179 protein-coding genes, 6 tRNA genes and 1 pseudogene (2 of these 186 cut by a window edge) are annotated in these 230,686 nt (G+C 62.1%); 58 read left to right on the top strand and 128 right to left on the bottom strand.

What is annotated here, in order from left to right:
• Positions 1-593, top strand: partial view of an MOSC domain-containing protein gene (locus tag IC234_RS14310; RefSeq protein WP_190925784.1) — the 3' portion only. It extends 136 nt beyond the left edge of the window; 593 of the gene's 729 nt are visible here — the last part of the coding sequence; its start codon lies beyond the left edge, outside the window; its stop codon occupies positions 591-593.
• Positions 594-607: 14 nt separating this feature from the next.
• On the opposite strand, the gene dapF is transcribed toward IC234_RS14310, so the two are convergent.
• From dapF to IC234_RS14295, 3 genes are all read right to left on the bottom strand, one after another.
• Positions 608-1,408, bottom strand: coding sequence for a diaminopimelate epimerase (gene dapF / locus IC234_RS14305; protein WP_190925782.1), 801 nt, complete (start codon positions 1,406-1,408; stop codon positions 608-610).
• A 97-nt stretch (positions 1,409-1,505) separates the two neighbouring features.
• A complete protein-coding gene (locus IC234_RS14300) occupies positions 1,506-3,329 on the bottom strand; it encodes a peptidoglycan D,D-transpeptidase FtsI family protein (RefSeq protein WP_190925780.1) in 1,824 nt (607 codons plus the stop codon).
• A 95-nt stretch (positions 3,330-3,424) separates the two neighbouring features.
• Positions 3,425-3,913 carry a DinB family protein gene (locus IC234_RS14295; RefSeq protein ID WP_190925778.1) on the bottom strand — a complete coding sequence of 163 codons (489 nt, stop codon included), beginning with the start codon at positions 3,911-3,913 and terminating at the stop codon, positions 3,425-3,427.
• 112 nt (positions 3,914-4,025) lie between these two features.
• Here IC234_RS14295 and IC234_RS14290 point away from each other — a divergent pair, with 112 nt between their 5' ends.
• From IC234_RS14290 to IC234_RS14280, 3 genes are all read left to right on the top strand, one after another.
• Positions 4,026-4,910, top strand: a complete 885-nt coding sequence (locus tag IC234_RS14290) for a class I SAM-dependent methyltransferase (protein ID WP_190925775.1) — start codon at positions 4,026-4,028, stop codon at positions 4,908-4,910.
• Positions 4,911-4,995: 85 nt separating this feature from the next.
• A complete protein-coding gene (locus tag IC234_RS14285; RefSeq protein ID WP_190925773.1) occupies positions 4,996-5,949 on the top strand; it encodes a Ppx/GppA phosphatase family protein in 954 nt (317 codons plus the stop codon).
• 111 nt (positions 5,950-6,060) lie between these two features.
• Entirely contained in the window at positions 6,061-7,125 is a 1,065-nt protein-coding gene (locus tag IC234_RS14280) for an Ldh family oxidoreductase (RefSeq protein WP_190925771.1), read from the top strand.
• An 80-nt stretch (positions 7,126-7,205) separates the two neighbouring features.
• Here the strand turns inward: IC234_RS14280 and IC234_RS14275 are convergent, their stop codons facing one another.
• From IC234_RS14275 to IC234_RS14240, 8 genes are all read right to left on the bottom strand, one after another.
• On the bottom strand, positions 7,206-8,045 hold the full coding sequence (locus tag IC234_RS14275; protein WP_190925769.1) for a murein L,D-transpeptidase catalytic domain family protein: 840 nt from the start codon (positions 8,043-8,045) through the stop codon (positions 7,206-7,208).
• 148 nt (positions 8,046-8,193) lie between these two features.
• Positions 8,194-8,835: a murein L,D-transpeptidase catalytic domain family protein gene (locus tag IC234_RS14270; protein ID WP_190925767.1), complete on the bottom strand. Its 642-nt coding sequence runs from the start codon at positions 8,833-8,835 to the stop codon at positions 8,194-8,196.
• A 274-nt stretch (positions 8,836-9,109) separates the two neighbouring features.
• A complete protein-coding gene (locus IC234_RS14265; RefSeq protein WP_223827677.1) occupies positions 9,110-11,557 on the bottom strand; it encodes a T9SS type A sorting domain-containing protein in 2,448 nt (815 codons plus the stop codon).
• A gap of 318 nt (positions 11,558-11,875) precedes the next feature.
• Entirely contained in the window at positions 11,876-14,209 is a 2,334-nt protein-coding gene (locus tag IC234_RS14260; protein WP_190925763.1) for a TonB-dependent receptor, read from the bottom strand.
• Between the two features lie 150 nt (positions 14,210-14,359).
• Positions 14,360-14,755: a hypothetical protein gene (locus IC234_RS14255; RefSeq protein WP_190925761.1), complete on the bottom strand. Its 396-nt coding sequence runs from the start codon at positions 14,753-14,755 to the stop codon at positions 14,360-14,362.
• Positions 14,756-14,807: 52 nt separating this feature from the next.
• Entirely contained in the window at positions 14,808-15,503 is a 696-nt protein-coding gene (locus IC234_RS14250; protein WP_190925759.1) for a HupE/UreJ family protein, read from the bottom strand.
• A 1-nt stretch (position 15,504) separates the two neighbouring features.
• The gene (locus tag IC234_RS14245; protein WP_190925757.1) at positions 15,505-16,833 is read right to left on the bottom strand and encodes a tetratricopeptide repeat protein; all 1,329 of its coding nucleotides are present in this window, start codon (positions 16,831-16,833) and stop codon (positions 15,505-15,507) included.
• A gap of 127 nt (positions 16,834-16,960) precedes the next feature.
• Positions 16,961-19,135 (bottom strand): DUF4331 domain-containing protein, encoded by a 2,175-nt coding sequence (locus IC234_RS14240; protein ID WP_190925755.1) that lies wholly within the window; start codon positions 19,133-19,135, stop codon positions 16,961-16,963.
• A 311-nt stretch (positions 19,136-19,446) separates the two neighbouring features.
• Here IC234_RS14240 and hscA point away from each other — a divergent pair, with 311 nt between their 5' ends.
• A complete protein-coding gene (gene hscA / locus IC234_RS14235) occupies positions 19,447-21,318 on the top strand; it encodes a Fe-S protein assembly chaperone HscA (RefSeq protein ID WP_190925753.1) in 1,872 nt (623 codons plus the stop codon).
• A 44-nt stretch (positions 21,319-21,362) separates the two neighbouring features.
• Entirely contained in the window at positions 21,363-22,712 is a 1,350-nt protein-coding gene (locus IC234_RS14230; RefSeq protein ID WP_190925750.1) for an O-antigen ligase family protein, read from the top strand.
• A gap of 95 nt (positions 22,713-22,807) precedes the next feature.
• On the opposite strand, the gene IC234_RS14225 is transcribed toward IC234_RS14230, so the two are convergent.
• The 53 genes from IC234_RS14225 to IC234_RS13965 form a co-directional block, all read right to left on the bottom strand.
• Positions 22,808-23,296, bottom strand: a complete 489-nt coding sequence (locus IC234_RS14225; protein ID WP_190925749.1) for a hypothetical protein — start codon at positions 23,294-23,296, stop codon at positions 22,808-22,810.
• A gap of 55 nt (positions 23,297-23,351) precedes the next feature.
• Positions 23,352-23,666, bottom strand: a complete 315-nt coding sequence (locus IC234_RS14220; RefSeq protein WP_223827676.1) for an FtsB family cell division protein — start codon at positions 23,664-23,666, stop codon at positions 23,352-23,354.
• A gap of 74 nt (positions 23,667-23,740) precedes the next feature.
• Positions 23,741-25,012, bottom strand: coding sequence for a phosphopyruvate hydratase (eno, locus tag IC234_RS14215; RefSeq protein WP_190925747.1), 1,272 nt, complete (start codon positions 25,010-25,012; stop codon positions 23,741-23,743).
• Positions 25,013-25,211: 199 nt separating this feature from the next.
• A complete protein-coding gene (gene rplQ, locus IC234_RS14210; RefSeq protein WP_190925745.1) occupies positions 25,212-25,811 on the bottom strand; it encodes a 50S ribosomal protein L17 in 600 nt (199 codons plus the stop codon).
• A gap of 176 nt (positions 25,812-25,987) precedes the next feature.
• Complete coding sequence (locus IC234_RS14205; protein WP_190925743.1) at positions 25,988-26,977, bottom strand: DNA-directed RNA polymerase subunit alpha; 990 nt, start codon at positions 26,975-26,977, stop codon at positions 25,988-25,990.
• Positions 26,978-27,148: 171 nt separating this feature from the next.
• Complete coding sequence (gene rpsD, locus IC234_RS14200; RefSeq protein ID WP_190925741.1) at positions 27,149-27,754, bottom strand: 30S ribosomal protein S4; 606 nt, start codon at positions 27,752-27,754, stop codon at positions 27,149-27,151.
• 26 nt (positions 27,755-27,780) lie between these two features.
• On the bottom strand, positions 27,781-28,173 hold the full coding sequence (rpsK, locus tag IC234_RS14195; protein ID WP_035567868.1) for a 30S ribosomal protein S11: 393 nt from the start codon (positions 28,171-28,173) through the stop codon (positions 27,781-27,783).
• Between the two features lie 87 nt (positions 28,174-28,260).
• Positions 28,261-28,638 carry a 30S ribosomal protein S13 gene (rpsM, locus tag IC234_RS14190; RefSeq protein ID WP_190925729.1) on the bottom strand — a complete coding sequence of 126 codons (378 nt, stop codon included), beginning with the start codon at positions 28,636-28,638 and terminating at the stop codon, positions 28,261-28,263.
• Positions 28,639-28,737: 99 nt separating this feature from the next.
• Positions 28,738-28,854, bottom strand: a complete 117-nt coding sequence (gene rpmJ, locus IC234_RS14185) for a 50S ribosomal protein L36 (protein ID WP_046246595.1) — start codon at positions 28,852-28,854, stop codon at positions 28,738-28,740.
• Between the two features lie 21 nt (positions 28,855-28,875).
• Entirely contained in the window at positions 28,876-29,094 is a 219-nt protein-coding gene (infA, locus tag IC234_RS14180) for a translation initiation factor IF-1 (protein ID WP_035567874.1), read from the bottom strand.
• A 5-nt stretch (positions 29,095-29,099) separates the two neighbouring features.
• Positions 29,100-29,879: a type I methionyl aminopeptidase gene (gene map / locus IC234_RS14175; RefSeq protein WP_190925717.1), complete on the bottom strand. Its 780-nt coding sequence runs from the start codon at positions 29,877-29,879 to the stop codon at positions 29,100-29,102.
• 6 nt (positions 29,880-29,885) lie between these two features.
• Positions 29,886-31,205, bottom strand: a complete 1,320-nt coding sequence (secY, locus tag IC234_RS14170) for a preprotein translocase subunit SecY (RefSeq protein WP_190925713.1) — start codon at positions 31,203-31,205, stop codon at positions 29,886-29,888.
• 15 nt (positions 31,206-31,220) lie between these two features.
• Complete coding sequence (rplO, locus tag IC234_RS14165) at positions 31,221-31,673, bottom strand: 50S ribosomal protein L15 (RefSeq protein WP_190925709.1); 453 nt, start codon at positions 31,671-31,673, stop codon at positions 31,221-31,223.
• A 13-nt stretch (positions 31,674-31,686) separates the two neighbouring features.
• Positions 31,687-31,866 carry a 50S ribosomal protein L30 gene (rpmD, locus tag IC234_RS14160; protein ID WP_190925707.1) on the bottom strand — a complete coding sequence of 60 codons (180 nt, stop codon included), beginning with the start codon at positions 31,864-31,866 and terminating at the stop codon, positions 31,687-31,689.
• Between the two features lie 5 nt (positions 31,867-31,871).
• Positions 31,872-32,363: a 30S ribosomal protein S5 gene (rpsE, locus tag IC234_RS14155; protein WP_035567955.1), complete on the bottom strand. Its 492-nt coding sequence runs from the start codon at positions 32,361-32,363 to the stop codon at positions 31,872-31,874.
• A 93-nt stretch (positions 32,364-32,456) separates the two neighbouring features.
• Complete coding sequence (gene rplR, locus IC234_RS14150; RefSeq protein ID WP_046246591.1) at positions 32,457-32,807, bottom strand: 50S ribosomal protein L18; 351 nt, start codon at positions 32,805-32,807, stop codon at positions 32,457-32,459.
• A gap of 9 nt (positions 32,808-32,816) precedes the next feature.
• The gene (gene rplF / locus IC234_RS14145) at positions 32,817-33,371 is read right to left on the bottom strand and encodes a 50S ribosomal protein L6 (RefSeq protein ID WP_190925704.1); all 555 of its coding nucleotides are present in this window, start codon (positions 33,369-33,371) and stop codon (positions 32,817-32,819) included.
• A 27-nt stretch (positions 33,372-33,398) separates the two neighbouring features.
• Positions 33,399-33,797 carry a 30S ribosomal protein S8 gene (rpsH, locus tag IC234_RS14140; protein ID WP_190925702.1) on the bottom strand — a complete coding sequence of 133 codons (399 nt, stop codon included), beginning with the start codon at positions 33,795-33,797 and terminating at the stop codon, positions 33,399-33,401.
• Positions 33,798-34,161: 364 nt separating this feature from the next.
• On the bottom strand, positions 34,162-34,431 hold the full coding sequence (gene rpsN, locus IC234_RS14135; RefSeq protein ID WP_035567891.1) for a 30S ribosomal protein S14: 270 nt from the start codon (positions 34,429-34,431) through the stop codon (positions 34,162-34,164).
• Positions 34,432-34,443: 12 nt separating this feature from the next.
• Positions 34,444-34,998 carry a 50S ribosomal protein L5 gene (rplE, locus tag IC234_RS14130; RefSeq protein ID WP_190925700.1) on the bottom strand — a complete coding sequence of 185 codons (555 nt, stop codon included), beginning with the start codon at positions 34,996-34,998 and terminating at the stop codon, positions 34,444-34,446.
• A gap of 15 nt (positions 34,999-35,013) precedes the next feature.
• Complete coding sequence (gene rplX / locus IC234_RS14125) at positions 35,014-35,358, bottom strand: 50S ribosomal protein L24 (protein WP_190925698.1); 345 nt, start codon at positions 35,356-35,358, stop codon at positions 35,014-35,016.
• A gap of 3 nt (positions 35,359-35,361) precedes the next feature.
• Positions 35,362-35,730, bottom strand: a complete 369-nt coding sequence (rplN, locus tag IC234_RS14120; protein WP_190925695.1) for a 50S ribosomal protein L14 — start codon at positions 35,728-35,730, stop codon at positions 35,362-35,364.
• 9 nt (positions 35,731-35,739) lie between these two features.
• Positions 35,740-36,036: a 30S ribosomal protein S17 gene (rpsQ, locus tag IC234_RS14115; protein WP_190925693.1), complete on the bottom strand. Its 297-nt coding sequence runs from the start codon at positions 36,034-36,036 to the stop codon at positions 35,740-35,742.
• A gap of 5 nt (positions 36,037-36,041) precedes the next feature.
• Positions 36,042-36,254, bottom strand: coding sequence for a 50S ribosomal protein L29 (gene rpmC, locus IC234_RS14110; protein WP_190925691.1), 213 nt, complete (start codon positions 36,252-36,254; stop codon positions 36,042-36,044).
• Between the two features lie 3 nt (positions 36,255-36,257).
• The gene (rplP, locus tag IC234_RS14105) at positions 36,258-36,683 is read right to left on the bottom strand and encodes a 50S ribosomal protein L16 (RefSeq protein WP_046246580.1); all 426 of its coding nucleotides are present in this window, start codon (positions 36,681-36,683) and stop codon (positions 36,258-36,260) included.
• 107 nt (positions 36,684-36,790) lie between these two features.
• Positions 36,791-37,663, bottom strand: coding sequence for a 30S ribosomal protein S3 (gene rpsC / locus IC234_RS14100; protein ID WP_190925689.1), 873 nt, complete (start codon positions 37,661-37,663; stop codon positions 36,791-36,793).
• A 6-nt stretch (positions 37,664-37,669) separates the two neighbouring features.
• On the bottom strand, positions 37,670-38,083 hold the full coding sequence (rplV, locus tag IC234_RS14095) for a 50S ribosomal protein L22 (protein WP_190925687.1): 414 nt from the start codon (positions 38,081-38,083) through the stop codon (positions 37,670-37,672).
• 1 nt (position 38,084) lies between these two features.
• Complete coding sequence (gene rpsS / locus IC234_RS14090) at positions 38,085-38,363, bottom strand: 30S ribosomal protein S19 (protein ID WP_190925685.1); 279 nt, start codon at positions 38,361-38,363, stop codon at positions 38,085-38,087.
• A gap of 3 nt (positions 38,364-38,366) precedes the next feature.
• On the bottom strand, positions 38,367-39,194 hold the full coding sequence (rplB, locus tag IC234_RS14085; RefSeq protein WP_190925683.1) for a 50S ribosomal protein L2: 828 nt from the start codon (positions 39,192-39,194) through the stop codon (positions 38,367-38,369).
• A 51-nt stretch (positions 39,195-39,245) separates the two neighbouring features.
• The gene (rplW, locus tag IC234_RS14080) at positions 39,246-39,533 is read right to left on the bottom strand and encodes a 50S ribosomal protein L23 (protein WP_190925681.1); all 288 of its coding nucleotides are present in this window, start codon (positions 39,531-39,533) and stop codon (positions 39,246-39,248) included.
• Positions 39,533-40,171 (bottom strand): 50S ribosomal protein L4, encoded by a 639-nt coding sequence (gene rplD, locus IC234_RS14075; protein WP_190925679.1) that lies wholly within the window; start codon positions 40,169-40,171, stop codon positions 39,533-39,535. The genes rplW and rplD overlap by 1 nt, the downstream gene beginning before the upstream one ends.
• A 9-nt stretch (positions 40,172-40,180) precedes the next feature.
• The gene (gene rplC / locus IC234_RS14070) at positions 40,181-40,801 is read right to left on the bottom strand and encodes a 50S ribosomal protein L3 (protein ID WP_190925677.1); all 621 of its coding nucleotides are present in this window, start codon (positions 40,799-40,801) and stop codon (positions 40,181-40,183) included.
• 149 nt (positions 40,802-40,950) lie between these two features.
• Positions 40,951-42,225 (bottom strand): O-antigen ligase family protein, encoded by a 1,275-nt coding sequence (locus IC234_RS14065; protein WP_190925675.1) that lies wholly within the window; start codon positions 42,223-42,225, stop codon positions 40,951-40,953.
• Positions 42,226-42,320: 95 nt separating this feature from the next.
• Positions 42,321-42,626 carry a 30S ribosomal protein S10 gene (gene rpsJ, locus IC234_RS14060; RefSeq protein WP_190925673.1) on the bottom strand — a complete coding sequence of 102 codons (306 nt, stop codon included), beginning with the start codon at positions 42,624-42,626 and terminating at the stop codon, positions 42,321-42,323.
• A 38-nt stretch (positions 42,627-42,664) separates the two neighbouring features.
• A complete protein-coding gene (fusA, locus tag IC234_RS14055; RefSeq protein ID WP_190925670.1) occupies positions 42,665-44,803 on the bottom strand; it encodes an elongation factor G in 2,139 nt (712 codons plus the stop codon).
• A 103-nt stretch (positions 44,804-44,906) separates the two neighbouring features.
• A complete protein-coding gene (rpsG, locus tag IC234_RS14050; protein WP_190925668.1) occupies positions 44,907-45,374 on the bottom strand; it encodes a 30S ribosomal protein S7 in 468 nt (155 codons plus the stop codon).
• A gap of 98 nt (positions 45,375-45,472) precedes the next feature.
• Complete coding sequence (gene rpsL, locus IC234_RS14045; RefSeq protein ID WP_190925666.1) at positions 45,473-45,901, bottom strand: 30S ribosomal protein S12; 429 nt, start codon at positions 45,899-45,901, stop codon at positions 45,473-45,475.
• A 99-nt stretch (positions 45,902-46,000) separates the two neighbouring features.
• The gene (locus IC234_RS14040) at positions 46,001-46,567 is read right to left on the bottom strand and encodes a hypothetical protein (RefSeq protein WP_190925664.1); all 567 of its coding nucleotides are present in this window, start codon (positions 46,565-46,567) and stop codon (positions 46,001-46,003) included.
• A gap of 92 nt (positions 46,568-46,659) precedes the next feature.
• The gene (locus tag IC234_RS14035; protein ID WP_046245258.1) at positions 46,660-46,983 is read right to left on the bottom strand and encodes a DUF3467 domain-containing protein; all 324 of its coding nucleotides are present in this window, start codon (positions 46,981-46,983) and stop codon (positions 46,660-46,662) included.
• 396 nt (positions 46,984-47,379) lie between these two features.
• The gene (rpoC, locus tag IC234_RS14030) at positions 47,380-51,732 is read right to left on the bottom strand and encodes a DNA-directed RNA polymerase subunit beta' (RefSeq protein WP_190925662.1); all 4,353 of its coding nucleotides are present in this window, start codon (positions 51,730-51,732) and stop codon (positions 47,380-47,382) included.
• 415 nt (positions 51,733-52,147) lie between these two features.
• A complete protein-coding gene (rpoB, locus tag IC234_RS14025) occupies positions 52,148-55,993 on the bottom strand; it encodes a DNA-directed RNA polymerase subunit beta (RefSeq protein WP_394354886.1) in 3,846 nt (1,281 codons plus the stop codon).
• Positions 55,994-56,284: 291 nt separating this feature from the next.
• Positions 56,285-56,665 carry a 50S ribosomal protein L7/L12 gene (rplL, locus tag IC234_RS14020; RefSeq protein WP_190925658.1) on the bottom strand — a complete coding sequence of 127 codons (381 nt, stop codon included), beginning with the start codon at positions 56,663-56,665 and terminating at the stop codon, positions 56,285-56,287.
• Positions 56,666-56,732: 67 nt separating this feature from the next.
• Entirely contained in the window at positions 56,733-57,281 is a 549-nt protein-coding gene (gene rplJ / locus IC234_RS14015) for a 50S ribosomal protein L10 (RefSeq protein WP_190925655.1), read from the bottom strand.
• A 15-nt stretch (positions 57,282-57,296) separates the two neighbouring features.
• Entirely contained in the window at positions 57,297-57,995 is a 699-nt protein-coding gene (gene rplA, locus IC234_RS14010) for a 50S ribosomal protein L1 (protein WP_190925653.1), read from the bottom strand.
• A gap of 20 nt (positions 57,996-58,015) precedes the next feature.
• A complete protein-coding gene (gene rplK, locus IC234_RS14005; protein WP_190925651.1) occupies positions 58,016-58,459 on the bottom strand; it encodes a 50S ribosomal protein L11 in 444 nt (147 codons plus the stop codon).
• A gap of 121 nt (positions 58,460-58,580) precedes the next feature.
• Complete coding sequence (nusG, locus tag IC234_RS14000; RefSeq protein ID WP_046245266.1) at positions 58,581-59,147, bottom strand: transcription termination/antitermination protein NusG; 567 nt, start codon at positions 59,145-59,147, stop codon at positions 58,581-58,583.
• Positions 59,148-59,160: 13 nt separating this feature from the next.
• A complete protein-coding gene (gene secE / locus IC234_RS13995; protein ID WP_190925649.1) occupies positions 59,161-59,355 on the bottom strand; it encodes a preprotein translocase subunit SecE in 195 nt (64 codons plus the stop codon).
• A 64-nt stretch (positions 59,356-59,419) separates the two neighbouring features.
• A tRNA-Trp gene (locus IC234_RS13990) sits at positions 59,420-59,490 on the bottom strand.
• A 148-nt stretch (positions 59,491-59,638) separates the two neighbouring features.
• The gene (gene tuf / locus IC234_RS13985) at positions 59,639-60,829 is read right to left on the bottom strand and encodes an elongation factor Tu (RefSeq protein WP_190925647.1); all 1,191 of its coding nucleotides are present in this window, start codon (positions 60,827-60,829) and stop codon (positions 59,639-59,641) included.
• Positions 60,830-60,999: 170 nt separating this feature from the next.
• Positions 61,000-61,071: transfer RNA gene (locus IC234_RS13980), tRNA-Thr, on the bottom strand.
• A gap of 16 nt (positions 61,072-61,087) precedes the next feature.
• Positions 61,088-61,160: transfer RNA gene (locus tag IC234_RS13975), tRNA-Gly, on the bottom strand.
• A 20-nt stretch (positions 61,161-61,180) separates the two neighbouring features.
• Positions 61,181-61,260: transfer RNA gene (locus IC234_RS13970), tRNA-Tyr, on the bottom strand.
• 171 nt (positions 61,261-61,431) lie between these two features.
• Positions 61,432-64,020, bottom strand: coding sequence for a M1 family metallopeptidase (locus IC234_RS13965; protein WP_190925645.1), 2,589 nt, complete (start codon positions 64,018-64,020; stop codon positions 61,432-61,434).
• Between the two features lie 97 nt (positions 64,021-64,117).
• On the opposite strand from IC234_RS13965, the gene IC234_RS13960 reads away from it, so the two are divergent.
• From IC234_RS13960 to frr, 3 genes are all read left to right on the top strand, one after another.
• Positions 64,118-64,621: a biotin/lipoyl-containing protein gene (locus IC234_RS13960; RefSeq protein ID WP_190925643.1), complete on the top strand. Its 504-nt coding sequence runs from the start codon at positions 64,118-64,120 to the stop codon at positions 64,619-64,621.
• A 37-nt stretch (positions 64,622-64,658) separates the two neighbouring features.
• Positions 64,659-65,459 (top strand): UMP kinase, encoded by an 801-nt coding sequence (gene pyrH / locus IC234_RS13955; RefSeq protein WP_190925640.1) that lies wholly within the window; start codon positions 64,659-64,661, stop codon positions 65,457-65,459.
• A 98-nt stretch (positions 65,460-65,557) separates the two neighbouring features.
• Positions 65,558-66,121, top strand: a complete 564-nt coding sequence (gene frr / locus IC234_RS13950; protein WP_190925638.1) for a ribosome recycling factor — start codon at positions 65,558-65,560, stop codon at positions 66,119-66,121.
• Positions 66,122-66,213: 92 nt separating this feature from the next.
• On the opposite strand, the gene nadD is transcribed toward frr, so the two are convergent.
• The 6 genes from nadD to IC234_RS13920 form a co-directional block, all read right to left on the bottom strand.
• Positions 66,214-66,783, bottom strand: coding sequence for a nicotinate (nicotinamide) nucleotide adenylyltransferase (nadD, locus tag IC234_RS13945; protein ID WP_190925636.1), 570 nt, complete (start codon positions 66,781-66,783; stop codon positions 66,214-66,216).
• Positions 66,784-66,794: 11 nt separating this feature from the next.
• The gene (gene gmk, locus IC234_RS13940; protein ID WP_190925634.1) at positions 66,795-67,379 is read right to left on the bottom strand and encodes a guanylate kinase; all 585 of its coding nucleotides are present in this window, start codon (positions 67,377-67,379) and stop codon (positions 66,795-66,797) included.
• Between the two features lie 29 nt (positions 67,380-67,408).
• Positions 67,409-67,678, bottom strand: a complete 270-nt coding sequence (locus IC234_RS13935) for a hypothetical protein (protein WP_190925632.1) — start codon at positions 67,676-67,678, stop codon at positions 67,409-67,411.
• 106 nt (positions 67,679-67,784) lie between these two features.
• Positions 67,785-68,429 carry a sigma-70 family RNA polymerase sigma factor gene (locus tag IC234_RS13930; protein WP_190925630.1) on the bottom strand — a complete coding sequence of 215 codons (645 nt, stop codon included), beginning with the start codon at positions 68,427-68,429 and terminating at the stop codon, positions 67,785-67,787.
• Positions 68,430-68,719: 290 nt separating this feature from the next.
• Positions 68,720-69,757 carry a glycosyltransferase family 9 protein gene (locus IC234_RS13925; protein WP_190925628.1) on the bottom strand — a complete coding sequence of 346 codons (1,038 nt, stop codon included), beginning with the start codon at positions 69,755-69,757 and terminating at the stop codon, positions 68,720-68,722.
• On the bottom strand, positions 69,754-70,521 hold the full coding sequence (locus IC234_RS13920; protein ID WP_190925626.1) for a glycosyltransferase family 2 protein: 768 nt from the start codon (positions 70,519-70,521) through the stop codon (positions 69,754-69,756). The genes IC234_RS13925 and IC234_RS13920 overlap by 4 nt, the downstream gene beginning before the upstream one ends.
• 115 nt (positions 70,522-70,636) lie before the next feature.
• Between IC234_RS13920 and IC234_RS13915 the strand changes: the two genes are divergently transcribed.
• Together IC234_RS13915 and IC234_RS13910 are read left to right on the top strand one after the other, a co-directional pair.
• Entirely contained in the window at positions 70,637-70,867 is a 231-nt protein-coding gene (locus IC234_RS13915; RefSeq protein ID WP_190925624.1) for a hypothetical protein, read from the top strand.
• A gap of 109 nt (positions 70,868-70,976) precedes the next feature.
• Entirely contained in the window at positions 70,977-71,507 is a 531-nt protein-coding gene (locus IC234_RS13910) for a GNAT family N-acetyltransferase (RefSeq protein ID WP_223827675.1), read from the top strand.
• A 27-nt stretch (positions 71,508-71,534) separates the two neighbouring features.
• Here IC234_RS13910 and IC234_RS13905 read toward each other — a convergent pair whose 3' ends face one another.
• The 3 genes from IC234_RS13905 to IC234_RS13895 form a co-directional block, all read right to left on the bottom strand.
• Entirely contained in the window at positions 71,535-73,667 is a 2,133-nt protein-coding gene (locus tag IC234_RS13905) for an IPT/TIG domain-containing protein (protein ID WP_190925622.1), read from the bottom strand.
• Between the two features lie 77 nt (positions 73,668-73,744).
• Positions 73,745-74,722, bottom strand: a complete 978-nt coding sequence (locus IC234_RS13900; RefSeq protein WP_190925620.1) for a glycoside hydrolase family 43 protein — start codon at positions 74,720-74,722, stop codon at positions 73,745-73,747.
• A gap of 38 nt (positions 74,723-74,760) precedes the next feature.
• The gene (locus IC234_RS13895; protein ID WP_190925618.1) at positions 74,761-75,183 is read right to left on the bottom strand and encodes a hypothetical protein; all 423 of its coding nucleotides are present in this window, start codon (positions 75,181-75,183) and stop codon (positions 74,761-74,763) included.
• Between the two features lie 198 nt (positions 75,184-75,381).
• Here IC234_RS13895 and IC234_RS13890 point away from each other — a divergent pair, with 198 nt between their 5' ends.
• The 4 genes from IC234_RS13890 to IC234_RS13875 all read left to right on the top strand — a co-directional run bounded on the left by IC234_RS13890 (position 75,382) and on the right by IC234_RS13875 (position 82,579).
• On the top strand, positions 75,382-76,185 hold the full coding sequence (locus tag IC234_RS13890) for a S1/P1 nuclease (protein ID WP_190925615.1): 804 nt from the start codon (positions 75,382-75,384) through the stop codon (positions 76,183-76,185).
• A gap of 264 nt (positions 76,186-76,449) precedes the next feature.
• Positions 76,450-79,209: a T9SS type A sorting domain-containing protein gene (locus tag IC234_RS13885; protein ID WP_190925613.1), complete on the top strand. Its 2,760-nt coding sequence runs from the start codon at positions 76,450-76,452 to the stop codon at positions 79,207-79,209.
• A gap of 43 nt (positions 79,210-79,252) precedes the next feature.
• Positions 79,253-82,078, top strand: a complete 2,826-nt coding sequence (locus IC234_RS13880; protein WP_190925611.1) for a M36 family metallopeptidase — start codon at positions 79,253-79,255, stop codon at positions 82,076-82,078.
• A gap of 177 nt (positions 82,079-82,255) precedes the next feature.
• A complete protein-coding gene (locus IC234_RS13875; RefSeq protein ID WP_317173381.1) occupies positions 82,256-82,579 on the top strand; it encodes a YetF domain-containing protein in 324 nt (107 codons plus the stop codon).
• Positions 82,580-82,639: 60 nt separating this feature from the next.
• Here IC234_RS13875 and IC234_RS13870 read toward each other — a convergent pair whose 3' ends face one another.
• The 3 genes from IC234_RS13870 to IC234_RS13860 form a co-directional block, all read right to left on the bottom strand.
• The gene (locus tag IC234_RS13870; RefSeq protein WP_190925606.1) at positions 82,640-83,110 is read right to left on the bottom strand and encodes a hypothetical protein; all 471 of its coding nucleotides are present in this window, start codon (positions 83,108-83,110) and stop codon (positions 82,640-82,642) included.
• 79 nt (positions 83,111-83,189) lie between these two features.
• Complete coding sequence (locus IC234_RS13865; protein WP_190925604.1) at positions 83,190-84,383, bottom strand: AAA family ATPase; 1,194 nt, start codon at positions 84,381-84,383, stop codon at positions 83,190-83,192.
• Positions 84,384-84,448: 65 nt separating this feature from the next.
• Positions 84,449-85,945, bottom strand: coding sequence for an amidase (locus IC234_RS13860; protein ID WP_190925602.1), 1,497 nt, complete (start codon positions 85,943-85,945; stop codon positions 84,449-84,451).
• 143 nt (positions 85,946-86,088) lie between these two features.
• On the opposite strand from IC234_RS13860, the gene IC234_RS13855 reads away from it, so the two are divergent.
• Positions 86,089-86,457, top strand: coding sequence for a glyoxalase superfamily protein (locus IC234_RS13855; protein ID WP_190925599.1), 369 nt, complete (start codon positions 86,089-86,091; stop codon positions 86,455-86,457).
• Here the strand turns inward: IC234_RS13855 and IC234_RS13850 are convergent.
• The gene (locus IC234_RS13850) at positions 86,454-88,040 is read right to left on the bottom strand and encodes a pectate lyase (protein WP_190925597.1); all 1,587 of its coding nucleotides are present in this window, start codon (positions 88,038-88,040) and stop codon (positions 86,454-86,456) included. The two genes, IC234_RS13855 and IC234_RS13850, sit on opposite strands and share 4 nt — an antisense overlap.
• A 210-nt stretch (positions 88,041-88,250) precedes the next feature.
• Here IC234_RS13850 and IC234_RS13845 point away from each other — a divergent pair, with 210 nt between their 5' ends.
• Entirely contained in the window at positions 88,251-88,727 is a 477-nt protein-coding gene (locus IC234_RS13845) for a carboxypeptidase-like regulatory domain-containing protein (protein ID WP_190925595.1), read from the top strand.
• Between the two features lie 9 nt (positions 88,728-88,736).
• Here IC234_RS13845 and IC234_RS13840 read toward each other — a convergent pair whose 3' ends face one another.
• From IC234_RS13840 to IC234_RS13790, 11 genes are all read right to left on the bottom strand, one after another.
• Positions 88,737-89,174, bottom strand: coding sequence for a hypothetical protein (locus tag IC234_RS13840; protein ID WP_190925593.1), 438 nt, complete (start codon positions 89,172-89,174; stop codon positions 88,737-88,739).
• Between the two features lie 111 nt (positions 89,175-89,285).
• On the bottom strand, positions 89,286-90,068 hold the full coding sequence (locus IC234_RS13835) for a rhamnogalacturonan acetylesterase (RefSeq protein WP_190925591.1): 783 nt from the start codon (positions 90,066-90,068) through the stop codon (positions 89,286-89,288).
• 324 nt (positions 90,069-90,392) lie between these two features.
• Entirely contained in the window at positions 90,393-92,573 is a 2,181-nt protein-coding gene (locus IC234_RS13830; protein ID WP_190925589.1) for a bifunctional alpha,alpha-trehalose-phosphate synthase (UDP-forming)/trehalose-phosphatase, read from the bottom strand.
• 461 nt (positions 92,574-93,034) lie between these two features.
• Positions 93,035-93,108: transfer RNA gene (locus IC234_RS13825), tRNA-Asn, on the bottom strand.
• Between the two features lie 110 nt (positions 93,109-93,218).
• A complete protein-coding gene (locus IC234_RS13820) occupies positions 93,219-93,647 on the bottom strand; it encodes a Rieske (2Fe-2S) protein (protein ID WP_190925586.1) in 429 nt (142 codons plus the stop codon).
• 148 nt (positions 93,648-93,795) lie between these two features.
• Positions 93,796-94,767, bottom strand: a complete 972-nt coding sequence (ftsY, locus tag IC234_RS13815; protein ID WP_190925584.1) for a signal recognition particle-docking protein FtsY — start codon at positions 94,765-94,767, stop codon at positions 93,796-93,798.
• Positions 94,768-94,862: 95 nt separating this feature from the next.
• The gene (locus IC234_RS13810; protein ID WP_190925582.1) at positions 94,863-95,027 is read right to left on the bottom strand and encodes a DUF4295 domain-containing protein; all 165 of its coding nucleotides are present in this window, start codon (positions 95,025-95,027) and stop codon (positions 94,863-94,865) included.
• Positions 95,028-95,035: 8 nt separating this feature from the next.
• On the bottom strand, positions 95,036-95,218 hold the full coding sequence (gene rpmG, locus IC234_RS13805; protein ID WP_046245291.1) for a 50S ribosomal protein L33: 183 nt from the start codon (positions 95,216-95,218) through the stop codon (positions 95,036-95,038).
• Positions 95,219-95,383: 165 nt separating this feature from the next.
• Positions 95,384-97,084 carry an aminopeptidase P N-terminal domain-containing protein gene (locus IC234_RS13800; RefSeq protein WP_190925580.1) on the bottom strand — a complete coding sequence of 567 codons (1,701 nt, stop codon included), beginning with the start codon at positions 97,082-97,084 and terminating at the stop codon, positions 95,384-95,386.
• 199 nt (positions 97,085-97,283) lie between these two features.
• A complete protein-coding gene (gene rpmB, locus IC234_RS13795) occupies positions 97,284-97,523 on the bottom strand; it encodes a 50S ribosomal protein L28 (RefSeq protein ID WP_190925578.1) in 240 nt (79 codons plus the stop codon).
• A gap of 85 nt (positions 97,524-97,608) precedes the next feature.
• Positions 97,609-97,791, bottom strand: coding sequence for a DUF5522 domain-containing protein (locus IC234_RS13790; RefSeq protein ID WP_190925576.1), 183 nt, complete (start codon positions 97,789-97,791; stop codon positions 97,609-97,611).
• A gap of 81 nt (positions 97,792-97,872) precedes the next feature.
• Here IC234_RS13790 and IC234_RS13785 point away from each other — a divergent pair, with 81 nt between their 5' ends.
• From IC234_RS13785 to IC234_RS13750, 8 genes are all read left to right on the top strand, one after another.
• Complete coding sequence (locus IC234_RS13785; RefSeq protein WP_190925574.1) at positions 97,873-98,373, top strand: hypothetical protein; 501 nt, start codon at positions 97,873-97,875, stop codon at positions 98,371-98,373.
• A 63-nt stretch (positions 98,374-98,436) separates the two neighbouring features.
• The gene (rocD, locus tag IC234_RS13780; protein WP_190925572.1) at positions 98,437-99,690 is read left to right on the top strand and encodes an ornithine--oxo-acid transaminase; all 1,254 of its coding nucleotides are present in this window, start codon (positions 98,437-98,439) and stop codon (positions 99,688-99,690) included.
• Positions 99,691-99,783: 93 nt separating this feature from the next.
• Positions 99,784-100,923, top strand: coding sequence for an NAD(P)/FAD-dependent oxidoreductase (locus tag IC234_RS13775; RefSeq protein ID WP_190925570.1), 1,140 nt, complete (start codon positions 99,784-99,786; stop codon positions 100,921-100,923).
• A gap of 706 nt (positions 100,924-101,629) precedes the next feature.
• Positions 101,630-102,616, top strand: a complete 987-nt coding sequence (hemB, locus tag IC234_RS13770; RefSeq protein WP_190925568.1) for a porphobilinogen synthase — start codon at positions 101,630-101,632, stop codon at positions 102,614-102,616.
• Positions 102,617-102,629: 13 nt separating this feature from the next.
• Positions 102,630-103,136, top strand: coding sequence for a GNAT family N-acetyltransferase (locus IC234_RS13765; RefSeq protein WP_190925566.1), 507 nt, complete (start codon positions 102,630-102,632; stop codon positions 103,134-103,136).
• Between the two features lie 156 nt (positions 103,137-103,292).
• A complete protein-coding gene (locus IC234_RS13760) occupies positions 103,293-104,294 on the top strand; it encodes an NAD-dependent epimerase/dehydratase family protein (RefSeq protein WP_190925564.1) in 1,002 nt (333 codons plus the stop codon).
• Positions 104,295-104,442: 148 nt separating this feature from the next.
• A complete protein-coding gene (locus tag IC234_RS13755) occupies positions 104,443-105,531 on the top strand; it encodes a glycosyltransferase family 4 protein (protein WP_190925562.1) in 1,089 nt (362 codons plus the stop codon).
• Between the two features lie 304 nt (positions 105,532-105,835).
• A complete protein-coding gene (locus tag IC234_RS13750; protein WP_190925560.1) occupies positions 105,836-111,001 on the top strand; it encodes an FG-GAP-like repeat-containing protein in 5,166 nt (1,721 codons plus the stop codon).
• Positions 111,002-111,130: 129 nt separating this feature from the next.
• Here the strand turns inward: IC234_RS13750 and IC234_RS13745 are convergent, their stop codons facing one another.
• Positions 111,131-112,534 (bottom strand): APC family permease, encoded by a 1,404-nt coding sequence (locus IC234_RS13745; RefSeq protein ID WP_190925558.1) that lies wholly within the window; start codon positions 112,532-112,534, stop codon positions 111,131-111,133.
• A 105-nt stretch (positions 112,535-112,639) separates the two neighbouring features.
• Here IC234_RS13745 and IC234_RS13740 point away from each other — a divergent pair, with 105 nt between their 5' ends.
• From IC234_RS13740 to IC234_RS13720, 5 genes are all read left to right on the top strand, one after another.
• Positions 112,640-113,560: a cation diffusion facilitator family transporter gene (locus IC234_RS13740; protein WP_190925556.1), complete on the top strand. Its 921-nt coding sequence runs from the start codon at positions 112,640-112,642 to the stop codon at positions 113,558-113,560.
• Between the two features lie 61 nt (positions 113,561-113,621).
• Positions 113,622-114,551, top strand: a complete 930-nt coding sequence (locus tag IC234_RS13735) for a cation diffusion facilitator family transporter (protein ID WP_190925554.1) — start codon at positions 113,622-113,624, stop codon at positions 114,549-114,551.
• A 75-nt stretch (positions 114,552-114,626) separates the two neighbouring features.
• The gene (locus IC234_RS13730; protein WP_190925552.1) at positions 114,627-115,565 is read left to right on the top strand and encodes a cation diffusion facilitator family transporter; all 939 of its coding nucleotides are present in this window, start codon (positions 114,627-114,629) and stop codon (positions 115,563-115,565) included.
• Between the two features lie 102 nt (positions 115,566-115,667).
• A complete protein-coding gene (locus IC234_RS13725) occupies positions 115,668-116,867 on the top strand; it encodes an amine oxidase (protein WP_190925550.1) in 1,200 nt (399 codons plus the stop codon).
• Between the two features lie 104 nt (positions 116,868-116,971).
• The gene (locus IC234_RS13720) at positions 116,972-117,463 is read left to right on the top strand and encodes a methylated-DNA--[protein]-cysteine S-methyltransferase (protein ID WP_190925548.1); all 492 of its coding nucleotides are present in this window, start codon (positions 116,972-116,974) and stop codon (positions 117,461-117,463) included.
• 12 nt (positions 117,464-117,475) lie between these two features.
• Here the strand turns inward: IC234_RS13720 and IC234_RS13715 are convergent, their stop codons facing one another.
• Positions 117,476-118,360, bottom strand: a complete 885-nt coding sequence (locus tag IC234_RS13715) for an alpha/beta hydrolase (protein ID WP_190925546.1) — start codon at positions 118,358-118,360, stop codon at positions 117,476-117,478.
• 198 nt (positions 118,361-118,558) lie between these two features.
• On the opposite strand from IC234_RS13715, the gene IC234_RS13710 reads away from it, so the two are divergent.
• Together IC234_RS13710 and IC234_RS13705 are read left to right on the top strand one after the other, a co-directional pair.
• On the top strand, positions 118,559-119,329 hold the full coding sequence (locus tag IC234_RS13710; RefSeq protein WP_190925544.1) for a tetratricopeptide repeat protein: 771 nt from the start codon (positions 118,559-118,561) through the stop codon (positions 119,327-119,329).
• Positions 119,330-119,410: 81 nt separating this feature from the next.
• A complete protein-coding gene (locus IC234_RS13705; protein ID WP_190925542.1) occupies positions 119,411-120,151 on the top strand; it encodes a hypothetical protein in 741 nt (246 codons plus the stop codon).
• Positions 120,152-120,233: 82 nt separating this feature from the next.
• Here IC234_RS13705 and IC234_RS13700 read toward each other — a convergent pair whose 3' ends face one another.
• On the bottom strand, positions 120,234-122,699 hold the full coding sequence (locus IC234_RS13700) for a M4 family metallopeptidase (RefSeq protein ID WP_190925540.1): 2,466 nt from the start codon (positions 122,697-122,699) through the stop codon (positions 120,234-120,236).
• Between the two features lie 221 nt (positions 122,700-122,920).
• Positions 122,921-124,255, bottom strand: a complete 1,335-nt coding sequence (locus IC234_RS13695; protein ID WP_190925538.1) for an amidohydrolase — start codon at positions 124,253-124,255, stop codon at positions 122,921-122,923.
• Between the two features lie 168 nt (positions 124,256-124,423).
• On the opposite strand from IC234_RS13695, the gene IC234_RS22195 reads away from it, so the two are divergent.
• Entirely contained in the window at positions 124,424-125,131 is a 708-nt protein-coding gene (locus IC234_RS22195) for a phosphatase PAP2-related protein (RefSeq protein WP_190925536.1), read from the top strand.
• Between the two features lie 252 nt (positions 125,132-125,383).
• Positions 125,384-125,725: a hypothetical protein gene (locus tag IC234_RS13685; protein WP_190925534.1), complete on the top strand. Its 342-nt coding sequence runs from the start codon at positions 125,384-125,386 to the stop codon at positions 125,723-125,725.
• A 30-nt stretch (positions 125,726-125,755) separates the two neighbouring features.
• Here IC234_RS13685 and IC234_RS13680 read toward each other — a convergent pair whose 3' ends face one another.
• The 3 genes from IC234_RS13680 to IC234_RS13670 form a co-directional block, all read right to left on the bottom strand.
• Positions 125,756-126,229: a hypothetical protein gene (locus IC234_RS13680; RefSeq protein ID WP_190925532.1), complete on the bottom strand. Its 474-nt coding sequence runs from the start codon at positions 126,227-126,229 to the stop codon at positions 125,756-125,758.
• Between the two features lie 183 nt (positions 126,230-126,412).
• The gene (locus IC234_RS13675) at positions 126,413-127,192 is read right to left on the bottom strand and encodes an SDR family NAD(P)-dependent oxidoreductase (RefSeq protein ID WP_190925530.1); all 780 of its coding nucleotides are present in this window, start codon (positions 127,190-127,192) and stop codon (positions 126,413-126,415) included.
• 93 nt (positions 127,193-127,285) lie between these two features.
• Positions 127,286-128,101 carry a phytanoyl-CoA dioxygenase family protein gene (locus IC234_RS13670; RefSeq protein WP_190925528.1) on the bottom strand — a complete coding sequence of 272 codons (816 nt, stop codon included), beginning with the start codon at positions 128,099-128,101 and terminating at the stop codon, positions 127,286-127,288.
• A gap of 502 nt (positions 128,102-128,603) precedes the next feature.
• Here IC234_RS13670 and IC234_RS13665 point away from each other — a divergent pair.
• The 3 genes from IC234_RS13665 (at position 128,604) to IC234_RS13655 (ending at position 131,801) form a co-directional block, all read left to right on the top strand.
• Positions 128,604-130,166: a hydroxymethylglutaryl-CoA reductase gene (locus IC234_RS13665; protein ID WP_190925526.1), complete on the top strand. Its 1,563-nt coding sequence runs from the start codon at positions 128,604-128,606 to the stop codon at positions 130,164-130,166.
• A 32-nt stretch (positions 130,167-130,198) separates the two neighbouring features.
• The gene (locus IC234_RS13660) at positions 130,199-130,936 is read left to right on the top strand and encodes a hypothetical protein (protein ID WP_190925523.1); all 738 of its coding nucleotides are present in this window, start codon (positions 130,199-130,201) and stop codon (positions 130,934-130,936) included.
• Between the two features lie 130 nt (positions 130,937-131,066).
• A complete protein-coding gene (locus tag IC234_RS13655) occupies positions 131,067-131,801 on the top strand; it encodes a hypothetical protein (protein ID WP_190925521.1) in 735 nt (244 codons plus the stop codon).
• Between the two features lie 79 nt (positions 131,802-131,880).
• Here IC234_RS13655 and IC234_RS13650 read toward each other — a convergent pair whose 3' ends face one another.
• The 3 genes from IC234_RS13650 to IC234_RS13640 all read right to left on the bottom strand — a co-directional run bounded on the left by IC234_RS13650 (position 131,881) and on the right by IC234_RS13640 (position 135,521).
• Positions 131,881-132,405: a hypothetical protein gene (locus IC234_RS13650; RefSeq protein ID WP_190925519.1), complete on the bottom strand. Its 525-nt coding sequence runs from the start codon at positions 132,403-132,405 to the stop codon at positions 131,881-131,883.
• A gap of 76 nt (positions 132,406-132,481) precedes the next feature.
• Positions 132,482-133,687, bottom strand: a complete 1,206-nt coding sequence (locus tag IC234_RS13645) for a homogentisate 1,2-dioxygenase (protein WP_190925517.1) — start codon at positions 133,685-133,687, stop codon at positions 132,482-132,484.
• Between the two features lie 157 nt (positions 133,688-133,844).
• The gene (locus IC234_RS13640; protein WP_190925515.1) at positions 133,845-135,521 is read right to left on the bottom strand and encodes a S41 family peptidase; all 1,677 of its coding nucleotides are present in this window, start codon (positions 135,519-135,521) and stop codon (positions 133,845-133,847) included.
• A gap of 415 nt (positions 135,522-135,936) precedes the next feature.
• On the opposite strand from IC234_RS13640, the gene ruvX reads away from it, so the two are divergent.
• From ruvX to IC234_RS13625, 3 genes are all read left to right on the top strand, one after another.
• Positions 135,937-136,362, top strand: a complete 426-nt coding sequence (gene ruvX / locus IC234_RS13635) for a Holliday junction resolvase RuvX (RefSeq protein WP_190925513.1) — start codon at positions 135,937-135,939, stop codon at positions 136,360-136,362.
• Positions 136,363-136,467: 105 nt separating this feature from the next.
• Entirely contained in the window at positions 136,468-137,076 is a 609-nt protein-coding gene (gene def, locus IC234_RS13630) for a peptide deformylase (protein ID WP_190925511.1), read from the top strand.
• Positions 137,077-137,228: 152 nt separating this feature from the next.
• Positions 137,229-138,206 carry a zinc dependent phospholipase C family protein gene (locus IC234_RS13625; protein WP_317173380.1) on the top strand — a complete coding sequence of 326 codons (978 nt, stop codon included), beginning with the start codon at positions 137,229-137,231 and terminating at the stop codon, positions 138,204-138,206.
• Between the two features lie 72 nt (positions 138,207-138,278).
• Here IC234_RS13625 and IC234_RS13620 read toward each other — a convergent pair whose 3' ends face one another.
• Positions 138,279-139,196: an ion channel gene (locus IC234_RS13620; protein ID WP_190925508.1), complete on the bottom strand. Its 918-nt coding sequence runs from the start codon at positions 139,194-139,196 to the stop codon at positions 138,279-138,281.
• Positions 139,197-139,297: 101 nt separating this feature from the next.
• Between IC234_RS13620 and IC234_RS13615 the strand changes: the two genes are divergently transcribed.
• The gene (locus IC234_RS13615; protein WP_190925506.1) at positions 139,298-139,672 is read left to right on the top strand and encodes a DMT family protein; all 375 of its coding nucleotides are present in this window, start codon (positions 139,298-139,300) and stop codon (positions 139,670-139,672) included.
• 178 nt (positions 139,673-139,850) lie between these two features.
• Positions 139,851-142,160: a patatin-like phospholipase family protein gene (locus IC234_RS13610; RefSeq protein WP_190925504.1), complete on the top strand. Its 2,310-nt coding sequence runs from the start codon at positions 139,851-139,853 to the stop codon at positions 142,158-142,160.
• A gap of 9 nt (positions 142,161-142,169) precedes the next feature.
• On the opposite strand, the gene IC234_RS13605 is transcribed toward IC234_RS13610, so the two are convergent.
• Entirely contained in the window at positions 142,170-142,880 is a 711-nt protein-coding gene (locus IC234_RS13605) for an alpha/beta fold hydrolase (protein ID WP_190925502.1), read from the bottom strand.
• 359 nt (positions 142,881-143,239) lie between these two features.
• Here IC234_RS13605 and IC234_RS13600 point away from each other — a divergent pair, with 359 nt between their 5' ends.
• Positions 143,240-143,794: an RNA polymerase sigma factor gene (locus tag IC234_RS13600; protein WP_190925500.1), complete on the top strand. Its 555-nt coding sequence runs from the start codon at positions 143,240-143,242 to the stop codon at positions 143,792-143,794.
• A 6-nt stretch (positions 143,795-143,800) separates the two neighbouring features.
• Here IC234_RS13600 and IC234_RS13595 read toward each other — a convergent pair whose 3' ends face one another.
• From IC234_RS13595 to IC234_RS13585, 4 genes and pseudogenes are all read right to left on the bottom strand, one after another.
• Positions 143,801-144,721 (bottom strand): NAD(P)/FAD-dependent oxidoreductase, encoded by a 921-nt coding sequence (locus IC234_RS13595; protein WP_223827702.1) that lies wholly within the window; start codon positions 144,719-144,721, stop codon positions 143,801-143,803.
• 148 nt (positions 144,722-144,869) lie between these two features.
• Positions 144,870-151,223: a T9SS type A sorting domain-containing protein gene (locus IC234_RS13590; RefSeq protein ID WP_394354885.1), complete on the bottom strand. Its 6,354-nt coding sequence runs from the start codon at positions 151,221-151,223 to the stop codon at positions 144,870-144,872.
• Positions 151,224-151,424: 201 nt separating this feature from the next.
• Positions 151,425-151,916, bottom strand: a pseudogene (locus tag IC234_RS22260) (DUF6923 family protein); the annotation flags it as partial.
• A gap of 1,360 nt (positions 151,917-153,276) precedes the next feature.
• Positions 153,277-156,102 (bottom strand): 4-alpha-glucanotransferase, encoded by a 2,826-nt coding sequence (locus IC234_RS13585; RefSeq protein ID WP_190925494.1) that lies wholly within the window; start codon positions 156,100-156,102, stop codon positions 153,277-153,279.
• A gap of 331 nt (positions 156,103-156,433) precedes the next feature.
• Here IC234_RS13585 and IC234_RS13580 point away from each other — a divergent pair, with 331 nt between their 5' ends.
• Entirely contained in the window at positions 156,434-161,686 is a 5,253-nt protein-coding gene (locus tag IC234_RS13580; RefSeq protein ID WP_190925492.1) for a translocation/assembly module TamB domain-containing protein, read from the top strand.
• Between the two features lie 14 nt (positions 161,687-161,700).
• Positions 161,701-164,061 (top strand): translocation and assembly module lipoprotein TamL, encoded by a 2,361-nt coding sequence (gene tamL / locus IC234_RS13575; protein ID WP_190925490.1) that lies wholly within the window; start codon positions 161,701-161,703, stop codon positions 164,059-164,061.
• Between the two features lie 33 nt (positions 164,062-164,094).
• On the opposite strand, the gene IC234_RS13570 is transcribed toward tamL, so the two are convergent.
• From IC234_RS13570 to IC234_RS13535, 8 genes are all read right to left on the bottom strand, one after another.
• Entirely contained in the window at positions 164,095-165,264 is a 1,170-nt protein-coding gene (locus IC234_RS13570) for a hypothetical protein (protein WP_190925488.1), read from the bottom strand.
• A 101-nt stretch (positions 165,265-165,365) separates the two neighbouring features.
• Positions 165,366-165,611, bottom strand: a complete 246-nt coding sequence (locus IC234_RS13565) for a hypothetical protein (RefSeq protein WP_190925487.1) — start codon at positions 165,609-165,611, stop codon at positions 165,366-165,368.
• Between the two features lie 278 nt (positions 165,612-165,889).
• Complete coding sequence (locus IC234_RS13560) at positions 165,890-166,201, bottom strand: hypothetical protein (protein WP_190925484.1); 312 nt, start codon at positions 166,199-166,201, stop codon at positions 165,890-165,892.
• A gap of 132 nt (positions 166,202-166,333) precedes the next feature.
• The gene (locus IC234_RS13555) at positions 166,334-166,900 is read right to left on the bottom strand and encodes a 2'-5' RNA ligase family protein (protein WP_190925482.1); all 567 of its coding nucleotides are present in this window, start codon (positions 166,898-166,900) and stop codon (positions 166,334-166,336) included.
• A gap of 75 nt (positions 166,901-166,975) precedes the next feature.
• Entirely contained in the window at positions 166,976-167,437 is a 462-nt protein-coding gene (locus IC234_RS13550) for a hypothetical protein (protein WP_190925480.1), read from the bottom strand.
• Positions 167,438-167,627: 190 nt separating this feature from the next.
• Complete coding sequence (locus tag IC234_RS13545; RefSeq protein ID WP_190925478.1) at positions 167,628-169,082, bottom strand: TolC family protein; 1,455 nt, start codon at positions 169,080-169,082, stop codon at positions 167,628-167,630.
• 122 nt (positions 169,083-169,204) lie between these two features.
• Positions 169,205-172,396, bottom strand: a complete 3,192-nt coding sequence (locus tag IC234_RS13540; RefSeq protein WP_190925475.1) for an efflux RND transporter permease subunit — start codon at positions 172,394-172,396, stop codon at positions 169,205-169,207.
• Positions 172,397-172,577: 181 nt separating this feature from the next.
• Entirely contained in the window at positions 172,578-173,702 is a 1,125-nt protein-coding gene (locus IC234_RS13535) for an efflux RND transporter periplasmic adaptor subunit (protein WP_190925473.1), read from the bottom strand.
• 427 nt (positions 173,703-174,129) lie between these two features.
• Between IC234_RS13535 and IC234_RS13530 the strand changes: the two genes are divergently transcribed.
• Positions 174,130-176,064, top strand: coding sequence for a hypothetical protein (locus IC234_RS13530; protein ID WP_190925471.1), 1,935 nt, complete (start codon positions 174,130-174,132; stop codon positions 176,062-176,064).
• A gap of 164 nt (positions 176,065-176,228) precedes the next feature.
• On the opposite strand, the gene IC234_RS13525 is transcribed toward IC234_RS13530, so the two are convergent.
• Positions 176,229-179,687 (bottom strand): class I SAM-dependent DNA methyltransferase, encoded by a 3,459-nt coding sequence (locus tag IC234_RS13525; protein WP_190925469.1) that lies wholly within the window; start codon positions 179,685-179,687, stop codon positions 176,229-176,231.
• Between the two features lie 174 nt (positions 179,688-179,861).
• Between IC234_RS13525 and IC234_RS13520 the strand changes: the two genes are divergently transcribed.
• The 3 genes from IC234_RS13520 to IC234_RS13510 all read left to right on the top strand — a co-directional run bounded on the left by IC234_RS13520 (position 179,862) and on the right by IC234_RS13510 (position 191,234).
• The gene (locus IC234_RS13520; protein ID WP_190925467.1) at positions 179,862-181,877 is read left to right on the top strand and encodes a M13 family metallopeptidase; all 2,016 of its coding nucleotides are present in this window, start codon (positions 179,862-179,864) and stop codon (positions 181,875-181,877) included.
• Positions 181,878-182,223: 346 nt separating this feature from the next.
• On the top strand, positions 182,224-182,688 hold the full coding sequence (locus tag IC234_RS13515; RefSeq protein WP_190925465.1) for a hypothetical protein: 465 nt from the start codon (positions 182,224-182,226) through the stop codon (positions 182,686-182,688).
• A gap of 137 nt (positions 182,689-182,825) precedes the next feature.
• Complete coding sequence (locus IC234_RS13510; RefSeq protein ID WP_190925463.1) at positions 182,826-191,234, top strand: FG-GAP-like repeat-containing protein; 8,409 nt, start codon at positions 182,826-182,828, stop codon at positions 191,232-191,234.
• 82 nt (positions 191,235-191,316) lie between these two features.
• Here IC234_RS13510 and IC234_RS13505 read toward each other — a convergent pair whose 3' ends face one another.
• From IC234_RS13505 to IC234_RS13485, 5 genes are all read right to left on the bottom strand, one after another.
• The gene (locus tag IC234_RS13505; protein WP_190925461.1) at positions 191,317-191,592 is read right to left on the bottom strand and encodes a carboxypeptidase regulatory-like domain-containing protein; all 276 of its coding nucleotides are present in this window, start codon (positions 191,590-191,592) and stop codon (positions 191,317-191,319) included.
• 649 nt (positions 191,593-192,241) lie between these two features.
• Positions 192,242-194,224 (bottom strand): polysaccharide lyase family 8 super-sandwich domain-containing protein, encoded by a 1,983-nt coding sequence (locus tag IC234_RS13500; RefSeq protein ID WP_190925458.1) that lies wholly within the window; start codon positions 194,222-194,224, stop codon positions 192,242-192,244.
• A 152-nt stretch (positions 194,225-194,376) separates the two neighbouring features.
• Complete coding sequence (gene kduD, locus IC234_RS13495) at positions 194,377-195,141, bottom strand: 2-dehydro-3-deoxy-D-gluconate 5-dehydrogenase KduD (RefSeq protein ID WP_190925456.1); 765 nt, start codon at positions 195,139-195,141, stop codon at positions 194,377-194,379.
• Positions 195,142-195,207: 66 nt separating this feature from the next.
• A complete protein-coding gene (locus tag IC234_RS13490; protein ID WP_223827673.1) occupies positions 195,208-197,487 on the bottom strand; it encodes a glycoside hydrolase family 3 C-terminal domain-containing protein in 2,280 nt (759 codons plus the stop codon).
• Positions 197,488-197,541: 54 nt separating this feature from the next.
• Entirely contained in the window at positions 197,542-198,786 is a 1,245-nt protein-coding gene (locus IC234_RS13485) for a DUF4861 domain-containing protein (RefSeq protein WP_190925454.1), read from the bottom strand.
• 752 nt (positions 198,787-199,538) lie between these two features.
• On the opposite strand from IC234_RS13485, the gene IC234_RS13480 reads away from it, so the two are divergent.
• The 8 genes from IC234_RS13480 (at position 199,539) to IC234_RS13445 (ending at position 215,174) form a co-directional block, all read left to right on the top strand.
• Positions 199,539-204,260, top strand: coding sequence for a carbohydrate-binding protein (locus IC234_RS13480; protein ID WP_190925451.1), 4,722 nt, complete (start codon positions 199,539-199,541; stop codon positions 204,258-204,260).
• A gap of 113 nt (positions 204,261-204,373) precedes the next feature.
• A complete protein-coding gene (locus IC234_RS13475; RefSeq protein ID WP_190925450.1) occupies positions 204,374-205,270 on the top strand; it encodes a polysaccharide lyase in 897 nt (298 codons plus the stop codon).
• A gap of 471 nt (positions 205,271-205,741) precedes the next feature.
• Positions 205,742-206,569 carry a hypothetical protein gene (locus tag IC234_RS21860; RefSeq protein WP_223827672.1) on the top strand — a complete coding sequence of 276 codons (828 nt, stop codon included), beginning with the start codon at positions 205,742-205,744 and terminating at the stop codon, positions 206,567-206,569.
• A gap of 76 nt (positions 206,570-206,645) precedes the next feature.
• Positions 206,646-207,722: a glycoside hydrolase family 88/105 protein gene (locus IC234_RS13465; RefSeq protein WP_190925448.1), complete on the top strand. Its 1,077-nt coding sequence runs from the start codon at positions 206,646-206,648 to the stop codon at positions 207,720-207,722.
• 21 nt (positions 207,723-207,743) lie between these two features.
• Positions 207,744-209,381: a glycosyl hydrolase family 28-related protein gene (locus tag IC234_RS13460; RefSeq protein WP_190925445.1), complete on the top strand. Its 1,638-nt coding sequence runs from the start codon at positions 207,744-207,746 to the stop codon at positions 209,379-209,381.
• A 546-nt stretch (positions 209,382-209,927) separates the two neighbouring features.
• Positions 209,928-213,149 carry a SusC/RagA family TonB-linked outer membrane protein gene (locus IC234_RS13455; RefSeq protein ID WP_190925443.1) on the top strand — a complete coding sequence of 1,074 codons (3,222 nt, stop codon included), beginning with the start codon at positions 209,928-209,930 and terminating at the stop codon, positions 213,147-213,149.
• Positions 213,150-213,169: 20 nt separating this feature from the next.
• Positions 213,170-214,609: a RagB/SusD family nutrient uptake outer membrane protein gene (locus IC234_RS13450; RefSeq protein WP_190925441.1), complete on the top strand. Its 1,440-nt coding sequence runs from the start codon at positions 213,170-213,172 to the stop codon at positions 214,607-214,609.
• A 193-nt stretch (positions 214,610-214,802) separates the two neighbouring features.
• Positions 214,803-215,174, top strand: a complete 372-nt coding sequence (locus IC234_RS13445; protein ID WP_190925439.1) for a DUF3592 domain-containing protein — start codon at positions 214,803-214,805, stop codon at positions 215,172-215,174.
• Positions 215,175-215,348: 174 nt separating this feature from the next.
• On the opposite strand, the gene IC234_RS13440 is transcribed toward IC234_RS13445, so the two are convergent.
• The 3 genes from IC234_RS13440 to IC234_RS13430 all read right to left on the bottom strand — a co-directional run bounded on the left by IC234_RS13440 (position 215,349) and on the right by IC234_RS13430 (position 220,981).
• Positions 215,349-216,536: a glycoside hydrolase family 88 protein gene (locus tag IC234_RS13440; protein ID WP_190925437.1), complete on the bottom strand. Its 1,188-nt coding sequence runs from the start codon at positions 216,534-216,536 to the stop codon at positions 215,349-215,351.
• Positions 216,537-216,673: 137 nt separating this feature from the next.
• On the bottom strand, positions 216,674-217,879 hold the full coding sequence (locus IC234_RS13435) for an alginate lyase family protein (RefSeq protein ID WP_223827671.1): 1,206 nt from the start codon (positions 217,877-217,879) through the stop codon (positions 216,674-216,676).
• A 273-nt stretch (positions 217,880-218,152) separates the two neighbouring features.
• Positions 218,153-220,981, bottom strand: a complete 2,829-nt coding sequence (locus IC234_RS13430) for a substrate-binding domain-containing protein (protein ID WP_190925432.1) — start codon at positions 220,979-220,981, stop codon at positions 218,153-218,155.
• Positions 220,982-221,270: 289 nt separating this feature from the next.
• Between IC234_RS13430 and gloA2 the strand changes: the two genes are divergently transcribed.
• Complete coding sequence (gloA2, locus tag IC234_RS13425; protein ID WP_190925430.1) at positions 221,271-221,660, top strand: SMU1112c/YaeR family gloxylase I-like metalloprotein; 390 nt, start codon at positions 221,271-221,273, stop codon at positions 221,658-221,660.
• A gap of 49 nt (positions 221,661-221,709) precedes the next feature.
• Here gloA2 and IC234_RS13420 read toward each other — a convergent pair whose 3' ends face one another.
• The 7 genes from IC234_RS13420 to IC234_RS13395 all read right to left on the bottom strand — a co-directional run.
• Entirely contained in the window at positions 221,710-222,762 is a 1,053-nt protein-coding gene (locus IC234_RS13420; protein ID WP_190925428.1) for a sugar phosphate isomerase/epimerase family protein, read from the bottom strand.
• Between the two features lie 6 nt (positions 222,763-222,768).
• Positions 222,769-223,923 carry a Gfo/Idh/MocA family protein gene (locus IC234_RS13415; protein ID WP_190925426.1) on the bottom strand — a complete coding sequence of 385 codons (1,155 nt, stop codon included), beginning with the start codon at positions 223,921-223,923 and terminating at the stop codon, positions 222,769-222,771.
• Between the two features lie 325 nt (positions 223,924-224,248).
• Positions 224,249-224,323: transfer RNA gene (locus IC234_RS13410), tRNA-Val, on the bottom strand.
• 59 nt (positions 224,324-224,382) lie between these two features.
• On the bottom strand, positions 224,383-224,772 hold the full coding sequence (locus IC234_RS13405; protein ID WP_190925424.1) for an IS1 family transposase: 390 nt from the start codon (positions 224,770-224,772) through the stop codon (positions 224,383-224,385).
• A gap of 166 nt (positions 224,773-224,938) precedes the next feature.
• Entirely contained in the window at positions 224,939-225,106 is a 168-nt protein-coding gene (locus IC234_RS22280) for a transposase-like zinc-binding domain-containing protein (RefSeq protein WP_449405229.1), read from the bottom strand.
• A 558-nt stretch (positions 225,107-225,664) separates the two neighbouring features.
• Positions 225,665-227,857 carry a glycoside hydrolase family 3 N-terminal domain-containing protein gene (locus IC234_RS13400; RefSeq protein ID WP_190925422.1) on the bottom strand — a complete coding sequence of 731 codons (2,193 nt, stop codon included), beginning with the start codon at positions 227,855-227,857 and terminating at the stop codon, positions 225,665-225,667.
• A gap of 193 nt (positions 227,858-228,050) precedes the next feature.
• Positions 228,051-230,686 carry the 3' portion of a beta-mannosidase gene (locus IC234_RS13395; RefSeq protein WP_190925420.1) on the bottom strand. The gene runs 217 nt beyond the window's last position, so 2,636 of the gene's 2,853 nt are visible here — the last part of the coding sequence; its start codon lies beyond the right edge, outside the window; it ends in the stop codon at positions 228,051-228,053.

Here is a 230,686-nt window from a genome sequence, read left to right as displayed (position 1 = left end):
CGCACTGGCTGTCGGAGCTGAACATCGACGGCGATGAGCAGGCCGACCCGCACAACCACGGCGGCCCCGACCAAGCCCTGTGCGTGTACCCGGGCGTGCACTACGCCCACTGGAGTGCGCAACTGGGCCAGCGAATGGCCGCGGGCAGCTTCGGCGAAAACCTAACCCTGGCGGGCCCGTGTGCAGAAAAAGACGTGTGCATCGGCGACATTTTTCAATATGGCGAAGCCGCGGTGCAGGTTTCGCAGCCCCGCTCGCCCTGCTGGAAAATTGCCCGCCGCTGGCAAGAACCGCTGCTGCCGCAGTGGCTGCAGGAAACCGGCTTCACCGGCTGGTACATGCGCGTGCTCCGGCCCGGCCGCATCCAGCCCGGCAGCGGCCTAGCCCTGCTGGACCGCCCCTACCCCGAATGGACCGTGGCGCGGGCCAACTCCGCCAAGTACGAGCAACGCCACGACCTCGCCCTAGTAGCCGAGCTGGCCGCCTGCCCCGCGCTGGGCCAGCGCTGGCTGCGCAAGATGCAGGGCCGCCTGTCGGGTGCCCTGCCGCTGAACGATGACGCCAACCGGCTGCAGGGCCCCAACGCCGGGTAACTCCCGGCGTCGGTTTACAGCTGCCCCGAAAACACCTGCACGGCCGGCCCGCTCAGCCACACGTTGGTAAAGCCGCCATCGGGCCGCTGCTCAAACGAGACTTCCAGCTCGCCGCCGGGCGTGCGCAGGCGCACCGGCGACACGGCGCCGCGCTGCGAGGCCGCCAGGGCCACGGCCGTCACGCCCGTGCCGCAGGAGAAAGTTTCGTCTTCCACGCCGCGCTCGTAGGTGCGCACGGGCCAGGGGTGGGCGGGGTCGGCGGGCACTTCCACGAAGTTGACGTTGGTGCCGGCGGGGTCGTAGGCCTGGTCGTAGCGGATGTCGTGGCCGGCGGCGAAGACGTTGAAATCGGCCAGGGTGGGATGTTCGCCGGGGTCCAGAAACTGGACGTGGTGGGGCGAGCCCGTGTGCAGAAACACGTCGCCCTCCTCCCCTATCTCGGCTTCCTGGGGCGCGGCCACGTCAATCATGTGCAGGCGCACGGTGCCATCGGGCTCCACGCGGGCGTCGTGGGGGCCGTCCACGGCCAGGAAATGGGCCTGGTCCTGAATCACGCCCACAAACTTGGCAAACGCCACCAGGCAGCGGCCGCCGTTGCCGCACATGGAGCTGGGGCGGCCGTCGGCGTTGAAATACACCATCTCGAAATCGTAGCCCTCCTTTTCGCGCAGCAGCATCAGCCCGTCGGCCCCGATGCCGAAGCGGCGGTGGCAAAGGTGGGCAATGCGGGCCTGGTCGGTTTCGTCGAACTGGCGGGCACGGTCGTCGATGATGACGAAGTCGTTGCCGGTGCCCTGGTATTTATAGAATTGCATTGGCGTATAACCCGATAAGAAGAACGTTCGTGCTGAACGCCCTGGCTTTGTAAGACTAACAGACTGCAAAGAAACCGTTCGGCCGCCGCAAGTTCCCTCAGTGCCCCTGTTCCGCGAGGTTGCCGCACCGCAGCCAGTTTTCCCAGCGCTTTCGCTTCGGGGCTATTTTGCCGCGCAGGTATTTTTCCATTATCAACGCGGCGCACGGCGCGGCGGAAAGGCCGCCAAACCCGGCGTTCTCGATGTAGACCGCCACCACAATTTTCGGCCGCTCGGCCGGGGCAAAGCCGGCGAAAGTGGCGTGGTCGTCGCCCTCGTCGTTTTGCACGGTGCCGGTTTTGCCGGCCACGCTGATGCCCACGTCGTCGAGGCTGGCCAGGCCGGCCGTGCCGTTGCGGCTCAGGGCCGCCACCATGCCCGGAATGAGGGCGTCGAAATGCACGCTATCGACCAAGGTGCGATGCCGCTCCCGGAACTTGGGCAGCGGGCCGCCATTGCCCACGCTGCGCACGAAATGCGGGGTGTAGTACCAGCCGCGGTTGGCAACAATGGCCAGCATGTTGGCCGTTTGCAGCCCGGTGAGGTTGATTTCGCCCTGCCCGATGCTCAGGGAATAAATGCTGCCATACGTCCAGCCGCACCGGCCGCGCCGGCGGTCGTAATAGGCCGGCGTGGGAATAAAACCGGGGCGCTCCTGAGGCAAATCGACGCCCAGCAAGGTGTCGAGCGCGAAGGATTTCACGTGGCGCGTCCAGGCGGCCAGGTTCAGGTGGCGTTGGGCGCAGGTGTCGACGGGCTGCACCAGCGAATCGGGGACGTGGTCAATCACCGATTGCAAGACGCGGTAGAAATAAGGATTGCAGCTGTACTTCAGCGCCATGGTCAGGTTGCGGGCGTTGGGGTGGTCGTGCACGCAGTTGATGAGCGACTGGTCGCAGCGAAACCCGGTGGCGGGCGTGATGCCGCCCAGCTGCAGGGCCACGGCCGCATTCACCAGCTTAAACACCGAGCCCGGCGGGTTGGCCTGCATGGCGGGGCGGTTGAGCAGCGGCATGTCGGGGCTGAGCAGCAGCTCGCGCCGGTCGCGGCCGCGCGCAAGGCCGGTGAGCGCCGCCGGGTCGTAGGTCGGGGCCGAAACGTAGCAGAGAATTTCGCCCGTGGCCGGTTCCAGTGCCACGATGTAGCCCTTGCGCTCGCCCATGATGCGCTCGGCGTAGGCTTGCAATTCCGTGTCGAGGCTGAGGTGCAGGTCCTGGCCGGGGTGGTAAATGGTGTCGGGGGCCCAGGAGCCGTGGCGCTGCCCCAACGCATCGACCAACGGGTGGTAGGCCCCGGGGCTGCCCTTGAGCAAGGCGTTGTAGTAGCTTTCGAGGCCGCCGTTGCGCAGGCGGTAGAACCGGCCGCGGGCCAGCCGCTGCGCCTGGTACAGAAACGGCTGGGCCGCATTGTAGGCGTAGCCCAGCACCGGCGCGGCCACGCGCACGGTGTAGTTGCGGGCCGAATACTCGCGCACCACAAGCCGGGGCCATTCCTGGCGATGACGGCGCAGGATGTCGGCTTCGCCGGCGGTCAGGTCCAGCTGCAGCGGCAATTCGCGACGGCGCAGGTCGCGGGCGCGGTATTCAAAAGCGCTGTCGGGCCACCCCAGCACCCGGTTGAGGCGGGTGGAATCGAGCCGGCCGCTGCGCGGCAGCACCAGCAAGTACCGCAAGCCGGTGTAGGCCAGCACCGAGTCGTTGCGGTCGAGAATGCGGCCCCGGTGCGGCGTAAAGGCCTCGCGGTGCGGCGTGTAGGTGTCGTGGGGCAGCACCACGCCCGCGCCGGGCAGGGGCGCGCGGCGCCACCACAGCACCAGGGCCAGGGCGGCCAGCAGGAGCACGAAGAGTACGGCAGCTAACTTCTTGCGGTGGGCAGGCAGCATCTGGCAAAGCTAGTGTTCTGCCGACAGGTGGGCGGGGCTGATTCGATGAACCGCGACGGCGACCGTTTGAAGTGGGCCAGCCAAGGGTTCAGCCCTCACCCCAGCAGCTTGCGCAGCAGCACAATTTGCCCCGCGTGGTAGAGGTAGTGCTGGGCCACGCCGTGCAGCATCTGGTAGGCCGTGTAGCTGCCTCCCTGCGGCGGCTCAAACGTGGCCCCGATGGTGCGGTCCAAGTCCGCCTCGGGCATGGTTTCGAGGAAAGCCAGCAACTGCTCCTGCGCCGTGCGCAACGCGGCAAGCGCCGCCTGCCAGCTGGCTTCGGTGAGGTCGGCGGGCAAGGCGGGCCAGTCTTCGGCGTCGCCGGGCTGCAGGGGCTTGTCAGCGGCGATGCGGCGGCGCACAATGGCCGTCCAGCCGGCCAGGTGCACCACGATTTCCCAGATGCTGTGTCCGTTTTTGATGGGGCGTTGCGCCGCCTGCGCGGCCGTGACGCCCTCCAGGTTGGTCAGCAGCGACGGCCCGCACCACGGGTCGCCGTCGAAAGCGCGGCGGAGCTGGTCGAGCAAACGAGGAATTTCAGGCATGGAAAAACAGAATTACGTGAACGAATACACCCCACGCATACGGCGGCCGCGCCCGAAAGGCTTGCGCCGGGCCGCACCGCCCAATCGCCCCGCCCCTACCTTTGCGCGCTCTATGTACGATTTCCTCACCACCTCGCCCTGGCCCGATTACGAGCTTATCGACAGCGGCAACTTTCAGAAGCTGGAGCGCTTTGGCAAGTACGTGCTGGCCCGGCCCGAGCCGCAGGCCATCTGGGACCCGCACCTGCCGCTCAAAGAGTGGGAACGCGCCGATGCCGCCTTCGCCCGCGCCCCCGGCTCTACCGAAAAAGGCCAGTGGCGCCTCAAGCCCAGCATGCCCGAGCAGTGGCTCATTGCCTACGAGCGCCCCGACGGCCTGAAGCTGAAATTCCGCCTCGGCCTGTCGTCGTTTAAGCACGTGGGCCTGTTTCCGGAGCAGGACCCCAACTGGCAGTTCATCTATAACCAAACCCGCCAGCGCCGCGCCAAGCTGCCGCGCGTGCTCAACCTGTTTGCCTACACCGGCGCCGCCACGCTGGCCGCCCGCGCCGCCGGGGCCGACGTGACGCACCTCGACTCGGTGAAGCAGGTCAACTTCTGGGCCCGCGACAACATGGAGGCCAGCCAGCTCGACGGCGTGCGCTGGCTGGTGGAAGACGCCATGAAGTACGTGCGGCGCGAAGTGAAGCGCGGCAGCAAGTACCAGGGCCTCATCCTCGACCCGCCCGCCTACGGCCGCGGCCCCAACGGCGAGAAATGGCAGCTCGAAGACGAGCTCAACGAGATGCTCAAGCTCAGCCAGCAGCTGCTCGACCCCGAGGACCATTTCTTCGTGGTGAACCTGTACTCGCTCGGCTTCTCGGCCCTGATTCTCGACAACCTCACCACGGCCATTTTCCCCGGTCCGAAAGTCGTGCGCGAGCTGGGCGAAATTTACCTGCACGATGCCGGGCAGCGCAAATTGCCGCTGGGCACGTTCTGCCGGTTTGCCACGTAGCCTGGGCTTTTAGTCCGCGCCAAATTATCCGCCGTATGGCACTTCTTCTTCGCTAAACTCGCGGACCAAAAGTCCGCGCTACTTCATGCACACGCCGCACGCCCATCGCCGCCTCGCGCTCATTGATTTGGGCACCAATACGTTCCACCTGCTCATTGTGGAATTATCGAACACGCCCGGCGAAAAACCGCTGGTGCTGCTGCGCACCAAAGCCGGCGTGCGCCTCGGTGAAGGCGGCATCAGCCACGGCGTCATCGCGCCGGAACCGTATGCGCGGGCCCTGCACACGCTGGCCGGCTTCAAGGAGGAAATTGAGCTGCACGAGGTGGAAGAAGTGCGCGCCACGGCCACCAGCGCCATGCGCGTCACCAAAAACGGCCCCGATTTAGTGCGCGACATCTTCGAGCAAACCGGCATCCGCGTCGACGTCATTCCCGGCGAGCGCGAGGCCGAGCTCATCTGCCAGGGCGTGCGCCAGGCCGTGGACCTGGGCGCCGAGCCGCACCTGGTGATGGACATCGGCGGGGGCTCGGTGGAGTTCATCATCGCCAACCAAACCACCATTTACTGGAAGCACAGCTTTGAAATTGGCGCCCAGCGCCTGCTCGACAAGTTCTTTCCGGACCCCAGCGGCGTGTTTCCCGCGGCCGCCGTCGAAGCCGAGCAACGATACCTCGGCACCGTGCTGGAACCGCTCATCGAAGCCCTGCAACGCTACAAACCCGTGAGCCTGGTGGGCGCCTCGGGCAGCTTCGACAGCCTCGCCGACATGCAGCTGGGCCAGCTACGCACCGACTCGCAGCAACCGCCGCGCACCGAGTTGGCCCTGAGCAGCTTCCAGGAAAGCTACCGCCACCTGCTGAGCGGCAACCACGAGCAGCGCCTGGCCATCCCCGGCATCCTGCCCATGCGGGCCGACATGCTGGTGGTGGCCGCCGTGTTGATTGATTACGTGCTGGGCATTTCGGGCATCACCCGCATTCAGACCTCAGCGTATGCCCTGAAGGAAGGCCTGCTGGCCGAAATGCTAAGCGCATAATTCACAGCCGGTCATGCAGAGCGCAGCGAAGCATCTCGCGTGCCCAAGCAAATAATTGATTGAATCAGTTAGAGCACGCGAGATGCTTCGCTGCGCTCTGCATGACGCCCTATGTCGACCTTCTCCTACAGCCAGCTTTTCACGTTCACCGAAAGCGTTTTCCGCAGCATGGGCTGCCCCGAGGCCGATGCCACGCTGGCCACCGAAACCCTGCTGTCGGCGGACCTGCGCGGCATCGACTCACACGGCGTGGCCCGGCTGGTGGGCTACGTGCGCCTCTGGGAGGCCGGCCGCATCAACGCCACGCCCCGGGTAGGCGTGACCTACGAAACGCCCAGCACCGCCGTGGTGGACGGTGACGGCGGCCTGGGCCTGGTGGTGGGCCCCAAAGCCATGCGCGTGGCCATCGAGAAGGCCCAGCAGGTGGGCTCGGGCTGGGTGTCGGTAAAGAACTCCAACCACTTCGGCATTGCCGGCTACCACGCCATGCTGGCCCTGGCCCACGACATGATAGGCGTGGCCATGACCAACGCCTCGCCGCTGGTGGCACCCACCTATTCCTTGGATAGACTTCTCGGTACCAATCCCATTGCCGTGGCCGTGCCCGCCGGCGAACAGCCCGATTTCGTGGCCGACATGGCCACCACCACCGCCGCCAACGGCAAGCTCGAAATTGCCCAGCGCAAAGGCACGCCCCTACCCGAAGGCTGGGCCCAAACCGCCGACGGCCAGCCCAGCACCGATGCCAACGCCGTGAAGAACGGCGGCGCGCTGCTGCCGCTGGGCGGCGCCACCGGCTCGCACAAAGGCTACGCGCTGGGCAGCATCGTCGACATCTTTTCGGCCGTGCTTTCGGGCGCTAATTACGGCCCCTGGGTGCCGCCGTTTGTGGCCTTCCTGCAGCCCTCGGCCAACCCCGTGGGCCAGGGCCTGGGCCACTTCTTCGGAGCCATGCGCGTCGATGCCTTTCGGCCCGCCGATGAGTTCAAAGCCCACATGGACAACTGGATTTCGACCTTCCGCAACGCCCAGGCCGTGGAAGGCAAAAAAGTACTCATTCCCGGCGACCCGGAGCGCGAAACGGCCGCCCACCGCCTGCTCGACGGCATTCCGCTGCTCGATGCCGTGGTGAAGGACCTGGAGGGTGTGGGCGCAAAGTTTGGGGTGAAGCTGTAAAGCCCCAACAGTGAAATAACCGACCACAAAAAAGCCTCGCGTGTGAACGCGGGGCTTTTTTTATTGGCTAAACCGGAACGTTAAGAAAGGTGATTCGCCGCCTGGGGCACCAGCGCGGCGATGGCCACCTGCTCGTTGAGGTACTGCGACGAGTAGCCGGCGTCGGAACGATTCACGAACAGGCAGGTGCCGCCCGTCACGGTTTCGATGATTTGGTCTTTCAACTCCATGGGCAGCGCGGGGCAGCCGAGGCTGCGGCCCAGGCGGCCGTTTTGCTTGATGAACTCTTCGCTCACGTAGTCGGCGCCGTGCATCACCACCGAGCGCGCTTCGGCGTTGGTATTGAAGCCTTCGTCCAGGCCTTCCAGCTTCAGCGAGCGGCCGTGCTTGCCCACGTATTCGCCGCTGGTGGCGTAGAAGCCGAGGCTGCTCATGTTGCTCTGGTCGGTGTTGGAGAAGTTGGTGGCTTCGTTCTCGCCGGAATTGTGGCCGTGGGCCACGAGCGTGTGAAACAGGATGTCGTTTTTGGCCAAGTCGAGCACCCACAAGCGCTTTTCGGTGCTGGGCAAGTCGAAATCGACCACCGTCAGCAGCTGCTTGTTTTCGTCCAGCTTGCCGGCCTGGCGCAGGTTGAGGTAGCCGGTCATGGCCTTGGCAAACGTTTCGAAGCGCAAGCCTTCCTGCTCGGCGCCGAGGGCCGTGTAGGTGGCCCGCAGCTTCTGGTCGAACACGACCTGGGGCGAGAAATCGACTTTGGGCAGGCGCAATTCGCTGCGCGCACCGCCGGCCATCGACTTCGTGACGGGGCCGGCCATGGGCGTGGCCAGGAACAAAGAAGCCAGGAACGGCAGCACCCGCCGCGCGATGCGCTGGCGCCGCAATACCTTCCGTTTGCGCTGAACTATGCTGGTCTGGTGCATGATAGGGAAAGAATAGCTGATGGAAAGGCGGCCCACCGCCCAAAAGACGACTGGCCCATAACCTTATACGAAAGCTTCGCCCGCTAAGGACGAGTTATCAACGACAACAACCTCCAAATAATTCCAAACCGCTATTTTCTGGGGGCGGCTACAGCCAGCCGCGCTTGAGAAAGCGCCGCCCGGCGGCCGGCCCGTCGAGCCAGCGCGAAGCCAGCCCGGGGCCGCTCACCAGCAGCAGGCTGCCCACGCGCAGCGTGGCAATGATGTCTTTGAACTGTTCGGGCGGCAGGGCCGGGCAGCCGCGGCTGTAGCCCAGGTGGCCGTGCTGCTGCACGTACTTCGGGCTGGCATAGTCGGCGGCGTGCAGCACCACGTACCGGTCGTAGGCATTGGCGTTCTGGCCTTTGTCGAGCCCTTCGATGCGGCGCGAGTAACCGTGGATGCCGTCGTAGGTGTCGGCCGTGCGGTAGAAGCCCAACGAGGTACAGGCCGATTTCTCTTCGTTGGAAAAGCGGCGGGCACGCAGGTGGCCCGAGCCTTCGCCGTGGGCCACGAGGCTGCGGTGCAGCACCTGCGCGTTCTTCAGGTCGATGACCCAGAGGCGCTCCACGGTGTTGGGCAGGTCCATGTCGGCCACGGCCAGCAAGCCGGCGCGCTCAATGCGGCCGGTGGGGTGCAGCGTGAGGTAGCCCACGCAAGCCTGCTCCAACACTGCCGGGCGCAGCCCGGCGGCGGCGGGGCCCAGGGCAGCGTGCAGCTGCCGGATGGCCTGGCGCAGGGTATCGGGCACGTTGGGAAGAACCGCCGGTGGCGTCAGGACCAACGAGTCGGGCGTAGGAGCCGGAGTAAAAAGCTCCGGCGCCGGCAACGGAACACCGTTCACGGCTGGGGATTGGGACTCGTTAGCGCGAAGCTGACAGCCGGCCGCAAGTAACCCGCTTATGGCCAGCACCAGCAGCCGTTTTTCCATCATTAAAGTAGTAAGCGAGTTCCCGTCTTTTGACCCAACCATTGTTTAAAAGTACTACAGAGGCTTTTTAGCTTCAGAATCTGAAGATAGTGCCTTACGGCACCAATAACCGCCGAACCACTTGGCCACAGCGCAGCAGGTATACACAGGTTGGTAGTCCGCTAACAGGCAGTGCGACGGCGCCCGTCCCCGCTTGCAGGGGCACCTGCCGCAGTAGCTGGCCGCGCGCGTCCCTTAGTTCGATGTATCGGAGTCTATTAGCCGGAGGGAGAGAAAAAGTAACTTGCTGCGATGCAGGGTTAGGGTATAGGCTCACGGCCGTGGTTGGCGTTGCGCCGGCAGTGGCAGTGGGTGCGCTGGGGTCATAGATGCCGAAGCTGTTCATAACTTTCGTTTCGTCGCCCACCGCCGTGAAAGACCCACCGGCGTAGAGTTGGTTTCCAACGGCAGCCAAGGCATATACTGCGCCGTTCGTGCCCGTACCGACGCGGCTCCAACTCGTGCCATCCCACCGGGCCAGGTTTTGCGTGGCCACTCCGCCGACTTGCGTGAAGAAGCCTCCCGCGTAGAGGTCGGAACCGACCACAGCCAGGGCCTGCACGTAGCCTTGGCTTGTGAGTCCGTTAGCTGGGCCGGAGCCCAGGCTGCTCCAAGCCGTGCCGTCCCACCGGGCCACCTGGTTGGCTGGCACTCCACCCGCTTGGTTAAAAAAACCGCCCGCGTACACTATGTTGCCTGCCACTGCCAGCGCCAGCACCGACCCACTAACCCCGGTGCCAACGCTGCTCCAGGCGGTGCCGTTCCAACGCGCGATGTTGCTGACCGTGGTGCTGCCGGCCCGATTGAACAGCCCACCCACGTAAAGGTCGGTGCCCACGACGGCGAGTGCCTGGACGGCAGCAGAGTTGGGATTGCCGACGCCGTTGGCGCCGGCCGGACCAAGGCTGCTCCAGTTGGTTCCGTTCCATTTGGCAACGTAATTGGCCGAATTTCCCCCGGCCTGGGTAAAATTGCCACCCACATATAAGTCGCTGCCTACTACCGCTAACGCGTACACATAGCTGTTTACGCCGTTGCTCGTGCCGGTGCCCAAGCTGCTCCAAGTGGTGCCGTTCCACTTGGCCACGTATTCGGCCGGCACCGTACCTACGTTGTGGAAGATGCCTCCCACGTACACGTCGGTGCCCGCCACCGCGATGGCCCGTACCTGCATCCCACCCGAATAGCTTCCGCTCGGCAAACTACTCCAACTCGCTCCGTTCCAGCGGGCAATTCCTTCGGCAACGACACCTCCGGCCTGCTGAAAAAGGCCTCCCGCGTACACAGTGTTGTTACCGGCTATTCCTAAAGAAAAAACAACTGCGTCCAGACCATTAGCAGCGGCCATATTAGGTGACAGAGGGCTCCAATTGGTGCCGTTCCACCGGGCAATGTTGTCGGCACGGCTGCCACCGGCGGTCAAAAATTTACCTCCCACATACACCTCGTTGGCCACGACAAGCAGGGAGTAAGCAGCTGCACCTATCGTACCGCTCAGGCCCGTGCCCACGCCACGCCACGTCGTGCCGTCCCATCGGGCCGTAAAGTCGGCAACCGCACCGGCCGACTGCCGAAATGCGCCCGTGATGTAGAGCTCCGTGCCAACGAAGGCAAGGCCTGTGACAATGCCGTTGCTCTGGCCATTGGCGAAGCCCGCACCGCCCACTCGGCTCCAACTGCTGCCGTTCCACTTCGCCAAGCAATCAACCGTAACGCCACCAGCTACCGAAAACCCACCGCCCACGTAGAGGTCCGTTCCCACTGGCAGCAAGGCCCAGACGCCGCCATTGTTAAGGGTGCCGATGCCCGTCCCCAGCGCACTCCAGGTAGAGCCGTTCCACTTGGCAATTCTATTGGCCGATACTCCGCCGGCCGCCGTGAAACTGCCGCCCACATACAAATCAGTCCCGACCACTGCCATTGCGTCAATCTCGGGTATTAGGCCGCTTACACCGTTGCTGAGGCTCGTGCCCAGCGCACTCCACGCGGTGCCGTCCCACATGGCCACGCTGCTGGCTGAGGTGTTACCAGCTTGATAGAAATTACCGCCCACGTACAAATCAGAACCAATGATGGCAAGCGCCAGCACCAAAGCAGTCTGTGTGCTATTGGTGCCTATGCCAGTCCCCAAGCTGGTCCAGTTGGCGCTGCTCCATTTGGCCACGCTACGGGCGGTTATTCCACCGGCCTGCGTAAAGCGGCCGCCCACATAAAGGTCAGTACCAACCGCCAATAGGGCGTAAACCGGGCCGTTGGTTCCGTTTGCGGCACCGTTGCCCAAGCTGCTCCAACTCGTGCCGCCCCACCGCGCTATGTTGCGCGCCACGACGTTGCCAACGGTAGAAAAGTCGCCACCTATGTAAATATTTGTGCCCGAGCGCACCACGGTACGGACGGTGTTATTGGTGCCAGCCATGCCGAAGCCCGGTTGCCAGTATTCGTCGCCCGCACCGGCAGTTGACCTTTGCCGAAAAAATGGCTTGCCGTCCGGTGCTGTGAACATCTTAAACTGGTGCGCATCAAACGAGCCTTGCGCTCCCGGCCGTAGGGAACCGTCGGGGTTGAGGACGATGGCTAACGAAGGGGCCGGGCTGGCTGCCACTGTCGGGCCTGTAGGCGAGCTAGCCATGGCCTGCAACCCTGCCAACGATAGCAAGCAGGTTAGCAGATACACCCATTGCCTCAAACGCGGCAGATAATTAGGGCGAACAGAGGGTAGATTTTTTTTCATAAAACCGCGAAGTATGGTGTTTTCAAAGATAAGACAGGCTTCGGGTAGGCCTCTATTTTTTGAAAACACTGCGCTTCGCGGCCAATAGAATTAGAAAAACACGCTGGCGTTCAGCTTGGCATAGAAAGGCGTGCCGGGGGTAAAATGCAGCTCGTCCACTCCCTCGGCCGCCTCGCCGGGCAGGCGGCTTTGGGTGGCAAACTGGGCCTGGTTCCAGGCCACGTTGAGCAGGTTCTCCGCAGAGGCACCGAACTGGAAGCGGGGCGTAGTGTAGCTCAGCACGGCGTCGAGCAGGAAGTAGCCGCGCGCCCGGATGCTGCCATCGTCGTTGGCCGGGCGCGAGTCGATGTGGCGGTAGCGCAGGCTGCCGCTCAGGCCGCGCGGGGCCTTGTAGGTGAGCCCGCCGGTGCTGGTGAACGTGGGCGCTAGCGGAATGTAGTTGGCGCCGGCTTCGGCCTGCAGCTGGCGGCCGTGGTTGTAGTTGAAGTCGCCGTCGAGGAACAACCGGCGGCCGAGCTGGTAGCGCAGGGCCACGTCGAGGCCGTAGCGCTGGGTGGGGCCGGTGCTTTCGGTGATGCCTTCGTCGCCCACGTACACCAGTTCGTCCTGCAGGTGCAGGCTCCAGAGGGCTGCGTTCACCACCAGGCTGGGCAGGGGCTTAAATGTGCTGCCCAGCTCGTAGCCCAAGGCGCGGGGCAGCACGTTGGCCGTAGCGTCGCGGATAACGCCGCGGGCATCGTTGGAATGGAAGCCCAGGCCCGAGCGGGCAAACAGCTGCACCGCGGGCGTGAGCTGGTAGTACAGGTTCAGCTTGGGCGACACGCGGGCGTGGCGCACCCGGCCCCGTAGCGGCTCCAGCTGCCCGGTGGCCTCGTCGGCCAGCTGCCCGCGAAAATCAAACGTGAAGAAATCGGCGCGCAGGGCGGCGTTCACCGTGAGGCGGTCCGTCAGGTCGAGGGTTTCGTCGAGGTAGGCGTTGAGGTTTTGCTCGAAGAGGCGGCCCGTGGTGGTGGTCGCGGTAATCTGGCGCCGGGTGGCCCGGAACAGGCCCAGGGTGGAAAAGTCGTTGCGCGTGCCCACGCCCAGGGTGCTGTGCAGCGAACGGGCCCCGAACTGGTCGGCGCGCTCATAGGTGGCCGTGTAGCCGAACAGGTGCCGGTCGTCGGTCTGCTCGATTTCATCGCCGTTCACGGAGTCGCGCAGGAAGAAGGTAAAGTTGGAAAACAAGCCGAAATCGTACTTCGAATAGTAGGCCTGCTGGCGCAGCACGGCATCGTGCGGCAGCGCCGTGCTGAGGATAACGCTGGCGTTGGTGCGGCCGGTGCGGCCGCCCTCGGTGGGGTCGATGCTGCCGTAGCGCGAGATGCGGCCGTCGCGCACGGCGCGCTCCGGAATCTGTCCGCTGGCGTCCCAATTGGAAGTAAAATGCGAGCCCAGCAGCGTGAGCGAGGTGCGCTCCGACAGCTGGCCGGTGTATTTCGCCAAGCCGTTGAAACGCTTGAAATGCTGCGGCGCGTCGAAGTAGGCGTTGGTGAAGTTGTACTCGGCGGCCACGTAGGCGCTTTCCGGACGCTTGCTGAGTAGGTGGCGGCCAGCACCCAGCAGGTCCAGCAGCACCAACGCCCGGTACGTGTCAAACTGGCCCACCTCCAGCTTTGCCTGGCTGCGCTCCAGCCGGGTTTTGGTGGTGAATTCGCCCGCGCCGGCCGTGGCAAAATCGCCGAAGCGCGCCGTGTAGGGTCCTTTGTATACTTTCAATTGCTCCACCGTTTCGGGTATCACGAAGTGAAAATCGGCGTAGCCCTGGCCGTGGGCGTGGCTCACCATGTTCACGGGCAGCCCATCGATACTCACGGCGAAATCGGTGCCGTGGTCACAGTCGAAGCCGCGCAGGAAAATCTGCTCGGCCTTGCCGCCCCCCGCATGCTGCGCAATGAACAGGCCCGGCACCAGCCGCAACAGGTCTTGGGCCGAGTTGATGGGCCGCAGTGCTTGGTCGATGTGCGAGATGGCAGCCAGGCTCTGGTTGGGGTCGCGGGGCTGGCTCACGGTCACTTCCGCAAGGTTGAGCGTGGTGGCAGCCACGCGCAGGCTCAGGCGCTGAGTTTCGCCGGCGGCCAGCGTCACGGGCACAGATTGAGCACGGTAGCCCAGGGCGCCCACGCGCAGTGTGTAGCTACCAGTGGGCAGTCCGCCCAATCGGAAGTTGCCCAGCGCATCGGTAGCTGTGCCACCGGGTTGGCCCTGCAGGCCCACGCTCACGCCCGCCAGCGGCTGTCCGGAGGCAGAATCGGCCACCGTGCCGCGCAACGTGGCGGTGTTTTGGGCATGGGCCGACGGGGCAGCCAGCCCAATCAGCAGCGCGCACGCACCGCGCCGGGCCCACTTGCGGTGGGCTCTTTTCAGTAAAAAAGTAACGTTCATAACGCCGGGAATGCGACGCCGGCGGGGCACTTTTGGGCCCCTGCACAGCTTCAATGCGAGAATAAGGTGAAGTGGCGCGCTTGCCCGTGGGGCAGCACACCGCGGCGGTGCTGAGCCGGGCCTGGCCCGGTCGCAACGCTCCTCATCAACTTATGCCCGGCGGGGCGGTGGCGAATGGCACCCCCCGAAGCCAGCCGCTTCGGCAACTGGGCCAGCGGGCACATTCTCAGCAGCAACCGGCGCTGCACATGGCCGCACGCAGCTCACCTGGCCGGCTAGCTCGCAGTGCACGTCCAGCGCCTTGAGTTGGGCCAGGTAATGCAGGCCCGTGCCGGTGGGCAGTTTCACGTTTGCCACGTGCTGCGCGCCGTTGCACTGCTCAAAGCAGTCGAGGCGCAGGTAGTTCTGCTGCTGGCAGTGCCGGCTGTGCACGTACGGCCGGGCGGCGGAAAACGCCGGGGCTTCAGGTCGGCGCACCGCCAGGCCGGCGCCCACCACCAGTAGGTAGTTGGCCAGCAACAGCAAAGCGAGCAACGAGCGCAGCATCGACGACGGCGAAAAAAATGAATAGGGCAAACCCGGGACGCAGGCCCGGAAATCAGGAAAAAAACACGCGCTCCACGGTCCAGTAGGCCGCCACCAGGCCGATAACTACCGATACCGGCACCACCACCCGCTGCTTGTACCAGCTTTTATCGGCCGCCCAGCGCCCCACCAGCGCCCAGCAGAGCAGAATCACGGCCACCTGCCCGGCCTCCACGCCCACGTTGAAGGAAATGAGCGAGCCGAAATAGTCCTTTGGCGGCAGCCCCAGCCCGGTGAGGGCGCTGGCGAAGCCCATGCCGTGCACCAGCCCAAAGCCAAACACCACCGCCACGCGCCACGGGTTGAGCCGGTCGGTGATGATGTTTTCGATGGCCACAAATAGAATGGACAGCGCGATAATGGGCTCGATGATGGCCGGCAGCGGCTGAATGAGCCCGTACATGGCCAATCCCAGCGTGATGGAGTGCGCCACCGTAAACGCCGTGGCTTGCAGCAGCACCGGTTTGAGCCGCGGCTCCAAGATGTAGAGACTAATGATGAAGAGAATGTGGTCGAACCCCAGCGGAATGATGTGCGTGAAGCCCAGTTGCAAGTAGGTCCACAGTATCTCGGTGCGCGACAGTTTCGAGAGGTCCGTGTTCAGGACGTGCGCGGCCGCGGGCAGCGCCAGCCATAGGAGCGCAGGCAGCACCAGCGCGGCGCGGCGCGCCCGCTTACTGCCCGCAAACGCTCCTGCATTAAGCTTCATATCAGCGGACGGCCAACAGTCTTTTGCCCTCGGCTTCCACGTCGGGGTTGAGGTAGGGGGCAGTTTTCAGGGAGTTTTCAATCAGCGCCTGGCCTTCCGCCGTTTTGCCCAGCTTGCTGAGGATGAGGCCGGCGCGGGCCAGCAGCACCGGGTTTTTGGAGCCGGTGCGGCGGGCCACCTGCATGTATTTCTGGGCCTCGGCGTATTGGCCGCGCTTGTAGAGCACCCAGGCCATGGTTTCGTTCACGTCAATGTTGTCGGGGCGACGGCCGTACTCAATTTTGGCGTGCTCCAGCGCCTTGTCCAGTTCGTTGGTTTTGAGGTAGGCGTAGGCCAGCTCGCGGTCGGCGTAGTGGCCCATCTGCTCGTTGTCATCGGCCTCCTGGGCGGCGCTGGCCAGCATCGCAATCGACTCTTTGGCCATTTTTTGGGCTTCGCTGGGCTGGCCGTTCAGGCGGTACAGGTCGGTCAGCTCATCGGCAAAAGCGTAGTCTTTCACCAGGCCGCGGGCCTGCTGGTAATACCTGATGGCGGTGGCGTAGTCGCGCCGCGCCGCGGCCATGCGCCCCATGCCGGCCAGGGCGTAGGCATAGCCGGGGCGGGCCGCCAGCGCCATGAGGTAGTAGCCGCGGGCCCGGGCCGTGTCGCCGCTTATCTCGTGGAGGTGGCCCAGGGCCACGCGGGTCCACTCGGTTTGCTCCAGGCCAATGTAGCCGGCTTTCACGGCCATGTCCATGGCCTGAATGGCGCCCGGCACGTCGCCATAAATCTCGCGCAGGTAGCTCACGCGGGCATACGCCGGCAGGTCAGGCCGCAGCTCGTTCATTTTGTCGGCCATCTTAATGGCTTCCTCGTAGTGGCCCATTTCCACGTTGGCGTCCGTCAGCAGGCCGTACACGAAGCCGCTGTTGGGGTTGAGCTGCCGGGCTTGTTCGGCAATGCCCAGGCCCTGGGCAAAATGGTGCTGCGTGAGGCTGAGCGAGGCCTTGCAGCACAGCGCCTCGAAGTTCTCGGGCCCGGCCTGGAGCACTTCTTCCAGCAGCTCCATGGCCGCGCCGTCGTAGTAGGGGTGGTCGCCGGTCACGCGGGCTTCCTGCATGTAGGCCTGGGCCAGGAGCAGGCGGCTTTTGTGGTCGGCGGGGTTTTGGCGCAGCTTGGCTAACAGGCCCTCGATGGCGGCTTTGGTGTTCAGCCACTCGCCACCAGCGGCCAGGTCGCCGTGGCGCTCCTTGAGCTCGGGCGTGCGCACGGCGGGTTTCTTAAAAACGAAGATGGCAAGGGCCAGGAGCCCAAATACCAGCAGCAAACTTGGGTATAGATACTTTTTCACAAGCGCAGAAAGTCAATTGGCAACAAGGTAAGGCCCGGCAAGCCGTCACCGAAAAAGAGCCGCCGCCAGCCCATCACGGGACCTAACGGCGGCTCTTCATTCAGCGGTCAGAGAAATCTGACTCCGATTATTGGCGCTCGATGCGCACCGACTGCACTACCGTGCTGCCGTTGTACAGAGTGGCAATGTACTGGCCGGGGGCCACGTCGCGGCCCGGCGTCCAGGTCAGTTCGTTCACGCCTTGGGCAAACGCTTTGTCCTTGGCTACGGTGGCCACGCGGCGGCCGGCAGCGTCGCTAATCACGAGGCTCAAGGTGCCGCGGGTGGGCAGTTCGAAGTGCAGGGTGGTGCGGTCCACGAAGGGGTTCGGGAAAGCCTGGGCCACGGTCAGGTTGGGCGAGAGGCCGAGGCCGGCCGAGCGCTGGGCCAGGGCCACGCGCTGGGCATTGGTGCCGCTCCACGGCGTCTGCACATAGGGGAAGGAAGCGCGGAACGTGGTGTCGTTGGCGCTGACGCCGGCGTTGAAGCCAAGCACGCGGCCCAACTGGGCGGTCACGGGGTTCGTCGACGAAGGCGTGTAGTCGTCGTACCACAGGCCAATGGCGGCCAATACCACGCCACCAACGGCTTTCAACTCAATGCGGGTCACGTCATCCTCCAGACGGCGGCCATTGGGGAAGCCGTCCATATTCGGAATGGCTTGCAGCGCATTACTGGCATTGTACCGGCTATCGGTGAGCCCGAGTACAGCGGCAGCCAACAAGCCGTCGGAGCTAAAATCAGCCGAGTTACGAGCAGTAGGCTGCACGGCCATGTTCAAGCGCAACATGTCGCCGCCGGGGTTGCTGGCCGAGGCCCCCACCAGCAGGAAGTTGTTGATGAAAGGCTTACCAGCAGCCAGCGGGTTGCCGGCTTTGCCAGTTGCCAACTGGTAGGGAATAGCGTTCGGCACACCGGTGTGGAAGATGGGCAGGATATCAACCGAGCGGGGCTTGCCCGGGCGCAGCAGGTACTCGCCGTAGCCGCCGCTGGCCAATGGGGCCAGGGCCGTGCCGGCCACCAGAGGCGTGCCGGCCAGGGCGCTCACGCCAGCCGCGCCGTTGCGGAAGTCGAAACCAGCGAAAGACGAGCCGCCCAGCAGGGCCTGGCCAGCCAGCGACTTCGATTGAATGCGCAGCGGACCCAGGCCGGGCACGGCTTCGCCGTAGTAGGTCTGGCCAGCAGGCTTGGGCGCCGTGGGGGCCACGGGCACGTTGTCGGCCATGTACAGGCCCAACTCGGGGTTCGAGAGGTAATCGTCGGTGGCGGCCACCTCGGCGTAGGGCGAGCCCGCGTTCCAGGCATCTTTGGCCCCAATGGGGTTAATGACTTCGTTCAGCAGCGGCATGCCGATGCGCGACACCTGCACGTAATTGCCCGAAGTAGTGGGCGCGGCCCCCGTAGCCGACAGCACGCGAGTAGAAGGACGACTGGCCGAGGCCCACACGCCAATGATGTAGTTAGAATCGAGAATGTTGGTGGTGCCGGTCAGAGCCGGGGCGCTGGCCTTCTTCAGCAACGACACCGGAATCTGCATGGCGATGGCGTGGGTGTTTTTGCGGGCCAGGCCGTCGCGGGCCGAGCCGGGAGCACGGATGCCGCCCAGGTCGAAAATGCCGCCCAAGTCGGCGAAGAACGGGTCATCGGTGGGACCGCAGAATATTTTGGTACCATCGGCGAGCGTCTGGATGGCGTTAGTCATCAGCGTGGCGTAGGTGGTGTTCAAACCGGCCGCGCTGGTAATGGAACGCGGCCCTACATTGGGCGGCGGCACAATGCCATTGCTTACGATGGTGCTGAATGCCCCACCACCCGTGCTTTTTTCGCAGATGTAGGTGGTTTTCAGGTTCTGCTGCCCCAACCGGATGTTAAAGAAGGTGGTCGGGTCCTGGTTGGTGCGGGTGAAGGTGAAACGGTACGTAATGTCGTCGCCGGCATTGCCGGCCGTGCCGTTCTTGATGTGGATTTCGTAGCGCACGTTCTCGCCAAACGTGTTGTAGTTGGGACCGCCCTGGGGCAGTTCCAGCGGAATATAGTTGGCGATGATGGTAACAGCGGCGTTCGCGTCGTTGCCCGGAAATTCGGGGCTGCGGAAGGCGTAGAGGTCGGTGTTATCGGCCAGCGGGTCGTCGGCGATGAGCGGGGCTTCGCGGTGGCTCGAGGCCTCCAGCGTGTTGTGTTGGCCACTCCAGGCCAACATCCCTCCCACCGAAGTTGCGAGCAGAGCAACGTGGAACAGGGGACGAGTAAGCAGGTTTTTCATGTAAAAAGCGTGAAAGGAAAAGGTGAAAAAATAGGCAATGCGGAGCCTGAACACCTGCCACCGTATCGGCCGGATATTTCGGATTCCCAAATGTTTACAGCATTTGTCCTTTCCTTACGAGCCCTACAATCGTTTTGGTTTGAAATAATATCAAAATCTTCGAATAAAATTCAGGCATTGTAAATAGCCGGCCGCTCCCGGTTGCATCATTTCCAGCCCGGGCCTGTTTAGGGGCTACTTTTGTATTGGCGCCAGCCGGCGTTATTTTTTTATTTCCTCCGGGCCCGCGCCACCGCGGGCCCCTCCTTTATATGGCTACAGTCGCTATCAACCTTGCCACCGGCAGCCTCCAGCAAGAAGAAATCATCGTGGGCATCGACCTGGGCACCACCAACAGCCTGGTGGCCTACGTGCACCCCGAAAACCGTCAGCCCGTGGCCATCAACGACCTCGGCCGCGGCAGCATCGTGCCCTCGGTGGTGCACTTCCCCACTGACGGCGCCGAGCCCGTGGTGGGCACCGAAGCCCGCGAGTTTCTGCTCACCGACCCGCAGCGCACCATTTACTCGGTGAAGCGCCTGCTGGGCAAAAGCTACCGCGACCTCGGCGAGCACGCCCAGCAGCTGGGCTACAAGGTCATCGACGACAATTCCGAAGGCCTGGTGAAAATCCGCGTCGACGACCGGTTCTTCTCCCCCATCGAGCTATCGGCCGACATTCTCCGCGAGCTGCGCGCCCGCGCCGAGCACGCCCTCAAAACGCCCGTGAATCGCGCCGTCATCACCGTGCCGGCCTATTTCAACGACTCCCAGCGCCAGGCCACCCGCGACGCCGGCCGCCTCGCCGGCCTCGAAGTGCTGCGCATCGTGAACGAGCCCACGGCCGCCGCGCTGGCCTACGGCATCGGCCTCGACCCCGACGAGGAGAAAACCGTGGCCGTGTACGACCTCGGCGGCGGCACGTTCGACATTAGCATCCTGCGCATTCAGCAGGGCATTTTTGAGGTGCTGAGCACCAACGGCGACACCTACCTGGGCGGCGACGACCTTGACCGCGCCGTGGTCGAGCACTGGACCAACACCTTCGGCCTGCCCGCGTCTTTCCACTCCGACCCGCACCTGCAGCAGCAGCTGCGCCTGGCGGCCGAAATGGCCAAGAAGCACCTCAGCCAGCACGACGACTTCACGACCCACCTCACCGACGAAGCCGGCCGGAACATCCCCGTCACGCTCACCCGCGCGCAGTTCAACGACCTCATCCGCCCGCTCGTGGACCGCACCATTGCGGCCTGCCGCCAGGCCCTGGCCGATGCGAAGCTCGAAACCAAGCTCGACGCCGTGCTGCTGGTGGGCGGCTCCACGCGCGTGCCGCTGGTGTACGAGGCCGTGTCGGAGTTCTTCGGCCAGCCGGCCAACAACTCACTCAATCCCGACGAAGTGGTGGCCCTCGGCGCCGCCATTCAAGCCGATATTCTGGCCGGCAACCGCCGCGACGTGCTGCTGCTCGACGTGACGCCGCTCACGCTGGGCATCGAGACGCTGGGCGGGCTGCTCGACCCCATCATTCCGCGCAACTCCAAAATCCCGACCAAGGCCGGCCGCCAGTACACCACCAGCGTCGACGGCCAGGTCAACCTGAAAATTGCCGTGTATCAGGGCGAGCGCGACCTCGTGAGCCAGAACCGCAAGCTGGGCGAGTTTGTGCTGACGGGCATTCCGGCCATGCCGGCGGGCCTGCCTAAGGTCGACGTGAATTTCCTGCTCAACGCCGACGGCATCCTGAAAGTAGAAGCCATCGAGCTGCGCTCCAACACCCGCCAGCAGGTCGAAATCAAGCCCCAGTACGGGCTTACCGACGAACAGGTAGAGCAAATGCTGATGGACTCGCTGGTGAACGCCAAGGAGGACGTGGCCACCCGCCTGCTCATTGAAGCGCGTACCGCCGCCGAGCAGTTGCTGTACCAGGTCGACAACTTCACCCGCAAAAACCGCCAGCATCTCACCGACGAAGAGCTGACGGCCACCGCGGCGCAGGTCGCCACCGTGCGCACGGCCCTGGCCGGCACCGAGCGCGACCCCATCCTCAAGGCCATGGACGAGCTCGACGAGCTGACCCGGCCCTATGCCGAGCGGGTGATGAACATTTCCATTCAGCAGGCCATGGCGGGCAAGAAAATCGGCTAGCCCCGACACCTCGTTGCGCCCGGGTGGTGCACTATTTTTTCCGCATGGATTCTTCGCGTTTTCGCTCGCTGTTGCTGGGCCTGTTCTATGTTTCGCTGGCCAGCCTGCCGCTCTCGGTCGACTGGTTTTCGGAGCGTTGGCGCTTTGGGCTGATGGTGGCTTCAGAGCCGCTAATGGCCCTCACGGTGGGCGTGCTGGGGCTGGGGCTGCTGGCGGGCTGGGTGCCCTGGCCGCGCACCGCGCGCCGGCTCGATAAGCTTATCGGGCTGCATTTTGGCGCGCTGTTTTTGTCTACCGTGTTTTCCAGCGCGCCGCTGGTGTCGGCCAAGTACTTCGCGGCCGTGCTGCTCTACGCCCTGTTCGGCTACGGCGTGCAGCGCGTGCTACGTCTCGAGCGCGCCGAGTGGTTTCGGGCGCTGGGGGCACTGGCGTTGGGCACCGGCATCTTAGTGGCATATGCATTGGCGCGTCACGCAGTGGTGGGCATTTCCTACACCATTTCGTACATGATTGCCCAGCCCTTCCTCGAGCACGGCCACACCAACCTCACGGTGCTGCTCGAGCCCTTGGTGCTGCTGCTCAACATGGCGCTGCTGTTCCACCCGCGGGCCCAAAGCCAACGCGGCCGCTTCGCGGTCACAGCTGCGCTCACGGGCGTGCTCATGGTGGTGGCGTTTTCCTACTCGCGGGCGTCTTACATCTCGCTGCTGGCGCAGGCGTTGCTGCTGCTGGCATTTTCGGGGCGTGAGGCGGGCGTTCGGCTGCTGCTGCCGTGGGCCGTGGCCACCGGCTTCATCCTCGGGGCCTGGCAGGTCATCCACATGGTTCACCCCCACCCCTTCACCCGCACCAAAACCGACTTGCTGCACGAGCTGGGTTCGGTGAGCGACTTCTCTTCAACCAACGAGTCGAATGCCGAGCGCATGAGCCGCTGGGTTTACAGCCTCTCGCTCTTTCAGCAAGAGCCCGTGGTGGGCGTGGGCCCGGGCACGTTCCCCGACCGCTACCTCGACTTCGTGCGCCACGACCCCGAGCATCCCAACTACACCCCCACCCTGCGCCGCATGAACGCGCACAACCTCTACCTCGACTGGCTGGCTGAGTCGGGCGCGCTGGGCTTTCTCACCGGCGTGCTGCTGCTGGGCTACCTCGTGCTACGGCAGCTAAAGTGGGTGTTTCGCTGGCGGCAGACACCGGCTCAGGTGGGCTTCACGGTGTACCTGGTGTTTTTCCTGTTGCACTCCTTCACGCAGGATTTCTGGCAGGAGCCCCGCGTGATAGTGCTGTTCTGGCTGGCGGTGGGCCTGCAGCGCTACTACGGCCGCGCGGCCATGCCGCCCGGAGCCAAGCCTGCTGCTCCCACGCTGTTGCCTGCTCCCGACCCAGCCGCTTGACTACCGCTTTCAGCACAACCAAGCACAAAAAATGTTTTGTGCCGTTAGTGTAGTTCTAAGCCGCCCATCTTGGAACCCACGCTAATCAGGCTTATTTAGCGTTTCCGAGGTGTCATTAATGGCTTGGCCGGCTTTGACGGTATGCTGGGCCGCAGACCAAACCCCAGCACTGCCCGCGATGCAGTGTCCCGAAACGTTACTTCCAATAGCACCGGCGGTGGTTTAATAGCGGAGTCAGCAGCGAAGGAAAATGCGTAAAAAAGTCGCGAGGCCCCGCCATCGCCTAGCCGCACGCCCAGCTTATATAGCTCAATAGCCTGCCGGTGTTTATGCCCGCTGCGCCACAGCGGCCGGGCCGATGCCTCAAACCGGGCCAGGCTGATGGTATGCTGCACTTCCGGCGCCAGCCGCCGGTAGGCCGCCGAATAGTCAGCCCGCAGCACGGCCCGCAAAAATTGGTGAGCCGCCTGGGCTTGGCTCTGATGCGGCGCTGCAGCGGGCTTCGGGGTTTCATGGGCGCCTGCCCACCCGCAGGCCGCCGCCAGCAGCCCCGCCATCAACAGCGCTTTTTTGTGTGCTTGCATGGCCTAAAGTACGGCCATTTCGGCGCAGACGCGCCGTAGCGAGTCCGTTGGTCGCCTACTCCTCGGTAGCGGGTACCAGCACGAATACGTCCTCGCCGGGCCGCTTCATGAGGTATTTCTCCCGCGCAAATTTCTCCAGCAGCGCCGGCGAGCTCATCAATTCGGCCCGCTCCTTCTTCACCACCTCAATGTTGTCGAGGTAGTACTGCTTCTCGTTGCGCAGCTCCTGCCACTTGCGGTAGATGTCGAACTGCTTGCCCAGGTCGTTGGCGTCAAACACCAACATCCACACCAGAAAGCCCATCCCAGTGAGGAAATAAAAGCTGCGGAACACGCGCAGCATCGGACCGATAAACGAGGGTAGTTGCATCAGGGTAAAGATAACAGAACGGCCGGCTTCGCTCACGCAAAACCGGCCGTTCTGTTGTTACCCGAGAGGATTCCCTACATTTTCTTGCCGGGGAAGTAAGCCACTTCGCCCAGTTCCTCCTCAATGCGGAGCAGCTGGTTGTACTTAGCCATCCGGTCGGAGCGCGAGGCCGAACCGGTCTTAATCTGGCCGGTGTTCAGGGCCACGGCCAGGTCGGCAATGGTGTTGTCCTCCGTCTCGCCCGAGCGGTGGCTCATGATGCTCTTGTAGCCGTTGCGGCGACCCAGGTTAATGGCGTCAATCGTCTCGGTGAGCGTGCCAATCTGATTTACCTTAATGAGAATGGCGTTGGCGATGCCTTCGTCGATGCCGCGCTGCAGGCGGTTCACGTTGGTCACAAACAAGTCGTCGCCCACCAGCTGAGTTTGCTTGCCCACGCGCTCCGTGAGGGCCTTCCAGCCGGTCCAGTCGTCCTCGTCCATGCCGTCCTCCAGGCTGATGATGGGGTATTTCTTCATCCAGTCGGTCCAGTAGTCCACCATTTGCGACGAAGTCAGCTTGTCGCCGGTGCTCTTCTTGAAGTGGTACACGCCGTCCTCGTAAAACTCCGACACGGCCGCGTCCATGGCAATGAACACGTCTTCGCCGGGGCGGTAGCCAGCCGTTTCGATGGCCTGCAACACAATCTTGATGGCGTCCTCGTTCGACTTGATATTGGGCGCAAAGCCGCCTTCGTCGCCCACGTTCGTGCTGAAGCCTTGCTTCTTGAGCACGTTCTTCAGGTGGTGGAAAATCTCGGTGCCCCAACGCAGGGCTTCCGAGAACGACGACGCCCCCGTGGGCATAATCATGAACTCCTGAAAGTCGATGGAGTTGTCGGCGTGCGAGCCGCCGTTCAGGATGTTCATCATCGGCACGGGCAGCGTCGAAGCCCCTACCCCGCCCACGTAGCGATACAGCGGCATGCCGGCGTCTTGCGCGGCCGCGCGGGCCGCGGCCAGGCTCACGCCCAGAATGGCGTTGGCGCCCAGGTTGGCTTTGTTGGGCGTGCCGTCCATCTCCAACATAATCTTGTCGAGCAGGGCTTGCTCGTATACCGAGAAACCCACCAGTTCCTCGGCAATGCGGGAATTGACGTTGTCAACGGCTTTGAGTACGCCTTTGCCCATGTACATCGACTTGTCATCGTCGCGCAGCTCCACGGCTTCGTGTTTGCCGGTGCTGGCGCCCGAAGGCACGGCGGCGCGGCCCACCACGCCCGAGTCGAGCGTGACGTCCACTTCTACCGTCGGATTACCGCGGGAATCAAAAATTTGGCGGGCATGAATTTGCGAAATGAAGCTCATAGCAGGGCGTTTGGTAAACAGTTAAAGTTGCTGCAAACGTACGCGAATCGGCTGGGATATGCACCTTTGGCCAAGTAAAACCGCCGCCCGCTACGCGTTTAGGAGAGCTACGCGGTACAGAAAAAGGGTGCTTCCTTAAAACAAAAAAGGGACGCCCTTCGCGGAGCGTCCCTTTCTTCTTTTCAGCAACTGCTACGAATTAAGCACCAGCCTCGTCAGCCTTAGCCTCTTCGCGGCTCTCGCCATCTTTCACGGTTTCGGTGGCCGTATCAGCCGGAGCCGACTGCTCAACTACAGCATTCGGAGCAACAGCTTCGCCTTTCACTTCGGTAGCCGAAGTAGCGGCATCGCCAGCAGCTTTCTTGCCACCACGACGCGAACGACGGGTAGTGCCAGCAGCTTTATCAGCAGCCGCCTGCTTCGACTCAATCAGGGTTTCGTTGAAGTCCACCAGTTCAATCACGCACATGTCGGCGTTGTCGCCCAGACGGGTATCGCTCAGCTTCAGGATGCGGGTATAGCCACCGGGACGGTTCGCAATTTTGCTCGAAATGTTGCCAAACAGCTCCTTAATCGACTCTTTGTCCTGCAAGGCAGCAAACACCATTCGACGCGAGTGCGTCGTGTCTTCTTTCGACTTGGTCAGCATCGGCTCCACGTACTTGCGCAGGGCTTTGGCTTTGGCCACCGTCGTCGTCAGACGCTTGTGCAGGATGAGCGACGAAGCCATGTTCGACAGCATCGCGTGGCGGTGGGCGGTAGTACGGCCCAGTTGGTTAACTTTTCTTCCGTGTCGCATCGGACGTTTGAAAATGTGTGCACTTGCGGGCGGCGACCACGGCGGGCCTTCGAGGCCTCATTAGAACCGCTGCCCCTTGGGCGCACTGATTAAAAAAAAATGAGTAAAAAAGAATGGCTGAACCTTTGTTGGCCGACTGCAACGCAGTCAACTCTTCAACGGTTCAGCCATCACTGCTATTCTTCGTCGAGACGATACTTGCTCAAATCCATGCCGAACTCCAGGCCGCGCTCTTCCACGAGGTTTTCGAGTTCGGTGAGGCTCTTCTTGCCGAAGTTGCGGAACTTCATCATGTCGGCAATCTCCAACTGCACCAGTTCGCCCATCGTCTTGATGTCGGCGGCCTTGAGGCAGTTCTTGGCGCGTACGCTGAGCTCCATGTCCTCCAACGGAGTCTTGAGCATCTTGCGCATCTGCATGGTTTCCTCATCAATCGGCTCGTCTTCGGTTACGCGCGGCCCCTCAAGGGTCATCGTGTTGTCCGAGAACAGCATGAAGTGCTGGATGAGGATGTTGGCAGCGCCTTTCAGCGCCTCCTCCGGATGAATCGAACCGTCGGTCTGAATCTCAATGATGAGCTTCTCGTAGTCGGTCTTCTGCTCCACGCGGGTGTTCTCGATGCTATACTTCACGTTCTTGATGGGCGTGTAGATGGCATCAATGGCAATCTGACCGAAAACCTGGTCGGCCGGCTTGTTCTCGTCGGCGGGCACGTAGCCGCGGCCACGGGCAATCGTCAGCTCCAGCTCCAGCTCAACGCTGGGGTCCAGGTGCGCAATCACGTGGTCGGGGTTCAGCACCTCGAAGCCGCTGGCGAACTTGGCAATGTCGGCACCCGAGAAGGTATCCTGGCCTTTCACGCGCACCGTAATTTTATCCGAGATGGCATCGCTCACTTTCTTGAAGCGGACCATCTTCAGGTTCAGGATGATTTCGGACATGTCCTCAATCACCCCTTCGATGGTCGAAAACTCGTGCAGCACGCTGCTGGTGCGCACCGACGTGATAGCGAAACCCTCCAGCGACGACAGCAGAATGCGACGCAGCGCATTGCCGATGGTGACGCCGTAGCCCTTCTCGAGCGGCTTAAATTCAAACGTCCCGGTGAAGTCGTCGGATTTCTCCATCACCACTTTCTCCGGCATCTGAAAAGCTAAGATTGACATATGTGGGGCGTTAAAAAAGTTGTAGCGCACGCGGTAGCTTGCGCCAATTAAATAAAATCTTGCATGCTGACAGCTTAAACGCAGTAAGCGCAAGCTCAACGCATGCGCTATATAGCCGAGTAAGCACAAGTGCGGCCCGGCAAATTGCCGGGCCGCTACCAGTAGCGCTAATTACTTCGAATACAACTCGACGATGAGCTGTTCCGTGATTTTCTCCGGAATTAGTTCACGGCTGGGGGCGGTGGTGAATTTGCCAGCCAGCTCCTTGCCGTCCCACTCCAACCAGGAGAACTGGCGCGAGTTGCGAACCGACAGGCTCGTGGTGATGGCTTCGAGCGACTTCGACTTCTCACGCACGGCCACAATGTCGCCGGGACGCAGGTGGTACGAAGGAATGTTCACCACTTCACCGTTTACGGTGATGTGCTTGTGGCCCACGAGCTGACGAGCCGCGCGACGCGTCGAGGCGATGCCCAAACGGTACACGGTGTTGTCGAGACGGGCTTCCAGCAGGGCGAGCAGGTTGTCGCCGGTGATGCCGGGCATGGTGGCAGCCTTGTGGAACAGGTTTTCGAATTGCTTCTCCAACATGCCGTACATGTACTTCACCTTCTGCTTCTCCATCAGCTGCACGGCGTATTCCGACTGCTTCTTGCGGCGGCCGCGGCCGTGCTGGCCCGGAGGATAAGCTTTCTTATTGAGCGCTTTGTCGGGGCCGAAAATCGGCTCGTTGAAGCGACGGGCAATTTTTGAGGTAGGGCCGGTATAACGTGCCATCTTATTATCCTAACTGAAGTGAAAAACTAAACGCGACGACGCTTGGGGGGGCGGCAGCCGTTGTGGGGCAGCGGCGTTACGTCGCGGATGGTGGTCACCTCAATGCCCACGTTGCCGAGGGCGCGGATGGCCGACTCACGGCCCGAACCCGGGCCTTTCACGAATACTTCGGCTTTGCGCATGCCCAGGTCGTGGGCCACTTTGCCGCAGTCGCTCATCGCCATTTGAGCGGCGTAGGGCGTATTTTTCTTCGAACCACGGAAGCCCATCTTGCCGGCCGAAGCCCACGAAATAACTTGACCGTTGTTGTTGGTGATGGAGATGATGATGTTGTTGAACGAGGCACGGATGTGTACCTGGCCCACCTGCTCCACCACGACAACGCGCTTCTTGGCTTTGTCTTTTCTTTTTTGTGCCATTTGGTTATCGCAAAAAATGCGGGAGGTGTTGGCGCTGGCTGCGCGAGTACACTACTCGCCAAAGCCAGCGCCGATTCCCGTGTGAGATTATTTCGTTGCCTTCTTCTTGCCGGCCACCGTTTTGCGCTTGCCCTTGCGGGTACGCGAGTTGTTCTTGGTGCGCTGACCACGAACCGGCAACCCTTTGCGGTGACGCAAGCCGCGGTAGCAACCAATGTCCATCAAACGCTTGATGTTCGTGGTCACTTCCGAGCGCAGCACGCCTTCGGTCTTGTGCTCAGCGGCGATGATGGCGCGGATGGCACCCGACTCCTCGTCGGTCCAGTCCTTCACCTTCTTGTTCACATCAACACCAGCCTGCGTGAGGATTTTGCTGGAGTTGCTCCGGCCAATGCCGAAAATGTAAGTCAGGGCGATTTCGCCGCGCTTGTTGTCCGGGATATCAACCCCTGCGATACGAGCCATTGTGTGTGGTTATGTGTTTGCGGACAGAACCCCGGCAGCGGCTTGGAAGGCGGTAAGTAACCTTACCAGTACCCAAGGCTCCGGGATTCTAAAATGGGATTAGCCCTGACGCTGTTTGAAGCGGGGGTTTTTCTTGTTGATGACGTAGAGCTTGCCATTACGGCGGACCAGTTTGCAGTCCACGCTACGCTTTTTCACCGAGGTTTTTACTTTCATGACCTGTGAAGAGAAACGAGTTTATTTATAACGATACTTGATTCGGCCCTTCGACAAGTCGTAGGGAGACATTTCCAGTTTCACCTTGTCGCCGGGCAGAATCTTGATGTAGTGCATCCGCATCTTGCCCGAAATGTGGGCAATCAGCTGGTGGCCGTTCTCCAGCTCCACGCGGAACATGGCGTTGGAGAGGGCTTCGAGGATGGTACCGTCCTGCTCAATCGAGGCTTGTTTTGCCATAAGGGCTACTGCAATGCTTTTTCTATGAATTCAAAGGAGGTCAGAATTTCTGCCTTCTCTTTTCTAACAACAACGGTGTGCTCAAAGTGCGCCGAGGGTTTTCGGTCCTTGGTGCGAATCGTCCAGCCATCCGCCTCCTGCACCACATCCTTCTTGCCTAAGTTTACCATTGGCTCGATGGCCAATACTAACCCCGTCTGCAAGAGCGGCCCAGAACCCCGCTTGCCGTAATTCGGCACTTCGGGTTTTTCGTGCAGCTTAGCTCCAACTCCGTGGCCCACCAATTCGCGCACCACCCCGTAGCCCATCGGAGCTACGTGATTCTGGATAGCGTAGCTGATGTCGCCCACGCGGTTGCCGCTCACTGCTTGTTCGATGCCTTTGTAAAGGGCTGCCTTGGTTTCCCGCAGCAAAGCCAGTACTTCCGGCGCCACCTCCCCGATTGGGTAAGTGTAAGCACTATCTGAATGAAAGCCATTCAGGAAAACCCCGCAGTCTACCGTCAGAATATCGCCGCTCTTCAGCGGCTCGTCGGTAGCAAACCCGTGCACCACCACCGAGTTTGGCGATAGACACAAGCTGAAGGGAAACTGATTATACCCTTTAAAGGACGGCACCCCACCATGGTCCCGGATGAACTCCTCCGCGCGCTTATCAAGCTGCCGCGTCGTGACTCCTTCCTTCACCATTCCCGCGACTTCGCCGTGGGCCCTGGCCAGCAACTGGGCGCTGGCTCGGATGAGGTCAATCTCTTCTTCGGTTTTATATTGAATGCTGCCGCTCATGGCTGCTTACGACGCTATTGAAATCGGCTGGGCCGTGCGACCGCGCAGCTTGCCAGACTTCATCATGCCATCGTAGTGCTGCATGAGCAGGTAGCTCTGTACTTGGTTCACCGTGTCAAGCACCACACCCACCATGATGATGAGCGACGTGCCGCCATAGAAAGCCGAGAACGGGCGAGTCACCCCAAGGAGCAAAGCAATGGCCGGGAAGATGGCGATGAGTGCAAGAGCAACGGCACCGGGCAGTGTCACACGGGTCAGGATTTCATCAATGAACTCCGAGGTATCGCGGCCAGGCTTGACGCCGGGTACGAAACCACCGCTCCGCTTCAGGTCATCGGCAATCTGGTTAGGATTGACGCTGATGGCGGTGTAGAAGTAGGTAAAGATGATAATTAGTAGGCCGAAGGTCAGGTTGTACTGCCACGAAGTGTAATCCGAAAACTTCACGCCGATGTAGCTGGCGGTATCGCTCTGGTTCTGCCATACCGACGCCACGATGGCGGGAACGAACATCAACGACTGCGCGAAGATGATGGGCATTACGCCGGCAGCATTCACTTTGAGAGGAATGAACTGACGCTGCGCATCCAACTGCGTGGTGCCGCCAACTTGTTTAGCGTACTGCACAGCGATACGGCGAACAGCTTGCGTGAGCACGATAACCGCCATGACCACGAGGAACAGCACCACCATTTCCAGCAGGAAGATGAGGGACTTGTTCACGCCTTTGGCAGCGGCCTCACCGATGATGGCACCGGGGAGACGCGACACGATTCCAATCATGATAATCATGGAGATACCGTTGCCGATGCCTTTGTCCGTGATTTTCTCGCCCAACCACATGCAGAACAACGTGCCGGCCGTGATGATAATCATGGTCGAAACGGTGAAGAACGTGCCAGGATTGATGATGGCTTCGGCGTTAATCGTGGCGATGAAGCCAACCGATTGGGCCAACACAATCGGAATCGTGAGAATCCGGGTGTACTGGTTGATTTTCTTACGTCCCGACTCGCCTTCCTTCTGGAGCTTCTGGAAGTAGGGCACGGCGATGGTGAGCAGCTGCAACACAATCGACGCCGAGATGTACGGCATGATGCCCAGCGCGAAAATCGACGCGTGGCTGAATGCGCCGCCAAGCAGCGTATCCAGAATGCCAAACAAGCCTTGGGCGCCGGTCTTGAGCTGCGTGGGGTCAACGCCCGGCAGCACCACGTAAACGCCTAGGCGATAGATGGCAATGAAGAAAAGCGTATTGAGGATTCGCGTACGCAAATCCTCAATCGCAAAAATGTTCTTTATCGACTCGATAAACTTATTCATTGCCGAAGGTAGCTATTAGAGCGTTACCGCTTTGCCGCCAGCCTTCTCGATGGCCTCAACGGCCGACTTCGAGAATGCATGAGCATGAACTTCTACCGCCGTAGCGATTTCGCCACGGCCCAGAACTTTGATTTTAGCGTTTTTCGAGGCCAGACCTTTAGCCACGAAGAACGAGGCGTCCATGGTCGTAGCCGAAGCGTCCTTTTCGAGCAGCGAAGTCAACACGTCAAGGTTGATGGCTTTGTACTCGACGCGGTTCAGGCTCTTGAAGCCGAACTTAGGCACACGGCGCTGCAGGGGCATCTGGCCACCTTCGAAGCCGGATTTGCGCTTGTAGCCCGAACGCGACTTAGCGCCTTTGTGACCACGGGTCGACGTGCCACCGCGCGTGGAGCCTTCGCCCCGGCCAATCCGCTTCTCGTTTTTAGTCGAGCCGTAGGCGGGCGATAGATTGCTGAGATTAAGCATGACGAATATAGTCTTACAGTTCGGTTACTTGGAGCAGGTGCTGCACGCTCTTCACCATGCCCAGGATGGACGGGTTCGATTCGTGGGTAGCGGTGCTGTTGAGTTTGTTCAGGCCGAGGGACTGAACGGTGCGCTTCTGACGCTCGGGGCGGTCAATGGCGCTGCGCACGAGCTTTACTTGAATTTGTGCCATGTCAATTAACCGTTAAAAACGCGGGCCAAAGAAATACCACGGGCTTGGGCGATTTGCAACGGGTCGCGCATTTTGGCGAGGGCTGCAAACGTTGCTTTTACCACGTTGTGAGGGTTCGACGAGCCTTTCGACTTCGCCAGCACATCCTTGATACCGGCGCTCTCGAACACGGCGCGCATAGCACCGCCGGCGATTACACCCGTACCAGCCGCTGCGGGCTGGATGAGCACGAAACCACCGCCGTAGCGGCCTTCCATGAGGTGAGGAACGGTGTGCTTGTACATGGGCACTTTCACCACGTTCTTCTTGGCGTCGTCAATGCCTTTGGCAATGGCGTCGGTTACTTCGTTGGCTTTGCCGAGGCCGTAGCCCACGTTGCCGTTGCCGTCGCCCACTACCACGATGGCAGAGAAGCTAAAGCGGCGACCGCCTTTCACCACCTTCGCTACGCGGTTGATGGCTACTACTTTTTCTTTGAAGTCGGAGTCAGCACCCATGCGGGAGTTGTCCTTGTTCCGGTCGCGGTCGTTGCTGCGCTGACGGTCGCCCCCGCCCCGGTTGTTGTTGTCGCGTTCTTGCGCCATGATAATTTAGAAATTGAGGCCGCCTTCGCGAGCACCTTCAGCCAATGATTTTACGCGACCGTGGTAGAGGTAGCCCGAGCGGTCGAACACCACCTTCGTGATGCCTTTCTCTTGAGCTACGGCGGCAATCTGCCGGCCTACGGCAGCGGCCAGGGCCACGCCGTTACCACCTTCTGCGGTTACTTTTTTCGAGGAAGCAGCAGCCAGCGTGCGGCCGGCCGTGTCGTCGATAATCTGGGCGTAGATGCCCGTGTTGCTGCGGAACACCGACAGGCGCGGACGCTCCGAGGTGCCGGACACTTTCGTGCGGATAATGCGCTGAATCCGCTTGCGGCGAGTTGCTTTATCAAATGCCATGATGCGAATTTATTTAGAAGCCGTTTTACCAGCTTTGCGACGGATAATCTCGCCCACGAAGCGCACACCCTTGCCTTTGTAAGGCTCAACTTTGCGCAGCGAACGAATTTTGGCGGCCACCTGGCCCAGCAGCTGGTTGTCGATGCTGTTGAGGGTCACAATCGGGTTCTTACCTTTTTCGGTAACGGCCGTGGCGGTTACTTCTTTCGGCAGGGCGATGTAGACGTTGTGCGAGTAGCCGAGGGCCAGCTCCAGCGTGCTGCCCACGAGCGAGGCCTTGTAGCCTACACCCACGAGTTCGAGCTGCTTGGTGAAGCCGTTGCTCACGCCTTCCACCATGTTGTTGATGAGCGAGCGGTACAGGCCGTGCATGGCCTTGTGGCGCTTCTGCTCGGTGGGGCGGGTTACGGTGAGGGTACCGTCTTCAATGGCAACGTTGATATCGCGGTCTACTTGCGTAGAAAGCGTGCCCTTCGGGCCTTTCACCGTTACCACGTTGTCTTTCTCAACCGAAATAGCGACCCCGGTGGGGACGGAAATCGGGAGTTTACCAATACGTGACATATATGAGTTAGCTAAAGCGGTTCCGGATTAGTACACGTAGCACAGCACCTCGCCGCCCACGTTCTCGGTTTTGGCCTCTTTCTCCGTCATCACGCCCTTCGAGGTCGAGATGATGGCGACGCCCAGACCGCTGAGTACCCGCGGCAGGTTGTCGGCAGCCACGTACTGACGCAAGCCGGGCGTCGAAACGCGCTGCAGCTTGGTGATGGCGGGAGCCTTGGTGGTCGGGTTGTACTTCAGGGCGATTTTGATGGTGCCCTGAACCGACGAATCATCAAACCGGTACGACTGAATGTAGCCCTTTTGGTAGAGCACCTTCGTGATTTCCTTTTTGATGTTGCTGGCCGGGATTTCTACCACCCGGTGGTTCGCCTTGATGGCGTTGCGCACCCGGGTCAGGTAGTCGGCAATGGGGTCAGTGTTCATTGATAAGTAAATACGTCCGCTTTTTTCGGAGCGCAAAGATAAGAAAATTTCGCCGGGTGCCCAACGGGACCAACGAAATTTCGGTTAAGACTACTTGGCACGTCCGGCGACGGTCCGGCCAATGGTTTCTTTTGGCAACCTGCCAAATGGTTTTGAGGCAAGCCTCAGGTTTTGGGAGTGCAAAGGTAGCGGAAAGCGAAGCACTTATGCAAGTGCACGGCAAAAATCAATATGAACGTTCGCAATGATTCTTTCCGATACATTGGCGTCCGCCTTTAGAGAGGATGGGTGAGCTGAAAGCAAAATAGGCGCTCCAGCCGAAGCGGGAGCGCCTATTCGATTGCTTACGAAAAGCCGTACTGGACTACCAGCTCGACTTGGTCACACCGGGAATTTTCCCGGCGAGGGCCATTTCGCGGAAACGCACGCGGCTGATGCCAAACTTGCGCATGTAGCCGCGGGGGCGGCCGTCAATCATGTCGCGGTTGTGCAGGCGCACGGGCGAAGCGTTTTTGGGCAGCTTGTCGAGACCTTCGTAGTCGCCGGCAGCTTTCAGAGCCTTGCGCTTCTCAGCGTAGCGGGCCACGGTGGCAATGCGCTTGCGCTCCCGTGCTTTGATGGATTCTTTAGCCATGAGTTCGGAAGATTAAGCGTCTTTTTTAGCGTTGGCGAAAGGCATACCGAACGCTTTCAGCAGCTCGTAGCTCTGCTCGTCGTTTTCGGCGGTGGTCACGAACGTGATGTCCATGCCTGAGATGCCTTTGATTTTGTCAATCGAGATTTCGGGGAAGATGATTTGCTCCTTCACGCCGAGCGTGTAGTTGCCACGACCATCGAACCCTTTGTCGTTGATGCCTTTGAAGTCACGTACGCGGGGCAGGGCCACCGTCAGGAGACGGTCCATGAACTCGTACATGCGCTCGCCGCGCAGGGTCACCTTCGCGCCGATGGGCATGCCTTCGCGGAGCTTGAAGTTCGACACCGAACGCTTGGCGATGGTCGGAACGGCTTTCTGGCCCGTGATTTGGGTCAGCTCTTCCACGCCGTTGTCCACCAGCTTCTTATCTGCTACCGCCGCGCCAATGCCGCGGTTGATGCAGATTTTGGTAATGCGCGGTACCTGCATGATGCTCTTGAACTGGAATTTCTCCTGAAGCGCCGGTACTACGTCTTTTTTATAAATGTCTTTGAGACGGGCCATGATGGTGGGGGCTGCTTAAGCCGTTTTGGCAGAGGCACGCTTGGCTTTGGCAGGGGCAGCAGCCGGAGCTGCGGCAGCTGCGGCGCCTTTGCGCACCCGCTCACCGGTGGTGGGGTTGATAGCCTGCACGTTGCTCACGTGCATGGGCGCCTCCATCTTGGTGATGCCGCCCTGGGGCGATTTGGCGCTCGGCTTGTTGTGTTTCGTCACCAGGTTCAGACCTTCAACGGTTACGCGCTGGGTCACCCGGTTCACCGACTTGATAACGCCGGTTTTGCCACGCTCGTCACCGGCAATCACCTTCACGGTGTCGCCCGTTTTCACGTGCAGTTGTACGGGAGCTGCTTTCTTGATAGCCATAGCTTAGAGTACTTCGGGGGCTAAGGATACAATTTTCATGAACTGACGCTCACGGAGCTCACGGGCCACTGGGCCGAAGATGCGCGTGCCGCGGGGCTCGTCGTTGTTGTTGAGCAACACGGCGGCGTTGTCGTCGAAACGGATGTACGAACCGTCTTTGCGGCGTACTTCTTTCTTCGTGCGAACCACTACGGCCTTGCTTACGGTGCCTTTCTTGGCGTTGCCCGAGGGCAGTGCCGACTTGATGGCTACCACGATTTTGTCGCCAACGCTGGCGTATTTCTTGCCCGTGCCACCCAGGACACGGATGCAGAGGACTTCCTTGGCGCCGCTGTTGTCGGCCACCGTCAGGCGGGATTCTTGCTGTATCATTGCTCTGGATTACTTAGCGCGTTCAATAATTTCCACCAGGCGCCACCGCTTGGTTTTGCTCAGCGGGCGGGTGCTCATGATGCGCACCGTGTCGCCTTCGCCGCACTCGTTTTTCTCGTCGTGGGCGTGGAATTTCGTGGTTTTGGTCACGAACTTACCGTAGATGGGGTGCTTGTGTTTCTGCACCACGGCCACGGTGATGGATTTGTCCATCTTGTTGCTCGTTACCGTGCCGGTGATTTCCTTGCGCATGTTGCGCGAGTCTTCAGCTACGGCTTGGTCTTGGGTTGTTACGTCGGTTGCCATCGGAATTAAGCGGGGTTAGAGGCCTGCTCGTTGTTCCGACGAGTCTGCTCGGTGAGCAAGCGGGCGACGTTTTTACGGTTGGCCTTGAGGCGGGCGGGGTTTTCCAGGGGCGAAATCGCGTGAGCGAAACGCAGCTGCTGTCCCTGAGCCTGCTCGGTTTTGATTTGCTCTTTCAGCGCATCGGCGGAAAGGCCTTTGAGGTCGGTCTTGTTCTTCATGACTTAAGCAGCGTCCGTATAGTCGCGGCGAACCACGAATGAAGTTTTTACGGGAAGCTTCTGAGCCGCCAGACGCAGCGATTCTTTAGCTACTTCCAGCGACACACCGTCCGACTCGAACATGATTTGGCCGGGCTTCACGCAGGCTACCCAATACTCGGGCGAGCCTTTGCCTTTACCCATGCGCACCTCAGCGGGCTTCTTGGTAATCGGCTTGTCGGGGAAAATGCGAATCCATACTTGCCCTTCGCGTTTCATGGCGCGGGTCATGGCGATACGAGCAGCCTCAATTTGGCGAGCCGTAATCCAAGACACTTCCAGCGACTTGATAGCGAACGAACCGAAGTCTATGGAGCTGCCGCGGTAGGCGAGGCCTGTTACGCGACCCTTTTGCATCTTGCGATACTTGGTCCTTTTCGGTTGTAACATTTTAGTTTATTGTAAAGAGAGTGTTCTAAAAGAGAGGGGCGAACAGCCGAACATTTCACTTCGTTCACCAACGAGTGGCAAACGAAGTGAAATGCGTAAGCTTAGTTCTAGCGACGCGGGCCGCGAGCGGCGCCGGCTCCACCACCTTGGGCGGGGCCATTGCGACGAGGACCGGCGTTGTCGCCAGCACCGCGGGGGGCGCGGTCGCCGGCACCACGGCCAGCACCGCCATCGCGACGCGGGCCACGGTCACCATCACGACGCTCGCCGCGGGGGCCGCGGTCGTCACGACGACCACCGCCACCTTCGCCACCGCCGGGGTTGGTGAGCTGCTGGTTCGGCGAGAGGTCGGGCTTGCCGAATACCTCACCGCGCATCACCCACACCTTGATACCGATTTTGCCATACACGGTCTGAGCCTCCGACAAAGCGTAGTCGATGTCAGCGCGCAACGTGTGCAGCGGCGTACGACCTTCTTTGTACTGCTCCGAACGGGCAATTTCCGCACCGCCGAGACGGCCGCCGCACTGAATCTTGATGCCTTCGGCACCAACACGCATCGCAGCCTGAATCGACATCTTCATGGCGCGACGGAAGGAGATACGAGCGGCCAGTTGCTGGGCGATGCTCTCGCCTACCAACTTGGCATCCAACTCCGGACGCTTGATTTCGAAGATGTTGATTTGAACGTCTTTGCTGGTGATTTGCTTCAGCTCGTCCTTAATCTTGTCTACTTCCTGGCCGCCTTTGCCAATCACCACACCCGGACGGGCCGTGTTGATGGTGATGGTGATGCGCTTCAGGGTACGCTCAATCACAATGCGGCTGATGCCGCCTTTCTGAATGCGCGCGTTGATGTACTTGCGGATTTTTTCGTCCTCCACCAGTTTCTCGGCGAAGTCCTTGCCGCCGTACCAGTTAGAGTCCCAGCCTTTGATTACGCCGAGGCGGAAGCCAGTTGGATTTACTTTCTGTCCCATGTTAAATTAGGATTTGGCGTCGGCCTTGGGGTTTTCGGTAGTGCCAACTTCTTTGGCGTGCTTGGAGCCAAGCTTCTCAACCTTCGTGTCGATTTTCAGCGTCACGTGGTTGCTGCGCTTGCGGATGCGGTGGCCACGGCCCTGGGGGGCGGGGCGCAGGCGCTTCAGCTGGCGGCCTTCGTCCACGAAGATTTCGCTGACGTAGAGGTTTGCGTCCTCAATCCGCTCGTCTTCGTTGTGCTGCTGCCAGTTGGCCAAGGCCGAAAGGAGCAGTTTCTCAATCTTCTCGGCGCCGATGTTGGCTTCGAAGCGCAACAGGCCGAGGGCCTGGGTCACTTTCTTGCCGCGCACGAGGTCGGCCACCAAACGCATCTTGCGAGGCGAGGTCGGCACATTGCGGAGTTTTGCTACTGCTTCCATCTTAGCGCTTGCCTTTATCTTTTTTGGCGATGTGACCGCGGAAGTTGCGCGTCGGGGCGAATTCGCCCAGCTTGTGCCCTACCATGTTCTCGGTCACATACACCGGGATGAACTTATTGCCGTTGTGAACAGCGAACGTGTGGCCGACGAAATCCGGGGAAATCATCGAGCGGCGCGACCAGGTCTTCACCACCGATTTCTTACCGGCCGTGTCGAGGGCCGTGACTTTCTTTTCCAGCCGGAAGTCAATGTACGGCCCTTTTTTTAGTGAACGTGCCATATATTACTTCTTGCCTTTGCGGCTCACAATCAGGTTCTCCGAATACTTGTTCTTGTTGCGGGTCTTCTGGCCCTTAGCCAAAATGCCGTTGCGGCTCCGCGGGTGACCACCCGACGATTTGCCTTCGCCACCACCCATGGGGTGGTCGACAGGGTTCATCACCACGCCACGAACGCGGGGACGACGACCAGCCCAGCGGTTACGGCCGGCTTTGCCCATCACAGTGTTCATGTGGTCGCCGTTCGAAACGGTACCAACGGTGGCCATGCAGGTAACGAGCACCATGCGCATCTCGCCCGAAGGCAATTTCAGCGTGGCGTACTTCTCTTCGCGGGCTACGATTTGGGCGTAGGTACCGGCCGAGCGGGCCATGGCCGCGCCCTGGCCGGGCTGCAATTCGATGTTGTGGAGGATGGTACCGAGGGGAATCTCGCGCAGCGGCAGGGTGTTGCCTACTTCGGGAGCGACGCCGGGACCCGACACAATCTTCGCGCCTACCGTCATGCCGGCGGGAGCGATGATGTAACGCTTCTCACCGTCAGCATAGTTGACGAGGGCGATGCGCGCCGTGCGGTTGGGGTCGTACTCGATGGACTTCACGACGGCCGGAACACCGGCTTTATCGCGCTTGAAGTCCACGATGCGGTACTGGGTTTTGTGACCACCACCGATGTAGCGGTTGGACATTTTACCGGAAGAGTTCCGGCCACCCGTCTTGTTGAGGGAAGTCAAGAGCGACTTCTCCGGGGTCGACGTCGTAATCTCGTCGAACGCCGGCGCAACGCGGAAGCGCTGCCCAGGGCTGGTTGGTCTGAGTTTTTTAAGTGCCATTACTAGCTAGTTGTGCTTTTGCGGCGAAAAATATGGAGGCGGAGCCTAGGCCTAGAGGTTGCCGTAGAAGTCGATAACGTCGCCTTCTTTCACGGTTACAATGGCTTTCTTGCCGTGGGCCCGACGGCCGGTCACCTGACCGCCTTTGGTGCCTTTGGTCTTCATTTTGCCAATGGTGCGCATCGTGTTGATTTCGGTCACCGTCACGCCGTAGAGGGCTTCGATGTCCTTCTTGATTTGCACTTTGTTGGCGGTGCGCTCCACTTCGAACGTGTAGCGACCTTTCTCGTTCAGGCCGGTGGCCTTTTCGGTAACGATGGGGCGTTTCAGGGTGCTCATTATTCGGCGGTGCTATAGAGTTCAACCAATGAAGCCATGCCGTCTTCCGAAATCAGGAGCGTGTCCGTGTTCAGCAGGTCGTGGGTGTTGAGGCCGATGGGCGTCGACACTTTCACTTTCTGCAGGTTGCGGGCGCTGAGGATGACGTTCTTGTTCACCTCGCCGGTCACGAGCATGGTCTTTTTGCCGTTAGTCAGCTTGAGGCCGTCCAGAATGGCAACGAAGTCCTTGGTGCGGGGAGTAGTCATGGCAATGGTCTCCACGATGGAGATTTTGCCATCCTTCGCCAGGCTCGACAGGGCCGAGAGGCGAGCTACGCGCTTGGTCTTCTTGTTCAGCTTGAAGCCGTAGTCGCGGGGCTGGGGACCGAACATGCGGCCACCACCAACGAACACACCCGACTTCATGCTGCCAGCGCGGGCGCCGCCCGTGCCTTTTTGTTTCTTCAGCTTCTTGGTGGTGCCGTGCACCTCGTTGCGCTGCTTGGACTTGTGCGTGCCTTGGCGCTGGTTGGCCAGGTACTGCTTCACGTCCAAGTACATCACGTGCTCGTTTACTTCGAGACCGAAGATGGCGTCAGACAGGGTCACTTTGCGGCCGGTGTCTTCGCCTTTGAGGTTATATACTGCGAGTTCCATCGTACTAGTCTATTTCTCGATTACCACGTAAGAATTCTTCGCGCCGGGAATCGAGCCGCTCACCAGAATCAGGTTCTTGTCGCCTACTACGCGCATTACCTTCAGGTTCTGCACTTTCACGCGGTCATTGCCCATCCGGCCACCCATGCGCATTCCTTTGAATACGCGCGAAGGCCACGAGCAAGCACCGATAGAACCGGGGTGACGCAGACGGTTGTGCTGACCGTGGGTCTGGCCACCAACACCCTGGAAGTTGTAACGCTTTACAACGCCCTGGAAACCCTTGCCTTTGGAAGTGCCTACTACGTCCACGAATTCGCCCTCTTCGAAGAGAGTCGCGTCGATGGTAGCGCCAGCGGCGTAGGTCGATTCGGCGTCGAGGCGGAATTCAACCAATTTTTTCTTGGGGGTCGTACCGGCTTTCGCGAAGTGACCAGCCAATGCTTTGGTGGTGTTCTTGGCTTTTTTCTCGCCGTACCCAATTTGAATGGCGGTGTAGCCGTCATTCGCGATAGTCTTAACCTGCGTCACTACGCACGGACCCGCCTCGATGAGCGTGCAGGGAATGTTTTTCCCGTCCGGAGTGAAGAGGCTTGTCATACCGATTTTCTTACCGATAATGCCAGGCATTCTGTTAATGATTAAATGACACAAAAAGAAAACGGCCGAGTGCCGTTTTCGCTAAGGGAGTGCAAAGATAGGAAAAAAGGCTCGGGAATCACAATGACACCTAGAAATATTTTCTAGGTGAGGCTGTTAGCTCCTGGAAAGGCTGTCATCTAAGCCGGACGCCAAACTGGGTCACGGTCGGCGCAAGGCAGCAGTCCTTGCAGGGCCAGCAACAGGAAAAACACCACAAACGCCAGTCCTATTTGCGTTTCCAAGGTGTATTCTACCAGAAAAGAAAGCGCAATGCTCACGTATTGGGCAAGAAGCAGAGGGGCCTGCTTCCGGCGGGCCCACCACGCCGGATAGAACAAGCCAACCATGCCTACCAACAGGCCTAGGGCACCAAAGGCGGCCAGGTTGTATAGGAACTGATTGTGCGGCAAGATGTAATACTCGCTGGTCATCTCGGGATACTCTTCGGCATACCGGACGGCCATCTCATCCTCCAAGTCGGGCTTGCCCACGCCCAGCATGGGGTTGTCGCGCCACACTTCCAGCGCTGCTTTATAAGAGTACAGTCGGCCAGAGATGGAGAATTTCTTGCCTTCTGAACTGGTCTTCTGTTTGGCCTTGCTAACGTCTTCCTTCGTGTTGGTAATCTTATTCCGAAACGTAGGGAAAGCCACGTAGCTTATCGCTGGCAACGCTAGCAAGCAAGCCGCCAGCGCGGCGGCTCGTTTCCATTGCTGCTTGCGAAGCACCAGCCACAGGATGGCAAGTCCTCCGAGCGCATAGAACGTCAGTTCGCCGCTGCGCACGGCCAGCATGTGCAGAAACAGCGCCAGCAAGACCACGGCGCCCCCCAGCCAGATTCTCCAGGAATGCTTCACAGCCCGATGCTCGAGCATGAGGATGCCCGCCGCAATGGCCAAGGTGATGATAAGGCTGAAGCGGATGTGGTCGGGCTCGGTGGGCATCACCTTGGAGCGGTAGTAGCTCTCATTGATTTCGGCGGCGTGTAGCAGGTAATTGATGGTGGCCCCTAAGGCCGCGAGCACCGTTACCCCTATCAACAGCAACCAGAGCCACCGCAGATAGCGACTTGGCAACGCCGGCAGCAACCAAAACCCCAGCCCCAGTCCCAAGATTGGCAATTGCAAAACCAAGTCCTGATAATAGGCGCTGGCATTGGCGGCGGTGGTATGGAAACCTGCCGAGGCGTGCACCAAAAACAGCAAAAACAAGCTTCCAAATACCGGCCAAAGTTGCTTATGGGCTATTCGGCGATGGGAAACCGCATACACCAGGCCGGTGGCCGCTACCCCCGCGATGCCAATGCTAGGCAACACCCGAAACCATTCTGCAACGAAAATGCCGACGATGACACAGCCGCAGAAGAACAAAGCAGCCAGGTGCAAGCGGGCAAGCGTGAAAACAGATTGCATGTGGGCAAAGTAGTAGGCCGCAAGTTCCAAAGAAAAAGCCCCACCGCAACGAAGTACGGTGGGGCTTTCTTTCAATTCACGCTGAAATCGAATCCTCAGACTTTGATTTCTACGTCGACGCCGCTGGGCAGTTCCAGCTTCATCAGCGCGTCAACCGTTTTCGACGAGGTCGAGAAGATGTCCACGAGGCGCTTGTAGGTGCAGAGCTGGAATTGCTCCCGGCTCTTCTTATTCACGTGGGGCGAGCGCAGCACGGTGAACTTCTCCTTTTGCGTGGGCAACGGAATGGGGCCGCTCACGATGGCACCGGTGGCCTTCACGGCCTTCACGATTTTCTCGGAGGATTTATCGACCAAGTTGTGGTCGTAGCTTTTCAGCTTGATGCGAATTTTCTGGTTCATGGTATTGGGCAGGGGCCGATTGCCCCAATTAGAAAAGCTTATTTACCTCCTTTTACTTTGGCAACGATGGCATCGGCCAGGTTGGTGGGCACCTGCTCGTAGTGCGAGAAGGTGAGCGAAGCCGAAGCGCGACCCGAAGAGATGGTGCGCAGGTCGGTTACGTAACCGAACAGTTCGGACAGCGGCACGTCGGCTTTGATTACCTGAGCGCCGGCCTTCGTGTCCATGCCTTTCATCAGACCACGACGACGGTTCAAGTCGCCGGTTACGGGACCCGTGTATTCGTCGGGGCACACCACTTCTACGGCCATGATGGGCTCGAGCAGCTTCGGACCAGCCTTGCGAGCTGCCTCGCGGAAGCCGTCGCGAGCGGCGAGTTCGAACGACAGAGCGTCCGAGTCAACGTCGTGGAACGAGCCGTGGTACAGGCGCACCTTCATGGTTTCGAGCGGGAAGCCAGCCAGCGGACCACGCTTCATGGCTTCTTCAAAACCCTTCTGGATGGGCTGGATGAATTCGCGGGGAATCACACCGCCGACGATGGCGTTATCGAACTCCATGCCGGGTTTCTCCGGCTCGGTTTCTTTCGGACCAAGCTCAAACACGATGTCGCCGAATTTGCCGCGGCCACCGGTTTGCTTCTTGTAGGTTTCGCGGTGGTCAACTTTCTTGGTGAGAATCTCCTTGTAAGCAACCTGGGGAGCACCCTGGTTGATTTCAACCTTGAATTCCCGACGCATGCGGTCGATGATGATTTCAAGGTGGAGTTCGCCCATACCACGCAGGATGGTCTGGCCGGTTTCCTCGTCGGTATTCACACGCAGGGTGGGGTCTTCCTCAATGAGCTTGGCGATGGCCATGCCCATTTTGTCCACGTCGGCTTGCGTCTTCGGCTCGATGGCGTAGCCAATTACCGGCTCGGGGAAGCTCATCGACTCCAGCACCAGGGGCTGGCCTTCGGCGGTCAGCGTGTCGCCGGTCTTGATGTCTTTGAAGCCCACACCTGCAGCAATGTCACCCGCCTGAATTTTGTCAATCGGATTCTGCTTGTTGGAGTGCATCTGCATGAGGCGCGAGATGCGCTCCTTCTTGCCGGTGCGGTTGTTGAGCACGTAAGAGCCCGACTCCAGCACGCCGCTGTAGCAGCGGAAGAAGCACAGACGGCCCACGAAGGGGTCGGTAGCAATTTTAAACGCCAGCGCGGTGAAAGGCTCGGAGTTGTCGGGGTGACGCTCCACTTCCTCTTCCGTCTCGGGGTTCACGCCCACGATGGCGGGCATGTCGAGGGGCGAAGGCAGGTAAGCCATTACGGCGTCCAGCATGGTCTGCACGCCTTTGTTCTTGAAGGCCGAGCCGCACAACACGGGCGAGAACTTCATGTCGATAACCGCTTTGCGGATTACCGTCATCATTTCCTCGCGGGTGATGCTGTCCGGGTCATCGAAGAACTTCTCCATCAACGTATCGTCGTACTCGGCTACGCTCTCCACGAGCTTCTCGCGCCATTCGGCCACGGTGTCCACCAAGTCCTCGGGAACGGGGATTTCGTCGTACGACTTGCCTTCGGTTTTGTCGTCCCACACAATGGCTTTGCCGGTGAGCAGGTCAACTACGCCTTTGAAGGTGTCTTCGGCACCAATCGGGATTTGCAGCGGCACGGGGTTGGCGCCGAGCTTCTCCTTGATTTCGTTTACGGCTTTGAAGAAGTCAGCGCCGGCACGGTCCATCTTGTTGACGAAGCAGATGCGGGGCACTTTGTACTTGTCGGCCTGACGCCACACGGTTTCCGACTGGGGCTCCACGCCCGATACGGCGCAGAACAGCGCCACGGCACCGTCGAGCACGCGCAGCGAACGTTCTACTTCCACCGTGAAGTCAACGTGGCCGGGGGTGTCAATCAGGTTGATTTTGTACTGTTTGGTTTCGCCCGTCGTGTTGCCTTTGGCATCGGTGGGGTAGTTCCAGAAGGTGGTCGTAGCAGCCGAAGTAATGGTGATGCCACGCTCCTGCTCCTGCTCCATCCAGTCCATCGTGGCGGCACCGTCGTGCACTTCCCCGATTTTGTGGGTTTTACCCGTGTAGTACAGAATACGCTCCGACGTCGTGGTTTTACCGGCGTCGATGTGCGCCATAATCCCGATGTTGCGGAGGTATTGAAGGTCTTTGTTAACGGCCATTGTTACAATGAGTGAATGAGTGAATGGCTGAATGGGTGAATGAGGTAAATGGTTCCGCTTAGAATCATTCACTCATTCACCCATTCAGTCATTCGCACTTGTATTAGAAGCGGAAGTGCGAGAAGGCTTTGTTAGCCTCGGCCATGCGGTGGGTGTCGTCTTTTTTCTTGACGGCAGCCCCTTCGCCTTTGGCCGCAGCGATGATTTCGCCGGCCAGCTTGTCCTTCATGGTCTTCTCACCACGACGACGAGCATATTGAATCATCCACTTGGCACCTACCGAAATGCGGCGGTCGGCACGCACTTCAATCGGAACCTGGAAGGTGGCACCACCTACGCGGCGGCTTTTCACTTCCACGGTGGGCATAACGTTGTTCAACGCCTTGCGCCACATTTCGAGGCCGTTCTCCTTGGTGCGCTGCTCCACGAGGTCGCAGGCGTCATAGAAGATGGTGTACGCCAGGTTTTTCTTGCCGTCGTACATCATGTAGTTCACAAAACGGGTTACCAGCGTCTCCTTGTACTTAGGGTCCGGCAGCAGAACGCGCTTCTTCGGTTTTGACTTTCTCATGATATGGTATAGTTGTCAGTTGTTTGTTGTCAGTTGTCAGTTGGTCAGCCGATTGAACGACCTAACAACTGACAACTAACAACCAACAACTAAATCATTTATTTCTTTTTACCGGGTGCTGGTTTGCCGCCTTTGCCCGTTGCGGCGGGCTGGCCCGGCTTCGGACGCTTGGCGCCGTACTTCGAGCGGCGCTGCGTGCGGCCGTTTACACCGGCGGTGTCCAGGGCGCCACGAATGATGTGGTAACGTACGCCTGGCAAGTCTTTAACCCGGCCACCACGAATCAGCACGATGCTGTGTTCCTGGAGGTTGTGGCCTTCACCGGGGATGTATGCGTTTACTTCCTTACCGTTGGTAAGGCGCACACGGGCCACTTTGCGCATAGCCGAGTTCGGCTTCTTAGGCGTGGTGGTGTACACACGGGTGCACACTCCCCGACGCTGCGGGCACGAATCAAGGGCGGGCGACTTCGACTTGGTAGTCAAAGCCTCACGGCCTTTCCGTACTAACTGATTGATGGTTGGCATTTAGCGAATGGTTTGTTTGGAGCCGTTTGCCCCTAAAATTTGGCTTGCAAAGGTAGGATTATTTCGTCGCAATAGCAAACAGCGTGAGGATGTTAATTTTCAGGGTGCTATCTGGCCCACCCAGACTACGCCAAGTTGCACCACCACGAGCGAGTCGCCGTTGCTGTCTTCAGCAGTCCAGTGCGGCTTTCTTGCGACCCATTTGCCCATTTCTGCGAAATCGTCAGGCCAGTAAGGCATGAGATATTCATGAGCAGTCCATTGCAAATCATGTATTCCGGGCAACGATTGATACTCTGGAGGCAGTGGCAAGTCTAGTATATCACCATGTCTTTCTACATACCCGTCCATCTTTTCCTCAATTGCGACCACCACTTCTGATTCACCGAAGGTTGGGTCAAAAATCCACACCGCTAGGTAGAACTCATCGTATCGAGTTGCCATTTGCTTGTGCCACTCCTTATAATCGGCGACCAAGCGGCTAACCCATAGCTTTCTGATGGCAACTGGCGGTTTGCCATTCACTCGCCAAGGGCTCAGCCCTAAGTGGGCATAATCGTAGTGCATCTTACGAATCCGCTCTTCATTGAATGGCTCCTGAATTGCCGCCCATTGCTGGTGATTGCGTAAGTGTCGTTTTAAACCGCGAATTCGTTTCTTATCCATGTATTGGGCGGAGTTTTCATCCTGTCATATAAAGACAGAAAGCGTCCTCATAGATATGAAGACGCTTTCGCAGCTAGAGCAATTGGTTCAGGTTAGGCTTCCCCTACTGCGCCGCCGAAGTTCATCGGGTAGCTGGGGGCTTCGCTCTGCATCTTGATGGTGCCGAAAGCGGCTTCAAACCGCTCGATGTTCTCGGTGAGAGCTTGCAGCAGGCGCTTGGCGTGCTCGGGCGTGACGACGATGCGCGCCTTTACCTTGGCCTTGGGTAGGCCGGGCATCATGCGAATGAAGTCAATCACGAACTCGCTGTTGCTGTGCGCAATCATGGCGAGGTTGGCGTATTCGCCTTCGGCCATGGCTTCGGAAAGCTCGATGTTGATGGCGTTGGGGTCTGGGTTTTGGTCGGTTGGTTGCATGTTTTGCAAGTGTGATTAAAACGTTTGATTACAGTTGTGATGTCCTTCTGTGCTCTTTTGGAAAGAACAACACAGTGCATAGTCCTACCATTAAAGGGATGAACAAGACTATTCTGGCCGTAGGGCTTATCCCTAGTTCACTTAATATTTTACCAAACTTGTATTCAATAAGCGTAGCTACGACAAAGCTTAATAGTGTACCCACTGAGCGAACTAATAATGACTCACGGTTTAAGACTAAGTATAATAGTCCAACGCACATGGCAACTGCCATACATGTTGAGATGAACCAGAAGTCTCCTATGATTTCAAGAAGTGCTGCCATGAGCGAAAAGTAAAAAGAAAAAGCCGACCGGGTCACCCCAGTCGGCTTTTCCATTACAAACCTACGGCGGATTACTCAGCCGACACTTCTCGCTTGCCAGCACGGCTGGGGCGCTTGGCGGGAACGGCCGCTTCGGCCGCCTGGGCGGCTTGGGCAGCTTCCATCTCCTCTTTCGAGCCTACTACCTGACGCGTGTACTCGCGCAAGCCAGTACCGGCCGGGATGAGGTGACCAACGATTACGTTCTCCTTCAGGCCCAACAGTTGGTCGGCCTTGCCACGGATGGCGGCTTCGCTCAGCACCTTGGTCGTTTCCTGGAAGGAGGCGGCCGAGATGAATGAGGCCGTACCCAGCGACGCCTGCGTGATGCCTTGCAGCGTGGGACGCGACACGGCGGGCTGGGCATCGCGCACTTGCACAAGGGCAAGGTCGCGGCGCTTCAGGCTGCTGTTCTCGTCGCGGAGGCGACGAGCCGTCACAATCTGACCGGGCTTCAGGTTGGTTGAGTCACCGGCTTCGGTCACCACTTTCATGTCGATAATCATGTCGTTCTCGGCCATGAAGATGATTTTGTCAATCACCTGGTTTTCGAGGAACGACGTGTCACCGGCATCCAGAATCACCACTTTCTGCATCATCTGGCGCACCACCACCTCGATGTGCTTGTCGTTGATTTTCACACCCTGCAAGCGGTACACTTCCTGAATCTCGTTCACGAGGTACTCCTGCACGGCGCCGGGGCCCTGAATGTTCAGGATATCGGTCGGCGTGATGGCGCCGTCCGACAGCGGCGCGCCAGCACGTACGAAGTCGTTGTCCTGCACCAGAATGTGCTTCGACAGCGGCACCATGTACTTCTTCTTCACGCCGTCTTTCGACTCCACGAAGATTTCGCGGTTGCCACGCTTCACCGAGCCGTAATTCACCACGCCGTCGATTTCCGACACCACCGCCGGGTTCGACGGGTTGCGGGCTTCGAAGAGTTCGGTCACGCGCGGCAGACCACCGGTGATGTCGCGGGTTTTGCCCACCGAGCGCGGAATCTTGGCCAGAATGTGACCGGCGGTGATTTTGTCACCGTTTTCCACGTTCAAGTGCGAGCCCACAGGGATGCTGTAGCCTTTCTGGCCTTCCACATCGCCTTTTTTGCCGGGGCGCACGATGATAGACGGGTTCTGGTCCTTGGCCTTCGATTCGATAATTACCTTCTCGCGGTGACCGGTCTGTTCGTCCGATTCCTCGCGGTAGGTAATGCCTTCGGTGATGGCGTCGAACACCACGGTACCGTCAAACTCGGCCAGAATTACGGCGTTGTAGGGGTCCCAGGTATTCAGCTCAGCGCCTTTCTCCACTTCTTGGCCTTCTTTCACCAACATGAACGAGCCGTACGGCACGTGGTTGGTGGTGAAGACGCGGCCGGTGCCTTTCTCTACGATGCGGATTTCGCCCGAGCGGCCCATCACTACGTCAGCCTTGCGGCCTTCGGCGTCGGTGCTCGCCACGGTGCGAACGTCTTCGAACTCAACCACACCGGCGAATTTGGCTTTGATGCTCGATTCAACGGCGATGTTCGAAGCCGTACCACCTACGTGGAAGGTACGCAGGGTCAGCTGCGTGCCGGGCTCACCAATCGACTGAGCGGCGATGACACCCACGGCCTCGCCACGCTGCACCATGCGGCCCGAAGCCAGGTTGCGGCCGTAGCACTTGGCGCAGATGCCGCGCTTGCTTTCGCAGGTCAGCACCGAGCGGATTTCCACCGATTCGATACCAGCCTGGTCGATGCGGCGGGTCATGTCTTCCTTGATTTCCGAGCCGGAAGCCAGCAGCACTTCGTTCGTGTTCGGGTCCACAATGTCGTGCACCGTCACGCGGCCGAGGATGCGCTCCGACAGTGGCTCCACGATGTCCTCGTTGTCTTTCAACGCGAAGGTCTCGATGCCACGCAGCGTACCGCAGTCCTGCTCGTTCACAATCACGTCCTGCGAGACGTCTACCAGACGACGGGTCAGGTAGCCAGCGTCAGCCGTCTTCAGAGCCGTGTCGGCCAGACCTTTACGGGCACCGTGCGTCGAGATGAAGTACTCGATTACGTCGAGGCCTTCTTTGAAGTTCGACAGAATCGGGTTTTCGATAATCTCGCCAATCGAGCCTTGCAGCGACTTCTGGGGCTTGGCCATCAGGCCGCGCATCCCGCCCAGCTGACGAATCTGCTCGCGCGAGCCGCGGGCCCCCGAGTGCATCATCATGTAGATGGAGTTAAAGCCCTGGTTTTCCTTCTCCAGACGGCCCATCAACGTTTCCGTAATCTGGTTGTTGATGCGCGTCCAGATGTCGATAACCTGGTTGTAACGCTCGTTGTCGGTAATCAGACCCATCTGGTAGTTCTGCGTCACCGCGGCCACATCGGCCTGGGCTTGCTTCACCAGCACGTCTTTTTCCATCGGGATGTTGATGTCGCCCAGACCCATGCTCAAGCCGCCTTTGTAAGCCGACTGGAAGCCCAGGGTCTTGATGTCATCGAGGAATTGCGCGGTGCGGGCCATGCCCGTGCGCTTGAACACCAGCGAAATGATTTGCTGGAGCTTCTTCTTGGTGAGCAGTTCATCCACGAAGCCCACTTCCGTCGGCACCAGCTGGTTGAACAGCACGCGGCCAGCCACAGTCTCGATGACTTTCGTCACGAGGTCGTCGTTTTCGTCGCGTACCTGCGTCCGCACTTTGATGAAGGCGTGCTTCGAGAGCTGGCCTTCGTTGATGGCAATGACTACTTCCTCATCGGAGTAGAACACGCGGCCTTCGCCGGCGATTTTCTCATTGTCGGTGCTGCGCTTGCCTTTGGTCACATAGTACAGACCCAGAACCATGTCCTGCGACGGTACCGCGATGGGCGCGCCGTTGGCGGGGTTCAGGATGTTGTGCGACGCCAGCATGAGCATCGACGCTTCCAGGATGGCGGCCGGGCCGAGGGGAACGTGCACAGCCATCTGGTCACCGTCAAAGTCAGCGTTGAAGGCCGTACAAACGAGCGGGTGCAGCTGAATAGCCTTGCCCTCGATGAGGCGCGGCTGGAACGCCTGGATGCCCAGACGGTGAAGCGTAGGAGCCCGGTTGAGGAGCACCGGGTGGCCTTTCAGCACATTTTCCAGGATGTCCCATACCACGGCGTCCTTGCGGTCCACAATCTTCTTGGCCGACTTCACCGTCTTCACGATACCGCGCTCGATGAGCTTGCGGATGATGAACGGCTTGAACAGTTCGGCCGCCATGTTCTTCGGCAGACCGCACTCGTGCAGTTTCAGCTCCGGACCTACCACGATTACCGAACGACCGGAGTAGTCGACACGCTTACCGAGCAGGTTCTGACGGAAACGGCCCTGCTTGCCTTTCAGCATGTCGGACAGCGACTTCAGGGCACGGTTGCCTTCAGCGCGCACGGCGTTCACCTTACGCGAGTTGTCGAACAAGGAGTCAACAGCCTCTTGCAGCATACGCTTCTCGTTCCGCAGAATCACCTCGGGCGCCTTGATTTCAATCAGGCGTTTGAGGCGGTTGTTGCGGATGATAACGCGACGGTACAGGTCGTTCAAGTCGGAAGTGGCGAAACGGCCACCGTCCAACGGCACGAGCGGGCGCAGTTCCGGCGGAATCACCGGCACCATGCGGATAACCATCCACTCGGGCTTGTTCTCAATGCGGGTAGCGGCATCGCGGAAAGCTTCCACTACGCGCAGGCGCTTCAGGGCTTCCGCCTTACGCTGCTGCGAAGTTTCGTGGGCAGCGGAGTCACGCAGCGAGTAACTCAACTCGTCCAGGTTGATGCGCTCCAGCAGCATGTGCAGGGCATCGGCACCCATGCGGGCGATGAACTTGTTGGGGTCCTCATTGGGCAGCATCTGGTTCTCCCGGGGGAGTTTATCGATGATGTCCAGATATTCGTCCTCGGTGAGGAAGTCGAGCACTTGTACGCCTTCTTCCGCCAAAGAACCGGGCTGAACAACGACGTACCGCTCGTAATAGATAATCTGGTCGAGCTTCTTGGTGGGCAGGCCCAACAGGTAGCCAATTTTGTTAGGCAGCGACTTAAAGTACCAGATGTGGGCAACGGGCACCACTAGTTCGATGTGGCCCATGCGCTCCCGACGCACCTTCTTCTCGGTCACCTCCACGCCGCAACGGTCGCAGATGATGCCCTTGTAGCGGATGCGCTTGTACTTGCCGCAGTGGCATTCCCAGTCCTTCACCGGACCGAAAATCCGCTCGCAGAACAGGCCACCCATTTCGGGCTTGTACGTGCGGTAGTTAATGGTTTCAGGCTTCACCACTTCGCCGGTGCTGCGCTCCAGAATTGCTTCGGGCGAGGCCAGCGAGATGGTGACTTTGGAGAAGTCCTGAACTACTTTCTTGTTTTTTGCGAAAGCCATTTGATTGGGGTTAAGCTAGTAGCTGTTGGCTTTGAGCTGCCTGATTCTTCGCCGTTCGCCAGAAGGGCGCAAGAGAATCAAAACAGGTTGACGCTTCAAAAAGTGCCTTTGCTTAACAGATAGGTATGTCGGGCAAAGGCACTCTAAAAAGGTCGAAAAATTAAAACTGCTGACAGAACGGAATGATGGGAAGGCCTTCGATTAAGATTCACTTGGGGGTTTTGATGCTGCACTGACCATATCTCGGAACAGCCCCCGCTCCTCTTTCACCGAAGCGTTTTCTCATCTTTCGTTACCAGAGTCGCTCAATCAGCGCCTCCTGTTGCCTGCCAATCAGCGGTTAATGGTTAGTGATTAACGGTTAGTGCTCAATCAAAAACTGACCACTAACCGTTAATCACTAACCACTAGAAACCTATTCCATCGTGATTTCGAGTGCCAGACCACGGAGTTCGTGGAGCAGCACGTTGAACGACTCGGGGATGTTCGGCTTGGGCAGAACGTCGCCTTTTACAATGGCTTCGTACGCTTTGGCGCGGCCCACCACGTCATCCGATTTCACGGTCAGGATTTCCTGGAGCACGTTGGAAGCACCGAAGGCCTCCAGTGCCCACACTTCCATCTCGCCGAAGCGCTGGCCACCGAACTGCGCCTTACCACCCAGCGGCTGCTGCGTGATGAGCGAGTACGGCCCGATGGAACGAGCGTGCATCTTGTCGTCCACCAAGTGACCCAGCTTGAGCATGTAAATCACGCCCACGGTTACCGGCTGGTCGAAACGGTCGCCCGTCAAACCATCGTGCAGGTATGCACGGCCCCAGTCGGGCAGGCCCGCCTCGGTCAGCTCGCGAGCTACTTCGTCCTCGGTCGCACCGTCGAAAATTGGAGTCGAGTAAGTACGACCCATTTTTAGACCAGCCCAGCCAAGCACCGTCTCGTAAATCTGACCGATGTTCATGCGGCTTGGTACACCGAGCGGGTTCAGCACGATGTCCATCGGCGTGCCGTCGGGCAGAAAGGGCATGTCCTCATCGCGCACGATGCGGGCTACCACACCCTTGTTACCGTGGCGGCCGGCCATTTTATCACCCACCTTCAGCTTGCGCTTCTTGGCGATGTAAACTTTGGCCAACTGCACGATGCCGGCAGGCAGTTCGTCGCCCACTTCCAAGGTGAAGCGCTGACGCTTGAATTTCGCGGTGATAGTGTTACGGCGCTTGGCGTAGTTACGCACCAGCTCCAGCACCAGGCCATTCACGCGAGCATCAGCCGTCCAGCCTTCCAGAATCAGGTCCTTGAACAGGTTCACTTCTTCCGGAACGGCGTAGTTGCTCTCGTCCTTATAAGGGTTCTTTTCCGGGAACATCCCCTCGGTGATGTTCTTGCGGTTGAACTTCACACCCTTGGCAATCATCTCCTCGCCGAAGCGGTGCTTGATGCCCTGCGACGTTTTGCCTTCCAGCAATTGCACCAGCTTGTCAATCATGATGGCCTTCACGCCACGCAGTTCCTGCGCGTAGGTCGCCTTCAGGTCTTCCACTTCCTTCTTCGACTTGGCCCGCAGGTTTTTGTCTTTCTTCGGACGCGAGAAGAGCTTGGTGCCAATCACCACACCATTCAGGGAGGGCGGCGCCTTAAGGGAGGCATCCTTCACATCGCCGGCCTTATCGCCGAAGATGGCACGGAGCAGCTTCTCTTCCGGAGTCGGGTCCGTCTCGCCTTTCGGCGTGATTTTGCCAATCAGGATGTCGCCTTCCTTCACCTCCGCACCGAGGCGGATGATGCCGTTGTCGTCGAGGTTGCGCACGGCTTCTTCGCTCACGTTCGGAATCTCCGAGGTCAGCTCTTCTTCGCCGCGCTTGGTCTCGCGCACTTCCAGCTCAAACTCCTCAATGTGAATCGAGGTAAAGATGTCGTCGCGCACTACACGCTCCGAGATGACGATGGCATCTTCGAAGTTGTAGCCCTGCCACGGCATGAAGGCCACCTGCATGTTGCGGCCCAAGGCGAGTTCGCCCTGGTTGGTGCCGTAGCCTTCGCACAGGGGCTGACCTTTGCTCACCCGCTCGCCGCGCTTCACGAGCGGCGTCAGGTTGAGGCAGGTGTCCTGGTTGGTGCGACGGAACTTAATGAGGTCGTAAGTAATACGCTCGGCGTCGAAGCTCACCATGATGTCGTCCTCCGAGAGGTCGTACTTCACGATAATCTTATTAGCGTCCACGAAGTCAATCACGCCTTCGCCCTCAGCCACCACGAGCACACGCGAGTCGGTGGCAATACGGCCTTCCAGACCCGTGCCCACAATCGGAGCTTCAGGGCGGAGCAGCGGCACGGCCTGACGTTGCATGTTCGAGCCCATCAGCGCACGGTTGGCGTCATCGTGCTCCAGGAACGGAATCAGCGAAGCAGCCACTGATACAATCTGGTTCGGGGCCACGTCCATGTAGGAGTACTCCTCGGGGCTCACCACGGGGAAGTCACCTTCGAAACGACCTTTCACCAGCTCCTGGGTCAGCTTGCCGTTGTCGTCCAGCAGCGAGTTGGCCTGCGCGATGTGGTGCGTGTCCTCTTCCTCAGCGGTCAGGAACTTCACGTTCTCGCTCATGTCTACCTTGCCCGACTTCACGTCACGGTAAGGTGTCTCGATGAAGCCCATCGAGTTCACACGAGCGTGCACGCACAGCGACGAAATCAGACCGATGTTCGGGCCTTCAGGAGTCTCAATGGTGCAAAGACGGCCGTAGTGCGTGTAGTGCACGTCACGTACTTCGAAGCCAGCACGCTCACGCGACAGACCTCCCGGCCCGAGTGCCGATACGCGACGCTTGTGCGTCACCTCAGCCAGCGGGTTGGTCTGGTCCATGAACTGCGACAGCTGGTTCGTACCGAAGAACGAGTTGATAACGCTCGACAGGGTACGGGCGTTAATCAGGTCAACCGGTTTGAAGTCCTCGTTGTCGCGCACGTTCATGCGCTCCTTGATGGTACGCGCCATACGGGCCAGACCTACGCCAAACTGGGCGTAGAGTTGCTCGCCCACGGTGCGCACGCGGCGGTTGCTCAAGTGGTCAATGTCATCAACAATGGCCTTCGAGTTAATCAAGCCAATCAGGTACTTCACGATGAGCACGATGTCCTCATTGGTCAGCACCCGCGACTCCTGCGCCATGTCAATCTGCAGCTTCTTGTTAATCCGGTAGCGGCCCACCTCACCGAGGTCGTAGCGCTTATCCGAGAAGAACAGCTTCTGGATGATGTCGCGGGCAGTTTCTTCGTCCGGAGCCTCCGTGTTCCGGAGCTGGCGGTAAATCTGCTCCACAGCTTCCTTCTCCGAGTTGGAGTTGTCCTTCTGCAGCGTGTTGTAGATGATGGCGAAGTCCGCAATGTTCACGTTCTCGCGGTGCAGGATTACCGACTTGGCGCCGGCCTCCAGAATCACGTCGATGTCAGCGTCCTCAATCGTGGCATCGCGCTCCAGCAACACCTCGTTGCGGTCGATGGATACCACTTCGCCGGTGTCCTCGTCCACAAAGTCTTCCGTCCAAGTGCGCAGCACCCGGGCAGCCAGCTTGCGGCCCACCACTTTCTTGAGGTTTTTCTTGTCGGCCTTCACCTCCTCCGACAAACCGAACAGGTCGAGGATGTCTTTGTCGGTGCCATAACCGATGGCGCGAAGCAGCGTCGTCACCGGGAATTTCTTCTTCCGGTCGATGTACGCGTACATCACGTTGTTCACGTCCGTGGCAAATTCAATCCACGAGCCTTTGAACGGGATAATGCGGGCCGAATATAGCTTGGTACCGTTCGTGTGCTTGCTCTGGGCGAAGAACACGCCCGGCGAGCGGTGCAGCTGCGATACGATAACGCGCTCGGCGCCGTTGATAACGAACGAGCCCTTTACGGTCATGTACGGGATGTTCCCAAGGAACACCTCCTGCTCAATCGTCTCGAAATCTTCGTTGTCCTTATCATTGCAAATCAGACGCAGTTTGGCTTTCAGCGGAACCGAATAAGTCAAACCACGGTCGATGCACTCGTCAACCGAATATTTCGGCGGGTCGACGTGGTAATCGATAAAGTTGAGCACGAAGTTTTCGCGCGAGTCCGAAATCGGAAAGTTCTCGGCGAACACTTTGAACAATCCTTCGTTAGAACGACGCTCAGCAGCGGTTTCCAACTGAAAGAATTCCTGGAACGAGCGCACTTGCACGTCCAGGAAGTCCGGGTACTCGATAACCTTCTTAATCTTGGCGAAATTGATTCGCTCGGCGGCCGTTTTCTTGAGGGCGGCCGTCTGTGCTTTCGGTGTAGCCAATGCGATGGGGATTATAAGATGGACACAGAAGCGTAAAGTGGGAAGCCAGGGTGGCGGCCCGTCGGCGGTGCGAGGCACTCCCTAACCGCCTGTGCAACAAGGCAGTTAGCCGACATAGCAAAAGCGCGAACTGGGTAGCTCGCGCGGTTGACACGCTACAAACAGGAAAAGACCTGGCTAAGTTGCCAGGTCTAATCCTTATTTGAAGCGGGTCCGGAGATGCTTCAGGAGCAGAAACTACTTAACTTCTACTTCAGCACCGGCTTCTTCGAGTTGCTTCTTCAGCGACTCAGCCTCGTCTTTGGCTACGCCTTCTTTCACGGGCTTGGGAGCACCGTCAACCAGTTCTTTAGCCTCTTTCAGGCCCAGGCCGGTCAAGTCTTTCACCAGTTTCACCACAGCCAGCTTCTGGCCACCGGCAGCTTTCAGGATAACGTCGAACGACGTCTTCTCCTCAGCAGCAGGAGCGTCAGCAGCGCCACCGCCACCGGCTACCATTACAGGAGCAGCAGCAGCAGGCTCGATGCCGTACTCGTCCTTCAGGATGCCTGCCAATTCGTTTACTTCTTTCACCGTCAGGTTTACGAGCTGCTCAGCGAATGCTTTCAAATCTGCCATTTCTGTAGATTGTTAAAAAAAGTGTTGTTGAAAATTTGTTGTTGAAGTCGAAAAAGAGAAGTGGCGCTTAGGCGGCCTCTTTTTCGGAAAGCGTTTTGAGGATACCGGCCAGTTTGTTGCCACCGCTCGACAGAGCGGAGATAACGTTCTTGGCGGGCGATTGGAGCAGACCGATGAGTTCACCGAGCAATTCCTGCTTGCCTTTGATGGTGGTCAAGGTCTCGAGCTGGTTCGAGCCGATGTAGATGCTAGCATCTACGTAAGCACCTTTCAGCACGGGCTTGGGCTCAACACCGCGGGGGTAAGCTTGGGCTTTGTAGAAGTCGCGCAGCAGCTTGGCGGGAGCCGAACCGCTCTCCGTGGAGAACAGCACGCCCGACTGGCCTTTCAGCGCGGCATCCATTTCCGACGTGTCGTGGCCGAGGGTATCCAAGGCTTTCCGGATGAAGGTGTTTTTGTACACCTTGTACTCCAGGCCGCGGTTGAACGCCAGGCGACGGAAGTCGTTGATTTTCGCTACCGACATTACCGAAGCATCGACAATGTAGAACGAGTTGTGCGATTGCATTTTTCCGCTCAACTCATCCACGAGGGCTTGTTTTTCTTCCCGAGTCATGTTTGGTTGGGTTAATTAGCTAGCGGAATTTACTTGGCTGTCCACCGGAACGGCGGGCGACATCGTGCTCGAGAGCGTGATGCTCTTGATGTAGGTGCCTTTCGACGAAGAAGGCTTCAGGCGACCTAGCGTCTGAATTACCTCCAGGGCGTTTTCGGCCAGCATCTTTTCATCGAACGATACTTTACCAACCGAGCAGTGAATGATACCGGTTTTGTCAACTTTAAAGTCGATTTTACCAGCTTTCACTTCCTGCACCGCCTTGGCGACATCGGTCGTTACGGTGCCCGACTTCGGGTTCGGCATCAGACCACGGGGACCGAGCACGCGGCCCAGGCGACCCACTTTGGCCATTACGGCCGGCATGGTGATGATAACGTCGATGTCGGTCCAGCCTTTCTCGATTTTCGAGATATAGTCGTCCAGACCCACGAAGTCGGCGCCGGCGGCCAGCGCTTCGGCCTCCTTGTCGGGAGTAACCAGCGCCAGAACGCGAACGGTTTTGCCGGTGCCGTGGGGCAGGGTGGCCACGCCGCGAACCATCTGGTCCGCTTTGCGGGGGTCCACGCCGAGGCGAACGTCGATATCTACGGATGCGTCAAACTTGGTGTAGGTAATGTCCTTCACCACTTTGGCGGCTTCCACGAGGCTGCGCACTTGCGTCAGGTCGTGTTTGGCAAGGGCTTCCTTGCGCTTTTTGCTTACTTGTGCCATCTGTTCGTTTCTCCGTTTAATTATTCAGCAAAAGGAGAGTCGCCCTTGATGGTAATGCCCATGCTGCGGGCCGTACCAGCCACCTGCTTCATGGCCGACTCCACCTTGAAGGCGTTCAAGTCGGGCATTTTCGTCTCGGCGATGGTGCGGATTTGGTCCCACGTCACGGAGCCCACCTTGTTACGGTTCGGCTCTTTCGAACCGCTCTGGAGCTTGGCAGCTTCCATGAGCAGCACCGGCGCCGGGGCCGTCTTCACCACGAAGTCGAACGACTTGTCGGTGTACATGGTGATGAGTACAGGACAAACTTGGCCGGCTTTATCTTGGGTGCGAGCATTAAACTGCTTGCAAAACTCCATGATGTTCAAGCCTTTGCTACCAAGTGCAGGTCCTACCGGCGGCGAAGGGTTCGCGGCGCCTCCCTTTATCTGCAGACGCAGATAACCTCTGATTTCTTTGGCCATTTGGTTGGTTTTGGCTGGGCTCCTGCGTCGTAACTCGCGCTTGCCTCAGTTGGTATAAACTCCTGTTTGGAAGCCCCGCCAGTTCGGAGTGAATAACTGGCGTGGTATAGCTGATGGAAGCCTAAGCTTCTTTTTCTACTTGAGTATAGCTGAGTTCTACCGGCTGCGAACGCCCGAAAATCTTCACGACTACATTGAGCTTCTTGCGCTCTTCGAATACTTCGTCCACATTGCCGGAAAAGCCGTTGAAGGGGCCATCCACCACTTTCACGAGTTCGCCCACTACGTAGGGCTTGTCGAGGGTAGCGTCGGCTTGCTGTTCGGCTTCGTCCACGATGCCGAGGATGCGGTTGACTTCCGAAATGTGCAGCGGAACGGGTTTGTTGTTCGTTGCGTCCTTCTTGTCCTTGTCGCCGAGGAAACCGATCACGCCGGGCGTGCTGGTGATGATGTGGTCCACCTCACCGTGGCCGAGGTCGGCGTGGATGATGATGTAACCGGGGTAGAGGTTCCGCTCGCGGACGCGCTTCTTGCCGTTGCGCATCTCGAATACCTTCTCTACCGGAATCAGCACCTGCGGCACAAGCTCGGTCAGGTTATGCCGGCCGAGCTCTGTTTCGAGGTAATTTTTGGCTTTCTTTTCCTGGCCGCTCACTGAGCGAACCACGTACCATTTCAATTCGCCCATCTTACTTTACCGACTAGCGAAACGAGTTGTAAAATGCTTTAAGCACCGACTCAAAGCTTACGTCCATGATGCCGACCACAATGGCAAACACGAGCGAGCCAACCAGCACGAGGCCGGCGCTTTTTTGCAGCTCGGTCGTCGAGGGCCACGTCACGTTGTAGCGCATTTCCTCGATGGTGGCGCGGAAATAATTGCTCAGTTTGTCCATTGGTTGAGGAAAAAACAGCGTTGCCGCTGATAACGACATGGAGCGGGCCAACTGGCCCAAATTGCACGAGTGGAGAGATTCGAACTCCCATCAAAGGTTTTGGAGACCTCTATTCTACCCTTGAACTACACTCGTTTTTAAACATTCCCGCAAAGCGCATTTCGCCAAAGGGAGTGCAAAGGTAAGAGAAACAGCGGACAAAACAAATATGGCCTTCTGTTTCAGCGTAAAAAAGCCGCTCCCGAAGGTTCGAGAGCGGCTTTTTTTACTGATAAGCCGGAGCTTAGTCGAGAACTTCGGTTACCTGACCGGCACCTACCGTACGGCCACCCTCACGGATAGCGAAGCGGAGGCCTTTCTCCATTGCCACCTTGTTGATGAGCTCAACGGTGATGGTGATGTTGTCGCCGGGCATTACCATTTCAACGCCCTCGGGGAGGGTGATGATGCCGGTAACGTCGGTGGTACGCAGGTAGAACTGCGGACGGTAGTTGTTGAAGAACGGCGTGTGACGGCCACCTTCCTCTTTCGAGAGCACGTACACCTCAGCCTTGAACTTCTGGTGAGGAGTTACCGAGCCGGGCTTGCAGATAACCATGCCGCGACGGATGGCTTCTTTTTCAATGCCGCGGAGCAACAGACCTACGTTGTCACCAGCTTCGCCACGGTCGAGGATTTTGCGGAACATTTCCACACCCGTCACCGTCGACTTCAGGCCGGCAGCAGCGCCCATGCCCAGGATGTCAACTTGCTCACCCGAGTTGATGATGCCGCGCTCGATACGACCGGTGGCCACAGTGCCACGGCCGGTAATCGAGAACACGTCCTCAACCGGCATCAGGAAGGGCAGGTCGGTCAGACGAGCGGGAATCGGAATGAACGAGTCAACCGCGTCCATCAGCTCGTTGATTTTGGGAACCCAGTTGGCATCGCCGTTCAGGCCGCCGAGGGCCGAACCCTGGATAACCGGAATGTTGTCGCCGTCGAAGTCGTAGAACGAGAGGAGTTCGCGGATTTCCATTTCCACCAGCTCGAGGAGCTCGGGGTCGTCCACCATGTCCACTTTGTTCATGAACACCACCAGTTGGGGAACACCTACCTGACGGGCGAGCAGGATATGCTCACGGGTCTGGGGCATCGGGCCGTCGGTAGCAGCTACCACGAGGATAGCGCCGTCCATCTGGGCAGCACCCGTTACCATGTTCTTCACGTAGTCGGCGTGACCGGGGCAGTCAACGTGGGCGTAGTGACGGTTTTTGGTGGAGTACTCTACGTGAGCGGTGTTGATGGTGATACCACGCTCTTTTTCTTCGGGAGCATTGTCAATCGAAGAGAAGTCACGCTTTTCGGCCAGGCCCTGGTTTGCCAGCACCATGGTGATAGCAGCGGTCAGGGTCGTTTTGCCGTGGTCAACGTGGCCGATGGTGCCGATGTTAACGTGCGGCTTGGACCGGTCGAAATTTTCTTTAGCCATTGTAAAGAGTAAAAAAAGAGGTGGTGAAGTGAATTTGAGGGATAAAAACCGGACCTACACGAAGAAAGCGAGACTCAGCCCCTACTGTAATAGAAAACTGTGCGTCGCTTGCCTGAGAGAACCGTGCCGGCGGCCGGAATAACTCCGGCCGCTGGACTTGAACTAATCTGAGCCATTTATGGGATTTGAACCCATGACCTCTTCCTTACCAAGGAAGTGCTCTACCACTGAGCTAAAACGGCTTATTCTGAAAACGTGAGCGGGAGACGAGGTTCGAACCCGCGACCTGCAGCTTGGAAGGCTGCCGCTCTACCAACTGAGCTACTCCCGCAGATGGCATGTAAAAAAAAGTGGGGGTAACAGGACTCGAACCTATGAACCCGAAGGAGGTGAGTTACAGTCACCCGCAATTGCCGCTATGCGATACCCCCAGTTTTGGTGCTCCCCGGCCGATTGCTGAGAGGCGAGACCCTTGCGTTTTGGCTAGTGCCGAAGCAGTAGCGTTTCGTAAGGAGTCGCAAAATTAAGGCTTTTCTGACACCGGGCAAGGGATTGCGAAAAAAAAGGCGTCACTTTTTTCGCAAAAATTCGCTTAGGCGCTCCTACATAAGGTTATAGAATGCTTTGAGTCGGTCGTCAGTTTCCTTCTCCCGGATGTTTTGCAGCACGGCTTTCAGGTTTGGGTTGGTGGGCATGAGCAAGGCAAGGCCTTTATAAGCGCCGAGCCGAACGTCGTAACGGGAACCGTTGCGGGCGTATTCTTCCAGAATTTTGATGCCTTTGTCGCGCTCCACGGGCGGGATGTGCGTCATGAGCGTGCCGAAGGACTGGAAATAGGCGTAAAGGTCATTCTCCCCAACGTCGGGCAGCCGGCGCAGGAACCACTGGTACTGGTCGAGGCCGCCGTTGAGGGCGTAGTAGTCGGCAATGGCAGGAATGAGTGACGTTCCGCTGGTGTACTCAATGGCGGCTACCTGCTGGCGGGTGGTGGGCTCGGGCTTTTTGGCCAGCACCCGCAGGGCCGCAGCGGCCACCAAAGCCGAACTGTCGTTGAGGGCAGCGTTGTAGATATTGGCGTAATTACCGTCGGGGAAGGTAGCCAGGGTGGTGATGGCCTGGGCCCGGACGCGGGAACTGCGGTCGGTGGTGGCAACGCGCTGGATGTCTTTGCGCATGCCTTCGGGCTCGGGGCCGCGGTAGCGCCGCAGATGGTCTAGGGCGAGACGGCGCACGTTCCAGAACTTGTCGTTGAGGGCGTTGCGAAGCAGGCTGCTCACCGACATCTCCAAGGTTTTGTTTTGCAGAAGCTCCAGCACCTCGGCTTTCTGCTGGTAGGTGCGGGCGTGGTAGAACTGGAAAACCAATTCGTCTTGGCTGCGCTCTTCGTCGATTTGGGCCAAGAGTTGATTTTCGCTGTCGAATTTGACCAGCGTGGGTTTCTGGCCGCTGGGCAGGGTAAACGTCTGGTCGGCTTTGGTGACGGTGATGCGGTGCTCGGTGGGCTGGTTGCCGTTGGTCCACACGGCCACGGACACGGGTAGGCGGTAGATGGGCTGAAACAGGGTATCCTGCACCTGCTGCACGCGCAGGGCCACTTGGCCATTGGCGTAAGTATGCGTGATGCGGAGCTCCGGGTGGCCGCGCTGCATGAACCACTGGTTGAAAAACCAGGTCAGGTCCTCGCCGGTGGTTTCCTCGAACGCAGTCCGCAGCTTAGAGATTTCGACGGCGCTTTGCTTGTTCTGGGTCAGGTAGCGGTTGAGCGAAGCGAAGAAGGCTTCGTCGCCCACGTACTTGCGCAGCATGTGCAGCACGCGGCCGCCCTTGTCGTAGGAATGGCGGTCGAACATGTCCTCGCGGTTGACATAGCGGTAGCGGATGAGGGGCTCGCGCTTGGCAGTGGCCTCTTCGAGGTAGTTGTTGAGCTTGATTTCCTGAACGAGGCTGGCCTCATCGGCACCATACTTGTACTCAGCCCAGAGGTATTCGGAATAGTCGGCAAAAGATTCGTTCAGGGGCAGGTTGGCCCAACTTTCGCACGTGACGTAGTCGCCGAACCAGTGATGGAAAAGCTCGTGGGCGATGACCGTTTCGCCGGTCTGGTAGTTGGCGTCGAGCAATTCGCGCTTGGTGGCCTGGATGCTGCTGCCGTGGGTGGTGGCGGTGGTATTTTCCATGGCGCCGCTCACGTAGTCGCGCACGGCCACCTGGGCGTATTTCTCCCACGGGTATTCCACGCCCAGCTTCTTGGAAAAGAAATCCAGCATTTCGGGGGTGTGGCCGAAGATGGCGCGGGCGGTGCCGGCGTACTGCGGCTCCACGTAATAATCGACGGGTTTGCCGTGCCAGGAGTCATTCACCACGGCAAAGTCGCCGACTACCATGGTGGCGAGGTAGGGCGCGTGGGGCTGGCTCAGCTTCCAGGTGTCGGTGCGGGTGCCGTCGGCGTTGGCGTGCGAGGAAATCAGGCTGCCGTTGGAAAGCGTCTTGAACTGCTTCTCCACCGTCATGCTGATTTCCTGGGTCATCCGCTGGTTGGGCTTGTCGATGGTGGGAAACCAGCAGGAACTGCTTTCCGTCTCGCCTTGCGTCCAGATTTGGCGGGGCTTGTTTTTGTCGGTGCCCAGCGGGTTGATGAAATAAAGCCCTTTGTCGGAGGTAATAGCCGCTGAGCCGCCCTGCGGCAGCTCGTTGGGCTTGGCCACATACACGATGCGCACCTGGTAGGGCGTGCTGCGCGGGTACGGGTGGTCGAGGGCAATGACGAGCTTGCGCCGGTTGTAATTGTAGTTGAGGCTCTTGTTCTTCTTCTCCCCCACCAGTTCGATTTTCTGCACGTCGAACCCCTTAGCATCCAGCACCAACTCCGACTGCGGATAGAAATGCGAGCGCAGGGTAAGGATGGCCGTACCAAGCAGGTACTGCTTCTTATAATCGAACCGAACATCGAGCTTGGTGTCGAGTACATCTGTCAGGATGGTGGCCGCGGGCTGCAACGGCGCCTCGGCGGGCAACCAGGACGGCACCACCAACCCGGCCGGCGCGGGGGCCGGCGCCGGAGCAGGAGCCGCCTTTTTATGCACCGGCACCTTGGCAGCGGGCTTTCCCGTGCCGGGCTTCGCTCCTTGGGCCGCGGCCAGCAGGTGCACAAACAACATCAGGCTGGTGAGGCCCGGAACCAGATACTTCATGCCAACAAGAACGGGCGAAAAACGCCTCAATTTCTGAATTAATTTGAGATTTGGGCTACCTTTAACCCCAGCTTTCCTCCCACCCTATTCGCTTCAGATGCTTCAAATCAGCACCGGCTCCGGTCAACTTTGGGAAGTTGACTACCGCACCGCCGACACCGTCACGCTCAACGGCCAACCTTTTGCCTGGGACTTGGCGGATTTGGGCGAAGGCCGCTTTCACGTGCTGCACGAAGGTCGTTCCTACAACGCGGAAGTTGTATCGGTCGACTTCGCCGCCAAAAACATCGTATTGAAGCTCAATGGCCAGCGCGTGGAGCTCAACGCCAAAGACCGGTTCGACCTGCTGCTTGAGCGCCTGGGCATGAGCAACGCCGCCGCCGCGAAAGTCAACGAACTTAAAGCCCCCATGCCCGGGCTTATCGTAGACATTCGGGTGGCGCCCGGCCAGGCCGTGCAAAAGGGCGACCCGCTGCTGGTGCTGGAAGCCATGAAGATGGAAAACATCCTCAAGGCCCCGGCCGATGGCACGGTGGGCACCATCAAGGTGACCCTGCGCGACAACGTGCAGAAAGGCCAAGTGCTGGTGCAGTTTTCGTAGCCTTCGTTATTATTTCGACATCCTCATTCATTTCGACTTGAAATACAACCGCATCCTCCTCAAGCTCAGCGGCGAAGCGCTGATGGGCCAGCAGCAGTACGGCATCGACGCCGAGCGGCTGATGCAATATGCTTCCGAAATTAAGGCAGTGGCCGCCACGGGCGTGCAAGTGGCCGTCGTGATTGGTGGCGGCAACATTTACCGCGGCGTGGAAGCCGAAGCCTTCGGCCTCGACCGCGTGCAGGGCGACTACATGGGCATGCTGGCCACGGTCATCAACTCCATGGCCCTGCAAAGTGCCCTGGAAAAGCTGGAAGTGAGCACGCGCCTGCTGTCGGGCCTCACCATTCAGCGGGTGTGCGAGCCGTACATCCGCCGCCGCGCCGTGCGGCACCTGGAAAAGGGCCGCGTGGTGATTTTTGGGGCCGGCATCGGCTCGCCCTACTTCACCACCGACTCGGCGGCTTCGCTGCGGGCCATTGAGATTGAGGCCGACGTGGTGCTGAAAGGCACCCGCGTGGACGGCATCTACACGGCCGACCCGGAGAAAGACCCGTCGGCCACGCGCTTCACCGAAATCACTTTTGATGAGGTGCTGAGCAAGAAGCTGAACGTGATGGACATGACGGCCTTCACGCTGTGCAAAGAGAATAACCTGCCCATCATCGTGTTCGACATGAACACGCAGGGCAACCTGCAGCGCCTGCTGGACGGCGAAGCCATGGGCACGCTGGTGAGCGACGGCAACGCCAACACCCACGCCGGCCGCAAGGCCGCCCTAGACCCCATCAACAGCCTGCTGCAGCCGCTGGTGGGCAACCAGCCGGAGCAAGCCTAATTTTTAGTTGTCAGTTGCTTGTTGCCGGTTGTTAGTTTGTACTGACAAACTGGTGGCCGGCCTGACAACTGACAACCAATAACTGACAACTAAACAAAATGGACGAAGAAATTCAGTTTTACCTGGACGACCTGGTTGAATCGATGGGCAAGGCCCTGGCCCACGTCAACGTGGAAATGAGCCGCATCCGGGCCGGCAAAGCCTCGCCGGCCATGCTCGACGGCATCCGGGTAGACTACTACGGCACCCCCACGCCCATTGGCCAGATTGCGAACATCTCGACGCCCGACGCCCGCTCGCTGTTCATCAAGCCCTGGGAGAAAAACATGATTGCCGAGGTAACCAAGGCCATTCGCAACAGCGACCTGGGCCTGAGCCCGGTGTCGGACGCGGAAGGCGTGCGCCTCAACATCCCGGCCATGACCGAGGAGCGCCGCCGCGACCTCGTGAAACAAGCCAAAAACGAATCGGAAGCCGGCAAGGTCCGCGTCCGCGGCATCCGCAAGGACGTGAACGAAGCCCTGCGCAAACTGCTGAAAGAAGGCGCTTCGGAAGACGCCATCAAAGTGGCCGAAGAGAAGGTGCAGAAAACGACCGATACGTACATTGCCGAGGTTGAAAAAGCCCTCAGCAAGAAGGAATCGGAGATTATGACCATCTGATTGCTTGCTTTAAATAAGAAAAAGCCCGGCGAAAATCGTCGGGCTTTTTTTATGGCAGCGCGGGAATCAACCGCGGCGGGCTGCAGATTCTTTTACTTGAGGAGTTCGGCTTCTACCGCGGCGGGCACCAGGTAGCGAATGGATTGGCCGGCGCGCAGGCTTTCGCGGATGTAGGTGGCCGAGATGTCGAGCAGGGGCGCGGCCAGCACCCGGAGGCGAGGAAAGGCGGCCAGGTCGGGCAATTCGTAGCCGGGGCGGGGGTAAACGTAGATGTCGACTTCGGCCAGCAGGCGGGCCGACTCTTGCCAGCGCGGCAAGCCGGGCACGTTGTCGGAACCCATGAGGAGCACAAAATCGTGGCCCGGATGGCGCAGGCGCAGGGCATCGAGCGTGGCGATGGTGTAGCTGGGACGCGGCAGGCCGAATTCAATGGACTCGGCGCGCAGGCGGGGATTGCCGGCCAGGGCCAGCTCCACCAGGCGCAGGCGCTCGGTGTCGGGCAGCAGGTCTTTGGCTTCCTTGAAGGGGTTGTGGGGCGTGACCACGAGCCACACTTCGGCCAGGTCGGTGCGCGTGGCGAAGTGCTCAGCCAGGATGAGGTGGCCGATGTGCACGGGGTTGAAGGAGCCGAACAGCAGGCCGATGCGAGGCGAATCCGTCATCCTGCCCGCGGTTAGACGACGGCCGGCTCGGCGCTGATGAACTGGCGGACGAGCTTTTCGGCGTGGTCGGTGGCGGCGTCGAGGTCGTCGTTGACCACGGTCACGTCGAACCGGTCTTCAAACGCCAGCTCAAACTTAGCCTTGTACACCCGCGAGGAAATGCTGGATTGCGAATCGGTGGCGCGGGCCTGCAGGCGCTGCTCCAGGACTTCGATGGACGGCGGGCGCACAAAAATGGCCAGCGCCCGGTCTTTGTAGAAGTCCTTGATGCTCAGACCACCCTTCACGTCCACGTCCAGGATGGCGTGCTTGCCGCTGTCCCAGATGCGTTCGATTTCCGACTTGAGGGTGCCGTAGAAGGCGCCCTCGTAGACTTCCTCCCATTCCACAAATTCGTCGTGACGAATCTTGTCCTGGAATTCTTCGGCCGTGATGAAGTAGTAGTCCTTGCCGTTTTCTTCGGCCCGGCCGCGGCGGTCGCGGGTGCAGGCCGAAATGGAAAAACTCAACTCCGGCACGCGCTCCATGAGCCGGTGCACAATGGTGGTTTTGCCCGCGCCCGAGGGCGCCGAAAACACAATAATTTTGCCTTGCATCACGCAAAGCTAAGCCGTTGGCGCCGGTATTAGGCCACCACGGCCCCTACGCGCGCCAAAATGGACTCGTGCAGGGTGGCGGGAGTGGCGGGAGAAGGCACGCGTTGCTTCAGAAAGGAGATGAAGATGCGTTGCTTCTCGATGTCGTCGAAGCAGGGCGAGCAGTCGGTCGCGTGGTCGTAGAGGTAATCCTCGTCTTCCGCGGTCACGGGCTGGCCTTCGATGAGTTGGTCGAGTACAGTATTCACGCGTTCGCAGTCGGGGCCGTTGTCAGGGGTAGCCGCAACGGGGGCCGACATTTTGGTTTGTGTAGTAGCAGATGGGTTCATAACGAAAATACGCGAAAGAAGGTGAAAGACAACGAAATGCAGCCGAGCTACCGAGTATGTACTCTTGCTGGGAGGGTTAATTATTTTCGGAGTCGGTTAGTTCCGTTTCGTCGTCAATTGCGTCATTGCCATATCCCATTGATTGGGCGTATTTCTCCAGCTTATCCTTGAGGAAGTTACGGGCCCGGTGCAGGCGCGAACGCACGGTACCAATCGGAATATCAAGCACTTTGGCCATTTCCTCGTAGGTAAAGCCTTCGAGGTCGCAGAGGATGATGACGGTGCGAAAATCAACCGGCAAAGAATTTAGCGCGCTGGCCACTTCGTCGCCAATCAGGTCGCGGGCCGACTGCTGGCGCATGTCGGACGACGAGGCTCCAATTTCGCCCTCGGCTTCTACGTCGTCGGGGTTGTAATAGCCTTCAATCTCACTGTAGTCGACTTTGGCGGGCTGCTTGCTCTTCTTGCGGAAGTCGTTGATGAACGAATTCTTGAGAATGCGGAAAAGCCACGCCTTGGCGTTGGTGCCGGGCTCGAAGTACTCGAAAAAGCGGTACGCCTTGAGGTAGGTTTCCTGCACGAGGTCGTTGGCGTCGTCCTCGTCGAGGGTGAGCCGGTAGGCAAAATTGTAGAGCGGGTCGAGCACGGGCATGAGCTCGGCCTGGAAGCGCCGGTCTTTTTCCTCTTTGCTCAGTTTGACCCGTTCGGGAGAATCGCTCATACAGGTGGGCGGGGGAAATTGTAGGCCGAAACCTACGAAAGAATAAAGGATTAGGACAAATGGAGCTGAATTAGCAACTCGGATGGGCGGGTGGCCGGGTTGCTCGACACGGGCACAAAACTACCCGCCGAGCCGCACCGTGGAGCAGAAAAACTACTGCACGGCACACCCTCGGGCAGCACAGGCCCTGCCCGATGTACGGATAGCAGCTCTCGCTAGGTTGCAATCCGGTCCGGAACTGGCAAACTAAGTGGACGAACCGCCCGCAGAATATCGACAAAGAGCAGTATTTATCCGCTGGGCAAAGGGGGCCACGCGGCCACCTGCGCCGCCACGGCCGCCGCCGCCACCGCCCGTATGCAGGTGCAGGCGGCGGGCTGCGTGCGGCAGTCCTCGCAATTGGGCTTGTCGAATACGAGGAACGCGGCGTGCGGCCCCAGCGGCCCCCAGCGACCGGGGTGCATGGGCCGGATGGGCGGGTACAGGCCCAGCGCGTGGCGGCCGAGCGCGGCGGCCAGGTGCAGCGGCCCGGTGCTGCCGGCCACCAGCCCATCGGCGGCGGCAATGAAAGCCAGAAGCTGCGGCAGGTCCAGCTGGCCGGTGAGGTCGGCGGCCAAAAAAGCATTGTTTTGCCGAAGCCAACCGGCCAACTCCTCCCCTTCGGCCGCCGTGCCCGTGACAAAGACGCGGTGGCCGGCCCGGTGCAGCAGCTGAGCCAATTGGCCGAAATTATCGAGGCCCCACTCGCGGGCGCTGCCCCGGCTGCGCGGGTGCAGAATGACGTTGAGCTGGCCGGGCCGGCGCTGCTGTAGCAACTGGTGCCAGTGGTTGGCCAGTGGCTCGATGGCCTGCAGGCGCACCAGCTTGGCCACTTCGGCCAGCGGCGGCGTGCCCCGAAGGCCCAGGGGCTGGAGCAACTGCAGGTTGAGTTGGGCTTCGTGCAGGGGCGAGTGGCGACGGCTGAGGGCCACCAGCCGGTTGCAGGTGAGCCAGTGGCGCCAACGGTTGCGCGTGCCAATGCGGACCGGAATCTTGGCCTTCTGGGCCAGGCGCGCCAGCAGCTTGTTGGGGAAAACGTGAACGATGGCGGCAGCTTCCTGACGCTGCAGGGCCGCTATTTGCTCCGCCTCCGGCACCTTCAGCAGCTCGTCGAGGTTCAGAAAATCATCGACCCAGGGGCAGGCCGCCGCCACGGGCGCCGTGTAGGTGCGCCCGATGAGCACCACCCGACAGCCCGGAAACAGCTGCTTGAGCTGCCCGCAGACCGGCAGCGTGAGCACCACGTCGCCGATGGCATCGGTGCGGGACACGAGGAAGGTCTGGCTCATGCTTCGGCGCTTTCGGTGCGGGTTTTGAGCTTGGCAAATTTCAGGAACACGCCCCAGGCCGAGATGCCGGCAATGCACAGGCCGGCGAAGCCGTCGAGCAGGCCCAGCCGGAAAAAGTAGCCATGCACGAACTTCCAGAGCGGCTTGAGCAGCAGGTGAAACAGGCCAACGCTGGTTTTGCCGCGCAGAGCCAGCTCCTGGGCCGTGATGCTGGTGAACTTGTTGAGCTGGCTGACGTGCTGCGCGATGCTGTGGTAGCTATAGTGCAGGGCGTCGCCGGCGAGGTGGCCGGTGGTTTGGCCGGCGTCTACTTCGTACCGCTCGTGCAGGAGCAGGCCGGTCCAGCGGCCCAGGCGGCGGTCGTAAAGGCGCAGCTTGCGGTCGGGGTACCAGCCGCCGTGGCGCACCCAGTGGCCGCAGTAGTTGGTGAGGCGGGCCAATGAGTAGGCCGCGTGCTGCCAATCGGCCTTGGCAGCGCGAATGGACTGGCGCAGCTCCTCGGTCAGCACCTCGTCGGCGTCGAGCTGCAGCACGTGGTCGAACCGGGCCTGGCTGGTGGCGTAGTTTTTCTGCTCCACGTAGCCTGCAAAGGCGTGCTGGATGACGCGGGCGCCGTGCTGGTGGCAGATGTCGACGGTAGTATCCGTGGAAAAAGAATCGACTACCAGCACGTCGTCGGCCACGTTGCCCAGCGCCTGCAGGCAACGGGCAATGTTGGCTTCTTCGTTGAAAGTGATGATGACGACGGAAAGGGAAACAGGCATGGGCAGGCAAATATCCGCCGTTTTTGTTAGCCAATGCCACCGCCTTGCCCGCGATATTTCCGTATGGCAAGCCGCACTCCGTGCGTAACTTGCGCCCGCATTCGTTTCCCCACACATGAAAAAAACGCTCCTCCCCGGCCTGCTGGCCGCTGCCCTGCTGTCGTTCACGCTGCCGTCCTGCGGTCCTTCGGCCACCGAGGGCGACGATGACATCGCCACCACCGAGCTGCCGCCCCTGCCCGCCGCGCCCGACACCACCAAAGGTGCCAAGCAGCCCGAGCAATACCGCGAACTGAACTCGGTGAATGCCACCGAAGACATCAAAAAGATGCAGCCCCAGATGTAATCTGGCTTTTTGCTGCTGAGACAGTGAGCAATGAATGATGCCGCCTGCGGCGTTTTTCATTGCTCATTTTTTGTTCGCGGCTTTTTCTTACCCTTTCAATCTTCCTGCTTTGGCCACTGATAACTACACCATCCGTCGCGGCGTCGAAGCCGATTTGCCCCAGGTGCTGGGCCTGATTCACGAGCTGGCCCTGTACGAGCGCGCCCCGGAGGCCGTGACCAACACGCTCGCGGCCATGCAGCGCGACGGCTTCGGGCCGGCGCCCATCTTCGGGTTCTTCGTGCTCGAAAACGACGCGGCCGAAATCATCGGGCTGGCGTTGTTCTACACCGCCTACTCGACCTGGAAAGGCCGCATGCTGTACCTGGAAGACTTGGTGGTGACGGAATCGGCGCGGCGCGGCGGCCTAGGCCGATTGCTGTTCGACGCCGTGGTGGCCGAGGCCCGCGCCACCGGCGCCGTGCGCCTAAAGTGGCAAGTGCTGAACTGGAACGAGCCCGCCATCGGCTTCTACCAGAAGCTGGGCGCCACCATCGAGCAGGATTGGTACAACGGCAACCTCGACGAAAGCCAACTGGCCAGCTACGCCGTGGCACCCGCTGCGGCCGAAGCAGCACGGCCAGTGGGGCGCGGCTTCTAACACCAAGGGGCTGTGCCGGCGGCAGCGTCAGTAACGCACGAATTTGCTGGTGCCGGTTTTGCCTTGCGCGTCTTGCCAAAGCAGCACGTAGAGCCCCGGCGCCAGCCCCGTAATGGTGAGCGGCACCACGTTGAGGCCCGCCGACAGGCTGAGCACCGAGGTGCGCACGCGCCGGCCCACCCGGTCGAACACGCGGAACGTCACGACGCCATCGGCGGCAGCGGGGTATTGCACGCGCAGCTGGTCGCCGGTCACGGGGTTGGGAAAAACCGAAACGCTGGCGTTGGCGCCGTCGGTGCTGAGCAAAATGACAGGCGCGTTGTCGAGCGTGCCATCGGGCCGCTGCAGGCGCAGCCGGTAGTAGAGCAAGCCGCTGGGCACGCTGGCATCCACAAACTGGTAGGGGCCGCCGGGCGCGCGGTTGGCCACGGTGCCCAGCCGCTCCCAGGCGGTGGTGTCGCCGGAGGTGCTGCGCTCCACCACAAAGCCGCTGAGGAAGCATTCGTCGCGGGTGGCCCACGTCAGGGTGACGCCCGTGCCGGCGGCGTATTGGGCCGCAAAGCCGGTGAGCGGCGCGGGCAACAGCGCCGGCCCGCCACAGCCCAGGGGCCGGAAGCTGCGCACGCGCAACACCTGGCGCCCGCCGGCCACGTCGCTCGCCGGATTAAGGCTGCGCGACAGTTGCCCAAACGACACGGCGTAGTGCATGATGGCGCCGGGCAGGTTGAGGTGGTTGAGCTGGTGGGCGTGGCCCAGCTCGTGCACGGCCACTGACTCAAAGTCAATTTGGCGCAACGAGCCAATGGGCGGCGCCGGCCCAAACTGAAAGTTGGCGCCGTCGTCGAATTGCATGTCGATTTCCTTCACCCAAAACACCACCTCGCCGTTGGGCGCGTAGCAGCCGCGGTAGTAGCTGGAGGTGCGGCCCAGCACCGAGGTGGGCAGTTCGGCGCCGGCATCAAAGGCCACCACGTTCTGGCCGTCTTCGGCCACGCTGTTGGTGGTGGCGGGGGCGTCTACGTCCCAGTTCATGCCGGTCTGGCAGCGCCAAGTGGCCAGTGCCCGCTGCCAGGCGGCCGAGACCGCGGCGTTGGCCACAAAATTGGGCCCGAAACGGAAGCTGATGCCGCCGCGGGCGTTCAGAACCACGTGGTTGGGGCGCTGCAGCAGGGTGCCGTCGGTGCTTTCCACGTTGCTGAGGGCGTAGATGACGGTGAGCGTGCGCGTGCTTTCTACGCTCGACTGGTCGGCAGTGGTGACGCGGATGGTGCCGGAACCGGCCGGGTGGCCGTTGCTCACGGGCGAGCCCCCGTTGGCGGCCGAAGGCACTTTCACCTGAATGAGGGTATTGCTCCAGCTCACGTAGTCGGCGTCGCGGGCTTTCACGCGGGTGGCACCGCCGTCGTCGGCGTTGCGAAATTCCACGAAGCCTGTGCCGCGGCTGTTGCCGAAGCCATCGCCCACAATGCTGAGCACGGCCCCCGCCCCGGCCGGCAGGCTCAGGGGCGAGAAGCTGGCGATGGTGGCGGCGGTGGTGCGCCGAGCGGGGACTGACCGGGGCGCCGCAACTGGGCGGGCCTGCAGCACCAAGCGCTTCTGCCCGGTGTAGCGCGTCATTTCGGCGAAGAAAGCCGCGTCCAGCGCCGGATAGGCGCGGAAGGGCTCGGCCGCGGTTTGCTCCTCGGCATTGAAGGCGATGAAGCCTTGTTCGCTGCCGTAGGTCGTGAAGGCGCGGCCTGCCACGCCCAGGCCGGCCCACGGGGCCCGCTGCAAAAACAGAATGCCTTGTTGGCCGGGCGTCAGGCGCAGGGTATTGGTGAGCACCTGCTGGTCGAGCCCCAGGCGGCCGCCTTCGGTGATGAGGACCAGGCCGGCGGTGTCGGCCGCCTGGCCTTTAAGCAGCGAAAACACCCGCAGCCGGTGGCGCGTGAACAGCCGCGTGTGCGGCGCATCCCAGAAGCTTTGGGCGTCGAGCACCTGCGCCTCCACCACCAACTCCGACTGCCGGGCGCGCTGCTCCGGCGCCAGGGGCAGCATGAGGCAGTGCAGGTCCGGGGCGGGCGCCTGGGCGCGAGCCGCACCCACGCCCAGCCACTCCAGACTCAGCACCAGGGCCAGGCACAGGCCGGCCCCACGAAAAAACGGTAACGAAACCAGCATAAGCGAAGAATTATCGAGCAGCCCAAGATACGAGAAAGCGGCCGCCAGCGACTTGGCCCCGCCCGGAACAAGGCCAACTATTGCCCCACGGGCGGCGGCTGCGGCTGCCACGAGGGCGAACCGCCGGCCACCACGGGCCAGCCATCGGCATAGGTGAGGCGGTCGAGGAGCAGCACGCGGCGCGAGTACCCCTCCGAGTCGTCGATGGCGTCGAAGGTGGGCTGGCGCGGGTCGATGGCGTGGTAGGCCAGCCAGTCGTGGCCGGCGGCGTCGGTCACCACGCAGTTGTGGCCGGGGGCGTGCCAGTGGGCATTGGCGGCCAGCAAGGCGGTGAGGGGGTCGGCGCTGGCTTCGGCGTAGGTTTCGAACGGGCCGGTGGCGTGGCGGGCGCGGGCCACCAGCACGGCGTAGTGGGCATTGGCCCCACAGCAGTTGTCGCCCGAGAAGAAGAGGTAGTACCAGCCGTCGCGGTAGTGCACCCAGGCCGCTTCCACCAGGCGGTGGTAGTCGGCGGGGTCGTCGCTCGCGCTGGGGTACACCACGGCGCGGGCCTCGCTGCCGGGCAGGAAGCTGAGCCGGTCCTCGGCCAGCTCGCGCACCCAGATGGGGCCGAACCCCGAGCCCCAGTACAGCAGCCGCTGACCGGTGGCGGGGTCGTCGAAGGCCATGGGGTCGATGCAGGTGAAGCCGGGGCCGGGCAGAAAGGGCTGGCCGCTGTCGCGAAACGGGCCGGCGGGGCGGTCGGCCACGGCCACGGCCAGGCTGAGGTAGTCGGCGCCGTCGGGCCGGGCCGAGTAGTAGAGGTAGAAGCGGCCGCCGTGCTCGCTCACGTGGGGCGCCCAGATTTTCTGGCTGTGCCGGGCCCACACGGGTTTTTCGGGCAGGCCTTCGCCGAGGTAGTCCCAGTTCACCAAATCCGACGACCGCGCCACCTGCAGATTGATGATGACGCCAGCCCGCTTGGTTTGGGTGCCGTAGGCGTAGTACCAGCCATCGGCGGCGCGAATGATGGTGGGGTCGGGAAAATTGTCGTCAAGGACGGGGTTGGTGTACATAGGCCGGGCGAGGAGAACACGGGACCGCGCCCCCTTATTTAGCTGCCGAGGGGACAGGGCTGCACAGGGGGCCGCTGCTGCAGCCATACGTAGGCCGAGGCCACGTCGTCGAACGTGGCCACGTGCGGGCGGGCAATGACGCGCACCGCGGCTTCGGTTCCCTCGCGAGAAATCAGGTGGCGCGGCAGCACCCAGGCCAGGTGCTGCAGGCCCGCCTCCCGCATTTGCTCCAGCCACCACATGCTCCACTCACGCAGCTGCATGGTGGTGCGAATGATGTTGGAGTTGTCGTTGAGGATTTTGGAGCAGGGCCAGGCCCGCAGGCTTTCGAGCATGAGCAGGCAGCAGGCCTGCGAAGTGTCGGGGTCGTGCTCGCCCTTCCAGTCCACATACAGCCATTCGTTGTCCGCGTCGTAGCCGATGGCGAGCTGCGGCAAGTCGACGATGGATTGCAGTTGCATGGGGCGGGAGAAAGCGCGACAAATTGAGGGCATCAAATTTACTGCTGAACAGGATTTGGGTTGCGGCCAGGCACGGGCTTGGCGGGTGCCGCCGCGGAAACGCGCCCACGGCGCCAGCGGGACACTAGCTTTGCAGGCTATTTGCTGCCGTCGGCATTTTTCACTGGCTTGTTTCACTTATTCCCTCCCCTTTTTCTCATGTTCAAAAAATGTGTTGTGCTACTGGCCTTGTGCTGTGCTCCTTTTAGCCTGTTGGCCTGGGGCGCAATGGGCCACCGGGCCGTGGCGCGCATTGCCGAAAACCACTTATCAACCACAGCCAAGCGCGAAATTGCCCGCATTCTGGGCCGCGAAACCATGCCCTTGGTGAGCACCTGGGCCGATGAGCTGCGCAACGACCCGCAGTTCAAGGACACGGCCCCGTGGCACTACGTGAACGTGCCCACCGGCCTCGACTACGCCGCTTTCACTGCCCAGCTCAAGGGCACGGTGGCCCCGGCGCCGGCTCTGCCCACCAACGCCTACGCCGCCCTGCTGCAGATGCGTCAGGACCTGAAAGACCCCAAAAAGACGACCGAGGAAAAGCGCATTGCCCTCAAGTTTCTCATTCACTTGGTGGGCGACGTGCACCAGCCCCTGCACCTGGGCCACCTCGAAGACAAGGGCGGCAACGGCATTCCGGTGAGCTGGCGCGGGCGCGACACCAACCTGCACAGCATCTGGGACGGCGACTTGGTGGAATACCCCGGCTTCACGTTCACGGAAATGGCCTCGGCTTACGACCATGCTACCTCCGCCCAGGTGAAGCAGTGGCAGCAAGACGACCCCACAGCCTGGCTGTTTGAGTCGTACCAGCTGTGTACACCAGTGTACGCCGCGGCCATCACCAACCCCAAGTTCGACTGGCACTTCTACCCCACTTTCGGGCCCACCGTCGAAGACCAGATTCTGAAAGCCGGCATCCGGCTGGCGGGCATGCTCAACGAGGTGTTCGGCAAATAGGCCGCGTCCGGTTTCACCGGGCCAAAAAGCCCCGTCTGCTCCTGCAGGCGGGGCTTTTTCATGCCCGGGCTCAGCCGGCAAAGAGCCAGCAACCTAAATAATGCCCGATTTCTATTTTTTCAATAATCGAGGCAATTGCTCGTGCAATATTTAGTGATTGTGAATTTTTAATGAAAATACTGCCGTCTTAGCAGCGTATTTTTAAGGCAGTTTCCAAATGCAGGAAGCCGGGCCTGGCCCAATTCATTCATCTCTTTCTTTTTCATGACCAATTCCTACCCCCACTCCACCTGGGTTCGTGGCGTACAGAAAGCCGGGCTGGTAGCGTTGCTGGCCGGCGGCACCGCGCTGGCTGCCCAGGCGCAGGCTCTCAACTACACCGCGACCACGGCGGCCAACGTGGCCGGCACCTACGCCGATGTCAGCGCCGTGGCCGGCAGCGCGGCCATTGCCACGGCCAACACCGACGACGCCAACTCGGCCGCGACGCCCATCGGCTTTACGTTCACGTTCAACGGCACGGCCTTCACCGAATTCGTGCTAAACACCAACGGCCTGCTGCGGCTGGGCAGCGCCGCGCCGTCGTCGGCCGCCGCGTTTCCAACCTATGCCCAAACGCCGGAGCTGGGCCCCATCTCGGGCACCAACGCGGCCGACGTGAACCTGATTGCGCCGTTCAACCTCGACCTGTTTGCTGGCACGGCAGGCGGCACCGAATACCGCGTGGCCACCACCGGCACGGCGCCCAACCGGGTGTGCACCATTCAGTGGAAAAACGTGGCCGACAAGCCGCAGGCCACCTCCGGCAGCATTGCCACGGTGATTACCACGCAATACGCCAACTTCTCCTTCCAAGTAAAGCTCTACGAAACCACCAACACGGTGGAGTTTGTGTACGGCGCGGCCACGGCCGGCACGGGCACCGACAATCCCAAATACGCCGCGGTGGGGCTGAAGGGCGCCACGCCCACGGCCTCGCTGGTGGCCACGAAGGGCTCCACTGGGCTGTGGTCGACGGCGGTGTTTGCCCCGGGCCCCTACCTGGACCGCCTCACCGGCAACGGCCACAACATTCGCCAGACCGCGCTGCCCGACGCCGGCCGCACCTACCGCTTTGCCCCCACGCCCAACAGCGACGCCGGGGTAGCGGCCATTTATACGCTGGGCAAGATTGCCAGCCCCGGGGCCTTGCCCCACGCCGTGCGCGCCGTGATTACCAACTCCGGCCTCACGGCCCAAACCAACCTGGACGTGGCTCTGAACGTGACGGGCGCCAACACCTTCACCGACACCAAGCGCATTGCCTCGCTGGCGGTGGGGGCGTCGGCCACGGTCACGTTTGCCGCCTACCCCGCCACCCTCGTGCCCGGCACCAACGCCGTGACCGTGACGCTGCCGGCCGACGGCAACACCGCCAACAACTCGGCCACGTACGGCCAGCTGGTGACCACCAACCGCATTTCCTATACCGACCCGGCCCAGCCGCTCACGCTGGGCGTGGGCGCGGGCAACGCCATTTTCGCGTCGAAATACACGCTGCCGGCGGCCACGGTGCTGAGCGACGTGGTGGTGACGTTCAATCCCACCACCGGCACGGCCGTGAACACGGCCCCCTACCAGGTGGTGATTTACGACGCCACGGCGGCGGGCGGGCTGCCCGGGCAGGTGCTCTACACCTCGGCCACGCAGAACCGGACGTCGGCGGGCGGCGCCGTGACCATCCCTGTGCCGAATGTGGCGGTGCCGGCTTCTTTCTTCATCGGGGTGAAGGAAACCAGCGCCACCAACATGGCCATTGCCTACCAGGTGGAAAATCCCATCCGCCCGGCCACCTTCTACTTCACCACCGACGGCGCGGTGTGGAACGACTTTGCCACGGCCACGCCCAAGGCCCGGTTTGCCATTGAGTTTGGCACCACGGTGCCCAACTGCGCGGCGCCCACGGCGGTAGCGGTGAGCAACATCGGCGCCACGGGGGCCACGGTTACGTTTACGCCCCCGGCCACGGGCGCAGCCAGCTATGAGCTGGTGTACGGCCCCACGGGCTTCAACCCCGTTGCCGGGGGCACCTCGCTGCCCGTCACGGCCTCGCCCGTTGCGCTCACCAATATGAACCCGGCCACGGTGTACCAGGTGTACGTGCGCAGCGTCTGCTCGGCGGGCGGCACCAGCAGCTTTGCGCCGGTGGTGAGCTTTGCCACGCTCTGCAACCCCAACCCGGCGGTATCGGCCTTCCCCTACGCCCAGAACTTCGACACGGTGCTGCCCGGCCAGACGCTGCCCTGCGGCATCACGGTGCTCAACGCCAACAACGACGCGACCACCTGGGCCGTGTCGAACGTGAACCCCAACTCCGGCACCAACAGCATGCGCTACCGCGGCCTGGTGCTGAACAACGTGGCGGCCGACGACTGGTTTTTCACGCCGCCGCTCACGCTGCTGGGCACTTCGCGCTACCAGGTGGCCTTCCGCTACCGCGGCGAGGGCATTGCCAACAGTCCCTCCGACTACACCGAAAGCCTGGAAGTGAAATCGGGCACGGCGCCCACCGTAGCGGCTCAAACCAACCTGCTGTTCAGCAACGCGGCCATCACCAACACCAACTACGCGCTGGCCAACGGCACTTCCACGCCGGTGGTGGCCCTGCTGCCGCTGGGCGCGGGCACGCAGTACGTGGGCTTCCACGTGAACAGCACGGCCAACCAAGGCAACCTGTACATCGACGACATTGCGGTGACGGCCACGGCCATCAGCGCCAGCTCGGAAGCGCTGCTGCGCGCCGTGAGCGTGTTTCCCAACCCCTCGGCCACGGGCCTGTTCGACCTCGAAATTCACGGTGCCAACGCCGGCGCCGGCCTCGGCGTGCAGGTGACCAATACGCTGGGCCAGCGCGTGTACACGGGTTCGGCCCGCGACAACTACACCAACAAGCTCGACCTGAGCGGCCTCGCGCCCGGCATCTACTACCTGCAGGTGCGCAACGGCGACGAGCACCTGACCAGCCAGCTGAGCATTGTTAAATAATTCTGGTTTTCAAGCCTTTCTTTTTTCTCATCCCACTACTCTAATGACCGCAATTCCTACTAATTCGGGCTACCGTGCCCTGGCGCTGGCCATTGCCCTGGCCGTGCCGGGGCTGGCCCTGGCGCAGGAGGCCACGCCGCTGGCGCAGGCCCTGGCTTCGTTCTCGGCCAAAGCCCAGGCGCAGCCCAAGAGCCACCTCACGGCGGCCGACGTGGCCAGCCCCACCGTGACCAGCTCCTACTTCGATGCCGGCACGGGCCTCACCCACACCTACCTGCAGCAGCGGGTGAACGGCCTGACGGTGTTCAACGCCAACGGGGCCGTGCACACCGACCGCAGCGGCAAGGTGGTGTTCTTCAACCACGAATTTCTGGCCGACGCCGCGGCCGCGGCCCCTTCGGCTACGCCGGGCCTCTCGGCCGAGCAGGCCGTGGCCGCCGCCGCCAAGGCGCTGGAGCTGCCCCGCCCGGTGGGCCTGGCCCGCGTGGTGGAAGGCCGCGCCGCCGACGGCATTGTGTTCAACAAGGCCGGCATCTCGGAAGAAAACATTCCGGTGCGGCTGATGTACCTGCGCGAAGGCGACAAGCTGGTGCTGGTGTGGAACGTGACCATTGCCCAGCTCGACCAGCAGCACCACTGGAACGCCCGCGTAGACGCCCACACCGGCCGCCTGCTCGACCGCAACGACTACGTGGTGAGCGAGCTGGCCACCTTCCGCCAGCACGTGGCCGCGGCGCAGAAGCGCCGCGCGTTTGTGCCCACCGCCCAGGCCACGGCCCCCGCCACGGCGCAGGCCGCGAAAGGCGCTAAAGGCACCACCGGCGCGGCCAATAGCCTGACCGTGATTCCGGTGCCGTTTGAGAGCCCCGACCTGTCGCCCCGCGTGGTGGTGCCCTTCAGCGCCGCCAACCCGCTGTATTCGCCCTACGGCTGGCAGGTGGGCGACAGCCGCGCCCCGAGCGGGTTTTTCGCCGATACCTATTCCTTTCTCTCGACCGGCAAGCAGCTGACGCGCGGCAACAACGTGGCCGCCTACGACGACAACGTGACCCTGACGTCGGGCAACGGCAACGTGTCGTCGACCACCAACTCCCCCGACGGCGGGCCTACCCGCGACTTCGACTTCCCCTTCAACCCGGCCCTGGGGCCGCGCGACCCCGGCAACTTGGCCGCCGGCATCACGAACCTGTTCTACTGGAACAACATGCTCCACGACGTGATGATGAGCAAGGGGTTCAACGAAGTGTCGGGCAACTTTCAATACAAAAACATCACCGGCCAGGGCCTCGGCAACGACTTCGTGCGGGCCGAGTCGCAGGACGGCAGCGGCCGCAACAACGCCAACTTCTCGACGCCCGTGGACGGCAGCCCCGGCCGCATGCAGATGTACCTGTTTGACAACACCGGCGCCAACACCCTCACGGTGACGGGCGCGGCCAGCGCCAACGGCGGCTACCGCTTTGCCACGGTGGCATTTGGCCCGCGCCTCACCAAAAAGCCCGTGGCGGGCCGGCTGGTGCTGGTGAACGACGGCGTTTCGGCCGACAACGGCGCCCACGGCTGCGCGTCGCCCTTTGTGAACGCGGCGGCCGTGGCCGGCAACGTGGCCTTCATTCAGCGCGGCGGCTGCCCGCAGCTCACCACGCTCAACCCGCGCGCTAACAACACCTTTGCGCCCAAAGTGAAGCGGGCGCAGGACAACGGCGCCACCGCCGTCATCGTGTTCGACTCGCTGGGCACGACCACCAACCTGGTCAATTTCGGCGGCACCGACACGGTGGGCATTCGCATTCCGGCCATCTTCATCAGCGGGGCCGACGGCTTCCGGCTGCGCGCGGCCCTGCAGGCCGGCAACGTGCTCAACGTGAACGCCACGCTGGGCCCGGATTTCGACGGCTCGTTCGACAACGGCGTGGTGTCGCACGAGTTCGGCCACGGCATCAGCAACCGCCTCACCGGCGGCCCGGCCAACTCCAGCTGCCTCAACTCGGCCACCGGCAACCAAACCATGGGCGAAGGCTGGAGCGACTTTTTCGCGCTCTGGATGACCACCCGCCCCGGCGACATCGGCTCGACCAACCGCTACATGGCCACCTACGACAACGGCAACCCCTACGCCGTGGGCCCCGGTTTCCGCGCCAAGCCCTACACCACCAATTTTTCGGCCAACAACTACACCTACGGCCAACTGGGCACGGGCACGGGCAAGTACCAGGAAACGCACGACGTGGGCGAAGTGTGGGCCACCGTGCTGTGGGATTTGAACTGGCAGTTCATCTACCGCTACGGCTACGAGACTGATTTCCTGAGCACCAACGGCGGCAACAACAAGGCCCTGAAGCTGGTGCTGGATGGCTGCAAGCTGCAGGTGTGCAACCCCGGCTTCCTCGACGGCCGCGACGCCCTGCTGCGCGCCGACTCCCTGACCAACCGCGCCGCCAATGCTGACCTCATCTGGAACGTGTTTGCGCGCCGCGGCATGGGCTACGACGCCCGGCAGGGCGACCGGGTGAACGGCCAACCCAAGGTGACGGGCGTTGTGCAGGGCTTCAACCTCCCCCCCGGCGTGCGCGCCCTGGCCCTGGCCAGCAAGAACGGCGCCGTGGTCAGCTCGGCCCTGGAAGCTTATCCCAACCCGGCCCAGAACCAGCTCACGGTGCGCGCGCAGCTTGCCAGCACCGCCCCCGTGCAGGTCACCCTGCTCGACCTGCTCGGCAAGACCGTGCTGCGCACCGTATCGGTGCCAGCCGCCCAACTGCAGCAAAACGGCGTGGAGCTGAACACCGGCACCCTGGCCACGGGCATCTACGTGGTGCGCGTGACCACCACCGAAGGCACCTTCAGCACCAAGGTGAGCGTGCAGCGGTAAGCCCAAGCACAGAGACCTGAAAAGGGCCCGGCCACATGGCCGGGCCCTTTTTTTATTCGCACGGGGCAAGCTGCGCCGTAGCAACATCTGCGCAACAGTAGCCGTCCTAGAGGAAATTCTGGCGCCGCCAGTCGCCTCTCTTCCATGGTTCCTTCGCTGCATGAAATGCCTGCCCACGTGCCCCACTCCCGTGGCCGCGTGCACGTGGTGGCGGCGTCGCCGTTTGGGGGCATGCTGCTGGCCGGGCTGGTGCTGGTGGGCCTGCACCGGCTGCTGGCCTGGGCCTCCTTCCACAGCGAGGCCGTGAGCCGCCTGGTGAAGGGCGATGCCGTGCTGCTGGCCGAGCACGGCCAGCCCCGCAGCGAGGCCCTCGCCCAGCACAACCTCACCCACAACGACCTGTTGGAAGGCATCCGCGACAGCGCCAACGTGGCCTCATTGGCCGAAACCGAAGCCGTGTGCCTGGAGCGCAACGGCAGCATCAGCGTGGTGAAGAAGTAGAGACGCGTATTCGCGTCTCGGCGTCCGCATAGTCCAAGTTCATCATTTAGTGACACTTTTCTAAAGATATCGGGGTGGAGCAATGTCCATGATGCTCGCCACGAATTCCGCTAGTTCACGATACATGGGTGGGCGTGCTTGCTGAATACGCCAGAGAAGCTCCCGCATCTTGGGGTTCTTTGTCACACCATTTTGCTTGCTAAAATCTTTGAACGATTCAAGCTCCGTCGGGACGCCCATCTCATCCAAGGGCAACTGGGCCTGCCGGGCAGCTTTTAGCAGCCACAGGTCGCAGGCCGGATTGAGCACAATTATGTACTGGTCAGTACGCTCAGGATGCTGGTAGATACAGTGCGTATCCGTTGGACCCTTACCACCGCCAACCACCAGCGTGAACTGTGCCAAATAGGGCTGCTCGTGAAATTTCTTGTCCCGGTCAACTATACCCACTAGCCGACGGCCTTGGCGTTGCCCTTTTTTGTCTTCAAGAATGTTACCCACATTGCCAATGCCTTGGGCGTGGCTAACCATAAGGTGATTGTTGGGCGTTACTAGTAGAGAGTGTATCAACGCCGTATCAGCCCAACACTCGGGTACGAACAGCGCGTGCTCAGTCATTGTAGGCACTGGGGATGAATCGGTCCATATTGTAAAACACATCCAAACCATCGGCCCGGATGGCACGCACATCTTCGTCGCTGAGCTGTTTCACCTTGGTTTGGTAGTCCTCATAATAGGCTACAAAAATGGCCAGTTCTGACGCCTGCTCTTCGTCAGGCAGCATCTGTTCCAAGATTTCGGTGATGAGGTATGGACTGTGCGTGGCCACGAAAAACTGGTTACTGCGGCTCTCCACCATGCGCCGCCCCAGCATCGATACATACAACGGATAGGAATGCGCCTCTGGCTCTTCCAGCAAAATCACCGCGTCGTTGTTACTCTCAATGGCAGCTAGGTAAAAAATGATGCGCTGGAGGGTGTCGGCAATGCTAGAATAAGGGTAATTATAAATAAGGTCGTCAACCTGTTTTTGAATTTCAAATTTCCGCTCAGCTACTCGTAACACAAGACTAAGTCCATAAGGCTTAAATAGTGCCGCTATTTCCTTTCGCAATTCAGGATTACGCTGAATAACATTTGACAAATTTCTTCCAAGAGGTGGTTCTAAGAAACCCCCAGCTACAGAATTATGGTTCTGTTTGGGATGGTATTTGTAGGTCCTAGGGAGTTCATCTGATGGAGCATAAGAAGTTCCAAGTTGAGAACTGCCACCGTCCTCCTGAATTCGGTAACTGGAAAAATAGGCTTTTTTTTGAGTGTAATTTCTATATACAGCGTCTATTGCTTCTTTTATATCTGCCTCCTGACTCTCTTTCATTCGCAGCAAGTCCTTTAATTCGGCATTTTCAACATTATATCCATAACCATACCGCAGGTTAGAAGACTGAATAATTTGTTTATAAGAGCTTATGATTTGATTGGATGTAGATATAAAATGATATGATGTCCCATCTACACTCTGCGTCTGAAGTATTGCCAGTCCATTGGATGAGTTTACTAAAATTGGCTGGCTTGTATCATTATCGTAAAACAGATTTGATGTTGTCTCATAACGCACAGTTGTATCCATGAACTTCGCACCGCGCTCATAAAGCCCTGCCCCCAGCAAGCTCATGGCCTCCAGAATATTCGATTTGCCCACGTTCGGCTGGCCAATGATTAGGTTTACGCGCCGGGGCTGCATTGCCACGTCTTTTATCGACTTGAAGTTCTGAATGCGCAAAGTGTTGATGGCGTTTTTCATAGCAACCAAAGGTAATCCACCGCCTGCTTTAACTGGAATGTCAGCCGCAACTAAGCGGTTGAAGATTAATCACACAGCGGCGGCCGCTTGTCAAACCACGGCCGGGCCTGCTCCAGCTGCCCGGCCAGTCGAAACAGCACGTCTTCGGCACCCAATGGGGCAATGAACTGCACGCCGCAGGGCAGGCCATCGGCCGTCCAGTGCAGGGGCACCGACATGGCGGGCTGGCCCGTGAGGTTGGCCACTTGGGTGTAGGGCGTTTTTTCGAGGCTTTGTTCGGCCAGCTTTTCCACCAGGCCCGAGCGGCGGATAAGGCCGCCCAGCCCGAAGGTGTTCACCAGCTTCAGGAGTTTTTGCTCGGTGGGTTTGGGCTGCAGCTCGCCGATGCGGACGGGCGGCGTGGCCAGCGTGGGCGTCAGCAGCAGGTCGTAGGTCTGATGGAAGCGGCCCATGCGGCGGGCGCTGTCGTTCCAGGTATGGCGGGCGGCAGCAAAATCGGCGGCGGAGTAGGTGCGGCCCAGCAAGCCCAGCAGCCAGGTGGTAGGCTCCACGTCGGCGGGCCGGGCGGGGCGGCCCAGGTGCTTGGCCAGGGCCGCAATGCTGGCTCCGGTTTCGCCGAAATACAGCATCAGAAACGCCGACGCCACGGCCCGGCCGTCGAAGGGCAGCGGCACTTCGGCCACCTCGTGGCCCAGGCTTTCGAGCAGGTGGGCGGCTTCGCGCACCGCCGTGGCGCACTCCGGGTGCACAGCGCGGCCCAGCGGGTGGCCCAGGCTGAAGGCGATGCGCAGGCGGCCAGGCTCGCGGCGCAGCTCTTCCAGATAAGGTCGGGCGGGCGCGGGCAGGAAGTACGGGGCGCCGGCATCGGGCCCCTGCGTGGCGTCGAGCAGGGCCGCGCTGTCGCGCACCGAGCGGCTGAGCACGTGCTCCACGGCGGCGCCCTGCCACTTTTCGCCTTGCTCGGGCCCGGTGGGCACGCGGCCCCGGCTGGGTTTCAGCCCAAACAGCCCGCAGCACGCCGCCGGAATCCGAATAGACCCGCCGCCATCGCCGGCGCCGGCCACCGGCACCACACCCGCCGCCACTGCCGCCGCCGCCCCGCCGCTGCTGCCGCCGGGCGTGTGCCCCAGGTGCCAGGGGTTGCGGGCGGGGCCGTAGAGCTGGGGCTCGGTCACGCCCATGAGGGCAAACTCGGGCGTGTTAGTTTTGCCCAGAATGTTGAGGCCGGCCGCCTGCCAGCGGCGCACCAGCTCGGCGTCTTCGGTGGGCGTGAAGCCGCGCAGGGCCCGGCTGCCCGAGGTGTGCGGCGCCCCGGCGTACTGCGCCCCAAAATCCTTCAGCAGAAACGGCACGCCGCCAAACGGCCCGGCCGGCAGCCCGGCCCCGGCCCGCTGCCGCGCGGGCTCGTAGAGCGGATGCACCACGGCGTTGAGGCGCGGATTCACGGCTTCGGCGCGGGCAATGGCGGCGGCGCACAGCTCGGCGGCCGTGAGCTGGCCGCTGCGCACCAGCGCGGCCATGGCCAGGCCGTCGAGGCGGTCGTATTCGGCAGAAGATATCATGCGCTAAATGTAGCCGCGCGCCGGCCATACCGAGCCGCCCCCTTGGCCCCAAAACAGTTACAGCAAAATAGGGTTTAACTCATAATAGGTTATATTTCGTTTTCATACTCAACTCGCTTCCTCCGCTTCCTTCCCTCTGCGGCATGCTCACGCCCGTTTTTCGGATTTTGGACTACGCCGCGGCCCTCGAATTTTATGTCGGATGGTTGGGCTTCCGCGTCGACTGGGAGCACCAGCAGGTGAAGCCCTACGACTACGCGCAGGTATCGCGCGGCGACGTGGTCATTCACCTCAGCACCAACCCCGACGACAGCTGCCCCGGCGCCCGGGTGCGGGCCCTCACCTGGGGCCTGCTGGCCTACCACAACCAGCTGCTCGACAGAAACAAGGCGTACACGCCGCCCACGCTGCAACCCGCCGCCTGGAGCGAGCGAGTGATGGAAATGGAAGTACTCGACCCCTTCGGCAACCGCATCGTGTTCTGCGAAGCCCCCGGCCTGCGCGCTATCTAGCGCTTAGCTCCGCCGGGCTGCTTCGCCTTCGGGGCGGGTTTTACCGGTTTGCGCGCGGCGGGTTTGGGCAGCGCCGGCTTGGCAGCGGGCGCGGGCGCGGCCATGGCCAGCGCGAGGCTGTTGAGGTAGTTTTCCAGTTGGGGGTAGCCGTTGGGCGCGCGCTGGGCACGGTCGGCGGGGTTGTTGGGGTTGAGGCCGTGGGCTTTTTCCCAGGCGTCGGGCATGCCGTCGTGGTCGGTGTCGGCGGGCGCGGGGGCGGTTTTCAGCACGGGCCAGGCGCGCTGGCTCACGCTGTAGGGCGTGCCGTGCGGGTAGTGCCCCTGCACGTCGATGACGGTGCCGGTGCGGGTGCGCACCTCGCGCACAATGCGCTGGTCGAGGGTGTCGCGGGTGGGCCGAATGGCGCCGGCGCCGCGCAGCACGGCCTCGTAGGCCGCACCGGCCGACTGCACGGCGACCTTGCCGCCCACCACAAACGGCGTTTCGACTTTGGCCTGCACGGTGTCGGCGGCGGTGCCGCCGTTCATCACCACGCCGCGCCAGTTGTGGGCGGTCACGGCTGGGGCGCCGTCCACGTAGTTGCCGGCCAGGTAAAACTTGCCGTAGGGCAGGCGGCCCTTTTCCTTGTCAATCTTGTAGGGATTCAGCAGTTGGGCCTGGGTGCGGGGGCTGGTGTTCGGGCCGGGCTTGTAGTAATTGCCCACGATGTTGTAGTTGCCGCCCTCGCCGGCGTACACGTTGTTTTCGCCCCAGTTGTAGATGACGTTGTTGCTGAAATCGCAGTTCTCGAAGCCCGCCGGGTGGGTGTAGCGGCTGCCGTTGAAGCGCGGCGTCCGGTTTTTGCAATGGGCAAACAAGTTGTGGTGAAACGACGAATGCTGCCCGCCCCAGATGCCCCCGAAGCCGTGGCGCTCGAAGTCGGTGTCGCCCTTTTCGTAGTGGTAGGAGTAGTTCAGCGGCTCGGCAATGAGGTTCCACTGCAGGGTGGTGCTGTCGCCTTCGTACACGCTCAGGGCCTCGTCGGTGCTCCAGCTCATTGAACAATGGTCCACCATCAGGCGGCTGTTGCGGGTGCCGCCGAAGGCGTCGTCGCCCCCCGCGCCGTCCTTGAAGCCCTGGTTCTGGTTTTTGTCGCCCATCCGAAACCGCAGAAAGCGCACGATGACGTTGTTGGCCTTCACCGACACGGGGTAGTCGGCCAGGCAAATGCCGTCGCCGGGCGCGGTTTGGCCGGCCAGCGTGGTGTTGGGCTTGCTGATGGTGAGCGGCGAAACCAAGTGAATGGTGCCCGACACCCGAAACACGATGGTGCGCGCCGGGGCCTTGGCCGTGCTCAGCTGCACGGCGTAGCGCAGGCTGCCGGGTTGGCCGTCGTCCAAAAGATTCGTAACTTCCAGCACAGTGGTGGGCACGGCAGCCGTGCCTCGCCCGCCGGTGGTGAAGCGGCCCGCCCCTTCGGCTCCCGGAAAGGCCACCAAACCTTGGGCCCGCCCGGGGCCGGCCGCCAGCAGGGCGCCGCTCAGCAGAAATACCGCCGGCCGCGACGGCCGGCGAGCAAAAAACAAGTTGACTACATTCAGCATGGCTTCCCGATGAATCAGCAACTTAATACCGTCGTGGTGAACGCGCCGTGAACCCGGCCTGTTGCGGCCGCATACACCTGCGCCGCGGGCCCGGGCCGGTTTCGGTGTGCCCGGGGGCAACCCCAGCGTAGTGTGTTGCGTGTTAGAGCCATGCATTGGCCTTGCTCACGCGGCGTTTTGTTCCTTTCCCTTTCACCCATTCCGTTTTTTATGCGCCTTTTTCTCCTCGCCTGGGCGGTTATTACGGTGTGCGGCGTGCGGCCGGCACTTGCGCAAAGCGCCGATTCCCGGCCGTCGTCCGCCGGCAGCGCTCCCGAGCGCATTGCCCTTTCGAACCGGCCCGACCGCAGCGCCGCCCGCCCGGCCCGCCTGATGTGCGCGCCCATCACCGGCCAGGTGTTCGACCCCAACGGCCAGCCCCTGGTGGGCGCCACCCTGCTTATCAAAGGCACGCACCAAACCTACGTGACCGATGCGCTGGGCCGCTTTCAGCTCTCCGACCCCGTGTATGAGGGCCAGGTACTGGACGTGGAAGCCGCCGGCTACACCCTGCAGCACGTGGCCCTCGACGACTGCACCCTGCCGCGCCTGGTGCTGGCGCCTGCCCCCGATGCCCGCTTCCGCAAGCACGGCAAAAAAGCGGGCCAAGTGATGCGCCTCAACCACCGCAGCACCAACCTCAAATAAGCGCCGCGCTTACTGCAGCTGCGCCTGGTACGCTGCCAGCCACCGCATGGCGGCCTGCTCTTCCGTAAACCGCCCCACGTGGTACGGGCGACCGTCGAAGTACGTGAGCGGCGGCACGGCGGCATCGTGTTCGAGCTCGTGCAGGTGCGTGGGCATAAATAGATAAGCTAGGTGCACGGGGCCGCCCAGCCGCGGCGGCAGCAACGGCAGAAAGTGTTCCATCATCCAGGGGGTGCTTTGCTGGCTGGCGTGGTCGCGGCGGCGGGTATCTACCAGCCAGAGGCGGGCGCCCACGGCTTCGGCCACGTCCAGCAAGCGGTGGTAGCCGGCGTGCAGCTCCGCCTCGGTGGGCTGGCGCAGCCACCGCCCCACCAGCACCTGCAAATCGGACCGGAATTGGTACTGCAAATAATCGAGCGCGGGCAATGTGGCGTCAGGAGGCAGCATGGCACATAGAACGTTGGGCAAAAGCGGAACCCGAACACTGGAAGATACGCCTCGGCCTTCAAAATAAGCATGGTGCCTCCCACTGCGCGATGGGCAGCGCTCCGCCGCCGGCTAACGCGCCTGCGGGTCCACGGTTTTGGCCGCCGCGCGCTGCACAATGCGCCCCGCCAGCTCCAGCCGCAGGGCCCGGATGTCGGCCAGCACGAGTTGGGCCATCTTACGGGCCCCCAGCTCGTTGAAGTGGGTGTTGTCCTCTTTGCCGTCGGGGTAGTTGGGGTGTTCGCCGGGCAGCAGCTGGTTGAAGAGCAGGCGCGAGTTCTCCACGCCAAACTGCTGCAGCAGGGCCTGGCTTTCGCGGTCGAGGTCGATGAGGGGCACCTGCTGCTCGCGGGCCGTGGCCCGCACAATTTCGGAGTATACGGTGTGCGTGCCCTCCGCCTTGCCCGCGGCATCGAACTTGCGCCGCGCCACCGGCGTGATGAGCACCGGCTGGGCCTTGCGGGCCCGCGTTTCTGCCACAAAACGCACCAGGTTGGCCTTGAAATCGGCTTCGGGAGTGTATGATTTCTTGGTGGGCACCTCGTCGTTGTGCCCGAACTGGATGAGCACGTAGTCGCCTTCCTTCAAGGCGCTGGCCACGGGCTGCCAGCGGTTTTCGGCCAGGAAGCTTTTGGTGCTGCGGCCGTTTTGGGCGCGGTTGTCCACCGTCACGGTTTCGTCGAAAAAAGTAGCGAAGGGCATGCCCCAGCCAGTTTCGGGGTAATTTTTCACCTCTTTCACCGACATGGTGGAATCGCCGATGAGGTACACGGTAATCTTGCCGGGCACCGGCGCAAAGGCACTCAGGAGCCACAACACCAGCACCGCAGCGCCGGCAAACAAACGGTTGACCATAAGAAGTTGGGGAATTGGATGGGCTGAATTTGCAGCAAAATTCCCGCACTTACGCCCTGGCCACGCTCCAGCTGTTCCCTTTAGCCCCAGGCCCTCTTCGCCGACAGCCTGGCCGGCGGGGTAGCCGTGACGCACCACCCAGCACCAGTCGCCGGCGTGAGGGTGGAAGCACAAAAAACCAATTGCAGGAAGTCAACGGAGTTCAGCATGTGTAGAAGAAGTAAGGCGAGCTGCAAAACTGACGGCAAGCCCCCTTTCTCACCCTGACAACCATCATGCTCCGGTCTGATAATAATCAGTGCGGCGGTATTTCTTCGGCCGCCCTCACCCCAGCAGCTGGCGCAGCAAGTGGCGCACTTCGGCCGGCGAAGCCAGGTGGAAGCGGGCGGCCGAGTGCTGGGCCGAGCCCACGCGCACGGTGTAAGCCTCGGGCGGCAGGGCCCGAAAAGTGTCTTCGTCGGTGCGGTCGTCGCCCAGCGCCAGCGTGAAACCGGGCGTGTACTGGCTCAGCCAGCGCACCGCCGCCGTGCCCTTGTTGATGCCGGCGTTTTTGATTTCGAGCACCTTGTTGCCTTCCAGCACCTGCAAATCGGTGTTGGCCGTGATGAAGCTCAGGTGGCTGAGCAGCTCGCGGGCGCGCACGGGCCCCAGTTCGGCGTCGGCACGGCGGAAATGCCACACCAGCGAATAGTCCTTCTCCTCGATGAAAGAGCCGGCCGTGCGGGCCACGTACACCTCCAGCACCGGGCGCAGCTCGCGCTTCCAGTCGTTGCGCAAGGGCTGGAAGAGCTGCCATTCTTCGGCTTCGGCGGCGCGCAGCCACACGCCGTGCTCGGCAATGAAATGCAGCGGCAAGTGGCCCAGCCACTGCTGCAGCGTGTTGCGGTCGCGGCCCGAAATCACCACCACGTGGTTTTGGGGGTTGTTGGTGAGGGCGCGCAGCAGGTGCAGCAGCTCCGGGTCGGGGGCGGCGCGGGTGGGGTCGGGGTGGAAGGGCACGAGCGTGCCGTCGTAGTCGAGCAGCAGCAAGCGCTGCTCAGCCACGCGGTAGTCGGCCAGCAGCGTGGCGGTGGCCGACTCGTCGAGGGTGGCCGTGGCCAGGGTTTCCTGTTTCATCTTGGTGTAGGCCAGCTGGTTCATAAAAAGGCGCGTCCACGAAAACACGTTGTAGCGCCGCACCAGCGCCTGCATGGCCCGCATGCGGCGCTCCTGCTCGTCGTCGGACATCACCAGAGCATCGTGCAGGGCCTCAGTGAGCTGGCGCGTATCGGTGGGGTTGATGATGAGGGCGTCGGACAGCTCGCGCGCCGCCCCGGCCCGCTCGCTGAGGATGAGCACGCCGCGCCGGTCGAGGCGGCAGGCCACGTACTCCTTCGCCACCAGGTTCATGCCGTCGCGCAGGGGCGTCACCAGGCCCACGTCGGCCATCGAGTAGAGCGCCGCCAGCTCGGCTAGCGGAAACGAGCGGTAGAAATAGTGCACCGGGCTCCAGCTGATGGTGCGGTACTGGGCGTTGATGCGGCCCACCAGCTCGTCCACTTCTTCCTTCAGCGACGCGTATTGCGCCACCTGGTCGCGCGAGGGCACCACCACCATAATCAAGCTCACCTGCCCGCGCCATTCGGGGTAGCGCTCCAGGAGCTGGTTAAACGCCCGCAAGCGCTGCGGAATGCCCTTGGTGTAGTCGAGCCGGTCGATGCTGAGAATGATGCGCGTGTCCTGCAGGGCTTCGCGGTAAGCCGCCACGTGGCTCCGCGCCTCTTCCGACGCGGCCGCGGTGGCGTAGCGCTCGTAGTCGATGCCCATCGGAAAGGCGTCGACGCGTACCGTGTGGCTGGGCGTTTCAATCTGCCCGTTCTGGTTGGGCAGGCCCAGCTGCTGCGACACCGCGCTGAGGAAGTGCCGCATGTAGCCAAACGTGTGGAAGCCCAGCAAATCGGCCCCCAGCATGCCGCGCAGCAGCTCGGTGCGCCAGGGCAGCACCCGAATCAGCTCGTAGCTCGGAAACGGAATGTGCAGGAAAAAGCCGATGGTAGCCCGGGGCCGCGCCTGGCGCAGCAGCTCGGGCAGCAGCAGCAGCTGGTAGTCGTGCACCCAGATGATGTCGTCGGGCCCGGCGTGTTCCAGCACGGCCGCGCAAAATTTTTCATTCACGGCCACGTAGGCGGCCCAATGCTCGTCGAGGTACGTGGCAAATTCGGTAAAATAGTGGAACGTGGGCCACAGCGTGGAATTGCTGAAGCCCTCGTAGAAGTCCCGGATTTCGTCTTCGGTCAGAAACACCGCGGCCATGTTATCGGCCCGCAGCTGCTCGGCAATGTGGGCTTCCTCGGCCTCGTCATGCACAAACAGGCCGGGCCATCCCAGCCACAGGTTTTCGCCCTCGCGGTAGATGGAGCCCAACCCCGTGGCCAACCCACCCTCGCTGGGCTGAAAGCTAAGGCCGTCGTCAGTGCGCAGCACTTTGGTGGGCAGACGGTTGGAGACAATAATTGTTTTCGACATAAGCAAGTTGGCTTGCGAAGCCACGCGCGCAGAAAGTCCCGAAGGAGTAAAAGGAGAAATCAACTGGCCAGTGCGCACGTGCCACCGTCTCGCACCATATCCAAGCAACTTGTGTCCGGCTCAAACGCCCCACAACAGGGGCCTGCCCATTCATGAATACGTAACCCTTGAAGAAAGTGATGGGCAAAACCTTCGGCGGCGGTTGCCACCGGCCGGGGCACATTCTGCCCGGCATCCCACAAGTCGGGCGGTTCCCAAGGCGTTTTTCAACGAGGTGTGCGCTCCCAGCGCTCGGCGCTACCGGCTTCTGTTTTAATGAAGAAGCAAGCTCAAGGCTTTGCTTTCAAATGCGAAACGCGTTTGTGCCGTGCCCCCGAACTTGGAAATGACATTGGCCAGCATTCACCATACCAAGGCCAAAAAGAAAAAGGCCACTTACTATGTCGTAAGTGGCCTTTTAGCGCTCCCTCCTGGGCTCGAACCAGGGACCCTCTGATTAACAGTCAGATGCTCTAACCGGCTGAGCTAAGGAAGCATTTTCATGCCCGAAACCCGGTTGTCGTTGTTTCGGACTGCAAACCTACGACTTTCTCTAAAAAGGCGCAAGTCTGTCAAACTTTTTTTTCAAGAAAATCAGCAGTGGGCCTAGTTGGTTACGTTGAGAATATTGCCTTGTAAGCTGACGCTGTATTGCTTAAGTGGCCGGGTGTTGGGGCCACCGGTGGGTTGGCCGCGCAAATCAAATTGTGAACTACAGCACGAATCCCGCATGAACAAGCCCGAATTGCGGTCCAGACTTACCGTGGCACAGGCGTCGTAGGGCCGGTACGGGCAGTTGCGCTCAAAGGCGAGGTAGCTGCTGGCACTTTGCCGCACCACAATCACGCCCTTCACGCCGCCGGCGCCGGCCGGGCCCTTCACCGGCAGCATCACGGCGCCATTATCGAAACGCAGCCGCACGTACTCCTGATTGGTGAGGGTGAGGCTAAGGTTGACGGGGGCGTTGGGAATGAGCGGCTGGTCTTCGTTTTTGCCGCCGCACGCGGCCACCACCAGTCCGGAACCAAGAGCCAAGGGAAGCAACAAGTGACGCATAGAAGACGGTGGAGAAATTGCTAAAGACAACGCAGCACCCGCAACGGTGGCCGGGCCCCGGCGCTGCTTTCCTAATGCGAATGCCGACGCATTTGGTTCGTTGGCGGCCAACGCCTGGCCGTTGTGTTTATTTCTTGAACAGCGAATTGACGAACGTGTGCCGGTCAAACAGCTGCAAATCGGTCATCTTCTCCCCCACCCCGATGTAGCGCACCGGAATGCTGAATTGGTCGGAGATGCCAATCACCACGCCGCCGCGGGCCGTGCCGTCGAGCTTGGTAATGGCCAGGGCCGTGACTTCGGTGGCTTTGGTGAACTCCTTGGCTTGCAGGAAGGCGTTCTGGCCCGTGCTGCCGTCGAGCACCAGCAGCACTTCGTGCGGCGCGTCCGGAATCATCTTTTGCATCACGCGCTTGATTTTGCTCAGCTCGTTCATCAGGTTCACCTTGTTGTGCAGGCGGCCGGCCGTGTCGATGATGACCACGTCGGCGTTCATTTCCACGCCTTTTTTCACGGCGTCGAAGGCCACGGAGGCGGGGTCGGTGTTCATGCCGTGGCTCACCACGGGCACGCCCACGCGCTGCCCCCAAATGATGAGCTGGTCCACCGCGGCGGCCCGGAAGGTATCGGCGGCGCCCAGCACCACTTTCTTGCCGGCCGAGTGGAAGCGGTGCGCCAGCTTGCCGATGGTCGTGGTTTTGCCCACGCCGTTCACGCCCACCACCATGATGACGTAAGGCTGGCCGGTGCTGCCCGCGCTGTCGAGCACAGCCATCGAGCCGGACTTGTTGTCTTCCAGCAGGGCCGCGATTTCCTCGCGCAGGATGCGGTCGAGCTCGCCGGTGCTCACATACTTGTCGCGGGCTACGCGGGCCTCGATGCGGTCGATGACCTTGACGGTGGTTTCGATGCCCACGTCGGCGTGCACCAGCAGGTTTTCCAAGTCGTCGAGCACGGCCTCGTCCACGGTGCTTTTGCCCACCACGGCCTTGCTGAGTTGCTCAAAGAAATTGGTCTTGGTTTTTTCCAAGCCTGCGTCCAGCGAGGCTTGCTGGGCGGGCGTTTCCTTGTCCTTTTTAAAAAAATCGAAGAGACCCATAGGGAAATAATAGTGGGGAGTGATACCCCTACACGCAAAAAGTCCCACGAAGGTGGGACTTTTTAAATTCTTGCAAAGCCGAAGCCAGCTGTCAATTACTTGACGCCGGTGGCTAGGTATTCCTGCACTTTGTCGAGGAGCACCATTTCTTCTTTGAAGGTGTAAGCACCGGTTTTCTCCGATTTCACGGCACGAATCACCTTAGCCCAGTTCTTGGCGTTCTCTGTGGTTTTCAGAGTTGCTACTACTTTCTTAGCCATTGTTCAGGTTATTTAATTTCCTTGTGAACGGTCATTTTCTTGAGGATGGGGTTGAATTTCTTCAACTCGATGCGCTCAGGGGTGTTCTTGCGGTTCTTGGTGGTGATGTAGCGCGAGGTGCCCGGCATCCCCGAGTTTTTATGCTCGGTGCATTCCATGATAACCTGCACCCGGTTTCCTTTCTTGGCCATCTCGACGGGGGTGTATGTTTTTAATTTTAGGACTGCAAAGGTACGGGTCTTTTTGGAAAACGCAATGGGTTAATGCGCAACTTTCAGTTGGAGAAGCAGAACGGCGCTTTGCGAGCAGCCCAGCACGGGCTGCAGCACGCAACGACGCCGGACCCGCGGCCTCAATTACTTCAAGTCCGGCAGCTTAAACCCTTCCAGGGCGCTGGGCTCGGCCATGAGCTTCTCGATGTCGGCCACGGTGCGGGGCGCTTCGGCCGAGAGGTTCTCGTAGCCGGTGGCGGTAATCAGGGCGTCGTCTTCGATGCGCACGCCGATGTTCCACCACTTCGGGTCGCAGGGCGAGCCGGCGGGGATGTAGATGCCCGGCTCCACGGTGATGACGTTGCCGGGCACGAGCGGGCCGTAGCTGCCCCGGTCGTGCACGTCGAGGCCGAGGTAGTGGCTGGCGCCGTGCGGGTAGTACTGGCGGAAATCCTCTTTTTTCTTGATGATGCCGAGCTTCTGCAGGCCGGCGGCTACCACGTCCTGGGTGGCCTTGTTGGGCGCGTCGAACGCGGCGCCGGGCTTGCAGGCGGCAAAGCCGGCTTCTTGGGCGGCCAGCACCAACTCGTAAATCTGGCGCTGGGCGGGGCTGAAGGTGCCCGAAGGCGGCGCGGTGCGCGTCACGTCGGCGGAGTAGCCGTGGTACTCGGCGCCGCAGTCCATGAGCACGAGGTCGTTGTCGAGGCGCTGGCGGTCGTTGGTTTCGTAATGCAGAATGCAGCCGTTGGCCCCGCCGCCCACAATGCTGGGGTAGCCCTGAAACTCGGCGCCGTAGCGGCGGTACACGTACTCGTGCAGGCCCTGCACTTCCATCTCGCCCATGTCGGGGCGCAGCAATTTCATCACCTCGCGCTGCCCTTGGGCGCTGATGCGGATGGCGCGGCGCAGCAGGGCCAATTCTTCGGGGGTCTTGACGGCGCGCAACGCGTCGAGTTCCTCGCCCAACGTGGCGTCGTCGAGGCGGCCGGGCGGGCGGGCTTCAATGGCGGCTTTGCGGGCAGCATCGGTGGTGGCGGCGATGTAATCGCGCAGCAGCGCCGATTTTGCCAGGGCCGGGTTTTCCTTTACCTGGCCAGCCAAGTATTCGGCAAAGCCTTTGGAACGAGTCAGGCCATAGCGCCTGACGTTGGCCTCCCATTCGCTGATAGTTGGATTATAGTCGGCGGGCACACCGGACTGCTGGCGAAAAGTGGCCACCAAGTTGTGCAGGTCGGCCGGGTTGCGGGCGTCGTCGCGGGTGTCGGTGGGCAGATTGTCAAACAAAACTTTGTCGAAATCGGCCCACTTGATGCCGGCCGCAGCAAAGTCTTTATTGTCGGCAGCGAACTGCAACTGAAGCTGGCCTTTGGCCCCGGCCGCACCCAGGCGGCGGCCGGTCCACTGCTCACGGGCGGGGTTGCGGGGCTGCGTAAACAGCGCTTCGGTCACGCCCGGCTGGCCGCCTACGGTCCGGGGCTCTTTGAAGAGCAGCAGCACCGCGTCGGGCTCTTCGTAGCCGGTGAGGTAATGAAAATCGGGGTTTTGGTGGTACACGTAGTCCACGTCGTTGGCGCGGTTGCGCACAGGCGCAGCAAACACCACGGCCACGCTACCGGCCGGCAGCTGCGCCCGCAGCAGCTCGCGGCGCTGCTTGTGAAACGCCGGCGACAAAAAATCGCCGGGCCGAGCGGGGGCCTCGCTGGCAGTAATGGGCTCGGGTACCGACGCGGGCTGCTGGGCCGCCACTGGCAAAGCAGCTAGCCCAAAGCAGCTCAGGACGAAAAGCGAAGTAGCGCGCCGCCACCGCAGCGGCGAGGCAAAAACAGCGTCGAAGTAGCGCGACATGTTCATCAACCGTTAAATAAACCCAAGCCGTATTGCAAGGTAGCCGCCAACAGACAAAGCCAGCGCCGATACGTTGCCTTAAAGGCAATGTATCGGCGCTGGCTTTAGTCGAGTAAGTTGTAAAAAATACCGGGCATCAAGACCCACAGCCGTGGCAGCCAGGTCTTATTACTTGGTACTCCTTACTGGTTACCGGAATCTAGTAAACGATGAAGCCCTGCTCCTTGGCCTTCTTCAAGGTGGCCATGATGCCGTTCTTGTTGATGGTGCGGATGGTGGAGGCAGCTACTTTCAGGGTAACCCAGGCATCTTGCTCGGGCACGTAGAAGCGCTTTTTCTGCAGGTTCGGGTAGAACTTGCGCTTGGTCTTGTTGTTAGCGTGCGAAACGTTGTTGCCAACGCGGGTACGCTTGCCGGTCAAATCACAAACACGGGCCATGATATCGGAGGGTTAATTAGTTACTAAGCAGGGAAACGGGCCGCAAATATCGGCAAAAGTCTGGCATTCACCAAGCCCCCTGCCCTTATTTCTGTTCGGATGCGCCCTGACGGCCTGCTTTGGGCCGAAATTTCCAGGGGCAGTGCCGGCAGCCGCTGCCGCAGCAAGTGCCCCGGCGCAGGTGGTACTGCTCGGTGAACACGAGGTAGCCTTCGGGCGTGTAGTAGAAATCGCCGGGCTGAAGCGGCTGGGGTTGAGGAGCGGGCATTGCGTGAATCAAAGTTAGGCCCGGCTGCGTTGGTAGAATTATAAGCGGTATCTTGGTGTGGTAAACATGCTACTATTTCCTATGAAAACACCTTTTTACCGGGCGCTGCTGCTGACCTTGGCCGCCAGCGTGGCCCACAGCGGCCCATTGAGGGCGCAGGCCACCCCGCCGGTGGTGCTAACGGCCGCCACTGCCCCGGCCGGTGTGCGCCCTGCCCTGACCCGCGACGAAACCGCCCTGGCCGACCCCGTGCGGGAAGCCCTGCGCACCTTGCCCCAGGCGAAGAAAAAATTTCTGGCCGGCCTGCCCACCGGCGACCAGTTTCTGCTGTCGGTGCGCGTGGTTGCGACGGACACCAGCTTCCGGCAGGCCTCGGCGCGGGTGCTGGGCTGGCACGGCAATACCGTGCAGGCCCTGCTGCTGCCCGACGCCGCTAGCCCGGCCGAGCCCGTGCCCGTGAGCTTCCCCGAAACCGCCGTGGTGGACTGGACGCTGCTGCGCGCCAGCGGCCGCGAGGAAGGCAACTACGTGGGCCGCTACATCGACACCTCGCGGCAGCTGGAGAACTTGCCGCTGCGCTAAAAGTCGGCCAAACAGGCTGGAAAAACGTACTTTCGTGGGTTCACCATCATTCCCACCCACCGTATGCACAGCCCCGCCTCCCCCACTGCCACGTCCAGCCGCGCCGAGCAGCTTATGCAGCTCGAAGACCAGTACGGCGCCCACAACTACCACCCGCTGCCCGTGGTGCTGGCCCGGGGCGAAGGGGTACACCTGTGGGACGTGGACGGCAAACATTACTACGATTTTCTCTCGGCCTACTCGGCCGTGAACCAGGGCCATTGCCACCCGCGCATCATCGGCGCGCTCACCAAGCAGGCCCAGCAGCTCACGCTCACGTCGCGGGCTTTCTTTAACGACCAGCTGGGCGCGGCCGAAAAGCAGCTGTGCGAGCTGTTCGGCTATGACAAGGCGCTGCTGATGAATTCCGGCGCCGAAGCCGTGGAAACCGCCCTGAAGCTGGCCCGCAAATGGGGCTACCAGGAAAAAGGCATTGCGCCCAATCAGGCCCGCATCATCGTGGCCGAGCATAACTTCCACGGCCGCACCACGGGCATCATCTCCTTCAGCACCGATGGCGACAGCACGGGCGGCTTCGGGCCCTACATGCCCGGCTACCAGGTGGTGCCCTACGACGACCTGGAGGCCCTGGAAGAAGCCGTGAAGGAACCGCACGTGTGCGCCTTCTTGGTAGAGCCCATTCAGGGCGAAGCGGGCGTGATGGTGCCCTCAGCGGGCTACCTGGCGAAGGCAGCGGCCATTTGCAAGGCCCACCACGTGCTGTTCATTGCCGACGAAATCCAGACCGGGCTGGGCCGCACGGGCAAGCTGCTGGCCTGCGACTACGAGGACGTGCACGCCGACATCCTCATCCTGGGCAAGGCCCTGAGCGGCGGCGTGCTGCCGGTATCGGCGGTGCTGGCCGAGGACCAGATTATGCTCACCATTCAGCCCGGGCAGCACGGCTCCACGTTTGGCGGCAACCCGCTGGCTTGCGCCGTGATGCGCGCGGCGCTGGACGTATTGCTGGACGAAAAGCTGATTGACAACGCCGCCCGATTGGGCGGAATCTTCCGCGAGCGCATGCGCCGGGTGCAAGCCCAACGGCCGGAGCTGGTGGACCTGGTGCGCGGCAAAGGCCTGCTCAACGCCGTGGTCATCAACCCCACCGACGACGGCCGCACGGCCTGGGACGTGTGCGTGACCCTGATGGAGCGCGGCGTGCTGGCCAAGCCCACGCACGGCGACATCATTCGCTTCGCCCCGCCGCTGGTGATTACCGAGGAGCAACTGCACGAGGCCTGCGACGTGATTGAGGAGGTAATCATGGCCTTCTAAGCGCAAGGTGTCGCAAGGTTAAAAGAGGTTTCGCTAGGTTTGATGTTCTGCTGAGCTTCCTCACCAGCTCACCTCGCGAAACCTCTTTTGACCTTGCGACACCTTGCGCTGTCTTATTGGGAATACCAGTCCTTCTTCGGCCCGGCCGACGTGGCCATCATCGGCGCGGGGCTGGTGGGGCTCACGGCGGCGCTGTACCTGAAGCAGCGGCGGCCCCACTGGCGCGTGGTGGTGCTGGAGCGCGGCGCCCTGCCCAGCGGCGCCAGCACCAAAAATGCCGGCTTCGCCTGCTTCGGGTCAATTTCGGAGTTGATAGATCAGGAAAAGCGCGGCGACTTGCAAGCCGTGGTGGCCGCCCGCTGCGAGGGCCTGGCCCGCCTGCGCGAGTTGCTGAGCGATGCCGGGCTTGACTACCAACCGGTGGGTGGCTACGAGCTTTTTCGGCACGAGGAAACCGAACTGGCCGCGGAATGCCGCGACAAAATCGACTATTTCAACGCGCTACTGGCGCCGGTGGTGGGCCACGCCCGCACCTTCCGCGACGCGAATGCCGAGGCGGGCCGCTTCGGTTTCGGGGGCGTGGGTACTCTGCTCAAAAACGAGCACGAAGGCAGCCTCGACGCCGGCCGCATGATGCGCGCCCTGCTGGCCCGAGCCTGGGCCGCCGATGTGCCCGTGCTCACCAACTGCGCCGTTGAATCCATTGAAACGGCAGCGAATAACCATCGTTTACAGTTGAGTAATGACGCGACGCTCGAAGCCACCCAGGTGCTACTGGCCACCAATGCTTTCGCGGGTGAATTGCTACCCGGTGTGGCCGTGGCGCCCGGCCGGGGCCAAGTGCTGGTGACGGAGCCGCTGCCCGAGGTGGCGCTGCCGGGCACGTTTCACTACGACCACGGCTACGCCTATTTCCGCCAGCTGCCCGACCACCGGATTCTGCTTGGAGGGGGCCGCAACCTAGATTTTGCGGCCGAAGCCACCACGACGCCGGGCCTCACCGAGCCGGTGCAGAGCTACCTGGAAAACCTGTTGCACCACGTCATCGTGCCCGGCCAGCGGCCCCGCATCGATTTCCGTTGGAGCGGGGTGATGGGGTTCGGGCCGGCGCTGGCGCCCATTGTGGAATGGGCCCGGCCCGGCGTGCTGGCCGCCGTGCGCTGCAACGGCATGGGCGTGGCCATGGGCGCCGGCACGGGCTGGCGAGCCGCCCGGCTGCTGGCCGGGGCATAGCGAAAAGGCCCGGACTTTCGTACAGCCCTCCATCAATCCCATCCTTTAGCTTTTGCCCTATGCTTTTTGCTACGCGACTTCGCTCGTTCCGATGGCACCTGCTGGCGCTGGTGGCGTTGGCCGCCGGGGCCAGCAGCTGCCAGAGCAGCCGAGCCAGCTTTTCGTTTCAACCGGTACGCCTTTCGTCGGCGCAGGCGCACGTGACAGCAGCGCCCGTGAAATCGGTGGATTCTGCAGGGGCCATGAATGCAGCGGCGATACCGGGGGCGAATAGTCAGGCTCACGTGGCAGCGGTGGCTAGAGCCGCGAGGCCAGCGCGGCGGCTTTCGCGCATTAAACCGCTGGCGAAAGCCGCGGCATCAATCCCTGCTACGGCCGAAATAACCCCGGCCCCGACCGGGCGCCGACACGGCTGGCTTGCGCGGCCCCACGCCACGGCCGAGGCGGGCCTGGGCACCACGGTGCTGGGCGTGCTCGGCTTACTCATGCTGCCCGTTGCGGCCCTGGGGCTGATTCTCAGCGGCGGAGCGTTGGGCTGGATAATCGTGGGCGGACTGGCGGCGCTGGCCGTACTGGTGGCCTACATCGACCCGTTTGGGCAGTAGTTCGGGGTTTGGGGCGAACTTTGCCCGGCGATTCTGCTTTGTAAAACACGTTTCTCCTCAATAAATATCATATGCCGGCGCCGGCGCGCCGGCCCGCGCCTATGCTCCCCACTCACCGCCCCCGCCGCAACCGCAAGTCCGCCGTCATCCGCGACATGGTGCAGGAAACCCGCCTCACCGCCCACGATTTCATCTACCCCATCTTCATCACCGAAGGGCAGAATCAGACCGAGGAAATCAAGTCGATGCCCGGCATCTTCCGGTTCACGGCCGACCGGGTGATGGACGAAATCGGGGCCTGCGTGGAGCTGGGCGTGAAAGCTTTCGCGCCCTTCCCCAACATCAACGAAGTGCTGAAGGACCCCGTGGCCCGCGAAAGCACTAACATGGAAGGCCTCTACCTGAAAACGGTGGCCGACATCAAGCGCCAGTTTCCGGAGGTGGTGCTGATGACCGACGTGGCCATGGACCCCTACAGCTCCGACGGCCACGACGGCGTGGTGGACCCCGAATCGGGCGAAATACTCAACGACGCCAGTCTGGAAGTGCTCGGCCAGATGGCCCTGGCCCAGGCCCGCGCCGGCGCCGACATCATCGGCCCCTCCGACATGATGGACGGCCGCGTGGCTTGGATTCGGCGGGTGCTCGATGAGAATGCTTTTCAGCACGTGAGCATTATGAGCTACACGGCCAAATACGCCTCGGCTTTCTACGGCCCGTTTCGCGACGCTTTGGCTTCGGCGCCCAAAAAAGGCGACAAGAAAAGCTACCAGATGAACCCCGCCAACAAGCGCGAGGCGCTGCGTGAGCTGGCGCTGGACGAGGCCGAGGGCGCCGACATGGTGATGATAAAGCCCGCTTTGAGCTACCTGGACGTGATTCATGAAGTGAAGGCCCACACCCACCTGCCCGTGACGGCCTACAACGTGAGCGGTGAGTACGCCATGGTGAAGGCCGCCGCCCAAAACGGCTGGCTCGACGGCGAGCGCACTATGATGGAGGTGCTCACCAGCATCAAGCGCGCCGGCGCCGACGCCATTCTGACCTATTTCGCCAAGGAAGCCGCCGCCGTGCTGCGCCGCGGCTAAAGCTTTTTTTGCAATGGTTGCTACCCGCCGCGCTATTCTGGCCGACGTGCCCGCCATCCTCGCCCTGGTGCGGCGGGTGGTGCCGCTGATGAACGCCAGCGGCAACTTCCAGTGGTCGGCCGACTACCCGAACGAAGCCGTTTTTACGGCTGACGTGGAGCGAAACCACCTTTGGGTGGCGGAGCTTAACGGCGCGGTGGTGGGCGTGGCGGCCCTCACGCAGAACCAAGACGCGGAATATGCCCAGGCCGACTGGGACGTGACCGAGCCGGCGCTGGTGACGCACCGCCTGGCCGTGGCCCCCGCCGCCCAGGGCCAAGGCGTGGCCCTGGCCCTGATGGCGGAAGCCGAAAAGCAAGCGGCCGCGCAAGGCCTGCGCGTGCTGCGGGTGGACACCAACTCTGAAAACGCAGCCACGCAGCGGCTTTTTCCGAAGCTGGGCTACCGCTTTGCGGGCGAGATTTCGCTGGCGTTTCGGCCGGGGCTGCGGTTTTTCTGCTACGAAAAACGGGTCGATTAACCCCGGGCCGGTGCCGGGAGTATAAGCCCCCAACCGGCAGGCGCCGCGCGCTTGGTTGGCCGGGCAACAAAAATGCCCGAACTTTGCCCCCTGAAATACCTCACTTTACCACGTTAGTGCCGGGCCAGCGTTGCAACCGGGCGCCATTTCTTTGATATGATTACATCTCTCGTTACCGGCGGGGCCGGCTTCGTAGGAGCCCACGTGGCCCGCGAACTTCTCAAACTGGGCCACAAAGTGGTGGTGCTGGACGATTTGAGCGGCGGCTTTGAGGAAAACCTGCCCCACGCAGCCGAGTCGACGTTTGTGCACGGCTCCATCCTCGACCACGAACTGCTGGCCCGCCTGTTCGACGAGCACCAGTTCGACTACGTGTACCACCTCGCGGCCTACGCCGCCGAGGGCTTGAGCCACTTCATCCGCCGCTTCAACTACCAGAACAACCTGGTGGGCAGCGTGAACCTGATTAACGAGAGCATCAAGCACAAAATCAAGTGCTTCGTGTTCACGTCCAGCATCGCCACCTACGGCGCCCTCACCCCGCCCATGCGCGAGGACATGACGCCCGAGCCCGAAGACCCCTACGGCGTGGCCAAGTACGCCGTGGAGCTCGACCTGAAGTGCGCCCACGAGATGTTCGGCCTGAACTACGTGATTTTCCGCCCCCACAACGTGTACGGCGAGTACCAGAACCTCGGCGACCGGTACCGCAACGTGGTGGGCATCTTCATGAACCAGCTCATGCAGGGCAAGCCGCTCACCATTTTCGGCGACGGCGAGCAGAAGCGCGCCTTCTCCTACGTAGGCGACATCGCCCCCCACATTGCCAACTGCGTGAACATCCCGGAGAGCTACGGCGAGGTGATTAACATCGGCGCCGACCAGGAGTACACCGTGAACGAGCTGGCCACCACCGTGATGGAAAGCATGGGCCTCGAAGGCATGATTCGCCACGTCGATGCGCGCAACGAAGTGCAGATTGCCTGGGCCGACCACTCCAAAGCCCACCGCCTCTTCGGCCAGGGCCGCGCCACCACCCTGCGCGAAGGCCTCGACCAGATGGTGGACTGGGCCAAGCGCACCGGCATCAAGAAAAGCAGCAAGTTCGAAAACATCGAAGTGCTGGAGAAGCTGCCCCCGGTGTGGCTGGAAGACTAGGTTGATGCATTTTTAAGTATCGTTTGAGAGAACGTCATGCAGAGCGGAGCGAAGCATCTCGCGTGTGGTAGTAATCATTTACTCTTGCACGCGAGATGCTTCGCTCCGCTCTGCATGACGTTCAATTTTTATCCTTTTTAGCACCTGAATGAAACGCATCCTCTGGGTGGCCATGCACCGGCCCGACCGTTCGCCCTCGCAGCGGTTCCGCTTTGAGCAATACATCGACTACCTGCGCGAAAACGGCTTCGACAGCGACTACTCGTACCTGATTTCGGCCGAAGACGACAAGGTGCTCTACAGCCCCGGCAACTACTTCGGCAAGCTGAAAATCTTCCTCAAGAGCGCGGCCAAGCGCCTGGGCAACGTGCTGGACTTGGGCAAATACGACATCGTGTTTATCCAGCGCGAGGCGTTCATGATTGGCACCACCATTTTTGAGCAGCTGTTTGCGAAGTCGAAGGCCAAGGTGGTATTCGACTTCGACGATTCCATCTGGCGCAACCAAGGCGAAGCAGTGGGCGCCAACACCAAGCTGCTGTTCCTGAAAAACCCCGACAAGACGAAGGACATCATCGCCGCGTCGGACATGATTTTTGCGGGCAACGAGTACCTGGCCAATTATTCGCGGCAGTTCAACAAGAACGTGGTGATTGTGCCCACCACCATCGACACCGACGAGTACCAGCGCGCCAAGCTGCCGCCGCACCCCGGCCGCGTGTGCGTGGGCTGGAGCGGCAGCTTCACCACCATCGAGCACTTCGAAACGGCCATTCCGGCCCTGCGCAAGCTCAAGGCCAAGTACGGCGACAAGATATACTTCAAAGTCATCGGCGACGGCAGCTACCGCAACGAGGAGCTCGGCATTGTGGGTCTGCCTTGGCGCAAAAACACCGAGATTGAGGACCTGTCTGAAATCGACGTGGGCATCATGCCGCTGCCCGACACGGAGTGGGCCAAGGGCAAGTGCGGCCTGAAAGGCTTGCAGTACATGGCCCTGGAAATCGCCACGCTGATGTCGCCGGTGGGCGTGAATTCGACCATCATTCAGGACGGCGTGAACGGCTATCTGGCCGACCAGCCCGACGAGTGGGTGGACAAAATCAGCCGCCTCATCGACAACGAAGCCCTGCGCCTGGAAATGGGCCGCGCCGGCCGCCAGACGGTGGTGGACCAGTATTCGGTGATTTCGGAGCGCGGGCACTACCTGCAGCTGTTCCGCGAACTGACGGCGTAGCTTCCCGGCATTCGGACCCACAAACGCGGCCCCAGTGGTCACTCGAACCTGAAAACGGTTGGGTGGCCGCTGGGGCCGCGTTTTTGCGCTTCGGGGCGGTGGCCGGCAGGTAACGCCTCAACTTATTCTAGCCCAATTTCCCAGGCCTTGCCTTTGTTATCAGCCCAGCGCTGAGCGAAATGCTTACTTTGCTCATCACTTCCTGGAAGTGCCAGCGCCGACCTGTATTGCTTCTTACTCAGTTACTATGCTCCTTTCTACTCTTGTTGGTCTTTTATCAGAAAAAAAAGCGCTTTGGCGCGTGATGCGTGGCGGCTTGGCGTTGGGGCTGCTGTGGCTGACGGCCGTGCCCAGTCGCGCGCAGGCGCCCAGCCTACTCACGCGGCAGCCGGCCCGAAACGCACTGGCCGCCAGCCGGTCAGGCAACGTTTCACTTGGTTTTTCGCAGCCCATTTCGGCCAGTACGGCGCCTAATCTGCGCCTTGTCGGCAGCCAACGGGGCCAAGTGGCGGGCGTGGTAACGGGCGGGGGCACAAATACGCTGACGCTGGACCCGGCCCGGGATTTTGCGCCGGGCGAGGTGGTGAGCGTGACCGTGCCAGCCACCATGCAGAACACCAGCGGCAGCGCGGTCACGAAGCAGGTGTATCAGTTTAGGGCCGCAGCGGGCGGCACGGGGCAAGCCAATTTTGGGGCAGGCACCGACCTAACGTTTCCCAATGCAGCCACCGCTATAGCCGTGGGCGACCTCGACAACGATGGCGACCTCGACTTTGTGGTAGGCAGCCAGTTTACGGACGTTGCTGTTCGCTTCAACTCGGGCGCGGGCGCTTTCGTCAGCATGCCCGACATTCCGGTGCTGGCGTCGGTTCTGGCCTTGGCCGATGTAGACAACGACGGCGATTTGGACTTGCTCGCCGGTCCTAACGCCTGGTCAGCAGACGTGCTTCTTAATAACGGGGCAGGGGCTTTCGCGCCGGCGGGCAGCGTTAGCCTTTCGGCCAGGACGCGGCAATTGGTGCTGGCCGATGTGGACGCCGACGGCGACGCCGACCTGCTGGCCCTGAATGCTATGGGGTACGCCGACCTGCGCTTTAATAACGGCGCGGGCACCTTCGTGGGCACTGACCGTATTTTTCCCACCCGGTACCAGGCTGCCGGCTTGGCGGTGGGCGACGTGGACAACGACGGGGACCTAGATGTGGTGATGGGCTGCTCGGCTGGCGGGCAAACAGACGGCAGCGTCAGCATTTGCCTGAACAACGGCAACGGAACCTTCAACAATGGCCCGGCCCTGGCGGCCGGCGCGGCCCCGGAGCGGGTCCAGTTGGGCGACGTAGACAACGACGGCGACCTAGACCTGCTGGTGAACAACTACAACAATGCAACTGTGACCCTGCGTCTCAACAACGGCCTTGGCACCTTCGGTGGCGTCATTGAGACCCAACTCCCGGGCCGCGGCCTGGCACTGGCGGACCTGGATGCCGACGGCGACCTTGACCTCATGACTACGGCGGGCGGCCGGCTGAACGACGGGGCCGGAAACTTCACCGCCTCCATACCGGTGGCGCCCATTGTAAACGGTATCATGCCACAAGAGGTAGTGACGGGCGACCTGGACGGCGACCTGGACCTCGACTTGCTGGCGCTCACCATCAACAGCAATAACGCCACGGTGCGGGTGTACCCCAATGAGCTGGCCGCGGGGCCGGCCATCACCTACCTGGCCCCGCCGGCGGGGCCGGCGGGCACAGTGCTGGACATTGCGGGCCGCAACTTCACGGGTGCGACCCGCGTGGCACTCAACGGCACGCCGCTGGCGGGATTTGTCGTGAATTCGCCCATGCGCATCACCGTCACCATACCGTCGGGTGCCACTTCCGGCCCGCTGACGGTGATGACGCCCGCGGGCACCACGGCGGCGTCCTTTGACGTGACGATGCCCCTGGCCATTACCAGCGTAGCTCCGGCCCGCCACGCGGTGGCCGTGTCGCCAACCGCGCCGGTGGCCATTGGCTTTACGCAGGCCATCAGCAGCGTTTCGGCGGGGGGCTTGGTGGTGCACGGCGCCCAGCGCCGGGGCAAACGCCCCGGCGTGCTGACGGGCGGCGGCACAGCCGCGCTTTCCTTTGCCCCAACGCAGGGCTTTGCGCCCGGCGAGGCCGTGAGCGTGAGCGTGCCGGCCAGCCTGCAAAGTGCGGCCGGAGCGCACGTGCTGGGGCAAGTGTACCAATTCACGGCCGCCGCCACGGGACCGGGCCGGGGCACGTTCACGGGCAGCTCGGCCATTGCCCTCAGCAGCGAGTCGGCGCAGGTGGTGGCCGGCGATGTAGACAAAGACGGCGACCTGGATTTGGTCATTGCCAACAGCCTTGGCAACAACATCAAAATTCAACTCAACAACGGCATTGGAGGGTTTGTGGCCGGGCAAAGCACCGCGCTGCCATTGATTCCCTACGATGTGGCTCTTGTGGACGTGGACAACGACGATGACCTAGACCTGGTGAGCATAAGCACTTCCAACTCGACGGCAAACAGCACGGCCACCGTATTTCGGAACAACGGCAGTGGCGCTTTTGCCATTTCCTCGACCTACGCTATGACCGGCAGCATGCACCGATTGGCCGTGGGCGACCTGGATGCTGACGGCGACCAGGACGTGGTCTTTCCGGTCATCAGCGGCGACAGCGCTCGGGTGCGGCTGAATGACGGCACCGGCGCTTTTTCCCGGGTTTACAATCTGTTTGTGGGCCGTGCTCCCCTAGACCTCGAACTAGGAGATGTGGACGGCGACGGCGACCTGGATGTGGTGGCCCTGCTGCCCAACGGCACGCTCAGTGTGCAGCTAAACAATGGCGCCGGCATCTTCCAACGCCTGGCGCCCGGCATCATCACCCCGGGCCCGGCCGGCGGCATTCCGCAGGAACGAATGGCCCTGGGCGACCTAGACGGCGACGGCGACTTGGATGCGGTGCTTCCACTCGGTGGCAACGTGCCTCCATTTGGTGGCACGGTAGTGCTATTCAACAACGGCAATGGCATTTTCACCGCCGGTGCACCGCTTACCATTGGTTACCGGGCCAGCGTGTTGCTGGGTGACCTCGACGCTGACGGCGACCTGGACCTGACTATCACCAGCACCGACCAAAACAGCAACGGCTTGGTGAATGTGCGGCTCAATAGCGGAAATGGCACCTTTTCGGGCGCGCAGGCGGTGCCTACTGGCTCCTACCCCCAGGGCGGCGCGCTGGCCGACCTGGATGGCGACGGCGACCTTGATTTGGCTATGCCGACGGCTACAAGCAACGCGCCCAGAATTGATTTGCGCTGGAACGAACGGGTGGCCTTGCCGGCCGTGGTTGCCTTTGCGCCGGCCAGCGGGCTGGTGGGGGCCACGGTGGTGCTCACAGGCAACGACTTCATTGGCGTTACCGGCGTACAGTTCAACGGCACGGCCGCGCCGGGTTTTGTGATTAACTCGGCCACCCAAATTACCGTGACGGTGCCCGCGGGCGCCACCACCGGGCCGGTGAGCGTGACAAATGCCGCGGGCACCGCCACCTCGGCCACCAACTATACGGTGCTGACGCAGATTACTGTGACCGGGCGCACCCCGGCCCGCAATGCCGTGGCAGCGCCCGTAACCAGCACGGTTGCGGCGCAATTCTCGCAGCCCATCACGGCGGCTTCGGCACTCGGGCTGGCCGTGTTTGGGAGCCAAAGCGGGGGGCGGCTGCCGGGCACACGCACGGGCGGCGGGTCGAACACGCTTTCGCTGGCCCCGGCCCGGCCGTTCGCCCCCGGCGAAACGGTGAGCGTGACGCTGCCAGAAACCCTGCAGGATACTGGCGCAACCCAGTTTTTGCCTCAGGTCTACAGCTTCACGGCGGCGGCTAGCGGCACGGGCCGGGGCGTGTTTGCCGTGGGCACGCCCGTGGCCACGGGCATAGCGCCCGGCAGTCCGGCCCTGGCCGACCTGGACAACGACGGCGACCTCGACCTCCTGGCCGTGTCGTCGAACGGAACCACGGGCACCGTTCACGTCCGGCTGAACAACGGCAGCGGCGCCTTCACCGTCAACCGGGACTTGGCGCTGGCCATTGTACCGCTCTCCCTGGAACTGGCCGATGTGGATGGCGACGGCGACCTGGACCTGCTGGCGTTGGAAACGGTGGGCGGCAGCAAGGCTTACGTACGGCTGAACAACGGCAGCGGCGTTTTTTCGGGCACGGCGCAAGTGCCGTTTGCGGGCGTTACCGCTGCGCTGACAACCGGCGACCTCGACGCCGATGGCGACCTGGACCTAGTGGCCGTGAGCACCAACGGCTACGCGTACGTGCGCACCAACGATGGGCAGGGCAACTTCTCGGGGAGTACGGCGCTGCAGATAGCCGCGAGCCTGCAGATGTGGACCACACTGTATGACGCGAAGCTCAGCGACATGGACAACGACGGTGACCTCGACCTAGTGGTGGCCGCGTACGGTAACTCGCGCGTCAGCATCTGGAATAACAATGGCACCGGCCAGTTCGTCGCTTTCAGCACCGTGGCCATTGCCGATGGCCCCGTCCAATTGGAAACCAAGGACGTGGACGGCGATGGCGACCTGGACCTGATTGCTACCGGCGACAGTCCGTCCGCCGGTTTCCCGGCTCCCATTACGGTAGCGCTGAACGCCGGCAATGGTACTTTCCCCCCCGCTGCGGCCACCGTGCTGACGGCGGGTGGTTCCTACAACAGCATTGCTGTGGGCGACGTGGACGCCGACGGCGACCTCGACCTACTGGCGGCCCGGAATTCCTCGAATGGGCTGACCGTTTTCCGCAACGATGGCCAGGGGCGTTTTGGCAACAGCACCGGGCTGGCCCTGGCGTGTGGCGGCATTGCCCTGGGCGACGTGGACGGCGACGGCGACTTGGATTTTGTGAGCGGCGGCGCCGTACCTGCCGTTTCGGTGGTTTTCAACGGGGCTTTGCCAAGCATCATCAGCTTTACACCTGCCAATGCCGCCCCCGGCACCACGGTGGTCATTACCGGAACGTCGCTAGCGGGCGCCACAGCGGTCACGTTTAATGGCGTTGCGGCGGTTTTCACAGTGGTTTCGGCCACGCAGATTATTGCCACCGTGCCGGTGGGCGCCACCACGGGCCAACTGGTGGTGACGACCCCGCAGGGCCAAGCCGTTAGCACCGGCACGTTTACAGTGGTGTTGGCCGCGCGCAACGCCGCGCTGGCGGGGCTGCAACTACATCCGGTGCCGGTGCACGACCGCCTCACAATAACGGCCCCGGCCGGAAGCGACTTGCGCTCTGCCACTCTGCGCGATGCCCTAGGCCGACAAGTCCGGCCTGTGCAACCCCTGACAGCAGCCGGACAGTTGAACCTGAGTGGCCTGCCCACGGGCATCTATCTGCTGGAACTGCGCACGGGCACCGGCGAAACCATCGTTCGGCGCATCGTGAAGGAATAATAGCTATGCGGCTGGGCGCTGGCGCAAGCACGAAAAAGGACGATGCCGGGCCCGGCATCGTCCTTTCCGCATTTTGTAGAGCTTCGAGCACCAAGGCTCAAAACGTACTTGCTGCCCCAGTCTGCAGCTCTACTGCGGTTGAAAAGGCCACCGCTTCAAGCTGCGGCTCCAGAGCAAGAAAGCTACGGTACCTAGCGCCATCATGCCCAGCGCGGCGAACTGGAAATAGAGCTTGAAATGCATCCCGCCCCACGTCACCTCAGCCGGCGCGATGCCCACGAACACAAACAGCCACACGATGATGGCCAGAATAACCGGCAACGGATACAGCGGCATCTTGAAGGGCAGCGCGGCCGTGCCGCGCCGTCGCCGCAACAGCACCAGCCCCACCGCCTGGCCCACAAACTGCACCAGAATGCGCATGGCCAGAATGGCCGAAATCACCTCGCCCAGCCGGAACAGCAGGCTGAACACGAAGCCCACGCCGCCCAGCAGCAGCAGCGAGACGTAGGGGAAGTTTTTGGTGGGGTGCAGTTTGCCGAACACGGGCAGGAACTCGCCGTCGGCCGCCGCCGCGTAGGGGATGCGCGAGTAGCCCAGCAGCACCGCAAACAGCGAGGCAAATGCCACCAGCAGCACCAGCGCCGTGGCAAAGGTGGCAGCCGCCGGCCCGTAGAGCCGCTCCACAAACACACTCACGATGAACTGCGACTTGTCGCCGGCGCTGGCCTGCCAACCCTGCACTTCCTGCCACGGAATAACGGTACCCACGCTCCAGTTCAGCAACAGGTATAGCGCCGCAATGCCCAGGATGCTCAGGAAAATGCTGCGCGGGATGACCTTTTCCGGACCTTTGATTTCGGCGCCGAGGTGGCACACGTTGTAGTAGCCGAGGTAGGAATAGATGGTTTTGACGGCCGCCTGGCCCATGGCGACGGAAATAAGCAGGCCCGGCAAGGCCGGAAAGCCGCCTTCCGGAAAAATGGCCACGTGGTGGTTGGGGTGCGTGACGCCGCCGAAAATCAGCCAGCCCATGAGCCCGAGCACGCCCACCCACAGCGCCACGCCCAGCTTGCCAATGTCCTCGATGCGGCGGTAGAGCAGCACGATGAGCAGCAGCACCACGCCACCGGCCACGGCTTTGGGCTGCCACCATTCGGTCATCGGCACGAGGTAGCCGAAATATTGGGCGAAGCCGATGGCGCCGGACGCCAGCACCAGCGGCGACTGAATGAGCGTTTGCCACACGTAGAGAAACGACATGTAGCGGCCCCACTTCTGCTCGCCGTAGGCCAGCTTGAGGAAGCGGTAGCTGCCGCCGGCTTCGGGGTAGGCGGCACCCAGCTCGCTCCAGATGAGGCCATCGACGGAGGCCAGGGCGGCGCCTACTAACCAGGCCAGCAGAAAGTTCGGGCCCATGAAGCCCATCACGAGCGGCAGGGTGACAAAGGGGCCAATGCCCACCATGTCTATCATATTTAGCGCCGTGGCCTGGACCAAGCCGAGGCGGCGCTGCAAAGTGGGTGCGGACATGGGGCGAAAGTAGCGCGAACTGCACAGTCCGCGCTACTTTCCAACGTCGCCCCCATTCCCTGCGTAAGCCCCGCCAGTGCTTCATCAAATCTTCATTTAAAATCCATGGCGGGCAGCTCTTCCAAAATCGTGGTGTACGGCGCCATTGGGGCCAACTTGGCCATTGCCGTTTCCAAGTTTGTGGCGGCGGGCTTCACCGGCAGCGCGGCCATGATGTCGGAAGGCATCCACTCGCTCGTGGACAGCGGCAACGGCCTGCTCATCCTGCTGGGCATGAACCGCAGCGCCCGGCCCGCCGACGCGCGCCACCCCTTCGGCCACAGCAAGGAAATCTACTTCTGGACGGTGATTGTGGCCGTTTTGATATTTGCCGTAGGCGGCGGCATGTCGCTTTATAAAGGTTATCAGTACCTCCGCAACCCCGCCCCGCTCACCGACCCCACCTGGAACTACTGGGTGCTGGGGCTGGCCATCGTGTTTGAGGGCGTGGCCTGCACGCTGGCCTACCGCGAGTTCAAAAAGACGCAGGGCGAGCAGGGCTTCTGGCAGGCGCTGCGCACCAGCCGCGACCCGGCGGTGTTTGCCATTTTGCTCGAAGACCTGGCCGCGCTCGTGGGCTTGATGATTGCGCTGGCTGGCATTTTCTTCGGGCACTTGCTGAATAATCTGTACTTCGACGGCGCGGCATCCATGACCATCGGGGCGCTGCTGGTGGGCATGGCCGTGTTCATGCTCACGGAAGCCAAGGGCCTGCTGGTGGGCGAAGGCGCCAACCCCGACGTGCTGGGCCGCCTCGAAGCCCTGGCCCAGCAAGATGCGGCCGTGGGCCAGCTCCGCGCCCCCCTCACCATGTACCTCGGCCCGGCCGATGCCATTCTGGCACTCGACATTGCCTTTCACGACCACCTGACGGCCGTGGAGGTGGAGCAGGCCGTGGAGCGCCTGCAAACCAGCATCAAAGCACAGTATCCCGAGTTTAGCAAGATTTTCATTGAGGCTTCCTCGCTCACCGGGCACGCGCGGTAGCGCGAACTGAAAGTTCACGCTACCGCCCAACGCCAACCCATTTCACCGCGTAAGCCTCGCCATGAGTTCACCGGGTTCTTCCAAGCTGGCCATTTACGGGGCCATTGCCGCCAACGTCGCCATTGCCGCCAGCAAGTTTGTGGCGGCGTATTTCACCGGCTCTTCGGCCATGCTGTCGGAAGGCATTCACTCGCTCGTGGATAGCGGCAACGGCGGGCTCATTCTGCACGGCGTGCGCCAGGCCGAGAAGCCGGCCGACAAACGGCATCCCTTCGGCCGCAGCAAGGAGCTGTATTTCTGGGCCCTGATTGTGGCCATTCTGGTGTTTTCGGTGGGCGGCGGCATGTCGTTCTACGAAGGCATCGAGCACCTCAAGAACCCCGCCCCCCTCTCCGACCCCACCTGGAACTATTGGGTGCTGGGCTTGTCGCTGCTATTTGAGGGCATTTCCTGCTTCCTGGCGTTCAAGGCCTTCAATGCCGACCGGGGCGACGCCGGCTTCTGGGACACGCTACGGCGCAGCAAAGACCCATCGGTGTTTGCCATTTTGCTCGAAGACCTGGCCGCCCTGCTGGGCCTGCTCATTGCGCTGGCCGGCGTGTATTTCGGGCATTTGCTCAACAATCCCTACCTCGACGGCGCGGCTTCCATTGCCATTGGCCTGCTGCTGGTGTGCGTGGCCTTGTTCCTCATTTACAAAACCAAGCGCCTGCTGGTGGGCACCGGCGTCGACGACGAAACCCTGGATGCCATCGAGGCTTTGGTGCGCGCCCAGCCCAACATCGACCAGGTGGGCCCGCCCCTCACCTCCTACCTCGGCCCGGCCGATGTCATTCTGGCCCTTGACGTGGAGTTTGCCCACCACCTCACGTCCGAGGAAATTGAACACGCCATCGACGCGCTGCAGGACGTTATTCGGGCCCAATACCCGGAAATGAAACGCATTTTTGTGGAGGCCAAGTCGCTGTCAAGCCGCGAGCAGACCGCCTAGGCACATTCACCCCCAACAGCTCGTCTTGCTCATCGGGCGTTCTTTGCCCCCCTATTCAACCAGACTCCCCGCCGCATGGCCGACGCTAACGCTTCCAAACTCTCCCTCTACGGCGGCATCGCCGCCAACATCGCCATTGCCATCAGCAAGTTTGTGGCGGCGTATTTCACGGGCTCTTCGGCCATGCTCTCGGAGGGCATTCACTCGCTCGTCGACACCGGCAACAGCGGGCTGCTGCTCTACGGCACGGCCCAAAGCCAGCGCCCGCCCGACGCCGAGCACCCGTTTGGGCACAGCAAGGAGCTGTATTTCTGGGGCCTGATTGTGGCCGTGCTGATTTTCGCCATCGGCGGCGGCATGTCGTTCTACGAGGGCATCAAGCACATTCAGCACCCCGAGCCGCTCGAAGACGCCGGCTGGAACTACGTGGTGCTGGGCCTGTCCTTCCTGTTCGAGGGCGTTGCGTTTTACTTGTCGGTGAAGGCGCTGCTGGCGCAGTCGGACGCCAACGTGGGCTTTGTGAAAATGCTGCGCACCAGCCGCGACCCGGCCGTGTTTGCGTCGGTGATGGAAAACCTGGCCGCGCTGGTGGGCCTGGCGCTGGCCGGCATTGGCGTGTTTTTGGGGCATTTGCTCAACAATCCGTACTTCGACGGGGGTGCCTCCATCGCCATCGGGCTGCTGCTGATGCTGGTGGCCGTGTTTCTGGTGGGCCGCACCAAGGGCCTGTTGGTGGGCGCCGGCGTGGATGCCGACACGCTGGCCAACCTGGAGCGCATAGCCCGCGCCCAGCCGCAGGTACGCGAAATCCGCTCGCCCCTCACCATGTACCTGGGCCCGAACGACGTCATCATGGCGCTGGACGTGGATTTTGCCGACAACCTCAGCTCCATCCAGGTAGCGGCGGCCGTGGAGCGGTTGCAGGACGCCATTCGGGAAGAGCACCCCGAGGTGCAGCGCATTTTCATCGAGGCCAAAAACCTGGTGCAGGCGGCGCCCACCGCCGCGCCATAAGCTCGGCCTTAACCCGAGGCCGCTTTTTGCGGTACACAGAAGCGGTGCCCGCGCTAGCTCGACAGCTGGCGCGGGCGCTGGCATATCCCCCCTTTTCCAGCTATGGCAATACTTACCCCCGATTCCAGCCCGTTTCAGTCTTTTTGGTGGGGCGGCTACGAGTGCACCGACCAGCTCAACGCCTTCGGCAACCGGGTCGACTTCCTGCCCCTCACCGGCCATTTGCAGTTGATTGACGAAGACTACGCCGCTCAGAAGCCCTTCAACGTGGGCACCGTGCGCGAGGGCATTCGCTGGGCGCACATCGAGAAAACGCCGTATCAATACGATTTCAGCACCGTAAAAACCATGCTGGACGCCGGCGCGCGCCACGGCGTGCAGCAAATCTGGGACCTGTGCCACTTCGGCTACCCCGACGACCTCACGCCGCTGCACCCCATGTTTGCCCGGCGCTTTGCCGCGCTGTGCCGCGCGTTCGTCGATTTCTATCGCTCCGTGCGGCCCGAGGGCACGCTCATCGTGACGCCCATCAACGAGGTGAGTTTCATCAGTTGGCTGGGCGGCGACGCCAATGGCACTTCGCCCTACTGCCACGGCCAGGGCTGGCGCGTGAAATACGGCTTGATGCGCGCCTACATCGAAGGCAGCTACGCCCTGCGCGAGGCCGACCCCGGCATCCGCCTGCTCACCACCGAGCCGCTCATCAACATCGTGCCGCCGCCCAACGCCTGGCCTCAGCAGCGGCGCGAAGCCCGCGATGCCCATAATAACCAGTTTCAGGCCACGGATATGCTGTGCGGTCGGATGTCGCCCGAGTTGGGCGGCAGCCCCGAGCTGCTCGACATCGTGGGCTTTAATTACTACTACGACAACCAGTGGCAGCTGCACCCGCACCAGAAAATGGGCTGGAACGACGTGGTGATGGACCCGCGCTGGGTGCCGTTGCACAAGCTGCTGCAAAATGCTTACAAGCGCTACGGCCGCCCCTTCGCCATCACCGAAACCAGCCACCCCGGCGTGGACCGGCCCACGTGGTGGCGCATGATAGCCGAAGAGTGCGCCCAGGTGCTGCGCAAAGGCCTGCCGCTGCAGGGCGTGTGCATTTACCCCTTCATCGACCGGCCCGACTGGGACCACCTCGACCAGTGGCACCGCTCCGGCCTCTTCGATGCCGACCTCACCCAGCCCGGCCCCGGCCGCGTGCTGCACCAGCCCAGCGCCGAGGCCCTGCTACAGGCCCAGGCCGTAGTGAGCGCCGCACGGCCGCCCCGCAGCCGCGTGCGCCTGCCCGAGCTGCTGTAGAGACGCGACACTTCGCGTCTCGGCATTCGTACCGTATGGGTATCGTTCAATGCGCCGGTATGCCCAACGACGAGACGCAATTATGCGTCTCTACTTTTGCCTGCATGAATGCTGCTACCGCCACGCTGCTCACGCCCCTCGGCCCGCTGGCCCTCACCGGTTCCGATGCGGGCCTGAGCGCCGTTACGTTTCTCAACGAAGCGGCCGAGCTTACCGCGCCCGCCGCCGTGGCCTCGTGCCTGCGTGCGGCCCACGAGCAGCTGCGGGCATATTTCGGCCGCGAGCTGCGCGACTTCAGCCTAACCTATGCCCCCGCCTACGGCACCGATTTTCAGCGGCAGGTGTGGCAAGCGCTGGCCGGCATCGGCTACGGCCGCACGGCTTCCTACCTCGACGTGGCCCGGCAGTTGAACAATCCCAAATCGGTGCGGGCCGTGGGCGCGGCCAACGGCCAGAACCCGCTGGCCATTGTGTGGCCCTGTCACCGCGTCGTCGGGGCCGACGGCAGCCTGACGGGCTACGCCGGCGGCATGCACCGCAAAAAGTGGCTGCTGGAGTTTGAGCAGCCCGTGCGGCAGGGCGGGCTGTTTGGGTGAAAATTGACCCTCCTACGCCCCCACAAACTTCAGTAGCCCTTGGTAAATGAGGTTGTGCTGCCAATACAGCTGCAGCACCATGGGAATGTGGTGTCGGCCGGGCATGATGGTGTAGAGCGGCGCCTGCCCGGAGGCCTTCAGCTTGTCGCGGAAGCGCCCCGAGCTGCCGCTGATGCTGGGATACGTCTCGCCGCCAAGGTAGAAAATGAACGGCGGCAGGCCGGGCCTGATTTTGTAGATGGCCGACAGCTGCTTCCACACGGTAGGGTCGTTGCCGAAGGGCACGAGGTACTGCTCGTCGTTGCTGTACTTCATTTCCCGGAGGTAGCTGTACATGTCGAGCCCGGCTGGGTCGTCCAGAATGGCGCCGCGCACGGGGTTGTGGGGCAGGCCGTGGGCGGCTAGCAGCTCGTCGTCGGTGGCGAGCAGGGCGGCCAGCCCGCCCCCGGCCGAGTGGCCCATCACAAACACGCGGGCGGGGTCGCCGCCGTACTGGCTGATGTTCTGCACCGTCCAGGCCAGGGCGCGGGCGCAGTCGGCGGCCTGCTCGGGCACGTGCACGGCCGGCGCCAGGCGGTAGTTGATGACCACGGCCACCACGCCCTGCTTGGCCAGGCGGCGGCCGATGAAGGTGTAGAGGTTTTTGTTGCCGCTCGTCCAGCTGCCGCCATGGATGAACAGCACCACCGGAAAGCCGGCCGCGTGGGGCGCCGATTTCCTGGGCGAATACACATCGAGCAGGTGGCGCTTTTTGTCAACATCGGGGGCATTGACGGGCACGTACGCCACGTCTTTGGCCCGGCGGCTGGGGCGGGCCACCACGTATTCGGTGGCCAGCACCACTACCGCCACGACCAGCAACGCGGCCACCGGGACCGCCAACAACAAACGACGCATACACAACGAGCAAGAAAAAGCCACGGGCAGGTGCCCGCCGCGTGGCTCACCTACGCCCCGGCGGCCGCCGCAGTTTGCCCACGGGCAAGGGCTGCGGCGCGGCCCGGCCTTGCCGCGGTTGGCTTTATCTTTGTCAGCATCCGTAGCTGGCCCATTTTGATGGGGTTACGCTTTCTTTTTATTCATTACCGCATCCACGTGTTTCTCTCCGCTTCTTTCAAAACCGTTTCGCAGGCCGTGGCCTCCGTTGGGCTGCTGGGCCTGCTGCTGGCCCCTCCGGCCCACGCCCAACGCAAAAACAAAGGCCAGGCCACCAACGCCGACGGCAGCCTGGCCGCCACCACGGCGGCCCCCGGCAAGCCCGCCCGCCTGCTGCCGCTGTTCGGCGGCCTCAGCCCCGCCCAGGCCACCCAAATTATTGGCGAGGCGCAGCTCAAGGCCATTGCGGCCAGCTTTGCCTCCACCACCGAGGCCAGCACGTTCTTCGCCACCAAAGGCTTCGAGTACCTGCGCGAAAACAACCCCGACACCGCCGCCTACCGCTTCAACCTGGCCTGGCTGCTCAACCCCCAAAACCCCGACGCCTACCGCGGCCTGGGCATTGTGGCCAGCGCCGACGCCACCCCCGACGCGGCCATTGGCCTGCTCAACAAAGGCTTTGCGCTGGCGCCCAACAACTCGCTTATCATGAGCGACTTGGGCACGAGCTACCTCATTCGCTACAGCCAGACCAAAAAGAAAAAGGACCTCGCCACCGGCCTCGACCTGCTGCAGCGCGCCACCGCCGCCGACCCCGCCAACGCCATTGCCTGGCAGCAGCTGGCCCGCGGCCTCTATTACCAGGAGAAATACGCCGAAGCCTGGGCCGCCGTGCACAAAGGCCAGAACGCCAGTGTGAGCAGCCTCGACCTCGACCTCGTGACCGACCTGCTGGCCAAGCTGCCCGACCCGCAAGGCACCTTTAAATAAGCCCGCCGCGTAGACACGGATTTCCGCCGCGTGGTCGTTAGGGGTCACCCGGGGCTTCCTCCATTTTTACTTAGACTACCTATGCGGTTTCGTTCTTGGATATTTAAGGCCCTGGTGGCGGGCGTGGGCGTGGCCGGCGCCCTGCCGGCGCAGGCCCAGTTTCACCGAGAGGTGCGGCACTACAACCGGCAGGGCCGTCCCTACTACCGCGGCCCGCTGCACGTGACGCTGGCCGGCGGCACCACGTTTTACGACGGCGACCTGGGCAACGCCCTCGGCGACAATTTCCTGGGCCCGGCCGTGAGCGCGGGCGTGCGCTACCGCCTCACGGCGCACATGCACATCGCCGGCGAGTTCTCCTACTTCGAGATGGGCGCCCGCGACAAGGCCAAGGAGCGCGGCCTGGCCTTCACCAGCACCAACGGCCTGGGGGCCGTGTTCCTGCGCTTCGACCTGTTGCCCGACGAGTCCATTTTTGCGGCTTCGCTGGCCGAGGCGCCGGTGTTCCAGGTATACCTACAGGGCGGGGCCGGGCTGGTGCTCTACAACCCCAAGTCTTACCTGGGCACCACGCGTGCGGGTGGCCAAACCGGTTTTCTGGCGCCCGAGCGCAACGACTACCCGGCCCTGACGGGCGTGTTTCCGGTGGGCGCCGGCTTCGCCGTGCGCCTCACCGACCGCCTGCGCGCCGGCCTCGAAGGCAACTACTATTTCTCGGCCGGCGACCAGCTCGACGACATCAGCAAGCGCCTGAACGGCGCCTCGCGCAACAACGACGGCTTTGCCACCGTGATGCTCAAGCTGGACTACGAGCTGAAGTAGCCCAGCCGGAATTTTGCCATAAAAAAAGCCCTTCCGCTGCTGCGGAAGGGCTTTTTTGTGGCTCAGAGGAGTGCCGAATGGGCTATTCTTTCACGAAGCGCTGGTGGAACACCTTTTGGCCGTCGCTGGCGCTCACGGTGTACATGCCCTTGGCCAGGCCGCTGATGTCCAGCGTGCCGTTGCGCAGGGTGGCGCCGGCCACGCGGGCGCCGCGGATGTCGGTCACGGTCACGTCCTGGGCTTCGGCGTTGCCGGGCAGGGCTAGGCGCAGGGCGTCGGTGGCGGGGTTGGGGTACACCTCGAAGGTGCTGGCGGCCTCATTGCCCAGCGGCGTAGAATTGCCGGCCAGGGTGGCCGGAGCGGTGAGGGCCGCACCGCCCGTGATGTTGAGGGTGTAGTCCTCGGCTTCGCCGTAGCTGAAGGTGCCGCAGCTGGTGGTGGCCGAGTTGTCGCTCATAATCACGCGCATCACCGTGGTGCCGTTGCGGGCGGTGGTGGGCACGGTGAAGGTGCTGCTGAGGGTGCCCGCGCTGGCGCTGCTGCCGCTCACCACCAGTTCGCCGGCATCGGTGAACACGCCGTTCTTGTTGTAGTCGATGTAGATTTTCCAGTACTCGGTGTAGGCGGTGCTGGTGAAGCCGGCCGAGAAGTAGATGGTCTGGGCCGAGCCGGCGGTGACGGTGGTGCTCAGGGCCGTGCCGTTGTAGTAGCCGGCGTCTTTGCCCGAAGTGCGGTTGATGCTGCCCAGTTGCACGAGGTCAATCCACTCGTAGGACTGGCTGGTGCCCTTGATGGTGCAATACGTGGTGGTGGTCGGCGGCGTGGTGGTGCCCCCGCCGGTGTACGACGCGCCCACGCCCACGGCGTACCAGGCGTTGGTCACGGCAATGACCTGGGCCGAGCCGGCGCCGTACAGGTCGGTGGCGGCCTGGATGGCGTAGGTACGGGCCTGGGCGTAGGTCGACGAGGCCGTCATGTACACGCTTTCCATGCGGTAGGTGATTTTGGCGGCGGCGTCAATGCCCACGCCGGTCACGCTGTAGGTGTTGCCGCCTTCGTTGGTGCCCGATTTGCCCACGGCCAGGATGTAGTACCAGTGGTTGAGCACGCCCGAGTTGGTGTGCACGCCGCCCTGGTCGTTGGCGTTCGACGGCGACGAGGTGGTGGCCACCCAGTACTGCCCCTTGTAGTAAGCCGGCTGGCCCAGCGACTTCGGGTCGCTCATTGAGCGCAAAGCGGCCTGCTGCTTGTCGATTTCCTCGCCAATGAGCCAGGTCGACTTCGCTTTCACACCGCCCGAAGTAAAGCCGAGGTTGGCCACGGCATAAGCCTCAATCGAAGCGCCCCAGATGTCGGACAGGCCTTCGTTCATGGCCCCCGATTCGTTGGCGTAGGTGAGGTTGGCCGTCTTTTCGCACACGGCGTGGCCGATTTCGTGGCCGCACACGTCCAGCGCCGTCAACGGGCGGAAACGGGTAGCGCCGTCGCCGTAGGTCATGCGCACGCCGTCCCAATAGGCATTCTCGTAGCCGGCGCCGCCGGGCACGTCGTCGAAGTGCACGTAGCTTTTGATGATGGCCCCGGCGTTGTCGTAGGAGTTGCGGCCGTGCACGTTTTTCCAGTAGTCGTACGTGGCCTGAGCGCCCACGTGGGCATCGCCGGCCACGTTATCGAAGTTGGCGTTGTTGTATTCGGCCGCCGTCCAGTTGTTGTCGGCGTCGATGAAATCAGTGGCCGAGGTGTAGCTGTTGCTCTTCTTGCAGTTGTATGTCTGGATGCCCAGGCCGCGGGTGGTTTCGCGCAGGAAATAGCCGCCCGTGGTGGTGCCATCGGCAATGGTGCGGCTGCCGCTGTAAGCCGTGGCGAAGGTGCCGGTGGCCGCCGCGTGCTTGATGATGTTGTCTTGCAACACGACCTGGCCGCTGCGCGCATCCACGTATACGAAGGAGCGGCTGATGGGCTGGGCGGCGTATACGTTGAACTTCCAGGCCAGCACCAGGGGGCCGGCTTCGGCGTTCTGGCGGCCGTCGCGCACTATCACCAGCTCGCCCTGCGGGGCAAATTCGGCGGCGTTGGCTTCGGTGGTTTGCCACATGTACTTGCGGGCGCCCACGTGGGCCAGGGCCTTGGTCAGGGCCGCGCTTTCGCTCAACGAAGGCGTGGTGCTCAGGCCCGAAATCTTTTCAAAATCGCCGCTGATGCTTTCCACGGTGCCGCCTTTGCTGTGCACGGTGTAGGTGGCGTGCTCCACGCGCACGCCCTGGTAAAACTGGGCAAACTTCTGGTGGGTGTAGCCCACCTGGTCGGTTTCCAGGGTGCGCTGCACCATTTGGTCGGCGGTGGTGAGGCCAAGCTGCTGGCGCAGCACTTGGTCGCCGCTCAGGCCGCGGTAGGCCATTTTTCCTTCGGGGCTAAACTGCACCAGCACGGGCTGGTTGTCATTGCCCAACACTTTGGTTTGAATGCGGGCCGCATCCTGTGCCTGTGCCGTGGTAGCGGCCAGTGCGCCGAGCAGAGCTACTGCTACAGCTGAGTATTGTTTTCTCATGTAAAAAGGGTTGATGGTGGGAAATTTGGCCCGCTGCAAAAGTTGAATATTTCGCAGTGAATCCGCCGCAACCTAACCATTTTTACATTCCGCAATCGATGTCGATTAAAAATTTTAATACTTATGACAAAATTTTGTACGAATCATGAACGTTTGATGAAGACGATTTTGCACTCTAACAAATAGAATTATTCCTTTCACCCGAATCGGCCAAAACGGGCCTATTTTTGCTTACGATTGCTACTGTCGAGGTAGTCGACGGCGAGGGTGGCCAGCGTTTTCACGCCCAGCGTGAGGCCGCTCTCGTCGATGCGGAAGCCGGCCGTGTGGTGGTCGGCCGCGGTGGCGGGGTCCTGGCCTTTGGCCATGCCGCCCACAAACAAGAACAGGCCGGGCACCTTCTCCTGGTAAAAGGAAAAGTCTTCGGCCCCGGTCACGGCCTTGATTTCGCGCACGTGGCCGGGGCCGGCGGCGGCTTGCAGCGTGGGCAGCATGCGCGCCGTGAGGGCGGGGTCGTTGCTGGTGACGGGCACGTAGGGCTCGATGGTGACTTCGGCGGTGGCGCCGGCGCTCTCGGCAATGTTGGTGGCAATGCGACGGATGGACGCCCAGATGCGCTGCTGCACGGCCGGGTCGAGCGCCCGAATGGTGCCGCTGAGTTCCACATCGGCCGGAATGACGTTGTAGCGCACGCCGCCGTGCACGGTGCCAACCGTCACCACGGCCGCGTCGTCAATCAGCTTGATTTCGCGGCTCACGATGGTTTGCAGGCCTATGATAATCTGGGCACTTGTCACCACGGGGTCCACGCTGTTCCAGGGGTAGGCCCCGTGCGCGCCCTTGCCCCGCACCTTGATGGTGAACCGGTCGGAGCTGGCCATTTCGCCGCCGGGGCGGTAGGTGAGGTTGCCCACCTCGGTCTGGGCCTGAATGTGCACGCCAAACACGGCGTCGACCTTGGGCTTGTCGAGCACGCCTTCCTTCACCATGAGCTTGGCGCCGCCTTCCACGCCCGGCAGCGAACCTTCTTCGGCGGGCTGGAAGATGAACTTCACGGTGCCGGGCACGTCTTTTTTCACCTGGCTCAGCACCTCGGCCGCGCCCATGAGCATGGCCACGTGGGTGTCGTGGCCGCAGGCGTGCATCACGCCCACCGGCTGGCCCAGGTAGGTCGATTTCACTTTGGAAGCGAAGGGCAAGTCGTTGCTTTCGGTGAGGGGCAGGCCGTCCATGTCGGCGCGCAGGGCCACCACGGGGCCGGGCTTGCCGCCGCGCAGCACGCCCACCACGCCGGTGCGGCCCACGCCGGTTTGTACTTCCAGGCCCAGCTTTTTGAGGTGGGCGGCCACGATGCCGGCCGTGCGGGTTTCCTCGTTGCCCAGCTCGGGGTGCTCGTGGAAGTCGCGCCGCCAGGCAATCACCTTGGCTTCTTCCTGGGTAGCCAGTTGGGCAATGCGGGCGTTGAGGGCCGCGTTCTGCGCCTGTGCCAGGCGGCCCAGCGCCGCCAGTGCCACGCCGGCCAAAAGAGAACGAAGAAGGGTAGCGGAGCGGCGCATAACGAGCGAAAAAAGTGAAATAACAATCAGGGCCCAGGGCACGCATGCCCGGCGCGTAATGTTACGCCCCGGTTATCAAACATGCGCACGGCTGTGGGGCCGCCGCCGTATTTTTGCCCGTTGAGTTATCCGCAGCTAATTGGCTGACGGGCTTTCTTCTGTCTGATTGTGGCCAATCTTCTTTCTCCTACTACTGCCTCTCCCCTCGAAACGGTCCCGGCGGTAGGCCGCCGCACGGGGTGGGCCGCGGCCTGGAGCCGCCCGGCGTTCCGGCTGCGGCTGGCGTTGGTGCTCGCATTGCTGGTGGGCCTGCTGCCGGTGGTGCCGGGCTTTTACCATTTCATCCAGGCGCGGCCGGGCCACCTGCTGGCCGACCCGCTGCTGGCGCTGCTGCCGGTGCACGACGTGTCGGTGCCCACGTTTGCCATCATCTACGGGGCCATAGCGGGCACTTTTGCCTACCTCCTGCCGCGGCCCAATCTGCTGCTGCGGGCGCTGTGGGGCTACTATTTCCTGCAGGTGCTGCGCATGGCCACGCTGTGGCTGCTGCCGCTGGAGCCGCCCACCACGCTGGTGGTGCTGCACGACCCGGTGATGGACCGCATTTTTGAAGTGACCACGCAGCCCATTGTGCGCGACCTGTTTTTCTCGGGCCACACGGCCACCATGGCGCTGCTAGTGCTGGCCGTGCGCGGCCGCGCCTGGCGTCGCGCCCTGGTGCTCATGACCGTAGCCGTGGGCCTGCTGGTGCTGGTGCAGCGCGTGCACTACACCTACGATGTGCTGGCGGCGCCGCTCTTTGCCTGGCTGGCCTACTGGCTGGCGGGCCGGATTACGAAGCGGCAGCCCGCCGTTCACGAACCCATCCTTTTTTGACCGTTTTTGCGACACACCCGAAGGCCCCGAAAACGCAGGTTTTCGGGGCCTTTTTTTAGGTAGAGGTTTGAACGTCCTTACCTTTCAAGGTAACCACCGTTTGACTAAACGTCCTTAGCTTGTGGGATGAAGAACTTGTACTTGGCATGGGGTGCGGTGCTGGCGGGTAGCAGTGCCTGCACGCCGGCAGCAGAGCCGGCTAGGGATTACGTGCACTTGCAGGGCGTATGGGAGGCGAAGCGTTGCCAGAGCGTGGAAACCAACCTTATGGGGCGGCGCGTGTTCGCCCGAACGGACGTGTACCCTGCCGGGCAGGTGGTCTGCGAGATTACCCCCACCGAAGTGCGCCACTACCGCGGCGGGCACGTGCAGGTGCGGGCCCGCTACACCCGCACGCCGGCGGGGTTTCGCTTAGCAGAGGCGCACGGGCTGGGCGCGGTGCGACTGCCGGGCGACAGTGTAGACGTGGCCATTGACTCGCTGACCCGTACGCGCCTTGTGATTCGGCAGGCCATCCCTTCGTCCGACTCCACCACGCTAACCAGCACCATTACGTACGCTCGGCGCGCACACGTACCGGCCCCTGAGCAATAGAAAACGCGCGTTTACCTTGCTACCCTTTGGCTATACATTCTGCGGACGAGCTGACGAGGCCTCTTCCCGGTAATAGGCGCCTCGGATGCACGAGAAAATGCCCTCGGCTGCCTCCACGAAATAATCGCACGGGTTGGACGCATTGAGGGGTGCGTCTTGGGCGGAGCTGTCCACGAAGAGCTTGAGTTCGGCTCCAGAGCGCAGGGTCAGCGCCACATCCCCGCCGGAGGCCATTTGGGCGCTTGCCACCACTTCGCCTTCGTGGGCCGACAAGGCCGCCGCTAGGTACGCTTCCGCGTCTTGCCACGTGCACGCCACGCGGCCGGTCCGTAGTAGCTTCCAAGCGCAGTACACCATCAGGTAGCGCACTTCGCCACTCGTCGGCTGCAGATGCAGGCTGAAAATGGAGCCCGTCCCAACTCCAGCTTTCACCGTTGCTACCTGGGTCCCCACGACGAGCCGTTCGAGGGCCACGGCAAAGACTGCTTCAGGGAGTTCTTCCATAGCCGAAGGTAATTCCGCAAACGCTCCTTTCGGCAAACTACTAATTGTAGCACGCCACTGGGTGCCTGCAAGCGGCTGCGGCACTTGGCGGGTTTACGAAACTCGTCTACGAATCACTGTTTACAAAACGCGCCAAGTAGATGAGTTTCGTGAACTCGGTGGGTTCGAAATACCAGCCAAGTCCTACAGATACTTCTCGTAAATCCCCGCCGCTATTTTCTCCACGATGCCCTTGGGTACTACGCTGGTGAGGCCGGCCGATACTTTGTTGAGCACGCCGGGAATGATTTCGGCCTCGCCGGCCAGCAGGCTGTTCACGGCGGCTTCGGCCACGGCTTCGGGCGTCATCGACACCTTATTGGCGGTGGCTTGCAACTCGGCGCCCATGCCGGCGCGGTCGGCGAAGGCGGTGGTGGTGGCGCCGGGGCACAGGCAGGTCACGGAGACGTTGCTCGACTTTAACTCGTAGCGCAGGCCGCGGCTGAAGCTGAGCAAAAACGCCTTGCTGGCCGCATAGAGCGACAGCGACGGCACCGCCTGGTAGGCGGCCGTGCTCGACACGTTCAGGATATACGCCTTGGGTGCTTTGTGCAGCGCGGGCAGCAGGGCGTGCGTGAGGGCCACGGGCAGGTTCATGTTCAACTGCAGCATGTTCTGCTGCTCGGCCAGGCGGAGCTGCTCGAACCGCCCCCAGAGGCCGTAGCCGGCGTTATTCACCAAGATGGCTAGCTGGTCGGTTTGCTGGGTGGCCCAGTTGGCCACGGTGTCGGCAGCGCCGGGTGCGGCCAGGTCGAGGGCCAGCACACGGGCTTGGCGCTTATGCTTCTGGGCTACCTCCTGGGCCAGGGTAGTGAGCTGGTCTTCGGAGCGGGCCACCAGCAGCAGGTCGTAGCCGCGCTGGGCCAGCCGAAGGGAAATGGCCCGGCCAATGCCGCGCGAAGCGCCGGTAACGAGAGCGTACATTTTATCAGTGAACAGTTAGCAGTGAGCAGTGAACAGTTGCCAGGAGTTCACCGAACAACGCTGTTCACTGCTCACTGCTAACTGTTCACCGAATTATTTCACCAAGTGCAGAAACCGCAGGTAGAACGGCGTGGGGCTGTCCTGGCTTTTGGGCTGGTACTTGCCCGCGATGATGGGCACGTACATCACGCGGCGGCGGCTGGCGTCGCCCACCAGCGGCGACTGCGCCACCCGGTGCCACATGCGCCCGTCGTGCACGGTGAGGTCGCCGGGCTCGGTTTCCACGGCCACCTCGTTGGGGTCGTAGAACACGTCTTTGTAGTATTTTTTTCGAAACAGCATCTTGTGCAGGCCCTGGCGGTGCGTGCCGGGAATGACGCGCAGGCCGCCGTTGGTGGCCTTGGTGCCGTCGAGGTGCAGGCCCACGTTGAGCATGGGCCCGATGCGCTTGCCGTAGAATACGTCGCGCAGCGAGTCGGTGTGCCAGCCCATCTGGCTGAACTCGGAGCCCTCCACATTCACGTAGTGGTTCACCACGAGGCCGTCTTTCTCGTTTTCGCCCACGCGGCCGCCTTCGGCTTCCAGCAGGGGAAACAGGGCTTTGAAACGCTCGTCTTGCAGCAGCTCGTGCAGCACGGGGTGGTGCTGCGAGGCAAAGGCAAAGCGCTGCACAATGCGCGAGCCGTCCACGTCGTGGCCGTATTTGATGGGCACGCCGTTCACTTTTTCCACGCCCTCGGCCAGCCAGCGGGCCTGCACCTCCTGGGTGGCTTTGAGGAGCTGCTGCACGTACTCGGGCGACGCGAATGGGCGAAAATGAAGGAAGCCGTATTTAGCAAAAAAGGCTCGTTGCTCGGCCGTGAGGGCATGGCCAAGGGTGAAGCGGGGGTAGTCGGGAGATAAGGCCATAGCAGAAAAAGGGCAGCCGCCGGAGGGCTCCCGGCGGGGCACAAAGGTAATACGTCCTGCGAAGCGCCCGGCCGTGCGGCGGGCCTTTCGCGCGGCGCGCGGCGGCTAACAACCGGGCCGCCCCGCAGGGGTTTTAGTGGTTGAAGCTCGTGCCGACCGGGTGAATTCCGGGTGAACTTGGGCCCGCTGCCGGCCCTTGCCGACGGCCTCCCGGCCTAAATACTTTACGGAGGTTGATTTAGCTCCGCGAGCGGTTCTTGCTTTTGTCTGGCAAGGCGGTGAATAGCTCCGCCAAACGCCCAAAAATATTTCTGCTGCGCCACCGCACGCAGCTCACGGCGGCGGCCTTCAGAAACAGGGCCGCTGGTGCGGGCGCAGCCGGCGTTACTTTCCACGGACGGTTCAGGTCAATTAATTGGCGATTTTGGCCAAAATTCCCCACCTTCACCGCGGCGCTTTGCGGCGCCCCAATTCCCACACCTTCACCCAGCCCTTCGCTACAATGGTTTTCACCCCCAGCCCCATGCTCCTGAAGCTGCTCTACACGCGCGGCAGCCTGCACAACCTGCCCGACAACGCGGGCGTGGCCTTCAGCATCAAAAACCGGCTCGACACCGTGAAAGTCACCGGCTTCCGGCAGGTGCAGATTGGGGACGTGGTGGTGCCGGCCGAAAAAATATTGGTGGACCTGGGCGACGGCGAGCGCCGCCCCGCCAGCCAGATAAACGCCGACGGCCAGGCCATCGACCTGCCCGTGGGCCGCTCCCTGATGATAGTGCTCGACACGCCGGCCCTGCCCGAAGGCATGCACCCGGTGCAGGCCTGGTTTTCGACCGATGCCTTCGGCGACCTGCACGTGGAAGTGGAAGACGCCATTGTGAGCGCCGCCAACCACAAGCCCCGCATTCCGCGCGCCGCCGACGACGACTATTCCGAAGCCGCCGTGGCCGCCCGCCAGCGCTTCGCCGAGCAGTTTTCGGGCAAGGAGTTCAAGCACCTCAAGCACTACTCCTTCGACGCCCACCAGCTGCAGGGCAACTGTGAGCATTTCATGGGCGTGGCCCAGATTCCGGTGGGCCTGGCCGGCCCCCTCACCGTGAACGGCGAGCACGCGCAGGGCGATTTCCTCATCCCGATGGCGACCACCGAAGGCACCTTGGTGGCCAGCTACAACCGCGGCATTCAGGTGCTGAACCTGTGCGGCGGCGTGAAATGCACCGTCATCGGCGACGCCATGCAGCGGGCGCCGGTGTTTGTGTTTGCCGATGCGCGCGGCGCCCGCGACTTCGGCAAGTGGGTGGAAGACAACATTGACCTGATTCGGCCGCAGGCCGAAAGCACGTCCAGCGTGGCCAAGCTGCAGTACATCGACACGTACCTGAGCAACAAGTTCGCCTACCTGCGCTTCAATTTCAGCACCGGCGACGCGGCCGGTCAGAACATGGTGGGCCGCGCCACCTTTGCGGCCTGCTCCTGGATTCTGGAGAACTACAAAGACGTCAAAATCGAGCACTTCTACCTCGAATCGAACTTTGCCACCGACAAAAAAGCCAGCCAAATCAACGTGATGCGCACCCGCGGCAAGCGCGTGGTGGCCGAGGCCGTGGTGAAGCGCGACGTGCTGCAGCAGCGCATGCGCGTGACGCCCGAGCAACTGGCCTACCACGGCCAGGTGAGCAACGTGGGCGCCTTCATCTCGGGGGCCAACAACAACGGCGCGCACTCGGCCAACGGCATCACGGCCATGTTCATTGCCACCGGCCAGGACGTGGCCAACGTGAGCGAGTCCTCGGCCGGCATTCTGTACTCGGAAGTGACCAAAGACGGCGACCTGTACATCAGCATCACCATTCCGTCGCTCATTGTGGCCACGCACGGCGGCGGCACCGGCCTGGCCACCCAAAACGAGTGCCTGCAGATGCTGGGCTGCGTGGGCCGCGGCACGGTGCGCAAGTTTGCCGAAATCGTGGCCGGCGTGGTGCTGGCCGGCGAGCTCAGCCTGGGCGCCGCCATCAGCAGCTCCGACTGGGTGAGCAGCCACGAGCAGTACGGCCGCAACCGCTAAGCCTCGACCAACACATTTCAGCTGATTTAGGAATGAAACCCTCGATTACCGCGCTGCTGGCCGGGCTGCTGGTGGCAGTTGGGCTGGCGGCGCCAGCGCGGGCCCAGTCGCAGCCCGACCTGGGCGACATCGGCCTGCAGCTTTACCAACGCGCCAACTCGCCCGGTGCGCTGGAGCGCATGCGCAAAGACCTCATCAACGCCCCCGAAGCCTACCTCGTGAGCGTGGAGCAGCCCGGCGTGCTGGTGCTGCCCAACAAGCGCCGCGTGCGGGTGCCGGCCATGCGCTACAACGTGGCCTTGCACCTGCTCGAAGCCCGCGACTCGACCGGCAGCCACGTGTGGCCGCCGGGCAGCCTCGACGGCTTTTACCTGGGCCAGGGCGCCGATGCGCGGCATTTCCGCACCTACATGGTGCGCGACGGCAGCACGCGGCGTGAGTTTGTGGAGGTACTGACCCGCGACGACAATGCCTTCCTGGTGCTGGCCGTGCTGCACCACTACGTGCACGACGACGCCCAGTACGACCCCGTGTTGCAGACCCAGACCCGGCCGGCCCGCACCGAAATCGGCCAGGTGGTGGTGGCCGGCCCGGGCATAAAGCCGCAGGAGCCCCTGCGCGCCGTGTCGCTCAACCAGCGCGAGGTTCCGCGCCTGTTTGGCACGCGCGCCCCGCAGGTAGAAGCGTACGCGGCCAAAGAGCACCTTAGCTATACCGACCTGGCGCAGGTACTAAGAATGGTGGAATACTACAATTTGCAGGGAAAATAGCCGCTTCACCACCTCCTTTAAGCGGAATTTGACGAGGCGGGGCGGAAAGGCTGGAACACCCTCGCGGCAGCTGAGCGAGTTGTTGTAAATTTGTTTCCCCTTACGCGAATTCCTTTACTGCTATTCATTTGTGAAGAACTTTACGCCTTTCTTTTTTGCAATTCTGCTGGGTGCTTTTGCTCGCCCGGTGGCGGCCCAGACCTCTCGCGACGCCGCCGAAGCCCGCGTGGCCTACCAGCAGGCCAACACCAGCGCGTCGGCTCGGACATATCGCGCCGCGATGGGGCAGCAACCCGCCGGCTTTCTGGGGGGCAATGCGTTTCAGCCGGGCTCGCTGCGCACTTTCGACGGCCGCAACCTGCTGGTGCCGGGCCTGCGCTACCACGCCGGCCTGCACCTGCTCGAAGCCCAGGACTCGGTGGAGCTGGATTCGACCCATTTCTGGCCCGCCAGCAGCCTGCGTGGCTTCGACTTCGGCGAAGCCGGCAACCCCGACCAGCCCCTGCGCCGCTTCCGCTCGCGCCTGGTGAAGGAAGGCAGCGCCGGCACGCGCCGCGAATTCGTGGAGGTGCTCACCGCCATAGACGCCGGCCCGCAGCTGCTGGCCTGGTTCTACGCCCCCGCCCCCGACGCCACGCCCAACGGCAAGCACCCGCTGGTGGGCACCCTGCTGGCCGGCCCCGGCACCGTGGGCACCGAGCCGCTGCGCCCGCTGGAGCCCTCCGAGGCGTCGGTACTGCGCCTCTTCGGCGCCCGCGCCGACGCCGTGCGCACCTTTGCCACCGGCCAGCACCTCGACTACACCCGCCCCGCCGACATCGCCCGGATGATGGACCACTACAACCGCATTGCGGTGGTGAAATAAGAAACAGCGGCCTCAACGCTCAACAAAAAAGCCGGCCCCTTGCGGAGCCGGCTTTCTTGTTGATTGGCTTAGGGCAGCACTAAAGCGGATTGGCCGTCACCTTGAAGCGCGAATCGGCCTTCACCGTGAAGTTGCTGGCACTGAATCGGTTCGAGCGCGAATCCACGGTCAGCTCATACGTCTCGGCTTTCAGGTATTCGTCGAGGCGGGCGGTGGTGGGCGTCAGCTTGATGGTGTTGGTGCCGCGGGGCACGCTGCTGATGCTGGCCAGCAGGATTTTGTTGTTGGTGTTGGGCGTGTTGATGTACACGTCCAGCTTGTCGAGAAAGTCAAAGTTGGCCCCCGACGGGTCGGTGATGGTTAGCACCATTTCCTCGAGGTACACGTCCTTCACCTTGTCCTTGGTGGTCTTGTTGTTCTGAAACGAAGCGGCCGAGTTGGTTGTCACCGTGACGGGGGCGGGCAGCTGCGTGGAGCCCGGCAGCCCCGGAATGACCACGCTCTGCGACGTGTCGACGGTGAACGTCAGCAGCTGGTCAATCTTCTTGCAGCCCACTACGGCCAGAAACAGCACCAAGGGCGCCAGGAGGAAGATTCTTTTCATGGTCGTCATATTTGAATTAGAAGAACCGAGTATACGAAAAATTCCGGGGTGGAAGTTCCGGGAGGGGCCGGCGGGCTTAGTCCATTAGGTCGGCCGAGCGGGGCGGGTCGGGCACGAAGCCGGGGTTCCAGCTCATGGGGTAGCGGGCGTCCACGTAGGGCAGCGCGGTTTCGGTGAGGTAGAGCGGGCGGAAGGTGTCGACCATCACGGCCAGCTCGTGGGTTTCCTTTTTGCCGAGGCTGGCCTCCACGGTGCCGGGGTGCGGGCCGTGCGGCAGCCCCGTGGGGTGCCAGGTGAAGGACGCCAAATCGACGCCCTTGCGCGACATGAAATTGCCGGCCACGTAATACAGCACCTCGTCCGAATCCACGTTGGCGTGGTTGTAGGGCGCCGGAATGCTGAGCGGGTGGTAATCGAATAGCCGCGGCACGAACGAGCAGATAACGAAGTTGTGCCCCTCAAATGTCTGGTGCACGGGCGGCGGCTGGTGCAGGCGCCCCGTGATGGGCTCAAAATCGTGAATGCTGAAGGCGTAGGGGTAAAAATACCCGTCCCAGCCCACCACATCGAAGGGCGAGTGGGCGTAAGTGAGCTGGTGCAGCATGCCTTCCTTCTTCACTTGCACGAGGTAGTCGCCCTCGGGCTGGTCGTGCGGCAGCAGTTCGGTGGGCGGGCGCATGTCGCGCTCGCAGTAGGGCGAGTGCTCCAGCAGCTGCCCGAAGTGGTTGCGGTAGCGCCGCACCGTTTCCACGGGGCTGAACGATTCCACAATCATGAGGCGCACGGGGCCTTCTTCAAAATGCAGCTGGTGGATGATGGTGCGCGGCACCACCACGTAGTCGCCGGGCTCGAAGGCCACCTTACCCATCTGGCTCCACAGCTCGCCGCGGCCTTCGTGCACGAAAATTACCTCGTCGGCCTGGGCGTTTTTGTAGTAGTAGCCCATCTGCTTCTCCGTGGGGTTGCAGATGCTCATGGTCACGTCGGCGTTGCCGAGCAGGGTTTGGCGGGCGGCCAGGTAATCGCCGCCGGTGGTGGTTTGGGCCAGCGTGCGCAGGTGCTCGGGCTGCAGCGGCCGGTCCTTCAGCAGCTTGGGCGCATACGGTTTGGGCTCGCCCACGTGCTTAATCTGCGTGGGCGGGTGCACGTGGTAGAGCAGCGACGACACGCCGTGAAACCCCAGCGTGCCCACCAGCTGCTCCGAATACAGGGAGCCGTCGGGCTGGCGGAACTGGGTGTGGCGCTTGCGCGGAATCTGGCCGAGGCGGTGGTAATACGACATAACTCAGGGGGTGGGATTAGCTTGCGCTGACCTGCGGTTGGGCCCGTGAAGTTACGAAAAACGCGTACCCGGCAGCCGCCCCCCCAAGCGGTGCCTGGGCACGGACAGTGCGAGAGCGAACGATTTCAACCGAACCCAAACACCGCTTGGGGGTGCGTTATTTCCCCAGCAGCGCCAGCTGCGCCGAGCTGTCGCTCACGGCGTGCAGGGCGCTCTGCAGCTCCTGGTCCTGCTCGCGCAGCACGGTGTAGTAGGCCACCGTGCCGTAGGCGCTGCGGGCAATGTAGGCCTTCAGCTGGTTGCGCAGCAGGGCGGCACAGCGGCGCACGGTGCCGGCGTCGGCCTTCACGCCATCCTGCGCGGCTTGGGCGGCCAGGCTCACCAGCTGCGCGTCCGAGATGCGAAACGTGGCGTTGAACTGCTCAAAGCGCAGGCCCTCCAGTTCGGCCTTGTGGCTTTGGTAGAAATTGAGGGCGAAAGCGCGGGCCACGCCGTGGCTCATCAGCCGGGTGTAATAGGCAGAGTGGGCCACCGAGTCGCGGGCCACAAACACGTCGGGCATGATGCCGCCGCCGCCGTACACCGTGCGGCCGTGGTCGGTGCGAAACCGCAGACCTTTGGCAAACTTCACGCTGTCGGCCGACTGCAGCTCGCCGCGGGCGGCGCGGTTGGCCACGTCGGCGCTGTATTCGGCGTAGTTGGCGCCGTAGGGCTTCTGAATGGAGCGGCCGGCGGGCGTGTAGTAGCGGGCAATGGTGAGGCGCAGCTCGCCGCCGTCGCTGAGCGAGATGGGCTGCTGCACGAGGCCCTTGCCGAAGGTGCGGCGACCCACCAGAATGGCGCGGTCGTGGTCCTGCAGGGCGCCGGCCACCACTTCGGCGGCCGAGGCGCTGCCTTCGTCCACGAGCACCACCAGGGCGCCTTCCTCAAATTCGCCGGCTACTTTGGCGTAGGTCTGCGAGTCGTATTGCTCGCCTTTGCCGTCGGTGTACACGATTTTGCGCGAACCGGCGATGAACTCGTCGGCCAGGCGGGTGGCGCGGTCGAGGTAGCCGCCGGGGTTGCCGCGCAGGTCGAGCACGAGGCGCGTGAGGCCCTGGCGGCGCAGGTCGACCAGCGCGGCCTTGAACTCGTCGTAAGTGTTCGAGGCAAACCGGCTCACCTTGATGTAGCCGGTCTGGTCATCGACCAGGTAAGCCGCGTCGATGGACGAATTGGTGATGCGGCTGCGCGCAATGCTCAGGCGCAGCGGCTGGCCCAGGTGCCGGCGGCGCAGCTCCACGGTGAGGCTGCTGCCGCGCGGGCCGCGCAGCAGCTCGGTGAGGCGGCCCGTGGTGAGGTGGGCGCCCGACACGCGCTTGCCGCCGATGCTCAGAATCTGGTCGCCGGGCTGCACGCCCGCTTGCTCGGCGGGGCCGCCGCTGAGCGGGGCCACCACGGTCATGGTGTCGCGGAAAACGTTGAATTCAATGCCCACGCCGTCGTAGTCGCTCTGCAGGAAGGCGTCGGTTTTGTCGCGGTCACGCGCCGGGATGTACACCGAGTGCGGGTCGAGCTTTTCCAGCATTTGCACCACGGCGTAGTCGGCCAGGCCCTCGGTGTCGACGGAGTCGGCGTAGTCGCGGTCTACGTAGCTCAGAATTTCCTTGAAGCGCAGGTAGCCGCGGGCCGTGGCATCGGGGTTTTCCGACGAAGGCCGGAAGGGATTGTTGGCCACCAGCACGCCGCAGGCCAGGGCCAGGGTGAGCAGCGCGCCCTGGCGTAGCCACCCGCGCAGCCGCTGCCGGGCAGCCGGCCGGACGGATTCCGAAGCATCGGGAAGGGTAGCGGACATTAATTAGAGTATAGATGTTAGCGTATAGAATAAACCGTAAGTTGAAACCAAAACTATTGAAAGTTTCTTAGTTGGCATCTCAAACATACCTCAACAAGGCAATTTCTTTAATAAATACAGTATTTTAGATTCAAAAAGCAAATAAACCGATAATACTTACGGGATATTGCAATTAAAAAACATGTTTAAGTGCATCTTCTTTGACGATGCAATTTAGGATTTTACCAATTCATCATTGACGTGATTTCGATGAGTCAGGGCAAAAACCCGTTCAGTACTGCCTTTCTCGATGCCAGCGCCGAAGGACGGGTAGGTACGGCAACGGGTGCGCTTCGGATTAGGCCCTGCCCCCTGCCGTATCTTTGCACCAGCGGCCACGGCGGCCGTTTCCTTTCCGCATAAGCACACCGGGCACATGGGCCGCATTCTTGCCATCGATTACGGGAACAAGCGCGTTGGCCTGGCCGCCACCGACCCGCTGTGCCTCATTGCCTCGCCGCTCGAAACCATTCACAGCAAAGACCTGCTGACGTACGTGAAGGCCTACCACCAGCGCGAGCCGCTGCGCGCCATCGTGGTGGGCATGCCCCGCACGTTGCTCAACGAGCCCACCGACGTGACGAGCGCCGTGGTGGGCCTGCTGCGCACGTTACGCCGCGAGCTGCCCGACGTGCCCGTGCACGAGCTCGACGAGCGGTTTACCTCGCGCATGGCCCACGCCACCATGCTGGCCGGCGGCCTGGGCCAGAAAGCCCGGCGCGACAAAGCCACCGTGGACCGCATCAGCGCCACGCTGATTCTGCAATCTTTTCTCGAATCGCCGCTGATGCGAGAAGTTTAGCGGTCGGTTGTTTGTTGTCGGTTGTCGGACCATTGCGTCGGCAGCCGACAACGACCGACCGGCGGCTGCCTCCTGACAACTGACTACGAACAACTGACCACTACTATGATTTACTCCATTGTCGCCATCGGCGACCCCGTGCTGAAAACCAAAGCCAAGAACCTGCCCGCCGACCTGCCCGCCGCCGAGCTCAAGCAGTTGATTGGCGACATGTACGAAACCATGTACTCGGCCAACGGCGTGGGCCTCGCGGCCCCCCAGATTGGCAAGGCCGTGCGCCTGTTCGTGATTGACACTGCCCCCATGGTGGAGCTGGACGAGGAAGACCTGGCCGAGCTGGAAGAAGGCGAAGTGCCCGAGCAGGGCATCAAGCGCGCCTTTCTGAACCCGCAGATGGTGAGCGAAACCGGCGAGGAATGGGGCTTCGAGGAAGGCTGCCTGAGCATACCCGGCGTGCGGGAGCTGGTGACGCGCCACGCCGACATCGTGCTGCGCTACGAGGACGAAAACCGCCAGGTGCACGAAGAAGCGTTTTCGGGCATGGCCGCGCGCGTGATTCAGCACGAGTACGACCACCTGGAGGGCATCTTGTTCACCGACAAGCTGTCGGGCTTTAAGAAGCAGCTGCTGAAGGGCAAACTGGCCCGCATCAGCAAGGGCGACGTAAAGCATGACTACCGCATGAAGTTTGCCGGCGAGGGCCGGCGGCGCTAGGCAAATCTGTCATCCTGAGCGCAGCGAAGGACCTTATCACGGAGGAACAGCTATTGTCCTGACGTAATAAGGTCCTTCGCTGCGCTCAGGATGACAGATTTTTACATTACTTCTTTGATTAGTTACGCAGCCGTCGCCGTACCTTGTTTGCCGTGAAAAAATACGGCTACGCTTTACTGTTTTGTCTGCCCCTCGTGCTTGTGGCCTACCGGGCCCAGGCCTGGGGCTTTTTTGGTCACCGCCTGCTCAACCGGCTGGCCGTGTACACGCTGCCGCCGGGCATGATAGGCTTTTACAAGGCCAACATTGAGTACCTCACGGTGAACGCCACGCGGCCCGACTCGCGCCGCACCGTGGTGCCCGACGAGGCCCCCAAGCACTTTCTGGACGTGGACCGCTACGGCGACAGCGCCGAGTACAAGCTGCCCCGCAAGTACGCCGACGCCGTGGCCCGCTACGGCGAAGACTCCCTGCAGCGCCACGGCATTGTGCCCTGGAACGTGGTGGCCATGAAAAACCAACTCACCGCCGCCTTTAAGGCCAAGGACACCGACCGCATTTTGCGCCTATCGGCCGACATGGGGCACTACGTGGCCGATGCCTGCGTGCCGCTGCACACCACCAAAAACTACAACGGCCAGCTCACCGGCCAGCGCGGCATTCACGGGCTGTGGGAGTCGCGGCTACCCGAGCTGCTGAGCGCCGACTACGACCTGTTTACCGGCAAGGCCGAGTACCTCGACAATCCCACGAATGCCATCTGGGCGGCCGTCATTCGCTCGCACGCGGCCGTCGATTCGGTGCTGCTGTTTGAGCGGCAGCTGACGGCGCAGTCGGCCGGCGACCAGAAATTTGGCTACGAGCAGCGCGGCAACAACACCGTGCGGACGTATTCGCGGGAATTCAGCCGGGCTTACCACGCCCGCCTGAATGGCCAGGTAGAGCGCCAGATGCGCTACGCCGCGGCCCTGATTGGCGACTTCTGGTTTACCTGCTGGGTTGACGGCGGCTCGCCCGACCTGAGCCAGCTGCCGCGCACGCCTTCTGAAACCGAGAAGCAGCGCTTGGAGCGCGAAGCCAAGGAAGCCGCGGCCAAGCCCGTGGTGTCGGCGCCGGGGCACGATGAGTAGGCTGCAATGGGTGAATGGGTGAAATTCTCTTCGCTTCTTCCATACCATTCACTCATTTACTCATTCGCCCATTCACCCATTGGACAAGGCCTCCGTCGTGTGCAGCTGGTCTAAATCGAGCACGGCAATGCCGTCGTCGTCGACCTCATAGGCGCGCACGAAGCGGCGGTGCCATTCTATCTCGTCGTGGGTGTAGGAGTTGCGGGCGTGCACGTCTTGCGCAAAGGTGTCGTCGTAGCCTTTGAGCTGAACGATGATTTCGACGTCGAGGCGCGCGTAGTCGGCGGGCTGGAGGCCATGGAGCGGGCTGTCGGGCGTGATGTCGTGCACCAGCGTCCAGCTCAGCGGGAAGAAGCTGATGGCGTTGCGCTCCAGCGGCAGCAGGGCGTAGGTCTGGTCGTTGGTGGTTTCGTTCACGCTCTTGAGCAGCACGCGGGCCTGCAAGTCAATCAGCACGTTGGCGCGCTGGTTGGCAATGCGAAACTGCAGGCAGGGCGTGCCGTCGGCCCGCCGGCTGATGATGGCCGTGCGGCTGAAATAAATGCGCGCCGTGGGCCGCGAAAACCGTCCGTAGAGTAAGCCCGTGGCCAGCGCAAAGGAGAGCACGCCCACCAGCGCCTCCATGCTCGACACGAAGCCCGAGCCGTTGGTGGCCGGGTACACGTGCCCGTAGCCCACCGAGGTGAAGGTTTGAATGGAGAAAAACAGCGCGCTCAGAAAGTCCTGCCACCAGCCGCGCGGGGCCATCACGCCCGGCAGGCTTTCGAGGCCCAAGGCGAGGTAGATGAGGGCAAACACCACGTTCAGCACGCTAAAAAACAACACCAGCAAGCCGATGAACGGCCACCAGTCCATGCGGGTGAGCCACTGGTAGGGGTCGTGGCGGTGCGGGCCGCCGCGGCGGCGCACGTTGAACGAGCCGTCGTGGTTGATGGCGCGCTTGGTGCGCCGCGAAAATTTTTCGCCGATGCCGGGGTCGAGGGTGCGCATGCAAAGAAGCAAGAATGAGAAAGCAAAAGAACGGCATGGCTCAGAAAGCTCGACCTCACGTACTGGACATAGTTTCTTATCCCTACCCCCTGTTTCCCCCCATGAAAGGCGTGTTTTCCCTGGTGCTGCTCACCATTTCCAATCTGTTTATGACGTTTGCCTGGTACGGGCACCTGCACTTATTCAAAAAAATGGCCTGGTTTGCCAAACTGGGGCTGGTTGGGGTTATCTTGGTGAGCTGGGGGCTGGCCTTGTTCGAATACATCTTCCAGGTGCCGGCCAACCGGCTGGGGTTCGAGGAAAACGGCGGGCCGTTCAGCCTGTTTCAGCTCAAAGTCATTCAAGAAGTCATCACGCTGACTGTTTTCACGGTGTGCGCCGTGTTCGTGTTCAAAACCGACAAGCTGGGCTGGAACCACCTCGTGGGCTTCGGGCTGCTGGTGGCGGCGGTGTACGTCATTTTCAAGAAGTGGTGAGCGGTGGCCCGCGGCCAAGCCCCACACGGCCACTGGCGGCCAAAGCTCATTCTCTCTGCAATTCAAATACCTGATAGCCAAAGCGACGCACCGGCATTGGGTTAGCTTAAAACCTCGCCGTGGGCTGCGGCGTACCAGCGGCACGGGCCGAGCCCGGGATTTACTTTTCTGTTCGTGTATGAATTTTTTCTCCTCTCAAATGCTGCCGGCGCTGGTGCTGGCGGTTTTTGCTCTCTTGCCGGCCCAGGCCCAAAAGGTGGGGCTGGTGCTCAGCGGCGGCGGGGCCAAAGGCCTGGCCCACATCGGGGTGCTGAAACAGCTGGAAAAGAACCACATTCCCATCGACTACATCGTGGGCACGAGCATGGGCGCGGTGGTGGGCGGCATGTACGCGGCCGGCTACTCCCCGGCCGAGATTGAGCAAATCGTGCTCAGCCCCGAGTTTCAGAACTGGACCTCAGGCAAGCCGCTGGAAAGCAAGACCTTCAACTTCCTAACGGCCGAGCCCTCGCCCTCGGCTTTGCGCCTCGGCATTGCCATCGACTCCACGTTCAAAGCCCGCGTGAGCACCAACCTGGTGAACGACCTGAACCTGAACCTGGCCCTGACCCGCCTGCTGGCGCCGGCCTCGGCCAGCAGCGGCTACGACTTCGACAAGCTGTTTGTGCCCTTTCGCTGCATGGCTTCGGAAGTATTCACGCGGCAGGTGGTGGAGCAGAGCAAGGGTTCGCTTTCGGACGCCATTCGCAACTCGATGTCGTTTCCGCTGGCGTTTCGGCCCATCCGCAACCTCGACGGCAAGTACTACTACGACGGCGCCGTGTACGACAACTTCCCCACCAGCGCCATGAAGAAAACCTTCGCCCCGGACATCATCATTGGGGTGAACGTGGGCGACGTGGCCTTCAAGAAGTACCCCAAAAACGACGACCAGCTGCTGGCCAGCACCGTGGCCTTCCTGGGCACGAGCGTGGCCGACACGGGCAGCGTGGGCCGCAACGGCATCTACATCCAGCCCGACCTCGAAGGCATGGGCGTGGGCGACTTCGACCGGGTGAAGGACTTCATTGCCGAGGGCGACACGGCCGCCCTGCGCAACATGGACAAGATAAAGCAGCGCATCGGGCGCCGCGTCGATTCTACTTCGCTGCAGCAGCGGCGGCTGGCGTTCCAGGCGCTGGCGCCCAAGCCGCGTTTCATTCAGGTGAAGGTGAACGGCCTGCGGCCCGACCAGAACGAGTATGCGGCCCGGTTTTTCCGGAAAAGCGGCAGCGAGTACTCGCTCGACGACATCGAGGAAGGCTACTACCGGCTGGCGTCGGACGACTACTTTAAGAACATTTACCCGCGCATTCGCTACGACGCGGCCCGCAAAGGCTACGTGTTCAGCGTGGATGCCCAGCGCAACAACAACGTGAGCACCGAGGTGGGCTTCGTGCTCTCGAACCGGCCCATCGACAACCTGTTTTTTGGGGTGGAGTACCGCTACCTGCGCCGGCTGCTCTACACGGCCTCGGCCGACGTGAGCCTGGGCCGCTTCTACAACGGCGCGCACGGCTCGTTCCGCGTCAACATCCCGGCCAAGTTTGCCTATTTCTTCGAGCCCGAAGTGACCTACAACCAGTGGGACTACCAGAACACGGGCGGCGTGCTGGGGCGCGACGTGCTGAACACGCAGGTGCGCCAGCAGGACACTAAGCTCGGCGGGCAATTCGGCATCAGCCCCACCTACCGCAGCCGGCTGCTGCTCGACGTGGCCACCTTCGTGACCAAGGACGAGTACACCAATTCCACCGAAATCAAATCGGCCGACGTGCTGGACGCCACCGTGTTTCGGGGCGCCACGGCGGCCCTGCGCCTGGCCCGCAACACCCTCAACCGCAAGCAGTACGCCACCAGCGGCCACCGCTACGTGTACACGCTACGCGCCGTGACCGGCTCGGCGACCTACACGCCCGGCTCCACGGCCGAGCAGCTGGCCAACACCCAGCACCGCGAGTGGCTGCAGTTCCGGGCCACGGTGGAGCGGTTTTTCACCCTGAAAAAAGAACGCCACGCCTGGGGCTACTTCGGCGAGCTGATGGTGAGCACGCAGCCGCTGTTCACCACCTTCCGCTCGTCGCAAACCATGGCGCCGGTGTTTGCGCCCTTGCCCGACTCGCGTACGCTGTTTCTGGACGCCTACCGCTCGGCGCGCTACGGCGCCGTGGGCCTGCGCTACACCCAGCCATTCCTGAAAAAGCTGGAATGGCGCACCGAAGTGTACGCGCACATGAACGCCCAGCCGCTGCGGCAGGGCGAGCTTCAGGCGCCCGTTCGCCGCGCCGGCTTCGACCGCCCGCGCGTGACGGCCAGCACGGGCCTGATTTTTCAGACGCCGGTGGGCCCGCTGGCCGTGCATGCCCGCTTCTACGACGACCCGGCCGAACGTTTCGGCATCTATGGGCACCTGGGCTTCCTGCTGTTTCGGAGCCGGGCGCTGGAATAAGCGAGGGGCTCAGCTGAGGGCGGCTGCCACTTCGGCCGGGGCTTCCAGGGGCAGCAGGTGGCCGGCGCCGGCCACCACCTGAAAAGGAGTGCCCGCCGGCAGCAGCGGCAGCGTGAGCCGGCGCTGGGTATCGGGCGTAATGGCGGGGTCGGCTTCGCCCACCAGCAGGTGGCAGGGCACCGCCACCCGGGGCATGAGGGCGCTGAAGTCTTCGCGAGCGCCTTCCAGCAGCCAGTGGGTCCAGGCGGCTTTCGTGGTGCGTAGGTTGTCGGCGACGACGTGGGCCCGCAGCTCGGGCGCGAGCGGGCGCCGGGTTATCTTCTCGAAGGTTTTGGCGGCCTCCTCGGGCTTGCCGTGCGCAGCCACGGAGGCGGCCCGGTCTTCGTCGGACATGGGCTCGCCCGGCGGCGGCGAGGGCGACAGCAGCACCAGCCGGCGCAGGCCCGCCGGGCGCCGGGCCGCCAGCGCCAAAGCCATTTTGCCGCTCATGCTGTGGCCAATGAGCGTGAACTCGCCCACCTCGTGCTGCGCGATGAACGCGGCAATCCAGTCGGCATAAGCCCGCACCGAATAATCAAAATCGGCGGGCACGGGCTGGCCGCCGAAGCCCGGCAGGCTGGGCGCAAGCAGGCGCACGCCGGTGGGCAGCAGCGGCCCGAGCAGGTCGTACTCGCGGCCCGAGCTGGCCCAGCAATGCAGCGCAACAATGGTAGGAGTCATAAGCAGAATGGCCACGCCCACGCTACGGTTGAGTTGGCGCGGGCCAGAGCGTAAGCAGCACCTGCCCCTACTTGTTTGCCGGAGCGCCGAAATACAGAGGCTCGCGATGCGTGAGTTGCCCACCGCCCCAGGCTTTTCCACATCCACCAAATCCGCTCGCCCGCGTCTTGTCGTAGGTCTGACCCAACGCCCTACCTGACTATCCTTACCCCATACCGGCTTTAAGCCAAAATTATTTATTCGCGGCCGTCGCCTAACCTCGCCATTATCCGTTTTAAACCCTTACTATTCAAGTCCACATTTTCTATCCTTAACACCGCTGCCGCCCGGGCTTGGGCTGGCTCCGGCTGTTGTCCTGTATGAAATCAACCCTGGCGCTGCTAGCAGCGGCCGACGAGGAAGCGCTGGTGCAGCGCCTCCTGGCCCGCGACGAACAAGCTCTACAACTCCTCCACGACCACTATTCCCGCAACCTGTTCACGGTCATTCTACGCCTGGTGCGCGACGAAAACCTCGCCCAGGATGTGTTGCAGGAAGGCCTCCTGAAGGTTTGGCTGAGCATCGACCGCTACGACGCCGGCCGCGGCCGTCTTTTCACGTGGATGGTGCGGGTGTGCTGCAACCAGGCCATCGATGCCCTGCGCAGCCCGCGCCACCGCTTCCATAGCGCCAACCGCTCCCTGGAAGTGGGCAGGGCGCAGCGGGCCCCGGCGCCCGCGTCGTTCAACCCCGAGCACATTGGCCTGCGCGAGTTCGTGCTGCGCCTCAAGCCGCGCCAGCGCGAGGTCATCGACCTGCTGTATTTCGGCGGCTGCACCCAGGCCGAAGCCGCCGAGCAGCTCGGCATCCCGGTAGCCACCGTCAAGACGCGGGCCCGCGCTGCGCTGCAGGCGCTGTCGCAGCTCGTGCGGTAGCGTGGTTCAGCGCGGGCATTCCTCGCGTGTCAGGCTTTCGTTGATGAGAATGGCGGCCCGGTTGCCTTCGGCGGCGGCTATCAGGGCCTGCTGGGCACCGGGCGTGGTGTCGCCGGCGGCGTATACGTGGCGCACCGACGTTTGCAGGCCCGAATCGACCCACACGGCCCCTTTGCTGGTGATGCGGGCGCCCATCTCTTCGGCCAGCGTGCTGCGCTGCAGCTGGGGCGCGTGCAGAAACAGCGCGGCGCGCGCCAGTTGGCTGCCATCGGCAAACTCGATGCTGCGCAAGTCCCGCTCGTCGGTGCCCACGAGCCGGGCAATAGGCTCCTCGTTGATGCGGATGTGATGGCGGCGCAGGCGGCGCCGGGCATTCGGTGTGAGGTGGCCGGGGCCATTGGTCACCACCACCACGTCGGGGCTCCAGCGGCTCACCAGCAGGGCCAGGCCCGTCACGGTGCGGCCCTGCCCGTACACGGCCAGGGGTTGCTCCCGCACCTCCCAGCCGTGGCAATACGGGCAGTGCAGCACGCCCCGCCCCCACAGCTCCCGAAAGCCCGGCAGCGGCGGCAGCACATCGGTCACGCCCGTGGCCAGCAGCACCCGCCGGGCCGTGATGCTAAGCGGCGCGTCGTCGGCGGTGCCGCGACCGGTAGCCCGGAAGCCGCCCGCCTCCGGCACCACACGCTCGATGCGTACGCACTGCACTTCCACGGTTTCGTAGGGACGCAGCTGTTCGTGGCCCAGGCGCAGCAGTTCGGCCGGCGTCACGCCGTCGCGGGTCAGAAAGCCGTGCACGCCGGGCGAGCATTCGTTGCGCGGGCGCCCGCCGTCGGCCAGCAGCACCCGGCGCAGGCAGCGCCCCAGCGTGAGGGCCGCCGCCAGCCCGGCGCTGCCCGCGCCAATTATCAACACGTCGTATTGCATCAAAGTCAAAATCAGTCCCTGTCCGGATTGGTCTAACCGGCCGGGAGGGCCCGGGGTTGCGCCGGCCGGCGCCGCAGCCATAAAAAAAGCCCTCCCCGGCGTGGGGAGGGCTTTTTCATGCACCGGCAAGCCGGCAGTCGCTCATCCGTTATTCTTTGATGAGGCGCTTGGTCAAGTTCACTACCTGGCCGCCGTTCTGGCCACGTACCAGCACCACGTAGGTGCCGCTGGCGATGGTGTTCAGGTCGAGGGCGTGCGCCAGACCGGCCGGCAGCACTTTGCTCAGCACCGTGCGGCCCGTGGCGTCGAGCACGCTCACCTGGTAGGTACCGGTGGGCAGCGAGGTCAGGTCGAGTTGCGTGCGGCCCGAAGCGGGGTTCGGCGAGAGGGCAATGCCCAGTTCAACGGCGCTCTTGGTGAAGGTCACCGTGCGCACCGGCGAGTAGGTGCTCGTGCCGTCGGCGTCCACCTGCAGCAGGCGGTAGTACACCTGGCCCGTGGCTTTGCTGCCGATGCCGGCATCGGTCAGGGCGTAGCTGGTGCTGGTAGCAGTCGAGCCTTGTCCTTTCACCTGTGCGATTTGCACGAAGTCGGTGCCGTTGAGGCTACGCTCCACGTTGAAATGGTCGTTGTTCTTCTCCGAAGCCGTGGTCCAGGTCAGGGCGGCGTCGATGTTTTTCACGGTCGTCACAGCAAACTCTTTCAGCTCCACCGGCAGCGGCACCGCGCCCGTGATGATAGTCACCGGAACGACGTTCGTGCCGCCTTTGGTGTCAATCGTCGTCACGTTGATGCTGGGGAGCGTAATGCCCAAGCGCGGCAGTTTGGTGGGGTCCGATACCGTGAACAGGCCCGTGGTCGTGCTGAAGGCGATGCCGTAAGTGGCCAGCAGCGTCACGTCGGCGGCGCTGATGGAGGCCGACTGGATGCCGTTGTTCACGGCACCGGTGCCGGTGACGGGTGCCTTGCCGGTCGTGGCATCGTAAATCAGCCCGGCCGTGTTGTACTGCGCGCCGTTGATGTCGATGCCGTAGGCCAGCACATCGCCCGCCGCGTACTTGTTAGCGTTGCCGCCTTTGCTAGGCGTGCGGGCATACACCGAGTTGTTGTCTGCGCCCACGGCCAGGGTGTAGGTAGCCGTGTTGGAAACCCCACCCTGGGGGTCGGTGCCAGTGTAGGTGAAGGCCACCGTGCCCACGTAGCTGCTCACCGGGTCAAACGACAGGCTCTGCATCTGAGTCAGCGTCAGGTTCAGGCTGCTGAAGTTGGCCGTGGTGATGGCCGTAGGGGTGCCGCCGTTGGTGTAGTACAGGGTGCCCTGCGTGGTGGCGTTCGGGATGCTCACCAGCTGGAACGAGATAACGGTGCTTTCGGCGTCGGTCACGACGAAGGGCGAGATGGACTGGCGGTCGGCCGTGTTGCCTTCGGGCGTCATCGAAGTGTTCACCACGTCGTAGGCCACCGGGCGCTGGTTCAGCACGCTGGTCGACACCGAAGCGGTGTTGGTGGCGTTGGGAGTGGTTTCGGTGGTGGTGGTGGTCACGTCGGTGCGCACCACAAAATTGGCCGTGGGAGCTGCGAAGGAGACAATCACCGTTTCCGAAGCGCCCGCTGCCAGGGTGCCAGCCGCGCGAATGGTCACCGTGCCACTGCCGCCGACAGGCGAAGCGCCGTTGAGGCTGTACGAAGTCACGCCGGCGGGCAGGTTCAGGGTTTGCGTGGTGTTGCCGGCCGCCGACGGGCCGTTATTGGTCGTCACAATGGCGTAAGACACCGTGGCACCGGCCATGGCTGCAGCCGGCCCGCTGATGGCCGTCGTTACATCGGCGCGGGAAGCCGGAGTTACCGGCACGGCGGCCGTGTTGTTGGCCGGGTTCGTATCGGGGTTGTCGAGCGTGGCCGTGGCCGTGGCGGTGAACGAAGTACCCGGCAGCGTGACGTCAATGGTGTTGACGATGCTGCCGCTGGTGGCCAGGCTGGCCGTGGCCGGGAAGGTCACCACGCCGGTGGCGTTGTCGTAGATACCGCCGCCGCTCACCGTCACGGTGCCGCCGTTGTTGCGCAGGCCAGAAGGCAGCGACACGGTTTGCACCACGTTGGTGGCCGCTTGCACGGTGCCATTGGTCGTCGTCAAGGTGAAGCGGCCAGTGGAGCCGGCTACCGGGGTCGTGGGGCCCGTCAGGGTGGTGGCCAGGTCCAGGCCGGTCAGGGCCGAGGTGCTGAGCGGCGTGATGATTTGGGCCGAGTTATTAGCCGAGTTGACGTCGGTGGCCGAAGAAGCAACGGCTGCCGTCACGCGCAGCAAAGTCACGTTAGGGGCAAGGAACTGCACCGTGAAGCTGGTACCGGGCGCGTCGGGGCGAGTAAGCGTGGGGCTGGTGGTCGGAGCCGTGAGGGCGCCGGTGCTGAGCGTGTACACGCTGCCGTTGGCAAACGTCACCGTGGTGCCGTTCGAGGTGCCCGTGGCGTTGTTCAGCAACAAGGTAGCCGGAGCCAGGTTGGCCGGCAGCACGAGGCTGGTGGCCGTAGTACCCGAAGTGGACGGGCCGTTGTTGGAAGTCGTCACGGTGTAGAGCACCGGGTTGCCCACCACCGCTTGCGCGGGGCCCGCAATCTGCACAGTGGCATCCACTGCCAGCGTCACGGTGTTGCCGTTGGAGGGGTTGAACTGCGAGGCATTGTTGGTCAAGTTCGACTCCGTGGTGGTAGTCGAAACTTGAGCCGAGGCCCGCAGGGGGCCGTTGCCGCTTACCTCATAGCTCACCGTCGTGAACGCCGTGCCGTTGCCCACCAGATTGGCGATGGCAGGCAGCACCAGCGTGCCGGTGGCAATGGTGTACACCGCACCCGAAGCAAACGTAACGGTGGTGGCGCCTACCGTGCCCGTAGCACCGTTCACCTGCAACGTGGCGGGGTCGAAACCCACCGACAGGTTCACAGACTGTTGCACGCTCTGAGCTGCGATGGTCGTGTTGTTAACCGTTTGCACGCCGTACGTCACGATTTGGCCAGCCGTTTCGTTGTTCGTGGCCGGCCCACCGCCATTGACGCGGGTGTTGAAGATGCTGATGGCCACGTCCGTCACCGGGAGGATTTCCGTCTCTGTGGTCGCCACGTTATCGGCCGGCACGAGGTCGAGCGACGTGGTGGTCACGTTGGTGCTCACCGCAAACGAAGTGCCGGCCTTCGGAGCGTCCAGCACGATGCTGTACGAAGTAGTAGCGGCGCTGCCTTGCGAGGCAATAACTGGGAGCGTGAGCACGCCGGTGGTTTGCGAATACGTAGCGCCGTTGGGGAAGGTGAGCGTGGTGCCGCTCAGGGTGGCAATGCCGCCGTCCACCGTCATGGTCGAGGTGGTTTGGCCCACGGGAAGCATCACGCGCGATTGCACGTTGGCCGCCGTGAGTGGGCCGCGGTTGCCCTGCGTCACCACGTAAGTCAGCGGGCCACCGGCCGAAACCTGGGCCGGGCCCGAAATGGTCGTGTACACGTTGGTGCCAGCGCCCGTGCCCGTGTCGATAGACGTGGATACAGGAGTGGCCGACCCGTTCAGATAAGCCGTGTTGTTGCCTGGGTTCGTGTCGGTGGCCGAAGTCAACGTAACCAGCGCCGAAGGCGAATAGCCGGTGCCGGGAGCCGTGAAGCTAATCGAATTGGTCACCACTTCGCCGGGGGCCAAGGCCACGGCCGGGAAGGTCACAATGCCATTGCCGCTGTTGTAGGTACCGCCGTTGGTGGCGAACACGCCCGACAGGCCCGAGGGCATCTGCACCGTTTGCACGGCCGCACCAGCCGGCGACACACCGTTGTTGCGCGTGGTCACCACGTAGGTAGCGAGGTTTTGGTACACCACGCTGGCCTGGCCCGTGAGAGTCGTGGTCAGGTCGCTTTGCGGGTTCACCGTCAGCGTCACCTGCGCCACGTTGTTGGCGGTGGCACCGTTCTCGTCGCTGGTGGTCGCAATGCGCGACACGGCCGTGATGGTGGAGTAGGTAGCCGGCAGGTTCGTTACCGTAATGGAAACGTCTTGAGCCGTCGAGCCCGAAGCCAGCGGAGACACGGTCCCGAAGGTTACCAAGCCCGTGAGGTTGTTGTAGGTGCCGCCCGCAGCCGTCACCGTGCCTCCGTTCGAGGTAAGGCCGGCCGGCAGCTGCACGAAGCGCGTCACCGTGAGGGCGTCGTTCGGGCCGAGGTTGCGGAAAGTGGCCGCCAGAGTCAAAGTGCCGCCCGCGTTGGGGTTGGCACCCGTGATGGTGGTGGCCACATTGGCCACGGCCGTTACCGGCACGGTGTAGGTGGCCGTGTTTGATGCCACGCCGTTGTTGTCGGTGGCCGTGTAGCTAAACGTGGCGTTGCCCGTGAAGCCCGAGGTGGGCTGGAAGGTCAGCAAACCGAGCTGGTTGGCGTTCACCGTGGTGCCGGCGGCCGACACGGCCGAGCCGTTGAAGAAGAGCGTGCCGCCCGTGGCGGGCGCAAACACCGTGTACGAAGCAATGGTGTTGCCGGCGCCATCGGCCGTGGCCGACAGGTTGGGGTTGAGGACCACCGCGGGGCTGTTGGTGGGCAGGGCATCGTTGGTCACGTCGTTGGCCACGGGGGCCAAGTTGGTGGCCACGTTGCCCGAGAATTCCGAAGTGGCGCTGCTCAGCGTAGCGGTGCTGGTGAGCAGGGTTCCGGCCGCCAGCGTGCCGCCCGGCAGCGAAGCCAACGGAATGCTGAAGCTGAAACCATTGGCCGAGTTGTCCGAACCTTGGTTGAGGCCGTTAACCAGGCCCGAGTAGCTCAGGCCGGTACGGGTGTCATTGTCCGAAGTGCCTTCGGTGACGGTGGTCAGGTAGGTGCGGCCTTCGCCGAAACCGGTGGGGTCGGCGGCCGCGCTGTACAGTTCAATGACCGAACCGCTGCGGGCGTAGCCTTTCACAATGAGGTTGGTGCCCGAAATGGTGGCCGATGTAATCACCGGGAAGTTGAGCAGGCCGTTGGCGCCGGTGTCGGCGTCGCCGTTGTCGTTCAGCGTCACGCCGTCGCCGTTCGTGGTCGTGCCGTTGGTGAGGTCGATGGCTAGGCCGTTGTTGCCCCCGTAAACGTTCTGGGAGAACGTGTTGGTGCCGGTGCCGCTCTGTGCCACAATGCCGCCGCCGCTGGCGCGGGTCGAGCTGCGAATCACGTTACCCGAAATTGTGCTGCCGCTGGCACCGCTCAGCAGGGAGATGTTCACCCCGTTGCCATAAATGGTGTTACCGATGACGTCCAAGCTGGTGGCCGTGCCACTCACGATGACGCCGCTGCTGGCCAGCAGCGAATTGGTGATGCCCATGTTGAGCAGTGCCTCGTTAGCACCCGAGAAAGTCAGGCCAGGCGACGTGTTGAGGTCAATCAGCACTTCCGGACCGGTAGATTCGGCGCCGGCCGTGGTCACTGCGGCGTTGGTATTGCCGGTGGAACGGGTTTGGGTGCTGCCGTCAATCACGGTCAACGGACCAGTGATGGCCGGCAGGGCCGGGATGAGGGTAATGGTAGCCACGCCGCCGCTGAATTCCGACGTAAGACCGGCCACCTGACCGGCCACCGCCGTGCCGTTGGGCATCATAAAGATGCTGGTTTCGCGGCCCGTCGTCAGCGCCGTGGTGGTGCCGTTGGAGGCGGTGTACACCTGCGCCAGCGTGCTTTCGCCGCCCAGCGCATTGCTGTTGATGATGAACTGCCGCAAGGAGCCTTGGGCGTTGTTGCCGCTTACCGTGGATACGTCGTTGTTGTTCACCACGGTATCGAAGTTGTAGCCAAAATCCACGTTCACGGCCGGAGCACCGGCTGCGGCCGTGCCCAAGACTATCGGTGCCTGCGATTCGGCAATGATGCCGGTTACGGACGCCAGGAATGCCAACGTGGTGCCCGTGCCACCCTGAGCTGCATCGTAGCGCGAAGGGTCTTCACCGCCCACGCGGTTTCCATCGGGGATAGTTCCGCCCGCGGCGGTTACCTGCGTACGGTACGTCTGCACCGGAATCGCCGCCGTCGTATAGCCGGAGCGGCTGCTGGTCACGGTGTTGTTCACCACGCGCACCACGTAGCTGTTGCCAGCGGTCAGGCCAGTAAAAGAGTAGCTGCCATCGGCAGCAGTGGTGGCAAAGGTGCTGTAGGTGGCCACGCCAGCCGTCACGTTGTAGAGTTCGACGCGGGCGCCGCTGCGGCCTACGCCGCTGCTGGTGCCTTGCGAGCGGCCAAGGCCACCGCCGTAGTTCACGTCTTCAAACACGGTGCCCGAGATGCTCGGCGCAAAGGTTACCGGCGTGGGCGAAGGGGTATCGCCATTGGCCGTGGCAGGCAATACCGCGCCATTGGTAGAAGCATCCGTCGCAATCAGGTCGCCGGGCGGGATAATGAGCACGCCATTAGTGCCTTGCAGCGAATACCCAGGATTAGCCGTGGTACCGGAGATGCTGGAAGCATAAGCCCGGTTGTTTTGAGCTGTGCTGGGCACGCCGCCAGCAGGAAAAACCACTCGGGCAGTGAAAGTAAGCGACGCACTTTGACCAGCAGTAAGCTGCTGGTTGCCTGTTAGGAGGTCGCCGTTAGTGCCTTGGCCGGTATATGCCGAGTTCAAGGCCAACGAAGTGCCGTTTGCATTGATAGCGATGGATTGGATGGTGACCGAGGTGGAGGCAGGGAAAGTGGTGTTGTTGGTTGCCCCTCTCAAGAAGTCGGTTATCTGCACGTTGGTGGCCGTAACCGTACCAGTGTTTTTCACGCGGATGGTATAGGTTACATCAAATGTTGTCGCGTTGATAGCTACCACATTGGAAAGTTCCTTCACGACGTCAATGCGTTGGCTCGGGCTAACGCAACTAGCGCCGTCGGTTACGCTGGCTGTTGGCACGTTGCCAATATCGGTACCCGCGCCCGTGGTTAGGTTGACGCTGTAGAAATCGCCTTCGTTGGAATAGGCGTACAAGTTGCCCGCCAAGTCAAAGGAGACCGAACCCAAGTTCGGAGAAGTGCCAGGTGCTGTACCAACCCGCGTAACCCGGGCCCGGCCGGGAGTAGTCGTAAAATCAAACTTGTAAACCGACCCCAGACTGTAAACGCCATACAGTAAGTTATCTACGGGATTGAGCGCAATATCAATAAAGCTAAAATCCTGCGTCGATGCCGGCGTAACGGTAACAGTGGGGCTGGCAGTGGTGTAAAAGTCCATTGGTACCGTCACGGCGTTGAGCCGGGCCGCAACGGTAGGCTGGCTTAGGTCGAGACGAAACAGATTGTTTTTGTTAGAGGCATCGGCAAGGTTACGAGGTGAGGCGTAATACATGCCGTTTGCGTCAATAACGCCCGCGGCAAGCTGGGGATACTGTGCGGGCGTAGCACCGTTAATTTTGATAACCCCGACATCTTCCACACCAGTTTGCCCAATCTTATATAGGTGGATGGCGGGAAACGTTGCCGCGTTGTTGGTGGGGTAGGTAAGAGCGTACAAATATCCATCCAGCGCATTGTACGCCAATGAATTGACCACAAAATCGCTGGAGGCAGGCAAGCCTAAGCCCGTTGCCAAATCCAGCAATAGCGTGGTGGTGTACGCGGTGGTGGTGGGGTCGGCAGCTGGTGTTACGTTGCGATTAACCTTGAACAACTGCGAGTGGTACGGGGCCGTGCCACCTGTACCCAAGCCAACTTGACGGATTTGATAAAATACCCCGTCGCAGGAAAAGGCAGCCCCTGCGGTCTGAGCCCGTGCGCCTATCGGCACAAATGCCAGCAATGCCAGCAGCAGGAATGTAGAAATGGATAATGTTTGTCTCATATAATGAGGAACTTGGGTGAAAAAAAATTAAAATGTTAATTGACGAAACACAAGTCGTTGAGTCATTTAAAATGAGTATGACCCAGCTAATCCGAGCGTAAAATTACCGGGCCCTATGAGCGCGCTGTGCGGTATTCGACTAATAAGCGCATTGACCCGGTGAACGAAGTGCTTTTGCGAGGCGAAGCAGGCGACATTGTGAAGCACATTATGCAGCTTACACATATAATAATTCTTAAAGTACAATTACAAGGCAATGAATTAACTTAAGTGGACTGTATTATTCCATTGGCAAAATTACCTACCGCGTTATATTAATCGACTATCTATTTCTTGATTTAGTAAAAAAATAATCAAGGCAGAAACCTACGTATCACTTGATTAATTGGGATTTAGCTGGCTCGTAATATTTTTTTATGTGATATAAACACACAGAAAAATACAACTGGTATTAAAATTCGAATTGTAGCAAAAATTTAACTAATCCAATAATGGATAACTCAACGCCATATCTTGAATTGAATAAATTACAAATTATGTGCTTTAAGTAATACTTATAGTTTAAACTTGAAAAGACACCCTACTCAAACTGCACGCACGTAACCTTCACGCTTAAGAAAAAGCGGTGAATCGGCCGGTAGCTTCCTTGATTGAGGTATATGCTCTTGCCAGAACATGCCACAGGCCGTGGGCTTAGCACCAATATGCTAAGCCTACGGCCTGTGGCATGTTCTGTAATGTTGACAGTTTCGGGCTACACGATGGCTTGCGAACGTCCGCTAGCAGTAACCAGTCCTCGCAAAGGCCCATTGAAACCAACGGCATCCACCAGCTCTTCGAGCGGCAGGTGCAGACGGTATTTCCAGAAATGGGTCGGATTGCTGGGCACATTGATTTGTTCATCGTGCGGGTTGGCCCGGCGCAGGTGGCCGTCGATGGCCAGCAAATCCTGCAGCGGGAAGATGGCCCACATGGCCGGCGAGTGCAGGTGCTGAACCAGGATTTCGCGCGCCACCCAGGGCTCGCAGTAGAACGGCGCCACCTCGCGCCAGTGGCCCAGCATGGTTTCGAAGAAGCGCTGGGTGCGTACTCGGTCTTCTTCCCACCAGCCGCGCACGGTGCTCATGTCGTGGCTGCTGGTCGTGACCACGCTCAGGTAGGGCGCCGCGTCAGGGTGGCCAAACTCAGTGGCGGGGTCGGAGGGCATGCGCTGGATGTGGAGGCCCAGAATGCCGAGCTCCTTCATCACGCCGGGCACCGAAGCGGGCACCATGCCCAGGTCTTCGCCGCAAATGAGCATGTCGGTGGCGTAGCGCACGGGCGGCAGCTTCACGAGGCCCTGCTGGCGCCAAAACTCCTCGTGGCGCCGGAAGAAGAAGTCGATGTATATGTCGTCGTAGAGGCGGCGGCGGTCCTCGTCGCTGTCGAGTTCGCGGAAGGAATAGCTCTTGTTGAGCGTGATGCGCGGGTGGTAGAAGTCGTTGCCGGCCGGCACAAACAGCACCTCGTTCACCAGCTTGAACAAGCCGGTTTGCAGCCACTGGAAGTACTCCGTGTGCTCGGGGTAGTCGGCTATTTTCTGGGCGATGTAGGCCTCTATTTTGCGCTGGTTGTCGACGCCTTCCTTTAGGTGAATGCGGCCGTAGCTGGCATCGTACATGTACTCGTCGAACACGTTCTGGGCCTCGCCCTGGAAAATGTCCTGCAGCATGTGCCAGCGGATGTAGGGCTCGCACAGCCGCGAGTAGTCGAACCAGCCCAGGCGACGCTCAATCTCATGCCGATGCAGCGGCAGCGCGGGCGAAAAGTGCCCCAGCAGGCCTTCCACCGACTCGATGGGCATCTCCCAGATGCGGAAGAAGCCCAGGATGTGGTCGATGCGCAGGGTGTCGAAGTAGCGGGCCAGGTGGCCCATGCGCTGCTTCCACCACTTGTAGTCATCCTCGGCCATGCGCTCCCAGTTGTAGGTAGGGAAGCGCCAGTTCTGGCCGGTGGTGGAGAAATCGTCGGGCGGGGCGCCGGCCTGGCGGTCCATGTGGTAGAGCTCGGGCTGCGTCCAGGCGTCCACCGAATGGCGGTAGATGCCGATGGGCAAGTCGCCTTTCAGCACCACGCCGTGGGCGCGGGCGTAGTCGACGGCGGCCAGCAGTTGCTTATCGAGGTGGTACTGCACGAAGAAAAACAGGCCGTACTCGTCATAGTCGGCCGCCGTTTCGGCGGTGAGGGCTTCCAGGTTCTGCGGGGTGCGGAACTCCTCGGGCCACTGCTGGAAGTCGGCGGTGCCAAACCGGTCGCGCAGGGCCGAAAAGGCCGCGTAGGGCACCAGCCATTCGGCCTGGCTGGCGTAGAACGCGCGGTAGCCAGGGTCGGCCAAGAAGCTTTGTTTCTCCTGCTTATACAGCAGCTTCAGAAGCTTCCACTTGGCGTTCATCACCGGCTCGTAGTCCACGAAGTCCTTCGCGTTGAACTCCTGCTTGAGTTGGGCCAGTTCCTTGGCGGCCTTCTTGTCCTTGAGCGCGGCAATGCCTTCGAGGTGGATGAACTGCGGGTGCAGGGCAAAGACCGAAATGGCGGCGTAGGGATAAGAGTCGACCCAAGTGTGGGTGGCCGTGGTGTCGTTGATGGGCAGAATCTGAATCAGCTGCAGGCCGGTCTGCACGGCCCAATCGGTCAGCAGCTTCAAATCGGAAAACTCCCCTACCCCAAGTCCCTGCTCAGAGCGCATGGCAAACACGGGCAGCGCCACGCCAGCGCCGCGCCAGGCGTCGGGGTAGCGGTAGCCTTCGTCGTTGAAGACGCGGGCGGCGGTTCGGTCCTGGCTGGCAGGCACCACGCGGTTGTCGCCGCCTTCCATGTCGAGGGCGTGGCCGGCGGCCGGGTCCCACATGGCGTATTTATAGTGGCAGTCCTCGCCGGGGTTTTGCAGCTTGATGCGGCCGCTCCAGGTGGGGTAGGCAGCATCGGTCAGCACCAGGGCCTTGGTGTTGTCCCAGGCCCCGAGGGCGGGGTCGGAACCGAGAATGCACAGGCCGAGGTGCGGCGCCACGCGGGGCGCTACCAGCTGAAACACGGTTTCGCCGGCGGCAGGCGGCAGGCTGGTGGGCTGCGGGGCGCTGGCCGGCGCGGCCGTGTCGGGGGCCTTCGCGGCTTTGGCGCCTTTGGCGGCCGGCTTTTTAGGTTTGGCGGCCGGGGCCTCGGCGGGCGCCGGGGCGCCGGGGCGCCGGAACAGGGCCTTGGTGAAGGCGGCGGTCAGCAGCTCGTTTTCGGGCTGGGCGGGGGCGCGCCAGTAGTCGGCCAGGCGCAGGCGCTGGGCGCGGGCGGGGTCGTAGGCCAAAACGCGGTTGGGGCCGTGCTCCCAGTGCTGAGCGCCGGTGTTGGCGTCGAGCAGGACGTACTTATAAGAGAGGCTGCCGGCGGCATCGGGCACTTCCAGGTCGAGGCTCCAGCAGGTCGTGGCTTCGTCGTAGTGCAGGGGAGCGGCACTGGCCAGCTGCCAGCCGCCCAGCTCGGGCCGCGAGCCACACACGGCCAAGCGCTGGCCGAACACGGTGCGGTAAGGAAGGGAAAAACGTATTGTCATGCGGGAAGCTTGGTGGGATTTGGGGGCGAAAGATAACGCCTTGCGGAGTGAAGACGGAGGAACCGCGACGGAGGAATGGCCCTGTGCAACCCGTTGTGCAAGACGGAATAGGAATATCCGGACGCCATTTGTGCAATCGATTGTACTCAGTTGCTGAATTCTAGTGTCCGCGCGCCGCCCCGGCAGTTCTTAAATGGAATAATTCCGACGCCCGGATTTATCCCACGGCATTTCATCCCCATTCAATACGGCGCTGGTTTCCAACCCCGGCTCATGGTTTTGCGTTTGGAAGGGCTGCCTTGCTACGTGTTGCCGCTAACTCCCTCCTGCCTTGTCCATTTTTCTGCGTCGTGCCCTTTACGGATTGCTGGGGTTAATTGCCCTGGTGCTGCTACTCGTCATTGCGGTGGTGGTATTTTTGCAATTTCCTGCGGGACAAGATTTTGTGGCCAAACGCGCCGAAAGCTACCTGCGCGGCAAGCTGGGCACGGAGGTGCGCATCGGCAAGTTCCGCACCGACTTCCGCCACGCCATCAACCTCGACGGGGTGTACCTGGAGGACCAGAAGCGCGACACGCTGCTGTCGGTGGGCCACCTCGGCGTCGACCTCGATATCTGGGCCCTGCTGCACAGCCAAGTCAATGTGTCGAACGTGGAGCTGAACGACGGCCGGGTACGCCTCACCCGCACCGAGCCCGACTCGGTGAACAACTACGACTTCATCATCGCGGCCTTCACCGACCCCACGGCGCCGGTCGATACCACGGCCTCGGGCCTGAAGTACGACATCGGCAAGGCCCGGCTCACCAACATCTACTTCACCCAAAACGACCAGATAACCGGCTCCGACATCCGGGCCCGGATTGGCGAGTTCACCGCCAACATGGACGAGGTGGATGTGGATAACTCCATCTATAAGGTGGATAACGCCGCCCTGCGCCGCTCGGCCATCCGCATTGTGCAAACCAAAACGGCGCCGGAGGTGGAAAACCCCGGGCCCACCGAGCCCCTCACCCTGCAACTGGGCCTGAACCGGGCCACGCTCGACAGCGTGCAGTTCACTTACAAGAACGACCCGGCGGCGCAGTACATCAATACCAATATTGGCCTGGCCGACATCACCGCCAAGGACATCGACTTGCAGCGGCAGCGCGTGAGCCTGGGCAAGCTCACCCTCAAAAACACCACGTTTGCCTACGCGCAAAACGAGCAGGTGCCCGTGGAAGAGCGGGTGGTGAACCCCGCTGAAGCCGTGCGCAAGCTGGACGAAGCCACCGACAAGGCCAAGGCCGCCACCGGCCAAACCGCCGCGGCCCCCGGCTGGCGCGTGGCCCTCGACCAGTCCGACATCAGCGGCCTGGCCGTGAACTTCGACAACTTCAACCAGCCCAAGCAGCGCACCAAGGTGCCGGCCATGGACTACAACCACCTGCACTTTACGGACCTGGTGCTGAACACGCGCGACTTGCGCTACTCCGAAAACAGCACCACCGGCCGGGTGCTGAACTTGGCTGGCAAGGAACAAAGCGGCTTCCGCGTGGATAAATGGCGGGCCAACGTGGTGTACGACTCGGTGCAAATCCGCCTGGATAGCCTCGACTTGGTGACGCCGCACACCCGCATCCGGCGCACGCTGGCCATTGGCTACGAAAGCCTGGCCGCGCTGGGCGACACCAAAAACCTGCCGAACCTGAAGATTGAAGGCGACTTGCGCGACGTCCGGCTGGGCTTCCGCGACATCCTGTACCTGGCGCCGGACTTGGCGGGCACGCCGCCCTTCAACACCGGCCCCAACCAGAGCGTGCTGCTGAACGGGCAGATTGCCGGGCGCGTGGGCGATTTCACGGTGCGCAACCTGGAGTTTGTGGGCCTGCGCAACACGGTGCTCAAAGCCCGCCGCGGCCGCATCCAGGGCCTGCCCAACACCGATACGCGGCTGTATGCCGACCTCGACATTCAGGATTTCCACACCACGGAGGCCGATATCCGCAGCCTCGCGCCCAAGGGCAGCATCCCGAACACCATCAGCATTCCGCCTTCGCTGGCGCTGAGCGGCACCTTCCGCGGCCGGCCTACCACGCTGGCGTTTGACACCAACCTGAAGCTGCGCAGCACCTACGGCGACCTGGCCTTCAGCGGCAATGTGGGCGCGCCGCAGGCCAACGGGCGGCAGCCGCTGGTGGGCACCTTCGCGGTGGGCGGGTTCGACTTTGGCCGGCTGCTGAAGAACCCGCAGCTTGGGCGCGTCACGGCTTCGGGGCGCATCAACGCCACGGGCAATTTGAAGGACCCCGGCACGCTGGTGGGCCGCGTGCAAAGCACCGTGCAAAGCGCCCGCTACAACGGCTACACCTACCGCGGCGTGGTGGCCACCGTCGACCTCGACCGCAACCGCTACGTCATCAACGCCAGCAGCAAAAACGACCCCAACCTGAACCTCGACTTGCAGGCCGTGGTGAACCTGCGCGACGCCCGCAACCCCACCTACGAAGTGACCAGCCTGAACCTGCGCGGCGCCAACCTCACGGCGCTGGGCTTCTACACCGGCGGCGACCTGCGGGTGCAGGGCAACCTGAAAGCCAACCTGCGTGGCTCGGACCTGAATTCGCTGAACGGCACCTTCAGCGGCCAGAAGATTGTGATAGTGCGCGACAACCAGCCGTTTGCGCTCGATTCGCTCAACGGCCGCATCGTGCAGACGGCCACGCGCACCACGGCCGTCATCACCTCCGACATTGCCAACGTGAACCTCGATGGCAACGTGCACCTCGGCGATTTGGCCACGGAGCTGCAGCAACACCTCGACCGCTACTTCGACGTGCCCGGCGTGCAGTACGTACCCAGCGCGGCCGACCGCCATTTCACGTATTCGCTGAAGCTGAAAGACCCCAAGCTGGCTACCAAGCTGGTGCCGGGCCTGAAGAAAATTTCGCCGTTTACGCTGGCCGGCAACTACTCGCGGCAAGCCGCCCGCCTCACGGCCACCACCAGCATTCCGCTCATCCAGTACAACAACTACCGGCTCGATTCGCTGCGGCTGAACGTGGACTCGGACCCTGGCAAGCTGGACTACGCCCTGCGCCTGGCCCAGGCCGCCCAGGACACCACCCTGAAGCTGCGCCGCCCCAGCGTGATTGGCAACGTGGCCAATAACAAAGTGTTTGCGCGGGCGGCCATCCTGGGCGACTCGGCTAACCGCGAAAGGCTGGCGCTGGCCGGCACCGTGCAGGCCCTGGCCCAGCCCCGCGGCGAAGTGGCCTACCAGTTTGAGGCCGCGCCGGAGCAGATTCTCAACTACGACACCTGGACCGCTGGCGCCAACAACTATGTGCGCTACTACCCCACCGGCGCCGTGGTGGCCAACGGGCTCAACCTGACCAACGGCCGCAGCACGCTGGCCCTGCAAAGCCAGAACCCGCAGGTGCCCACCTCGCCGCTGGGCGTCACGTTTACCAATTTTGAGCTGGCCGAGCTGGCCAAGATTGTGCAGCAGCAGGACTCGCTGGTGGCCGGGCAGCTCAACGGCACGGCCCGCATCGACAACCTGGGCAAGCCCAACCAAGCTTTCACGGCCGATGCCACCGTCAAAAACCTGGTGTTTCAGAAAGCCCTCATCGGCGACATTGCCTTCAACGCCACCAACCCCAGCGCCGGCCGCTACGACGTGGACGCCCGCCTGACCGGCGGGGCCGCCGGCACGGTGGGCGGAGCCGGCAACGACGTGCAGGTGCGCGGCACCTACCTGGCCAACAGCCCCGCCCCGCTCAACCTGAACGTGGACGCCAACCGGCTTAACCTGAAACTGGTGGAGCCTTTCTCGGTGGGCCAGGTGCGCAACGCCAACGGCTACATCAGCGGGCGGCTGACGGTGACGGGCGCGCCCGCAGCGCCGGTGGTGCGCGGCACGCTCAATACCTCGGCCGATGCCGGGTTCATTGTGCCGCAGCTGGGCTCGCCGTTCCGGCTGCCCAACCAGGCACTTACGTTTGACGACCGGGGCATTGCGTTCAACAACTTCACGGTGCTGGACTCGGCCTCGAATAAGGCCGTGGTGAACGGCTATTTGCTCACGAAGGACTTCATCAACTATTCCTTCGACATGAACGCCACGACCAACAACTTCCTGGCCGTGCGCAGCACCCGCGAAAACAACGAGTTGTTCTACGGCCGCTTGGTGCTCGATTCGGAAACGCGCCTGACCGGGCCGGTGGAGCTCATCAAGATTGACACGCGAGTGACGGTGGTCGAAGGCTCGAACCTGACGGTGGAGTCGCCGGCGGCCACGCCCACTACCCAGGAACGCACGGGCATTGTGGAGTTCATCGACGTGAGCGCCCCGCTCGACACCATGCTGGCCCGCAAAGTGGCCCTCGACACCACGAAGGTGAACGCAACGGGCTACGACATCACGGCGGTGGTGACCATCACCAACCGCACGCCGTTTACCATCGTCATCGACCCGGCCAGCGGCGACAACCTCAAGGTGCGGGCCGCCGGCACGCTGAATACCAACATTGCGCCCGACGGCACCATCACGCTGAGCGGCCGTCTGGACGTGGCGCGTGGCCAATACCACATGTCGCTCTACGACCTGGCCCAGCGCGATTTCATCCTGGCCCGCGGCTCGTCCATCACCTGGGACGGCGACCCCTACAACGCCACGCTCGACCTCACGGCCATCTACAAAGTGCAGGCCGCGCCGGCCGAACTGCTGGCCGGCCAGGGCCTCGACGACCAGACGGCCAACACCGTGGCCCGCAACCGCCTTCCCTTCAACGTGCTGCTGAAGGTGACCGACCAACTCAGCAAGCCCACCATCGGCTTCGACATCACGCTGCCCGAAAACCAGCGTGGTGCGCTGGGCGGACAGGTGGACACCAAGCTGGCCCAACTGCGCCAACCCAGCCAGACGTCGGAGCTCAGCAAGCAGGTGTTTTCGCTGCTGATTCTGGGCCGGTTTGTGGCCCAAAACCCCTTCCAGACGAGCAGCGGCGAGGGCCTGGTGGCCACGCAGCTGCGCGGCAGCGCCAGCGCCGTGCTCACCGACCAGCTCACCAACCTGACCGACAAATACCTCTCGGGCCTGGGCCTGGACCTGGGCGTGACCAACCAAGCCGACTACAGCACCGGCGAGGCCCGCAGCCGCACCGACCTGAACGTGGCCGTGCGCCGCCAGCTGCTCAACAACCGCCTCACCGTGCGCGTGGGCACCGACATCAACCTCAGCGGCGGCTCGGGCACGCAGGCCACCCAGGGCCAGAACAGCGCCAGCAACCTGGCCGGCGACGTGAGCCTGGAGTACCGGGTGCTGGCCGACGGCCGCCTGCGGGTGCGCGTGTTCCGCCAGAACGGCTACGAGGACATCGACGGCCAGATTATCCGGACGGGCGCGGCCTTGGTGTTCCAGCGCGACTACCGCGACCTGAAAGACTTGTTTTCGAAGGTGCCCAAGGACGTGAAGGCCGAGCGCAAGGCGGAGCGCAAAGAGGTGAAAGCCGAGAAAAAAGCCGAAAAAGACTCCGTGCAAAACCAGCCCGCGGCGCGGGTTGACTCCACGCGTGACAAGTCCACCACCGGACGCTAATACCGAATCAGAGTATGCTTATTCACTACCGCCGTTCTGCTGCTGAGCCTTGCGCCGCCCCTTTGGACGGGCGCGCGGGCAACTCGGGCAGCCGGCTTGGGGCCTGGGCCGCGACGGCGCTGGCGCTGCTGGGCCTGTCGGCCTGCTCGGGGCTGAAATACGTGCCCGAAGGCCAGAAGCTGTACACCGGCAGCAAGGTCATCATCAAGTCGCCGGAGAAAATCACCAACGAAGCGGCCCTCCAGACGGAGTTGGAATCGGTCATTCGGCCCAAGCCCAACGCCTCGTTTCTGGGCCTGCGGCCCAAGCTATACTTCTGGGGCCTGGGCCAAGGCAAAACCAAAGGCCTGGGCCATTTCCTGGCCGACAAGTTTGGGGAAGCGCCGGTGCTGCTGAAAGACGTGAAAATTGCCGCCACCAGCGGCCTCATCACCAACCGGCTCTACAACAACGGCTTCTTCAAGGGCACGGTGACCAACGAGGTGAAAACCCAGGAGAAAACCGCGCAGGTGAACTACACGGCCAACACCGGCCGGGTGTACACCATTCAGGAAATTCATTTTCCCGACCGCGACACGCTGGTCGATAAGGACATTCGAGCCACGCAGGCCGGCACGCTGCTCAAAGTGGGCGACGCCTACAACCTCAACACCTTCACGGCCGAGCGGGTGCGCATCGACAACGCGCTGAAAAACTCGGGCTACTTCTATTTCAACCCCGACTACATCCTGTTTCAGGTCGACAGCACGCTGAACAACAAAATCAACGTGTACCTGCGGGTGAAGGCCAAGGCGCCGGACAAGGCCACCAAGCCGTACTGGCTCGAGCGTATTCGACTGAACACCAACTACGTGCTGACGGACACGACCACCCGACAGCCCATCCTGTACAAGAAGTACGAGTACTACCCCGACGAGGAAATATTCAAGGCCAAGGCCATTACCAACGCCACCTTCCTGTACCCGGACAGCCTGTACCGCCGCCGGCGCCGCGACCAGACCATCAGCCGCCTGATGAGCTTGAACACGTTCAAGTTCGTGGAAATCCGGCTGCGGCCCTCGGCGGCCGGCGACTCGGCCGGCCGCGCCCGCCTCGACGCCGACGTGCTGATGACCCAGCTCAAGAAGAAGAGCCTGCGGGCCGATTTGCAGCTGGTGAGCAAGAGCAACGGCTTCACCGGCCCCGGCCTCACGCTGTCGTTCCGCAACCGCTCGGCCCTGCGTGGCGGCGAGCAGTTGCTGGTGAACGCCGTGGCCAGCACCGAAACCCAAAGCGGCAACGGCAACGGCGCGCTGGGTCTCACCAGCTACGAGTTCGGGCTGAACGCGCAGCTGGTGTTTCCGCGGCTGGTGGCGCCCAACCTGCCGCTGTTCGACATCAAGCTGCCCAACTCCGACTTTCAGCCGCGCACCACCATCGGGGCCGGCTACCGCACCGTCACGCGCGCCAACTACTTCCGCGAAGACTTTTTCAACCTCAACTACGGCTACACCTTCAAAACCAAGATTACCAACGAGCAGGAAATCCGGCCCGTCGACATCACCTACGTGCGCCTGGCCGACACCACCAAGGCCTTCAACGACCTGCTGAAAACCCGCCGCTACCTACGCAGCGCTTTCGAGCAGCAATTCATTCTGGCCAGCTCGTACCGCTACACCTACAACCAGCAGGTGCTGGAGCAGCGCCGCCAGCAAATTTATTTCAGCGGCCAGGTAGAGGGCAGCGGCAACGTGGCCAGCCTCATTGCCCAAGCCACGGGCCAGAGCCGCAACCTGCCCGATAAGGGCTACACCGTGCTGGGCCAGCAGTTCAGCCAGTACCTGAAGTTTGATTTGGAGCTGCGCGAGTACTACCGCATCAGCCAGAACCCCACGTCCGGCAACCGGATTGTGGCCCGCCTGCAGGCCGGCATCGGCATGCCCTACGGCAACTCCGTGGTGCTGCCCTACCCCAAGCAGTACGGCATTGGCGGCCCCAACAGCGTGCGGGCCTTTGCGGCGCGCGGCATTGGGCCCGGCACCTACCGCCCCCAAACCACCGAGCAGAGCCTCAACCAGTTCTACGACCAAGTGGGCGACATCCGCCTCGAAGGCAACGTGGAATACCGCCAGGACCTGGTGCCCTACGTGAAAGGCGCCCTGTTCGTAGACGCCGGCAACATCTGGCTGGCCAACGCCGACCCCGAGCGGCCCGGCGGCGAGTTCAAAGCCAGCAGCTTTCTCAACCAGCTGGCCGTGGGCTACGGCGCGGGCCTGCGCATCGACGTGCAGTTCTTCGTCATCCGCTTCGACTACGCCCTGCCGCTGAAAGCCCCCTACGGCACGCCCGACAGCACCACGGGCCGCTTCAACCTGGCCATTGGGTATCCGTTCTAAAATCGCGTTTCCCTGCGAGGGCGCAACCCATGGCTACCGAATTATCGGCATGCGCTCAAACGGCCTTTCGCGGTCGAACAGGTAGCGGTAGGTGGCGTGGGTTTTCAGAATTTTGGCGCCGATGGAGCGCGTGGTCACCAGCATGCGGGGGTTGAAGTCGCCAATCCAGTTCATCTCGATGTCGGCGTAGCCCGCGTCGATGAACGCCTGGCGGGCATACACCAGCATGGCCGCGTCCACGCCCTTGCCCTGGTGCTCGGGCACCACCCCGTAGATGATGCCGAACAGCTTCTTGTCGCGGCGCTGCATGTAGCGGCGCTGCTCCCACAAAAAGCGCAGCTTGCCCAGCAGGTTCAGCCGCCGGCCCACGTGCTTGAAAATCTGGTTCAGCTCGGGCAGGCTGATGAAGAAGGCCACCGGCTCCGGGCCGTGGTAGGCAAACCAGAGCAGGCGCTCGTCCAGCACGGGCTTCATCTGCTGCACAATCTTGCGGGCCTCGTCCAGGGTCATCGGCTTCACGCCCGAGTGCCGGGCCCAGGCCAGGTTGTAGACGTGGTGGAAGTCCTGGGCCAGCTTTTCGGCGTCCTGCTTGCGGGCGTGGGCAAAGCGGTAGGTGCCGGCGTGCTCCTCGGCCCGCTTGGCAAAGCTGGGGTGTAGCTCGGCCGCGGTGGTGCGGTAGCAGGTATACTGTTTGAAATACAGCTCGAACCCGTAGTGCTCAAACAGCGGCCGGTAGTAGGCCGGGTGCCAGAACATGCCGTAGTTGGGCTCCAGGTCGTAGCCGTCGATGAGCAGCCCCCAGAATCGGTCCCGCTCGCCGAAGTTGATGGGGCCGTCCATGGCCTGCATGCCGCGGGCCGCCAGCCACTGCCGGGCCGCGTCGAAGAGCTGATTGGCGGCCGCCTGGTCGTCGATGCATTCGAAGAAGCCCATGCCGCCGGTGGGCAGGTCTGGGTTTTGCACGTCCACCGCGTCGCGGTTCAGAAAGGCGGCCACGCGGCCCACGGCCTGGCCCGCAGCGTCCGTCAGCACCCAGCGGGCGCACTCCCCGTTTTTGAACTTGGGGTTTTTGGCGGGGTCGAACACGGCTTCTACCTCGTTTTCGAGCGGGCCGATGTAGTTCGGCACGGCCGCGTGCAGGCGGGCCGGCAATTCAACAAACGACCGCGCCAGGCGGTCGTCAACAACTTCAAGAAGCGGCATAGGCAAAGGCGGTGCCCGGGCCCGGCAGCTCCACTAGCTGCCCGGGGCCGGCACCGCCGCAAAGAAACGGGCTGGCGGCTGCTCCGGCCCGGTGGCGGGCTTCAGCGCGACGGGGTCGAATACGCGTTTTCGCGGGCCGGGCTGCTGCTGGTATAGCCCCCGGCCGGCTCGCGGGCAGGAGCACCCGTGGCCAGGCGGCTGGTTTTGAATTGCCCCAGCAGGTAACAGAACGGACACTCGTGCCTGCCCTCCCCCATTCCCAGCACGCGCGCCGTTTCGGCTATGCCCAACGCCACTTTGCACCGCGGGTGCGTGTGGTAAATGGTGGACTCCGCTTTACCCGGCAAGCTGGAATAGAAGGGAAAAGGTGGGACCATGCTGTTTCGTTTCGGACCGCAATAAATGTACAAATAATATATAATATTTAATAAATTAGGTCAACAATATTTTTTATACATGAAAAAATGATATTTATCATTTTGTGTCGAAATCATTGTCAAACTCGAAAAGTTGTTCCGGCCTCGTAGTGAATCATGCATTAAAACATGACAATCAACCCAATACACGCAATAATGCCCGGCCGCAAGTGCTTGCAGCCGGGCATTTCAAATAGAACAGGCTTTACCTATTTCTTCGGCTTAATCTTCGTTTTATTGCGCTTGTCCTTCACTTTCGCGTCGGTCTGCACTGCCGGAGCAGGCGTCACAACGGTGGTGGTGGAGGTGGCGGGCGCCGTTTCTACCGTGGTAGTGGTCGACTCGGTGGTGTTGGTGGCCGGGGCCGGTACCGCCGTTGGGTACGTGGGCGTGGCGGGCGTGGCCGGGGTGGCCGGCGTTACCGTGGTTTGGCGGGTAGTGGTGGTGGTGCTGGTCTGGGCACTGGCCGAATAGCCGGCCGAGGTAACCAACAGCGCGAGCAGAAACAATTGCTTTTTCATAGCGGCTACAAGAGTTAGTGAAACCATTTTCCGCGTCGCAAAACGGGAAATTGAAAGCTTTTAACGCAAACAACGCAAAAGGGTTGGCTTGGCCTGCGGCACAGCTTGTCGGGGCGGGTGCCCGCTGGGGCATCAGCCGGCTAGCGGCGCGGCTGCTTCGGTGCCGCTCAGGTCGAAGGCGGCGCGCGGCTCCCACAGCTGCCCGTTGTGCCGGAACAGTGTGAGCCGGCTCACCACAAACTCGGCGGCATAGGAGCGGGCCGCAAACAACTCGCGCAGCGCCGGTACCTGCGCAGGGGGCAAGTCGCGGGTGGCCAGCGTGAGGTGCGGCGTGAAGGGCCGGCTTTCGGTCGGCACTTCGGGCAAGTGCGCGGCGCACCAGGCCACGAGCCGGGCGTGCAGGGCCCCGATTGCGCCGGGCTCGCTCACCCGCACAAACAACGTGCGCTCCCCAAACCAGGCAAAGCCGTTCAGGGCCACGCCCACGGGCGCTTGCGTGGCCGCGAAAGCTGTCAGCGCCACCGTGCAGCGGGCCTCAAACGCATCGGGCTGGCGCTGGGGCGGTAGCAGGGTGATGTGGGGCGGCAGCCGCACGGCGTTGCGGCTGCCCGTGAGGCGATGCACCTCCTGCTTCAGGGCCCAGGTTTCGGCATAGACGGGTTCTGGTGGCAGCACGGCCAGCAGGTAGAGCGGTTTCATGGCGCACAATAACAAGACAGCCTTGCTGTACGCAAAAGTCCCGCCCGGCCGCCAGCGCCCGGGGTGCCGCCCTGCTCAGGAAAGCAGCCGGGCCTGGTGGGCGGCGCTTATCAGGCCCGGCGCGTTTTTGAGGGTGGCCAGCACCACTTCCTTCGCGGCCTGCTTCAGCTCGTCTTTGCTGATGTCGCGCGCTTCTTCTTTCACCAGCTCGCCCATGGTCTGGAAGGCGTGCAGCAGCGTTTGGCGGCTTGGCTTTTCGGATTTGAGCTCGGCGTATACCCGGGCAATCTGGGCATTAATCTTGAGGCGGCGGGTGTGAAACACCGAATCGGTGGCCGTGTGCGACTGCACGGCTTCGAGCACGGCCACCAGCGGCCGCCACCGGGTGGCTGTGAGCAGCACGGCGTCGCTGAGGCGCTGCCGGTGGCTGGCCTCGGCTAGAGGAGTCTCCGGCGTTTCTGCCGGTTCGGGGCGGTAGTCGAGGCGGCTGTCGGCGGCGCGTTCAGCGGGCGTAGGGGCATTGTTGCCGGGAGGCATGGCGGGGCACAGGAGTCAATGGGCTCGCCTAAGATACGTGAGTGGCCCCAGTCCCGGCCCAACGGCCGAGCTCTCCCCTACCGCGTACGGCCAACGCCGGCGGGGCTGAACACAAAAACGCCCCGCTACGGATTCGTGCGGAGCGTTTCAATCGGCGGGAACGTAGCCTAGATGGTATGCGGCGCAGGTACTATTGCCAGCCGCCGCCCAGGGCGCGGTACACATTCACCGTTGCGTTTAGCTGCTGCATCTTGGTTTCGATGAGGTCAAACTTCGACTCCAGCGCCTCGCGCTGGGTGAAGAGCACCTCCGTGTACTCGGCCCGGGCGTAGCGGAACAGGCTGTTGGAAATGTCCACCGACTGGTTCAGGGCGGCCACCTCTTTGGCTTTGGCGTCGTAGCTTTTCTCCAGGTTGCTGATGTTGGAGAGCTGGTTGCTCACCTCCACGTAGGCGTTCAGCACCGTCTTTTCGTAGCGGTACACGGCCTGCGTTTGCGCGGCATTGGCGGTGTAGTAGGTAGCCTTGATGCCGTTGCGGTTGAACAGCGGCCCGGCCAGGTCGGCACCCAGCGAGTAGAGCATCGACTGCGGCGTCGAGACCAGCAGGCCGGGCGTGAAGGCCGCCAGTCCCACGCCCCCGGCCAAGCTCAGCGACGGGTAGAAGTTGGCGCGCGCCACCTGCACGTCGAGTTTGGCGGCCGCCAGCTGCTGCTCGGCCTGCCGGATGTCGGGGCGGTTGCTCAGCAACTGGGTGGGCAGGCCGGCCGTGATGACGGAGGGCTGCAAGTCGTTAAACGTGGCGTCGTCGCGCACCACCGGCTGCGGGTAGCGGCCGGCCAGGTAGTTCAGCTTGTTCTCGGTTTCCGTGATGCTCTGCTGCAGCTTGAACTGCAGGCTGCGGGTGTGCTGCACCTGGGCCTCGAAGCGTTTCACGGCCAGCTCCGTGGTGCGGGCCGATTCCTTTTGCAGGCGCACCAGCTCCAGCGCATTGCTCTGAATGCCGATGTTCTGCTTCACAATGGCCAACTGGTTGTCCAGCGCCAGCAGCTCGTAGTACGAGTTGGCAATCTCGGAAATCAGGTTGGTCACCATGAAGTTTTTGCCCTCCACCGAGGCCAGGTAGCGCAGGGCCGCCGCTTTCTTGGCGTTGCGCAGCTTGTGCCAGATGTCGACCTCCCAGGTGGCAAACGCGCCCAGTTGGAAGTTGGTGAGCGGGTCGGGCGTGCGGCGGTCTTCCTTGATGTCGACCTGCTCCTCGGTGGCACCTTGCAGCGTATAGCGGCCCACTTTCTCCACGTCGGCGCGGGCGCCCAGGCCCACGAAGGGCAGGTATTCGCCGCTGCGGGCGCGCACTTCGTTCTTGGCAATCTCGATTTCCTGCAGCGTGATGTTCAGCTCCTGGTTGTTTTGCAGTGCCGTTTCAATCAGCGCTTTCAGGTTGGGGTCGGTGAAAAACTGCTTCCACTGCACGCGGGCCAGGTTGGCGCTGTCGGCGGTGGCCGGGGCCGCGGCCGAAGCCGTGGGGTAGCTGGCCGGGGTGCTGCGGGTTTCGTTCTTCACCACCAGCTCCGGGGTTTTGCAGGCCCCTACCGCGAGAGCCAAACCGGCAGCACCGAGGTATTGATAAATTCGTTTCTTAAGCATAAGGCTGTTTTTGATGAGACATGGGATGGTGAGACATGGGAGGTGAGACGGGAATTGTTCCGGCAAATTCGCTTGCCTTTTCATATCCCATGTCTCACTTCTCACCGTCTCACTTCTCAATCTCACGCATAAGGCTCCATTTCTTCTAGTGTCACACGGGGCTCTACGCCTTCGAGGATGGGCGCTTCATTTTCGTCGCGAATCAGTTTGCTGTTGCCGGCCAGGGTGCCGAAGAAGTAGTACAGGCCGGGGATGATGATTACCCCGAACACGGTACCGAACAACATGCCGCCCAGCGCCGAGCTACCAATGGTGCGGTTGCCGATGGCGCCCGCGCCGGTGGCTACCACCAGCGGAATCAGGCCGGCGATGAAGGCGAACGAGGTCATGAGAATCGGGCGGAATCGAGTCTTCGCACCTTCGATGGCCGCGTCGCGGACGCTCATGCCTTCCTCGTGTTTCAGGGCCGCGAATTCGACGATAAGTACCGCGTTTTTACCCAGTAGGCCGACGAGCATTACCAGACCTACTTGGGCGTAGATGTCGTTGGCCAGGCCGAAGATTTTGATGAACAGGAAGGAACCGAACACCCCCGCCACCAGCGAGAAAATAACGGCCAGCGGCAGCAGGAAGCTTTCGTACTGCGCGGCCAGCACCAGGTACACGAACACCAGCACGATGAGGAAAATTACGGTCGACTCGTTGCCGCGGCCCACTTCGTCTTTCGACAAGCCGCCCCAGTCGATGCCGTAGCCGTGGGGCAGGGTTTCGGCCACTTCCTGCACCGCCTTGATGGCCTCGCCCGAGCTGTAGCCCGGCGCCGCGCCGCCCCGGATGGAGCCGGTGGGGTACATGTTGTAGCGGTTGATTTCGTTGGCACCCTGGCTCTTCACGATTTTCATGAAGGCCGAAAACGGCACCATTTCGCCCTTGTCGTTCTTGGCCCACATGTTCAGGATGTCCTCTGGCAGCTTGCGGTACTCCGGCGAGGCCTGCACGAACACCTTAAAGAAGCGCTGGTACTTAATGAAACCCAGCTCATACGTCGAGCCCACCAGGATGCTGAGCGTGTTCATGGCGTTGCCGATGCTCACGCCCTTCTGCATGGCCAGCTCGTTGTCAATCTTGAGCTCGTACTGCGGGTAATTGGCCGAGAAGAAGGTGAACACGCCCGCCAGCTCCTTGCGCTTTTTCAGCTTGGCAATGAACTCGTTGTTCACCCGTTCCAGGGCCTTGTAGTCGCCGGTGCTGGTTTTGTCGAGCATCTGCAACTGGAAACCACCCGCCGCGCCGTAGCCCGGCACTGCCGGCGGCTCGAAGAATTCGATGGTCGCGCCGGGAATCTCGTGCGCTTTCTTTTCCAGCGCCTCCACAATCTCGGCAATGGATTCCTTGCGCTCCGACCACGGCTTCAGGTCAATCAAGCAGGTACCGGCGTTCGAGCCGCGGCCTTCGGTCAGTACTTCGTAGCCGGCCAGCGTCGAGATGTTGGCGATGCCGGGCACGTCCTTGGCCAGGTCGCGCAGGCGCTTCGATACGGCGTTGGTTTGCTCCAGCGTGGTGCCGGGCGGCGTCTGCACAATGGCGTAAATCAGGCCCTGGTCTTCGCTCGGAATAAAGCCGGCCGGCAACCCCGCCGAGATGGCCCAGATGCCCAGCCCGAAGGCCACCAGCATCACGAACGTCACAATGCGGTTGGCCACAATGCGCTGCAGCAGGCCTACATACGCATTGGTCAGCTTCTCAAAGCCGCGGTTGAACCAGTCGAAGAAGCGCTGCAGCGGCGTCTGCTTCTTGGGTTGGCCGTGGTGGTTTTTCAGAATCATGGCGCAAAGCACCGGCGTCAACGTCAGGGCCACGAGGCCCGAAATCACGATGGCCGTGGCCATGGTAATGGAGAACTGACGGTAGAAAATGCCCACCGGGCCGCTCATGAACGACACCGGAATGAACACGGCCGTCATCATGATGGTAATGCCGATAATAGCACCGCTGATTTCCCCAACCACTTGTCGGACTGCATTATACGGCGATAGATGCTGCTCGTCCATCTTGGCGTGCACCGCCTCAATCACCACAATGGCGTTATCGACCACAATGCCAATCGAAAGCACCAGCGCAAACAGCGTAATCATGTTGATGGTGAGGCCGAACGCCTGCATCGCAATGAACGAGCCCACCAGCGACACCGGCACGGCCAGCGCCGGAATCAGCGTCGAGCGCCAGTCGCCGAGGAAGATGAACACCACCAGCGCCACCAGAATGAAGGCATCGCGCAGCGTGTGAATCACGTTTTCAATCGAGGCGTCGAGGAAGTTCGACACGTCGTAGGTGATTTTGTAGTCCATGCCGGGCGGGAAGCTGCTCTTTTTCAGCTCTTCCAGCTTGCCCTTCACCTCTTTAATCACGTCCGAAGCGTTCGAGCCGTAGGTCTGCTTCAGCACGATGGCCGCCGAGGGGTACTGGTTCAGGTTGGAGTAGATGTCGTAGTATTCCGAGCCCAGCTCCACGTTGGCCACGTCCTTCAGGTGCAGGCTTTCCCCGTTCGGATTGGCCCTTAGAATCACATTCTTATACTGCTCCACGTCGTTGAAGCGGCCCTGGTAGCTCAGCACGTATTCCAGCGACTGCGCATTCTTGCCATCGGCGCGGCCGATACGGCCCGGCGAGCCAATCACGCTCTGCTCGTCCAGGGCCTTCATCACGTCATCCACCGAAATGTTGTAGGCCCGCATGCGGTCGGGCTTCAGCCACACGCGCATGGCGTACTGCCGGCTACCCAGGATGCTGGCCCGGCCGATGCCGCCGAGGCGCTGCAGTTCGGGTATCATGTTCACGCCGGCGAAGTTGAACAGGTACTTCATGTCCGTGTTCTTGTCTTTCGAATACAAGTTCACGTACATCAGCATGTTGGGCACCACGCGGTTCACAATCACGCCCTCGCGCTGCACAATCAGCGGCAAGCGGTTGAGCACCTGCGCAATGCGGGTGTTCACGTTTACCACCGCCTGGTCGGGGTTGGTGCCCAGGTTGAACACAATCTGAATGTTGGCCTCGCCGGCCGATACGGCGTCGGAGGTCATGTACTTCATGCCCGGCACCCCGTTCACCGCCTGCTCCAGCGGAATCAGCACCGACTCGGTCAGCACTTTAGCACTAGCGCCAGGGTAGGAGGCGCTCACCATCACGAGCGGCGGCGAAATCTCCGGAAACTGCGACGTTGGCAGCTGCATGATGGCCAGCCCGCCCATGAGCAGGATGGACACCGAAATAACAATGGCAAATACGGGCCTGCGAATGAATTTACTAAACATATTCTTCTGGCTGTGTGGATATTAATTGGAAGGCGGTAGAACCCAAAAGGCCGTCATGCAGAGCGCAGCGAAGCATCTCGCGTGCCGCCACTAAATCAATCGTTCTGCATGCTTGATTGCTGCACCGAGCGAGATGCTTCGCTGCGCTCTGCATGACAGCCTTTTGGCTGCGCCCTGACGCTTACTCGGCCGTCACCTTCAAATTCGAGAGAACCCCCTGCGGCGCCTTGTAGTCATAGGTCACCTTGTCGCCGTCTTTCACTTTGCGCAGGCCTTCCAGGAGGATGCGGTCGTTGGGCGTAATGCCGGAGCCAATGATGTATAGGTCAGGCATTTCGGAGGCGATGCCGACTTCGCGCTGGTGCACCACGTTGTTCTTATCGACCACGAAAACGTACTTCTTTTCGAGGATTTCGAAGGTGGCTTTCTGCGGGATGATGAGGGCGTGTTTCAGCGGCACGGTCATGAGCACACTGCCGGTTTCGCCGTTGCGCAGCAGCCCGTCGGGGTTGGGGAAGGTGGCGCGGAAGGCGATGTTGCCAGTTTCGTTATTGAAATCAGCCTCAATGGTTTGCACGATGCCGGTCTGGTCGAACACCTCGTTGTTGGCCATGCGCAGCTTCACGTGCGCGGCTTTGTCGTTGGTCTTCGCGTGCTGCTTGTAGGCCAGGTACTCGGCCTCGGGCACGTTGTAATACACCCACATTTTGCTGTTGTCCGAAAGCGTCGTCAGAAGGTCACCTTCGTCCACAAGGCTGCCCAGTCGGGCCTGGAAGTGGTCCATGATGCCGCTGAACGGAGCCTTCACCGTCGTGAACTGCAGGTGGGCCTGGGCCAGCGACACGTCGGCGTTGGCCTTGTCGTATTTGGCCTGCGACAGCGCCAACTCGCTCTTCGACACGATGTTCTTGTCGGCCAGGCTCTTGGTGTTCTGGTACTCCATCTGCACGTAGTGCGCCTCGGCCTGCGACTTCTTCAGCTCGGCCTGGTACACGGTGGGCTTAATCTGGAACATGGTCTGGCCCTGCGCTACTTTCTGGCCCTCGTCCACGAAAATCTTCTCCAGGTAGCCCTTTTCCAGCGCCCGCAGCTCGATGCGCTGGTAGGAGTGAATCTGGGCCACGTACTCCTTCGTGATGGTGGTGTCCTTCTGCAAGGGGCTGGTGGCCACCAGTCTAATCTGCTCTTCGACTGGCTTCTTCTCTTCCTTGCAGCCGGTGGTGTACAGCAGCGCGCTGCCGCTTAGCAGCAGCAGCGTTTTTTTTAGGTAAGCCTCGGAGAATAGCGTGGGCGTTCGGTAATGCATTGTCTAAATGATGATTGTGTAGTGACTGGGCCACGCCAACCGGGGCCGGGTCTCCCGTTCATCGACTGCCCGTGGTTGCGTGGTGGGGTTCGTACATGCGCGTTCGGCCTGGCTCAAGCAGCAGCAAGCCGTTGGTGGCCGGCCACCGGCCGGTACCAAAGGCCGGGCGGCGGAAAGCTGCGGCCGGGTGGGAAGACCAGTGCAGCACCGCCCGGGTGAGGGGTTCACGGCACAAACCAACGGCCAACCGCATGAAGCGGATATGAAGCGCCGAATTCATTCTCACGCCGCTACGCCCACCTGCGCCGGGCAGCGCCGGCTCCGTCCCGCTCCCCAGCTCACCGGCTGTATGCCGTGCGGCCTCGCGCTGATTTCGGCATTCGGACAAAGCATTTGCCCAATCGGCCTAGATTTTTTTGAGAATGAAATGACTTATTCCAGAAAAACCTATATCATTGCGCTGGTATATACCCGCATTCATCACCTCATTCTACCTCTACTGATGAGCCCGAGCTTACCTGCTGTCGACCTGGCGAATTCTACCACCGTGGCCACTTCGCTGAACCGCCCCGCCACGGCCCCCCACCCCGAAGACCCCGGCAAGCCCGTGGCCCTGCTGGTGAGCCACGGCATGGGCCAGCAAGTGCCCTTCGCCACGTTGGAAGACGTGGTGAAGCTGCTGCAGCAGCCCACTGGGACCGACCTAACCGGCCCCGCGCCGGTAGTCACCCACGTGCGCTTTCTGGACCCCGACAGCAAGCGCGAAACCTGGCTCGCGCGGGCCGAGGTGGAGCTGACCGACGCCCGTAGCCAGCAAAAGCGGACGGTGCACGTGTACGAAAACTACTGGGCGCCCCTCACCGAAGGCAACATCTCGCTGTCGGAAGTGGTGCGCTTCATGGCCTCGGCGGGGTGGCGCGGGGTGCGGTCGCGGCTGCTGAAGGGCAGCACGTTTCAGCGCTGGCTCTTTGGGAAAACGCGGGAGTTTACCATTCCCCGCAAAACGGTGTGGGGGCTGTTTGCGGCGCTGGCGCTGGTGCTGGCGCTGGTGGCCATCAACACCCTGCTGACGCTGGTGGTGGGGGCCAACCTGCTGAGCTTTTCCAGCTTCTCCAAAATGCCGGCCCGGCTGGTCGACCGGCTCACGATGGACCTGGTGTGGCTGCTGCTCCCGGCCGTAGTGGCGGGCCTGTTTTTGCTGTGGAGCGAGAAGATTGTCGAAAACCTGAGCAAGCTCGACCGCAAGGTGGTGCGCAAGGTCAGCGGGATTTCAAAGGAAAAAGCCCGGGCGGGAGCCGACTGGCGGGCCGACAAGCTGGTGCACTGGGCCGTGTGGGGGCTGCTGGGGGTGGCCGGCGGGTTTCTGGTGGGCATGGCCGGCATCATGGCCTGGGACTACTTCACCAGCGCGCACACCCTGGCCCCGAAGGCCCCCGACCCCAGCCCCGTGCTCAGCTACATCTGGCAGTTGGAGCAGAACAATGCCTGGCTGCGCGCCCTGCCCGACTGGCTGACCAAACCCCACTGGGCCGTGCTGCTGCGCATGGCTTTCATTGGCGGCGTTTGGGGCCTCACGGTGGGCATCAGCCTGTACCTGCGCGGGTTTCTGGTGCAGTACATGGGCGACGTGGCCATCTACCTGGACGCGTACAAAGTGGACAAGTTTCATAAGGTGCGCGAGGAGGTGAAGCGCCAGGCCTCCCAAATGGCCTGTGCCCTCTACGGGGCCCGCGCCGCCACCAGCCCCGACCCCGCCGTGGAGCTGCCCTTTGCCTACGACCGGCTGGTGCTGGTGGGGCATTCGCTGGGCTCGGTGGTGACCTACGACGCCCTCAACGCCACCCTGCACCTCGACGAAAGCATGGACCGGCCCCTGCAGGCCGACGTGCGGACCGGCGGCCTCATCACCTTCGGCTCGCCGCTCGACAAAACCGCCTACCTCTTCCACACCCAATCCGACGACACCTCGGTGCGGCCGCCCCTGATGGCTTCGGTGCAGCCGCTGCTGCGCTCCTGGCGCGTGCGCAACTACGTGAAGTGGATTAACATTTACTCGAAAAACGACGTGGTGAGCGGCGGCCTCGATTTCTACGACGCCCCCGCGGGCACCCAGGTGCCGGGCTACCAGCCCGTAGAAAACCGGATAGACGCAGACGCCCGCACCCCGCTGGCGGCGCACGTGCAGTACTGGAAAAACGAGGCCCTGGCGACGGCCATTCGGGAGCGGATTTTTGCCACGCGCGCCGCCAGCCCCGTAGACCAGGCCCGCGAGACGGCGCCGCCGGTAGATGAAGGCCCCGTCGAGATGTTTGAGCAGGACGTGCAGCAGCAGCCCGCCGAAGCATCTTTACCGCTTCGTTAAAACACGCAAACGACGTGGCAGAAGTGCGCCGACGGCGCGCTGCACGACGTGCTGGAGAAGGTTGGGCCAGTTTTCAGCGCGCATGTGAAGCTTGGTCTGTAAACAGTTAGCCCGTCATGCTGCGCTGGTCGAAGCATGACGGGCTTTTTTACTGGCCACATGCCCTAGCCGGCGTACGCCCCTTCCGGCGTTTGGCGCACCAGGCTCAGGGCGGCCAGGGTGGCCAGCAGGGGCTCCACCTTGTCGGCTTTCAGGCGCCGGAAGCGGGCGGCTACCTGGGCGGCCGTCTGCGGCTGGGCGGCTTGCTGCAGGGCGTCGCGCAAGGCCTGCATCTGCTGGGCCAGCTCGGTGGGGAAGGGGATAAGGGAGGAGGGCACAGGGGATACGGCCAGAGCCAGGTCGGCCTGGGTGGCCGTATTCCCTATCCCTTGTTCCTTATTTCCTTTCGCCTGATACGCCGGGCGCAGGTAGCGCACGTGGCCGCCGGCTTCCTCGCGGGCGCGCTCGTGGTTGAGGCGCACCAGGCGCGTGAGAATCTCGGCGTCGGGCAGGGCGGCGGGCCAGGCGTAGGCCTCGGCCACGGCGGCGTCGAGCTGCTGGTGCAGGCTGAGGACCACGGAGGCCAGGCCCTGTTGGTTCACGGTCTGGTCTTTGGCCGACAAGGGCTGGTTGGCGCGCAGCTTCTCCACCACGTTGTAGAGGTCGGTGAGGGTGAGGCTGGGGTGCTGGGCCTGCTGGCGCTTGCGGTGGGCGTCGAGCTGTTCGGCCAACTCGCGGATGCGGACCTGCTGCGCGGGCGTGGCGTCGGGGAAGGGGAATGGGTCGAAGCAGCGGGATTTGTTGTAACGCGGTGTTCCACCAACTCCAAGGATTCCACCTGCCGCTAATGCCCAACTTATATGAATGTTGCTGGAAAGAACTCCGAGATAATAGGCATCCTCAATGCCTATTGCAATGTTGGTGCCCTCGGCTAGATAATCCCCGGCGACAAATTGAAAGAATCGATGCTTTGCTGTTTCAGTCGTGACAATGTAGCGAGTCAACCCACTAACAGATTTACGCATTGATTGCTGATTCACACCAAAAAGCCACCAACGCTCTCGCTTCTCTTTGCTTGGGTTGTGGTCACGTTCCGGCTTCACGTAGAGCAATAAGCGCTGTAAAGCATCAGGGTATTTACCCGTTAAGTCGTCAAGTGACAATCCATCAGTATCTATCACTGAAAGGCCTCGTAGTTTTTGCGTTAAGTCCTGTCCACTAACATACCGCCTCACGATTGCAGCGCTTGAGGTGGTTTTCAGTGACGCAGCTTCTTCTGGACTTAAGATAAAACCAGAGCCGTAGAGCTTTACGCCCAGATAGGCCAATTTATCATTAGCAAGCAGAGCTGCCACGCCCGCGACGTCGGCACCTGAAGTTAAATCAGCATTTATTACCCCTGAAGTTTCTGTTAACTCAACTTCAATAGCATCTTCTTCTTTGCCGGTTTGCTCACGAATAACCGTAGCTAGAAGGCCGGGGCGTTTGCCTAGTTCGACAACAGTTGCAGCAATGCGTACGGCTGCACCATCGACACCATTGACCCAAGGGTGGTCAGGAATGGCAAACGTTATTGACAGCGGACTGGACTCATTTTCAAGATAAGGCTCGATTACCCGTCGATTGAAAATTTGAGTTATCGAATTGGTAGTTATAAACCCGAACCGTTCAGCTTCCCCCTTACTGACGGATTCGGCCGCTTTATACCACCAATACATTACAAGGTCAGCCGAGTCAGGCACTTGCTTGGCGTATGCTTTGCGTAATGCTTCTGTATAGCCATCACCAAGAACCAATCTCATTCGCTTCATTCCCACGAATGGAGGATTGCCAATAATGAAATCTGCTTTAGGCCACTCAGCGGGTTTCGCTTTAGGGTAATCCAGCATTATTACCTGCGCGGCTTCGTCTGGTACTTGTTCGCCAGTTGTCGGATGGACTTTCATTGTAAATCCGTCCCAGCGAGTAATCGTGCGCCCTGCTTCGTCCAATCGAGGCACTGTCAAGTTGTAATCCAACACCGCGTCCTGCTGGCGGATGTTCTGGTACTCGTCGAGCAGGGGCTCGGCCAGCTGGGTGATGCCGTGGGTGCGCAGGTGCCACTGCAGGTAGCCGATGCGCAGCACCACGTCGGCAATGGCGGCGGCGCGCGGGTTCAGCTCCAGGCCCAGCAGCTGCCGGGGCGACACGGTGGTGCCCCCGCCGAGGTCGAGCAGGCCGGTTTGCCCGAAGGCGTTGATGGCGGCCAGCACCTCGCCCTCCAGCCGTTTGAGGTGCTCCAGCGTGACGTAGAGGAAGTTGCCAGAGCCGCAGGCCGGGTCGAGGATGCGCAGCGAGGTGAGGCGGGTGAGGAAGCGCACCAGCTCCTGGCGGGCGTCCTTGGGTTGGCCTTCGTCGAGGCGGCGGGCGCTGGCGGCCTGGGCGGCCGTCCACTCGCGGCGCAGGGGTTCGAGCACGGTGGGCAGCACCAAGCGCTCCACGTAGCGGCGCGGGGTGTAGTGGGCGCCCAGGCTGTGGCGCTCGCGGGGGTCGAGGGCGCGTTCGAGCAGGGTACCGAAGATGGCGGGCTCCACCTCGGTCCAGTCGGCTTCGGCGGCTTTGAGCAGCAGGGCCATCTGGTCGGGGGTGAGGGGCAGGGCGGTGGCGTCGTGGAAGAGCTTGCCGTTGAAGCGCCGCAGGCGGGCCTTGAGGTCGGGCGAGAATCCTCCCGTGTCCATGGTGGCCCAGAGGCCGCGCAGGGCATCGGGCAGAAACTCGCGCAGCTCGGGCGTGGAGTAGGTGCGCAGCATGCCCGTGAAGCTGGCCTTGGGGATGAGCCCCACGTCCTCCGAAAACATCGTGAACAGGCAGCGCATCAGGAACTGGGCCACCACCTCGGGCGCGTGCCCGGCGCGCTCCAGCTGGGCGCTCACGCCGGCCAGGTAGCCGGCCAGCTCGCGCGTGACGCGGGCGGCGCGGCGGCTGGGGTCCAGCTCGCGGGGCGCCGCCCACACCTGGCGCAACAGGGCGCGGGTGCCCTCGTCGGCCAGCGCCGCCAGCGGCAGCCGGAACCGGGCTTGGTCGGGAAAGGGCACGAAGGAATCGCCCACGCCGGCGAAGTTCGAGTACACGTCGATGCAGTAGCCCACGTCCACCACCAGCACAAACAGGGGGCGGGGCTCCTCGGAGGGCAGGGCGCGCACGTAGCCCAGGGCCTGCTGGCGGGCGGCCTGCATCATCTGCTCCCACTTCACGGAGCCGCGCAGGGCGTGGCCCTTGCGGCGCTTCTCGGCGGCCAGGCCCAGCTCGGCGCGGTCCGACTTTTCGGCCCGCTGCTGCGAATCGGGCGAGTCGGTGCCCTGCTTGGTTTCCAGGATGAAGCAGCCGCGCTTGTAGAGGTCGATGCGGCCGGTGCTCTTCTTGGGCCCGTCCTGGAAGGTGACGGCGCGCTCCAGCACGTACTGGTCCTGGGCGGGCTGGTCGGTGGTGGGGTCGGGCTTGGGCACGCCCAGCAGGTCGCAGAGGTCTTGCAGAAAGAGGCCGTAGTTGGCACGCTCGGCGCCGCCGGAATTGCGCCAGCGGGCGGCGAAGTCGGGGTAGGTCATGGTTCAGGGTAGAAATCAGGGCGGAAGATAGAGGGTTTGGGGCACGCAGCCGCGCGGTACCGCTCCGTTGGCAGCGGAGTGTAGAATGGTAGGGACAAGCCTTCTTTATAAAAAAATACATAGTTTGTATTGCTTGCTTACCATACCTTTCAGTTTCTATTTCAAAAAAATTGTATGCGTAAAACCTTTATTCTGTCTTCGCTGCTGCTGTGCGGCGCCGCGGGGGCGCAAGCCCAGCAGGTCTTTCTGGACCAAACCACCATCGACCGGGCCGTGAAGCCGAGCGATGGATTTTACGCCTACGCCAACGGCGGCTGGCTCAAAGCCAACGAGATTCCGGCCACGGAATCGTCGTGGGGCAACGCGGTGATTATTCGGAACAAGACCCGGACCCGCTTGCAGGAGCTGATAACGTCCATGGCCGCGCAGAAAAACAAGCCGGGCAGCGCCGCGCAAAAGCTGCAGGACTTCTACAACAGCGGCATGAACACGGCCGCCATCGACAAGCTCGGCTTTCAGCCCGTGCAGGCCGATTTGAAGCGCATTGAGGCCATCAGCACGCCGCAGGGCGTCGCGGCCGAGGCCGCCACGCAGCTGGCCGCGGGCTTGAGCAGTGGCACGGCCCCGTTGTTTAGCCTGGGCAATCTGGCCGACCCCGTCAGCAACGACGTTGAAATCGCCACGCTGGGCCAGGGCGGCATGGGCCTGCCCGGCAAGGATTACTACACCGACGCCAGCGCCAAAGGCGTGGCCATCCGGGCCAAGTACACCACCTACCTGCAGCAGCTGCTGGAGCTGTCGGGCACGCCCCAGGCGGCGGACCGGGCCGCGGCCATCGTGGCCCTCGAAACCCGCCTGGCCGCGGGGGCCCGCACGCCCACCGAAAACCGCAACATCCAGAAGCTGCTCAACTACTACACCCTGGACAAAGCGCAACAGCAGTTCCCGCTGCTGGGCCTGGGCGCCACGTTTCAGAAGCTGAACGTGGCCCCGGCCAAGCTCCTGGTGGCCCAGCCCGAGTTTTTCGACGGGCTCAACAAAGAACTCACGGCCACGCCGCTGGCCATCTGGAAAGACTACCTGCGGGTGCGCCTGCTCAGCAGCGCGGCGCCCTACCTGAGCGCGCCATTTGCGGACGCCAATTTCGCGTTTTACTCCACGGCTTTGGCGGGCCAAACCAAAAACCGCCCGCGCAACGAGCGCGTGGTGGCGACCACCGATGCCAAGCTGGGCGAAATCCTGGGCAAGGTGTACGTGGAGAAGTACTTCACGGCCGACGCCAAAAAACGCATGAACGAGCTGGTGCAAAACGTGGTCACGGCCTTTGGCGAGCGCATCAAAAGCAACAGCTGGATGACGGCGGCGACCAAAGAAAAAGCCACGCAAAAGCTGAGCACCGTTCGCCGGAAGATTGCCTACCCTGACCAGTGGCGCGATTATTCGGCCCTGACGATTGGCCCGAACTACTTCAGCAACGTGAAAGCCGCCACGGCGTTTGAGCTGCGGGAAAACATGCGCCGGGTGGGCAAGCCCGTCAACCGCGAGCTGTGGACCATGACGCCGCCCACGCTCAATGCGTATTACAACCCGCTGAACAACGAAATCGTGTTTCCCGCCGGCATTCTGCTGGCGCCCTTCTTCGACCCGCAGGCCGATGACGCGGTCAACTACGGCGGCATTGCCACCGTCATCGGCCACGAAATCAGCCACGGCTTCGACGACCAGGGCAGCCAGTTCGATGCGCAGGGCCGCTTCAGCAACTGGTGGAGCAAAGAGGACCTGGCCAACTTCAAGACGCGGGGCGCGGCCCTGGCCAAGCAGTATAGCCAGTTCGTGGCCGTCGACACGCTGCACGTCAACGGCAAGCTCACGCTGGGCGAGAACATCGGCGACCTGTGCGGGGTGACGGTGGCCTACCAGGCCTTCAAGAAAACGCCGCAGGGCCAGGGCACCCAGCTCATCGACGGCCTCACGCCCGACCAGCGCTTCTTCCTTTCCTACGCCGCCATCTGGCGCCAAAAGGCCCGCGAGGAAAGCCAGCGCACGCAGGTGCTCACCGACCCGCACTCCCCCGCCCGCTTCCGGGTAGATGGGCCGCTCTCCAACATCGACGCGTTTTACACGGCCTTCAACCTCAAGGAAGGCGACAAAATGTGGCGCCCGGCCAGCGAGCGAGTCGTTATCTGGTAGCCAGCCGCCAGCCATTTCAATTGGCGCAAAAGCCCCCATTCGTCAGCCGACGGGTGGGGGCTTTTGCGTGAGGCGGGGTTCTCAGCACGGCCAGTAGGTTGCGGAGTTTTTACAGAAAAAGGCCGTAGTTGGCGCGCTCGGCGCCGCCGGAGTGGTGCCAGCGGGCGGCGAAGTCGGGGGAGGTCATTGTTCAGGGTAGAAATCAGGGCGGAAGAGAGGGCGTAGCCTCCCGGAGCAGGCGCCTTCCCTCCCACAAGCCCGATACATAGCAATAAAAATATTTATAGAAGTTTTATGATTAGCTTCCGGCCCCTGTTGGAAAATGCCTTCCTGCTGGGGCTTCAGCTTGCTTCATTCTGTTTCGATGCGCTGCTTCCTGTTTGTTGCCCTGTTCTTGGCCGGTAGCTGCGCGGCCCAGGCCCAGACCGCACCCGATACCGCCCGCCTGGCGGTGGCGCCAGGGCCACTGGCGCTCCAGGCCCACGCCGACACCGCCCAGGCCGTGCACCGGCTGTTCAAAAAGCAGCGGGCAACGGGCGGGTATTTCGTCTTGGGCGGGGCGCTGCTGGTGCCGGTGTCGTTTATTTTTTGGCTGGTGAGCAACGGCGTGGTGCCCAGCGGCACCCACGCCCCCAACGACACCCCGTTTACTGTGGGCGCCAGCACCGCGGCAGTGGCCGTCGCGGTCGGCACCGTCAAGTTCGCCTCGTTTGGCCGGGGCCGGGAGAAGGCCATCCTGGCCGCCTACGAGCAGGGCAAGCCCCTGCCTCCCGAAATCAGGCAAAAGGTGGTGGTGAAGAAAGGCGACTAGCGCCCGGGCCGGGCTGCGGCCGACAAACCGCTGCCCCCGAATGCGCGCGCAGCAAACAAAGCAGGGCCTGTGATGCGGAGAAAAGAACTATTGCAGAGTAGCTTTACTGCCGTTCTTTTTATCCATTATTTCCAAGTATGCCCCAACGCTTTACGCATCTTTCCAGGCTCGCGCTTGGCTTCTTTCTTTTCCTTGGCACCGGGCAGCTACCGGCCCTGGCCCAGGCTCCCACGGTCACGGTGCTGCAGCCGGCCCGGCAGGCGGTGGCCGCGCCCCGCTCGGGGCCGGTCACGGTGAGTTTTTCGCAGCCCATCAGCGCCGCCTCGGCCCCCAACCTGAAGGTGTACGGCAGCCAGCTGCGCGGCAAGCGGCCCGGCACCGTGAGCGGGGGCGGCACCAGCATCCTGAGCTTCGCGCCCACGCAGCCCTTCGCGGCCGGCGAGCGCGTGAGCGTGACGGTGCCCAACACTCTCACCAGCGGGGCGGGCACCGGCGCGGCCAAGCAGGTGTACCAGTTCACGGCGGCCACGGGCGGCCCGGGCAAGGGCTTCTTCCTCGACACGACGGAGGTGACCTACACCAACTCGCGCGACATGCTACTCGGCGACATCGACAACGACGGCGACCTGGACCTGCTCTCGAACATCGGTCTGTTCGGCATGTATTCGTTTCTGAACAACGGGCAAGGCGCCTTCACCCCCAACTTCAACACCGTGGTGGGCAACACGCCCAGCGGCGCCGTGCTGGCCGACGTGAACCAAGACGGCTTCCTGGACCTGCTGGCCGGCGACGCCGACAACGCCACCGTGGCCATTGCCCTCAACAACGGCGACGGCCACTTCGGCGTGGCCAACCTGGCCGGGCAGCTCCTTAACGTGGGCAACCGCCCCGTGAGCGTGGCCGCCGGCGACGTGGACGGCGACGGCGACCTCGACTTCGCCTCGGCCAACTACAACAGCAACACCGTGAGCGTGGGCCTGAACGGCGGCCAGGGCGTCTTCACGGGCGTGGTCACGGTGGCCGTGGGCAGCCAGCCCACCAGCGTGCAGCTGGCCGACATCGACAACGACGGCGACCTGGACATCATCACCAGCAACAGCGGCAGCAACACGGTGAGCGTGCGCGTCAACAACGGCAGCGGCAGCTTCTCGGGCAGCACCAGCGTGGCCGTGGGCACGGCCCCGTCGGACCTGGCGCTGGCCGACATTGACGGCGACGGCGACCTCGACCTCATCACCACCAACGCCACGGCCGGCACCCTGAGCGTGCGTTTCAACAGCGGCGGCGCCTTCGTGGGCAGCACCGCCCTCGCCCTGCCCACCGGCAGCACGCCCAACGCTGTGAGCACCGGCGACGTGGACGCCGACGGCGACATGGACCTGGCAGTGGCCCAGGGCACCGGCGGCCAGGTCATCACCTTCATCAACAACGGCGCCGGCAGCTTCGCGCTCCAGTTTGGCGCCCTGGAATTGAAGTCCCAGCAGGGCACGCCTTACTCGCTGGGCGTGACGCTGGGCGACGTGGACGGCGACCTCGACCTGGACGTCATCACCGCCGCCGGCCCCTCCAACCGCGTGATAATGGGCCGCGACGGGCTGGCGCCCCCGGTATCGGCGCCCACGCTCACCGCGTTTTCGCCGGCGGCGGGCCCGGTGGGCACGTCGGTGCGCATTGCGGGCACCGCCCTCAGCAGCACCTCGGCCGTGCGCTTCAATGGTGCTACGGCCGCCTTCGTGGTAAATTCTAACCAGCAAGTGACGGCCACCGTGCCGGCCGGCGCCAGCACCGGCGTCATCAGCGTGACCACCGTCGGCGGGGCCGCCACCTCCTCCCAAACCTTTGTGGTGACCGCCGGGCCCGTGCCTGCCGTGCTGGTGGCCAGCACCACCCCCGCCCGCAACGCCCTGGGCGTGAGCCGCACCGCAGCGGTGCAGGCCACGTTTGCCAGTCCCATTTCCACGCTTTCGGCCAACGAGATGCGCGTGTTCGGCTCGCAGCGCCGGGGGCGGCAGCTGGGCACCGTGAGCGGTGCGGGCACGGCCACGCTCAGCCTGACGCCCAGCCCGGCCTTTGCGCCCGGCGAGCGGGTTTCGCTGCTGCTGCCGGCCACGCTCACGGGCACGTCGGGCGGCTCGGTGCAGCCGCAGGTGGTGGAGTTCCGGGCCGCTACCGGCGGCACCGGCGAGGGGGTATACTCCACGGTAACCGGCTCTACGGCCATGGGCAGCACGGCCGGCAGCCTGCACGCCGTGGACCTCGACAACGACGGCAACCTCGACGTGGTGGGCACCATCAGCACGGGCAGCAGCACGTTTGGCCTGATGGTGCGCCTTAACAACGGCACGGGCACTTTCACGACCGGCGCGGGCTTGCCCACGCTGGCGGGCTCGGTGCAAAGCGAGCCCCTGCCGGCCGACGTGGACGGCGACGGCGACCTCGACCTGCTGGTGGCCGAAATCGTGACCGGCACCACCACCACCGTGCGCGTGGACGTGCTGCTGAACGACGGCCGCGGGCAGTTTTCGCTGGGCGCCTCGCTGAGCGCCAATAATATTTCGGGCCCGATGCGCGTGGGCGACCTCGACGCCGACGGCGACCTGGACTTGGCGTATCTGGAATACTCGCAGTACTTGCGCGTGGCCCTGAACAACGGCGGGGGTATTTTCAGCTTGTTCGGCTCGCCGCTCGACCTCAACAACCCCAGCCAGCTGCGCCTCGGCGACCTGGACAACGACGGCGACCTCGACGTGGTGTCCACTTCCTACAGCGGTGGCCTGCACGCGGCGCTCAACAACGGCCAGGGACAGTTCACGCTGCTGCCGCGCATGTCGTTGGGCACTACCTACGGTGCCAACATGGACCTCGCCGACCTCAACGGAGACGGCCGTCTCGACGTGGTGACCACCACCAATGTGTTCAACAGCAACCCCGTGCCGGTGCTGTTTTGGGCAGGCCTGGGCAACGGGCAGTTTACTTCGGCCGTGGCCGCCACCACCGTGCCCAGCGACCCCACCGGCCTGAACCTGGTGGACGTGAACGGCGACGGCAACCTTGACCTCGTGTCGTTTAGCGGCAGTGGCGGGGGCACCGCGCTGCCCAAAATCAGCGTGCGCCTGGGCAACGGCACCGGCCTGCTCCAGCTGCCCATTGACTACTCGGTGAGCACCGCCGGCACCGCCATTTACAATGGCGAGCTGGCCGACTTCGACGGCGACGGCGACCTGGATGTGCTGTACCCGGCCGGCGGCAACGCCATTGAGCTGCGCCTCAACCAAGGCCGCCCCGCTCCTACCATTACGGCGTTTTCGCCCACGCGCGGCGCAGCGGGCACCCGCGTCATCATCACCGGCACCAGCTTCAGCAGCACCCGTGGCGTGGCCTTCAACGGCACCCCGGCCAGCAGCGTGATGGTGCTTTCGGACACGCAGAGCACGGCCGTGGTGCCGGCGGGTGCTACGTCGGGCCCAATTACGCTCACCACGCCGGGCGGCGTGGCCACCAGCGCCGGCAGCTTCACCATCACGGCGCCACTGCCCATCAGCAGCCTGTCGCCGGCCCGCAACGCCAACAGTGCGGCCCGCAACGGCAACATCACCCTGAGCCTGGGCCAGGGCGCCAGCACTGCCAACCTGGTGGTGCGCAGCAACCTATGGCAGGGTCGGCGCGCCGGCACGGCCTCTGGTGCCGGCACCAGCACTCTCGGTTTTGACCCCGCCCTGGACTACGCGCCCGGCGAGCGGGTGCAGGTGACCATTCCGGTCCCGGCCGGTGCCGGCAGCACGCCGCCGCAGGTGTACGACTTCACGGCAGCCACCGGCGGCCCGGGGCAGGGCAACCTGCGCTGGGGCGGCTACGCCAACTACACCGGCTACCTGAGCAGCGCCGTGGGCGACTTCGACGAAGACGGCGCCGTCGACATCATCACGCAGGAGTCCTTTCAGAACCGTCTGCGCATTCTGTTCAATGACGGCCAGGGCCAGTTTGGGGCCCGCACCCAAACCGTGAGTACTTCGCTGGTGCGCGCCATTCGGGTGGCCGACATCAACGGCGACTCTCACCTTGACCTCGTGACGGCCGAGTTTCTGGCTTACCGCTCGGGCCGCGAAATCAACCGCGTGTGGTGGCGGGCCGGCACCGGCACCGGCAGCTTTGGGACCGCCCAGCCCGTGCACGTCGTGAACGGCACGGTGCTGGACCTGGCCGTGGGCGACCTCAACGCCGACGGCACTTCCGACCTGGCCGCCCTGATACAAACCGCCGACAGCGTGATGGTGACCCTGAACGCGGGCAACGGCACCTTCCAGCGCCGCGCCGACGTGGCCGCCGTGCGCGGCAGCGGCACCCTGCGCCTGGCCGACCTCGATAACGACGGCAACCTCGACCTGCTCACGGGCGGCACGCAGCTGACTTCGGCCCAGGTGGGCCGCAGCATGGGCACCGGCACCGGCGACTTTGTGCCCGTGGCCGCCCTCACCTTCGCCGAACCCGTCATCGCCTTCGAAACCGGCGACCTCGACGGCGACGGCATCATTGACCTCGTGGCCAGCACGGCCACGTCGTACTCGCAGGGCAATGTGCGCCTGCGCAAGGGCGACGGCCTGGGCAACTTCGGCGCGCCCACGGCGGTGGGTCCCAACGGCTACTTCGGCGCCCTGCGCGTGGGCGACTTCGACGCCGACGGCGACCTGGACCTGGCCACCGGCCAGACCGTGTATTACACGGGCGCCAACATCCTGCTCAACAACGGCACCGGCACGTTTGCCGCGCCCCTCACGCTGGCGCCCAGCACCGTGCCGCGCGACATGACCGTGGCCGACTTCAACCTCGACGGCAGCCTCGACATCATTGTAGGCGGCGACAGCCTCATTGCGGCCAACGGCAGCAATTACAAGAGTGGGCTCTACAGTTACTTCAACCGGCCCCTGCAGCCCACCATTGCCGGCTTCACGCCCACCAATGGGCCGGTGGGCACGGTCATCACCCTCACGGGCACCTCGCTGGGCAGCGTGACCACCGTCACCATCGGCGGCGTGTCGGTGCCCTTCACCATCGTATCAGCTACCCAAATTACCATCACCACCACGGCGGCCACGGCCACGGGGCCCATTGTGGTGGCGGGGCTGGCGGGCACGGCCACGGGCGCCACGTTCACGGTGCCGGTGCCGGCCATCAGCAGCTTCACGCCGGCCAGCGGCGCGGTGCAGCGCGTGGTCACGGTGGCAGGGCAGTACTTTGGTGGCACCACGGCGGTGCGCTTCAATGGCTTGCTGGCGCCGGGCTTTGCGGTGCAGGGCGGCACCCAGCTCACGGTGCCGGTGCCGGCGGGGGCCACTTCGGGCGCCATCAGCATTACCACGCCCAGCGGCACGGCCACCAGCTCCACGGCGTTTGTGATGGTGCCCAATCCCGTGCAGCTTGCTTCGCTGCCGGCCCGCCACGCCATTGCGGCGGCGCCCAGCGCGGCGCTGGCCCTCACCTATTCGCAGCCCATCGACCAGGCCTCGGGCGCCAGCAAGCTGGTGCTGACCAGCAACCTGCGCGGTAAGTGCAGCGGCGCCGTGAGCGGCGGCACGCCCCTCACCTACCGCCCCACCGCGGCCCTGCTGCCTGGCGAAGAACTGACCCTGAGCGTGCTGCCCGGCCTGCTCGACCAGAACGGCAACACCGTGCTGGGCAACACGGCCCGGGTGCTCACCTTCCGGGCGGCCACCGGCGGCACCGGCCGCGGCGCCCTGGTGGCCGATGCCCCGATAACCCCGCCCAGCCAGACCCGCCGCTACCTAGCGGCTGATTTCACCGGCGACAATGCGGTGGACCTGCTCACTATTTCCAACCCCAGCAGCGGCAACAACTATGGCACGCTCTACCGCAACAACGGCCAGGGCGGGTTTACGACCCAACTGGCCTTCGGGAGCGGGGAATTCAACTACCTCGGCCAGGCCGACCTCGACGAAGACGGCGACCTCGACATCGTGGGCACCAACCGTTTCAACGGGTCGCCGGGCATCGTGCAGCCGCTGATTAACGACGGCCAAGGCAATTTCCAGGCGCCGGCCGCCCTTGCCAGCAGCACCTGGTACAACCCCGTCGGCTACGACCTGGGCGACATCACCGGCGACGGCCACATCGACCTGATACTGCGCGACGACTCCGGCTTGCGCGTGTATCCGGGCACGGGCCGAGGCGGCTTTGCGGCTCCGCTGCCGGCCATTGCCACCGGGAGCACCCCGCTCGACGGGCTGCGCTTGGCCGACCTCGACAACGACGGCGACCTCGATGCGCTGACCTACGGCTACGTGCAGGCCAACTACTACACCGGCGTGGTGTCGGTGCTGTTCAACAACGGGGAGGGCCAGTTGGTGGCGCCGGCCACGCCGCCGCGCTACGAGTACGGCTACGCCAACCTGAACCTGGGCGACTTCGACGGCGACGGCGACTTGGACCTGATGCTGCAGGACAACTATCGGGCGGGCCTGGCTTTCTATGCCAACGACGGCGCCGGCGGCTTCGGCCAGTATAAGCGCTACGTGGGCTACCCCACCGCCACCTCCGACGGCGTGACCGTGGGCGACGTGGACGCCGACGGCGACCTCGACGTGCTGGTGGGCAACTACAACACCGGCCTGAGCGTGCTGCGCAACACCGGCAACATGAGCTTTTCCCAGCCCATGACCGTGGCCACCACGCTTTCGGCCCCCATCGCGCTGGCTGATTTCGACGGCGACGGCGACCTCGACGTGTTCACCACGTCGTTCTTCACCGCCAACGCCGGCATCCGCTTGCTGCGCAACGGGCCCATAGCGCCGCCCCTGCAGATGCTGAGCCACACCCCCGCCACCAATGCCCTGAACGTGTCGCGCACGGCCACCGTGCGCCTCAACTTCAACCAGGCCCTGACCGCCGCCAACTTCGACGCCTGGAACGCCCACACGGCGATGCGCCAGGGCAAGCGCCGCTCCTCTTACAGCCTAGTGGGCACGGCCACACCGGAGCTCACGCCCCAGGACGCGCTGCTGCCCGGCGAGCAGGTGAGCGTGAGCGTGCCTTCTTTCCTGCAGGCCGCCTCCACCACGGCCGGCGTGGCCGGGGCGCGGGCCAAGCCCGAAGTGTTTCAGTACACGGCGGCCGTGGGCGGCACGGGCGTTGGCAACTTTGGCGTGGCGCCACAGGCGCCCAATGCCTTCGGCATCAACCTGGGCCCGCCCCGCGACTTCATCACCGCCGATTTCAACGACGACGGGGCGCCCGACATCATCGCCGGCGGCCCGGGCCCGTTTTCCAACATCGACGTGACGCAGATGTACCTGTGGATGGGCACCCCCAACCACACGGGCGCCTTCACCTACCACTCCACCCTGATTCCCTACGCCTACTCCTCGACCGCCCACATGGCCGCCGTGGATTTTGACAACGACGGCGACCTGGAAGCCGCCATTGTGGACCACTACGGTGGCCCCATTCAAGCGCGTTTGAACATGGCCTTCAACACCGGCAACTCGTTCAGCACCAACATGTACTATTCCTTCGACCTGGCCACGGGCGCCTATGCCATTGCCTTTGGTGATTTCGACGGCGACGGCGACCAGGACTTCGCCCTCACCCGCCCGCAGGCCATCGACATCTACCTGAACGCCCGCGGCTTCTTCGTCGACAAGCCCTTCACGTTCACGCACGGCTTTGCCCTGCCCGTGGGCCTGGCCGTGGGCGACCTCGACCGCAACGGCGGCCTCGACCTGGCCGTGGCCGATGCCGCCACCGGCGCCGTGAGCGTGTGGTACAACGCCAACAACGACGCCGCTGGCCTGTCGGGCCAAATGGTGGCCCTGAACCTGAACCCGGGCACCGGCTTCGCGGCCAAGGACCTCAAAGTAGCCGACCTCGACGGCGACGGCCACCTCGACCTGGCCGTGCTCGGCAGCACCGGCGCCGCCACCGGCGAGGCACGCCTTTACCGCAACGCCGGCTCCGCAAGCTCGTTTGCCGCGCCGGTTGTTCTGCCCCTGACTGCCGCCCCCAGCGCCCTCGCCGTGGGCGACCTCGACCACGACGGCGACCTCGACCTGGCCATCACGGCGGGCACCGTGCAGCTGCGCCTCAACGGCGGCAGCTTCGGCTTCAGCGCCGGCACGCCCGTTGCGGTGGGCGGCACGCCCGGGCCTTTGCTCCTGGCCGACTTCGACACCGACGGCGACCTGGATTTCGTGAGCCTTTCCACTGGCTCCGCTCCGGGCCTGAACCTGCGCCTGAACGGCGGCACGGTGCTGGCCGCCCGCACCAGCACCGAAGCCGCTGCCGAAATGCGCCTCTACCCCAACCCGGTGGCCGGCCCCAGCCAGCGCGTGCAGGTGCAGGTGCCGGGCCTGGGCCGCCAGGCTGCCTCGGTACGGGTATACAATGCCCTCGGCCAGTTGGTGTACCAGCAGGAAGTGCCCGCCGCCAACGCCGGGAGCACTACTCTCAACCTGCCCCAGTTGGCAGCCGGCACCTACCTCCTCCGCCTGACGGCCCCCGACCGACAGCTTAGCCGCACGCTGCAGGTGGAATAGCAGCCCAATGAGGCATTCTGCCGCAAAAAAGGCCACCCGAAGCGTCGGGTGGCCTTTTTGCTTTTTGCCATCGGGCGATGCCTCAATCGGCGTAACGCAGGTAGAAGTTGACCTGCACGGAATCGCCGGGCTCCACCTTCACGGAGGTGCGTGAGGAACGTACGCCCGTGTGCTCCACCACCAGTTGGTGTTTGCCCACCGATACCGGCACACGATATGCACCCAGGGCATTGGTGTAGTACACGTTGCCATCCACCGAAACCGATGAGGTGGCCATGGGGTAGCGCCCGGCATCATCTACGGCCTGCACCTGCCCAAACAGCACGGGAGCTTTGCCGGGCGCGGACCGAAAACGCACAACTTCCTGCTCACGCAGCGAAGACGGGCTGCTGCTGACGCGTTCGGCATTGCAACTAACCGTAGCCAGAGCCAGAGAAAAAACGAGGGTAGAAAAGGTCTTCACAGTGCCCGGAGCCAAGAATTGTGGATGCTTGAAAGAATACTTATGACTTTACAGCCATTTGGTGCCGCAAAGTAGCACCTTTTGTTCATCCTGACAGGCTAGGCTCCTCTTCTTATCCGTGTGCTCCTGCGGCCGCTTTGACGTAAAACCAAAACAGCCGCCTCGCGAGGAGGCGAAGCGGCTGTTTTGTGAATGGGCATCGAGGAAGAGCTGCTGGAATTAGCGCCACTCGGCCGTGCAGCCGCTTTCCTGTTCGCAGTGCTGAATCGCAATAGCTCGCCCACACCAACGAATGCGATAGAACTCAGCGCTACGGCTATGTCATCACGGTCAGCTTCAGGCACACCAAGAGCTTTTTTACGCATTCGCAAATAGAACTGAGTGCATCCGTAAAACCACCTGCTTTCCAAGAGTAGCTCACGGATTTGGAAACGGGCTTCACGCGGGTTTTGAGCGGCTGCGAAACAGCAGTTTTTTTGAATCAGCCGTGCCGCATTCCTCACCTCACATCTCTTCGTGAGCCACTGTTAGGTGACCGGTGAGTTTAAAAGCTAGCTTTTACACTACTGCCCAACAGGTCGCCCTGGGGCAGCGCGATGGTATGGGAGACGCCATTGATGCTCAGCCGCACGTTTTGCAGGGTGCGGGTGGGGTCCGAAACCCACACTTCGGGCTTCGGAGTAGTGCGCTTGTACACCAGCAGGCACGGACTGCCGGCCTCCATGCTGGTGGAGGCGTTCACGCGCAGCTTGCCGGGCTGGTAAAACGCGGCCATCACCCGGTCGGTGGCGTTGATGGCTTGCACGGCGCGGGTGTTGGCCAGCACCTGCACCGGAAAACGGCGGGCCGCGTCGCGGGCTTGTGCCTGGCCCAGGCCGGTTTGCACGGCGTAGGCGTATTCTGAGGTCTGGCGGTGGGGCAGCAGAATGGTGCAGGTCTTGCGCACGTCGGCCGCGCCCGCAGGCGGGGAGGCCAAGTCCAGGGCCGGCCAATTGCTTTTTCTGGTTTGCACCAGCGTTTTCGGCTGGCTGCCGGGGGCCAGGAAAAAATAGGCGATGCTGTCGTGCCAGAGCCAGCGCAGGCTGTTCGGCGTGGCCTCGGTGCTTACCAGCGGGGCTTTGTAATAGGTTTGATTGACCGTGGTAACCACGTTTTTGGGGTCTTTGGCCGCTATCCCCGCCCCCAGGACTACGAGCGTATTGCCCACCATGAAATAGCTTTTGCGCGCTTGCAGGCCGAGCCGGTCGTAGGCCATGGTGCTCAGGCCCGCGGCGCCGTCCGACACTTGGCCCACAAAGGCCGCTTCGTTATTGGATTTGAGCACCTGGGCGTCGCCGGGCGCCAGGGTGGTGTCGGTGGTGGTGCCAGGCAGCAGGGCCCAGTTCCAGTACGCCTCGATGTCGTGGTACTCCCGGCCCGTGCGCTGCACCAGGCTCACGCCGTCGTTCAGGTAGGCCCCGAGCAGGTTTTCTCCGTTGATGGACTCGATTTTTTTCACGAAGGGGCCGTGCGTTTTCACGCTCGTGAAATATTGCCCCCGGGCCATCTGCACCAAGTAGCCGCTGCGCCAGAAATTTTGGTTGCCCCGCAGCTCGCAGACGGCATCGGCCGGGCCGGCGAAGCCGTCGAGAAAGTACCGGCAGGCCTGGGCCGGGTTGAGGGCGCGCACCAGCCGCAAGTCGTCGTAGAGCACCTGCCCGCGCTTGGTGTCGGCGCCGGCCCGCAATTGGCGGCCGCGGGTCGTCATATCCATCTTGCCCCGAAACACCGTCCAGCGCAGGCCATTGGCACAATAATCAAACAGCACGCGCTGCTTTTCCGGCGCAAATGCGTAGCTGGTGCCCTCTGTGACGGCCAGCCAAAACAGCAGGCTGTTCACGAAGTGCAGGCCGTAATTACCAAACTGCAGCATGGCCCCGTGCTGCTGAAACGAGTAGTCCGGCTGAATGCCCTCGCCCGTGCTGACCACAATGACCGAGGCCATGTTATTCAGCGCCTGGCTTAGCGCGGCGGCATCGTTGTGGAGCAGGGCCACGCGGGCTTCGATGTCGTGCTGCCAGATTTTGTTCTGCCCCGTGGGGTTCTTCTGCGCAATGCGCGAACTCAATACGTTATCCAGAAACGCCCGCTCCGGGGCTGTGGCTTCGGGGCCCAGCATCAGCAGCAGGCTGGCGTAGGCGAAGGGCGTGTTGATTTGGTTTTGCCACCAGTTGGGGCAGCGGAAATCGTGGCTGGTCCAATACGCCAGCCCGCGGTGCAGCGCGGCCAGGTACTGCGGGTCGTGGTTGCGGTGGTACTGCCGGGCCACCAGCAGCAGGCGGTAGAGGTGCCAGGAGGGCGGCCAGGCATTGCTTAGCGTGGATTGGTAGTCGATGTCGGGCCAGGCGCCCTCCGGCGTCAGGGAGGCGAAGTAGCCCGCGCCGTCCTGCGCGTAGCTGATGTCGCCGCTTAGCTGGTAGCTCCGCTCGCTGGCGTAGGCGGTATCGGAAAGCAGGAGCCGTACGCAGCGGCTGCGCACCGTTTCCACATCCCGCAACGGCGGGGCCGGCAACTGTGCCCGTGTATTGACAATAACACCGCAGGCGAGTAAAATAATAAGGATGAGAGTTGCCTTCATTTTTTCAGGTATGTAGATAAGAGGCATTCAAGCAGCAGGCAGCGTGACCTTGCTCATTGATTTTACCGCCCCATCCAGCCGCCGTCGACGGTGAGGATGGTGCCGTGCACGTAGTCGCTCGCCGCCGAGGCCAGGAACACCGTTGGTCCTTTGAAGTCGGCGGCCTCGGCCCAGCGGCCGGCCGGAATGCGCGAGAGAATGGCGGCGCTGCGCTCCTCGTCCTGGCGCAGGGCGGCGGTGTTGTCGGTGGCCACGTAGCCGGGCGCGATGGCGTTCACGTTCACCCCGCGGCCGGCCCACTCGTTGGCCAGGGCTTTCACCAGCGAGCCGATGGCGCCCTTGCTGGCCGCGTAGCCCGGCACGTTGATGCCGCCCTGAAAGGTGAGCAGCGAGGCCGTGAAAATGATTTTGCCCTGGCCTCGTTTCAGCATCTCGCCACCCAAAGCGCGAGCTAAGCGGAAGGGCGCGTCGAGGTTGATATGGAGCACATCATTCCAGTCCTTATCGGAATGCTCGGCGGCCGGCGCGCGGCGGATGATGCCGGCGTTGTTGACCAGAATATCGATAACCGGAAACTCCTGCTGCACCCGGCTTAAGAATCTATTTACTTGCGCCCGTTGGCCAAAATCGGCTTGGTAGCTGTGGAACTGGCGGCCCAGGGCCCGCACCAATCGGCCGGTTTCGCCGCCGTCCGGTTTCGCCGTGGCCGACACGCCGATGATGTCGGCGCCGGCTTCGGCCAGGCCCAGCGCCATGGCTTGGCCAATGCCCCGCGTGCAGCCCGTCACCAGCGCCGTTTTGCCCGTTACATCAAAAAGAGAGAGCATTAGGTCTTATTTACAAAGAAATTGAAATGAGGCAGCAGCGAATCAGTCGGTGCCCGCAACCTGCCTTTAAAGCGTCGCGCTGCCTTTCAGGCGGATGTCGCGCGAGGAACTGCCCACCAGCACGTCGAATTTGCCGGGTTCCAGCACCCACTGCTTTTTGGCTTCGTTGTAGAATTGAAAGGCTTCGGCATTCAGGGGCACGGTCACCGTTTGGGCCTGGCCGGGCTGCAGGAAGACCTTTTTGAAGCCCTTGAGTTCCTTTTCGGGGCGCTTCACCGAGGCTTGCTCGTCGTGCACGTACACCTGCACTACTTCGGCACCGGCCGTCTTGCCCGTATTGGTGACGGTGAGCTTCACGGTGGCGCTTTTCGGGCCGGGCGTTACGGTCAGGTTGCTGTACTTGAAGGTGGTGTAGCTCAGACCGTGGCCGAAGGCGAACTGCGGGGCCACATTGTAGGTATCGTAGTAGCGGTAGCCCACCCAGATGTCGTCCTTATAGGTTTGCTTTAGCGGGTCGCCGGGCGCGCTAGGATATTCGCCGAGCTTGTGCGCCGGCGCGTCTTCCAGCTTCACCGGGAACGTGAAGGGCAGCTTGCCCGAGGGGTTCACATCACCGAATAGAATGTGCGCCAGCGCATTGCCGCCTTCCATGCCGGGGTACCAGGCTTCTACTAGCGCATTGGCCTGGCCCACCCAGGGCGCCACTTCGATGGGCCCGCCACCCAGCAGCACCACCACGGTGTTAGGGTTGGCGGCCAGCACGGCCTGCACCAGCTCATCCTGGCCGAAGGGCATTTTCAGGTCGGGCTTGTCGATGCCTTCGGCGTCGTAGGCGTTTTGGCCCCAGTTGGCGTAGTCGTACCCGTGGATGTAACCGCCCACGTACACCACCGCGTCGGCCGCTTTGGCGGCGGCCACGGCTTCGGCAATCAGCGCCGGGTCGGCTTTTTGGCCTCTGGCAACTTTGTAGCCTTCGGCGTAGGTGACGGTGGCTTTGTCACCTAATTCGTTCTTAATGCCCTGCAAGGGCGTGATTTCGTATTTGGCCTGGAGCTGCGCGCTGCCGCCGCCGCCCGCATTTTCACGCGTGGCATTGGCCCCGATGACGGCCACGGTCTTCACCGTTTTCTTCAGCGGCAGCAGGCCGTTGTTTTTGAGCAGCACAATGCCTTCCTCGGCCACTTTGAGGGCGGTGGCCTGGTGGGCGGAAGTGTTGTGCGCGCCCGGCTGGCGCTTTTTGCCGTCCAGCATGTTGGTAGCGTACATCACCCGCAGAATGCGCCGCACTTTGTCGTCGAGCAGCGGCTCCAGCTTGGGGTCTTGCTTGATGGCTTCCAGGGCCGCGTCGGCCAGGTAGAACCGGTCGTAGATGTTCTTGGTGGCGGCCGGGGCGGCTGCGCCGGTGCTGGCGGTGGCGCTTTGGTCCACGCTGTTGCGCTTCAGCACCAGGTCGGTGCCCATTTCCAGGTCGGTGCCGTTGCGCAGGGCGTCCATCGTGTTGTGGTTGGAGCCCCAGTCGCTCATCACCAAGCCTTTGAAGCCCCATTCGCCTTTCAGAATGTCATTCATCAGGTAGGCGTTTTCGGTGGCAAACTGGCCCCGGAACTTGTTGTAGGAGCCCATCAGCGCGTGCGCGCCGCCCTGCTGCACGGCGGCCTGGAAGCCGGGCAGGTAGATTTCCCGCAGGGCCCGCTCGCTCATGTTCACGTCGATTTTGTTGCGCTGCCATTCTTGGTTGTTGGCTGCGTAGTGTTTCACGCAGGCCGACACGCCCTGGGCCTGCACCCCGCGGATGTAGCCGGCCGCCATCTGCCCCACCAGGTAGGGGTCTTCGCTGAGGTACTCGAAATTGCGCCCGTTGAGCGGGGCCCGGATGATGTTGATGCCGGGCCCGAGGATGATGTCTTTGCCCCGGAAATTGGCCTCCTGGCCCAGCACGGCGCCGTAGGCGTAGCCCAGCTCGGGGTTCCAGGTGGCGGCCAGGGTGTTGTTGGTGGGCATGTACGTGCCGGCGTTGTTGGGGTCCGGCACGGCTTTCCAGTCGCGGCCCTGCTCGGGGCGCACGCCGTGGGGGCCGTCGGACGTCATCAGCTCGGGAATGTTGAGCCGGGCAATGCCGCCGGCGGCAAACGACGAGTTGGCGTGCACCATCTTGATTTTTTCTTCCAGCGTGAGCTGTTTCAGCAGCGCATCCACGGCCGCCTCGTTGGTCATGAGCGCGGCCTGCCGGTTGAGCGGGGTGGCACCGCGTTTCGGCGGAACGGGAGGCGAAGCCAGATTGAAAGCGGTAGCGGCGCAAAGGGCCGTGCCGGCTACTGCCATGAGGCGTACAGAAGCGAATTTCATAGGTGAGTTAGCAAAAGGGTTGCGGGCAAAAGATGCCGATATTGACGATGTTGTTTACTGGGTTTTCACCCAGCTTATTTCTGCCGGCGAAGCCAGGCGCCGGGCAAATTGGGCGAGGTAGGCATCCCACTCCGGCACGGCGCGGAACTGGCCGCTCTTCGTCCAACCAAAGCCCGCGTAGAAAACCAGCGGGCCACTCTGCGGGCGGGTAAAAACGAGGAGGTTGCTTTGGTCGGGCTGCTCCACGCGGTGGTCGCGCACCTCCGTCACGGCGCGCGGGTCCAGCACTACGCCGGTGCCGATTTCGGCGTCATCCACGGCCTCCCAGTACCGAAACCAGCCGGCTTTCTGGTCGGTCTGCACCGCGCCCTTCTTCTCGTGCAGCGTGATGCCCACCACGAAATTGGGCAGCGCCTGCGGGCTGCTGCAGTAGTCTTCGTAGCGGGTCAGGTTGCTGCCCAGGTCCAGCGAAATGCGCTTGCGCTCGGTGATGGTGCGGCCGTTGGCCTGCCAGGGCCCATACGTCAGCTCAAACACGGTGCGGATGGGGCCGGTGGCCAGCGTTTTGTAGCTGACGAAGTTTTTGGAAACCCACAGCCGGCCCTCGTCCCAGATGCCGGTGCCGCCGCAGCCGCGGCTGTCGCCCACGTGGTAGGGGTCGTAGCCTTCGCCGCGGTCGTGGTGGTAGTAGCTCGGGTCGGTTTTGTAGCCGGCGTACCACTTGTCGATGACCGGGCTGGGCACCCTTTTCAGCCAGCAGTCCATGCCGCTGGTGAGGGTGCCGTCTTTGCGGCCGGCCTCGGTGAGCTGCTGCGCCACGGGGCCGTAGGTGCGGAAGGCCACCCGCTCATTCTCCCAGGCGTAGTCGTCGATGCGCTCGGGCACGAAGCGGGAGAAGGTCGCATAGGGGCTTTTCGGGCGCTGGGCGGCTCCATCGGCTGCGCCCGACACGGTGAATTTCCGGGTTTCATTAGCGGCCAGCGCGGTCTGGAAAAGCAGCTCATCGGCCTGGCCGTCGGCGTTGTTGTCGAGCAACTGGCTTACTAACACTTTGCCGGCCGCATCGCGCACCAGCAGGTTGTCGGCGCCGTAGGCCTTGATGAGTCCTGATAGCCGCGCGGCCGGCAAGCTCACCGTTTCGGTGGGCCGGGCCACCGCCAGCCGGTTGCGCACGCTGAAAGCAAGCGCAGTAGGAGTCTTGGGCGCGGGGCGGCTGCCTCCTACCGGGTGCAGCGCCAGCGGGAACAAGAGCGGCGTGAACCCTATTGCTCTGGTAAAATGCAGCCAGGGATAGGCCATTGCTGAAGAAGGGCTTAAAAGTGACGTGGCAAAAAGGCGACGCTCCGACTGCGGCAGCAGTCGTGCGTTTTCGTGGATGTATCGTAGCGGGCTGGCCGCGCAACTCCTTCATTCCCGCACCCTGGGCGGGTCAATCAGCCAAAACCGTGAGGTGAGCAGCCCCGCAGAACGCGGGGCCGGCTGCCTGGGCTGGTGCAAGTACATGAGCCCGTTCGTGGGCCCGCGGCAGAAGCCGATGTTGCGATTGCGGCGGAAATATACACGCCGTTTTCAGCTGTCAACTTTTCGGCTTTTTGCTTTTTTCCCGCTTCGCTGCACCAAGGGCGGTGATGGTTGGGATGATTACCATTTTCACTAAAAGTATTGTGACAGGCCCGTGCTAAAAATGAAACAGCAACTGATTACAGTTTCATTTTTTGCTCAATAAAATATTGTATAACAGTATTTTAAATAATATTCACAAAATGAACCACGATGGTTCAAAATGAGAAAGTGGTAGCGTCGGCTTCCGCAGACATTTGTAGAGCCCCTCAGCAATTAGCTGCTCCGAGGCGGGCCATTCCCTCTGAGTTGCCTAGGCCAACGGCCCTTATCAGCGCCAGCCGCCTCACGGCCCCAACCCGGCACACAAGTCCCGCTGCGGAGGCGGTTTGTCGGAGCTCCTGGGTCCTGTTCGGGCACGAATTAATCTGCGCTGTTGGCGGCCCCTTGCGCCGCTTCTTACTTCCGAACCAACCCCCAAATTCCCACGCATGAAAAGACTACTATACCTCCTCCTGCTAAGCTGGCTCGCTATTGGGGCCGGCCACGGCCAGGCCATCTCGCCCTACCTGGCCGGTCAAAACGCCTGGCTGCCCAAGGCCCTGGGCAGTACAAACTACGGCGGGCTGCTCGACCAACTGTGGCCGGTGGTCAAGCAGTCGAAGGTGAAGATGATTCGCATCGGCGGCAACGGCGCCAACACCAACCTGATAACCAACGCCCAATACATCGCCCTGATTGACTCCATTCGCCGCATTGGGGCCGAGCCCATGGTGCAGGTGTCGGAAGGCCGCGGGCGGTTCACGGCCACGCAGGCGGCGCAGGTAGTAAACCATGTGAACATCACCATGGGCCGCAACGTGAAGTACTGGATTATCGGCAACGAGCCCGATTTGGCAGCCCAGCCCAACGTGGTGCCGGTGGCGGGCGTGGAAGCCTACATCAAAGGCTTCGCCTCGGCCATGAAGGCCGTGGACCCCAGCATCCTGATTGTGGGGCCCGAAAACGCCGGCTACAACGCCTACTACCCCGCCCTGCTGGGGGGAGCCAACGACGTGACCGGCACCGACGCCAACGGGCGCTACTACATCGACATCATTTCCTTCCACACTTACCCGTTCTCGGGCAACCAGACGCGGGCCCAGGTGGTGGCCGCCGGCCAGAACGTGGCCAACACCGTGACCAACCTGCTGGGCCTGATGGCCGCCGCCAACACCAAAAACAACCGCACCGGCGCCAACGCCCTGCGTTGGGCCCTCACGGAGTTCAACCTCGACTACGCCAACCCCGCTGTGAACACGGTGGAGGGCCTCGGCGCGCACTCGTTCATCAACGGCCAGTTTTGGGCCGAGGTGTTTGGCGTGGGCATGAAGTACGAGGCCGTGTCGATGCAGCCCTGGTGCATTCACGAGAGCAACGGCTCGCGCATCGTGAGCGACAAGGGCTACCTCGACGGCGCCACGGTGGCCACCATCAAGCCCCGCTCCTGCTTCTGGCACGAGATGCTGGTGTCGGAAAACATGCACGGCATTAACCTCAACGCGACTGATAATCAGAGCCTGGTGAAAGAGGTCTGCAGCCAGGACAACGGCACCACGGCGGTGATGGTCCTGAACGAAAGCGACGTGACGGACTTCGATTTCACGGTGCAGCTGAACACGGCCACGGTGCCGGGCACGAACGCACTCAAAATCAACGTGCCGGCCGGCATCAACGCGGCTTACAACGACAGAATCCCCGCGCAGTCGACGCTGGTGCTGCTGTTTGATGCGCAGGGCGCGCTCACGCGCAAGATTGTGTATTCGCTGCAACACGCCCAGGGTGCGCTGCCCCCAACCTACCTGCGGCCCGGCCAGACGCTGACGCTGGCGGATTTTTCGGCCGATAAAACCGTCACCTGCCTGGCCCCCGATGCGGTGACGTACACGGGCGCGGTGGTGGGCAGTTACACTTCGCTCACCTGGGCTTTCGGGGCGGGCGCCACGCCGGCCACGGCCAGCGGCCGCGGGCCTTTTGCCGTGACCTACACCACGGCCGGCGCCAAAAACGTGACCATGACGCTGGTGAACCCTGACACGACCATCGTGGTGAGCAAGCCGGCCTACGTGCAGGTGAATTCCTGCCAGCGCACGCCCTACAACGGCACGCCGGCCCTGATTCCGGGCGTGGTGAAGTCCATTGAATACGACTTCGGCGGCGAGGGTGTGGCCTATCACGACAACGAAATGGAAAACCGCGGCGCGACCGCCGACCCCACCGCCCCCCGGCCCAACGAGGGCGTGGATACCCAAAACGGCGACGCCGGCTACGGCAACATCGGTTACTCGGCCGCCGGCGAATGGCTGAAATACACCGTCAACATCCAGACCAGCGGCTACTACAGCATCGCGTTTCGGGTGTCGACGCCGGCTACTTCGACGGGCTCGTTGCGGCTGAGCGTGAACGACGTGGACAAAACCGGCGTGGTAGCCATTCCCGCTACGGGCAGCTACAACACCTACCAGAGCGTGGTGGTGAACAACGTGTATCTGGATGCTTCGCCGAACGCGACGCTGAAGTTTGACCTGGTCACGAGCAGCTTCAACATCTCCAAAATCACGTTCACGGCCATGCCTCCGCCGCCCATTGTGGTAAACCGCGTGTACAACGGTTCGAATGACGCGCTGGGCACCAACGACGCCGTGGAGCTGCTCGTGGTGCAGGACCACCTCGACATGCGCGGCATGATTGTGAAGGACTTTGACGCCAGCAGCACCACCGACGCCGGCGGCAAGTACCAGTTCAACAACACGCCGTTTTGGGCCGATATGCGCAGCGGTACCACCGTGGTGCTGCGCCAGCTGGCCGGCCCCGCCGGCTACGTGCCCGACTACGACGCCTCGGACTTTACCGTGGACCTGCTGCTCGGCAACAGCACTTACCTCACCAGCACCTCCACCAATTTCAACGTCACGCAGTACGAAATGGTGATGATTAAGGAAGCGGGTTCGAGCCCGACGGGCGTGGCCGGGGCCATCCACACGTTTGCGACGCGCCTGGGGCTGGCCGGCTCGGTGGCAGCGGGCACTTCGCCACTCTACCTCTCGGTGCCCGGCAACAAAATGACCTCACCCGACGCCGAAGCCGGCGGCGCCCCCAGCTCGTTTCACTACCCGCTGAACCCCACCCAGACCATCGCCGACTACAACGGCGCCGGCAAGGCCGCCATTTCCCAGAGCACCGCACCGAACTGGGGCTACGGCTTCGGCACGCCCAACGTCACCTACATTCAGTCCTTGCGCCGCGCCGTGACGGGACCCGATTTGGTGGTGACCAACGGCCAGCGCATGCCCGCCGGCGGCAGCTACAACAGCATTATCGTGCAGAGCGGCGGCACCCTGCTGCCGCAACTCACCACCACCGTGGCCACCACGGTACGAGTGCTCACCGGCGGCAAGCTTACCACCAACTGCCAAACGCTGAGCGGCGCGGGCAGCTTCGAGCTACAAGCCGGCGCCGAGCTGCAAATCTGCGACCCGGCCGGCATTGCGGCCAGCGGCAGCACCGGCGCCATTCAGCTAGCGGGCTCGCGCAGCTTCTCAATTGATGGCATCTACACCTACAACGGCACGGCGGCCCAAGTGACGGGCACGGGCCTGCCCGCCCAAGTGCGCAACCTCACGGTGAACAACCCCGCCGGCCTCACCCTGAGCCAAGCCGTGAGCGTGGCTCAGGTGGCCCGTTTGCAAAGCGGCAACTTGGCCACCGCAGGCCAGCCGTTCACGCTACTTTCAACGATTGATGGCACGGCGCTGGTCGACAACAGCGGGGGCGTTATCACCGGCAACGGCACCATGCAGCGAGCCATCACCAGCGCCACGACGGGGCCGGCCTACCGCCATATGAGCTCGCCGGTGGCGGGTACCACGTTCGGCAGCCTGGTCACCCCGGGCTTTACGCCCACATTCAATTCGGCCTACAACACCAGCGTAACGCCCAGTTCAGTGTCGCCGTTCCCCACGGTGTTTGGCTACGATGAAAGCCGCCTGGCCACGGCAACTTCCAACTATGCGGCCTTCGATAAAGGCTGGTTCTCGCCCGCCGATGCCACTGAAACCATGCAGCCCACGCGCGGCTACACCGTGAACGCGCCCGCCACCGCCGCGCCCATCGCCTTCACCGGCACCTTCAACAACGCCGCCCAGAACTCGGGACCGCTCAGCCGGGGCACTAACGCCGACGCCGGCTGGCAGTTGCTAGGTAACCCCTACCCCAGCCCCCTGGACTGGAACACCGTGACGCCCGCCCAGCGCCCGGGCATGGACGCGGCCATGTACGTGTACCAGAGCACCGGCCAGTACGCCGGCACCTACCGCACCTACGCCAACGGCGTGGGCGCCTCCCCGCTGATTGTGGCCGGCTCGGGCTATTTCGCCCGCGTTTCGGCCCCCGGCACGCCCGGCGCCGTGAACCTGACCAACACCAACCGCATCACCAGTTTCGACCCGCAGCCCGTCTTCGGCCGCGGCACCGCCAATACCCGGCCACTGCTGCGCCTCACGCTGAACGGCGGCAATTTGCAGGACGACGCCTACGTGTACTTCGAGCAAGGCGCCACAACTGGCATTGATACTGAATTCGACGCCACCAAGCTGCCCAACGCCACCGGCCTGGACCTGGCCACGCTGGCCGGCACCGCGCCGCTGGCCATCAACGCCCTGGCCCCGCTCGGCACTACCGACGTGGTAGTTCCGCTCAATCTACGCGTGCCGCAGACCGGGAACTTCGCCTTCACGGTGGCGCAGTTGAGCAATTTTAACGCGCCCGTGTATTTGCGCGATGCGCTGACCGGAACCCAGCAATTGCTGGCGGCGGGCAGCAGCTATCCGTTCGCGTTGGGCACGCTGGCGGGCGGCGACGGGCGCTTCAGCCTCGTGTTCCGTTCGGCCACTGTCACGGCTTCCCGTGCCGAGTTGACCACCGAAGCCGTGAGTGTATACCCCAATCCGGCCCGCGCCCGCTTCACCTTATTGCTGCCCCCGCTGGCGGGCCAGCACGCAGTGCGCGCCACCCTGCTCAACGCCCTGGGCCAAACGGTGCAGGCCCACACCATCGGCCTCAACGCCGCCGGGGCTACCGCCGAATTCAGCACCTCGGGCCTGGCCGCGGGCGTCTACACCCTGCGCTTGCAGGCCGATAATCAGGTGCTGACCAAGCGCGTGGTTATCGAGTAGCTGGCCTGGGCAGGCCCGATGAACTGCTTTGTGCTGGCTTTATCAGCGGGCGTCGACGCCGGTTAACCGGCCTTCCTTTCCCATTTCAATCGCAAACCAAAAACCAACTCGTCATGAAGCGAACCAAATTCACCCAAAAAGGGGCTGTGTGCCTGTTGTTTGCAACTGCTCTCCTGGTCTCGTGCGAAAAAGACAATCCACTGCAAACGACCACAAACGGGGATTATAAAATCGACCCCGTACGGTCCAATGCTATTTTTAGCAACATTCCTCTAAAAACGTTTACTGCTGCAAATCATGAATACACGGCTGCAGAATACGCTGCAGATTTTGGAGATAATTCCAAAACCGACAATTGGCGTGGAGGCAAACAGTGGATTATAGATAATTCCCTGCGCGTCCATTTAGATGACGGCTATTCGTATACCAACGGGCTAGTAGCTTCAAACAATGTATCCGATGGTACGGATTACGATATGAGTTACAGCTTTAAGTTTGACCCTGCCTTCACCTTTTCGGAAGGGGGAAAACTTGGCTGGGGATTTGAGATTGGGGACGGAGCCAGTGCCTGCAATGTTCCAACGGCGGGGCACGGAGCTAGTGTGAGGCTGATGTGGAAAAGAACATCCACTACAACTCACGCAATAAAGCCATACGTGTATTACTTCGATATGCCCAATACCCCTGCATATCATTGTGGTGATAATCCACAAAGCAAACAATTCGACGGATTGGAAAAAGGGGCGTGGTATAACGTTTATATACACGTCACAAGCAATACCTACAGCAACAGGAATGGCTATTTAAAAATACTCATCAAAAAGAGTACTGCTACTACTTGGACCGAGCTAGCAAACATCCCTGACATTCGCTGGACCAACGACCACAATTATCGTAAAATAACGAGAATATCGTTTGATACATTTAGGGGCGGGGATGACACCAGTTGGTCTGGCCCGGCTGGCGATATTTTTTACGATGATGTAAAAGTGAATCAGCTTGCTCCATGATTTCATATGAGTCTTAAGCACGAAAATGCTAATAAGGATTTTCGTGCTTAAAACTCATGTGCAATCGGCGGTTGTCCAGACGCCACACCCAGGCCACGTGACGGCCAACCACAGCCATACCTTGCGCCGTTTGGGACCCACAACCGTCCACATTTCAGCCAGTTCAAGGGCTTTCCAGCGTTGTTGCTGCGCTTTTTCGGCCGTAGGCGCGACGATGCTGGGCTGGTTCCCTGCGCCTTTTTTGCCAGTGTGGCTACCGTCATCAGTGGCAGCGAGCAAGCCCACAGGCGTGGCCGTGGTCGTTGCGATGAAGTTGCGCGCGGCCATAGTTGGCGCCCATATGTGGAGTCGTTGCCATCGACCTTCTGCAACAACCATCCTGATTTAGACCGCCTATTTTTTGAATGACTTGATTCAACAAATCAGGACATTAATCGCCCAATTAAGGCAGCATATAAACGTCGGCAACGCATGAAAAACCTATTGAAAGTGCTGAGAGAAAGGCGCAACGGTGGTTTAAATCTCTACAACAACAAAAACAATGCATTAATCATCTTGGCTTCGATTGCTATGGGCTGCATTGTATCATGCAAGGTTGGTGATTCCCAAACGGCAGCAACGAAACCGGTTGTGCCGGATTGGGCATTGCCCGGTTCATCCACGCACAAGCAGGTCCCTCCGCCGGCCGATTTTCACCGGGCCACCAAAACGTCAAACCGGCACATTGGCATTTTCGATGGCCAGAGCGACGTGGGCGCATCACTGGTGCCCGGAAACTCCAGTTTTGAACCGACTACGAAGGAATACACCATTAATTCGGCCGGTTACAACATCTGGTACACCCGAGATGAATTCCGCTTTCTGTGGAAGAAGATGTCGGGCGACGTATCGTTGGCTGCTGATGTCAAATTCCCCAATGCCGAAGGCTTTTTCGACAGAAAGGCGGTCGTGATTATCCGGCAAAGCCTGGACGATGACTCCGAAGAAGCCATGGTAGCCCGTCACGGCGCGGGCCTGATGCACCTGGCCTGGCGACCGGAGAAAAACACGAAGGTGTTGCAAATGAAAGTCCCGGAGAAAAGCGCCATGCGCATCGGGCTAGAAAAGCGCGGCGAAAACTACGCCATGTTCATTAGCCTCAATGGCGAACCCATGCACCAATTAGGCGACCCCATTAAGCTCACCTTCAAAGAGCCGTTTTACGTGGGCATCGGCTTCTGCTCACACATTCCGGATAAAATAGATACCGCCATTCTCTCCAATGTGGTCTTAGAAAACGCCGCCGGGAGGCTGCAGTAATCAGCAGATTGCCAACGCCCACCCCCGTCCACCCGAGCCAAATTCAATCATAATGAGATTTCTTCTAATCTGTTCCTTGTTCGCAGCAATCTTTTTCACACAAGCATGCACTACTGCAAAAAGTGCAGGTGGAATCGGAACTGCTTCCAACACGAAAAAGGCAATGCTTAGAGCTCTGGCGTGGCAAGAGGCACATCCAATTGTCGAAAAGTCGACCAAAGACTGGACCAATGGGGCTTACTATACTGGAGTTGTGAAAGCTCATCAGGCCACCGGCGACGCTGATTTTTTGCAGGCTCTGCAAGCAATGGCCCGGAAAAATGAATGGCAAACCTATATCCGCATCAACAGCGCCGATGACGTGGCCATCAGCTACGCGTACTTGTATCTGGCAGCCCTTGGCGAAAAAGACGCCAACCTAGTGCCGACCGAAGACTTCATCAAAAAGCATTTGGCTTATCAGCAGGAGCAGCAACGCACCAAACCGTTGTGGTGGTGGTGCGATGCGCTTTTCATGGCGCCGCCGGTTTTCACGGTGCTGGCCAAACGGAACAATAACCCCGTGCTGCTGGACGACATGTACCGGCACTACAAAGAAACCTATGACCTGCTCTACGATAAAGAAGAGCACCTTTTTGCCCGAGACGACCGGTTTTTGTGGACGGGCGCCAGCACCGATAGGAAAGAGAAAAACGGCAAAAAGATATTCTGGTCCCGGGGAAACGGCTGGGTACTGGGCGGCTTGGCTCTAATCCTGCAGGACCTGCCGAAAGACGACGCGCACCGTCCTTTTTTTGAGCAGCTTTTCAGGGAAATGGCCACCAAAGTGAAGACCCTGCAACAGCCCGACGGGATGTGGACCACCAGCCTGCTCTCCCCCGAGTCTTACGACCACACCGAAACCAGCGGCAGCGGCTTCTTCACCTACGGCATTGCCTGGGGCATCAACAACGGCCTGCTCAATCCGGCCGATTTCAGGCCCGTGGTAGCGAAGGCTTGGCCCGCCTTATTGAAAATGCAAAAACCCGACGGCATGGTTGGTTTCGTCCAAAACATTGGCTTCGACCCGCGCCCGGCGACGGCTGACAGCTGGCAGAACTACGGCACGGGCGCATTTCTATTGGCGGGCAGCGAAGTGCTGAAACTAAAATAAACTGCCAAGCCGCACCAATTCATGAATAAGCCTTCCGTTCTCCTGGCCGTTTTTCTGCTTACTGCTCATTCGGCTTTTTGCCAGGAATGGCGCAGCAGCTTATATCCCTCAAACTGGAAGCCGGGAATGCAGGACAGCGAAGGCCGGTTCCTGCACGATTTCTCCTATGCCGGCTATCATCGGGGTGAGCGGGCGCTTCCTGACATAAAAAAGAACACAGTAGACGTCACCAAAGCGCCTTATGCAGCAGATAATTCGGGCAAAGAGGATGTGACGGCCACAATTCAAAAAGCGCTGAATGATGTGGGCCAGCGCGGCGGCGGGGTGGTCTATTTGCCGGCGGGGAAATATCGGATTGACGTTTCGGCTGCCAAGGCCAACCCCTTGAAGATAAGCTACAGCAACGTGGTATTAAGGGGTGCAGGCATCGGCCAGACGTTCATTTTTAATGACAATTCCGATGTGCGAAATACCGCCGTCATCCAGGCCAAGCCAACCGCCGGAGGCAATTGGCTGAGCCCCGAAAGCAAGGCAGTGAGCATAGCCCAAGACTTGTTGCTGCCTACTCAAACCATTCCGGTTTCCTCCGTTCAGGATTTTAAAGTGGGGGACTGGATAGTTCTGCGAACTGATGTTACCAAAGAGTTTATCACGGAGCATAACATGGACAACCTGTGGGAACCCTCGCTGGTTGGCACCCTCTTTTACCGCTACATCACGGCGATAGATAAAAAGGCAAACACCCTGCAGATTGACGCCCCTACCCGGTATTTTCTCAAAAAGCGGGATAACGCCCGGGTGTACAACGTGCAGCCCGTGCTGAGCGAGGTTGGCATCGAGGGTTTTTCCATTGCCAACCGGCAATCAACACTGCCGGGCTTGGGAGGCCTGGATTTCAATACGAAGGGGACTGCTGCTTACGAGGTACACGGTGCTCACCTAATCATGATAAACAGCGCCATCAACTGCTGGATTAGAAATGTCAGCACTTACAAGCCGGACGAGAATAAAGACGATATCCACCTGGTTTCCAGCGGGGTGTTGCTGCAGAACTCCCGGTTTGTGACGGTGGACGCGTGTTCCTTTCAGAAAGCCCAGTACCTGGGCGAAGGCGGCAATGGCTACATGTACACGCTGGCTTCCAATGATTGCCTTATCCGGAACTGCTTTGCCGCGTATGCCCGCCACAATTATGATTTCAAATCGATGCGGAGCAATGGCAACGTCATTCTGCGCTGCCGGGGCGAAAACTCGACGCTGGCCAGTGATTTCCACATGCACCTGAGCATGGCCAATCTGTTTGACAACACGACGCTGAACAAGGATTTTTTAGAGGCCAAATTCCGGCCCTGGGGCACCCTGCCGGAAATGCACGGCTACCCCACTACCCAAAGTGTGTACTGGAACACGGTGGGCGAAGCCTACCCGGCGAAGTCACCTTATGTAATCGATTCCGAGCAGTTTGGCTGGGGCTACGTCATTGGCACCAGTGGCCCGGCCAGTGCCGTTAAAACTTCGCCAACGGCCGGTAAGATAAAAGAATACAACTACGATTCGGCCCCCGAGGACTTCAAAGAAGGCATCGGCAAAGGCGAATCCTTGCTACCCAAATCCCTTTATTTAGACCAGCTAGCAAGAAGGCTGAAGTTGCTTAAATGAGGCAGGCTCCTCGAGTGGTTGAGGCTCTGAAGAAACAAATCGAGATGCCATTTTGAGCAACTGAAAGGCCCCGAAGCAGCGCTGCTTCGGGGCCTTTTGACGTGGTGCAGTTTCGCTGCTTTCGGTGCTCCCCGCGCGGGCATCGCCTTCTTTTCTCCTTCCTCGACCTCCCATCTGGAAGATGTATAAGTGCCCGTGTGAGTGGGCGCGGCCGCTAAAAATATTGTGACAGCCGCGTGCTAAAAATGAAAATCAGCTCCTCACCATTTTGAATTTTCAGTAACCATAACATTGGCAATCAATAAATTAATAAATAAATCTCATTTGAACAACATCTGTTAAAAATGAGAAAGAGAATGGGGATTTCACCATGGACCTTTGATACGCTAACTCCTCATTGAACACGCTGAAGGAATGGAAAAGCCAGCTGCTGCAAGAGCTGCTTTTCCATTCCGCAGTGGCCTTGGAAACCGTGGTTTTCGTGGTTGAGCTAGTGCCGGTTTCAGTCGTCTTTTTTTTGCAATCCCACCCATTCTCATTTCGCATATGAATCATTTTTTACCGTCTGCTCGCTTGCGTGGGGCGGCTGCTTCGCTGCTGCTGCTGCCCGTGGCGGGCGCGGCACTGGCCGCCAACCCGGCCTCCGCCGCCAGCCCCGTCTCGGCCACTGTGCTGGCCGACATCACCGTGAAAGGCCGCGTGGTAGATGACAAAGGCAGCGCCCTGCCCGGCGTGACCGTGGTGGTGAAGGGCACCACCATCGGCGCCTCCACGGGCAGCGACGGCACCTTTGCCCTCACCATCCCCAGCACCGTGACCAACCCGGTGCTGAGCATCAGCTACATCGGGTTTGCGCCGCAGGACGTGCCGGTGGGCGGCCGCACCGACATCAGCGTGACCTTGCGCGAGGACGCGCAGAAGCTCAACGAAGTGGTGGTGATTGCCTACGGCGAGCAGTCGCAGAAAACGCTGACGTCGGCCGTGACGCAAATCGACGGCGAGGCCATTGGCCGGCAGACCGTGGCCACGCCGGGCGAGGCGCTGGCGGCGCTGGCGCCGGGCGTGGCCGTGCAATCGGACCAGGGCGGGGCGCCGGGCGCCCCGCCGACCATCGTCATCCGGGGCGGCACCTCGCTGGGCACGTCCTCCGACCCACTGTACGTGGTGGATGGCTACCCGCTGCAGGACGCGGCCCAATTTAACCTCATCAACCCCAACGACATCGACAACATCTCGGTGCTGAAAGATGCCGCTTCAACGGCTATCTACGGGTCGCGGGCGGCCAACGGCGTGGTGATTGTGACCACGAAGCGCGGCAAGTCGGGCCAGACGCGCTTCGCGCTGTCGAGCTACACGGGCATTCAGCGCATCTCCAAAAAGCTGGACGTGCTGCACCGCGACGAATACATCGACTGGCAGAAGGACCGGGCGCGGCAAGCGGCCTTCCCCAACGCGCCGGGCGCGCTGCCTCCTGTTTTTTTGAACGACCCCGGCAGCCTGCCCGATACCGATTGGCAAGACGAAATCTACCGCGACGCCGTGATTCGCAACGTGCAGCTGACCGCTTCGGGTGGCACGGAAAAGGCCCGCTTCAACGTTTCCGGGGCCTATTTTAAGCAGGACGGCGTGCTGTTGGGTTCGTCGTACGACCGGTTCAACCTGCGCTTCAACCTGGACGCCAACCTTACCTCCAAGCTGAAAATTGGGGTGTCGGTGGCGCCGTCGCTGGGCATTCAGGACCGGCAGGCGGCCAACGGGGCCTACAACCAGTCGGGCGGCTCGGCCAACAACGGCACCCGGGCCGTGCCCAACGCCACCTCGCTGGCCTTGCTGCAGTCGCCCGCGCTGCCCGTGTTCATCGCCAACGGCGACTACGGCACGCCCGTCAACCAGGTCATTGGCGCCAACAACACGAAATTCTATACCGACAACGTCTTCAACCCCCGCCAAACGGTGGACCTGAACCAGAACACGTTCACCAGCTACCGGGTGTTTGCCAACACCTTCCTGGAATGGTCGCCGCTGCCGGGGCTGCGCCTAAAAACGGCCGGCGGCGGCACCCTCACCACCGACAATCAGTCGGCCTATATTCCGGCCACCATGGCCTCGGAAGCAGCCCGCGGTGCCAACCTTTCTACACCGGTGCTGAGCTCAGTGTATGCCCGCGAAAGCTCGAACCAGGCAATTGACTTCCTGTGGGAAAACACGGCCACCTACGACAAGCAGGTGGGCGACCACCATTTTGGATTGCTGGGACTGTTTTCGCTGCAGAAGTTTCGGGCCCGCAACACGGCCACTTCCGCGCGGCCGGGCACCGTCACCACGAATTTGCTCGAAAACCCGTTGGGTTCGCCCGACCGGATTGGTGAGTTGACCTACGACCAAAACGCCTTTCGGAGCTACGGTGGACGTTTGACGTACGATTTCAAGAAGAAGTACCTGTTGTCGGCGGCGCTGCGCACCGATGGCTCATCGCGCTTCGGGCCGAACAACCCCTATGCCGTGTTTCCGTCGGCGTCGCTGGGCTGGCGCGTGAGCGAGGAAGGGTTCTGGCAGGGCATCAAGCCGGTGATGAACGAGTTGAAATTCCGGGCCAGCATCGGGCAGACGGGGAATGCCAACATCGGCTCGTTCAACTACCTGAACACCATGGCCGGCAGCAACTACAGCTTCAGCGGCGTGCGGACGTACGGCTACATCCAACGCGGCCTGGGCAACCCCAACCTGACCTGGGAGAAAAACCAGCAGACCGATTTGGGCATCGACGCCGGCTTCTTTGGCGATAAAATCACGCTGACGCTGGACTACTATAACCGCGAAACCACCGGCATGCTGCTGAACCAGACCTTGCCCGGCGCGTTTGGCTTCGCCACTTCGTACCGCACCAACATCGGCGGGCTGCGCAACCGCGGCCTGGAGCTGGCCCTCGGCACCACCGTCAACCTGGGCCCGGTGCGCTGGACCATCAACGGCAACATTTCCGGTAACCGCACCAAGGTGCTCGACCTGGGCGGGGTGACCTCGCTGCCGCCCGAGGCGTCGGTGTTTGGCTGGAACAACTCCTACCAGTTGATTGTGGGCGAGCCGCTGGGCAACATGTACGGCTTTCAGGTGCTCGGCGTGTACAAAAACCAGGCAGACCTTGACGCCTACCCCTACGCCGGCATCCGGGGCCTCGGCAACTGGATTATCAAGGACCAGAACGGCGACGGCATCATCAACGAAAGCGACCGGGTGAAAATCGGCAAGGGCGTGCCCGATTTCCTCTACGGCCTCAACCAGACCTTCACCTACAAGGCGTTCGACTTGAGCCTCAGCCTGCAGGGCGTGCAGGGCCGCGACATCATTCAGGGCAACATCCGCCAGTTTTACACGCTGGCCAGCAACGGCACCAACATCACCCGCGAGTTCTACAAAAACACCTGGAGCCCCGACGCCCCCGACGTAGAAACACGCTGGCCGCGCATCGCCGCCGGCGGCTACAACCCCGGTACCCAGCTGACCGACCGGCAGGTGTACGACGGCTCGTTTCTGCGGGTGCGCAACCTGACGGTGGGCTACACGGTGCCGGCCACCCTGCTCAAACGCGTGAAGCTGCAGAGCCTGCGCCTGTACGCCACCGGGCAGAACCTGTTCACCTTCACCCGCTACCCCGGCTACGACCCCGAAACGAGCATCAACGGCGGCTCGCTCATCACGCCTGGCCTCGACCAAAGCAGCTACCCCGGTATCCGAGTGTTCACGGGCGGCCTCACGGTTGGTTTTTAATCTGTCGACTTTTGAATATCATGAAACCCACCACGCTTATCCTCCGTGCCTTGCTGTTGTCCGGCCTCACGGTGAGCAGCTACGGCTGCAAAGACTTTGTGAACCTCACGCCCCAGGACATCATTCCGGTGAGCGGCTTTTACAAGACCGAAGCCGACCTGCAGGCCGCCCTCACGGGCACCTACGGCTCCATGCGCAACGTGTACAACGGCTACTTCCAGTTCACCGAGCTGCCTTCCGATAACACCCGCAGCATCAACTCCAGCGAGGTAACGTACGGCCCCTTCGACAAGCTGACCTGGCTGGTGAACAACAACAACATCTCCGGCGCCTGGAACCAGCACTACACCGTCATCGCCGGGGCCAACGTGACGCTGGGCCACGCCGACGACGTGAGCTACGCCAACCCGGTGAACAAAACCCAGCTGGTGGGCCAGGCCAAGTTCCTGCGCGCCCTGATGTACTTCAACCTGGTGCGCTTCTTCGGCGATGTGCCGCTGGTGCTCACCGAGCTCAAGAGCCAGGCCGAGGCGCTGGACTTGGTGCGCACGCCCGCCGCCCAGGTGTACGCCCAAATTGAAAAAGACCTCGCCGACGCCGAAGCGTCCCTGCCCCTCTCCTACACCGGCGCCAACGTGGGCCGCGCCACCAGCGGCGCCGCCAAGGCCCTGCTGGGCAAGGTGTACTTACAGGAGAAAAAGTGGCCCGAAGCCGAAGCCAAGCTGGCCGAAGTGGTGGCGCTGACGCAGTACCAACTGCTGCCCGATGTGAACAACGTGTTTGGCGTGGGCAAGGACAACAACGCCGAAATCATCTTCGCCTGCCAGTATTTCAGCTCCGGCAACGGCGAGGGCAACTCATTCGCTTACAACTTCGCCCCCGCCAACGCCAACGTGACCACCGTGGTGGCTGGCAGCACCAACCTCGGCACCAAGGACCTGAACGATGCCTTCGAGGCCGGCGACCAGCGCAAGGCGGCTTTTCTCGTCGCCTCCGGCACCGGCAATGCCACCGACTACTACGCCAAGAAGTTCGTGTACAACGTGCTGGCCGCCAACGAGGGCGACAACGACTGGCCCGTCCTGCGCCTGGCCGACGTCGTGCTGATGTACGCCGAAGCGCTGAACAACAACGGCAAAACCGCCCTGGCCATCCCGCAAATCAACCGCGTGCGCACCCGCGCCGGTCTGGCCGCCAAGCCCCTCACCCTCACCACCGCCGACACGCAGCTGGCCATCGAGCAGGAGCGCCGCGTGGAGCTCTGCTTTGAAGGCCACCGCTGGCACGACCTCATCCGCTGGGGCAAGGCCACTAGCACCATGCTGGCCTTCAAAACCAAGTACGCCACCCTCGACGCGGCCAACGGCACCATGGCCCCCAGCGTGACCAAGGAGCTGTTTCCCATTCCGCAGGTCGAAGTGTTGCTCAACAGCAAGCTGACGCAGAACCCGGGGTATTAAGAAGGAGCGTGATTGTAAAAGAATTGGGGAGGGGGCTGGTTCTGACCAGTTGCCTCCCCAATTCTTTTTTAAACAGTTCAAAATATTACCCTGCCGAACACCGCCGAGGCAACTCTGCTGGGGAATGACGCCCTGACAACTGGCCAACTCCTCAGTATGCATAAGGCAAGGTGAAAGAATTTATCTTTGAACTGTGGACTACTTAGTCGGTGGTGCTTTCATCGCGTTATTTGTTTGGGCGGCCATTCGGTCGTTTTACTTGCGCTATTGGGGCGTTGCCACAACGGGAATCATTGTGGCCTTGGAACGCACAGCCAATGGGGATGGGGTCACCTACAAACCGGTGGTGGCCTTTACAACGCGTGAAGGCGTGCGCATTGAGGCGAAGAGTATGTATGGCACCGAAGAAGCCGGCAAGTATTTCCGCGTGGGGGAGCAAGTGGCGTTGCGCTACGCGGCAAGCAAACCGCCGCGCTTTGCCATTGACGGCTACGAAGTATCTGCCGTGCTATTTCTTTTTTTCTTCGCAGTAGCCGGGGGCATGATATTCTGGGTAATAACATAATCAGCCAGCTTGGGGATTAAGAGCAACTATGCCAGAAGCTAAAAAGTCGCGCAGCGGTGACAGAAACGAAGGACGAATCTGTCACCGCTACGCGGCTTGATTTTTTAGCACAAGACGCTTCCCAAATGATTGACAGCCCTGCTGAATGGCGACTGTTCAGACATCACTTTTCAGCTACAGCAGCGCCAGAAACTGGTTGTAGTTCTGGTAGCGCCAGAGGGCTTCGAGCAGGTAGTAGTCGGCGTACACCAGCGGCACGTCCACTTCCGAGTTGGCGGGCTTGTAGCCGGTGGCGTGCTTCAGCAAGAAGAAGTTGTTGGTACCGGCCGTGGCCAGGTACTGCGGCGTGCAGAGGCTGCTGAGCAGGCCGGTGGCGCCTTGGTAATACTTTTTGGGGCTCTTGGCGTACTTACTCAGCTCCAGCAGGCCTGAGGCGGCGATGGCCGCCGCCGAGGCGTCGCGCGTCGCGTTGGGGATGTCGGGCGCGTTAAAATCCCAGTAGGGAATGTGGTCGGGAATGCGGTTGGTTTGCTTGAGGAAGTAGTCGGCCGCGTGCTGGGCGGCGGCCAGGTAGCGCTGGTCGCGGGTGTTGCGGTAGAGCATGGCGTAGCCGTAGATGGCCCAGGCCTGCCCGCGCGCCCAGCACGACTGGTCCGAGTAGCCTTGGTGCGTCATGGCCTTGCGCATCTGGCCGGTGCTCGGGTCGAAGTCGAGGACGTGAAACGTGCTGTAATCCTTGCGGAAGCGGTTTTTCAGGTCGGTGTTGGCGTGGGTTTTGGCGATGTGGGCAAAGGTGGTATCGCCGCTAAGCTTGCTGGCCGAAAACAGAAAGTCCAGGTTCATCAGGTTGTCCACGATGACCGGATAGGTAAACGGCGCAAAGTCCCACGACCGGATGGCGCCCACCGTCGGGCTGAAGCGGCGCGAGAGGGTGGTCGCGCCCTGCAGTAGCACCTCGCGGTATTTCGGCGTCTGCGTCTGCGCGTAGCCTTGCCCGAAGGAGTTATTTAGGATAAAGCCCAGGTCATGGTTGTCGGTGGTGAATTTCTCGGCTTCCAGCGTTTCGGTGCGGGCGGCGGCGCGGCGGCGCCAGCTGTCCTTGCCCATGAAGCGAGCCAGCTGCCAGAGGTTGCCGGCGAAAAAACCGCTGGTCCAGTTGCGCGAGTTGGTGAGCTGCAGCGAGCCGTCGGGCTTGGTGGTGCGGGGCTGCTGCGTGCTGTCGGGGTACTGCCGCAGGAAGGCGGCGTACTGCGCCTCGGCCAAAGCCACTACCTGGCCAACGGGAATATCAGGGGATTTCTGGGCCGCCGCGGGGCCCGCCAGCGCGAGCAGGAGCAGCAGCGTCGGGCGCGGTGCGGTCATGGGAAAGGGGTAGTCTGGAAAGGTGGCAAGGGGAGCCGCGCGGCCACTGGCGGCCCCGACGGATGGATTGGTGCAATTTTTAGCTCGGCGGCCCTGGGGCATCTTCGTCCCACCGCGAAACCTCCAGGGCCGCTTCGCTACAAGGTCCAGGGGCGCCGCACGTGGTCCGGATACAGCGCGAAGACCTTGTCGGCGGCCAAATCAGGGTAATGTTGGCCGGCCTTGTCGTAGAGCAGCAACGCGGTGTGGTTGCTGATGGGCGCCACGTCGGCGCGTTCCATTTGCTTCTCTTTTAGCAAATAGGGCTTCAGCCAGGCCACGCCGGCGTGCAGGCCGCGGCCGTCGGGCAGGGCGTAGTTCCAGAGGTCGATGTTCACTCTTTCGCCTAAGCGGGCCAGGCGCACCCAGCCCAGCATGTTCATGGTCACGTAGTTCCAGGGGCGGGTGCGGGCCAGCTCCAGGGGCTGGGCGCCGTCGGGCTGCAGCTGCGTGGCAATGCGCGCCTTGGTCTGGGTTTCGAGCACCTTGCGGGCCAAGGCGTCGTCGCCGGTGAAGAGGGCAAAATCCACCACCTCCGAGTCCCAGAAGGTGCCGTGGTTGTTCTCCACCCTGCCTTCGGCCGAGCCCAGCGGGCTGGTCTGAGCCCAATTGGTGAATTGCCGGAACCAGTCCTGCAAGCCGCTCACCAGCTTGGTATCAATGCTTTTGCTGGCGCTCATCAAAGCCAGCGCATCGGGAATTTCCACGAGGTTGCGGGTTTCAATCATGCCGTAGCAGCGGCCCGTGTACAGGCCCGGAATGGCCTGCGCAAAGTTCAGGTTGGGATTCATGCGCGTGGCCGGGTCTAGGAAAAACCCGCGCAACTGCCTAGCGGCCTGGGCGGCGTATTCCTCCTTGCCGGTGAAGTAGTAGGCCACGGCCAGCTTTTTCACGTCGCTGGTCATGTCCAGCATGTGGTCCTCGTCGGTGAAAGCAGCCGCTTCGGGGTTGCGCAGGCCGTCGCGGTTGATGTAGGGCTTGCCGTCGGGTTTGGCGGGGTCGGGCCAGCTGTAAGGCGCCTGCGACATGTAGTCGTGCTTGTTGCCGGTGGGGGGCGTCTGCGTTTTGTTGACGATGGTGTACGGGCCGTGCGTCAGGGCCTTTTGGGCATCGGCCACGGCGGCCTGCACCTGTTTGGTTTCGGCCGGGCTGCCTTTCTGGTAAGCCGCTTTGTAAGCGGCCATCTGGGCGCCGTCGAGCAGAATAAACGCCGGACGGCCGCCCTTCTGCGCGCGGGCCTCAACCGTCCCCAAGCCCACAACCAAGACCGCCACTCCGCACCGAACCAGCAATTTGCGCATCATAAAAACAGGAGTTGTAAACAGTCCATTGAGTCGAAGCAATGCAAAGTTCAGTGCCTAAAACCAGGCACCCTTTCTCATTTTTAACAGCGCGTGTTCACCCAACACATTTTCTGTTGTTGCCTGAAAATGAAAGGGATAAAAAATAAAAAACCGAGCCCCGTGAGGACTCGGTTTCATTTTTAGTGCACGTCTGTCACAATCCTTTTAGTGCGGGTTTATCGTCCGAACGATGTGGGAGCGGGGTCATATCCGGCAGGGCTTGCCCCGCCCCTGCTACCCCTTCAAATGCGGCACGTGCCGGGCGCGGTACTCCGAGGGCGACAGCTGGTAGCGCGCCCGGAAGCTGCTGGAGAAGTACGACGGCGTAGAGAAGCCCAGCTCATACGCAACGTCCGTGATGGAGCGCGAGTCGTCGAGCAGGAGCTCGCCGGCCTTGTCCAGGCGCTGGCCTTGGATGAATTCGATGACCCCGGTGCCCAGCACGGCCTTCACCTTGCGGTAGAGCTGCATGCGCGTCAGGCCCAGGTAGCGGGCCACGTCTTCCACGCCGAGGTTGGTGTCGCTCAAGTGGGTTTGCACGGTGGCCGTGAGGTCGGCCACGAATTTCTGGTCGGGCGTGGGCGCGGCTTCGTCTAGCCGGAACTCGCGGCGGAAGTGGGCGCGCTGGCGGGCCCGGTTGGCCAGCAGCGTGCGCACGCTTTCGAGCAGAAAGGTCGGGTTGAAGGGTTTGGTGAGGTAGAGGTCGGCGCCGGCCTGCACGCCTTCCACCTGCTGCTCGGCAGCGCCGCGGGCCGTGAGCAGCACCACCGGGATGTGGGAGGTGCGCCAGTCGGCCCGCAACTGGGCCACCACTTCCAGGCCGCTCAAACCGGGCATCATCACGTCGCACACTACCAGGTCCGGAATCAGGTCGGTGGCCATTCGCAAGCCCGTGTGGCCATCGGCGGCGCTCTGCACCCGGAAATTGCCGCCCAGCTTGCGGGTCAGAAAATCGTTTACTTCCTGGTTGTCTTCGATGACGAGCACCAGCGTGTCGCTTTCCGCCTTGGCGGCGGCCGTTGCTTCCGGGCCCAAGTCAAGCAAAACCTCTTCGGACGCGTTCAGCACGGCCGCCGAGAGCTCTGCGCTGTTGTCGGCGGGATTATCGGCGCGCAATTCTGCAGGCAGCTCCCGTGGCACTGTCACGGTGAAGATGCTGCCCCGGCCCGGCAAGCTACTGAACGTCAACTGTCCTTGGTGCAGGCGCACCAGCCCGTGCGCCAGCGCCAGGCCAATGCCCGAGCCTTTGGCCACGGTTCCTTGGCTGCCTTGGTAAAACCACTCGAAGATGTGGGCCTGGTCCTGCTCGCTGATGCCGCGGCCCGTGTCGGCGATGCTCACCTGCAGGGCCCGGCCGCCGTCGGCCGGCTGCACGCTGATGGTAATGGTGCCCTGGTCGGGCGTGAATTTGACGGCGTTCGACAACAAGTTGAAGAACACCTTGTCCAGCAAGTTGCCGTCGAACCACGCGGTTAATTTCGGTTCCGCGCTCAGCAGGCGCAGGTCCACGCCGCGCAGGCGGGCCGGCTTTTCAAACACTTCCACAATCTCGCGCACGAAGGCCACCAAGTCGCCTTCCGTGGCGCGCACGGCCATTTTGCCGACTTCGATTTTCCGAAAATCCAGCAGCTGGTTCACCAGTTGCAGCAACCGCTGGGTGTTGCGGCGCACCAGGGTCAGGTCCTGCCGCTGGCTGCCCGTCAGGTCGGGGCCGCTGGTGAGCAGTTCTTCCACTGGCCCCATAATGAGGGTAAGCGGCGTGCGCAATTCGTGCGAAAAGTTGGTGAAGAAGCGCAGCTTGGCTTCGGTGTCGGCGCGCGACTGTTCGGCCAGCACTTCCAATTGGTTGCGCTGGGCGCTGATTTCCTCGTTCTGCTGCAGCAGCTGCCGGTTGATGCGGTCGTTTTCCTCGTTCTGCCGAATCAGCTCGTGGTTGATGCGGTCGTACTCGGCGTTGCGGCTGGCCAGCTCGCGATTGATTTTGTCGTTTTCTGCGTTTTGCAGGCCTAGCTGGCGGTTAATCTGGCGGTTTTTGCGGGCCGAGCGCCAGGCCACCGCGCCCAGCGCCAGCGCCCCCAGCAGCGAGGCCAGCAGCCCGTACAGCGCCGTTTGCTGCGTGGCGTAAGTCGCCAGCAGGTGCTGCATCAGGCCCTGCTGCCGCTCAATGTCGCGCTGCTGGCTCACCATCTTATCAATCTGCTGCCGCATGGTCACCGCGTTGGTCGAGTCGATGACCATCGTACCCAAGATGGTTTCTCGCTTGAAGGGCTGATGGGCGAGAATTTTCACGGCCGTGCGGATGGCGTCCTCGCCGGCCGGCGGGTACAGCAGCGAGGCCGTGAGCGCGCGCTGTTGCACCAAGCCCGGTTCCAGCCCGTCTACGCCGATGATGCGCACCTTTTTGGTAAGGCCAAGTTTCCGCAGCACCGCCGCCGCGCCGAGGCCCATTTCGTCGTTGTGCGCATAAATGATTGACACCTCCGGATGTGCTTTCAATGCCGCCGTGAGCAAGGGCTGCAGGGCGGTGCGGTCCCAATTGCCCTTCACCTGCGCGGCCAAATGCATGTTGGGAAACGCCGCTAGGCCCTGTGCAAAGCCCAGGTGCCGGTTGGCCGTGGTCGAGGCATTCACGCCGCCCAGAATCTCCAACACATTCCCGTGCTCTTTCAGCAAACGGGCCGCGTAGCGCGCCGCCGTCTGCCCCACTTCGAGGTTGTTGCCGCCCACAAAAGCGGTGTACTGCTCGGAGGTAATGCGCCGGTCGAGCAGCACCACCGGAATGCCGCGCTGGTAGGCTTCTTCCACGGCCGGCGTCACGGGCCCCGCCTCTTGGGGCGACACGATGAGCAGGTCGATGCCGCCGCGCACCAATTCCCGGATTTGCTCCTGCTGCCGCTGGCTGTTGTCGTGCGCGTCCAGCATGCGCAGCTGCATTTCGGGATGGAAACTCAGTTCCCGCTCCATGCCGGCGAGCACCGCTTGCCGCCAAGTGCCGCTGGTGCTGCACTGCGAAAATCCGATGCGGTACGGCGGGCGCGCCGCGGGCCCGCTGCAGGCACTCAACAGCAGAAAAACAGGCGCCAGGCACGCGGAGGCGCGAGAAAATAGTTTTGTAATCACAAGGATATAAAGATTGGGCCCAGGGTGGGATGGAAGGCGCAACCTTTCAAATATACACAGCAGAATAGTCGTCCATCGAAACCAGCCTTACCCGCTCAGCCACTCCGGCGTAGGGCGTGTTTGGATTCGGCAAAAACCAGAACGTCATGCTGAGTAAATTTTTCTGTCTCTATTCGGATAAGCGCCGACCAGGGCGGTTCTTTGAGCCTTCCTACACCGCCTTCCCAGCCCTATGCCCCCCATCCTTGGCCTGCACCACGTCGCCATCATCTGCGCCGACTACGCCGTTTCGAAACACTTTTACACCACCATTCTGGGGCTAGAGGTGCTGGCCGAAACCCACCGAGTCGAGCGAAATTCCTACAAGCTGGACCTGGCCGTGCGGGGCCACTACCTCATCGAGCTGTTCTCGTTCCCCAGTCCGCCGCCGCGCCCCAGCTACCCCGAAGCCGCTGGCCTGCGCCACCTCGCCTTCGCCGTGGCCGACCTGCCGGCCGCCATGCAGTGGCTGGAGCAACACGCGGTGCCCTGCGAGCCCATGCGCGTCGACGAACTGACGGGCCGCCGCTTCACCTTCTTTGCCGACCCCGACGGCTTGCCGCTGGAATTCTACGAGGTGTAGTAGCCGCCGCATCAGGCCCGCCAGCGTCCTCACCTCCGCGTGGGCAGGGCTAGATACCCAAAACCGTGTCGTTTAGCGCGGCATCGCGGCCGGATGCGGCGAAGTCGTCGAAGGCCTTATCGGTGACCCGGATGATGTGGTCGCGGATGAATGCGGCGCCTTCGCGGGCGCCGTCCTCGGGGTGCTTGAGGGCGCATTCCCACTCCAGCACGGCCCAGCCGGGGAAGTCGTACTGCGCCATCTTGCTGAAAATGGCTTTGAAATCGACCTGCCCGTCGCCGAGCGAGCGGAAGCGGCCGGCCCGGTCTATCCAGTTCTGGTAGCCGCCGTACACGCCCTGCCGGCCCGTGGGGTTAAACTCCGCGTCCTTGACGTGGAACATCCGGATGCGGTCGTGGTAGATGTCAAGGTAGGCCAAGTAGTCGAGGCATTGCAGCACGAAATGCGAGGGGTCGTAGAGCAGGCAGGCCCGCGGGTGCTGGCCCACTTTGTCCAGAAACAGCTCGTAGCTGCTGCCGTCGTGCAGGTCTTCGCCGGGGTGCACCTCGTAGCACAAGTCCACCCCGCACGCATCAAACACGTTCAGAATGGGCGTCCAGCGCCGGGCCAGCTCCGTGAAACCGGCCTCCACCAAGCCGGCCGGGCGCTGGGGCCACGGGTACACCATGGGCCAGAGCAGCGCCCCGCTGAAGGTGACGTGGGCGTTCAAGCCTAAGTTCTTCGACGCCTGCGCTGCGTACTTGAGCTGCTGCACGGCCCACTGCTGGCGAGCCCGGGGGTTGTTGCGGTACGCCGCGGGCGCAAAGCCGTCGAAGAGCTGGTCATACACTGGGTTGACGGCCACGAGCTGCCCCTGCAAATGCGTGGACAGCTCCGTGATTTCCAGCCCGGCCGCGTTCACAATGCCCTTGATTTCGTCGGCGTAGGTCTGGCTTTCGGCGGCTTTTTGCAGGTCGATGAACCGGCTATCCAGCGTGGGCAGCTGCACGCCTTTAAATCCCAGACCGGCGGCCCAGGCACAGATGCTTTCAAGGCTATTGAACGGGGCCTCGTCGCTAATGAACTGAGCCAGGAAAATGGCGGGGCCTTTGATGGTTTTCATGAGCAGCTAGACGGTGAATTCGGTCCACTTCTTATCGGAGCGGCCCGAGGCAATGACGTTTTCGATGAAGGCCATGCCCCGCACGCCCTCCACAATACCCGGATAATCGAGCACTTCCGGCGCGGGCGTCCGGCCTTCAAGGTCGGCCAGGATGGCCAGCGCGAAATTGCGGTAAAGGTTGGCAAAGGCTTCGAGGTAGCCCTCGGGGTGGCCGGCGGGGGTGCGGGTGTTGTGCTGCGCGAAGGGGCCGACGTAGCCGCCGCCCGTGCGCCAGATTTCGGCCGGGCCGTGCAAGGGTTTCAGCAGCAGCGTATTGGCGTCGGCCTGCTGCCATTCCAGCCCCCCGAGCTCCCCGTAGGCCCGGATGCGCACGTTGTTTTCCTCGCCGGCCGCTACCTGCGTGGCCAGGAGCACCGCGCTGGCTCCGCCCGCCAGCTTCAGCAGCACGGCGCCGTCGTCGTCGAGCCGGCGGCCCGGCACCACGGTATTGAGGTCGGCGCAGAGCTGCTCCACTGGCAGGCCGCCCACGTATTCGAGCAGGTTGAAGGCGTGGGTGCCGATGTCGCCCATGGCCCCGGCCGGGCCGCTGCGCGCGGGGTCGGTGCGCCAGGCGGCTTGCTTGTTGCCGGCTTCGCCCTCGGCAAACTCGCTCAGCCAGCCCTGCGGATACTCCACGTATAGCTTGCGCAGGCGGCCCAACCGGCCGGCCCGGATGAGCTGCCGAGCTTCCTTCACCATGGGGTAGCCGGTGTAGGTGTGCGTGAGGCAGAAGCGCTTGCCGGAAGCATCCACCACCCGCGCCAGCTCCCGAGCTTCGGCCAGAGAAAAAGTCATCGGCTTGTCCAGCATAACGTGGAATCCGTGCTCCAGGGCCAGCTTAGCGGGGGCAAAGTGCAGGTGGTTTGGCGTCACAATGCTGATAACCTGCACCCGCTCCGCCGCGGGCCGCTGGCTTTCCTGAACTAGCAGCTCGGTATAAGACGAGTACACGCGGCCGGGGGCCAGGCCCAGCAGCACGCCCGTGGCCCGCGAGGTGTCGGGGTTGCTGCTGAAAGCACCGGCCGTCAGTTCATAGAGCCCATCGAGCCGGGCCGCCATGCGGTGCACGGCCCCGATGAACGCGCCCTCGCCCCCGCCAATCATTCCAAGTCGTAGCTTCATTATGAATGAAAGTAGCGCGCTGGCCGAGTTTCTCCACAATCTGCAGGACGCTTCGGGTAGGTAGGGCGACGTTCGTGGGCACGGGAGTTGAACGCAGAGCCGTTGGAAATAGCTGCTACGCTCACGAATACGGTAGGTAGCCCTCACCTAGGTTGCGCTAACAGCGCAATGAGACACCGGAAGCACCTTTGAACTGGTGGGCACTGGCAAGGCGTCTGCAATCCAGAAAGCAGCTTAGAATGGCACACTTCGCTGCATTCCCTTTTCCACAAGCGAAAAGCAAAACAGCCACCCCGCAATGAAGCTAGGTGGCTGTTGATGTGTGTGGGAAGTAAAGGGCTCGAACCTTCGACCTCTGCTGTGTGAAAGCAGCGCTCTGAACCAACTGAGCTAACCTCCCGAAAGAAAACTCTGGTACCAGTGCCCAAGGCAAACAAACTTAAATAAAACGGCGGTGGTCTAATTTAGGGTGACATTGTGCTTGTCGATGACAATTTTAATTCGGGCCGCGTGCATTGCCAGTGATTTGCTGAACGAGCAGGTCTTGCGTACTAGCACGGCGCAACGCTGGTGTAGCGAACAGTTGAGGGCTTCCACGATGCGGGTTTGGCGCTCGGGTTTGGGGCAGGGACGGTGCGGCCCGCGGGGCAGGGCTTCGGCATAGGCCGGAAACAGGTCGGTGAAGTACCAACAGTGCCGCCCGTAGCGCCGCGGCAGCGCGTCCCACAGGCGGCGGGCCGTGGCGACGTCGCGTCGGCCTAGCACCCAGGCCACGATGCGCCGGCTGGCCCGCTCGACAGCCAGCCAGAGCCACACTTTGCGCCGCTTGCGGCCCACGAACGTCCACATCTCATCGAGTTCAAGCGCCTCCCACTGCCGGCGTTGCGCCTTTTTCGGCCGCCGGCGCGGCAAAGGCGGGCTGGGTCGCTGCGCTTTTTTTTGCCAGTTTGGCCACGGTCATGCGCGAGACGCCCGTCACGCGCACGATGCTGCGCTGGGAGTTGCGCTCGGCCAGCTATTTTTCCACCTGGGCGTACCGCGCTGCCCGCGCCGGGGCCGCCGGGTGCAATGTGCCTTGAAAGCCACAAGCTTTGCATTGGTACTTGGCCCGTCCGCCGGTGCTGCCGTTTTTGCGAACCTGCTCACTGCTGCATCGCCTGCATAATTGAGTCGTGACTATCATGAGATGCTATACGGCAATCACTGCTTATTAGACCACCGCCATCGGATGAATAATGAGCACAAAAAAGCCGCTCGAAAAACACCCTTAAGGAGCGTTTTTGAGTTTTTTTTTAATACCCTTAAACGGGCTGTGGTGACTTCACAATTGAAAACCGTTTGGATTGGATACAACTGGTTTTCGTACGGGCAGGGTAATGCATTGGAAACGGGGTCTACGCGGGAATTGAGCCGTTATGAAGCAGTAGGATTTCCAAGTATGAGCTGCGGTTCTCACCGGTGCGCGCCGCGGAACGCCTGACAGCATTCCGCTCCCACTCGCAAACAGAGCGTTCAATAAATGTTATAAACGCATTTTCGGTCCTAAACAACCGTTTTACCATAGGAGGCGTGCGCGCGTTACCTTGTCGCTTTCCGCCCAACAAGCAATTCAAGTAAATAGTGGCTACCCGAATTGCTAATACCTCAACAGTTGATAACCAACTCCGCACTACGCCCCACAGCAAATTACACCGGATTAAAGCCCATGCAGTTGGCTTGCTTTTCCTATTAATAATCTGCCTTAGCGCAGCACCATGGTGCTCACGGCCGGCGCGCTGGCTCCCAGGGCCCGGCTGCGCGCGCTGGGCAGCGCGCCGCCCACGGCAATGGTTACGGGGCCGCTGGCGGGCACCGATTTGCCAGCGGCATCCACCAGGGCTAGGTCGGCCGGGGTGAGGGTGAACCGGACGGTGGTGCTGGCGCCCGGCGCCAGTTGCACGCGGCGGAAGTGCTTGAGCGCGTACAGCGGCACCTGCTGCCCGGCGCGGGGCGCGGGCGTGAGGTAGAGTTGCACTACTTCTTCGCTGGCGGTTTGGCCCGTGTTTTTCACGGTGGCTTCCACTGCCACGGGCTGGCCTTTAGCGGCTTTTTTGGGCAGCTTGAGGCCGGTGTATTCGAAAGTGGTGTAGCTCAGGCCGAAGCCGAAGGGATAGAGCGGCTCCTGGGTCATGTAGCGGTAGGTACGGCCGGCCATGTGGTAGTCTTCGTAGGCCGGCAGCTGCGCCAGGCTGCGCGGGAAGGTGACCGGCAGGCGCCCCGAGGGCGACGCCTTGCCAAACACGAGGTCGGCCACGGCGTGGCCGCCTTCCTCGCCGGGGTACCAAGTCAGGAGCACGGCGTCGGCCAGTTCGTGCACGTCGGCCAGGTTCATGGGGCTGCCGCCGGTGACGATGGCAATAATGGGCGTTTTGCTGCCCTGGCGCAGCTTTTTCAGGAAGTCGATTTGATTTTGCGGCAGGTTGTAGTCGAGCCGGTCGCCGGCGTGGGGCGAGGCAATCGACTCGCCCTCCTCCCCTTCCAGCAGCCCCGTGATGCCCAGCACCACGAAGATGGCGTCGGTGGTTTTGGCCTCGCCGGTGGTCCAGTCGATGGGGTTGATGTTGGGCCGGTCGAGCAGCGCGCCCTGCTTGTATTCCAGTTGGCTGCCGGGCTGCACGGCGGCGGCCAGCCCTTCCAGGATGGTCGTCATCTGGCCGTTCACGCCGTAGTAGTTGCCCAGCAGCGCCTCCACGCTGGTGGCGTTGGGGCCGGTCACGAAGTACTTGCCCAGGTCGGGGCGCAGGGGCAGCACGCCGTTGTTTTTCAGCAACACCATCGACTTGAGGGCCACCTCGCGGGCCAGCGCGCGGTGCGCGGCGCTGTTCACCACCTCCGGGCCCAGCTGGTCGTAGGGCGTCGAGTTGGCGGGGTCGAACAGGCCGAGCTTGAAGCGCGTGCGCAGCAGCACGGCCAGGGCACTGTCCACTTCGGTTTCTTTGAGCAGGCCCTGGCGCACGGCGGCCGGTAGCTGCGCGTAGGTGTTGCCGCAGTTGAGGTTGACGCCGCGCCGTAGTGCGATGGCGGCGGCCTGCGTTTCATTGGGCACGGTTTTGTGGCCGGCGGAGAGGTCGTACAGGGCGCCACAGTCGCTCACGACGTGGCCTTTAAATCCCCATTCCCGGCGCAGCACCTGGTTCAGCAGGAATTCGTTGGCGCAGCACGGGTCGCCGTTGGTGGCGTTGTAGGCGCACATCACCGACTCCACGTGGCCATCCTGCACCAGGGCGCGAAAGGCAGGCAGGTAGGTTTCGCGCAAGTCCTGGGGCGTGGGCTGGGCGTTGAATTCGTGGCGCAGCTTTTCGGGGCCGCTGTGCACGGCGTAGTGCTTGGCGCAGGCCGCTACTTTCAAGTACTTGGGGTCGGTGCCCTGCAGGCCCTGCACCAGCGCCACGCCCAGGCGGCCGGTGAGGGTGGGGTCTTCGCCGTAAGTTTCCTGGCCGCGGCCCCAGCGCGGGTCACGGAAGATGTTGATGTTGGGCGTCCAGAATGTGAGGCCGCCGTACTTCACGTAGTGGTTTTTGGCCACGGCGGCGTTGTACACGGCGCGCGCCTCGTCGGAAATGGCGGTGCCCTCGCGCCGGGCCAGGTCCTCGTCGAAGGTGGCGCCCAGCCCAATGGGCTCGGGGAAGACCGTGGCCGGGGCCGAGCGGCCCACGCCGTGCAGGGCCTCGTTCCACCAGCTGAAGGCCGGAATGCCCAGGCGCGGAATGGCCGGGCTCTGGTCGAGCATCTGCTGGGCTTTCTCCTCCAGCGTGAGCTGGGCGATGAGGTCGCGGACCCGCGCCTCCAGCGGCCGGGCGGGGTCGCGGAAGGTCGGCAGCGTTTGGCCGGCTGCCGTGAGGCTGGCGGTTAGCAGCGCGGCCGCCACGAACAGGCGGCTTGGGGTAATGCTCATGTTCAGCCGGTGTTTTCGGGGTTTAGGGGTAGCAAGGGGGCTATTGCCAAGGAGCTGTTTAAGCCTCCGAAACGGTGTAGAGACGCATATTTGCGTCTCTACGTTCGCGCAAATTGCCCGATTCCGTTCAACGACGAGACGCAAATATGCGTCTCTACACCGTTCAGCCAGCCAGACTGTTAAGTCGAAAGCCTTACTTCACATTGAAGCCGCCCGAGGCCACGCTCAAATCCTGGGCCTTGAGGCCCTCGGGGTACTCCACGGTAATGAGCCGGCTTTCGTTGGGCAGCAGGGTAAAGTAGGCGTCGGAAAAATACGCCGGCAGGATGGGCTGCTGGTCTTTGCCCAGCAGGACGAAGCGCACGTTGAGGGCCGCCGTCGGGGCCGGGTTGCTCACCCGGAAGGTGAGTTTGCGGGCTGAGGCATCCCGGGCCGTGATTTTGCAGGCTGCCTGCACCGGGGGCTGCCGGGCAAAGGATTGAAAAGCGTCGTTTTCCGCCTTCCAGTATTCATTGCGGGAAATGACCGCGCCGGTCGGGCTCAGCAGCTGCACCCGCACCAGGTAGGGGCCAGCCGGGCTGGCCGGCAGCTCGGGCGTGAAGGCGGTGGTGAGCTGGTTGGCGGCCACCTGCACCCGCTGCTGCTGGGCAAACAACTCCTTGCCATCGAGGGCGAAGGCTTTCACCTGCACGGTGGCGTCTTTGATGGTCTTCAGGGAGGAATTTATCACCACCACGCAGTTGTCGTGCAGGTTCATTTGGGCGTGGATGGGCTCGCAGGCTTTCTGGGCGCCGTAGTAGGAGGCGTGGGTTTGGTAGTCGTAGGTGTAGGTCTGCCAAATCATGCTGGGCCAGGCCGGGTGCGTCATCCAGAGCAGCACGCCGCTAGTGTTGTGCCAGAGCTTGCTGTTCCAGGCCTCGAAAATGGCCCGGTGGCTGTCGTAGTTGAGAAACTGCAGCTTGGCGGCAAACTCGTCGACGCCGGCCGAGGCGCCGTAGCGGCTGTTGGCGGCCGCGATGTAGTCTTTCTGGCCCTGCTCCTCGTGGAAATCGTGGTAGTACCAAGTGTCGCTGACGGGCCAGAGGTCGGCCTTGGGGATGAACTTGCGGATGGTTTCGGCCTCGGGCACCGAGAAGGTGCCGATTTCAGTGGTGAAGCCCTGGGCGTTGTTGTTGAAGTAGTCGACCGGGCTTTTGAAGTAGTGCCAGGGGCCGCTGGGGCGCAGGTTGAGGTTGCGCGAGTTGCCCTGGTAGAAGCGCGTGCCGTCTTCCTGCATGATAAGGGAGGCCAGGGCGTCTTCGAGCGGCACGGGGGCGTAGCCTTCGTTGCGCGGGCACCAGATGGCAATGGACGGGTGGTTGCGGAAATGGCGCACAATGTCCTGGGCGTTGTCCAAGAACAGGGCGTTGTTGGTGGGCTCCAGGTTGTAGCCCTCGGTCGAAATCCAGAAGTCGTTCCAGATGAGCATGCCGTACTCGTCGGCCAGGTCGTAGAAGGCTTCCTCGGTGCTCTCGCCGGTCCAGTTCCGAATCATGTTGAAGTGGGCGTTCTGGTGCAGCTTGAAGTAGGGCTCCAGGTGCGCGCGCGACACGCGCTTCATGCCGTCGTCCATGCCCCAGTTGCCGCCCTTGCAATAGATGCGCTGCCCGTTCACCTTCAGCACCAGGTAGGGCGCGGCGGCGGGGGCCGGCACGGGAAGCAGCGCGGCGGCCTCGGTGCCGAGCCGCAGGCTGGCCACCCACACGCCGGGCTCCACCTCGCGCCGCTTGGTGTTGTCGAACAGCAATTGGGCGGGGTTTTTCACGGCCAGCGGGTTGAATTCCACGCGTTGGCCGGGCTGGGCGGGGCCGTCCACGGTCATTTCGTACGACAGCTCCCGGATGCCGAACCGCAGGGTTTGTTGGTCCGACACGCGGCCGTTTTCGGCCACCGTCAGGCGCAGCGGGTACAGGGCCGGAGCGCCGTAGCCGTTGGGCCACCACAGGTGCGGCTTCACCAGCCGCAGCTGCGGAAACTGCGCCGGCGTGAAGGCCACGGTTTTCTGCTCGCCGGCCTGCAGGCTCACTTTCTGGGAAAAGGAAATTCCTTCTATCTCGCCTTTCAGGGTGACCGTTCGGGCCTGGCGGCCGTGGTTGGCCACTTCGGTGCGAATGGTCAGGTCGGCCCGGGTGGTGTCGGGCAGGGGCAAATCGGTGATAACCTGCGGGTGCTGCAGGGTCACGTCGTCGGTGAATTTCAGGCTCACGTCCTGCCACAGGCCCATGTTGCGGTCACGGATGCCGGGCACCCAGTCCCAGCCCTCGGAGGAAATAAAGGCGGGGCCGTCGAGGGCGTGCAGGCCGCCGTTGGGGCCCTGGCCCGTGCGGGCCGATTCTTCGTGCGGAATGCCGGGGTTGGGGGGCGGCAGGATGTGCACGGCCAGCGCGTTCGGGCCGGTGCGGCTCACCAGGCTGCTGATGTCGAAGCGGCCGCGCTTGAAGGCGCCCTGCATGGTGCCGACTTTCCGGCCGTTCAGCCACACCTCCGCGGCGTAGTTGATGCCCTGAAACTGCAGCCACACGGTCTTGTTCTTCTCCCGGGCCGGCACGGCGAAAGCCGTGCGGTACCACCAGGCCTGGCGGCTCAGCGAGTCGGGAATGTGCAGGTTGTTGAGGCCCAGGTACGGGTCGGGGTACACGCCCTGGTCGACCAGGGTGCCCAGCACGGTGCCCGGCACGGTGGCGTTGTACCAGCTGGCGCTGCTGAAGCCGGGCGTGGAAATGGCGGCGCCGTCGGCCTTCACGGCGTTGGCCGGGGTCAGCTCCCAGCCGTGGCGCAGCAGGAAGCTGC

It is taken from the genome of Hymenobacter armeniacus (assembly GCF_014699055.1).
Classification (GTDB): domain Bacteria; phylum Bacteroidota; class Bacteroidia; order Cytophagales; family Hymenobacteraceae; genus Hymenobacter; species Hymenobacter armeniacus.
This window is presented reverse-complemented; position numbering and strand designations above follow the sequence as displayed.

Coding starts and splice junctions, on each gene's coding strand:
- dapF (WP_190925782.1), bottom strand. CDS start 1,408: ATGCAATTCTATAAATACCAGGGCACCGGCAACGACTTCGTCATCATC.
- IC234_RS14300 (WP_190925780.1), bottom strand. CDS start 3,329: ATGCTGCCTGCCCACCGCAAGAAGTTAGCTGCCGTACTCTTCGTGCTC.
- IC234_RS14295 (WP_190925778.1), bottom strand. CDS start 3,913: ATGCCTGAAATTCCTCGTTTGCTCGACCAGCTCCGCCGCGCTTTCGAC.
- IC234_RS14290 (WP_190925775.1), top strand. CDS start 4,026: ATGTACGATTTCCTCACCACCTCGCCCTGGCCCGATTACGAGCTTATC.
- IC234_RS14285 (WP_190925773.1), top strand. CDS start 4,996: ATGCACACGCCGCACGCCCATCGCCGCCTCGCGCTCATTGATTTGGGC.
- IC234_RS14280 (WP_190925771.1), top strand. CDS start 6,061: ATGTCGACCTTCTCCTACAGCCAGCTTTTCACGTTCACCGAAAGCGTT.
- IC234_RS14275 (WP_190925769.1), bottom strand. CDS start 8,045: ATGCACCAGACCAGCATAGTTCAGCGCAAACGGAAGGTATTGCGGCGC.
- IC234_RS14265 (WP_223827677.1), bottom strand. CDS start 11,557: ATGTTCACAGCACCGGACGGCAAGCCATTTTTTCGGCAAAGGTCAACT.
- IC234_RS14260 (WP_190925763.1), bottom strand. CDS start 14,209: ATGAACGTTACTTTTTTACTGAAAAGAGCCCACCGCAAGTGGGCCCGG.
- IC234_RS14255 (WP_190925761.1), bottom strand. CDS start 14,755: ATGCTGCGCTCGTTGCTCGCTTTGCTGTTGCTGGCCAACTACCTACTG.
- IC234_RS14250 (WP_190925759.1), bottom strand. CDS start 15,503: ATGAAGCTTAATGCAGGAGCGTTTGCGGGCAGTAAGCGGGCGCGCCGC.
- IC234_RS14240 (WP_190925755.1), bottom strand. CDS start 19,135: ATGAAAAACCTGCTTACTCGTCCCCTGTTCCACGTTGCTCTGCTCGCA.
- hscA (WP_190925753.1), top strand. CDS start 19,447: ATGGCTACAGTCGCTATCAACCTTGCCACCGGCAGCCTCCAGCAAGAA.
- IC234_RS14230 (WP_190925750.1), top strand. CDS start 21,363: ATGGATTCTTCGCGTTTTCGCTCGCTGTTGCTGGGCCTGTTCTATGTT.
- IC234_RS14225 (WP_190925749.1), bottom strand. CDS start 23,296: ATGCAAGCACACAAAAAAGCGCTGTTGATGGCGGGGCTGCTGGCGGCG.
- IC234_RS14220 (WP_223827676.1), bottom strand. CDS start 23,666: ATGCAACTACCCTCGTTTATCGGTCCGATGCTGCGCGTGTTCCGCAGC.
- eno (WP_190925747.1), bottom strand. CDS start 25,012: ATGAGCTTCATTTCGCAAATTCATGCCCGCCAAATTTTTGATTCCCGC.
- rplQ (WP_190925745.1), bottom strand. CDS start 25,811: ATGCGACACGGAAGAAAAGTTAACCAACTGGGCCGTACTACCGCCCAC.
- IC234_RS14205 (WP_190925743.1), bottom strand. CDS start 26,977: ATGTCAATCTTAGCTTTTCAGATGCCGGAGAAAGTGGTGATGGAGAAA.
- rpsD (WP_190925741.1), bottom strand. CDS start 27,754: ATGGCACGTTATACCGGCCCTACCTCAAAAATTGCCCGTCGCTTCAAC.
- rpsK (WP_035567868.1), bottom strand. CDS start 28,173: ATGGCACAAAAAAGAAAAGACAAAGCCAAGAAGCGCGTTGTCGTGGTG.
- rpsM (WP_190925729.1), bottom strand. CDS start 28,638: ATGGCTCGTATCGCAGGGGTTGATATCCCGGACAACAAGCGCGGCGAA.
- rpmJ (WP_046246595.1), bottom strand. CDS start 28,854: ATGAAAGTAAAAACCTCGGTGAAAAAGCGTAGCGTGGACTGCAAACTG.
- infA (WP_035567874.1), bottom strand. CDS start 29,094: ATGGCAAAACAAGCCTCGATTGAGCAGGACGGTACCATCCTCGAAGCC.
- map (WP_190925717.1), bottom strand. CDS start 29,879: ATGAGCGGCAGCATTCAATATAAAACCGAAGAAGAGATTGACCTCATC.
- secY (WP_190925713.1), bottom strand. CDS start 31,205: ATGAATAAGTTTATCGAGTCGATAAAGAACATTTTTGCGATTGAGGAT.
- rplO (WP_190925709.1), bottom strand. CDS start 31,673: ATGCTTAATCTCAGCAATCTATCGCCCGCCTACGGCTCGACTAAAAAC.
- rpmD (WP_190925707.1), bottom strand. CDS start 31,866: ATGGCACAAATTCAAGTAAAGCTCGTGCGCAGCGCCATTGACCGCCCC.
- rpsE (WP_035567955.1), bottom strand. CDS start 32,363: ATGGGTGCTGACTCCGACTTCAAAGAAAAAGTAGTAGCCATCAACCGC.
- rplR (WP_046246591.1), bottom strand. CDS start 32,807: ATGGCATTTGATAAAGCAACTCGCCGCAAGCGGATTCAGCGCATTATC.
- rplF (WP_190925704.1), bottom strand. CDS start 33,371: ATGTCACGTATTGGTAAACTCCCGATTTCCGTCCCCACCGGGGTCGCT.
- rpsH (WP_190925702.1), bottom strand. CDS start 33,797: ATGAACACTGACCCCATTGCCGACTACCTGACCCGGGTGCGCAACGCC.
- rpsN (WP_035567891.1), bottom strand. CDS start 34,431: ATGGCTAAAGAATCCATCAAAGCACGGGAGCGCAAGCGCATTGCCACC.
- rplE (WP_190925700.1), bottom strand. CDS start 34,998: ATGGCCCGTCTCAAAGACATTTATAAAAAAGACGTAGTACCGGCGCTT.
- rplX (WP_190925698.1), bottom strand. CDS start 35,358: ATGGCTATCAAGAAAGCAGCTCCCGTACAACTGCACGTGAAAACGGGC.
- rplN (WP_190925695.1), bottom strand. CDS start 35,730: ATGATACAGCAAGAATCCCGCCTGACGGTGGCCGACAACAGCGGCGCC.
- rpsQ (WP_190925693.1), bottom strand. CDS start 36,036: ATGGCAACCGACGTAACAACCCAAGACCAAGCCGTAGCTGAAGACTCG.
- rpmC (WP_190925691.1), bottom strand. CDS start 36,254: ATGAAGAACAAGACCGACCTCAAAGGCCTTTCCGCCGATGCGCTGAAA.
- rplP (WP_046246580.1), bottom strand. CDS start 36,683: ATGTTACAACCGAAAAGGACCAAGTATCGCAAGATGCAAAAGGGTCGC.
- rpsC (WP_190925689.1), bottom strand. CDS start 37,663: ATGGGACAGAAAGTAAATCCAACTGGCTTCCGCCTCGGCGTAATCAAA.
- rplV (WP_190925687.1), bottom strand. CDS start 38,083: ATGGAAGCAGTAGCAAAACTCCGCAATGTGCCGACCTCGCCTCGCAAG.
- rpsS (WP_190925685.1), bottom strand. CDS start 38,363: ATGGCACGTTCACTAAAAAAAGGGCCGTACATTGACTTCCGGCTGGAA.
- rplB (WP_190925683.1), bottom strand. CDS start 39,194: ATGGCACTTAAAAAACTCAGACCAACCAGCCCTGGGCAGCGCTTCCGC.
- rplW (WP_190925681.1), bottom strand. CDS start 39,533: ATGAGCACCCTGAAACGCCCCATCGTTACCGAAAAGGCCACCGGCCTG.
- rplD (WP_190925679.1), bottom strand. CDS start 40,171: ATGGAACTCGCAGTATATAACCTCAAAGGCGAAGACACCGGCCGCAAA.
- rplC (WP_190925677.1), bottom strand. CDS start 40,801: ATGCCTGGCATTATCGGTAAGAAAATCGGTATGACAAGCCTCTTCACT.
- IC234_RS14065 (WP_190925675.1), bottom strand. CDS start 42,225: ATGCAATCTGTTTTCACGCTTGCCCGCTTGCACCTGGCTGCTTTGTTC.
- rpsJ (WP_190925673.1), bottom strand. CDS start 42,626: ATGAACCAGAAAATTCGCATCAAGCTGAAAAGCTACGACCACAACTTG.
- fusA (WP_190925670.1), bottom strand. CDS start 44,803: ATGGCCGTTAACAAAGACCTTCAATACCTCCGCAACATCGGGATTATG.
- rpsG (WP_190925668.1), bottom strand. CDS start 45,374: ATGAGAAAGTCAAAACCGAAGAAGCGCGTTCTGCTGCCGGACCCTAAG.
- rpsL (WP_190925666.1), bottom strand. CDS start 45,901: ATGCCAACCATCAATCAGTTAGTACGGAAAGGCCGTGAGGCTTTGACT.
- IC234_RS14040 (WP_190925664.1), bottom strand. CDS start 46,567: ATGGATAAGAAACGAATTCGCGGTTTAAAACGACACTTACGCAATCAC.
- IC234_RS14035 (WP_046245258.1), bottom strand. CDS start 46,983: ATGCAACCAACCGACCAAAACCCAGACCCCAACGCCATCAACATCGAG.
- rpoC (WP_190925662.1), bottom strand. CDS start 51,732: ATGGCTTTCGCAAAAAACAAGAAAGTAGTTCAGGACTTCTCCAAAGTC.
- rplL (WP_190925658.1), bottom strand. CDS start 56,665: ATGGCAGATTTGAAAGCATTCGCTGAGCAGCTCGTAAACCTGACGGTG.
- rplJ (WP_190925655.1), bottom strand. CDS start 57,281: ATGACTCGGGAAGAAAAACAAGCCCTCGTGGATGAGTTGAGCGGAAAA.
- rplA (WP_190925653.1), bottom strand. CDS start 57,995: ATGGCACAAGTAAGCAAAAAGCGCAAGGAAGCCCTTGCCAAACACGAC.
- rplK (WP_190925651.1), bottom strand. CDS start 58,459: ATGGCCAAAGAAATCAGAGGTTATCTGCGTCTGCAGATAAAGGGAGGC.
- nusG (WP_046245266.1), bottom strand. CDS start 59,147: ATGGGCGAATTGAAATGGTACGTGGTTCGCTCAGTGAGCGGCCAGGAA.
- secE (WP_190925649.1), bottom strand. CDS start 59,355: ATGGACAAACTGAGCAATTATTTCCGCGCCACCATCGAGGAAATGCGC.
- tuf (WP_190925647.1), bottom strand. CDS start 60,829: ATGGCTAAAGAAAATTTCGACCGGTCCAAGCCGCACGTTAACATCGGC.
- IC234_RS13965 (WP_190925645.1), bottom strand. CDS start 64,020: ATGAAGTATCTGGTTCCGGGCCTCACCAGCCTGATGTTGTTTGTGCAC.
- IC234_RS13960 (WP_190925643.1), top strand. CDS start 64,118: ATGCTTCAAATCAGCACCGGCTCCGGTCAACTTTGGGAAGTTGACTAC.
- frr (WP_190925638.1), top strand. CDS start 65,558: ATGGACGAAGAAATTCAGTTTTACCTGGACGACCTGGTTGAATCGATG.
- nadD (WP_190925636.1), bottom strand. CDS start 66,783: ATGACGGATTCGCCTCGCATCGGCCTGCTGTTCGGCTCCTTCAACCCC.
- gmk (WP_190925634.1), bottom strand. CDS start 67,379: ATGCAAGGCAAAATTATTGTGTTTTCGGCGCCCTCGGGCGCGGGCAAA.
- IC234_RS13935 (WP_190925632.1), bottom strand. CDS start 67,678: ATGTCGGCCCCCGTTGCGGCTACCCCTGACAACGGCCCCGACTGCGAA.
- IC234_RS13930 (WP_190925630.1), bottom strand. CDS start 68,429: ATGAGCGATTCTCCCGAACGGGTCAAACTGAGCAAAGAGGAAAAAGAC.
- IC234_RS13925 (WP_190925628.1), bottom strand. CDS start 69,757: ATGAGCCAGACCTTCCTCGTGTCCCGCACCGATGCCATCGGCGACGTG.
- IC234_RS13920 (WP_190925626.1), bottom strand. CDS start 70,521: ATGCCTGTTTCCCTTTCCGTCGTCATCATCACTTTCAACGAAGAAGCC.
- IC234_RS13915 (WP_190925624.1), top strand. CDS start 70,637: ATGAAAAAAACGCTCCTCCCCGGCCTGCTGGCCGCTGCCCTGCTGTCG.
- IC234_RS13905 (WP_190925622.1), bottom strand. CDS start 73,667: ATGCTGGTTTCGTTACCGTTTTTTCGTGGGGCCGGCCTGTGCCTGGCC.
- IC234_RS13900 (WP_190925620.1), bottom strand. CDS start 74,722: ATGTACACCAACCCCGTCCTTGACGACAATTTTCCCGACCCCACCATC.
- IC234_RS13895 (WP_190925618.1), bottom strand. CDS start 75,183: ATGCAACTGCAATCCATCGTCGACTTGCCGCAGCTCGCCATCGGCTAC.
- IC234_RS13890 (WP_190925615.1), top strand. CDS start 75,382: ATGTTCAAAAAATGTGTTGTGCTACTGGCCTTGTGCTGTGCTCCTTTT.
- IC234_RS13885 (WP_190925613.1), top strand. CDS start 76,450: ATGACCAATTCCTACCCCCACTCCACCTGGGTTCGTGGCGTACAGAAA.
- IC234_RS13880 (WP_190925611.1), top strand. CDS start 79,253: ATGACCGCAATTCCTACTAATTCGGGCTACCGTGCCCTGGCGCTGGCC.
- IC234_RS13870 (WP_190925606.1), bottom strand. CDS start 83,110: ATGGTTAGCCACGCCCAAGGCATTGGCAATGTGGGTAACATTCTTGAA.
- IC234_RS13865 (WP_190925604.1), bottom strand. CDS start 84,383: ATGAAAAACGCCATCAACACTTTGCGCATTCAGAACTTCAAGTCGATA.
- IC234_RS13860 (WP_190925602.1), bottom strand. CDS start 85,945: ATGATATCTTCTGCCGAATACGACCGCCTCGACGGCCTGGCCATGGCC.
- IC234_RS13855 (WP_190925599.1), top strand. CDS start 86,089: ATGCTCACGCCCGTTTTTCGGATTTTGGACTACGCCGCGGCCCTCGAA.
- IC234_RS13850 (WP_190925597.1), bottom strand. CDS start 88,040: ATGCTGAATGTAGTCAACTTGTTTTTTGCTCGCCGGCCGTCGCGGCCG.
- IC234_RS13845 (WP_190925595.1), top strand. CDS start 88,251: ATGCGCCTTTTTCTCCTCGCCTGGGCGGTTATTACGGTGTGCGGCGTG.
- IC234_RS13840 (WP_190925593.1), bottom strand. CDS start 89,174: ATGCTGCCTCCTGACGCCACATTGCCCGCGCTCGATTATTTGCAGTAC.
- IC234_RS13835 (WP_190925591.1), bottom strand. CDS start 90,068: ATGGTCAACCGTTTGTTTGCCGGCGCTGCGGTGCTGGTGTTGTGGCTC.
- IC234_RS13830 (WP_190925589.1), bottom strand. CDS start 92,573: ATGTCGAAAACAATTATTGTCTCCAACCGTCTGCCCACCAAAGTGCTG.
- ftsY (WP_190925584.1), bottom strand. CDS start 94,767: ATGGGTCTCTTCGATTTTTTTAAAAAGGACAAGGAAACGCCCGCCCAG.
- IC234_RS13810 (WP_190925582.1), bottom strand. CDS start 95,027: ATGGCTAAGAAAGTAGTAGCAACTCTGAAAACCACAGAGAACGCCAAG.
- rpmG (WP_046245291.1), bottom strand. CDS start 95,218: ATGGCCAAGAAAGGAAACCGGGTGCAGGTTATCATGGAATGCACCGAG.
- IC234_RS13800 (WP_190925580.1), bottom strand. CDS start 97,084: ATGTCGCGCTACTTCGACGCTGTTTTTGCCTCGCCGCTGCGGTGGCGG.
- rpmB (WP_190925578.1), bottom strand. CDS start 97,523: ATGGCCCGTGTTTGTGATTTGACCGGCAAGCGTACCCGCGTTGGCAAC.
- IC234_RS13790 (WP_190925576.1), bottom strand. CDS start 97,791: ATGCCCGCTCCTCAACCCCAGCCGCTTCAGCCCGGCGATTTCTACTAC.
- IC234_RS13785 (WP_190925574.1), top strand. CDS start 97,873: ATGAAAACACCTTTTTACCGGGCGCTGCTGCTGACCTTGGCCGCCAGC.
- rocD (WP_190925572.1), top strand. CDS start 98,437: ATGCACAGCCCCGCCTCCCCCACTGCCACGTCCAGCCGCGCCGAGCAG.
- hemB (WP_190925568.1), top strand. CDS start 101,630: ATGCTCCCCACTCACCGCCCCCGCCGCAACCGCAAGTCCGCCGTCATC.
- IC234_RS13765 (WP_190925566.1), top strand. CDS start 102,630: ATGGTTGCTACCCGCCGCGCTATTCTGGCCGACGTGCCCGCCATCCTC.
- IC234_RS13760 (WP_190925564.1), top strand. CDS start 103,293: ATGATTACATCTCTCGTTACCGGCGGGGCCGGCTTCGTAGGAGCCCAC.
- IC234_RS13755 (WP_190925562.1), top strand. CDS start 104,443: ATGAAACGCATCCTCTGGGTGGCCATGCACCGGCCCGACCGTTCGCCC.
- IC234_RS13750 (WP_190925560.1), top strand. CDS start 105,836: ATGCGTGGCGGCTTGGCGTTGGGGCTGCTGTGGCTGACGGCCGTGCCC.
- IC234_RS13745 (WP_190925558.1), bottom strand. CDS start 112,534: ATGTCCGCACCCACTTTGCAGCGCCGCCTCGGCTTGGTCCAGGCCACG.
- IC234_RS13740 (WP_190925556.1), top strand. CDS start 112,640: ATGGCGGGCAGCTCTTCCAAAATCGTGGTGTACGGCGCCATTGGGGCC.
- IC234_RS13735 (WP_190925554.1), top strand. CDS start 113,622: ATGAGTTCACCGGGTTCTTCCAAGCTGGCCATTTACGGGGCCATTGCC.
- IC234_RS13730 (WP_190925552.1), top strand. CDS start 114,627: ATGGCCGACGCTAACGCTTCCAAACTCTCCCTCTACGGCGGCATCGCC.
- IC234_RS13725 (WP_190925550.1), top strand. CDS start 115,668: ATGGCAATACTTACCCCCGATTCCAGCCCGTTTCAGTCTTTTTGGTGG.
- IC234_RS13720 (WP_190925548.1), top strand. CDS start 116,972: ATGAATGCTGCTACCGCCACGCTGCTCACGCCCCTCGGCCCGCTGGCC.
- IC234_RS13715 (WP_190925546.1), bottom strand. CDS start 118,360: ATGCGTCGTTTGTTGTTGGCGGTCCCGGTGGCCGCGTTGCTGGTCGTG.
- IC234_RS13705 (WP_190925542.1), top strand. CDS start 119,411: ATGCGGTTTCGTTCTTGGATATTTAAGGCCCTGGTGGCGGGCGTGGGC.
- IC234_RS13700 (WP_190925540.1), bottom strand. CDS start 122,699: ATGAGAAAACAATACTCAGCTGTAGCAGTAGCTCTGCTCGGCGCACTG.
- IC234_RS13695 (WP_190925538.1), bottom strand. CDS start 124,255: ATGCGCCGCTCCGCTACCCTTCTTCGTTCTCTTTTGGCCGGCGTGGCA.
- IC234_RS13680 (WP_190925532.1), bottom strand. CDS start 126,229: ATGGAAGAACTCCCTGAAGCAGTCTTTGCCGTGGCCCTCGAACGGCTC.
- IC234_RS13675 (WP_190925530.1), bottom strand. CDS start 127,192: ATGTACGCTCTCGTTACCGGCGCTTCGCGCGGCATTGGCCGGGCCATT.
- IC234_RS13670 (WP_190925528.1), bottom strand. CDS start 128,101: ATGGCCTTATCTCCCGACTACCCCCGCTTCACCCTTGGCCATGCCCTC.
- IC234_RS13665 (WP_190925526.1), top strand. CDS start 128,604: ATGGTTTTCACCCCCAGCCCCATGCTCCTGAAGCTGCTCTACACGCGC.
- IC234_RS13660 (WP_190925523.1), top strand. CDS start 130,199: ATGAAACCCTCGATTACCGCGCTGCTGGCCGGGCTGCTGGTGGCAGTT.
- IC234_RS13650 (WP_190925519.1), bottom strand. CDS start 132,405: ATGAAAAGAATCTTCCTCCTGGCGCCCTTGGTGCTGTTTCTGGCCGTA.
- IC234_RS13645 (WP_190925517.1), bottom strand. CDS start 133,687: ATGTCGTATTACCACCGCCTCGGCCAGATTCCGCGCAAGCGCCACACC.
- IC234_RS13640 (WP_190925515.1), bottom strand. CDS start 135,521: ATGTCCGCTACCCTTCCCGATGCTTCGGAATCCGTCCGGCCGGCTGCC.
- ruvX (WP_190925513.1), top strand. CDS start 135,937: ATGGGCCGCATTCTTGCCATCGATTACGGGAACAAGCGCGTTGGCCTG.
- def (WP_190925511.1), top strand. CDS start 136,468: ATGATTTACTCCATTGTCGCCATCGGCGACCCCGTGCTGAAAACCAAA.
- IC234_RS13620 (WP_190925508.1), bottom strand. CDS start 139,196: ATGCGCACCCTCGACCCCGGCATCGGCGAAAAATTTTCGCGGCGCACC.
- IC234_RS13615 (WP_190925506.1), top strand. CDS start 139,298: ATGAAAGGCGTGTTTTCCCTGGTGCTGCTCACCATTTCCAATCTGTTT.
- IC234_RS13610 (WP_190925504.1), top strand. CDS start 139,851: ATGAATTTTTTCTCCTCTCAAATGCTGCCGGCGCTGGTGCTGGCGGTT.
- IC234_RS13605 (WP_190925502.1), bottom strand. CDS start 142,880: ATGACTCCTACCATTGTTGCGCTGCATTGCTGGGCCAGCTCGGGCCGC.
- IC234_RS13600 (WP_190925500.1), top strand. CDS start 143,240: ATGAAATCAACCCTGGCGCTGCTAGCAGCGGCCGACGAGGAAGCGCTG.
- IC234_RS13595 (WP_223827702.1), bottom strand. CDS start 144,721: ATGCAATACGACGTGTTGATAATTGGCGCGGGCAGCGCCGGGCTGGCG.
- IC234_RS13585 (WP_190925494.1), bottom strand. CDS start 156,102: ATGACAATACGTTTTTCCCTTCCTTACCGCACCGTGTTCGGCCAGCGC.
- tamL (WP_190925490.1), top strand. CDS start 161,701: ATGCTTATTCACTACCGCCGTTCTGCTGCTGAGCCTTGCGCCGCCCCT.
- IC234_RS13570 (WP_190925488.1), bottom strand. CDS start 165,264: ATGCCGCTTCTTGAAGTTGTTGACGACCGCCTGGCGCGGTCGTTTGTT.
- IC234_RS13560 (WP_190925484.1), bottom strand. CDS start 166,201: ATGAAAAAGCAATTGTTTCTGCTCGCGCTGTTGGTTACCTCGGCCGGC.
- IC234_RS13555 (WP_190925482.1), bottom strand. CDS start 166,900: ATGAAACCGCTCTACCTGCTGGCCGTGCTGCCACCAGAACCCGTCTAT.
- IC234_RS13550 (WP_190925480.1), bottom strand. CDS start 167,437: ATGCCTCCCGGCAACAATGCCCCTACGCCCGCTGAACGCGCCGCCGAC.
- IC234_RS13545 (WP_190925478.1), bottom strand. CDS start 169,082: ATGCTTAAGAAACGAATTTATCAATACCTCGGTGCTGCCGGTTTGGCT.
- IC234_RS13540 (WP_190925475.1), bottom strand. CDS start 172,396: ATGTTTAGTAAATTCATTCGCAGGCCCGTATTTGCCATTGTTATTTCG.
- IC234_RS13535 (WP_190925473.1), bottom strand. CDS start 173,702: ATGCATTACCGAACGCCCACGCTATTCTCCGAGGCTTACCTAAAAAAA.
- IC234_RS13530 (WP_190925471.1), top strand. CDS start 174,130: ATGACTTATTCCAGAAAAACCTATATCATTGCGCTGGTATATACCCGC.
- IC234_RS13525 (WP_190925469.1), bottom strand. CDS start 179,687: ATGACCTACCCCGACTTCGCCGCCCGCTGGCGCAATTCCGGCGGCGCC.
- IC234_RS13520 (WP_190925467.1), top strand. CDS start 179,862: ATGCGTAAAACCTTTATTCTGTCTTCGCTGCTGCTGTGCGGCGCCGCG.
- IC234_RS13510 (WP_190925463.1), top strand. CDS start 182,826: ATGCCCCAACGCTTTACGCATCTTTCCAGGCTCGCGCTTGGCTTCTTT.
- kduD (WP_190925456.1), bottom strand. CDS start 195,141: ATGCTCTCTCTTTTTGATGTAACGGGCAAAACGGCGCTGGTGACGGGC.
- IC234_RS13490 (WP_223827673.1), bottom strand. CDS start 197,487: ATGAAATTCGCTTCTGTACGCCTCATGGCAGTAGCCGGCACGGCCCTT.
- IC234_RS13485 (WP_190925454.1), bottom strand. CDS start 198,786: ATGGCCTATCCCTGGCTGCATTTTACCAGAGCAATAGGGTTCACGCCG.
- IC234_RS13480 (WP_190925451.1), top strand. CDS start 199,539: ATGAAAAGACTACTATACCTCCTCCTGCTAAGCTGGCTCGCTATTGGG.
- IC234_RS13475 (WP_190925450.1), top strand. CDS start 204,374: ATGAAGCGAACCAAATTCACCCAAAAAGGGGCTGTGTGCCTGTTGTTT.
- IC234_RS21860 (WP_223827672.1), top strand. CDS start 205,742: ATGAAAAACCTATTGAAAGTGCTGAGAGAAAGGCGCAACGGTGGTTTA.
- IC234_RS13460 (WP_190925445.1), top strand. CDS start 207,744: ATGAATAAGCCTTCCGTTCTCCTGGCCGTTTTTCTGCTTACTGCTCAT.
- IC234_RS13455 (WP_190925443.1), top strand. CDS start 209,928: ATGAATCATTTTTTACCGTCTGCTCGCTTGCGTGGGGCGGCTGCTTCG.
- IC234_RS13450 (WP_190925441.1), top strand. CDS start 213,170: ATGAAACCCACCACGCTTATCCTCCGTGCCTTGCTGTTGTCCGGCCTC.
- IC234_RS13440 (WP_190925437.1), bottom strand. CDS start 216,536: ATGACCGCACCGCGCCCGACGCTGCTGCTCCTGCTCGCGCTGGCGGGC.
- IC234_RS13435 (WP_223827671.1), bottom strand. CDS start 217,879: ATGATGCGCAAATTGCTGGTTCGGTGCGGAGTGGCGGTCTTGGTTGTG.
- gloA2 (WP_190925430.1), top strand. CDS start 221,271: ATGCCCCCCATCCTTGGCCTGCACCACGTCGCCATCATCTGCGCCGAC.
- IC234_RS13420 (WP_190925428.1), bottom strand. CDS start 222,762: ATGAAAACCATCAAAGGCCCCGCCATTTTCCTGGCTCAGTTCATTAGC.
- IC234_RS13415 (WP_190925426.1), bottom strand. CDS start 223,923: ATGAAGCTACGACTTGGAATGATTGGCGGGGGCGAGGGCGCGTTCATC.
- IC234_RS13405 (WP_190925424.1), bottom strand. CDS start 224,772: ATGTGGACGTTCGTGGGCCGCAAGCGGCGCAAAGTGTGGCTCTGGCTG.
- IC234_RS22280 (WP_449405229.1), bottom strand. CDS start 225,106: ATGATAGTCACGACTCAATTATGCAGGCGATGCAGCAGTGAGCAGGTT.
- IC234_RS13400 (WP_190925422.1), bottom strand. CDS start 227,857: ATGAGCATTACCCCAAGCCGCCTGTTCGTGGCGGCCGCGCTGCTAACC.